Source organism: Flavobacterium sp. 1 (assembly GCF_002797935.1).
Taxonomy (GTDB): domain Bacteria; phylum Bacteroidota; class Bacteroidia; order Flavobacteriales; family Flavobacteriaceae; genus Flavobacterium.
In genome coordinates, this window is the sequence record NZ_PGER01000001.1 from 1 (window position 1) to 230,686 (window position 230,686).

A 230,686-nucleotide genomic window follows, 5' to 3' on the forward strand; every position below is an offset into this window, starting at 1 on the left:
TAAATATAATATTTTACACAAATTAACATATAATAAATTAAAATCTTAATTTTTGAATGAAAAAAACATACTATTTTTCATAATAAATTAAATTTCAGGTATAAATACCAGCTCATTTATTATTGTTTAGTGATTAAGTTATTTTTATAAGTGAAATTTTAATTTCTTCTAAAATAATTTGAAAAAATTGGATCGCAAAATTGAGTTGTGATTTAAATAATTACTGGTTACAAAAAAGATCATAGTTTTGATTGGCGGGCAAAGATATTTTTTTTCAATCTGCAAATATGATATATTACAAGTATGTAGATTGTAAAGTAAATTGACACTCTTGACGAAAGCACCAAAGTGATTTGAAGTTTCTGCAATTATGTTTATGACCGTAAAGTAACACTTGAATATTGTAAAGATAAAGATTATCTTGGTACAATATTTTAGGTGCAAAACGGACTTGTTTAATTGGTTAAGGAATAATTAAATATATTAAAGATTTAAATACACGAGTGTTGAATTTGCTATAACTTTGTTTTGTGAACAAATGTTGGACTATCGAAGAGATTGAATCCGGAAGGGAAAAAGATTAAAAGAAGAAGTTTAAGCTCTTTTCTACGAAACTAAAGAATCGAAAAAAATAATATTTTGTAGAAGTAATTTTTAAAAAAAATTAGAGGTTTGATTTCCAGAAGGATTCAAGCCTTTTTTTTATTACTTTAATTCTCAGTACAAAACATTTTTATTGGGAAGTTTTTGGGGTAAATTTGTGTCAAAAAAGTTTTTTTTAAAAGAGAAAATAGCGGGGTGTCGTTTTTTACAAACGAATAAATTGCAACTAAGGAAGCGATTATTGCTATGATGCTTTCGAGGTTCATGTTATAAATATACTAAAATAAAATTTCCATCAATAATTTTTTGTCGTAGTAAATGAGTATATGAAAGATCTATGGTAATGGATCTATTAGTGACAACATAATTTTAAACGGACTGAATACAGTTTCACATTGTTGAGAGTAACCTAGTTTGTAACCACTACACATTTGAACCTTCGACTGCCAGCTTAGGAGGCAGGTGATCAATATTTATAGAATTGCTTGTTTAATCAGACTCATAATATACTCAATATTTGTGGTGTTGGTTGCAATAGTTTCATAATCCCCATTGCCCCAATGGCCTGTTTCCGAAACATCTTTCATTAGCCTTTTCGGATCGTCTAATTTGCCTTTTTTTAGATTGATAAAGATTTTAATTCCTTTTTTTAGGATTACAATATCGGCAATGTTTTTATTCTTTTTGAATGCTATATAAAGTTTTTTAGGCGTTATCTCAATATCATCTGTAAGGTTTAAAATGGCATTTTTGAACGATTCATATAATTCTATAATTTCCTCTGAAGAACCATTTAAATGATCTTCTTCGGTATATACTTTGATTTCATCAGTAACTGATTTTATTAAACTATTTTGGTTTGTTAATGGTTTAATACTCTCTGCTGATTTCGTTTTCTTGATCGGGTTGATACTAATTAAATCATTTTCATAGCGTTTAACTTCCCATAATTCAATGGCAATATCTTTGAAGTTCGTCGCCAACCGTTGGTTTTCGGTAAAACTTGGAGATACAAAAAGAACTCTGGTTTGTGACCAATCTACCGAAGAACTATGAATCGATTTTTTTAAAGTTTCATTATAAGTTAAGACGAAATCTGCTTTATTTTCCAGCATTAAACTTAAATAAGTAAAACCCTGATCCACTACACTTACGTTTTTATCTCTTTTATACTCAATAATGACAAATGCTTTGGATTGTGGGTCATAGCCCAAAGTATCAATACGTTTCCCTTTTATTACAAACTCTGAATTGACCATTTCTAAGCCCATCAATTCAGAAAGGTTCCTTTCAAAAAGGGGTTGTATTTCACGCTCCAGTTTAAAAGGTTTTTCTTTAATAGCTATAAAGTACTTGTGTTTTTGGATTGATATAAATTCATAATTTGTTATTAAAAATATTGCTGTTTAAGAAGCGAATTTGACATATTACAAATTAGCGCCAACCATTCGTTTCATGGTATCCAAAAATGCTTGATGAAAAGCATCATCCTTTGCATATAAACGGTACAAGTCCAATTCGGTTTTTCTTTGTTTTGACATTACTTCATCAAGAATTTTTCGAAAGGCTAAATCTCTGTTCGTTACATCACTATTATCAGCAACTTTTGTTTGATAATCTGGATGTGCCTGAATGTATTTTCCCAGAGTTACAAATTTTATTCTTTGGTCTTCGGGTGTAGCTTCCCAACCTTGAAACCATCTTTCATTAAAACTATTGATAATTAAATCTAATGGATCAATTTCTTCACCATCACCATGAGCCCCTCTCGGATTTGGATTTTGTGGGTCGAGTTCCGTTTCGTTTGCATCTAAAACTATGGACTCATTTAGTTTAACTCGTTCCAATCCATAAGTGGATAAATCAACGGAATTTAACAACTCGTCTAAAGCATCAACAGATGCATCAGTAACAATCAATTTTGGAATTAAAAACTTTAAGAACCAAAATAATTTCTCCCAATTCAAAACTTCATAAGGAAGAATAGAGGCCATTTGACCATAAATTTTCACAAATTGTTTGGCCTTGATTTTAAAATCGGCTTTTTCGCTGTCTTCTAATTCCAGTTGAAAATTAAACCTATCAGAAGCAATATCGATTATTGTACTCAATTCCTGAGCGTCTACTTTATTGAAATATTTCGTTACAAAATCTTCCACTTCATACCATTCGTAAACCCCAACTTCATCCAATACTCCCTTAATTTCATGCAGTACATTTACATCTGTGGCACTGTTTAAAGAAGTGGCAGTATAAAATGGATCAAACGATTCCTTAATTTCGTCTACAGAATTAAAGAAATCCAAAACAAACAAATCTTCTGTTTTTTTACCCAATTTGTCGGCGGATCTGTTCAATCGTGATAATGCCTGAACAGCCAAAACACCTTGCAGTTTTTTGTCAACATACATGGCTGTTAACTTAGGCTGATCAAAACCTGTCAAATATTTATTAGCCACCACAAGAATTTTATACTCATCCATATTAAAATATCTTGCTATCTTATCGCTTATATAACCTGGATCTGATGGTTTTGCCGTATCTAAATGGGCAGGAAAATCATTTAAACTATCTTCTGTATATTCGATGCCATCAATAGTTTTTTTACCCGAAAAAGCTATGGCAATCTGAAACGGATTCCCCTTGTCTTTCAATATGTTTTTAAGCGCAAAGTAATATTTGATAGCCGATTCGATACTTTGTGTAACCACCATGGCTTTGGCTTTACTTTTCAGCTTCTTTTTATTGACAATGTTGCTAATGAAATGGTCAAACATAATTTCGGCTTTGGTAGCTATCGTTTGTTTATCACGTTCTACATAAGCTCTTAATTTTTTCTGAGCTTTTGTCGTATCAAATAAGGGATTGTCTTCTATGGACTTTTCTATTTCGTAGTAACTCTTATAAGTGGTATAATTTGCCAGTACATCCAAAATAAAACCTTCTTCAATAGCTTGCTTCATGGAATACAAATGAAAAGGCTTAAAAGAACCATCTTCCTGCGGAACACCAAACTTTTCCAGTGTATTATTTTTTGGTGTAGCCGTAAAAGCCAAATAAGAAGCATTGCCACGCATCTTTCTGGAACGCATCGCTTCTAAAATTTTATCTTGTGGGTCAATATCTTCCTCGGTATCAATATTCACTTTTCCCATGGCTCTGTTCATATTGTCAGAGGCCGAACCACTTTGACTACTGTGAGCTTCATCGATAATGACTGCAAAACGTTTGTCACTCAAATCGGCAATTCCATCAATAATAAAAGGAAATTTTTGAATGGTTGTAATGATAATACGTTTACCGCTTTCCAAACTGTCTTTCAGTTCTTTGGAAGAATAGGCAGGAGCTACAATGTTTTTTACTTCTGAGAATTCTTTGATGTTTTCTCTCAATTGCTTATCCAGTAATCGTCTGTCTGTAACCACAATTACCGAATCAAATAAAGGATTTGAAATGCCTTTACTTCCAGGAATCGTATCGCTTTCAGGATAGGTTTCAATCAATTGATATGCCACCCAGGTAATTGAATTTGATTTTCCAGAACCAGCTGAATGCTGTATTAAATAGTTCTGCCCGACACCTTTTATACTTGCGTCAGCGATTATTTTTCGAACCACATTCATTTGATGGTATCGAGGGAAGAATAAATTTCGTTTGCTTAATCCGTCTTTTTCCGAACCGTCAAAACGAACAAAATGCTGAATGATATTCGCCACGCTCTCACGGGTTAATACTTCATCCCACAAATAAGAAGTTTTGTGGCCAAATGGATTAGGCGGATTCCCTTTGCCATGATTGTGACCTAAGTTAAAAGGCAGAAAAAATGTATTACTTCCATCTAATTTTGTTGTCATATACACTTCGTCGGTGTCCACCGCAAAGTGAACCACGCAACGGCCAAAGTTTAACAATGGTTGCGTTATATCTCTTTTGAATTTGTATTGATTTTGTCCGTGTACTTTAGCATTTTGTCCAGTCCAATGGTTTTTGAGTTCCATAGTTGAGAAAGGCAGACCATTGATAAACATTACCATGTCTATTTCTTCTCGTGCATTGGTTAACGAGTATCTGATTTGTCTTGTTACGCTAAATTCGTTTTTATCAAAATTGTCTTTTACTGATTGGCTACTGCTTGCCAAAGGCAACACATAAAACAATGTAAAATGTGCATCATCCACTTCCAAACCTTTACGCAACAAACGAAGTACGCCATATTTCTTAATCATTCTATCCAAACGATCCAGTATCTTTAACTTCCAATCGTTTTGTTTTTGGATTTTGGTTAATTCATCCTTTTGGGTGTTTTCCAGAAAGTGCCAAAAACGAACTTCATCGATGGAATATTTGGCATTGAAATCATTTGCATAACCAATATAATAGCCATTTCCTGAACGATACAATTCTTGTCGTTCTTGGATATGACCTTCTTGCTTTAGATCTTCAAGACAAGAACCAGTAAGTTTTTTTTCTATCGCAGACTCTAGTGCTTGTTCGTTGGTTTGGCTTGGCATAATTTTTATTTTTAAAAACCAATATCGTCTTTTGGCCCTATATAACCTATATGTACTTTTTTATTGACATTGTCGGGATAATAATATAGCCTAAATGCCTCTCTACCAAAAGACCATTTTATATGAAGAGAAAAAATTTTTGGCCCAATATCAGCACAGGTAAAAGTTCTTAAGCTTTCTGTATTTCTAATCCTAGTAGGTGTATCTGGACTGTTATCTAGCCCTAGATTTTTATACTCAAAATTTCCAGTTTTCCAGTTTTTAGTAAAATTATTTAGAATTTTAAGCTTTTCAAATATTAATTTAAATCTATCATCATTAACAGAAAAATGACTGATTTGTTCTAAAACATTATCACAAAAGACTAATTTGGTAAAAATGTTTTCTTTGATTTCCCAAAATCCTTTAATACTTGTAAATTCTAAATTTGCATTACATGTTTCTTTAAATATTTTAAAAAGCTCTTCGTCTGTAATTTGTTTAATTTCAGAAATTCCTAGATTTGAAAAATTTATTCCTAGGAATCCATTACATGCATTTGGAAATTTATTATCAAAATCTAGTTCATTTGAAAAATATTCTTGGGTAGCTGTAAAAGAACCGAATAATTTAGGAATTAATATCTGCAATTCATTAGAAACTAAACTATATGTAAAATTATACATAGAGCCAATATCAGTTTTAAACTGCCAGAAATCTTCATGAATCAATAAATTATCTGCATCTTTTTTACTTGCTAATTGAATCTTATTTAATTTTTCGATTCCCAATTCAAATTCTTCGATCGTTACATCTTTAATTGCTTCATTTAATAAAAAAAAATTATTCATATTTTCTAATATCAAAAAGTTCTGCAAAATCAATTTGAGTTTGGTCAAAGAATCCTTTTGGCCAATTGGATAGTTCTCCTTTTTTATTGATTGATAAAGAGTCTATATTTGGTTGTATAGAATTTTCATCATAGCTAAAATGATTGATTGTAACAATATCAGAGTCAATTTCATTTAATGAACATGCAATTTGAATACCATTTATAAAGTGGTCACTATGAGTTTCTACTATTACCTTAACTCCAGATTTGGCTACCATTGCTAAAAATCTACCTATTTTAGATTGTGCAGAAGGATGCAAATGTGCTTCTGGATTTTCCACTATCATAAATGATTTTTTTTTAGCAATTAAACCAGTAACTATTATTGGTAAAATATAACTTATTCCAAAACCAATATTAGGAGCAATTATATGCTCACCTTTAGTATAAGTATTATTTATTTTTACCTGAGCAGATAAAGTTTCTTTATCACATGTAGCATAAACAGAAACGCCAGGCATTATGTAGTCTAACCAAGCATTCACTTGTTGCTCAAGTCTTGGGTTTTTTAATTTAATATTTATTCTTTCATCTTCAACTTTAAACTTATAATTAAAATCTGTATCACCAATTAATTGAGCCACAAATTCTCCTTGATAACCTGTTGTGGGATAGTCAAAAAAACGAATTTCTTGTTTTATTCTTGGACCAATTCTTTCAGCATTTAAATAATAAATTTCTTGTTTAAAAAGTGAATCTAATTTATTTATTTCATTAATAACACTTGTAGGTGTTAATCCTAAATTATCATCACCAATTTCATATGTAACATTAAATTCTTCATCTTCATTAAATAAACCTAAACTAATAGCTTCATTTTTTGACGAATCCTTAGGTAAAACAAAACTACTATTGCCCAATGACAAACAATATGATCCATTTAGTTCTACATTAAGTCCATTCGGTTTTTTAAAATTGTACATATTATTTTCCCATATTGCACAATGTTCAATTGTTCTTCTTAAGAATAATAATGATTGTATTGCTGTACTTTTTCCATTTCCATTTGCTCCAGCAAAAATTGTAAGACCATTTATTGGTATGTCAACTTCATAAAAACATTTAAAATTTTCAATTTTTAGATATTCCATAACTTAAACGGTTAAAATATTTTGAATTAAATTTTCTACAGCTCCAAAAACATATAATAAATTGTTTTTTCCATTTGTTCCATATGATAAATAACTTAATAGTTCCCAGTCTTCCTGAATAGTTTCTGAAAGAGGAATTAACAATGCCGTTTCGGGATTATTTGCTTTTATCATTTCATGATCATAATTTGCTAACATTACTGACCAACTGACAAAAAGCGCTTTATTTATTAATTGCTTACTTGCATATGGTTGTAAGTCATTAGGTCTTATTTTTCTAAATGCATATTTTTTTCCAAATAAGTATTCGGCATTTTTCATTGCATTTGAAAAAAGAGCAATATATCTTTCTAAATTTTCTGCTTTTAATTTTGATAATTCATCTGTTAAATCGTCTAATGCTGTATCCATATAACCATTATATTCATTGATAAAACCATCTTTTTCAATATAACGATGAAACATGATAAACCTTAACGCAATTTCTTGGTCATCCATTCTAGTTTCTTTAATACTATAATCTGTTGCTGTTTTAAATTCCAACAAATTTACCATTGCATTTAGTGTATCCCTTAAACTTGTACTAGCTAAACAATTTCTTATTTCTTGATTGTTTAAAGGTTTACCACCTGTATTAATTCTTCTGAAAATATCATATTTAACTTTTGGAGGCGATGATGGATCAATTACATTCACTGAAAATTGTGTTTGATTAAACCATCTAGAATATTTTGAATCCAAACCTACTTTTCTTCCAGCATCGGAATAATATCTGCCTTCACAAGTTTCAGTTAAATACTCAAGATTTTTTAATGGAAATTTATTTTCCATAAATTCCTTAATAGTTGTTAATCTTTGCAAACCATCTACTATAGTAATTCTTCCTTCTTCATCTTCTGAAAAATAAAACATTGGTAATGGAATTCTTAAAAGAATAGATTCAATTAATCTAGATTTTTGAAAATTATTCCAAACAAAATGTCTTTGAAAATCAGGAGCTAAATCAATGTCCTTATCGTCAATCATATCAGATATAAGTCTTAAACTAAACTGTTTAGAATGTACTTTTATATCTTCAGGATTAAAAGGCTGTATTTCTTCATTAGGGGCGGTTTCATTATTTTCTGTTCCAGATTGTTCAGCTTCTATTACCTCTAATACTAGTTTATCTAATTTGATTTTTAATAAATCTTCATCTTCAGTAATTTCTTCATCTTTATTTAAAATATAAAATGAATTATTTTCAAGCTTAATTTCTAACCATTTTTTATTTTGTTCATCAATAAGTTCAAAAATGTTATTAGACCCTTCATCACTATTCTTTCTTATAGGACTTAGAAGAATATTTTCATTATTAGATGTTTGAATTTCTATTAGCATAATTTTATTTTTTTCAAATTTACTTAAAATACTTTTACCTTCCCAGTAACAACCGCATCTATCAAACTCATTTTATACTCCTTCAACTTCTCAATCTCTTGCTTTTTTAGGGAAATGGCTGTGTCAATTTTTTTTGTAGAATTATCTAAATGATTTACTATTTCTAATTGTTCTTTTTTTGGTGGAACTAAAACTGATAATTCTTTTAAAATAGATTGAGTTATACTGTAAACTTTTACTCCCTTTACTTTTGCTTGTATTTGACTTCTAAAAACAAGTGAGTCAAATTCATAAGCAATAAATCTAGAAATTATATTATCACTTGGTCTTGCAATCACTGTATGATAGCCCGCAAATACTTGCTCTTTACTATTTAAATATGTAAAATTTCCAGATCCTTGTAAATCTTCGGATGTGTCTGCAAATACAAAATCATCTTCATTTATTAATGAACTTGAATTATTTATTAAGTAATCTGGATGAACACATTTCAGTTTATGGATTTCTGGATTTACTTCAAAACCAAATTTTGAATGTATTTCTCCATAATTAACACAGAATATCCCTTCGTCAGTTAAATTTTCCTTTGTTATAGTTAATCCTTTGCCAAGTTTGAAAGTGTTTCTAAATCTTTTAATTTCCCAATGCTTCGGAATCTCCCCAATCCATTCTACACCACTTTCTTTTAGTTTTATATTTGGAATTAAACCTCTTGTAACCGTTTTATGAATCAGAATTTGACGACGTTCTTTCAGCAGTTCTATTTGTTTTTGCTTGATGGTAATGGCTTGGTCTATCTTGGCGGTTTTATCGTCAAGGAAATTGGCTATTGCGGTTTGTTCTTCTATTGGAGGAAAAGGAAATTGAAATCTTCTAAAATCAAGATAACTAATGTTTTGACGTAGTCCAGAACCTAAACCGTATATGATTTTATTATTATCGATTGATCGAAAAAAATAGTGATAAAACTTAGAATTAGCTTTTGATCTAAATCTTAAATTTAAATAAGCATTAGTTATAATTCCTTCATATTCAGAAATGGAACTTCTTAAACTTACAGTGTCATTTTGCAAATCAGTTGGTCTGAAAATTAAGTCACCTTTATTAACAAACTGATACGTTTCAAAAGATTCAGGTACAAGACCAGTTAATTCATTTTCTCGTTTAACTCTAATATTTCCATAACTCAACGACAGAACAGTATTTCTAACCATTCCCTTGTTTCTGTCTTTATTTTCATAGATAAAGCTTAGACCAGGCAGTACTTCCCAATGTTCTGGAATATCACTTAACCATTCAACACCGCTATTTTTATACTTGTCGTATTTTTTCATCATTTACAAGTTTAAAATTTCGGCAATTAAACCATCACTTAGTTTTTCTAAATCAACAATGTCTTTTGTAACTTCTGCAATATCACGCAAAGGTTTGTGTTTGTAAAAATATTTATTAAAACTTATTTCATAACCAATTTTGGTAGCATCAAGGTTAATCCAAGCTTCTTCTACGTGAGGTTTTACTTCCCGTAAAAAGTAACCATGAATGTCTTCTTTGAGCGGTATGTTTTCGGTATCACGTAAATCGCTTTCCGTTTCATAAGTTAGGTATTCCCCTTTTTTGGGTGTTGGGAAATAGCCATAATCAGGCAATTCTTTTTCTTTACAATTCAAATGTGTCAAGACTTTTTCTAATTTATCTCCGGTTAACTTTACAATGCTTTTTACCACTTTTTCGGCTTCGGCATCATAGTAACTTACAGCATTGAGTATCATATTTTTCTCTGAAGCAGAAAGTTTCATTTTTTCAGATTTGATTGCCTCGTCAACCTGCGTGCGAAATTTGTTGAAATCAGTAAATTCTTTTGTTCCTATTTTTTGTAGTAATTGCGAACCATTGTCCAATAAGGATTTTTGCTTTTCCCAAAGCGTTTTACTGGTCAGTGCTGTTTCTTGTTTACTGTTTAAATTTAGTTCCTGTTTTTCTGCCCAATGTATTAGCTCTTTTTTATGTTTTTCAATATCGGTATAAACCTCTGCACCATACGTTTCATAAGCATAAGCCATGGCTTCTTTTAGCGACTTATCATAGCGTAATTCTTCAATCCTTTCTTTGGTGAATTGTGCTTTTAAACGTTTTGGTCTTTCGATAGTCACTTTGTGATAACCAAAATCGCTGTTATCAAATACTTTTGAGGCAATACCGTCGTCTGTACTTCGTTCAATTGGTTTTAAATCGGTATAGGTCTTTACTATTTCTGTAATGTGCTCAGGTGCAAATTCACAGTTTTTGTTTCCTAAATTCTTGCGCAGTTTGCGATAGAGTTGTCCAGCATCAATCAGTTGCACTTTGCCTTTTCTGTTGGCTGTTTTGTTGTTGCTCAATATCCAAACATAAGTGGTAATACCGGTATTGTAAAACAAGTTGTTGGGCATTTGTACAATGGCTTCCAACCAGTCGTTCTCAATAATATAACGGCGGATGTTGCTTTCGCCACCACCGGCATCTCCGGTAAATAAGCTACTTCCGTTATGTACAGAGGCAATTCGAGTTCCTGCTGGACTTTGTGAAAGCGGTTTCATTTTACTGACCATTTCCATCAGGAATAACAACTGCCCATCTGAAGAACGCGGAATAGCATCGGCATCTTCTTCAACACCCCCATAGTTTTTCAGACGAATTTGAAAACGGGAATCAATTACATCTTTTCCGTCCTTAATGTATTTTTGTTCACTTGCCCATGATTTCCCATAGGGCGGATTGGACAACATAAAATCGAAAGTAGTTCCCCTAAATTCATCAGTAGACAAGGTAGAACCTACACGGATATTCTCGGGATTATTCCCTTTAATCATCATATCCGATTTGCAAATCGCATAGGTTTCATCGTTGATTTCCTTACCGTACAAATACACATCGGAGTTTACCGCACGTATTTCTCCTTCTTCATCTTTAATGAAATTTTGAGCTTCGGTAAGCATACCACCACTACCACATGCCGGATCATAAATCGTCATGACGGGAGGAAGATTGTTCTTGATTGGATCAAAAATAATATGGGTCATTAGGTCAATAACTTCACGAGGCGTAAAGTGCTCTCCGGCTTCCTCGTTGTTATCTTCATTGAATTTTCGGATTAACTCTTCGAAAACATATCCCATTCCCAAGTTGGAAAGAGCATGTAATTTACGACCATTGCTATCATTTTTCTCAAAAGGCGTAAGATTGATATCGGGAGAAGTAAATTTTTCCAACACGTCAAGTAAAACATCCTTGGTAGCCATGTGTCGGATTTGGCTTTTGAGTTTGAATTTTTCAATGATTTCTTTTACGTTGCCACTAAAACCATTAAGGTAATCTTCAAAATTAGCTTGTAATAATTGTTGGCTGTTGGTAGCAGTATCGTGCAAACGTTGTAACGTCCATTCGCTTACATTGTAGAATACATAGCCAGAAGCTTCTCTCAATCCATTTTCATCCCATTCCGTAAAGCCAGCTTCATCACGTTGAAAAGTCAATTCTTCCATTACTGCATCTTTTGTTGGCTCAAGCAAAGCATCCAATCTACGTAAAACAACCATAGGCAATATTACATCACGGTATTTTCCTCGAACGTAAACATCTCGCAAACAATCATCTGCTATTGACCATATAAAAGAAACTAATTTATTGTGTACGGCTGTATTCATTTTTAATTTTAGTATTTCGTAATCAACCAAACGTATCAAAATTAAATGAGTTTAACAAGTTTAATTTGAATGCAAATTCCACTGATATTGACCACCCAATTCACGCAGTTGCATATGTCCATACTAAAGCTTATTTTCTCTTTTGGCTGGAGAATTATTTAAACTTTTCAAAAAGCTCAAGAAATTATTTTCAATGTCTTTTGAAAGTATAAGTTTTTTAAAATCAAATGAATAAATTACAGAAAAAAGAAGCGTACTTTTTCAAAAATTATACTTTTAAAGCCCACGAAATTCTGACCTTCTTTGGGAAGATTTTTGTGTATATCTTGGGGGAGTCACGGCAACCAAAAACTATTTAATTCTTTGTGCTAACGAGAGTAATAGTATCGGTGAGATTATGATTTGAAATATAATTCAAAACAAAATGTTCTGCTTCTTTTTTATTCTCAGGGGCAGTAGAAAATGAGTTAAGATAAAAGTCTTCATTTTCATCAGCAATGTGAATGATTTCAGTGTACTTCTTAGCAATTAATGCGCCTTTTAATTTCAATACTTTAAGTTCGTCACCGTTGCCAATTTCCTTTCTCACACGGAGTTTAATAATCTTGTCCATTTTGTTGGGTTTTATTATAGTTGCACCATGAAATAAAAATATTCTGAAACAAAAAAGAGACCCTGTCTAGAGTCTCATTTTTGGAATTAATTTGCCATCTATAAAGGTTATTTCCCTTTTAGTAATTTTTCCAAATATTCGACTTTATCTTTTTCAGCTTGAACTAATCGTTCGTAAAGTTCTACAACTTTGTCTAATGGATTGAAATTAGGATGATAACTTTCAGTCTTTAAAATTGCTATGCCATTATCATTGGTATTAAATGTATTATTAATTATATTTAGTATGGCATCCTCTGAAAAATTTTTAATCGCTTCAGGTGTTACACCAAGAGCTTTTGCAACTTCTACAAGTTTTTCTTCATCTATCGTTTCGCTATTCTCCATAGCAGATATCGCCTGTTGGTTAGTCCCCAAAGCCTGCGCCAATGCTTCTTGTTTCATGTCTCGAAGTTCACGAATACGGCTAATTTTTCGCCCTATATGATTTGGTTTTGTCAATGTGCTCATAGTTCAAAGATAATAATTAGGAATAAAAAAATAAGCAATCCGTAAAAAACATATTCAGTCCTGTAGGATACAGACCAAAATGATTCGGTACAGTACTCAATCTGATTTACTTGCATGTAATAAACAAAAATACAATTTTTCGGATAATTATTAATTAAAAATTTAAAATTATGAATGCAATTGAATTCTCACAGCAAAAAGAGTTGAAGGAAGTAATTACAAGCCACATTAAAACATCTGCCATTTATTGTTTTGGCAGGCAGGAAACAGCTTATAGTTCGAGCAGGAAAATTTATCCTGATAAAGAACTGCAAAAGGAACATAGTCATTTATACCTCTTAGTTTTTGTACATGAAACCAAAGAAAATGCGGGCAGTAATATAAGTGATAAGATAAAAGCAAAGACTCAGGGCTCTTTTACTGCTACTGTTCTTATACACCACGTACAGAGTCTTAAAGACCTCTGCCAAGACCAGCAGTTTTTCTTTTGGCAGATCATGCAGGAAGGTGAGCTGTTATTTCAAGATATTAACAAGCCTCCTTATTTAAATATTAGCGAAACTCCAAAAAGAAATTTAAAATCCACATCGCATTATATAGCATGGAGGAAGAATAATATTGCTACAATCTGGGGCTGGGTCTATAATGATGATGATGCTTCTAGTTCGGATGAAGTGAAAATGTCCGCTCTTCATCAAATAGTGGAGCAAATCTGTTTGTCTTTGATCCGTGCCTTTATAGGCTACACTCCTAATCATTTTGCATTAGAGTACTTATTTAATCTCTGCGAATACTTTACTACCATAACTACAGACTTTTTCCCCCGACAAACTCAGGAAGACAAATCCATATTTAAACTTCTTAGGCAACAACCCAACACGTTACGCTTTAGTAAGGCTAACGATGTTGATTATTTATATTATCAGGTAGTGGAAGAAAGATGCAAAAAATTTAAAAATCAAGCGGAAATTTTGATACAAAATGAAATAAACCGACAAAATGAAGTTCAAAATGAACCCGAGAAAACCGATAAAGAACCTGTATAAATTATGGAAAAGAATAGAATATCCTTTGAATCTATTTTTTGGGCAGGTCATGAGATTAAAAGTTCTTCTCAAGTGCTGGAGGCTTTTTTTGATTTTGCCCATCTTGATTGCTATAAAGAGATACTGTGCGAAGCATTTTTATATGTCCATAAAAAGAAAGTATATAAAAAAGATTATCCCGGACAGGTCATTGTTTTCTATACTGCTCTGCGCTCTTTTCTTAAAGTCTGTTTTCTTTTGCAGTACAAAAACAAAAAATGGAAATTGAAAAACTCATCGGACTGTAAGTCAAAACTTCATCTGGCTTCCTTGACAATGGAAGAATATGAGAATCCTTTCCTTGTATTTCAAAGAGCATTTGCAGAGAAAACCATCGATGAATTCGAATTTTTCCTATTTGAAGTTATACACCTGTCACTGTCTCGATGCACCGAAGAATTTGATTATGACTTGATCACACCCTACATCTATTTAATCAAAATGCTGGATGCAAGCCAGCTTATGCGTGAAAGAGGGATTGAAAAGATCAAAAATAATGTACAGTCTTAAAGATAACATATCCAGTAGCGGACTATAGTATCTGCACATTCTCAACTGTAATAACGACAATTTTTTAGATATGAAAAACAATAAAAATTTTAAGAAAGAAAAAATACTTGTAAAATCAGTAGAACAAGCAAAGACAGCTTTGCATATGCTTCTGCAGAATTCAAAAAAGAATCTCGAAAACGGGATTTCAGAACTTCTCGATAAATTGAAAAATCCCATACTCGATTTGCTACTTGACAGATATCCCGACCTCCTGCAGGAATACGATTTGGAAGAATTGCTTTCAGGTGATCTTGAAATCATTGATTCGGAGACACAGGACGTCAAGACAGCAGGACTGCTGTCGTGCCTGCAATTGCTGATACATTTTTGTTATGAACTAAAAGAAAATCCAAATCCAAATGATAAGCGTTTTGATAGTCTCAGGTATATTTTAAAGTCGATTACCTGCTCCGAGTTCGTGCATGAACTGCTCTATGTTGTTATATCGCTGGTTGGAACAGACTACTACCAAAAGTTTCAGCAGAGAATACAAAACTTAAATTTTGATTCAGAAAGCGCAATAGAACTGGAAAGCGATCCTGAATTGCATGAACATATTGACCTGATGACATGGTTTGCGTTAGTGAGGCTATTTTTAGAATCGGTTTATACTTATTTCAATAGTCCTGATAAAAACTTCAAAAACACAACATGGTGAAACTCCAAAAAGTCCACTATTTAAATAATTAATCGATTTAAAATAAAGATTATGGAAAAAGATAAAATCAAATTAAATGAGTTCATAGAGAACCCAGAGCATTATTTTGTATTGCTCAAGCCAGCATTAGAAACAAGAAATGACATACACGTTATTGAAATTAGCGTAGAAGGATATAGAGACCTATTTTGTATGATAATGGATTTGCTTAAAACAGCAAAATTTGCTTTAGACGGAATTGAAGTCAGTATTGAGAATACAAAAAATACTGAAAGATATGTTGGAAGTCTTTTAAGAATAATAGAAATGCTGATTCCATTGGAAGAGGCAGAATTGCTGGATATGCTTTACGTAAAACATTTAAATGAAAAAAATAAGAGTGATTCCAATTAACTTGTTTCCAATTGTAATTTTAATAAAACGCCGACTTTGGAGGCGTTTTCCAGCCCCCTGCAGGGGCAAGTTGTTTTGAGATGCTGAATTCATTTCAAGCATCTCAAAACACAACTTGCTGGTTTCCTGCGAAACCATTTTTAGAGATAGATTTAATTGAAAGGGCTTGATGCCCTTTTTTTTGGCAAATGAAAAATCCACCTGAAATAGCGGATTTTTTTTATTTATTAGAGTTTTAGAACTTCTCATTAATTCGTCCTATAACTTTTTCAATATAAAATTAAAAACAACAAAACCAGGAAGGGATTTATTAATGATTATTATAGTAAATTAATCACATCAAATTCTTCAATTGACCTATAGCCTAAAAATGAATGCCTTCTTTTTTTATTATACCAATTTTCAATGTATTCGTATACTTCGGCTCTCATCTGTTTTCTCGGCAGAAGTTTGTTTCGATCAATTAATTCTTTTTTAAAAGAGCTGAAAAAGCTTTCGGAAACGGCATTGTCAGTATGATTTTGTTTACCGCTCATACTGCGTCTAACACACTTATAAGAGTCTAATGTATTAGTGAAAATTTTATTAGCATATTGAACACCTCTATCAGAATGGAAGATTAAATCTTTAGTGATTCCCCTGCTATTTACTGCCATTTCCCAAGCGGGCAAGGTTGTTGCTTTAGTACTCATTTTTGTACTTAAACTCCATCCTATTATTTTCCTATCAAATAAATCCATAACAATGGTAAGATATAAAAAGCCTTTGGTTGTTTGTATATATGTTATATCTGAAACCCAAGCTTTAGCAGGCTCAATAGCTGTAAATTGTCTATTTAAAACATTTGGAACTACATAGTGATTATGATGTGAGTCAGTTGTTACCTTATAATTTCTCCTAACTTTACTACGTAAACCCAACATTCTCATATAAAATTTCACTGACGAGTTTTTTATTTTAAATCCTCTGCTTTGAAGTTCTTTAGTAATTTTGGCACATCCATATCTTTGCTTAAATTCATAAAATAATGATATAATCTCCTGTTTTAATAAAATTACTCGAGACTCTGTATCTGTAAGCTCTTGTTTTTTTCTTCTATAATATGTGGTCTCCGACACTTCTAATACAGCTAACATTTTTGCAATTGAAAATTCAGATTTATTGTTTTCAATGAATCGTTTAGTCATTATTTTTCCTTGTGAAACATATTTTGTTCCTTTTTTTAAAATTTTCAGCGTAATTTTTGCATCTTTAATTTTTCTTTCAAGCTCGGTAATGACGGCTTGTTCGGGAGTCAATTTTGGATGACCACTTCCACAAAAACTTCCTGTTCCAAATTTTTCAAAGTCTTGTCGCCATTTGTACAAGTAATCTGGAGCTATTCCTAACTCTCTTGCAAAACTTGCAATTTTCCCCTTGTCTCGCTCATAACTTAATTTAACTGCATTTTCTTTGAAAGTACGTTCGTATTTTTTCATAGTCTGAAGTTTGATAATTTATAGTAGAATTTCTTTTTAATTTACATTTTCAGGTATTCAAATATTTTTTCTTTCATTTTTTTTTTAGATATAAGCATATTTAAATCGACTAGTTCAGATCTAAGGGAAGTAAAAAAGCTTTCACAGATAGAATTGTCAGAATGATTTCCTATTCGATTCATACTTCGTATAATAAACTTATAAGAGTCTAATTTAAGGGCAAACATCTTGTTGGCATATTGAATTCCTCTATCAGAATGAAATATTAAACCCGTTTTTATTTTACGCTTTTGAACAGCCATTTCCCAAGCTGGTATTGTAGTCTCTTTAACGGTTAATCCATTGCTCAGGCTCCACCCAATAATTTTTCTATCAAATAAATCCATAATAATAGTTAAAAATAAAAGTCCTTTAGTCGTTTGGATGCGAGTTATCCCTGAGACCCAAGCTTCAGAAGGTTCTTGAACCGTAAATTGTTGATTTAAAATATTAGGAAAACCACAACGATTAAAACGTGAAACAGTTTTGATTTTATAATTTCTTCTTATCTTGCTAACGAGACCTAGTTCTTTCATATGCTTAGCAACTTGTCGTTGTTTTATCGTAAAGCCTCGACTTTGTAATTCTGCAGCAATTCTTGCATTACCATATATTTCTTTATATTCAAAGAATATAGAAGTTATTTCTTCTTTTAATAAATTTATTCGACGCTGTGTTGGGGAAATTGCTTGCTTTTTCCATTTAATATATCCGTTTCTATCCATTCCAAAAACTTTGCATATTTTTCCAAGTGTATATTTGTCTACATTATTTTCAATAAAATGATAAGTCATTAGTTTCCCTTGAGCAATATATTTATACCCATTTTTAAAAATTTCAATCTTAAGTTCTGATTGTTTAAGCTCTCTTTTAAGTTTTATTTTTTGTTTGGAAAATATTTTTTCTTCGGGGGTTAATCTCGACTTTCCAATTCCGCAAAAACTAGCTGTGCCATATTTAAGAAGCTCCTGTCGCCATGTAGATATAAGTGAAGGGGCTATACCAAGTTCTCTTGAAGCTTTTCTCACACCTTTTTCAGAACCCAATTGGATTGCTTTTTCTTTGAAAGTACGATCGTAAATTTTACGCTTCTCCATTTCTTAAAGTTAAGGTTCTGTGTATGTGAATTTAAAAAAATATAAATCACATAGATTTATAAACTCCTACAAAGTAAAGCCTGATCAGTCAGCTGTTTTTGTATAACTGCCACACTACGTGCAAGATATATTGATCATAAGTAAACTTATATATCTTCATTTATGTACGCAAGCAGACAAGTCCTCAGTAATTCCAGCATTCAATCATGCATGTATTCAATCATGTATGTATTCAATCATGTATTAATGTAATCAGATAATCATGTATTTAAGTGTGCATGTATGCAGGTTTTTACGCCTACCTGTAGGTCTGTATGTGCTTACGCAGTCCTACATTCAGGGACATAATGAAATCTTTATCAATGAGGACAAGAAAAATATTTTTTAAAAGAAAACAGAAAAACCGAAAAAAGAAAAAGAAAGCAATTTTACAGGACGGGATGCAGACAGGCCAAAAGGAAACGGAATAAGTCCCGAAGGGTGGTTTGTGAGGCACGAGCAAATCATTATGCCGTAGTCTTTTGGACAGGCTGATCCATCACGTCCTACCTTGGTTTTCTTTTTATTATTTCTTTGGATAATAATACAAATAAAAATGAATCTCGTGTTTAAATGAATTCAGAAGCAGGACTATATCCAGTGATAAGGTTTGTCCTTGCGGTTGAGGTAGCAGTACATTTCTTCTTTTTCAAGTTCGGGAAAGAATTTTAAAGCACGGTCAATGGCATAATTGGGAAGGAAATAGATTTCGTCACGAATAGTTTTGATGACTTTTTCATGTCCATAAAAAAGCACGATTTCATCTATTTCATCCTGCCCTCCGCGCTCTATGATACGGGCAATAATAGTTTTGTAGGCTTTCTCAAAGTCCATAGCATCTATATCGAAATCCCAAAAAAAGACCCGATCCAAATTAGGAACTCTGTTATTTTTTTTAACTACTACCATATAGTAAAAATACGATTTTTATGCTTCTTATTCAAATTTCTATCTCCTAAATCCGCATCTTTTATTGGGTGGAGGAATTTGATTTTTTGGCTCGGAAAAATATTAAATTAAGACTGTGTTAGGAACAAATAAGCCAAATGCTTCCTATTACTTCCAAGTACTTCCACATTAGGTCACCAATGCTGACTATAAATTATATTGGTTTTTAATTAATTGAAATAAGAAGTCATGGAAAATGAAGAAAAAAAGAACCCTCATAAAGGAGGGAGACCTTCCAAAATAGATCCAGCATTACATCGCTATTCCATCAGTCTTACAGCAGAAGAAAATGCCCGTTTCCTGACTCTTTTTGAAACATCAGGAATGCATGTAATGGCGCACTTTATTACAGCGTGTGTTTTTCAAAAAGGGATCAAAACAGTTAAGATTGATAAAGCGACAATGGATTATTATATGCGCCTTACCTCTTTTTACAGCCAGTTTAGGGCTGTTGGGGTAAATTACAATCAGGTTGTCAAGATTTTGCACCGTAATTTTTCCGAAAAGAAAGCTTTGGCATATCTATACAAATTGGAAAAGCAGACAATCGAATTAGCGGTTCTATCCAAAAAGATAATACAGCTCACAGAGCAATTCGAGACAAACTACCTTAAAAAATAGATTTAATGGTAGCCATAATTGACAGGAGGCAAAAATTTAATCGGTGCGCTTAATTAAAACCATTATAAAGTTGTCTTTTAGGAAGGAAAATACGTTTCACAGCGGGCAGGAAAACAATATTGTCGAAGCATTTGGAAGCTTATTACCCGAAACGCAGGGAGAAGATTTTCAGGAAACTAATTTTGCCAATCAAATGAAACGAAAGGGGAAACGCAAGAAACCAAAGCTTTAATTCTCTTTTTGAGCACGTCTGATTTACATCAAATGTATGAAACATGATTTTCAATGTACCATACATAAAGAATTGATAGGATACATTATTGTGTTTTTTTTAATTGCTTGTTATAAAAAATGCAATTCCGCAATTATGTTTCACAGCACCTCTTTAATTAATCCAATAAGATCTCCATCCTATGATTTTTCGCAATTATGAAAGCCTACTGTTTGGTTCATTCATTAATAGAACTTCAAAATTCCTGGGGTTTACTCAGCTCTAAAAAATAAATTGTCTTGAACATTATGACATCAAAAGACAAAGAGTGCCGACAGTGATGACACTGCAATGACTTCAAAGACGCATTTTTATATTTGTTACTTTCTATATTAAATAGAAGTGAAATGAATGTAAAATTATCAAAGACCGTCATAGCGGTCTTTGGGTTACTAACGGAGAAAGTCAAATGAGAAGTGATGATGATGATAATGGAAAAGGAAAGATGAGTCCCGAGCAGGTATTGAAAATGCTAAAAGAAGAAGGGATGGATGTTACCCTTGAACAGGCGAAACTGATTTTGGCGTTTTTACGAAAGCTTGCAGGTATTACAGTATCTAATTATTTAAAAACAAAACAATGAAAAAAATAGCAGATTTATATGTACGGGTGAGTACCGACGAACAAGCAGACAGAGGATATTCTCAAAGAAATCAAGAAGAGGTTTTAAGAAAATATTGCCAAATCAATGACATCACGATAAGGGATGTGATTTATGAGGATCATTCCGCTAAAACATTTATTAGACCACAATGGAATAAACTACTGGAAAAGTTAAGAAAAAATAAAAACAAAACTGATTTAGTTCTGTTCACGAAATGGGATCGATTTAGCAGAAACGCTGGCGATGCATATCAAATGATAAATATACTTAGAAAACTTGGTGTTGAACCTCAAGGAATAGAACAGCCTTTAGATTTATCAATTCCTGAAAATAAGATGATGCTGGCCTTTTATTTAGCCGCTCCAGAAGTGGAGAATGACAGACGAGCTTTAAATACTTTTCATGGAATGAGAAGAGCGAGAAAAGAAGGTCGTTACATGGGTTTAGCTCCAGCAGGATATATTAACAGAATTCGTGAGGATGGCGCAAAATACATTGCCTTTGATGAGCCGGAAGCTTCTATTATTAAATGGGCGTTTGTAGAGCTTGCAAAAGGTGTATTTAATACAGAACAAATATTTTTTAAAGCAAAGAAGAAAGGATTAAAATGTTCAAGAAATAATTTTTGGAGATTAATTAGAAATCCTGTCTACTGTGGAAAAATCACGGTGCCTAAATATAAGGATGAAGAAGCAAAATATGTTACAGGACAGCATAAGGCTTTGATTACGGAAACTCTTTTTAATGAAGTGCAAGAGGTATTAGATGGCAGAGGAAGAAACTTTCGCCCAAAAATTGTAACGAAAGAACCTTTTCCTTTGAGAGGATTTTTTATGTGCCCTGAATGTAATAAAATACTAACTGGAAGTATTTCTAAGGGAAGAAATAATTATTATGCTTACTATCATTGTTCTGCTGGATGCAGATTTAGGATTAATGCAGATAGTGCAAACACTGTTTTTATGGATAATCTCAAAATGTATATACCGATAGCTGAAATAGGAAATGTCTACAAAAATTTAATTATTGAGGCTTATAAAGAGAGCGATAAAGTGAATATTGATTATAAAATAAAGCTAGTTGAAGAAATTAATGACTATAAAAAGAGAATTGCATACATCAGAGATTTATTGTCAAAACAACAAATTGATGTATCGGATTACAGGATCAAGAACAAAACCTTGGGAGGAAATGTTAAAATAAAATAAGAACTTTGTAATCTTATAATTTGAGATGACTCCTATTGACCTTTTAAAATTGATGCTGCCTGATTTTTTAGTAGACCACTTTGAAGTGGTTTCTACTACTAATACAGAAGAAATATTACACTTGTATTTTGAGGAAAAAATTAAGCCTCCACAAGAGTTTAATACATTTGAACTGGTATCAAAGGGCTTTTTGGATGAGATCACTATTCAGGATTTTCCTCTAAGAGGTAAGTTTGTGTATTTGCATATCAAAAGACGTCGCTGGACTAATAAAACCACAGGAGAAATTATTAAAAGAGATTGGAATTTAGTTGCCAAAGGAACCCGCATGACTCAAGAGTTTGCGGCTTTTTTAAAAGAAATTAATAGATAACAGCGCTACCGATTGTCATACCATTGGAGGTTTTTTCGGAGTAAACGGAAAGAAGCTCCAAAGACAATACAAAAAGCACTTGAGTTCCTTTAATACTTGGGATCCACGAGAACATGCACATCAATGGATTGTTTATCCTGAAAATATAGGTACTCATTTATCAATTGACGAAGTAGCTTTATCTCAGGGTGAACTTTATACTATTGTAACCAACAAGAAATTCAAAGGCAAAAAAGGTTCATTAGTTGCTATTGTTGCTGGAACCAAGGCTGATCAGGTTATAGAACACATCAGTAAGATTGATTATAAGAAGAGGAGCTGTGTCAAAGAGATAACACTTGACATGGCTAATTCCATGAAACTAATCTCTAAGAGATGCTTTCCAAAAGCAATACAAGTGACCGATAGGTTTCATGTTCAAAAATTAGCATTGGAAGCTTTACAAGAGATTAGAATCAAGCATCGATGGGAAGCTATGGATTTTGAGAATCAATTGATATTGCAGGCAAAAAGAGAGAATAAAACATATATCCCAGAGCTCTTGCCTAATGGAGATTCTCTAAAACAACTTTTGGCCAGAAGCAGGTATCTACTCTATAAATCTCGCGAAAAATGGACTGAAAATCAAAAAGAAAGGGCTCAAATGTTATTTGAATTATACCCCGATATAAAGACAGCATATAATCTAAATCAACAACTTCGAGGGATTTACAATAACAACAATGACAAACACATTGCCATGACCAAACTGGCGCATTGGTATAGAAATGTAGAGGAATCAGGCTTTAAAAACTTTAATATTCTGCTCAATACTATAACTTTTAACTACCAGTCAATTTTAAACTATTTTGACAATAGAAGCACAAATGCTTCTGCCGAATCTTTCAATGCAAAAATAAAAGCTTTTAGAAGTCAGTTTAGAGGAGTGAGAAATATAGATTTCTTCTTATTCAGATTATCCAATCTTTTTGCATAATCCCCAACTTTTGCTCCTGATCCGGATTACAGTGAAATGAATTCGAATTACAAAAATGAAACCATTAAACTTGAACAAAAGCTATCAAATATAAGTGAGAGTAGTCATGATGTAAAGGATCTACTTAGTAAAGGGGTTTTAAGGCTTCTTGAATTGAATCAATGCTATAAAGACGGGGGGTGGATAGGGTGTAGGGAGCTAATTGGTTCGATATTTCCAGAAAATTTCACTATCGTAAAAAATACGTTTCGAACCGCTCGAGTGAATGAAGTTTTGGAGCTAATCTATATGATTAACAGGGCTTTGTTTGAAAATAAAAACGGGATAAAGAAAGATTTATCTTCTTTATCCCGTCAAGTAGCGAAGACGGGAGTTGAACCCGTGACCTCAGGGTTATGAATCCTGCGCTCTAACCAACTGAGCTACCTCGCCATATTCTGGATATTTCCTATCCCTGAATGCGGGTGCAAATATAAAACAATAATTAGAGTTTCCAAGCAAAAAGTAATAAAAAAAAATTTTTTTGAAAAGGTTTTTTTTTTGGAGTAATAATCTATATATTTCGCAAATAAAAACTGTATTCAATGAATTTAAAAGTGCGTTACGAAATCGAATTCCCCATAAATTCTTCCCCCCAATTGTTGTATCAATATATTTCAACACCTTCAGGCCTATCTGAATGGTTTGCAGATAATGTAAATTCTCGTGGTGAGTTTTTTACTTTTATTTGGAATGATTCGCAGGAAAAAGCAAGACTGGCATCAAAAAAATCTGGTGAAAAAGTAAAATTTAAATGGGTAGACGAGAATAATAAGGATACAGAATATTTTTTTGAATTGAATATTTTAGTGGACGAATTAACCAAAGACGTTTCCTTAATGGTTGTCGATTTTGCTAGTAAAGAAGAAATTGATGAAGCTACTCAATTGTGGGAAAATCAAATTTCAGATCTAAAACATGTTATAGGTTCAGTATAGCAGAATTGTATATTATAACTTATATTTGTCACGCTTTTTGGCGTGACTTTTTTTTGAAAAATAGTATGATAAATTTTAATGGTGCAATTGTATCTGAAGATGCAAATGTTTTAGTGCAAAATAGAGGGTTTTTATATGGTGATGCGGTTTTTGAAACTGTGAAAATTGTAAACGAAAAAATCCTGTTTTTAGAAGATCATTACTTTCGGTTAATGTCTTCCATGCGTGTGATCCGAATGGAAATTCCAATGAATTTTACTTTAGAATATCTGGAAGAGCAAATTCTTTCGCTGGTCAAAAATAATAAAATTGCCTCATCAGCTAGAGCGCGAATTACGGTTTATAGAAATGATGGAGGGTATTATTTACCGCAAAATAATGAAGTTTCTTTTTTGATAAAGGCTATGTCACTCGAAAACAAGGAATATTCGCTTAATGAGGAGGAATATGAGGTTGATTTGTATAAAGATTTCTATATCACCAGACAGCTATTATCTTCGATTAAAACAACTAATCGTTTGATAAATATAACAGGAAGTATTTACGCTAACGAAAACGGGCTGAATAATTGTGTTTTACTAAACGATACCAAAAATGTTGTTGAAGTATTACAGGGCAATATTTTTATGCTTAATGGCAATAAATTAATTACTCCTCCTGTGTCAGAAGGATGTTTGAATGGCGTGATGAGAAAGCAGGTTTTAGAATTGGCCAAAAAGATGGAAGGTATTGAAACAGCCGAAGAAATAATTTCTCCATTTGACCTTCAAAAAGCGGATGAATTGTTTGTGACTAATGTTATTAAAGGGATACAGCCGATTACAAAATACAGAAAAAAAGAATTTTCGATAGAAATTTCCAAAACTTTAGTGGTAGCACTAAATAAAAGTTTGGGTTTAGTTTAAATAGGGATTTTCGGGAGCATTGGACCAAATAAGGTATTCACCTCCTAATTCCATGATTTGTTCTTTCCAGAAATGAAGCGTAGATTTTCCGATTATTTTATTCTCGTAACTGTTTTTTGTAATAATCCAAGAATTAGCTTTCATTTCATTTTCAAGCTGGTGTTCTTCCCATCCTGTGTAACCCAAAAAGAAACGGATGTTTTCTTTTTTGATTTGACCGCTATTGATGAGGTCTTTGGTAGAATCAAAGTCTCCTCCCCAATAGATTCCATTGGATATCTCAATGCTGTTGGGTATTAATTTTGGAATATTATGAATGAAGTACAAATTGTCTTGTTCTACAGGACCACCATTGAATATTTTGAAATTAGCATTAATTTCTGGAATCAAATCATTGATTGTATATTTCAGCGGTTTGTTCATAATGAAGCCTACCGAACCATCTTGATTGTGATCTGCTAATAGGATTACAGATCTATTAAATGACAAATCTCCTATTATTGATGGTTCAGCAATAAGTAAATACCCTTTTTTTAATTTTTCTGAAATCATAAGGCTATATTTTTAATTAAATTTAAGGAAAATTAAATAGAATAACCAAATTTTTTGAGTCATATTCGTTTAAAAGCACAAAAAAACCCTCCAATTGGAAGGTTTAATTATATAAAATAAACTATAAATTAGTTTACAGCTCCTTCTAAATCTGCTCCAGCTTTGAATTTTACAACATTCTTTGCAGCGATTTGAATGGTTTTTCCAGTTTGAGGATTTCTTCCGTCTCTTGCTGCTCTTGAAGATACAGACCAAGATCCAAATCCTACTAAAGATACTTTACCACCTTTTTTCAAAGTACCACCTACATTTCCTAAAAATGATTCAAGCGCTAATTTTGCAGCGGCTTTAGTAATTCCTGCATCTGCAGCGATAGCGTCGATTAATTCTGATTTGTTCATAATAATGGATGTTAATTGTTGGTTAAAATAATTGTTAATAGAACAAAATTAGCAGGAAATACGGTGTATGCAAATGTTTTATACAAAATTAGCGTGTTTTGTTAATAACTTGCTTTTATTGTTCATAAAGTAAGATAAAATTCTGAAATAAACACCCTCTAACCCTTGTTTTTATTGACATTAATACGCTTTTGCACTTTCCGAAAAAGTAATACCGTTTAATAATTCAGCAGTTGTCATTTTCTTTTTTCCGGGAAATTGTAAACTTAATATTTGAATAAAGCCTTCATCCGCTGCAATTTTCATTTCTTTTTTAGTGTAGATTAGAGTGCCAATTTCATGATTGTGCTTTTCTAAAATTGCTTTGGCCTCATATATTTTTACATTCCATTCTTGATCCTTGTCTCCAAAATAGCACCAAGCAGCAGGATAAGGGCTTAATCCTCTTATAAGGTTGTGGATGTCTGTTTTAGATTTTGACCAGTCAATTTTGCAGTTCTCCTTATTTAGCTTATAAGCGGTTTTGATGTCTGAAGTGTCATTTTGAATAGTTGTTGTTACTTTGCCGTTTTCAATCAATTTCAAAGTATCAATAACAGTGTCACATCCCAAATGCATCAAGCGGTCGTGAAGCTGTCCGGCATTTTCGGTATTGTCGATCGCTGTCTCACTGCTTAAAATCATTGCGCCAGTATCTATTTTGTCATCAATAAAAAAAGTGGTAACACCAGTTTTCGTTTCTCCATTAATTATTGCCCAATTTATTGGTGCCGCTCCTCTATAATTAGGAAGCAATGAAGCGTGCAGATTAAATGTTCCCAGAGCAGGCATTTCCCATACCGCTTTTGGCAGCATTCTAAATGCAACTACGATTTGTAAATTGGCATTTAATGATTTTAATTCTTCAAGAAAAGCCTCGTCCTTTAAATTTGTTGGCTGTAATAAGTGTAAATTATTTTCTAAAGCATATTCTTTTACAGCCGAATATTTTATTTTCTGTCCTCGGCCGGCTGGTTTGTCTGCAGCAGTGATTACGCCAGCTACTTCATAATTGTTTTTGATTAGGGTGTCTAGAATTCCAACTGCAAATTCTGGAGTTCCCATAAATATGATTCTTAATTTTTCCATCAGGTTTTTAAAGTGTATTTGTTGTTTTTTTGAATTATTAAAAAATCATCTTCTAATAATTGCTGTAATACAAAGATAACATCGTCTGCAGTATTTTTGGTTTTGTTTTGAATTTCTCTCGAGCTTAGGTCTTCATTTTGCAATAAGGCTATAATTTTTTTAGAAAGAGCAATAAAATCTTTTTTTGGTTTTGTTTGTGTGATGCAGTAAGAGCAGATCCCACAATCAGCAGTTGCTTTTTCTCCAAAATAGTCTAAAATCATTTTGCTTTTGCAGGTGTTTTTATCTGCTGCATATTTTAATACCGATTGTAATTGTTCTTTTTTGAGTTCATTTTGCCGAACCAAATGTTTCGAAATTTTATTAATCGTCCTTTCATCTTCCCGAATTTCATTAAAAATTAGAACAGCATCATTGTTTTTCGAATGGTATTCAATAATTTCTTTGTCTTTTAATTTATGTAAAACGGCAAGTATTTCTGCCTCCGAATGGTTTGATTTTTTGGTAATCAAGGGTAAATTAAAAGCAGTCTGCATTTCATAAACGCCAGGATACGTTCTCAGGATAGTCAAAATAATCTCCTCATCATTTGGATTCAAGCTGGTGTATCGAATAACTTCTTTAGACGGGATTATAAATTGTAACGTAATTTTTTCTGAAAATTCTTGAGATAAAGTTATAACTCCCTGTCCGTCCAAAAATCGCATTGCATTAAACGTTTTTAACGTTGGAAAATCGTATTTATGACAAAAATGATTCAAATTAAACATAAATTCTTCGTTTATTCCTTCTCCATAAGCTATTTGAAAATAGTTGCAAAGTTTAATGTACACAGTTGTCAAAAATGCTTTGTCCGGCAAAACTTTTATAAATTGATTTTCGGTCTGAATAATGTCCGTAGGGCTGGTTAGCAAAATTGCGAAAGCTTTCTCTCCGTTTCTGCCGGAACGTCCCGCTTCCTGATAATAGTTTTCTATGTTTTCGGGCAGCTGAATGTGAATTACTGTTTTGACATTGGGCTTGTCAATTCCCATTCCAAAAGCATTCGTGGCGACAATAACCTGCGCTTTTTCTTCCATCCAGAGCTGCATGTTTTTATCTTTTTCTCTGGAGGTAAGTCCGCCGTGATAATATGTAGCCCGAAATCCTAAAGTTTGTAATTGAGAAGAAATTTCCAAACAGGCTTTCCGATTTCGAACATAAATAATAGAAGGCTGGGGATTTTTTTTGAGAATCTGTTCAATTCGAAAAAGTCTGTCTTCCACCTCAAAAACCATATAAGCGATATTCTTTCTGGCAAAAGATTTTTCAAACTGAACAGGATTTTGCATTCCTAATTCAGTGATTATATCTTCTTTTACTTGAGGAGTTGCCGTTGCTGTCAGAGCCAAAAAAGGAACTTTTGGGAAATGGTTTTTTAATGCCGAAATTTTCAAATAAGCTGGACGAAAATCATGTCCCCACTGCGAAACACAATGCGCTTCATCAATGGTTATCAGGTTTATTGGGAGGTTTTTTATTCGGTCCAGAATCCAATCCGATTGCAGGCGCTCGGGAGAAACATATAGGAATTTATAACTCCCAAATTGGCAATTATCCAATAAATCAATAATCTCTTCAGTCTTGATGCCTCCGGTGAGAGCAATAGCTTTGATACCGCGTTGCTGCAGATTAGCCACTTGGTCTTTCATCAGCGCGACCAAAGGCGAAATGACCAAACAGATTCCTTCATTCATAAGAGCTGGCACCTGAAAACAAATCGATTTCCCGCCTCCCGTTGGCATCAATGCAAAAGTATCATGACCACCCAAAACAGAATCAATAACTTCGTTTTGTAACGACCTGAAGGTATCGTGCTGCCAATATTTCTGAAGAATTGCTAATGCTGTTGGCATTATTTCTAGTTTAGATTCTTACTAATTTACAATATTGAAATTCAATAAATTGCTAAATTTTATCTAATATAAAAAGAATTCGGTTATCAATACTATCTTTTGGCACTTCAATTAAGTCGTAACCGTAATTAGTGTATGTTTTTGTTAGGTGTTTGTATATCGTTTTTGCCTGGTCAAAGTTCTCGTAACGCTCACTGTCACTTTCATAAATCTCTTCCCAAGGGGGAAGAATGAAAATTTTAGTATACGCATTTTCCTTACAGGCATCAATAAAATGATTAGGGTAATCATCACCTATATAATCTAAGTAGGCTACAACATCAGGGATTCCACGGTCAATAAATACCCATTGATGAGGTTCATTTTGGGCGTTATTGTATTGCTTAATTCTGCCGTCAAGCAACATTTGGCTAAACAATAAAGGATCTTCCAGAAACAATTGCTCAATGCCTCGTTTTTGAGCTTCAAGTGTAACTTCACGAGAAATTTCAGGATAACAGCAATAACCTTTAGCAACCAAACCATTAATGATAGAACTTTTCCCCGTACCAGGACCTCCAATGATAACAATAATTTCTTTCTGCACTTTCTGTAATTAAGCGGCAAAAATACTCAAACTTATTTGTATTTGAAACCTTTATTTAGGACTAATTATGAGCAAATAATAAGGAGCGAAACAAAAGGCTTTTCAGGAAATAGGATTCCTGCTGTCCGCTGTATTCCCGATTTAGAATAACTGCGGCAAAAAAGCCTTGTTTTTCTAAATCGGGAGATGCCGCTTCCATCAGGGCTAGGCTGGAGTCATGGTGTTTTTTTGGAAACATAGTGTCAAAAAGATAAGTTATATATTCTTTATCATAAAATCTAAAATCTAAAACGTATATTTGCGTTTATTTTTATTTAGGAATGAGCGACGACAACGAAAAAAAGACTGCTGAGTTTTATGAAAGACTTAAGGCCGAATTAGACAATAGTAATTCTTGGCCAGCGCTATATTTGTTTAAATTTATAGTGCCTACAAATGAGGACAATATCCTAAAAGTGGAAAATGCCTTCAACTGTATGGGAGCTGTAATCAAAACAACAAAATCCAAAACCGGGAAATTCACCAGTATTTCAGTAGATGTAACGGTTAAAGATTCTCAAGAAATAATAGATAAGTACCAAGAATTATCCACAATAGAAGGTATAGTTTCCTTATAATTATGATCGAAAAATATAAAAAAGAAAATGCGAATGATGTAGTTTTCAACCTGGAATACAATTCCGAAAGAGAACATTTAATCATTCCAGAGTACGGCCGTCATTTGCAAAAACTGATCGAGCAGGCTACTATTATTGAAGATGATGAAAAACGGAACAAAGCGGCAAAATACATTATTCAGGTAATGGGAAGCTTGAATCCTCATTTGCGTGACGTACCCGATTTTCAGCATAAGCTTTGGGATCAGCTTTTTATCATGTCTGATTTTAAATTAACAGCCGATTCTCCTTACCCAATTCCTTCAAGAGAAGTACTGCAGCTTAAGCCGGATGTTTTAAAGTACCCGCAAAATTTTCCGAAATACAGGTATTATGGTAACAATATCAAATATATGATAGATGTAGCCAACAAATGGGAGGAAGGTGAAATGAAAAGTGCATTGGTAAAAGTAATTGCCAATCACATGAAAAAATCTTATTTGAGCTGGAATAAAGATACCGTAAAAGACGATGTGATTTTCGAACATCTTTTTGAGTTATCAGACGGGAAGCTGAATTTACTGCAAAGTTCAGAAGAATTATTAAACACTACCGATTTGCTAAGAACCAATAAAAGGGTTTCTAATAAAATAGGTGTTGCAGGACAGCCAAAAATTCAAAGCAACAAGAATAATAAAAACGGAAAACCAAAACCGTTTCAAAAAAAGTAAATAAAAAAAGAAGCTAAGACGCTGAGATCCTAAGTTTCTAAGATTTATAGGAACTTTTAGTTCAATGTCTTGGGAGTCTAGAATTTTAGAAACTTAGAATCTGCAAGTCAAAGAATCTTAAATCAAAAGCATGGAAGTTTTCAAAATTGAAGGAGGAACACGTTTAAAAGGAGAAGTAATACCGCAAGGTGCCAAAAATGAAGCATTGCAAATTTTGTGTGCAGTACTTTTAACTCCAGAAAAAGTAACAATCAACAATATCCCGGATATTATCGATATCAATAAACTGATAACGCTGTTGGGGAATTTGGGAGTTAAAATAGAAAAACTAGGACATGGTTCTTATACTTTTCAATGTGATGAAGTAAATGTTGGATACTTAGAAACGGAAGCTTTCAAGAAAGAAGGTGGTTCGCTTCGCGGTTCTATTATGATTGTTGGACCGCTTTTGGCTCGTTTTGGAAAAGGATATATTCCGAAACCGGGAGGAGATAAAATTGGGCGTAGACGTTTGGATACCCATTTTGAAGGATTTATCAATCTTGGAGCAAAATTTAGATACAATAGAGAAGATCATTTTTATGGAGTAGAAGCTCCAAATGGACTTACTGGTGCCGATATGTTACTTGATGAAGCATCTGTAACAGGAACTGCCAATATTGTGATGGCAGCTGTTTTAGCCAAAGGAAGAACAACAGTTTACAATGCCGCTTGCGAGCCTTACCTGCAGCAGCTTTGTAAAATGCTGAATTCGATGGGAGCCAAAATTACAGGTGTTGGATCTAATTTATTGACAATTGAAGGAGTTGAAAAATTAGGAGGCTGTGAGCATAGAATTTTGCCGGATATGATCGAAATCGGTTCTTGGATTGGTTTAGCTGCTATGACTAGAAGCGAAATCACTATTAAGGACGTGAGCTGGGAAAATCTTGGAGTTATTCCAAATGTTTTTAGAAAATTAGGAATTACTCTTGAAAAAAGAGGAGATGATATTTATATTCCGGAACATAAAGACGGTTATGAAGTAAAAACAGATATCGACGGCTCGATTCTTACAATTGCTGATGCGCCTTGGCCTGGATTTACACCCGATTTATTGAGCATCGTTTTGGTAGTCGCTACTCAAGCCAAAGGAGATGTTTTGATACACCAAAAAATGTTTGAAAGCCGTTTATTCTTCGTTGATAAACTGATTGACATGGGAGCAAAAATCATGTTGTGTGATCCGCATAGAGCTGTTGTTATTGGGCATGATTTTAAATCAGTACTGAAAGCAACTACAATGTCTTCTCCAGATATTCGTGCAGGAATATCATTATTGATTGCAGCGCTTTCTGCAAAAGGAACCAGTACTATTCAAAATATTGAGCAAATTGATCGAGGATACGAACGCATAGACGAACGACTAAGAGCAATTGGAGCTAAAATAGTTCGAGAGAAACAATAAAGAATTATAATATTTTAAAAAACGCTTAAATAAAATTAAGCGTTTTTTTATACTGTTTAGTTCAAAATTTATTTGCGGTAAATTATAAACTAAATAGTGTTTACAATAAAAAAGATAAAATATGTCTAACGAAGAAAAAGCGATAAAGGCGACTTATTTTAGCATAATTGGAAATACTTCTTTGGCTCTTATAAAAGGGCTGGCTGGTTTTTTCGGAAATTCCTATGCCTTAGTTGCAGATGCTATAGAATCAACAACGGATATTTTCGCTTCTCTGCTGGTGCTATTTGGCATAAAATATTCCAATAGGCCTGCAGATGACAATCATCCCTATGGACATGGAAGAGCCGAGCCATTAATAACATTTTTGGTTGTTGGTTTTTTGATTACTTCGGCTACAATTATAGGTTATGAAAGCATAATGAATATTCAAACGCCACACGGATTGCCAAAACCATGGACCCTTTTTGTACTTGGTGCAATTATTCTTTGGAAAGAGTATTCGTTTCGGTTGGTGATGAAAAGGAGTAAAGAAACCAATAGTTCGTCTCTAAAAGCTGATGCTTGGCATCATAGGAGTGATGCGCTGACTTCGATTGCCGCTTTTATTGGGATTTCGATCGCATTATTTTTCGGAAAAGGATATGAATCAGCCGATGATTGGGCAGCGTTGTTTGCATCGGTTTTTATACTTTATAATAGTTATCTGATTTTTAGACCGGCACTGGGCGAAATCATGGATGAACATTTATATGATGATTTGGTTGAAGAAATCAGGCAGGTTTCTCATCAGGTTGATGGAATTATCGATACCGAAAAATGTTTTATCCGTAAAGCAGGAATGAAATACCATGTGGATCTTCATGCACGGGTAAATGGGGATATATCGGTAAAAGAAGGCCACGATTTGTCTCATAAACTCAAGGATACTTTGCGGGAGGAAATCCCTGAATTGGGTCATGTTTTAATACATATTGAGCCTAATTAAGTAGATTTTAGTTTAAAAAAACAAAACCAATATAATTTTTAAAAGTATTGGTTTTGTTTATTGTTGCTTTGATTTTGAATTACTTAATTTATACTAATTTTGTTGGCTTGCACTTGCTCGCGTGAGGGATTATAGTGGAGCTCTTTTTCTTTTTCAATTGCCTCGGGTTTAAACCCGAGGCAATTGAAAAAGAAAAAAAGCGGGAACGGAAAGCCCGACCCGTAGTCTCGTCTTTTGGGACGAGATAGAGGGGCACGCCCATATGAATTAAGTGGTTTTTAATCTAATTTCCGAATTTTATTCCAACAATTACACCCTCATTTTGGAATCCGTTTTGATAGGAACGGACATAATCGATGCGGAACATTTTTAATTTTCCAAAACCGAGATTGTCCAAGCCTACGCTGTACTCTGAATAGGGATTGGTATTTGGTACTGCCAGTAAATGATAGCCCAAAACTAAGTTTGATTTAAGCAGGTTCAGTAAAGGGATTTTGTTCATTATAAATCCTCTGTCATTGTGCTCCGTGTGGAACTCAAAATAACTGTTGTTGGTGCTGTTTGTATAGTAAGGCAATAAATTAAACACATTCAAATAATTTCCGGATAGCCCAGCATAAGTTTGATTTCCGTTGAAATGCTGGTAATCCATAAAAGCAATATTTTCGGCATTAAAGAATTTCCCAGCTTTTAGGTTCAGTCCAAAATCTCCTTTGTTCCCGAAAGTATGGCTGTATTTTAGTTGTGTATTGATATTGGTAAATTCATATTTTTTCTCGGTTCCGGCAAATCCTTTCTCAAGTCCTAAGTATAATGTGGGGTATTTATTGCTTCTAATATTGTATTTTCCGTCAGGTCTTGAAGCATATTTATTACCGAAATTTATTTTGGCAGTCAAATTCAATTTAGCCAAACTGTGTTTTTCGAACCCAGAGTTTGTATAGTCATTTGGATCTAAGGGATTATTTGAAAAATAGTCATCGTCATTTTTGATAAAAGTATAATCGGCCGTGTTGAATAACGGTTTTCGTTGCTCATAATCAATTTTTCCTTTAAGATTAACGCCATTTGCAACATCTTGACCATACTCGATTTCGGCAAATTCCAAATTGTATAATTTCATGTAATTGTCCTTAAAAAATAAAGTACTGATAGAGTTTATAAATGGGCTTATGGGTTCGTCCCGATTGAACTGCTTCACTGTGCTTCCTCCGGCAACTTTTATATTTGCATAATTTTGATTGTTGAATTGGTGCCAGTATTTCCCGCTAACTCGAAGACGATCATCAGAAAAACCATAATTGATTTTCAAATCTACGCTAGTCCGCCTTCCTTTTTCTTCCTGCTTCCAGTTAGAATAGGAGAAACCAGTATCAAAGTTCCATCCCTGTACGGTATTGAAACTTAACGAGCTGAGGTCAAGTAATCCTTTATATCCTAAAGAATATTTTTTTGAACTGCTTCTGTAGGTGTAGCCAGTGATAGGGTCAAAGAATTTAAACTTGTTCCCTTTTTTATCAATTGAATCTAAGTATTTTGGAGAGTTGCGGACTTTATGAATGCTGTCTTTCCTTACATAATCGGTGATTTCTTCGCTTGTTAGCGGGATGGGTCTGTTTGCATTCCAGAAAACTGTATCTTTTTTATTCGAATTTATATCGACTGTCGTAATCTCGTTAGTGAATGTTTTTTTGTCAAAGGAATCAACAAATTCATAATTGTTGTAAACGTAAGTGTATTTACCGTTGAATTTGATTCCAAATATCCCCGCATTAAATTCAAGGCTTTGCGTATTTTTAGTCCAAATTTTACTGTTTTTATTGTAGCTGAAATTTTGTTTCAATGTCATGACATCAATAACGTCTTCTTTCATTCGGTAGCCTTTTATGTCTAAATCTATGGCATAAATAGCCCACGAATCATCTACAATATAGATGTAACCTTCAAAAACCGGTTCTTTATCTCTTTTGGCAATAATTTTTATTTTATTGATTGTTTGATTGTTTTCATCGACAAAAGTGCTTTCCAATTTATATTTATAATAGTTGAATGCATTATCAGCTATTGGCGAAATCATATTGATGCCAAAACGGATAGTATTATCATAAAAATCATAAAAAGAAGATCTTGCGGTATTGTAAGCATATCCTTTGTTGTCCCCGCTTACTTTTGAAGCCGTAACAACTTCTTTCAAATTGTTTGGTTTTTCATAAACAATTTTAGAAAATGTTTCAGACAAAGATATAATGCCAGTTCCAGTAGAATCTAAAGCACCATTCATATCGCCTATTTTCTGCCCAAATATTTTTTTAGGAGCATTTTTCAGTTTAAAAATCCCTCGGGAATAAAAATCAGCTTTAAATCGTGACGTTTTGTTCGTATTTTCTTTTTTGCTGGCAATTGCTTTTTTTATGATGGTATTTGCTGGATTGTCCTTTGTATTAATAACTACTTCATTAAGCGAATAGCTTTCTTCAATCATTTTTACATCCAAAGGAAATGCTGATTTATCTGCTGGAATTTCTATTTTTTGAGTTTTAAAACCCAAATATTGGAAAACAATTTTATTCTTGCCAGAAGATTTTAAATGAAGCTGATATTTTCCCTGCTCGTTTGTGGTTGTTCCGTTATAGGTGTTTTCTTCAAAAACGTTAATAAGTGGCAGCGGATTTCCTTTTTCATCGGTGACGGTGCCTTTTATTTGGGCAGTTGCCTGAATGGACAGTAATAGTAAAAAGTACAAAAAAGCGTTTTTCATAAATTTGAATTTTATGTTTGACGCTTTTTTGTATGTCTGTTACATGAATATTGAGCGGTTTCTGTTAAAATTTATATAAAAGTATTACAAAAAAGACTGAATGGCCAAATCATAGCTTTTTAATCCAAAACCTAAAATGACTCCTTTAGCATTTCCAGAAATATAGGATTGATGCCTGAAGCTTTCACGTCCATAAGTGTTTGATATGTGAACTTCGACTACTGGAGTTGTAACCGCTTTTATAGCATCACCAATACCGACAGAAGTGTGAGTATAAGCACCTGCATTAAGAATTATTCCGTCATAGTTAAATCCTAATTCCTGTATTTTACCAATTAATTCTCCTTCAATATTGCTTTGGTAATAGATTAATTCTAATTGAGGGAATTTGTTTTTTAAAATTTCAAAATAGTCTTCAAATGTTTGGGAACCATAAATTTCAGGCTCTCTTTTTCCAAGTAAATTTAAGTTTGGACCATTAAGGATGGCAATTTTCATAATTTTAGTTTTTGTAAAAATAAATAATCCCCGCTGAATTTGAATGCTATTTGAAAAAAATCTATAGTTCTTGAAAATTCAGCGGGTTTATATGTTTTTGTTACGCAAAACTTTCCTTTGTTTTAAATTGTTGGTTTTTTTTGAAAGATTAATTTTTTAGATGATGTGAGTTATTGTTAAATGATGTTTTTGTCAATACAATAATTGTTGTTTTTTCGTACATTTATCTTCGTATTAACAAACAAAACAAAAAAATGAAAAAGATTCTTTTATTATTAGTAACAGTATTTGCTATTAATTTTGTGGATGCTCAAGAGACAGTAATGCCTAAAGCTACTTTTTCGAAAGGCAATATGTGGATTGAAGGCGGCATTAGTTTAACAACAGGAGACAGCAGTGATGATTATTTTGCAATGACTCCAAAAGTTGGTTTTTTTTTGGATGAGAAGTGGGCAATAGGTGCAGATATTAATTATGCCTCAGTGTCTTATTTGCCAAATAGTAATAATCTTGACAAATCAGATTCGTTTGGGATTGGAGGATTTGCAAGATATTATTTCTTGAATTTAGGAAATTTTAAGGCTTATGGTGAAGCTGGATTAGGTTATAACCATTCGGAATTAAATTATTTAAATGGTTCTTCTAATGTTAATAATGGCATAAAAGCGAACATTGATTTAGGAATTAATTATTTCTTTACTCCAAAATGGGCCGCCACATTTACTCTGGCTGAAGTGTTGAGTTATAATAATACTAGTCCAGAAAATGGAGATAATACTAGTGATTTGGTAATTAATATCAATTTGTTTAACAATATTTTTGCTCAGCCAAAATTTGGATTGTTGTACAAATGGTAGTTTAAATTCTATTGATAATACAAACCTCCTAATTCGGGAGGTTTTTTTATGCGCCAAAAAGTCTTTACTTTGTCATTATGAATTGGGAATCGTATTTAAAGAGTTATCAGTCGTATCTTAAGATTGAAAGAGGTTTGTCTAAAAATACCATTGACAATTATTCTTTCGATATTGAACGTTTATGTTCGTTTTTATCTCAAAATTCAATTCAGGTTTCTCCTATCGCTATTAATGAAGAAACATTACAACAATTTATTTACTCAGTCTCCAAAGAAGTAAATCCGAGATCGCAGGCGAGGATAATTTCTGGTTTGAAAAGTTTTTTTTCTTACTTAATATTTGAGGATTTTAGAAATGATAATCCTTTGGAATTAATAGAATCTCCAAAAACTGGGCGTAAACTGCCCGATACTTTGGCTCTAGAGGAAATTGATGCGCTTATTTCGGCAATTGATTTGAGTTCGAATGAAGGGGAACGCAATCGGGCTTTGCTGGAAACTTTATACGGCTGCGGATTACGGGTTTCTGAATTGGTTTCCTTAAAAATATCCGATTTATTTTTTGAAGAAGGGTTTATTAAAATTACTGGAAAAGGAAATAAGCAGCGTTTTGTTCCTGTTGGAGATTTGACTCAAAAATATATTGAGATTTATAAAAAAGAAGTGAGAGTTCATCTGAATATTCAAAAAGGATTTGACGATACTTTATTTTTGAACAGAAGGGGAAAGCAGTTGACACGAGCGATGATTTTTACAATCATTAAGGATTTGGCTGTAAAAATCAATTTGAATAAAAAAATTAGCCCGCATACATTCCGGCATTCATTTGCTACGCATCTGTTAGAAAATGGAGCCGATTTGCGTTCCATACAATTAATGCTTGGTCATGAATCTATTACTACGACCGAGATTTATGTTCATTTGGACAGAAAATATTTAACAGAGGTTATTAATGCTTATCATCCAAGAAAGTGATTTTTTGTAATAATTGTAACATTTTGTAATAATATCTGTTTAAGTTTCAATATTTTTGTTAATGCATAAAGAAGTATCGAAATCATGATTTTTACAGCCAATAAAAACCCCGAAGATTTAAATAAATTATACGAAAGCCTGATAAAACAGCTGCCGAATATAATTTTTCAGATAAGGGTAAATTCTCTTAAACAGATTACAGTCGATTTTTTGAGCAAGCCAATTGAAATTCTTGATGAATTTTCGATACAAGAATTTCTGGAGGATTCTTATAATTTGTCCAATTATAAAATTTATGAACCAGATTTAAAAATGTTTTTGGATTCATACGAAAGGGCTATTTCGAGCAATGAAAAATGGGAGATTGATTTCAGATTGCTGATGCCTGAAAGCGGATATAAATGGATTCGTATTGACGCAACACCTAAAAAGAATGATCATAACGAAATAGTTTTTTATGGATTAATTTCGGATATAACGATAGTAAAAGAACAGGAAATTAGGTTAAAAGTGGCTGATGAAAGGTATCATTTTGCTGTACAAGCTTCGGATAGAGGAGTTTGGGATTGGGACTTAACTACCAATAAAGTGTATTATTCTTCAGAGTCGATGAAGATATTGGAACTAACAGAGTCTGATTTAGTTGCTGCTCCGGAAGAATGGGACGAAAGGGTTCATCCTGATGACCGTGAAGAATATTATGGAAATATCAATCTGCATTTTGATAATAAAATCCCTTTCTATGAAACCTGCCATCGGGTCTTGTGTTCAGGAAAATACAAATGGATTCTGGACAGAGGAAAAGTTATAGAAAGAGACGAAGAAGGGAAGCCTTTGCGTATTGTTGGGACTCATACCGATATTTCAGAGCAAAAGGAGAAAGAGATTGAGTTGGCTAAGATGCTCGAAATTGTAAATGTCCAAAATAATAAGCTGCTTAATTTTGCTCATATTGTTTCTCATAATTTAAGAACGCATAGCGGTAATATTAAGTCATTATTGGATTTGCACAAAGAAGCTCTTTTGTCAGAATCGGACACACTGGGTAATATTCAAATTGTATCCGATGAGCTGTTTTCTACGATTGAAAGCTTGAATGATTTGGTTAGTGTTTATACGGAGAGAGAGAATAATATGCAGCTTTTAAAAATCAATAGCTTTATTGATAAAGTTTTAGATGTGCTGCATGAGTCTATTAAGTTAAAAGGAATTCAGGTGTTGAATTATGTTCCTAATTCGGTAAAAATACTTTGTATACCTGCTTACTTAGAGAGTATTATGCTGAACTTATTGACTAATGCAATCAAATATTCAGATCCAAATAAAGAGGCAAAAATTGTCTTTACTACTGAGCCGAATGATGATTTTGTAATTTTGAATGTAAAAGACAACGGATTGGGAATTGATTTAGAAAAACACAAAGATTCTATTTTTGGATTATATAAAACATTTCATAGAAACAATGATGCCAGAGGAGTCGGTTTGTATCTAACCAAAAATCAGATTGAGAATATGGGCGGTAAAATTGAGGTGGAAAGCACTCTTAATTTTGGAACAACTTTCAAGGTTTATTTTAAAAAGGAATAATACTCTTTACTGATTATTTTTTTTAGAAATTTTACGCTAAATGAAAAAAATCCAAATTCCAATTTATTAATCGGAATTTGGATTTTTAGTATTTAAATCTTTCTTATAAAGAAAGGTTGTGTTTTTATTTTGCAATATTCACCGCTCTGGTTTCTCTGATTACAGTAACTTTAACTTGTCCAGGGTAAGTCATTTCAGTTTGAATTTTTTGAGAGATTTCAAAAGATAAATTAGCTGCGTTGTCATCAGATACTTTTTCGCTTTCTACAATTACGCGAAGTTCTCTACCAGCTTGAATTGCATAAGCATTTTTCACGCCGCTGAAACCGTATGCCACTTCTTCAAGGTCTTTTAAACGCTGAATGTAAGAGTCCAAAACTTGTCTTCTTGCACCAGGTCTTGCACCCGAAATCGCATCACATACCTGTACAATAGGCGATAATAATGATTTCATTTCTATCTCGTCGTGATGAGCTCCAATAGCGTTGCAAACTTCTTCTTTCTCGCCATATTTCTCCGCCCACTGCATTCCTAATAATGCGTGTGGCAAATCACTTTCTGCATCTGGCACTTTACCAATATCGTGAAGTAATCCAGCTCTTTTGGCAAGCTTAACATTCAATCCTAATTCGGCAGCCATAATACCGCAAAGTTTAGAAACTTCGCGCGAGTGCTGCAATAAATTTTGTCCGTATGAAGAACGGTATTTCATTCTGCCGACTACTTTTATTAATTCTGGGTGTAATCCGTGAATTCCTAAATCAATTACAGTACGTTTTCCTACTTCGATGATTTCGTCATCAATTTGTTTAGTTGTTTTGGCAACTACTTCTTCGATTCGTGCTGGGTGAATACGTCCGTCTGTAACTAATTTGTGTAATGCCAAACGCGCAATTTCTCTGCGTACAGGATCAAAACAGGAAAGAATAATCGCTTCCGGAGTATCATCGACAATAATCTCAACTCCAGTTGCTGCTTCAAGTGCTCTGATATTTCTTCCTTCACGTCCAATGATTCTTCCTTTTACATCATCTGATTCAATGTTGAAAACCGATACGCAGTTTTCGACTGCTTCTTCAGTTCCAACTCTTTGAATTGTATTGATGATGATTTTTTTGGCTTCCTGTTGTGCAGTTAATTTTGCCTCTTCAATAGTATCTTGAATATGAGACATCGCTTTACTTTTTGCTTCAGCTTTTAAACCTTCAACAAGTTGTTCTTTGGCTTCATCAGCAGATAATCCAGAGATAACCTCCAGTTGCTGTAACTGGCTTTTGTGTAGCTTGTCAACCTCTTGCTGTTTTTTCTCTAAATTTTCAATTTTTGAGGTGTATTCTGCAGTTTTTGCTTCAAAATCGTCGTTAACTTTTTTAGCTTTTGATAATTCATTTGAAATCTGAGATTCTTTGTCACGAATTCTTTTTTCTACTTCCGCTACTTTCTTGTCTCTGGCTAGAATTACTTGTTCGTGCTCCGCTTTTAATTCGATGAATTTTTCTTTTGCTTGAAGAATTTTATCTTTTTTAATGTTCTCAGCTTCAAGATTGGCATCTTTTAGTATAGATGTTGCTTCTTTTTTAGCACTTTTAATCAAATTAGAGATATTGCTTTTTTCGATGATTTTTGCGATGCCAAATCCTAGTGCAATACCCGTAATTCCTGAAATAATTATTGTTATGATGTCCATGTTTATTAAAAATTTATATATAAAAAAAGCCTACATCAGAAGTTGTATAAACTCGAAAAGACAAGTTTTGAGCTAACTCACTGTTCAAGTTTCCTCGCCGAAGCGTGGCATGCTTTAGTAGTGATGATTTGCTCATTCTAAATTGTTAGTGTTGAGTTTACCAATATGAACTAATGTAGGCAGTATCTTAGTCTTTGTAAAGAACGTTTAATTTTCGAGATATTCGTCTAAAATCAAATTGATTTTGTTTAGTCTTTCAATGGTTTCATCACCATTTATAGCATTGTCAATCTGTTTTTGTTCCGCTTGAGAAGCAAATTGTAATGCGCACATGGCCAATACATCCTGTTTGTCTCTTACAGCATAATTTTCTTCAAATTGCCTAATCATCGCATCAATTTTTTTAGAAGCACTTCTTAGTCCTTCTTCCTGAGAGAAATCTACCGTTAACGGGTAAACTCTGTCTGCAATTGATATTTTAATTTTAAGCTTTTCGTCCATGTGTCTTTTATTAATCTGATAGCTGGGCTATGCAGTAATCAATTTCACGAATTATTGAATTTATTTTAAGCTTTGTATCTCTTTTATTGTCGTCACTGCCTAATAATGCATTGGTTATTTTGAGTGTTTCTAATTGTGTTTTTAGCACTTCAATCTCTTTGGATTGATTTTGTGTTAACACTGCAGCATTTTTTAACTCTAAACGTAAATCTTGATTGTTTTTCTCTAAACTTTGTATTTTTAGAAAAAGTTTTCCAATCTTATTTTCAAGAGTATCAATTATTTCTGCAATCACACTCATTATAATTCCTATTCATTACTTAATCTTACAAAGTTAGTATTCCTTTTTATTATTACAATATTTTATTGATTTTTTTACGTTAAAATAATCAATTATCTAGAAATCAGTTTGTTGTATTTTTATCTTTTTTGTCTTTGATCAGTGTTCGATTGTAAATGGAGTTGTTCGCAAAAATGCCTAATGTTTGTCTTTGAGCCCTGATCGTAACGGCATCCTTTCCTTTTTTTCTTTAAAAAAGGAAAGATATAGTGTAGAGCAGGTACCATATTACTGAAAATGCCTTATGATGTTGCTCCAAAAATTAATATGCGCACTCAGATTTGTGGGTTTTGCTTGCTTTTTTTATCTTAGCAAAAATGAATTACAGGAAATGTGCATAAATGCAAGTTGATTGTGAAAATCAAATATAGTTTTGTGTAAAATTATAAAATGGGAGTTAATTCCAGATGACCGATAAAAAATGATATAAAACCGTATATGAAACTTTCCTTTTTTTTGTTACTATTCACTACAGCTGTTTTTGCTCAAGTTGGGTATCCTAAAGACTATTTTCGTTCGCCTCTTGATATTCCAGTGAAGTTGTCAGGGAATTTTGGAGAATTGAGACCCAACCATTTTCATGCCGGTTTTGACATGAAAACCCTTCAAAAAGAAGGATTGAACGTGTATGCAGTTGCAGATGGATATGTGTCAAGGATTAAAATTTCTACTTTCGGTAATGGGAAAACGATTTATATTGATCATCCAAATGGTTTCACCTCGGTATATGGGCATTTGCAGAAAGCCACCGATTCGATTGAAAGTTTTATAAAATATACGCATTACAAAGAGAAGTCTTTTGAAATTGAAATGTATTTTAAACCCAATCAGATGCCTGTTAAAAAAGGACAGCTGATTGCTCTTTCCGGAAATACAGGGGCTTCTGAAGGACCGCATTTGCATTTCGAATTTAGAGATACCAAAACGGAGAAGATAATCAATCCAATGTTTTTTGGATTTGACGCTTTGATGCAGGACACCAAAAAACCAATGGTATCTAATTTATACGTGTATCCTTTGGATGCTAAAACTACTGTAAATCATTCTCAACGGCGCATACCAATTAATTTATCCTTGCAAAAAGACGGAACTTATTTGGCAGATAAAGTGGTTGCTAACGGGAAGATTGGTTTTGGGATTACAGCTTTCGATTATGATGATGTGTCGTTTAATAAAAATGGTGTTTTCAATGTGGATTTGTTTAATAACGGAAAATCTGTTTTCGGATACCAATTCAATACCTATGCTTTTGACGAAATGCGTTATGTAAATGCGTTAATCGATTATTCATTTTATAAAAAAACAAGTCAAAGGATTCAGAAGCTGTTCATGGATCCTCCTTATAATTTAAGCATTATAAAGACGGATGAATCTAATGGCATTATTACTGTGACTCCAAATTTGGCTAACGTCTGCCGTTTGGAAGTTTCAGATTTTTATGGAAATAAAACGGCAATTGCCATTCCGGTTGAATATGATTCTCTCTCTACAATAATCGAAAAAGAGCCTCTTGTAGCAAATTATGTTGTGAAAGCGTCAAAAGACTGTTTTTTTGAAAAAGATAAATGTTCTGTTTTTTTTCCAGCAGGGACATTCTATAATGACTTTGATTTAAATTTTGATGTAAAAAATAATGTATTGACGGTGCATGATGATACTGTTCCAGCGCATACTAATTTTACGGTATCAATGGAGAATGACAGTTATGCTGATAAAAAGGATAAAGTTTTTATAGGCAGAATATCAGGTAGTGGGGTAAGTTATAATTCTACCCGCGAAAAGAATAATGTTTATGAAACGAGAGTTAAAACGTTAGGTCAGTATAGATTGGTTTTGGATACGATTGCTCCAGCGATTACTGTTCCAAAATCTATTGAAGGCAAAAGATTGGATACTCAAATGATTCTTCAAGTTCGTATTTCGGATGGTTTGTCTGGAATACAATCCTATAACGGCTATCTGAATGAAAAATGGATTTTAATGGAATATGATAATAAAACCAATCTTTTGACCTATAATTTTAGTGACGGAATTGCTGCAGAGGGCGATAATGAATTAAAAGTAGTGGTCGTTGATAATGTAGGTAATTCTGCTACCTTTGAAACTCATTTTCTAAGAAATCAAAAACAATAAAAACAAACCAATTGAATATTTTTAAATCCCTGTGCTGTTTTATTTTTTTGTCGATGGGAATAACATCATTTGCTCAAACGGCTTTTGTTAAAGGAGTTATTTTGGACAAAAAAAACGTTCCTGTTGAAGGCGTAAATGTGATTTGCGCCAATACTGGTACTCAAACTAACGATAAAGGATTTTATCAGATTGCTATTCCATCCAATCAAAATGTTACAGTTGAGTTTACTCATGTTTCTTTAAAAAAAGCCAGCCTTAAAGTTTCTCTGCAACCCAATGAAGTATATGTGTTTAATATGTACATGAATGACCAGGCCGAACAGATGGGGGAGGTTGTCATTAATAATAATAAAAAAACGGTTCAAGGGATTCTAACTTTTGAAGCCAAAGACATTCGGTTTATTCCTGGTGCCAATGCTGGTATTGAAAATGTTTTGAAAACATTACCAGGAGTCAATTCTAATAATGAACTAAGCACTCAGTACAGTGTTCGAGGCGGAAATTATGACGAAAATTTGGTTTACGTTAATGAAGTCGAAGTGTATCGTCCTTTTTTGATTCGCTCAGGACAACAAGAGGGATTGAGTTTTGTGAATACTGATTTAGTTCAGAATATTGATTTTTCGGCAGGAGGTTTTCAAGCAAAATACGGCGATAAAATGTCTTCCGTTTTGGATATTACCTATAGAAATCCAACACAATTTGGAGCATCGCTCGAAATGAGTTTTTTAGGAGGAAGTCTTGCTCTTGATTTAGTCTCTAAAGACAAGAAGTGGTCTGCAATTACTGGAATTAGATATAGAAACAATAGCCTTCTTGTCGATAGTCAAGAAACTCAAACAAATTATACGCCAACTTTTGCAGATATACAAACCAATATCAATTATCGAGCTTCTGCCAAATGGCAATGGAGTTTTTTAGGGAACATTTCCCAAAACAAGTATTTATACGAACCGCTTACACGTAAAACCAATTTTGGCACGGTTGATGAGCCTATGGCGCTTGCTGTTTATTATGAAGGTAAAGAGAAAGATTTGTATAATACCTACTTTGGCGCTTTAAAAACGACGTATCAGGTGAATGATTCTTTTTCTTTGAAATTTATCGGATCTGTTTTCCATACTATCGAACAGGAATATTTTGATATTTATGCACAATATAGATTAGGTGAAGTAGATACTAATATTGGTTCTGATACGTATGGAGATATTCAGTTTTCAAGAGGAATTGGTTCTCAACTCAATCATGCTCGTAACGATTTGGATGCTTTAATTGCTAATTTAGAAATAAAAGGCATAAATAATTGGAAAGAAAATCAAATCGAATGGGGTGTTAAATATACTAGGGAATCTATTCGGGATCGAATTTCAGAATGGGAAATGATTGATTCAGCGGGGTTTTCAATAAGACCACCAATTGTATTGCCTAAAAACGACGAACCTTATCAATCTTATTCCGGATTATTAATTCCATATCAGTCTGTAAGAGCCACCAATTTTACTGATATTGATCGATTTTCGGCTTATGCACAATGGAGCCGAAAAGATAATTTGGGAACAAACCAAATATGGTATAATTTAGGTGCTCGAATGCAAAGCTGGGAAGTTTCTGGAGACAATTTGAACGGTAAGATTCAAACGGTTTTTAGCCCAAGAGCTCAATTTGCCATAAAGCCAGATTGGAAAAAAGAAATGCTTTTTAGATTTACCATAGGTCTTTATAATCAACCTCCATTTTATAGAGAATTACGGGATTATGATGGTGTGGTTCTGCCAGATACCAAAGCACAAAAATCGCTTAACGTTGTTTTAGGGAATGAATATAGTTTCAAGTTGAAGGAACGCCCTTTTAAATTAGTTACCGAAGCCTATTATAAAACAATGACAGACGTAAATCCTTACACAGTAGACAATGTCAGAATTAGATATGCGGCAAATAATAATGCTGTTGCGTATGTACAAGGGCTAGATGTTCGGCTTAATGGAGAATTTGTTCCTAGTACCGATTCTTGGATTAGTTTTGGTTATTTAAAAACTGAAGAGAATATCGATAACAAAGGGTATATTTCCAGACCAACGGATCAACGATTGAAGTTTGGTCTTTTGTTTCAGGACTATATGCCAAAGATTCCAAGTTTGAAATTGTATTTGAATTTGGTGTATAACACAGGATTACCAGGAGGATCGCCATCGTATGCAGATCCGTATTTATACCAAAATCGATTGAATGATTATCGCAGGGTAGATGTTGGTTTCTCTAAAGTCTTTATTGATCAAAAAGCAGGAATAGCTACTAAGAAGTTCTTAAAAAGTTTAAAGGAATTATCTTTAGGTTTCGAAATTTTCAACCTTTTTAATAATCAAAATGCAATAACTAATACTTGGGTTCGGGATGTGTATACCAAAACAGAATATGCTATTCCTAATTATATGACGACTCGAGTCTTTAATTTGAAGTTAAGTGCGAGGTTATAGTTTTTTTAAAGATAGTATTGGATACTGTTAGAATGAATAAAACTGTTGCATATTTCCTTTCCATTTTTAAAAATGATTACATTTGAGTTTATTTTTTAATATTAGAATTATTATGAGAACATCACATTTTGTTTGTATCGGAATCTCGCTTTTACTTTTAGCAAGCTGTAAAGAAGAAACAGAAAAGCCAAAAGTGACTTATGATGCTTCAAAGGCTGGGAGAGAACTCACTAAAGTTGATTCGAGTCAAATAAAAATTGCCGATTTGCCGATACAAATGCAAGGGACAGATTATTTGATTCATCCAGTTGGGGACTTGAGTGTTTATGATAAAGGTGCCAAAAACAAATACGGTTCTTCGAGTGTGAATGATTTGAGTTTCACAATATCAAATACGTCTGAGTTTCAGATTACGGGTTACTTACAAAATCTTAAATTCCAAAAAATAGGTTCTGATTCTATAAAAGCATTGACAGATAAGCCTGTTTTGATTCAAACCGCAACCTACTTAAAAACGGTTTCTGATAGAATCAATAAACAGATTATGGTCTATACGCTGATGGATATGGATACCAATAAAGACGGAAAACTGGATGTAAGCGATATTACAACATTGTATTTGAGTAAAATTAGCGGAGCAAAATTCACCAAAGTCTCTGCCGATTTTCAAGAGCTGATAGATTGGAATTTAATTGAATCACAAAATCGTCTGTATTTTAGAACCGTTGAAGACACTAACAAAAATGGAAAATTTGACAGCAAAGATGTGGTGCATTATAATTACATCAATTTGGTAGATAAAGACTGGAAAGTGGAAACGTACAATCCAATTTAAATTGGGTTTTGCTATTTTAGTACTTTAAGGATAAAGGAAAATTAGATATAAATAGCGCCAATTTATAAGTTACTTGCTATTTTAAGAAACATTACGATAATGAGAAACTGTTCCTATTGTGATAAAGAAGTAAAATTAACCAAAGAGCATATTTGGCCTAAATGTTTAATAAATAGGATGCCTGAACTTGAACTTAAATATTTAGATAGTAAAAAACTTTTTTTTCTTGCTGAAATGGTTATATCAGATGTTTGTGCTGACTGTAATAATACAAAACTATCAAAATTAGATACTTATTTTTGTTCATTATACGACACATATTTCAAAGAATATCATGAGGAGAAAAAACCATTTAATTTTATTTATGATTATGAACTTCTTTTAAGAAGTCTATTAAAAATTACATATAATTCTTCAAGAACAGTTTCACGTGAAGGTAATTTTTTAGAAAAATTTAAAAAATTTATCTTAGATGGAGCAGAAAGTTCTGAAAGTATAGTTGTTAAACTTGACATTATAACTCCTGCATTATCTGAAGAAGGTAAATTTTATCCGAAATCTGCACGCTGTGGGACTTTTGACGTAGGCATTATAACTAGTAATTTTCATTTAAGAGTAATTTCTGTAAACTCATTTTACTTTTATATTTTAATTTCAAATGACGATTTAATACAAGAAAATGTATTTTCAGAACTACAAAGTTTAATTGAAAGAATACCTGGCACAATAATTCATCCATATAAAACTGAAACATTTGTCAATAATTTTTCTAGAGACGATGCTCATAGTATACATATAGATTTTATAACGAGAAGTTCTGAAGGTTTTATAAAAGTTTAAAAAAATAAAACAGCTGGTAATAGCTTTGCGAGATTGCGAAATATGTGCAAAATCAGGTTTGTCTTTCGCAAGAGATATTATCTTGGTGGAAAGACTCAGTCCGTTTGGATCAGCAACTTCGCTTACTGGCAAAACGTTAATCTTTTTAAAACCAATGAAATCAGTGATAATTTGTGCAGTTTGTGGCGAAAAAACTAAGCTTCGGGATTTCTCAAATCAAAATATCACTTTCCAAATCTGATTTCTCAATTTCAAAATCAAATCCTAGTTGTTTTACCAATTGAATCACCAGATTTTTATACCAATTCTCAGACTTGGGATGAATGTATATTTTTTCAATCAATTGGGTGATATCCACGTTTATTTTCAGTCCATCATTTAATTTGATATTGCTGTCGGCCACGTCTGTAATGATTCGTACCTCGCGTTCGTATTGGAAACTTTTTCGTTTGAATAAAAAAGGAAAAAACAAATCATCAAACGGAATGTACTCTTTTTTGTAATCGATATAATTGACTTCACCAATATACTGCTTGTAATTTTTTTCGAGAACTAAAGCATCCTGTAGCCTTTTTACTGTAGACTGTATAGCCAATCCTTCACTGTTTTGGGTAAAAATCTGCCACATCGCAAACGATTCATATTCATTGATGTGCCAACTGCTTATGGCTACTTTTTCCCGATGTGTTTTGTAGTAATTTAAAAAATCAGGATTGTTTATAGAGAGTTTTTTGATTTCTTCAAATGTTGGTTCGCTAAAAGTGCCTTCATATTGGTCTTCAAATTTATCCGAACGCGACATAAATAATTTTTGCGAAAGCAATAAATCTAAAAACTTCGACAAGTCCAGATATTTCCATACAATGGTATCTTGATCTTGCGGAAGTTTTATGTTGGGATTGTTGAGGTACATTGCTTTTGGATTTAAAAATTTTAGTTTGTCAAAAATCTAAAATCAGCATTTTGAAATCTAAAATCTGAAATCATTATTCGAGTGACTGCATTGTTACCAGTTTGTTATAAGCACCGTTCATTGCAATAAGTTCTTCGTGTTTGCCTTGCTCTACGATTTTTCCTTTCTTCATAACAACAATCAAATCTGCTTTTTGAATGGTCGAAAGACGGTGTGCAATTACAATCGATGTTCTGTTTTGCATCATATTTTCTAGAGCCACTTGTACAAATTTTTCGCTTTCGGTATCTAAAGCTGATGTTGCTTCATCCAAAATCATAATTGGAGGGTTTTTCAAAACAGCACGGGCAATAGAAAGACGCTGTTTTTGACCACCGGAAAGTTTATTTCCGCTGTCGCCAATATTGGTATAGATTCCAAGAGGTAAATCTTGGACGAATTCATAGGCATTAGCAATTTTCAAAGCTTCTATAATTTCGTCATCGGTTGCATCCAGTTTTCCTAATGAGATATTCGCTTTTATAGTGTCATTAAATAAAATACTGTCTTGAGTTACCAATCCCATTAAACCACGAAGAGATTGTAGATTAATGTCTTTTATGGCAATTCCGTCGATAGTAATTGTTCCTTCATTGACATCATAAAAACGGGTTAATAAATTGGCAATAGTGCTTTTTCCGCTTCCTGATTGTCCCACAAGGGCGACAGTCTGGCCTTTTTTTACAGTAAGAGAAAAGTTTTTTAGAACATTTTCATTTTCGTATTTAAAATTGATATTTTGAATCGCAATTTCTGAGCCAAAAGAAGTTTTTTCTATCGCATCCTCTTTGCTGGTTATTGGGTTTTCCTGATCCAGAATTTCTAAAACTCGTTCTGCTGCTGCGTTTCCTCTTTTTACTCCGTATGAAGCTTTAGAAATTGCTTTTGCAGGCGTTAGAATGTTATAAGCCAATCCCATATAGGCAATAAAGGCAGCACCTTCAAGACTTTTCTCAATCAAAACCATTTGACCTCCGTACCAAAGTAATATGGCGATTACAGTAATTCCCATAAATTCACTCGCAGGCGAAGCTAAGTTCTGGCGATTGCCAATACTGTTTGATAAAGTAAAAAAACGTTCGGTAGAATTTTGAAAAACGGTATTAAAATAGTTTTCAGAATTATATCCTTTTACCACCTTCAATCCGCCAATTGTTTCCTCTATAGTCGATAAAAAAGTGCCTTGTTCTTGTTGTGCTTTTGTTGATTGTTTTTTAAGCTGTTTTCCAATCAATGAAATGATGTAGCCTGAAACTGGAATGAAAATAAAGACAAATATGGTTAGTTTAGCACTAATAATAAGCATCGCACCTATTGTAAAAATGATGGTTAGCGGTTCTTTTACAATAAGCTCCAATATAGCTAAAAAGGAGTTTTGCACTTCGTTTACATCAGCAGAAATTCTCGAAATCACATCTCCTTTTCTTTTTTCAGAATAAAAAGCTAATGGAAGTTCAAGTGTTTTTTTATACAAAGCATTTCGCATGTCTCTTAAAACACCATTTCGTAAAAAAGTAATGAAAAACATGGCTAAATAATCGGCTAAGTTTTTTAATAAAAAGATCGAAATTATAATTGCAACCATTATAGATAAAACATAACCAGATTCATGAGTGCCTTTTGTAGTGGTAATGTAATAGCTCAAATAATTTTCGCCATATTCTTTAAGTTCTAGAATTCCGTTATATACAGGTTTTACGGTATTTTGTTTTGTTTTGTCAAACAATACCTGAAGCATTGGTATTAGAGCAACAAAAGAAAGAGTGCTAAAAAGCGCATACAAAACATTAAAAAAGATATTTAACAATGCATATTTTTTATACGGATATATAAAAGGAACTATTTTTTTAAAATTGCTCATTATTTAAGTTGTTGTTTAGGCATTAAAACCCGACAATTTTAGAAAATGTCGGGTTTGTTTTTATTTAAAGCAATAGAGTATTTTAGCTTAATTGCATTGCAGTAATTATATTTTTTATTTTTTCATCTAACACCTGCTCAACTTTTGTGAAATTTTCTACGCTGTCTAATTCGGTTTTTACGCTGATGTAAAATTTAATTTTAGGTTCTGTTCCGCTTGGTCTCGCGCAAATTTTAGATCCGTCTTCAGTGTAGTAAATCAATACATCTGCTTTTGGCATATCTATAGTTTCTTCTTCACTGGTAAACAAGTTTTTTGCTATTGATGATTTGTAATCTTCCACCAATACAACTCTTTGACCATTTATTTCTTTCAATGGATTTTCACGCAAAGAAATCATCATTTGATTGATTTCAGCCAATCCTTCCATTCCTTTTTTAGTAATCGAAATCAAATGTTCTTTGTAAAAGCCGTGTTCTACATATAATTTTAATAATTCTTTGTAAACCGTGCTTCCGTTAGCTTTGGCTTGAGCGGCTAATTCACAAATTAATAAAGTAGCTGCAACGGCGTCTTTGTCACGCACTGCATCGCCTACCATATATCCGAAACTTTCTTCCCCGCCACCAATGAATTCCAATTCCGGGAAATCCTTAATCATTTTGGCAATCCATTTGAAACCAGTCAAACCAACTTTGAATCCAACTTCATAAGCTGACGCCAATTCCATAATCATTGGAGTAGATACGATAGTAGAACCTACAAATTGTTTTCCGTTAATTTTGCCTGCTTTTTTCCATTCTTCCAATAAAAAAGCAGTCATTAAAATCATCGTTTGATTTCCGTTTAATAAAATCATTTTGCCTTCGTTATTTCGAACAGCAACTCCTAGTCGATCACAATCAGGATCAGTTCCAATAACAATATCAGAGTTGGTTTTGTCTGCCAATGCCAATGCTAATGTTAATGCTTCCGGCTCTTCAGGATTTGGAGATTTTACAGTAGGAAAGTCACCATTTGGAACTCTTTGCTCTTCAACAATGTTCACATTTTTATATCCTGCCTGCGCAAAAGTATCAGGTACTAAAGTAATGGAAGTTCCGTGCAAAGAAGTAAATACAATATTAAGATTGTCTTTAGCTTCTTGAGAAGTTCCAAAACTTGCATTTTTAATTGTCGATTTGATGAAAGCCTGATCAACTTCGGCATCTATATATTGAATCAAATCTTCGTTTGCATCAAATTTGATTTGGCTATAATTTAATTTTTCGATGGTGTCGATAATATCTCCATCTTGCGGAGGAACAATTTGTCCGCCATCTTCCCAATATACTTTGTAACCGTTATATTCTGGGGGATTGTGAGAAGCCGTTAATACAATTCCGCATTGACAGCCTAAATGTTTTAGAGCAAAAGACAATTCGGGAGTAGGTCTCAAATCCGAAAATAAATAAACCTGAATACCATTTGCAGAGAAAACATCGGCAACCACTTTTGCTAACGATTTGCTGTTATGACGGCAGTCAAAAGCAATAACGGCTTTCAAAGGCTGATTTGGAAATGCAATTTTCAAATAATCAGAAAGTCCCTGAGTACTTTTTCCAAGAGTATATTTGTTGATGCGGTTGTTTCCAACTCCCATTACACCGCGCATTCCGCCCGTTCCAAATTCAAGATTTTTGTAAAAACTCTCTTCTAGTTCTTTTGGTGAAGTTGTCATTAATTCCTTTACGGCAACTTGTGTTTCGTTATCAAACGTAGGCGTTAACCATTCATTTACTGCGTCTAAAATGTTTTGTGCTATATGCATTATATATTTAGTTTTAAGTTGTTAATCATATTTATGAAAGCAAGAAGATCAGTTTTGTCAGAAGCTATTTCCTGCTATCCACTACAATCTTTTTCTCTTAAATCTTTTTTTCCAAGAACTGTCAGGAGCTTCCTCTGGTCGCTCTGCCCGTTCAGGAAAAAATAGATTTATTCAAAAAAGGATTTCCGCTTCTATCAGGGCTAGACCCATAAAGCGAGAAATTTAGTTTTTATAACCTATTTCTTTCCCCCCTCTCCAAAGGAGAGGGGCTGGGGTTGAGGTTTTTAAAAATTTACCTCAGTCGAAACTTTATAGCGCTCTTCATTGTTTTTGGTTCTCAAAATAATTTCGCCCAGAAATCCTGCTAAAAACAATTGAGTTCCCAAAACCATTGTTGTCAAGGCTATAAAAAACCACGGATTGTTAGTGACCAAAGTATATTTCATTCCATTATACATATGGTATAATTTTGAAATTCCAATATATCCTGCCGAGAAAAAACCAATTATAAACATTAAGGAACCTACGGCGCCAAATAAATGCATCGGTCTTTTTCCAAATCGGGAAAGAAACCAAATCGTTATTAAATCCAAGAAACCATTGATGAAACGTTCCATTCCAAATTTGGTTTCGCCATATTTTCTAGCTTGATGCTGTACTATTTTTTCGCCAATTTTTCCAAAACCGGCATTTTTGGCTAAAACCGGAATGTATCGGTGCATTTCGCCAGATACCTCAATATTTTTTACCACTACATTTTTGTAAGCTTTCAATCCGCAGTTAAAATCATTCAATTCAACTCCAGATGTTTTTCTGGCTGCCCAATTAAATAGTTTTGATGGGATATTTTTGGCCACAACTGAGTCGTATCGTTTCTTTTTCCAACCCGAAACCAAATCATATTTTTCTTTGGTAATCATTTCGTACAAGCCAGGAATTTCGTCTGGACTGTCTTGTAAGTCGGCATCCATAGTGATAATAACATCGCCTTTTGCCTTAGCAAAACCAGCATGCAAAGCTTGGGACTTTCCGAAATTTTTCATGAATCGAATCCCTTTTACATTAGGATTCTCAGTAGCAAATCCTGCAATAATGTTCCAGGATTCATCTGTACTTCCGTCATCCAAAAAAATGATTTCGTAACTATAATTGTTCGATTTCATGATTGAAATGATCCAAGTGTACAATTCTTGTAAAGATTCCTCTTCGTTAAGAAGCGGTATGAGTATTGATAAATTCATTAATTAGAGACTTTGAGGTTTTTCATTTTTTAAAACTACACCCACTATAAGAGAGTAGAATAAACCAATGAAGGAAAACATTGCAAGGGTTACTGGGAAAACAATAAGCGGATTCATGAATTTTTTCATCATAGCCAAGCCTGATTCCATTTGAGCAGCAGTGAGATTTGGATTGCTTTTTAGCATTCCGTCTTTGGTAATAGAAACCATTTCATTTACAAATTCAGGAAAAATAAAATTAAAAATAACACTAAAAGCAGCATAAATAGCAGCAGCAATAAATGTTATAGAAACCCCAATTTTGAGACATTCGCCCAAAGTTACAAAGCCATTATTTATGTTTTTCTTATAACCGTTGCAACCTATATATATGAATAATATTGGTAAAATAAGGTAATTGGCGATGTTTACAATAGTTCCAAAAGGAGTATTTACCAATGATCTCATTCCAATTACATACATAACTGTAAATTCTAAAACCATAATCACACCGAACAAAACACCATAAATAATTCCAGATTTAGCTGGAGATACATTATTTTCCATAAAGACTCTTTTTTATTAATTTACAAATATAGCAATTCCCAATATAATGGCGTGTATAAAATGATTTTTGCAGCTATTTAAAAAAAGTTATGCAAAGGTTTGTATATTAAAAAATAAGTGTAAATTTGCAAACTCAAAATAATATTGTAAAACAAAAAGTTATAGTGCGTTTATACCTTTTCTGTTAGAAGAAAAGCTTCAAGACAAGTTATAATTAACAAATAAAAAAGATTCAAGATGAAAAAAGGTGTACACCCGGAAAATTACAGATTAGTTGCTTTTAAAGACATGTCAAACGAAGATGTTTTTATCACTAAATCTACTGCTGATACTAGAGAAACTATTATTCACGAAGGTGTTGAATATCCAGTTGTAAAAATGGAGATTTCTAGAACTTCTCACCCTTTTTACACAGGTAAATCTAAACTTATCGATACTGCAGGACGTATTGATAAATTCAAAACTAAATACGCTAAACACGCTAAATAATTTTAACGGTTTTAAAATATTTCTAAAGCCTCGCAATTTGCGAGGCTTTTTTTATGAAATTTAGTTTCCTTTCTTTTGTTATGAGATGGTGTAGCTCAGCAAAAAATTAAAAATAATTGTAACTTTGCTGTGATAACCAAATCACTTTTTAACAATTTATAATCTAATTTATGAACTATATACTTTTTGACGGCCCCGCTCGAAATGCATTGTTACCCTTTACTTTTACACGTCCTGTTGCCGATATTTTGGTTGGGATTATGACGATTCGTCAAAAATGGGAAGCACATTTAGGTTCTACAACTACAACTCTTACAGAGGAATATTTATCAGAGAAATTTCCAATGGTAGAGTTGGACGAAAATGTAATGATTAATGCTTCTTTTTTGCCTAATGCTGTTTTAGCTGAAATGGTTAATAATCTTAGACCTAACCAGGCAATTTTCAAAGGGGAAGATGTTATCGCTTTTTATACAAATGACGAACAAGAATCGGTAGATTTTGATAACTATGAGATTATTGAATACAATGAAGATGGAATTACTATTGAACGCACTTGGGATATTTTCTCAAAGAATGATGCAGCGATTCGTGAAGATTTCGAATTTTTGACAAACGATAGAAAATCTCAGCCAATACCCAAAAGCGTGAATGTAATTGCACCTGAAAATGTTTTTATTGAAGAAGGGGCCAAATTGGAGTTTGTAACCTTGAATGCTTCTTCTGGACCAATATATATAGGTAGAGATTCTGAAATCATGGAAGGATCTATTATTCGTGGACCATTTGCTTTATGCGAAAATGCACAGGTAAAAATGGGAGCCAAAGTGTATGGAGCTACTACAGTTGGACCTTATTCCAGAATTGGGGGAGAGGTGAAAAATGCAGTTCTTTTTGCTTATTCGAATAAAGGACATGATGGATTTCTTGGAGATTCTGTTTTAGGAGAATGGTGCAATATTGGAGCAGACAGCAATAATTCTAATTTAAAGAATAATTACGAAGAAGTAAAATTGTGGAGCTATGAAACGGAAGGATTTGCCAAAACAGGTCTTCAGTTTTGTGGTTTAATGATGGGAGATCATAGTAAATGCGGAATCAATACAATGTTCAATACCGGAACAGTGGTAGGAGTGAGTGCTAATATTTTTGGAAGCGGTTTTCCCCGCAATTTTGTGCCGAGTTTTTCTTGGGGCGGAGCTACAGGATTTACGACTTATGTTACTAAAAAAGCATTTGAAACAGCAAGATTGGTAATGAGCCGAAGAAATGTAGATTTCGACGAAAAAGAAGCTGCAATATTGGAACATATTTTTGAGGAATCTAAGAAGTGGAGGAAAGAGTAAAAAGAATTAGAAAATTAGATAGTTGTCTAATGAATGTAAAATATAGAGTAGTCTTTATTTATTCAAGCACATAATTTTATTCTGAAATTGTTACTATATGAGAACAATAAAATTTGTTTTGATTACAATGATTACTTTTTTCGGATTAGTCTATTTGTTGATAATGTCCTATATTTATTTTCATCAAAGAGAAATAATTTTTGACGCTTCAAAACTTTCGAAGGATTATAAATTTGAATTTGCAGGAAATTTTGAAGAATTAAATATTCCATCTTTTGATAATTTGAAATTAAATGGACTTTTGTTTAAAGTTAAAAATTCAAAAGGATTAATTTTTTATTTGCATGGAAATTCTGGAGCTCTTGATTCATGGGGAAATGTCGCAACTGTTTACAATAATTTAGGTTATGATATTTTTATTTTGGATTATAGGGGCTATGGGAAAAGTGAAGGTGTAATTGAAAATGAAGAACAATTTTATAAAGATATATTGTTTTCGTATAAGAAACTGATTTCTAAATATAAAGAAGAGCAAACAATTATTATAGGTTATTCAATAGGAACTGGTCCTGCAGCATATTTGGCTTCAGTTACAAAGCCCAAATGTTTAGTATTACAAGCGCCTTATTTTAATTTTATAGAATATTCAGGTGCAAGAGTCCCATTTATGCCTGTTTTTTTGAAAAAATTTAAGTTTCCAACTAATAAATTTGTAGAAAAAATAAAGTCTCCAATCTTTATCTTTCATGGAAACAAAGACAATGTTATTCCAGTTAGTAATTCTAAAAAATTAAGTAAAATTTTAAAACCGATGGATCATTTTTATGTTTTAGAAAATCAAGATCATATTGGGATTAATGAGAACGAACAGTATCTTTTAGAATTGGAAAAATTGTTGAAAAAGTAAGTATAGCAACTTCCTAAGATTATTCTATCTTTGCACCTTCAAAAAATAACTGCTAACGAGTCTAATAATCCAAGCAGTCTAATAATTTAAAAATCTAAATGATTACAATTAACGATATTTCGGTTCAATTTGGAGGGACTACACTTTTTAGCGATGTTTCTTTTGCAATAAATGAGAATGATAAAATTGCCCTTATGGGTAAAAATGGTGCTGGTAAATCAACACTTTTAAAGATTATTGCAGGACAAGGCAAGCCTTCCACAGGAAATGTTTCTGTACCAAAAGAAGCTGTTGTTGCTTATTTGCCACAGCATTTATTGACAACTGATGGTGCTACGGTGATGGAGGAGGCTTCAAAAGCTTTTGGCGAAATCTTTAGCATGAAATCCGAAATAGATGAAATTAATGAGCAATTGACTATCCGTACCGATTATGAAAGTGATGGGTACATGAAATTAATCGAAAGAGTTTCTGATTTAAGTGAAAAATATTATGCTATTGAAGAAGTAAATTATGAAGCAGAAGTTGAGAAGATTCTAATAGGCCTAGGTTTTGTTCGTGAAGATTTTTCTCGCCAGACTTCCGAGTTTTCGGGAGGTTGGAGAATGAGAATCGAATTGGCTAAAATACTTTTGCAAAAACCCGATTTGATTTTACTGGATGAGCCTACCAATCACATGGATATCGAAAGTATTCAATGGCTGGAAGATTTCTTGATTAATTCGGCCAAAGCGGTTGTTGTGATTTCACACGATAGAGCTTTTGTAGATAATATTACCAATCGTACTATTGAAGTGACAATGGGACGTATTTATGATTACAAAGCTAAGTATACTCATTATTTGGAGCTCAGAAAAGATCGTCGTATACATCAGCAAAAAGCCTATGATGAGCAGCAAAAGATGATTGCCGATAATAGAACTTTTATCGACCGATTTAAAGGGACGTTTTCTAAAACAGATGCGGTTCAGTCAAGAGTAAAAATGCTTGAAAAATTAGTCATTGTTCAGGTTGATGAAGTGGATACTTCGGCATTGAAATTAAAATTCCCGCCAGCAGCGCGTTCTGGGCAATATCCTGTTATTGTAAAAGATATGTCTAAATCGTATGGTGAACATGTGGTTTTTAAAGACGCTAATATTGTTATAGAGAGAGGTCAAAAAGTAGCTTTTGTTGGAAAAAATGGAGAAGGTAAATCAACAATGATCAAAGCAATAATGAAGGAGTTTGGTCCTGATAGTGGTTCTGTTGAAATTGGTCATAATTCTCAAATTGGTTATTTTGCCCAAAATCAAGCGGCTTTATTGGATGAAAATGCTACTATTTTTGAAACTATAGATGATATTGCTGTTGGTGATGTAAGAACACAGATAAAAAACATACTTGGAGCTTTTATGTTTCATGGAGATGATATTACCAAGAAAGTTAAGGTGCTTTCCGGTGGAGAAAAAACGCGTTTGGCAATGATAAAATTATTGCTTGAGCCTGTGAATTTGTTAATTCTCGATGAGCCTTCGAATCACTTGGATATGAAAACCAAAGACATTATCAAGGATGCACTGCGTGATTTTGACGGAACTTTAATTCTGGTTTCCCACGATAGAGATTTCCTTGATGGTTTAGCTACCAAAGTTTTCGAATTTGGTAACAAGCGTGTTGTAGAGCATTTTGAAGATATTACAGGTTTCTTAGCTCACAAGAAGATGGACAGCATGAAAGAAATAGAAAAATAAATTTAGATTTTTTTTAAAATGAAAAAGGCAGGAGAATTAAACTCTTGCCTTTTTTATGGTTTTAAAGTAAATTATTTATAAACGTATTCCTGGTGGAAGCAATTCTTTGTAGATTGGATTTTTTTTAAAGAAAGTAACAATTTTAGGAAGTATGGGTACTACTTTTAGTTTTTTTTCGATAGCAGTTTCCATAATGTTCTTTAGGAAATTAGAAATAAACTCTTCGTCATTGTAGCCTTCAGGAATATTGATCTTGGTTAGGAAAATTTTTTTCTCCTGAAAAGAATATTCAACAGAAACTATCCCAGTTTCTGTTTTTGTTTCAAATTGTCTTGCAAAAGCATTGTCTTTAATCTCTAATTTTGTTATCGTTTCCATTTTGATGTTGTTGATGAAATGATGTGTGAGTATTTGTGGAGTTTAATGTGCTTAAATAAAACGCAAAGGTAATGATTTGATATTCAGTGGTAATGATTTTTGTGATTAACTTAATAAACTAAATTTTGAAGAGCATGTTTTGGTAAGAGTAAGATTGTTTTAAAGTTTTGTAAAAAATCAATTTTATTTTTATTAAAAGTATCTTAAGTGGGAGATAGATGTGAATAAAAAAATTAACTTTAAGGATTGTAAAGGGAGAGCTTGTCTTGATTTCTCTAAATAAAATAAGTTAATATGAATAAGATTCCGGTTTATTTTATGCCAGGTTTGGCCGCTAGTATTGCAATTTTTGAAAGAATAAAACTTCCTGAATCTGAATTTGAAATGTTTTTTTTGCAATGGGAAATCCCAAATGACAAAGAGACTCTTCAGGAATATGCCAAACGGATGACTCAAAAGATTGTGCATGAAAATCCAGTTTTGATCGGAATTTCTTTTGGCGGTATTTTGGTTCAGGAAATGGCAAAGTTTATTTCAGCACGCAAAGTGATAATTATTTCCAGTGTAAAAAGTAATCTGGAGTTTCCTAAAAGAATGGTTTTGGCTAAAAGTACGAAGGCATATAAATTGATTCCTATAAGTTTGGTTCAAAATATTGAAAGTCTTGCCAAGTTTTCATTTGGAAAAAAAGTAAATGAAAGGCTTAAATTATATGAAAAGTTTCTTTCTGTAAGGGATAGACGCTATTTGGATTGGGCAATTGAGCAGGTGATTTTATGGGAAAGAACTGTTATTGATCCAGATGTAATACACATTCATGGAGATGCAGACGATGTTTTTCCTATAAAATATATTAAAGACTGTATTGTTGTAGCAGGAGGAACTCATGTTATGATCCTCAATAAATATAGATGGCTAAATGCTAATTTGCCTCAGATTATTTTAGGAAGTTAGGGTAAAGGAAGTTGTTCTTTTTAAATGTAAATTTTATTAGTTTGTAGTAAAACCTTCATTTTTAGGTATGGAATTGACGAGATTTTCATTAATATCTTTACTGAAGTAATTGTAACTAGATGTTATTGCTTCTTTTATAGGTGTTTTTAGTTTTATTTTGTTTTCAAAATGTTTAACGTTAACCACGTTTTTATTTTCGTCAATAAATATTGAAGTAGGAAAGCCTAAAGTGTGTTTTATTGTTGCAACTATATGTGAATCTTTGCTGTAATATTCATTTGCATAGCAAACTTTTATATTGCCATTAAATTTGTATGCAATGTTTTTTAGGTCATTTTTTTTGTCCCAAAAAACTACAATGAACTGCAGATCATTACGATGTTCTTTGGCAAGTATGTTTAATGCAGGAATTTCGCCTTTTGGAATGACACACCATGAAGCGTATGTGATTATGAATATTGGTTTGCTGATTCGGTTTATTTTTACGTTTTTTTCTTTGTAGACTTTAAGGCTGAAATCGTCAAACTTTGTTCCAATCAGTTTTGTTTTTACTAAAGAATCGAAAAGTTTTTTACCTTCCTTAATATCATTGCTTTCATAAGCCTTGTTTGATGATTTTTTATATGGCTTTATATTTTCTTTTATTGCGTCGCTGAAATATACAATTGTATCTTGGCTGTATGAGGAATACAGGTTGAGCAGAAACAACAAAGTGAGTAATGTCTTACGCATAAAATCTTAATATTTAGGGCTTTGGCAAAAATAGAAATGTTTATAACATTTGGATAACTTAACCGATTAAAGACAAATAAATCCGTTTAAAAGATTTAAAGATATAAAAAAAAGCGTTCTAAATTTATCTAGAACGCTTTTTTGTAAATAAAATTGTAAAATTATATTTTTTTCATCTGCTCTTTCATCATAGTGATCTGTTCTTTGAGCATGTTTTGCTTGTCTAATTTTTTAGCTTCGTTTAATAAAGCGGTGGCTTCCAGCTTTCTTCTGCGGGACATTGCAACTCCTGCAAGATTTAATTTGGCAACTGCCAAATCCATATCCATAGACAGGCCAAGTTCTATTGCTTTTTTGAAATATTTCTCAGCTTGATTAATATTGGTTTGCGAAAGCATAATCCCATGTAGATAATTGAAATATCCTTGTTGTTTTCTAACTAAGGCTGTTTCTGGGTTTTTGATATAGGCTAGCCATTTTTTGGCACCTTCGAAGTCTTGTTTTCTTAATTTTAAGAAGGCTAGTAAAATAAACTCGTTTTTGAAATATAAAAAAATAGGGATTCCGGATAATAAAATATAGAATATTCCAGTACCAACTGAGTCGTCAATTATTTGCCAAACACCCGCTGCTATTATAAGTCCAGCGATAATAAATTTGATATTCTTGTGAAACATAATGTATAGTGATTTAAGGTTGCAAAGATAGTAAAAGGAATTAAAAATATTTTTTAAAAACTACTTGCCAGAAAAAAAAGTCTTTGTATATTTGCACTCGGTTTTAGAATAACGGTTATTCGAAAATAATATAGACACTTAATTAAGATTTTAAATATACAAAGCAATGAGCAAAAGAACGTTTCAACCATCGAAAAGAAAAAGAAGAAATAAACACGGATTTATGGATAGAATGGCTTCTGCTAATGGAAGAAAAGTTCTAGCGCGTAGAAGAGCTAAAGGAAGACATAAATTGACTGTTTCTTCTGAACCAAGACACAAAAAATAATGTTTGAATAAACATCTATAAGGCGTTACTTTTTTTAGTATCGCCTTTTTTTATACCCAAGCGGTACTGCAGTTTAAAAGTTTGAAATTTGATTTTTTCTAACAATTTCAAATTCTAAGTGATAAAAATATAACTACAATAATAAGAAAAATGCCAAAAGACACATCCATTAAGTCCGTTTTAATAATAGGTTCAGGTCCGATTGTAATTGGTCAAGCATGCGAATTTGATTATGCTGGATCCCAATCTGCCCGTTCGATCCGTGAAGAAGGAATTGAAGTAATTTTGATTAACTCCAATCCAGCTACAATTATGACAGATCCTTCAATGGCGGATCATGTTTATTTGAAACCCTTAACGACAAAATCGATTATTGAAATTCTAAAAGCACATCCTCAAATTGATGCAGTTTTGCCAACAATGGGAGGACAGACTGCTTTGAATTTATGTTTGGAAGCTGATGAAAAAGGGATTTGGCAGGATTTTGGAGTAAAATTAATAGGTGTTGATGTAAATGCGATTAATATTACCGAAGACAGAGAGCAGTTTAAACAGCTTTTAGAAAAAATTAATGTACCAACTGCACCTGCAAAAACGGCTACCTCTTATTTAGAAGGTAAAGAGATTGCACAGGAATTTGGTTTTCCATTAGTAATCCGTCCTTCATTTACGCTTGGAGGAACAGGAGCAGCAATCGTTTACAAAAAAGAAGATTTTGATGAGCTTTTAACAAGAGGTCTTGAAGCTTCGCCAATACACGAAGTTTTGATTGACAAAGCTTTAATGGGTTGGAAAGAATATGAGTTGGAGCTTTTAAGAGATAAGAACGATAACGTAGTAATCATTTGTTCTATCGAAAATATGGATCCAATGGGAATTCATACTGGAGATTCAATTACAGTTGCGCCAGCGATGACATTATCTGATACAACTTTCCAAAAATTACGTGATTATGCGATCTTGATGATGCGCAGTATCGGAAATTTTGCTGGAGGCTGTAATGTTCAGTTTGCGGTTTCACCAGACGAAAAAGAAGATATCGTTGCGATTGAAATCAATCCTCGTGTATCTCGTTCATCTGCTTTAGCTTCAAAAGCGACAGGTTACCCAATTGCAAAAATTGCTTCTAAACTGGCTTTAGGATATAATCTTGATGAATTGCAAAACCAAATTACAAAATCAACTTCAGCTTTATTCGAGCCGACTTTGGATTATGTGATTGTAAAAATACCACGCTGGAACTTCGATAAATTTGAAGGAGCTGACAGAACTTTAGGTCTTCAAATGAAATCAGTAGGTGAGGTAATGGGGATTGGACGTTCGTTCCAAGAAGCACTTCACAAAGCAACTCAATCTTTGGAAATTAAAAGAAACGGTATTGGTGCTGACGGGAAAGGATATAAAAACTACGAACAAATTATTGAGAAACTGACTTTTGCAAGCTGGGATCGTGTCTTTGTAATTTATGATGCGATTGCAATGGGAATTCCGTTGAGCCGTATTCACGAAATCACAAAAATTGATATGTGGTTCTTGAAACAATATGAAGAGCTTTATACTTTAGAAAAAGAAATTTCAAACTATAAGATTTCTAATTTACCAAAAGAACTTTTGCTTGAAGCAAAACAAAAAGGATTTGCCGACAGACAGATTGCTCATATGATGAATTGTCTGGAAAGCGAAGTTCATGCTTTGCGTATGACAAAAAATATCAACCGTGTTTTTAAACTAGTTGATACTTGTGCAGCAGAATTTAAAGCAAAAACACCTTATTATTACTCTACTTTTGAAGCTGAAATTGAAAAGGCTAACGGAGAGCGTTATGTTGACAATGAAAGTGTTGTAACTGATAAAAAGAAAATAATAGTATTAGGTTCTGGACCAAATAGAATTGGACAAGGAATTGAGTTTGATTATTCTTGTGTTCACGGAGTTTTAGCGGCAAAAGAATGCGGATATGAGACAATTATGATTAACTGTAATCCAGAAACGGTTTCGACAGATTTTGATACAGCTGATAAATTGTACTTCGAGCCTGTATTCTGGGAACATATTTATGATATTATTCAGCATGAAAAACCAGAAGGTGTAATTGTGCAGTTAGGAGGTCAAACGGCTTTGAAATTGGCTGAAAAATTATCTAAATACGGAGTAAAAATCATCGGAACAAGTTTTGATGCTCTTGATTTAGCAGAAGACAGAGGACGTTTCTCTGAATTGTTGACTAAATTAAAAATTCCTTTCCCGCAATTTGGAATTGCAGAAACTGCAGACGAAGCTTCTGCATTGGCTGACACTTTAGACTTTCCTTTATTGATTCGTCCTTCTTATGTATTAGGAGGTCAGGGAATGAAAATTGTAATCAATAAAAAAGAATTGGAAGAGCACGTTATCAATTTATTAAAAACAATTCCGGGAAATAAATTGCTTTTAGACCATTATTTGGCTGGAGCAATCGAAGCCGAAGCGGATGCAATTTGCGATGCTGATGGGAATGTTTATATCATAGGTATAATGGAACATATAGAGCCTTGCGGAGTGCACTCTGGAGACAGTAATGCTACTTTGCCACCTTTCAACTTGGGTGAATTTGTAATGCAGCAGATAAAAGATCACACTCATAAAATTGCTAAAGCTTTAAAAACAGTAGGTTTAATCAATATTCAGTTTGCGATAAAAGACGATACAGTTTATATTATTGAAGCAAATCCTAGAGCTTCGAGAACAGTTCCATTTATTGCAAAAGCTTACGGAGAACCTTATGTAAACTACGCTACGAAAGTAATGTTAGGTCACAATAAAGTAACCGATTTCGATTTTAACCCACAGTTAAAAGGATACGCAATTAAGCAACCGGTTTTCTCTTTCAGCAAATTCCATAATGTAAATAAAGCATTAGGACCAGAAATGAAATCAACGGGAGAAAGCATCTTGTTTATTGATGACTTGAAAGACGACCAATTCTATGAATTGTACTCTAGAAGAAAAATGTATTTGAGTAAGTAATGCCTCAGATTTAGATAATAAAAAAAAGCTCCATAATTGGAGCTTTTTTTGTTTATTTTTGTTTTTTAAGCATAGCATATTATTTGTTTGAGAAAGCCATATTATCTCTAGTGTTTTTCTGAACAGAAATAGCACCAAACAGCGCTAATAGAAAAGCAAAAGCATAAAAACCTTTTTCGCTTGGTAAAATTGTAGCATTCCAAAGGCCAACTGATAATAATACAATCGATAGAATAGTTCCAAACCAGCAAATACCATAATAAATATCTGTTACAGGAAGTTTTTCAAGTCTGTCTCTAACGCTTTTTTGCAATGAAACCACAGCAAAAAGACCAAACATTAAAACTGTAAAATAATACCCTTTTTCATTTAAAAGCATTTCAGCTCGGGCGAGCCCAGCTATATATCCAACTGTTCCAGCCCCAAGAGCTACCCAAGAAGCCGCTATAAAGGCATTCGATGTTTTTTGTACCATGTTTAATTTATTTTTATTTGTATTTTGAAAAAATCCCAGAATCTAAAGCTGTCCAAAAACAACATTTTTGACCACTGGCTTTTAGAGCACTGTTTGCCCAGGTATTGCAAGTATGAAATAAGCTATAGCTTCCATTGGCTTCATAAAAGGCGTCTGTTTTTCCATAATTTGCATCTGTTTTTATATTTAAAAAATTACCTGAGGCATCTTTTTGAAAACTTTCGTCAATATATTTTATTAAGCGGTCGTATTGTTCGTTGCTGATCATCATTTTTTTGCAATCATCACCTTCAGTCATTTTCTTGTAATAGGTTGCATGAATTGCAGTAGTACTCAAGCCGGTTGCGGCTTTAAATGCAACCGAAGCTTTTAGGTCTGACCATTCGGGAGTTTCCAAATAAAAACCTTTGTCACCCCAACCCATCGCCAAATAGTTATAAGTTGAATCAGCTATTTTTGTGTTTTCAAATTTTATTTGTTTGCTCCAGTCAATTTGTTTATTTTTTATTGGAACTACAATATCAGTATGAACGCCATTGGTCAAAATGTAAACTTCGACTTCAGGTTTTGTGTCAGGCTCTTGATTTACTGTAATTTTAGAAAGGGAAAATACAGCTATTATGTATAGAAATATAAATCCAAAGAATGTCAAAAATATTTTGAGAGTAATTTTTAATGCTTTTTTCAATGAATGCCGTTTTATGATTTATTTGATATGATTGTATTCTCTAGATACAAAAATAAATAAATTAACATCTTATCAAAATAAAACGCAATAAAATTATTAAGTATAATCTTTTGTGTATTATTGTAAAAGATGTTTCAGATAGGAGTTGACTTTTGGGCCAGTTGAAAAGGTATTCTTTTGGCAGAATAAGGATTTACAATTCTTTCAAAATTTTTTCCATCAGTTTTTATATTGTTGCTTTAGCTATGAGGTCATTTTTTATACTAAGCAATATTTTCTAATCCGCCAGGAAAAGGTCTGTAAGCGTAATAATGTAAAACCTCTTCGATAGCCATTTTCAAGGCTTCATTTATGGGGAGTAGAATTGTTGCCAGTCTATGATCTATAGTTGAAAGGCGCATATAATAATCGGAGAAAATAGGAACATAAAGCCCTTTGCTAATGGCTTCTTCGGTGTTGTTATAGTTTTCTTGTTGATTCTCTTTTATAATTTTGCAGGTGTTTAATCGTAGTTTGCCATATTTGTCTCTACTGGCGGCATATCCAAAAAGTCTGCAGATTAATCCTCGGTATTTGTAATTAGTACACCTGCCATTTTTATTGTCTACAATGGAAAGAGATTGATATAAATGACAAAAGGTATTTGTTTTGGAATTGAGTTCTCCTAAAGTGATTTCGGCTCTGCCATTTAAAAATAAATAAAAGGCCCATGGTAAAAATTCCAAAGGCGAAGCATCTATATTTGGTTTTGAACAGCACTGGCCACAGCCATTATTGCAATGTAAATTAGTTTCAGATTTGAAATTAGTTATTTCATTTTCGAGGCGATCAAATAATTTTTCAACCAATTGAACTTTGTGTTCTATAGACATTATTTTTTGTCTAATGTACGTTATTAAAAACCGTTAAGAGGGTAATTTGGTTTTACTTGCTGTTTTTAGAATTATTTCTTTTTGAAAGAAAAACAGTTAAATATATTGCATTAAAAAAGGCAGTTACAATTTGGGCGTGACCCTTAGTCTCGTCTTTTGGGACGAGACTAAGGGTCGGGCTTTCCGTTCCCGCTTTTTTTCTTTATCAATTGCCTAGGGTTTAAACCCTAGGCAATTGATAAAGAAAAAAAGAGCTCCACTTTAATCCCTCACGCAAGCAACTGCAATCAACAAAATTGAGTAAGAGCCAAAAGCTGTAAATTATAGAATTTAGTTTTAATTCTTAATCACTTTAAATGTCTTCTTCGTTGTTCCATAAGTGACAATCACTGTATAAATTCCAGAAGCTAAATGATTATCAATTGTAATATTTTGATTGGTGTAAAAATCATTATTAGAAAAGCAGACAACACCTTTCATATCAACTATTTTAATTTGTATAGATTCCGTAATTGGAGATTTTATTTGGATTTTTGTCTCGGATGTAAAAGGATTTGGGTAAAAGACCACGGCATTATCTTCTGAAATTATATCTGAAATTCCAAGAGTGCTTTCGTCAACGGCATCTATATAATTGAAATTGAAATTCGATTTGTAGTTAATCTTGATATAATTTTCTCCCTGTGGCAAGTTTATTCCAGTGACTACTTTATCTGTGTAGATTTGCATTCCGCCAGTGGCATCAAAAGTTTCATCTGTTTTTACAATCAAACCATTTACACTAATATCAAACACACCTTTATTTAATGAGGCTACTCGAAAAGTCATTTGGTAAGAACCATTTTTGGCTACATTAATCATGTATTCGCCCCAGTCTCCATTGTCAGCAAAACATACATTTTGAGTAGTGTCTCCATCAGTAGTGTTCTGCAGTCCAGTTCCTTTGCGTCGGTAATGTTTGTTGGCGGTAATTCGGCCAGGAACATTCATTTTTTTAGTGGTATAAGGAACGTTAACATAGGCAGTTCCTATAGGTCTGATTGTTCCGCTGGATGCGCCAAGCAATTGTCCTTCCAGCATATCTGTCCAGTTTGCGGGAACTCTGCAGGTAAACCAAGAATAGCGATAAATATCAGGATCGTTTTCAAAAGCGGTTACGATATTTTTCATGAAGTTTGTCTTGTCTGTGGCAGATTGTACCACTCTGTTGGCAAATTCGGTTACCCAAATCGGAATATTGTATTTTTTTAATCCTTCGGTAACTCCAATTACTGATCCAGATGTGTCATCATAAGTATGGAAAGCAATGTAATCTACTTTGCAGTTTGGGCAAAGACGAAAAAACTCATCATGCCAAGCAATTGGGCTCGAATATCCTCCATAGTTTGAAGGACCATTATAAGCTGGAGAAGCACTTACAATTTCTAAACCTTTTGCGGCTGCAATTTTTTCAATATTTGGCCAGGCATTCACCGCTTCCTGCGGGGTTAATTTTGCACCGTCATTAAAATTAGGCTCATTAAAGGCTAATAAGTATTTGGCTCCAGGTTTTATGGTGGCAATAAATACATCTGGATTGTCAATTTTGCCCCAAGCCATCGGTACAAATTCCACTCCCAAACTTTCATAACTGGCATTAATTGTCGCTTCGGGTATTGCTGACCAATTATACCACCAAGAAATGCCGGGTTTCAAAACATTCAAATCTGCATCACTGTGTTTGCCATAAGCAACGCCCCTTTTTGGACTTACTTGTGCGTGACAATTGTTGTAAAATAATAATGAGCTAATCAGCAGAATTATGTAAATTATTATTTTAAGCATAAAGTGTTTGGAATTTTGGTTAGAACTGGATGTTTCAAAAGTACTTCAAAGACAAAATTTTTGTAAAATAAAAATCTTATCAAAAACACATCAGACTTGTTTTATTGTTCATAAGCTTTTGTTCAGTATGTATTAAAAGAATGGCTTTATGCCTGAATACGGTTATTATCTCCAACGGTTGAAATTGTTGGCTGTAGTCAAACCTTGGATCGTTTTTTTGAATGATGGCAAAAAAGCAAAATATCTCCTTTTAGCCCCGATTGCAGTGAAAATCCTTGTGAACCGGGGTTCGGTTCACAAGATTGTAACGGAAAGCGGGAGTATACTTGCTGAAAATGCCTAATCTTTCTGCTCCAAAAATTAATAATCGAGTTCAGGTTTTAAGCAGGTTCTATGCGTAATAACTGAAAACATTTCTTTACTTTTGTGCCAACCAAAATTTGAACTATGTACAAGATTTTTATTCGCCCTATTCTTTTTTGTTTTGATCCTGAAGAAGTGCATTATTTTACTTTTTCATTGATTAGAATAGTTTCAAAAATCCCAGGATTCCCCTCTTTATTTCGATTTTTATATCAAGTAAATGACAAAAGATTAGAGACCGAAGTTTTTGGATTAAAGTTTAAAAATCCGGTAGGTTTAGCCGCTGGTTTTGATAAAGATGCCGGTCTGTATAGCGAGCTTTCTAATTTTGGTTTTGGTTCTATCGAAATTGGGACTTTAACTCCAAAAGCACAGCCCGGAAACGATAAAAAACGTTTATTCCGTTTAAAAGAAGATTCGGCAATTATTAACAGAATGGGATTTAATAATGGCGGAGTCCTTGAAGCAGTCGAGCGTTTAAAGAAAAATAAAGGCGTTTTAATAGGCGGGAATATTGGAAAAAATAAAGTAACTCCAAATGAGGAAGCAACCTCAGATTATGAAATTTGCTTTGATGCATTATATGATTATGTAGATTATTTTGTTGTCAATGTGAGTTCGCCAAATACTCCTAATCTTAGAGCACTGCAGGAGAAAGAGCCTCTTACTCAATTATTGCAGACTTTGCAAAATAAGAATTTGGCAAAGCCAAAACAAAAGCCAGTATTGCTTAAAATTGCTCCAGATCTTACCGATGAGCAGTTGCTGGATATTATTGATATTGTAAAAGAAACAAAGATTGCTGGTGTAATTGCAACCAATACAACCATTTCCCGCAAGGCATTAAAATCTTGTGATCAAACCGAAACCGGTGGTCTGTCGGGTAAACCGTTGACATCAAGATCTACCGAAGTGATTCGTTTTCTGTCTGAAAAAAGCAATAAAGCATTTCCTATTATTGGAGTAGGAGGAATACATTCAGCCGAAGATGCTTTGGAAAAATTAGAAGCAGGAGCCAGCCTTCTTCAATTATATACTGGATTTATCTACGAAGGGCCAGCATTAGTTAAGGAAATAAATAAAGCAATTTTGGCAAAAAAATAATTAGTATAGCGATTTTCATTCTTTGTAACTCAAAACCTTTTTATATATTTGAAACCCACATTAAAAAAAGGTTTTTTTTCCGATGAGATGAAAAAGTGGGTTCCTGACAACCAAAATTTAAATACTTTTTCGGAAGAAAGTTATGGAGGCAATAAAAATTATCGAATGTCCGCGAGATGCTATGCAAGGCATTAGGGACTTTATTCCTACTGAAAAAAAGGCCGCTTATATACAGTCTTTGCTAAGAGTTGGTTTTGACAGCATCGATTTTGGCAGTTTTGTTTCGGCGAAAGCCATCCCTCAAATGCAGGATACTGCCGAAGTTTTGGAACTTCTTGATTTATCCAAAACAAAAAGCAAATTATTAGCGATTATTGCCAATGTTCAAGGAGCCATTTTAGCCTCACAATATGGCGCAATTCAATACTTGGGATTCCCTTTTTCGATTTCAGAAAATTTTCAGATGCGGAATACCCATAAAACAATAGCCGAATCTTTGGTGGCGCTGGATGAGATTTTAAATATAGCAGATAAAACTAATAAAGAAGCTGTTGCTTATCTTTCCATGGGATTTGGAAATCCGTATGGAGATCCATGGAATATTGAAATTGTTGCCCAATGGACTGAGAAATTAGCTGGGATGGGAGTGAAAATTTTATCTCTTTCTGATACAGTTGGAAGTTCTACTCCGGAAGTGATTGAATATTTATTTTCTCATTTAATTCCGCAATATCCGAAAATTGAATTTGGGGCACATCTTCACACAACCCCTGACAAATGGTTAGAAAAAATTGATGCCGCTTACAAGGGAGGATGCCGCCGTTATGATGGAGCGATTCAAGGATTTGGAGGCTGTCCTATGGCTTCGGATAATTTGACTGGAAATATGCCGACAGAGAAATTACTTTCCTATTTTACAGTTCAAAAAGAAAACACCAACTGCAGTCCGATGAGTTTTGAAAGCGCTTATAATGAAGCTTCAAAATTATTTGGTGAATTTCATTGATGCAGGTTAATTTTTGTAATTAAGTGTTTGATAATTATAGGTTTTAAGTTTTTTTGGCTTACTTTAGTATTGTTTTAATATTTATGTGAGACAACTGTTCTACTATTAAAATCCACGTTATGAAATTTACTTTTTTTAAAACAATTATTTTAATAGCCTTTTTGGAATGTTGTTTTTTTTCGTGCAGCAGTGATTTGGACTTTGATCAAGTCAATGACTTGAATGTGCAGCCTGTTTTTGTTAGCAATCTTGCATACATTAATATAGACGCTCAAGATTTTATTTCGAACGGAACTGAAACTCCTATTTTTTCTTATACTTCTGATGTCGATTTTTTGAGCAAATCTTTTGTCAAAGAGAATTTGGTTAAAACCGAACTGTATTTCAGAATTAAAAATACAATTAATAGATCTTATGCTTTTAATGTCACTTTTCTAAATAAAAATGGGACGCCAATTTATAATATTAAAATGGATATTCCAGCATATAATGGAAGTGAAGTAATTGTCGAAAAAACGGAAACATTTACTGCCACTAATGTGAGCATATTGGAAAATACAGCCAAAATGGTTTTTTCTGTCCGGATGTTTGCTGGCCCGCCAATAACAGCAGCTACACCAGGGAGAATCGAATTTAGTTCAGGTATAACTGCTTATTTTGATATAAGATGAGAAAAATAATCGTCCTTTTAAGCACCTTTTTTTTCTCTTTTTATTGTTTTTCTCAGAACAAAGAGATTTTATATAACTTCACTCCTCAGCCACAAAGTTTATTAACTAATCCTGGCGCAGATGTCAAATATAAATGGTTTTTTGGTGTGCCTTTGTTATCCGGAATTTCGGCTAATGTGGGTTCGACTGGATTTGATGCTTATAGTTTATTTGCGAATAATGGTGTGGATTTTTCTACCAAAGTCAAAAATGCAGTTGCTTCAACCAACAGTAATGATTATGTCACTGCCAATCAGCAGCTAGAAATATTTACCGCTGGATTTCGGGTAGGAGGGGAGGAAAGCAAATCCTATGTATCTTTTGGAATGTATCAGGAACTGGATTCTTTTATGTATGTTCCTACTGACCCAGCAATATTATCATTGTATGGAAACAAAGATTATATGGGAAAGCCCTTTGATTTGGGTGATTTGAGTGTAAAGGCTGAGCTTTTATCCGTTTTTCATATTGGATTTAATAAACAAATCACGGAGAAGCTTATCCTTGGAGCTCGAGGAAAAATTTATTCCAGTATTTTTAACGGAACATCAACCCATAACTCAGGTTATTTTGTTACTGTTCAAGATGATAATTTGATTTATAATCAGTCAATATGGTCTAATTTAGAACTTAATACATCAGGATTGTCTAAGTATCTGGATGAGAATTATGATGGAGATATTGCAAGTGATATGAAGGATGATATTTCTCAAAGAGGTTTTTTTGGAGGTAATCTAGGATTAGGATTGGATTTAGGACTTACGTATTATCCTAAACGAAATATTCAGCTAACTGCCAGTTTAATTGATATAGGCTACATCAGCCATTCTAAAGATGTAGAAAGTTATACTTTAAAAGGAGAGTATAATTTTAATGGAGTAATTACTGATTTCAATTCGGCGGGTACTGTGGCTAATGCTTATGAAGATTTTAAAGAAGCGATTCCTCTAGACACATTGTATCATAAATATACAACAATGCGTCCTTTAAAATTTTATTCTTCATTTCAATATTCATTTGAAGAAGAAAGAAGTACAGAATGTAATTGTACATCCGATGAAGATTCTTGGTATCGAAGTGCGTTAGGAGTGCAGCTATTTGCCATGAGTACTCCAAGAGAACCTATGCTGGCTTTGACAGGATATTACAGAAGAAGAATCCTTGAAGGATTACAAATGAAAGCGACCTATACTGTCGATTCTTATTCTGCTTCCAATATTGGGCTAGGATTGACTACCAAAATTGGCGTTGTTAATTTTTATGCATTAGCAGATAATCTTTTGTCGTATAAAGATATTTCTAAGGCAAATGCCCTCACATTTCAGTTAGGATTTAATATTATTTCGGGAGGAAGTAATAAATAAAATTTTATTTTTCGGTATTTCTTCTTCTAAAAAGTTTAAAAATTTCAATCCAAAACACAGAAACAAATCCGATTAGAGCGCTAAATCCTATTTGTGAAAAACTAATAGTTTCAAATAGGAAAAAAACTCTAAAGAGAGGAATAATTAACAAAGAAGCAGTTATTAACAGGGTTAACCCAATAATGAGCGAAACCAAATTGTTTTTGTATTTTAAAGTGGTAAATATCGAATAATAGAAAGAACGATTGGCAAGCGTCAGGAAGATATTGGCCGATATTAATGTCAGGAAAATCATAGTTCGGGTAAGGTGTTCAGAAAATCCATTCTTTATGCTGTATTGGTAAATAAACAAAAGGCCAAGCGTAATTATAAGGCCTTGTACAATACTAATCGTAATTTCTTTTAGATTGAAAAAAGTATTGGTAAAAGGACGTGGCTTTTGTTTCATTAAATTAGGTTCCATAGGCTCATTTTCATAAATTATGGAGCAGGTTGGTCCCATAATAATTTCCAGAAAAATAATATGGACAGGTGAAAAAATATTGGGATAAATCCATCCTAAAACTAATGGAATAAATACAATCAGAATAATAGGAATGTGAATGGATATAATGTACTGAATCGCTTTTTTTAAATTGATATAAATTTTTCGTCCCATGGCAATGGCTTCTGTCATTTTGGAAAAATCATCATTTATCAAGATTAAGTTGGCTGCTTGTTTGGCGATTTCAGTTCCTTTTTCTCCCATTGCAATACCAATATGAGCCGATTTTAATGCAGGGCCGTCATTTACTCCATCGCCTGTCATGGCTACAATTTGGTTGTTTTCTTTTAAAGCTTTTATGATTTTTAATTTGGCTTCGGGGAACATTCGTGTAAAAATATTGGTCTCCATAACTTTTTCTTTCAAAGTGACATCATCCATTGTCATGAGTTCGTCACCATTTAGGATTTTTCCAGAGTTTTTAAAGCCAATTTGATGAGCAATGGTTGCCGTTGTTAAAGCATTATCTCCAGTAACGATTTTTACTTGAATTCCAGCTTTGTAAAAAGTTTCGAAAACTTCTTTAATATTAGCTTTTGGAGGATCATAAAAGGCAACAAGCCCTTTAAAATCAAACAAAAATTCCTGTTGTGTTTTTGGATAATCATTTCCTAAAAAATTTGAAACTCCAACGCCCAAAACACGATAGCCTTTTTCGGCCATCGATTGCATGGCTTTTAGGATTTGATTGGTTTGTTTTTCGGATAAAGCGGAACAGGCAATTAAGGCTTCGGGAGCACCTTTGGCAGCAATAATTCTATCTCCATTTTTGTTTTCAAAAAGATGGGTCATCATCGGCGGTTTTCCGCTTAAAGGATATTCGTGCACCATTTTGTAATTGGGGCGCTCATCTTTGATTCCTATTTTTGCGTAAGCATCGTGCAAAGCAATTTCCATGGCATCAAAAGGAATGGGTTCGCTGGACCACATCGACAAGCTGATTAATTCCTCTTCGTTTGTAGATAAACGGTTGCTTTGATTTTTATTGAAATCGCCATTGTCATTGAAATTTTCATTGAATGCATCTTCTTCTAATAAATACCATTGTGCCAAACTCATTTTGTTTTCGGTAATGGTTCCTGTTTTGTCTGTACAGATTACAGTGGCACTTCCCAGTGTTTCTACAGTTTTTGTTTGTTTGACGATGATCCCCATTTTCATTAACCGCCAAGCACCCAAAGCCATGAATGTGGCAAAAGCTACCGGAATTTCTTCTGGAATAATGCTCATTGCTAAGGTTAATGCTTTTAACAGACTGTCTAAAACAATTTTTGAATTATAGTAATTGATTCCCCAAACCAGAAGAAATACAACCAAGCCGATAAGAGACATTTTGGTAACAAAATTTCCAATCTGAATCTGCAGAGGTGTTTTTTCCTCGGCTATATCGTCCAGACTTTTTCCGATTTTGCCTAATTGTGTTTGGCTCCCAATTGCAGTTACTTTGCAGATAGCCAATCCAGAGGCGACAATTGTTCCTTGAAAGACTTGATTATTTTCACTTTTTTCATTTTTAAAAACTGCCAATGATTCTCCTGTGATTATCGATTCGTTTACCGAAAAGTCATTAGATTGAATAATGGTGCCATCAGCAGGAATAAAAGTGCCTTCTTCGCATTGAATACAATCGCCCAAAACGATTTCCTCTGAAGGTATTTCGAGAAGCTCACCATCTCTAATGATTTTACTTTTGGGTTGCGTTAATTTATGCAGGGCTTCGATAGCATTCCGACTCTTGGATTCCTGATAAAGTGAAATGGCTGATACCAGTAAAATTGCTATAGCCATAAATATTCCGTTACCATAATCTGCAGTAATAAAATAAATACTCGTAGCCGTTAGTAATAATAAGAACATTGGCTCTTTGACCATTTCAATTATGGAAGAAAGTAAGTTGTTTTTCTTTTGGTGTTCTAAAGAGTTTAAGCCGTTTTTGATTCTGGATTGTTCAACTTCAACTTTGTTTAAACCTGAAATAGAGTCGTTTTTTGCTGACATAATTGTGAAGTGTAGTTATAAATAAAATAAGACTTTAACTTATTTTTACCATGCAATTTAAAAATAAAAAAAAGGAGTTAAGTGTATTTTAGCTTAAGATTGTCTATATTTGCACGCAATTCAACTAGAAATTGCAACATGAAAGCACACGACTCTAAGATTATCGGCGAAGGTTTAACTTACGATGATGTATTATTAGTTCCTAATTACTCAAATGTTCTTCCTCGCGAAGTGAGTATCCAATCTAAATTTTCCAGAAATATTACACTAAATGTTCCTATTGTATCTGCAGCTATGGATACAGTAACCGAAAGTTCTATGGCAATCGCAATGGCACAAGAAGGAGGAATAGGTGTTTTGCATAAAAACATGACAATCGAACAGCAGGCTGCCAAAGTACGCAAAGTAAAACGCGCTGAGTCTGGGATGATTATCGATCCTGTTACTTTATTACTGAATTCAACCGTTGCCGATGCAAAAGCTGCAATGAGAGAATACGGTATTGGCGGTATTCCAATCGTTGATGAAAATAAAATCTTAAAAGGAATTGTTACCAACAGGGATTTGCGTTTTGAAAAAAACGGAGCGAGACCTATTGTTGAGGTAATGACCAGCCAAAATTTGGTAACTGTTGCTGAAGGAACTTCATTAGCAGAAGCTGAGGTAGTATTGCAGGGACATAAAATTGAAAAATTGCCTGTAGTAAATGATAAAAACGAGTTAGTTGGTTTAATCACTTTTAGAGATATTACCAAATTAACTCAAAAACCAAATGCCAATAAAGATAAATTTGGACGATTGAGAGTAGCCGCCGCTTTGGGCGTTACTGCCGATGCTGTTGAAAGAGCGACTGCTTTGGTAAATGCTGGTGTTGATGCTGTAATTATTGATACTGCTCATGGGCATACTCAAGGTGTCGTTGATGTATTGAAAGCTGTGAAAGCTAAATTTCCAAAACTTGACGTAATCGTTGGTAATATTGCCACTCCAGAAGCAGCTTTATTTTTAGTAGAAAATGGTGCCGATGGTGTAAAAGTAGGAATAGGACCTGGTTCTATTTGTACAACAAGAGTTGTTGCAGGGGTTGGATTTCCTCAGTTTTCTGCAGTTCTTGAAGTAGCAGCCGCTATAAAAGGGACAGGAGTTCCAGTAATTGCCGATGGCGGAATCCGCTACACAGGAGATATTCCTAAAGCGATTGCTGCAGGTGCAGATAGCGTAATGCTAGGTTCATTATTAGCAGGAACAATGGAATCACCAGGAGAAACTATTATTTTTGAAGGAAGAAAATTCAAATCTTACAGAGGAATGGGTTCAGTTGAAGCCATGCAGGAAGGATCGAAAGACCGTTATTTCCAAGATGTAGAGGACGATGTTAAAAAACTGGTTCCAGAAGGAATTGTGGGGCGTGTACCATACAAAGGAGAATTGAACGAAAGCATGCAGCAATTCATTGGAGGTCTTCGTGCAGGTATGGGATACTGCGGTTCTAAGGATATTGCAACTTTGCAGGATACAGGTCGTTTTGTTCGTATTACCGCTAGCGGAATCAACGAAAGCCATCCGCATGATGTAACAATCACAAAAGAAGCTCCGAATTATTCGAGATAAAACAAGACGAAAGTCTAAACGTAAAAAGGTGCAGGATTCAGTTCTTGCACCTTTTTTATTGGCTGATTTTATACGATGAATGTTTCTATTTGGGCGTGACTCTCAGACTGCTTTGTCGTTCCTCTTCGCAGCTTCGGGTCGGGCTTTCCGTTCCCGATTTTTTTCTTTATCAATTGCCTCGGGTTTAAACCCGAGGCAATTGATAAAGAAAAAAGAGCTCCACTTCAAACGAAGTTCACTGAACTCCGATGAAAATAAAAATTAAATGAAGTAATCCCTCACGCGGAAGAACTTTAGTGGTAAATATGTAAATTTTTTCAGGACGAGATAGTCTTGTGGACACGAACATTAAGATAAGGGAAATCCAGCGGATTTCAATGTTTATAGAAATTAAGATGTTGCATAATACCAACCCCAGCGGGGTTGTATTGATAAAGAAAAATATACGACCCTGCTGGGGTCGTTATGTAAATCGAATATTGTTTCTATAAACATTTGACCTCTCCGAGGTCAATTCAATTCAGAATTTAATGAGATGGAGCTAACAGGGATAAATTTTTCTAATTAAATCAATTATTTTTTTAGGATTCCTTTGTCCACACTTTCGTTAATCAAATTTTCGGCATAGTTCCAAATGGTTTCCGAACCGTCTTTAATTACCTTTTTCTTATCGTAAACTTTTTGATACGGAACATTATATTCTGCCCATGTTCCGCCATTGTTTGATGTGTTTTGTAATAATGGTTCAAACCTGTCCATCGATTTTGCGAATTTTGCTTCATCTGTGATTCCATCTTCAAATTCTTCCCAAATTGCAATAAATTCTTCCGCTTGTTCTGTTGGCAGAAGTCCAAAAATTCGTTTTGCAGCAATAAGTTCTTCGTCAGTATTTGTGTGGCTTTTTGAAGTGTCGTAAAGAAAAATATCGCCAGCATCAATTTCTACGATGTCATGGATTAAAACCATTTTCAAAACTTTAAGAACGTCAATTAGTTTGTCCGAATGTTCTGCTAATGCAATTGTCATCATTGCTAAATGCCAACTATGCTCTGCGTCATTTTCGTGTCTGTCACTGTTGAATAATTTAGTTTTCCGCTGAACGTATTTTAACTTATCGATTTCTTTTATGAAACTTACTTGTTTTAATAAATTGTCAGTCTGCATTGATTTATGGATTTTGTGATGTTTTTTATTGTTTTTCAGGACGATACAGGGGATTTTGAATATTTATTTTTTTATTGATTTGGGTATTACAGTTAACATTCCCTGTCTTTCAGAAATTTCACCAACATATCTATCTTTTAAATTTTGACAAAATAACCTATTGTAAGATGTGTCATTTAATTTTAAATGCTTTCGTCCTAATGCGAAATCATACGGTTGTTTCAAAGATTTAATTCTAACATTTAAAACATTTAAAGAAAGGCTCTTGCTGTAATAAATGTTGAATACAGTAACTCTATAAATTTCTTCAATACTGCTACTTAATAAACAATTCAAAATTACTTCGTTAATATTTATTTTCTCTTTATTGTATAGAAATTTACACAACTCTTTTAATAACTCCTTATCGCCAGTTAAAATGATTTCTTCAGTATTTTCAATAATTTCAATTTTCTCAACATTGGTAAACGCAGACTCCGACAACCTCAATAATTCTTTTATTATAGAGCTGTTTAATTCTAACTCTTGATAAATATTCAAAAAGTCTTGTTTGTTATTTTTAATGAACAAGATTATCAATTGTGGATATTGATTATTTAATGTTTCGAAATTATTTTTATCTAATTTAATTAAATGATGCTCAATAAGAATCTTTATTTTATTAAGGGAAACTTCTATTAATTCATTCATATTATAAATATATGGAAATTGTTTCGCTAGAGCTTTAAAACTATCATCACCAATCTTACTCTTAATGATAAGTTCGCTAAAAAGCAACTGAGAGTCTTCATCAATTTCTGTCATCTTTTTTTCAGAGAGTCTGCTAGAAACTCTTTCATCATTTAAGTAATTTACTAGAGTTTCATCTATTTCGTCAAATTCCTTGAAGTATTTAAAAAAGTTTTCCCAAGAAATTTCCAATCGGTTATATTCAAACAATTTACTCCATAGAGCTTTGTCATTAATTTTTGAAACTTCACTAATTATTGTTTGATTTTTTTCAATCATTTGAAGACCTACTTCTTCTATCAATCCAGTATTTAAGAGAGTTATAATACTATTTTCGTCCTCATCAATATTATCTTTTAATTCAAAATATACACATTCGATATAATCGAAAATGTTTTGATTCACGTATTCAATAAGTTTTTTGCATCCTGATTTTTGAATTGTAGTGAAATTTGATGTTTTTAAGTTTTCTAATTCAATATCATTTACTTTGTATAAATTAACAAATAATTCTACCATATGAGCATTAATTTCATATAGACTATTTTCATATATAAAATCAATCAAATGTTTATACTCTTGATTGTAATTTAGTTTCTCAAATCTAATATTTGTATTCTTTAGAAATTCTTCTACTTTACTTCTATTTGCATCATTAAAGTAAATACAATTTAAATCGCTCATTTGACAAATATAAGATGCTAAATTATTGTCAATATTAACTTCATTGATATGATTTGTTGTTAAGTTTTTAAAAATGAGTCTAATGTATTTTTCTGGTAAATAAGAAGTTTCTTTTGATATGAAGTTATAAAACTGTTTCCAATGTTGAATTAATCCATTTAAAAAATGTTGTTTATTAATGTCGTTTGCAAAATCTAAATATCTATCAATAAAACTGACCGAATTTTTACTCTCATCTTTAAGAGTTATAAAAATTGAATCTAATTGAGTTTTACTTTTTCTCTCCAATAAATAATCCATCAAATAAAAATTTAATATTTCCTTTTGATGAAAACAATCAGTTTTAATATCCTTTATTAATGCACTTATATCTTTTATTTTATAATCAAAAGCCAATGCTTTTCTGTTTGATAAACTCAAAAGAAAGGTCTGATTTTCTTTATGACTACCATTATATTTAGAAATAAAACGTTCATAATTTTCATCTATATGTCCTTCCCTGATAAGAAAATCTATAAGATCCTTATTATTTATTTTGTGATTATATACGCATTTAAATTCAATATTACTTTGGTTAGGCAGGTTCTCAACTAGTGTCGTTGAAGTTGGCTTAGTAAAATATTCATTAAATGTTGTAATAAAATAATTGTTACTTTCTTGAGTGATCAAAATTTCTGACAACCTTTTCGAAATAATACTTTCTTGTTTAGCTAATAAATCTTGGCGTTCTTTTCTCAACTTAGTCAGCTCTTCTTTTTCCTTATTCTTTATCCTTTCAGTTCTTTTTTTATAGGATAGCTTTTTGTTAACGGCGTTTTCAATCACTTTAAACGATAAAGAACTTTCAGTAGTATAAGTATTGTCATTAGAGGAATTTTGATAAACGTACTGAATATTTGTTTGGGCGCTAAATTTTTCAAAATTATCATCTTCAAGTAGGACATCCTCATCAAAAGAGTCATTTCCAATTCTGATTTTTACGACTATTTGTTTTTTTGTTTTATTAACTAAATTGATAAATGTGTACAAATAAAATTTACGTAATTCATTAATACTTTCGAAGGATTCTCTTTCCGATTCTTTAATTTTTTCGTCCTCGATTAATCTAATTTCTTCTACAATTTTTACAATTTCAGTATTAATTAAATCTTTTTTGTTTTTAAATAATTGATAAACATATCCTTTGTTTTTGTCTAAACAATCAAAATCTGAAGGTTCAATATTTTTGTAAATCATCATTGCTAACAATTTTATTTTGTCAATACCACTCCCTCCTAAAATTTTTTCATATATCTTAAACTCGTTACAAATTGATATAATTGTTCGCATGTCATTGATATATCGAGAAACGACTTCAATAAAATCTTTAAACTTACTTTTTTCTTCTAAATCACTTATTTGATTTAGATTAAGAGCCAATGCTCCAAGGAATTTATCTGAGGAATTTGTATAATTTATTACAGGAATAACAGGCAATATTATATCGAAGAATTTTGTGCGTTCGGTTTCATCGAACATATTATCTCTCACAGCATACACAAAAGTAACTTTTCCTCTTTTTTTAATTGGTTGGTAATTATTTATCAAGCAATTAATTTCTCTAAGCTTAATATAAATTTCGGTATTATCAAATCTATCTAAGTCTTCAATAAAAACAACATCTGTTTTATTCTTATCAAAAAAATAAAGTATCTCATCTATTTCATTTTCGAAATCAATTGTTTTAGAATCGTTCTTGTTATCTAATTCTGCTTCACTAATTTTGAGCTTACCAATTTTAAAGTTTACAAAAAAATCATAAGTCATATTCAAGAAATATATTGCTCCAGCAATAGCGCAAACACTGCATAAAAGATCAAGATATTCTGCATATAATTTTTTAAGCCATAATGTGTGTACTAACTTAGTTGTAAGGAGTGAATCTGGTAAATCAAAATCTGACAAATAGATAATTGAAGAAATCCAAAAAAATAGCAATCCTGTTTTTAGATAGATATGTTTATGATTAACTATTCTTTTAAATCTTGATTGAGGAACTTTATCATGAGAAACTTTGTAAAAGATTTGCTTTAATATACTATATTCTAATTTACTTGTTTTATCATCCTTAATCACTTTTCCATCAAAAGTTGCTAAAGAAATATTTATAAAATTCAGGTTCGAAAAATTATGTTCAAAAGTTCTTATTATAGATGTTTTACCTGAACCATAAGGTCCAGTTAAGGCAATATTAAAAATATTTTTGTTTTGAATTATTTCATTTAACAAAGCAGAATGATTATCCTCTCTAGAGCTTAATATTTTTGGCGTGAAGTTTTCAATTTTGACAATTTTAATACGGTCTAATTTTTTCTCTAATCTATATTTAGAGATTATCAATTTTTTTAGGTACCATTTTTGAGTATTTAACTTTATCTCTTTTGTATAAGTTGAAAGCTTTTGTTGGATAGTATTATTTGTCATGTTCATGTTTTTTGCGCCCTTGCTAAATTATCTCTTTTAACAGGATAAATAAGTAAAACTTATTCACAATAATGATGTCTTATTTACAATCTGTATTTTAAATAAAATTATGATTCTCTAGCCCCGATTGAAGTAAAAATTCTTATAAGCCGGAGTTCGGCTTATAAGATTGAAACGGAAAGCGGGAGTGAAGCTGTTATGAAAAATTATCGTTCTGCTCCTAAAAAAAACACCAGCCTTTTGACCAGTGTTTTATAAGATAAGGGGAAGTTTAATCATGAGCCAAATCTGCCAGTAGTTTTTTATCCCCCACAATCCACAAAATATCATCTTTTTCCAAAATCACATTCGATTCTGGGTTTAGCGTTCGGTTTCCTCTTTTTTCGATACCCACAATCAGTCCTTGTGTTTTTTCGCGCAGTTTAGATTCTTTGATGCTTTTTCCTAAAAAGGTGTGATTTTTCAATTCAATTTGGCGCAGAACAATATCAGGTTCCACAATTTCTGGAGAAACATCCATTTCATGCTGGTCTAAATATTTTTTAAATTCCTGCACTTGTCCATCAGTTCCAATAACACAAATTTCATCACCTGGAAAAATGCGTTCATTTCTATTCGGGATATGTATAGTTATGTCACCCCGCTTTATCGAAACTATATTAATTCCTAAATTTTCCCTCATTTGAAGGTTTTTCAATGATTCGCCTGCTATGTTGGATTCGGCGGCGATGTCAAATATTGCCATGTGTCCGTCCCAAGGAGATAAATCACTTCTGCTTCTTTTGGCTCGATCGATCTCTCTGCCGTTTAAGTTGGCTAGAAAATGATTTTCGATTTTATGATATTGGATGTGTAATTTTTTGTGGAAAATTAAATAGATGACCACTGCAATTATTAATGCAATCAGGGCAACTTTTGGGGAGAAAAATATATTTACCAATAAGCCGATAAAGAATACAGACAGTAAAATACGGACGAAAAACAGCATGGTCAATGGGCCGCGTGATTTACGGTCGTGCATTAACTGTTCTACCTCGGCAACAGCCACACGCCGAAAAGCAAGAGCCCATAAAAATGGAGATAATATTACAAGAATTATCAAAGCTCCCAGTGTATTTCCTAAATGGTAATCATTTACTAACGGGAGAATAAATCGGGAAGAAAGCAGGATAATAGCAAGAATGATGACCACAAGTACAATCACCTGAATCAAAAAGGCATTGATTACCGTTTGCCATAAACTTACTGTTTTTATTGCTTGGGCGCTGGCAGAGTAGCGTTCAATGCGTTTTGTCCATTTGCGGGGCAGTTTATGGGCTAAGTATTCTGAAAAAGGCAGCGAATATTTAACCATAAACGGAGTTGTAAAAACGGTTACCGCCGAAACTGCTACTACAATCGGATACAAAAAAGTATTAGTGGCTTTTAGCGTCACTCCCAAAGTAGCTATGATAAAAGAGAATTCCCCAATTTGGGATAAACTCATACCTGTCCTGATGGAATCTTTCAGAGGCTGTCCTGATAATAAAGCGCCAAAGGTAGAACTAATGGATTGTCCAAAAATAGTGACTAGGGAGAGAACAATCACTGGAATGTAATGCTCGTACAAGGCATCAGGATTAATTAACATACCTACAGAAACAAAAAATACAGCACCAAAAAAATCTTTCACCGGTTTTATAAGATGTTCAATATGTTCGGCCTGAGTAGTTTCGGCAATTATAGATCCCATAATAAAAGCACCAAGAGCTGGCGAAAAACCTGCGTTCGCTGCGAAAATTACCATCATCAGGCAAAGTGCCAATGAAATGATCAGCAGCATTTCGTCTGTGAGCAGATGCTTGGTTTTTTTGAGTAAGGTTGGGATAATGAAAATACCGCCCAAAAACCAAAGCACAAGGAAAAATACTAATTTTAATACAGACATTAAAAGTGCGCTTCCAGAAAACTGATTGCTCACTGCTATTGTCGATAATAAAACCATCATTAAAATGGCAAGGATGTCTTGAACAATAAGCGAACCAATAACAATTCCGGCAAACTTCTGAGTCTTAACTCCCAATTCGTCAAATGATTTTAAAATTATGGTCGTCGAAGATATCGAGAGAATCACACCCAGAAAGATGCTGTCCATCGTGGGCCAGCCCAGCCATTGCCCTACGCAGTACCCGATGAGGCACATACTTACAATTTGAATCCCTGCAGTGATAGAGGCTGTCCCGCCGACTTTCATCAGTTTTTTAAAGCTAAATTCCAATCCCAGACTGAACAATAAAAAGATGATTCCAATTTCGGCCCAAACTTCAACACTTTTAATGTCCTTTACCGATGGGAAAAAATCAAAATGATTCCCTGCCAAAAAACCAGCAATCAGATATCCAAGAACCAAAGGCTGTTTTAGTTTTCTAAAGATTAAAACAGCAATTCCTGCCGTCATTAGAATTAATCCTAAATCAGTTATTAAAGGTTCAAGTTGGTGTGTTGTTTCTGTTGCTGCACTCATTTGTTTTGTTTTAGGAGCTATGTACTTTGTCTGTTCGCTGCGCTCTTGCCGTTCATTAGTTTCAAACACTCAGGCATAATTCTTTTATAAGCAGTAACAGGAGTTCTTTCATTCGCTTTGCCAGAGAGAAAAAACAATTTTATTTCCCAAAGGCTTTTGACAGTTGTCTTGGCTAACTATCATTATTATTGGCTTGAATATAAAAATAATATATTTTTGGCATCAAAAGGAATGAAATGAGACTTTAATTTAAATTATCCAAATCAGATAAAGTGTAAAATTTCATATTATTACTTTGGATGTATTTGCAAATAAATTCCAGTGTTGCATTCTTTGTCTGATAATCTCCCGTTACATTTTTTACTGTTTTATGACTGTTTAATATCAAAATTTTATCATTTTTCTTGGCAAATTTCAATAAGTTCAAAAGGTGAGTTAGATTAAAATGTTCGTGGGTATCATCAACACTGAAACTGTATACCAATTTAGAGTGATCATAATAGCTGTTTTGTTGGGAGGCACTTTCTTCACAAAATGCCCTGCCTCTTATAATTTTAAATTTTTTTAATAAAAAGGTATCCAGCTGTTTAGTTCTTGCGCCATAAGGGTAGGCAAAAGAAGTAATTTTAAAGCCATAAAAGTTCATTAAATTCATCATGGGGTTTATTTCCTGATGCAAATAGTCATCAATGCTATGGTCTTTTAGAAACGCAGCTGCGTTATAATGGTGAAGTCCATGACCTGCGATTTCATGTCCTTCCTTTTGTAATTCTTGGAGCTTCTTGATTTTTGAATGCCTTAATGTGTTTATTTTACAGACAAAAAAAGTGCCTTTCCAGTTGTATTTTTTTAATTGCTGATCGGTGTCATACCATTCGTCTATATATGCATCGTCAAATGACAGAATCACACCGGCTTTGGGAGGTTCAATTTCTTCTATTATTTTTTCAGGGATGTCTTCGCAGTAAAATAAAATAAGTAAAGCACAAAGGGACATGACTTTTAGAATAAAATTCTTATTCATTTCTTTGTGCTTTTTTTAATTAATTTTTTATTTATATTCCTAAGAAATTACTAGGAGTAATCTGCAGTAATTCTGCTTTGATTTCATCAGAAACATCTAGCGTAGCGATAAAATTGTGAATCGCATTTTTATCAATCGCTTCGTTGGTTCTTGTTAATCCTTTCAAGGCTTCATAAGGATTCGGGTAAGCTTCGCGTCTTAAGATTGTCTGAATCGCTTCGGCAACAACAGCCCAGTTTTTCTCTAAATCTTCGTGGAACTTAGATTCGTTCAATAATAATTTGTTTAAACCCTTCAAAGTAGCTTCAAAAGAAATAATTGTATGCCCTATTGGCACGCCAATGTTTCTCAAAACGGTACTGTCAGTCAAATCACGCTGTAATCTTGAAATCGGTAATTTTGCCGATAAATGTTCGAAAATAGCGTTTGCAATTCCTAAGTTTCCTTCGGAGTTTTCAAAATCAATCGGGTTTACTTTGTGTGGCATTGCCGATGATCCAATTTCTCCTGCTTTGATTTTTTGTTTGAAATATTCCATTGAAACATACGTCCAAATGTCGCGGTCTAAATCAATAATGATCGTGTTGATTCTTTTTAAAGCGTCAAAAAAGGCAGCAAAATGATCGTAATGCTCGATTTGTGTTGTTGGGAATGAATGATGTAATCCTAAGTTTTCTTCAACAAATTTGCTTCCAAACTGTTTCCAGTCAATTTGCGGATATGCTACATGATGCGCGTTGTAATTTCCAGTAGCTCCGCCAAATTTAGCGGCAAACGGAATGTTGAACAATAAGCGCATTTGCTCTTCCAGACGCTCTACAAAAACACCGATTTCTTTGCCCAAACGAGTTGGTGATGCCGGCTGTCCGTGGGTGCGGGCAAGCATAGGAATCGTTGCCCATTCTTGGCTTAAATCCTTTAATTTAGAAATCAAGGTAATTAATGATGGCATGTAAACCTGTTCAAACGCATCTTTAGTCGAAAGCGGAATTGCAGTGTTATTAATGTCCTGAGAAGTTAGCCCAAAGTGAATAAACTCTTTATATTCAGATAATCCCAGTTTTTCAAAAGCATCTTTTATGAAATACTCAACCGCTTTTACGTCGTGGTTGGTAACTTTTTCGGTTTCTTTTATCCAAAGAGCATCTTTGGTAGAGAAATTTTTATAAATGTTGCGTAAACTTTCAAAAATATTAGGGTTTACGTTTTTTAATTGTGGTAAAGGAACTTCGCACAAGGCAATGAAATATTCAATTTCAATCAATACGCGGTATTTGATTAATGCTTCTTCAGAGAAAAAAGGAGCTAGAGACATTGTTTTATTTCTATAACGGCCGTCGATTGGTGATATAGCATTCAATTCGTTTAGAGTAGTCATTTTTTGTTGTTTTTTCGAAAGGCACAAATATAAACAGAATTTAAAGATTACAAGGTACTAAACTCTAACTTTGTGGGCATAAACAACTCAAATTAATTCAAAAATTCGTGTAATTTGTAACTTTAAAAAATTAGAAGAGTCAACGAATAATTATCGATAAAAATAATTTGGGCATGACCGCCAGAAAAAGGCGGTCGGGCTATCCGTTCCCGCTTTTTTTATCCCGTAAAAAAACGGGATAAAAAAGAGCTCCACTTTTATCCCTCATGCAAAACACAGCATTACGGTACAAAATAATTTCAGGGATTTTACAGAAGAATAAATCAAGTCAAAAAAATGAAAGTATACAAAAAGGAAACCGTTCAGTACATTAATGCATCACTCGATGAAAGTTGGGAATTTTTTTCCAATCCTAGAAATTTGCAAAAAATAACTCCTAAGCCTATGGGATTTCAGATCACCGATTTTGACAGTCAATCCATGTATGCAGGGCAAATTATTCAGTACAAAGTTTCGCCTCTTCTGGGATTAAAATTAAGTTGGACTTCCGAAATTACACAAGTTAAAGACAAGGCTTATTTTATAGACGATCAGCGTTTTGGTCCCTATAGCTTTTGGCATCACAAACATTTTTTTGAAGCAACTGCAAATGGAGTAAAAATGACCGATGTAATTCATTATGCATTGCCTTTTGGTTTTTTTGGACGAATTATAAATGCTTTAATCGTCAAGAATAAACTGAATGAAATCTTTGATTATCGTTTTCAAAAAGTTAACGAACTTTTTAATCAAGAAGGGGCTAAGCCACTAAGATTTAAGCAGTCAATTTAAAAGTCAATAATTATATCAAAAATAATGTTTTCTAAACTTAGAATCTTAGCGAATTAGTTTCTTAGAGTCTATATAAAAAAAGTAATGACAAAACAACAAGTATCTATTTTTTGGTTCCGACGCGATTTGCGTCTTGAAGATAATGTAGCGTTATATCATGCTTTGCAATCCGAGCATCCTGTAATTCCAGTGTTTATTTTCGACACGGATATTTTGAATAGTTTGCCAAAAAATGATGCCCGCGTTGGTTTTATACACGAAACACTTCAAAAAATAAATTCACAGCTCAATGTTATTGGAAGTTCTCTTTTAATCAAAAAAGGAACTGCAATCGAGGTTTGGAAATCCCTTTTTGATGAGTTTAGTATTTCGGCAGTTTTCTTTAATAAAGATTATGAACCGTACGCTATTAAGAGGGATTTAGCTATTGCAGCATTGGCAAAAGCAAATAATGCAGTTTGTTTTTCTTTCAAAGATCAAGTTGTTTTTGAAGAACTCGAAATCACAAAACCTGATGGTTTGGCTTATACCATTTATACCCCCTACAAAAATAAATGGCTGGAAAAATTCAAATTCATGGCTCCGCTTCAAGAGTATGTAACTCTAAATTACTTATCCAATTTTCATAAAAATAATTTTGATTTTCTCACTTTACAGCAAATAGGTTTTGAAGAAAGTAATATAAAAGTAGTTCCTCATAATCTCACACAAATAAGTAATTATCACGAAACAAGAGATTTTCCTGCTATAGACAGCACCTCGTATTTGTCTCCCCATTTGCGTTTTGGAACAGTTAGTATCCGCAAATTAGTGAATTGGGCAGTTAATAAAAATGCTGTTTTCTTGAGCGAATTGATATGGAGGGAATTCTTTATGCAGATTCTGTTTAGCTTCCCGAAAGTGGTCACTCATAATTTTAAATCGGCTTATGATGGAATTCAGTGGCGTAATAATGAAGAAGATTTCAAACGCTGGTGTACAGGAACTACTGGTTATCTCATGGTCGATGCAGGAATGCGCCAGCTCAATGAAACGGGCTATATGCACAACAGAGTGCGCATGGTTGTGGCGAGCTTTTTGTGCAAACATTTACTGATTAATTGGCAGTGGGGCGAAGCTTATTTTGCCGAAAAACTGTTGGATTATGATTTGTCTGCAAATGTAGGCAACTGGCAATGGGCGGCTGGAACTGGCTGTGATGCTGCACCTTATTTCAGGGTTTTTAATCCCGATATCCAGCTCAAAAAGTTTGACGAAAAAGGAATTTACATCCGCCAATGGATTCCTGAATTTGATTTGGGCTACGGACAGCCAATGATTGATCATGCTTTTGCCAGAGACAGGGCTGTTGCTGCTTATAAGGCTGGAATTTTGAAGTGATTTTGAAACATGATTTACAAGTACATCAGCTTTCTTTTTTTTCATTAAAAAGAAAAGATAGGACGGTTAGCCGCATATTACTCCTAATCGCTAAAAAGCACAACATTTTAAGTATAATTTGTGTATAAAGCGCTTACGTTTAACTTCTTATTAATACTGTTAAAAAAAGCATTGGCATATATTTGTATTGTAATTGATTTCCTCAAACTTTTTTAAATTATGCAAAAAAATGTTTTAATAACAGGCGGTACCGGTTTTATCGGAAGGCATCTAACTGAAAAATTATTGGAAAGAGGTTACGCAGTTTCAATATTGACCAGAAGCAGTAAACCAAGCACAGAAAAGGTTTCCTATTATATTTGGGATGCTGATACACAAAGTATAGAGGAATCGGCTGTATTAAATGCTGATTATATTATTCATTTAGCCGGTGAAAATATTGCCGAAGAAAGATGGACTGCCAAAAGAAAAGCTGCAATTCTAGACAGCAGAACACAATCCGTGCAATTGATTTATGATACTTTAAAAAAGCTGAATAAAAGAGTTGATGCTTTTGTTTCGGCTTCAGGGATTGGATATTATGGATTGGTCAATGGCGAAGGTATTTGTACCGAAAGCACTTTGCCTGCCAATGATTTTGTAGGGACTGTTTGTCAGGAATGGGAAAAATCGGCCGATTTGATGCTAGGGTTGGGTATTCGTACCGTAAAAATCCGCACTGGTTTGGTCTTAGGAAAAAACGAAGGAATATTAAAAAAACTAAGCCCAATTTTTAAAAGAGGTTTTGGAAGTGTTTTGGGCTCAGGAAGGCAGTATATGCCTTGGATTCATGTGCATGATTTGTGCATGATGTATATTGAAGCGATCGAAAACAAAAAAATGACCGGTCCCTATAATGCTACGATTAATGACAGTACAACAAATTTAATTTTCTCTAAAGAATTAGCGAATTCTTTTGGTTTTTCGATTTGGCTGCCCAATGTCCCAGCTTTTTTAATCCGATTAATGCTAGGAGAAAGGGCATCACTGCTTTTGACAGGAAGAAGGGTTTCTTCGGATAAAGTTAAAAAGCTAGGGTTTAGATTTCAATTTAAAAATCTCCGAAAGGCATTGAAAAACAGTTTAAAATAAAAGTTGAACCATTAGTTCAAAACACAGAAGATTTGTGTATTCACGGTTTTTGAAATTTTTGCAATTACAATATTTGGAATTTCGATGTTAAAATCATCCGTGTTCAATGTGAAATTAGAGTTTATTTGGATTCCGTTTCCTGCCTTTTTAATTTTCGCAAGAACTGTAATCATTCGCGATTGTCCGTGAATCGTTATTTTTCCTATTATAAAAAAATCTTTCTCTTCTTCGGTAATTTCTTTCAAGTCAAATTTTTCGATAACTCCTTTAAAAGTAGCTTTGGAATAGCGGTCACTTTCCATGTAATTGCTATTAAAATGCTCCTGCATCAAATCTCTTTTGAATTTGAATCTCTTGATAACTGCCGTAAAAGTAATTTCTTTTCTATTAGGGATAAGTGTACAGTTCACATCATCATTTTTAGCCTCTACGGCTTCAAATAATGGCACTGATGCTTCAAAGTAAATAGCACACTTGGATGAACTGAATTTGTTTTGTGCATCAATGGGGTAAAGGACTAATAAGAGTGCTAATAGAGTAAAATTTTTCATAATCTTTTCTATTAAAGGTTGTACTTAAAGTTACGATATTTTAATCGTAAACAGTCATAAAATTACGCCAAAAAAAAGACCAATTTTAAAAGAATTGATCTTTTGATATTGGTCTTTTAAATAGATTTTTTTGGATAATGGCAAAAAAACAAAATATTTCGTTTTAGACCTGATTACTTCACTACGCTTTTATTTTTATTGGAGTTCAGTGAACCTTGTTTGAAGTGAAAATCCTTGTAAGCGAGGGTTCGGCTTGCAAGATTGCAACGGATAGCGGGACGATATTGCCTAAAATGCCTAATCTTTCTGCTCCAAAAAATAATTATAATTTCAGCTTAGAATCTTAGGGAGCTTAGAATCTTAGTTACTTGAAAAATTAATCTAATTCAAGCTTTATATTGTATTTTTTTAAGCCTTCAAGGGTTTCTTTTGCAGTATAATTGAAAACTTCCTGATGTAAGTCACGTTCTTTTTTTAACGATATTTGTTTTAATGAATTGCAGAAACGTTTTACATCTTCAAAATTAGACAGAATTAAGCCGGGAACTGGTACGCTGTTGCCTTCATTGTCTTTTGCCACCATTGTGAAATAAGAGGAATTGCAATGTTTTTTATATCCAGTTTGAATATTTTCGGCTTCTACTCGAATTCCGACAACCATCGAACTTTTTCCAACATAATTTACAGAGGCTTTCATGGTCACAAGTTCGCCTACTTCAATTGGTTTTAAAAAATTCACCGTATCGACGGATGCCGTAACACAATAATTTCCAGAAAATTTGGAACCGCAGGCAAATGCTATTTGATCTAAAAGTGATAAAATATAGCCTCCGTGAATTTTTCCGCTAAAATTGGTGTGTGAGGGAAGCATTAATACTGATATGCTGACATGAGATGAAGATACTGTTTTGTAAATTTTGTCCATTGATTTAATTTTGGTTAATCGTCCTTTGGTATAGTTTGTGAAATATTTTAGTCTAATTTAAAAGCGGGCTTTCGTCGGTTTCAGCTCTTTTTAAAATGCTTTCTGGAAGTGCTTTTTTAGCTTTGGCACCCATTTTTTTGAGTTTTTCGACGCTTGTGATGAGGTTTCCTTTTCCTTCCACTAGTTTATTCATGGCGCCTTGATATTCAACTTTACTCTCTTCGATTTTTTTGCCAATTTTTATTAAATCGGCAACAAAACCTTCAAATTTATCATATAATGCACCAGCTTGTCTTGCTATTTCAAAGGCATTTTCCTGCTGTTTTTGGTTCGTCCACATACTGTCAATCGTGCGTAAAGTTGCCAGCAGGGTAGAAGGAGTTACAATCACGATGTTTTTTTCGAAAGCTTTGTTGTATAATGTAGTGTCTTCGTTAAGTGCCAATGCAAAAGCGGGTTCCATAGGGATAAAAAGCAAAACAAAATCAGGGCTTTCTATCTGGTATAAATCGTGGTAATTTTTTCCTCCCAATTGATCTACGTGGCTTTTTATCGAATTGACGTGTTCTCTTAAAAAAGTTTTCTTTAAACTTTCATCTTCTTCATTAATGAATTTTTCATAAGCTGTTAGGGAAACTTTAGAATCGACAATCATCTTTTTTCCATCAGGAAGATTGATGACAACGTCAGGAAAAACACGATTGCCTTCCTCTGTGGTATGACTTTGCTGTACATGGTATTCTCTGTCTTTTTCCAATCCTGATTTTTCTAAGACACGTTCCAGTACCAGTTCGCCCCAGTTTCCCTGCATTTTGCTGTCGCCTTTTAGTGCTTTGGTCAAATTTAGGGTTTCTTTGCTCATTTGAGCATTCATTTCGCTCAAGCCTATTATCTGCTGGCGCAGAGCGGCGTGGTAATCAATACTTTCTTTGTGTGTGTCTTCGACTTTCTTTTCGAATAATTGAATTTTATCCTGCAATGGAGTCAGGATGTTTTTCATGTTTTCTTTGTTTTGCTCAGTAAACTTATTCGATTTTTCGTCTAATATTTTATTGGCAAGATTCTCAAATTCTTTGGTGAATTTTTCCTGCAGTTTTTCAACTTCATCTTTTTGTTCTTTATTGCGTTCCCAAAGATTTTCAAAATCTACTTCTTTTTTAGAAAGCTGAATGGCTAAACTGTCTTTCTCATTTCGGATATTTTCTTTCTCAGAATTAGATAATTCCAGCTGTTTTTCGAATGCATTTTTATCCAATAAAAACTGTTCTTTCTGTTGGCTTAATTGGGAATTCAGAGCGATTAATTTTTCTTCCAGACTTACTTTTTCCGATTGGAATCGGGCAGAAAATAGGAGTTTGCCAATGAAAACGCCTATTGCAAGCGCAATAATAAAAACGACTAATAAAGGAAGAATTGTTAACATAGATGTTTCTTTTTTAAAAATGTAAAAGTAAGCATTAATACGTAGTGCTTAATTTTTAAAAATGAAATTTCACGAATTATTAGAAATCCAATGCTAAATCAACAATTTTCAACTTTTTTTAAATCATCACGCAACCTTTTTAAAAATATGCCATCTTACTAGTATACAAATTAATTAAAAAGTAGATATGAAGCGTTTTATTATAGTAGCCCTGATAGCTTTTAGTTTTTCTTCCTGTACAGATTCATTAGGTGATAATGTTCAAAATTGTGGCGATGTCAGAAATGTGGCTTATGAGAATTTTAAATATTGCGGGCAGCCAAAAGAGAATCCAACCAAGCCTATTTATGTGCTTATAAACTCAAATGAAGAACTGCAAAAGCATTTTGCCCCTTGTGACCCCTTTAGTCCTCTGCCTGATTTTACTCAAAAAAGAGTCTTAGGACTTTTATCAGGACCAAAACCTACATCAGGCTATGATATAAAAATCCAATCTGTAGTAGAGGATGACTGTCAAATTCTAGTTCAATATTCTGAAAGAGTACCTGGTGATAGTGAGATTGTACTTCAGACAATTACTTATCCAGCAGATTATATTATTCTTCCAAAATCAAGCAAGCCTATTATATTTTCCAAAGTAAATGCGGTTGTTGATTATGCTATTGTAGGTACTTACGGAGAGTGTGCTACGACAGATTGTTATCAATTTTATAGAGTAGAAAATTACAAAGTGTTTAAATATTTTAATTTGACAAGTTTAGCAAGTGATTTTTATCAATTAAATTATAAAGCATTAGTTTTTAGAGATGATTATGCTTCTTTTCTTTCAAAAATCCCAACCGAAATAAAAAACTTAAAAGGGCAGACCAAAACATTTGGATCACCAAATGCTCATGATCAAGGAGGAGTTTATCTAGAGTGGAATCAAGGAGGAGTTGTCACCAAAATATATTTGGATAATGATAATACTGCAGATCAAACTGCTGAAGTTATTGCATTCAAGAAGGTGATTCAGGACAAAGTAGCGTTATTAAAAACGAAATCTTAATACATTTTGATTCCGCTGAATTTAGGTTTAGCGGAATCATCGTTTTTTTAAATGAGGTTGTGTAAATGTGCCTCAATAACTATTAAATAACCAAAGATTAACCAAATAAAAACCAATGTATGAGAAAAATATTTTTTATTTTTTTTATAATTTTTACTGTTTCTTCCTGCACTTATGAGGATTCCCGTTTTAGACAAATATCCAAAAAGGAAGCTATGCAAAGCTGGGCTTGGAAAATTTTTATTTTTACTGACGAAGGAGAATTTCAATCTGTTGAGCCAGAAGTAAATAAAATTCATAATAGTATCAAAGAGAAACCTATTTTTGCAGAGGATATTTGGAAAACGAACCTAAAAGATGATTTGTTTTTAAAAAATAATGAAGTGGCTTTAGAAGATAGAACTGACTATGCCAATTTCGAAATAACGAAGAAGAAAAAATAATAAACCAACACCAGAGAATTCTTGAAAGAGAACTTAGACCAGTATATTAGGAAATGTGCCGATAATGACCGGGAAGCACAACTGAAAGTGTATCAGTTGTTTTCTCCAGTTCTTTATGGGCTGTGCCTAAAATATATGCGGAATGAGGATGACGCCAAAGATGTTTTTCAAGAAGCCTTTGTAATTGCCTTTCAAAAAATAGGACAATACAAATTTGAAGGAAGTTTTGAAGGTTGGATCAAGCGTATTTTTATCAATAAATTATTAGAAACGTTAAAGAAAAAGAAAAAAGGAGTTTTGTTTTTGGATGTTTTTGAAACTGATATAGCAGCCGAAGAAGAATTAGAATTAGCACCCATTGAGCAGGAAAAATTATTAGAATATATTCAAGAATTGCCAGATCAATACCGAATGGTTTTTAATTTGTATGTTTTCGAAAAAATGAAACATAAAGAGATTGCAAAGCTGCTTGACATAAGTGAAGGAACTTCTAAATCAAATTTAAACAGAGCCAAGAGTATTTTGAAGAAAAAAATATTGATAGTATTAAATTGTAAAACAGCATAAAATTGAGATTCTGTTAAGGTAAATTAATAAAACCAAACAGGTTTCAAAAAACTATAAGTGCGCATGAAAAATAAAGAAGCAAAATCTATTTTTTCTTCATTGGAGAACTTCTCAAGTACTCCGCCATCCGAGTTATGGGATAAAATAGAAGCTCAATTAGATAAACCTAAAAAGAAAAAACGCCTAGTTATCTGGTGGTGGGCAGCTGCATGTTTAGTTGCGGGACTTTCTCTTCCAACTATTTGGTATGTTAATTATAATCAAGGGAATAATCAGGAATTAATTATAGGAAATGATGCGAACGGAGTTGTTTTGCAAAATGATTCAAAAAACAACAGAAATACCAATGAGAATATAAATAAAAATGAAAGTGCCATTGAAAAAGTATCGTTAGGAGAAAAAGGAAATCATGGAAATGAGGCTAAGAATGAAAATTTAAATAGTAAAGAAATCCGCATTTCATTAACTAATGCTAATTCAGTAGCTGCCAAGATGATCCCTTCGGTTTCTTCTAAAGTAAAAAAATCTAAAAAGTTTAAGAATTCGAATGGAATAAATGATAATCAATTAGTTGCAGAGGGCAGCGATAAATCAAAAGCGGATGTAATTACTGCTAATAAAAATACAAAGGCAGGCACTTATAACACAGCTTCAGTTGTTGGGTTTAGTAATTTTTCTTCAAAAAATAGTTCAAACGGAAATGCTAAAACGATAGTCAGTTCCGATAATGACGTTATTCCTGAATCGAAGCAAAACAAGGAAAGCGTAAAAAATGAAAACTCTAAATCAGCACTGATTAATCAAAATCCTGAGGTTTCTGGGTTCAATACTAATAAAACTATTGCCGAAAACAGTAGTGCGAAAGATTCTCTTAACAAAATAAAAAAGGAAGTAGCTCAATTAGAGAATGCTTTGGCTGAATTGGATAAGGATAAAACTAAGAAAAAAACAAGTTCGGAAGCTATTGATAAATGGTCGCTTCAAGTTTTTGCAGGGGTTATGGGATCTGAAAATTACAATAATGAAAAAGCATTAGGCAATACAGTTGCCTCAAAACAATCAAACGGTTATGGGGTAAAAACTAATTATAAACTGAACAAAAAATGGGCGGTAAGTTCAGGATTCAAAATTAATGAGCTTGGACAAAAAATAGATGGAGTTGCTTATTATGAGCGGGGTCCCGAGGCAAGTTTTACATCAGGTATTTTACCTAGTAATAATGTAGTGCAGGATAGTCCTTCCAAAAATAATGCGATAGTTTTTGTTTCCAATAATGAAAATTATTTGTTTGCCGCAAATTCTAAGACGAGTACAGGTTTTGAAACAGGAAATGTTACTCAGAATTTAAAATATTTTGAAATGCCATTGGAAGTTTCATATGCTCTTTTAAGCAAAAAGAAAACCAGTATCAGTATGAATACAGGAGGTTTTGTCGGCAGGCTAATTTCTAATGAAGTGTTACTGAACGGGAGTTCTATAGGAGAAAATAAAAATGTAAATGAATTTGTTTACGGGACATTATTGAGCAGCACTTTACAATATGAATTCTATAAAAAAACCAAATTTTTCATAGAGCCAGGAATGAATTATTATATCAATCCATTGGAGAATCAGTCTTTCAATCAGTTTCAATGGATGTTTAATGTTGGTTTAAATGTATCTTTTTAACTTTTTGCAATAAATTATTTAATGTGGTATTTAGAATTTTAATTGCAGTAGTGCCGGGTTTTTAATCCGGCATTTTACATTATAAAAAGGCTGATATGACTGATTTTTATTTATTGAATTATTTATGTATAATCAGGGTAACTATGCTTTGTTTTTATATGATAAATGCTGATAATTAGTTGTTTATGTATTTTTGAGTTGCTTTTTGATGATTAAAGAAATTTATAAATTAGAAATTGAATTTATCAATATTATATTCAAAATGGATGAATATATAACCAAAATAACAAGATTTTTAGGGTAATTATTCAGAAAAATTAAATTTAGCTTATAAACAAAATCCGAAAGACTTAATTAGTTTAGGATTGCGGATTTGAGGTATACTATATTAGTTTTCTTTTTCGTTAAGAAAATAAATACCGCCTGCAGTTGCAAATACAGATCAAAAGGATGCTTTGCTTTGAAAACAGAATGTGTTGCAAAAAAAGGTCTTGATTTGAGTCAAGACCTTTTTGTATTATTTTTAAAAATGAATTTATTTAAAATTCCATCCTAATGTTATCCCAAAAGCCACAGGTTTAATTTTAGCATCTTTATCAGTACTGTACGATCCATTAGCTTTCCTATCAGATACAGATGTTTGGTTATAACCAATATAGGATTCATTCTTGTTTTGGTCTAAAATTGTACCATATCCACTTTCCAGGAACAGGGCTACATACAACGAATTTTTCGTTGCCATATCAAATGTAAATCCTAACTCAAAAGAACTCATTATAATTCCTTTAGTTTCATACTTTCCTGATGATGAATAATTATTCTGACGACCAAAACCATATTCTGGTAAATCGTCAATAGTCAGGTTTACATCTGGATAATAAGCACTACCATTTGCGTAATCCGCTGTTGCTTTAATTTTATAATTTACAGGTAAAAAATATTTAGCTCCAGCTCTAAAATTAAAATCAATACCCTTATTAATATTTGTTTTATATTGGACAAAAAGAGGGATTTGCAGAGCATGTAAAGTTTGTTTTTCTCTATAATTGTTGGTAGTAACGTTATAAACAAATGCCGAAGTGGAAGCATCAACTTCAAAACTAGAAAGTATTACAGAAGACTGAGACAAAGAAACTTCTTGTTTGTATTGTGAAAACTCTAGCCCTGAACCAATACCAAAATGTGTATTTAAAGAATAGATATAACCTGTTTTTACAGCTCCGCCAAGGCGATTACCTGCTTGTATACCAGTAATATCACTCTTAATATTCCCTATTCCCGACTGTATTCCTATATAAAACTGTGCAGCTACTCCTTGTGAAATTAAGAAAGCTATAGTTCCAATTATGATTTTAATATTGAATTTCATAGATATAAAATTTATTTTTTAGCAGTCCTATATGTTATTGCCTTTTTACTTATTGATTTTTGCTCACGCAAACTTGTTGTTAATGGCGATTTCATACTTGTTTTTTTAATTAGAATAATCCATCCCCATTCATTAAAAATGAGGATGTCATATTCTGTAAATTATTTTAATTTTTAACGAGAAGGTTTTTTGTAAAATATTTACCATTTGCTAAGGTCATTTTTACAATATAAATTCCTTCAACGCTCGGAGCACTCATGTCAATAGTATTTTGACTTGGGTTTGTAATAGTAGTCAGTAAGTTACCTGTTAAATTATAAAGTTCAACACGCGCATTTTGTAATCTGCTTGTACTAACATTCGTCATTAATTGGAAACTCGCATTACTTCTAACAGGGTTTGGAACAATTCTTATGTACTCTTCTTCTATTGTTGGAGAGAAAGTCAACGTACAGGTTGTAATTAATGTTCCGTCTAGTTTTGTTGCTACGGCATAATAAGTTCCATTCAAGGCACCACTTTCTTTAAAATATTGTGAAGTTTGTCCAGGAACTAAAACCCCATTTTTATACCAGCTATACGATTTAAAACTCTTAGAGCTATTGTCAAAGAATATAATATTTTCAAATTGTTTTCTAATCAGGTTAGGCTGACTAGATACTACTGGTAAAACAACTGCCGGAGCTGCATTGTAATTCATGTTGCCTGGTTGCGAAGCTGTTATAGTTGCAGACCCATAATTTTGGAAAATTAATGAATTATTTGAAACAGTAGCAATGTTAGTATTAGAAGAAGCATAATTTACTGCTAAACCACTATTAGCAACAGCAGTCAAAACAATACTAGTTTCTCCATTACAACCTAATTCCAAAGTCTGATTCCAGGTAATTACCTGATCTGCTTTCGTAATAGTAAAATTTGAGCCATTATACGTAATGGTATAATTTCCACCAGCACTTAAGGTACCTTGTGTGATAGCGTAAACGCCCACATTCACTCCAGCAGCTCTTGTTAAAGCACCAGTAAAGGCATCACTACCTACCAAACTTGGCGAAACAGTATAAGTAAAAACAGGATCTGTTGTTCCATATACTTTGGTTTGTGAAGTATTTGCTGTTACTGTGATAGGTTTTGCCGTAATAGTAAAATCTTTGCTTACATAAGTAATGTTATAGTTAGTACCTGCACTTAAGTTTCCTAGTGTAATGGCATAGTTTCCAATGTTTTCCCCAGGAACTCTTGTTAAAGCACCAGTAAAGGCATCACTACCTACCAAACTTGGCGAAACTGTATAAGCAAAAACAGGATTCGTTGTTCCATAAACTTTCGTCTGTGATGCAGTTGCCGTTACTGTAATTGGTTTGGCAGTAATAGTAAAGTTAGCACTTACGTAACTAATCGTATAATTAGATCCGGCAGTCAAACTTCCTTGGTTAATAGCATAGTTTCCGATATTTTCCCCGGCAACTCTTGTTAAAGTTCCAGTAAAGGCATCACTACCTATCAAACTTGGTGAAACTGTATAAGCAAAAACAGGATCTGTTGTTCCATAAACTTTAGTTTGTGATGGAGTTGCTGTTACTGTAATTGGTTTGGCAGTAATAGTAAAGTTAGCACCTGCGTAACTAATCGTATAATTAGATCCGGCACTCAAACTTCCTTGGTTAATAGCATAAGTTCCTATATTTTCCCCAGCAACTCTAGTTAAAGCTCCTGTAAAGGAATCACTACCTACCAACCCCGGTGAAACTGTATAATCAAAAACAGGATCTGTTGTTCCGTAAACTTTAGTTTGTGATGGAGTTACCGTTACTGTAATTGGTTTTGCGGTAATAGTAAAGTTAGCACCAACATAAGTAATTAAATATTTAGACCCAGCTGAAAGCGAACCTTGATTAATAGCATAATTACCAATATTTTCACCACTAACTCTTGTTAAAGATCCTGTAAATGAATCTCCAGAAAGCAAACTTGGTGATAATGTATAAGTTAAAACAGGATCACTCTCCCCATATACTTTAGTTTGAGAAGGTATTGCAGTTACGGTAATTGGGATTTGATTTAATTTCAGTATATAATTATATGTAGCAGTACAACTATTAGCATCAGTAGCGGTAACCGTAAAATTACTATCAGCAATTTGAGTTGAAATACCTGTTATCTGTCCAGCTGTTGATAGCGAAAAACCAGAAGGCAAACTTCCCGCTGTAACTGCATACGTTTTAGATCCTGTTCCTCCTGAAGCTACTATAGTTTGACTATATCCAGTATTATAATCATAACCAGACAAAACTGTTGTTGTGAAATTAATTTCCGTTGGTTGTGTGATTGTAAAGTTTCGAGTAGCGGTACATCCGTTAGCATCGGTTACTGTTACGGTATATGCTCCTGCGCTTAATCCGGTTGCTGTAGCAGCCGTTCCACCCGAAGGCGACCAAGAATAAGTATATGCACCAGCACCTCCTGAAGGAGTAACGGAAGCTGAACCATTAGTTCCACCGTTACAAGATACATTTGTTTGCGCAGCAGTTGCCGTACTGATAACCGTTGGCTGGGTAATTGTAAAGTTTCGAGTAGCGGTACATCCGTTAGCATCGGTTACTGTTACGGTATATGCTCCTGCGCTTAATCCGGTTGCTGTAGCAGCCGTTCCACCCGAAGGCGACCAAGAATAAGTATATGCACCAGCACCTCCTGAAGGAGTAACGGAAGCTGAACCATTAGTTCCACCGTTACAAGATACATTTGTTTGCGCAGCAGTTGCCGTACTGATAACCGTTGGCTGGGTAATTGTAAAGTTTCGAGTAGCGGTACATCCGTTAGCATCGGTTACTGTTACGGTATATGCTCCTGCGCTTAATCCGGTTGCTGTAGCAGCCGTTCCACCCGAAGGCGACCAAGAATAAGTATATGCACCAGCACCTCCCGAAGGAGTAACGGAAGCTGAACCATTGGTTCCACCGTTGCAGGGCACGTTGGTTTGGGAACCAGTTGCGGTGCTTATTGCCGTTGGCTGAGTGATTGTATAATTGCGGGTTGCAGTACAACCGTTAGCATCAGTTACCGTTACGGTATAACTTCCTGCGGCAAGTCCAGTAGCCGTTGCAGCAGTTCCTCCGGAAGGAGACCAAGAATAAGTATAGCCGGGAGTTCCGCCTGATGGAGAAACAGAAGCCGAACCATTGGTTCCACCGTTGCAGGACACGTTGGTTTGGGAACCAGTTGCGGTGCTTATTGCCGTTGGCTGAGTGATTGTATAGTTGCGGGTTGCAGTACAACCGTTAGCATCGGTTACCGTTACGGTATAACTTCCTGCGGCAAGTCCAGTAGCTGTTGCTGCCGTTCCTCCGGAAGGAGACCAAGAATAAGTATAGCCGGGAGTTCCGCCTGATGGAGAAACAGAAGCCGAACCATTAGTTCCACCGTTGCAGGACACGTTGGTTTGGGAACCAGTTGCGGTGCTTATTGCCGTCGGCTGAGTGATTGTATAGTTGCGGGTTGCAGTGCAACCGTTAGCATCAGTTACCGTTACGGTATAACTTCCTGCGGCAAGTCCAGTAGCCGTTGCAGCAGTTCCTCCGGAAGGAGACCAAGAATAAGTATAGCCGGGAGTTCCGCCTGATGGAGAAACAGAAGCCGAACCATTGGTTCCACCGTTGCAGGACACGTTGGTTTGGGAACCAGTTGCGGTGCTTATTGCCGTCGGCTGAGTGATTGTATAGTTGCGGGTTGCAGTGCAACCGTTAGCATCGGTTACCGTTACGGTATAACTTCCTGCGGCAAGTCCAGTAGCCGTTGCAGCAGTTCCTCCAGAAGGAGACCAAGAATAAGTATAGCCGGGAGTTCCGCCTGATGGAGAAACAGAAGCCGAACCATTGGTTCCACCGTTGCAGGACACGTTGGTTTGGGAACCAGTTGCGGTGCTTATTGCCGTCGGCTGAGTGATTGTATAGTTGCGGGTTGCAGTACAACCGTTAGCATCAGTTACCGTTACGGTATAACTTCCTGCGGCAAGTCCAGTAGCCGTTGCAGCCGTTCCTCCGGAAGGAGACCAAGAATAAGTATAGCCGGGAGTTCCGCCTGATGGAGAAACAGAAGCCGAACCATTGGTTCCACCGTTGCAGGACACGTTGGTTTGGGAACCAGTTGCGGTGCTTATTGCCGATGGCTGTGTAATTGTATAATTGCGGGTTGCAGTACAACCGTTAGCATCAGTTACCGTTACGGTATAACTTCCTGCGGCAAGTCCAGTAGCCGTTGCAGCCGTTCCTCCGGAAGGAGACCAAGAATAAGTATAGCCGGGAGTTCCGCCTGATGGAGAAACAGAAGCCGAACCATTGGTTCCACCGTTGCAGGACACGTTGGTTTGGGAACCAGTTGCGGTGCTTATTGCCGATGGCTGTGTAATTGTATAATTGCGGGTTGCAGTACAACCGTTAGCATCAGTTACCGTTACGGTATAACTTCCTGCGGCAAGTCCAGTAGCTGTAGCAGCCGTTCCTCCGGAAGGAGACCAAGAATAAGTATAGCCGGGAGTTCCGCCTGATGGAGAAACAGAAGCCGAACCATTGGTTCCACCGTTGCAGGACACGTTGGTTTGGGAACCAGTTGCGGTGCTTATTGCCGTCGGCTGAGTGATTGTATAGTTGCGGGTTGCAGTGCAACCGTTAGCATCGGTTACCGTTACGGTATAACTTCCTGCGGCAAGTCCAGTAGCCGTTGCAGCAGTTCCTCCGGAAGGAGACCAAGAATAAGTATAGCCGGGAGTTCCGCCTGATGGAGAAACAGAAGCCGAACCATTGGTTCCACCGTTGCAGGACACGTTGGTTTGGGAACCAGTTGCGGTGCTTATTGCCGTCGGCTGAGTGATTGTATAGTTGCGGGTTGCAGTGCAACCGTTAGCATCGGTTACCGTTACGGTATAACTTCCTGCGGCAAGTCCAGTAGCCGTTGCAGCAGTTCCTCCAGAAGGAGACCAAGAATAAGTATAGCCGGGAGTTCCGCCTGATGGAGAAACAGAAGCCGAACCATTGGTTCCACCGTTGCAGGACACGTTGGTTTGGGAACCAGTTGCGGTGCTTATTGCCGTTGGCTGAGTGATTGTATAGTTGCGGGTTGCAGTACAACCGTTAGCATCGGTTACCGTTACGGTATAACTTCCTGCGGCAAGTCCAGTAGCTGTTGCTGCCGTTCCTCCGGAAGGAGACCAAGAATAAGTATAGCCGGGAGTTCCGCCTGATGGAGAAACAGAAGCCGAACCATTGGTTCCACCGTTGCAGGACACGTTGGTTTGGGAACCAGTTGCGGTGCTTATTGCCGTCGGCTGAGTGATTGTATAGTTGCGGGTTGCAGTGCAACCGTTAGCATCGGTTACCGTTACGGTATAACTTCCTGCGGCAAGTCCAGTAGCCGTTGCAGCAGTTCCTCCAGAAGGAGACCAAGAATAAGTATAGCCGGGAGTTCCGCCTGATGGAGAAACAGAAGCCGAACCATTGGTTCCACCGTTGCAGGACACGTTGGTTTGGGAACCAGTTGCAGTACTTATTGCCGTTGGCTGGGTAATTGTATAGTTGCGGGTTGCCGTACAACCGTTAGCATCGGTTACCGTTACGGTATAACTTCCTGCGGCAAGTCCAGTAGCTGTTGCTGCCGTTCCTCCGGAAGGAGACCAAGAATAAGTATAGCCGGGAGTTCCGCCTGATGGAGAAACAGAAGCCGAACCATTGGTTCCACCGTTGCAGGACACGTTGGTTTGGGAACCAGTTGCGGTGCTTATTGCCGTTGGCTGAGTGATTGTATAGTTGCGGGTTGCAGTACAACCGTTAGCATCAGTTACCGTTACGGTATAACTTCCTGCGGCAAGTCCAGTAGCTGTTGCTGCCGTTCCTCCGGAAGGAGACCAAGAATAAGTATAGCCGGGAGTTCCGCCTGATGGAGAAACAGAAGCCGAACCATTGGTTCCACCGTTGCAGGACACGTTGGTTTGGGAACCAGTTGCGGTGCTTATTGCCGTTGGCTGAGTGATTGTATAGTTGCGGGTTGCAGTACAACCGTTAGCATCGGTTACCGTTACGGTATAACTTCCAGCAGCAAGTCCAGTAGCCGTTGCAGCAGTTCCTCCAGAAGGAGACCAAGAATAAGTATAGCCGGGAGTTCCGCCTGATGGAGAAACAGAAGCCGAACCATTGGTTCCACCGTTGCAGGACACGTTGGTTTGGGAACCAGTTGCGGTGCTTATTGCCGTTGGCTGAGTGATTGTATAGTTGCGGGTTGCAGTACAACCGTTAGCATCAGTTACCGTTACGGTATAACTTCCTGCGGCAAGTCCAGTAGCTGTTGCTGCCGTTCCTCCGGAAGGAGACCAAGAATAAGTATAGCCGGGAGTTCCGCCTGATGGAGAAACAGAAGCCGAACCATTGGTTCCACCGTTGCAGGACACGTTGGTTTGGGAACCAGTTGCGGTGCTTATTGCCGTTGGCTGAGTGATTGTATAGTTGCGGGTTGCAGTACAACCGTTAGCATCAGTTACCGTTACGGTATAACTTCCTGCGGCAAGTCCAGTAGCTGTTGCTGCCGTTCCTCCGGAAGGAGACCAAGAATAAGTATAGCCGGGAGTTCCGCCTGATGGAGAAACAGAAGCCGAACCATTGGTTCCACCGTTGCAGGACACGTTGGTTTGGGAACCAGTTGCGGTGCTTATTGCCGTTGGCTGAGTGATTGTATAGTTGCGGGTTGCAGTACAACCGTTAGCATCGGTTACCGTTACGGTATAACTTCCAGCAGCAAGTCCAGTAGCTGTAGCAGCCGTTCCACCCGAAGGCGACCAAGAATAAGTATATCCACCAGCACCTCCCGAAGGAGTCACCGAAGCAGAACCGTTAGTTCCACCGTTACAGGATACGTTTGTTTGCGCAGCAGTTGCCGTACTGATAGCCGTTGGCTGTGTAATTGTAAAGTTTCGAGTAGCGGTACAAGAATTTGCATCCGTTACAGTACAAGTCCAGACTCCAGGAGTCAAACCAGTAACAGAAACTGTTCCATCACCTGTTGGGTTGCTTGGTGTCCAGTTGTAAGTATATGGTCCTGTTCCTCCAGTAGCAGCATTTACTGTTGCAGCTCCTGTTGAACCACCATTACAAGCGATGTTTGTTTGAGATGCTGAAGTTAAAACAATATCACATAGATTATTTACAGTAACAGCAAATACTTTTTCAAAAGATAATCCGCCCTGATCCGTTGTACGAATACGAACCGAATACGAAGATTTGGTTTCAAAATCCGGACTTGCATTGATGGTCAGGCTGTTTCCTGTGATGGCGAATGCTGAATTATCGGTGCTTCCAGTGCCAGCAACTAAAGTATAAGTAAAAGTATTAGAAGCATCAGCATCAGTAGAAGACAACGTTCCTACAGCCGAATTAGCACTTACATTTTCGTTGATTGAAGTTGCTGAAAGAGCAACATCTGTTGGTGCAGTATTTGATGTGACTACTGGTGAAGTTAGCGCAAAAGAGTTTATACTATGATTGGTAGAAGACTGATCACCCATGTATCCTCCAGCACTGATATAAAATCTTACCTCATCTACATTTTGAAAGGCAGATGTTAAGGTTATCGTTTTTGGATTATACCCTGAATCAAAACCATCAAAAGTGGTAGAAGCGACTTCACTGCCGTCCTTATAGCCCTTTACCGTATTAGTAAAGGATGAGGTTTCTCCCCAATTGTAATAAATAAACTGGTTAAGACGAAACTCACTTCCATCGGCTGATTTTATTGCCATACCTTTTGAACCAGCATTGTTTTCGTTTGTTAACCCTGAATAGGAATTGTTGGCGCTTGAAAGAAAAGAATTGTTTTGCCAAGATAATGCGGGTAGTAAAGTTCCGTTGCTATTTGAAATATTATATACCTGTATATCAATATCGGATATAGTTTGAGAACCTCCTTCTCCATCGCTTGCAATATCATCGCTGGTAATGGCTGCGGGATTACTGGTAAATGTCAATGTTGGAGAGGTATTTAGTAAAACTCCTTCTGCAAGATCATTGATTGTTATGGTAAATTGTTTCTCAAAAGTCAATCCGCCTTGATCAGTTGTACGAATACGAACCGAATAGGAAGATTTGGTTTCAAAATCCGGGCTGGCATTGATCGTCAGGCTGTTTCCTGTGATGGAGAACGCCGTATTATCGGTGCTTCCCGTACCGGCAACCAGAGTGTAGGTAAAAGTGTTTGATGCATCAGCATCAGTAGAAGACAAAGTTCCCACGGCCGAGTTGGCGCTTACATTTTCATTGATGGCAGAAGCCGAAAGCGCAATATCCGTCGGCGCAGTGTTAGGAGTGCTAAGTGTAAAAATAGGATTTGAACCTGGAAAGCTGGTTCCCCCAGGAGCTATGTCGTAAGTTGTTGCTTCATTATGATTCCATTTACTTAGATTGCATATTTCTGCAAGTATAGTTGCTTTTGTACCTGTTGTTATCCCAGTATAAACATTGTTGTCGCCGTGATAAGTTACAGTTGTAAGAGCAATGGCGTTTGTGCCTAATGTTAGTGAAGGAGGTAAGTAAGTAGCACTATTACTGCTTAAATTTCCACTTCCTGTTGTTACAAATGTACCAGGTGTAATTGCGACACCGTTTATAGTGCTTGTAAAAGCATTTCCCCAAAGAAAAATAAAATTACTTACGCTAGTTATACTGCTGCCTTGATAAATAAACCAATTATCTCCACCGGCGTTTCCAGGGGAAGTAGTTGTAGCAGCATTTGTCCATCCTGTAACGGTAACAGTTCCTGGTAATCCTGTAACGGTATTTCCTCCCTTGGTAATTCCAATTTTGAATATAGTTCCAGCACTTATATCAGAGGTTGGCTGCCATAAAATACCACCTTCGGTATCCAAAGCAGTACTGGTGCTAGCCTGAACATTTGTTAAAGTGTTTGGAGTACTTTCGTTGTACCAATAGTCACTAATGCGGATTTGAGTGTTAGCTAGAATCGGAGCTAGTGTAACGATAGTAATTTCGTAATTTGGAGAAGTATCGTAGTTAACTCCAATGATTGCGATGTCACCAGTAGATAAAGTTTGAGCGTTTGAGGATGTTATCATATACAGAAAACATCCTAAGAAAAGTAATTTTTTAAACATATGATTTTTTTTTATTGATATATAAAAAAAGGACTGTTGTAAGAACAGTCCTTTTAATTTTGATAATTTATGGTCTGGAAGGATAGATGCCTTCATAGCAAATTATATATTGCATAGCTACAAAAGGCGGTACAGTTGGAAGAGGTTGAGCTCCAGTTCCCCAAGGAGTCAAAGTCAATCCTGTCGGATCAAAATTTAAGGTGTTGTTTACTGTTGAACTGCCTCCTGCTAAAGGGATCGTTGGTGCAGCATTAGTATAAAGATTGGGTTGGCCACTTCCTCCAACATCTCCTGTTGTTCCCAGAGCATTGTTTGTTGCTGATGGTGATGGTGATGCTCCATCTGCGGCACTCGCTTGCAAAACAGTATTTACTGTTACAGCACCTGAAAGATTTGTTCCTGCTCCTTTTACAATTGAGTGAGTATGGGGAGGCATATTGTTTACGGTAACTGTTACTGATTGAGTACCGCCAATTTCACCTAATGAGTATGTTCCACCAGGATGTGAACCAGAAATATTTGAACATTGTGTTGGAAATGCTCCGCGTAAATCAGGAAGTTGAAATGTAGTCATACCATCTCCGCCATAGGTTGTTCCTAATATAGAAAATAAAGCTGTGTTTTGGCTTATTGATAAAATTTGTCCTTCACAAGTATAAAATCCTCGTGGCGCAAAATTTCCTGCAAAAAGTTTGATGGTTCCCATTATTTCGTCCATAGTTATTTGTTTTTTAAGTAGTTAATTATTTATTATGCTATTCAAAAATAAATTAAGGAATGAAATAATAGAAGAAAAAATGACACAAGAAGGAGAATTCATGTCATGAGATATAAATATAGGAGCAAATACAATGTTTTAAAAAAAACTTTAAAAACAACGCTATCTTTGCTTTTTTTAAAATAAAGTTAGCATGTCCCATCACCATTTCATCATTCACAAACCTTACGGATATTTAAGCCAATTTATTTACGAATTGAAACGCAGGAAAAAACTCTTGGGTGAATTATACGATTTTCCAGAAGGCACAATGGCGATTGGCCGTCTTGACGAAGATTCGGAAGGATTGCTTTTATTGACTACAGATGGAAAAGTAAGCGAACAGATTCGGTCAAAAAAGGTCGATAAAGAGTATTATGTTCAAGTCGATGGAGTAATTACTCAGAACGCGATAGATTTATTGAAAGAAGGAGTAGAAATTGGTTTTGACGGAGGTAAATACAAAACTAAAAAATGCGATGCCCGGCTCATAACCGAGATTCCTGATTTTGGACCTCGAGGCAAGAAAATACGTGACGAGCGTCATGGACCAACTTCTTGGGCTTCGATTACGGTCAATGAGGGAAAGTTTCGCCAAGTGCGAAAAATGACCGCTGCTGTTGGATTTCCAACCTTGAGATTGGTACGTGTCCGAATTGGAAACGTGCATTTGAACAATTTGCTGGCTGGACAAGTTTTAGAGGTTTCAGATTTCCAATTAAACAATTAAACAAATTACCGATTAAACAAATAAATATGCTAAACATCGTTCTCGTAGAACCCGAAATACCAAATAATACCGGAAATATTGGCCGTTTGTGCGTAGGCACAGAAAGCCGTTTGCACTTAATTCATCCTTTTGGGTTTGTTATTAATGACAAAAACCTGAAACGTTCCGGTCTCGATTATTGGATACATTTGGATGTCACCGAATACCAAAATGTAACCGAATGGATGTTTCAAATTCCAGACAAATCAAGAGTTTTCCTGATGAGTTCCCATGCCTCAAAATCAATTTATGATGCAAAATTCCAAGACGGAGATTGGTTGGTTTTTGGTAAAGAAAGTGTGGGCTTAAGTACAGAAGTTTTAGCATTATTCGAAAATCATCTTACGATTCCGATGTCACCATTAATAAGGAGTTTTAATATTGCAAATTCGGTTGCTTTTGTTGTTGGAGAAGCGAAGAGACAGATTGGTTTAAGTGTTTAGAATCAGGTTTCTGAAATCTATTTCATAGGTAATTAGACAGTTTTTTTAAAGGAAATTCCATATATTTGAGATAGACATTATGTTATGGTCTTAAATCTCATTTTATGATAGATAACGTTTCCTTACGAAGTACTATTTTTCGGCATCTCGATGGTTTGGTAACAGCACCGGTTGCTTTTTGTTTGTATAAAAAAGAAGTGCTAGTCCATATTTTGGACAAAAAAGAAGTAACTCTTTCTCAACTATCTGAACAATTCAAAGCTAATGAAGGTTATCTCAATGTGGGTCTGCGAACTTTGGCTTCACAAGGATTTATCGATTATCACATTAATGCAAGTAAAGATGAAATTTCTATTAGCATAAATAAAAAAAGTGAAATTGCTTTTTCGCTGTTTCCATTATATAAAGATGCTGTGGAGCTGTTGGAATATTCGAATGATTTGCGCCCAAAATTATTCGAAGGGGAGATTTTCAATCGAATGAAATTGATATTCGAAAAATGTCAAAGCAATTTTGGAGTTTCATTTTCTGAAGATAATCTGACCAATGAAATTCAGCATCAGATTCTGATGCATATTGAAGGTTTTCTTGTAGGTCAAATAACGGTTCATTTGGGAATGAGCGGGATGTTTCATAAATATTTTATGGAAATATCTTTTCGTCCTGAAGAGTTTCATAAATCACCCGAAAATTTCAAAACTGTACTTAATTTTTTAACTCATTTAGGTTGGTTTACCCAAAAGAAAGGCAATTATCAGTTTACTGAGACAGGTTTGTTTTTTGCCAAAAGAGCTTCGGCTTATGGAGTTACGGTTTCGTATTTGCCAACTTTCAGAAAAATAGAAGAATTAATTTTTGGTAATCCTGCTGTTTTAAGAATCGTTGGAGATGGTGAAGATGAACTTCACGTAGATCGCGAAATGAATGTGTGGGGAAGCGGTGGTGCGCATGATGCTTATTTTAAAGTGGTTGACGAAATTATCATCAAATTATTCAATCTGCCAATTGCTCAGCAACCCAAAGGAATCCTTGATATGGGCTGTGGAAATGGTGCTTTTTTGCAACACATTTTTGATGTGATTGAGCGTCAGACGTTAAGAGGAAAAATGCTTAATACCCATCCTTTATTTCTGGTGGGTGCCGATTATAATCAAGCGGCTCTCAAAGTAACGCGAGCCAATTTAATCAAAGCTGATATTTGGGCGAAAGTGATTTGGGGAGACATTGGCCGGCCGGATTTGTTGGCTGAAGATTTACGGGAGAATTATAATATCGATTTAAAAGATTTGCTGAATGTGAGAACTTTTCTGGATCACAACCGAATTTGGGAAATGCCAAAGCAAATTTCTAAAGATCGAATAAGTAATTCGACTGGGGCATTTGCTCATAGAGGCGTTCGGATAAACAATAATTTAGTTGAAGATAATTTATTGGAACATTTTCAAAAATGGTCTCCGTATGTACATAAGTTTGGATTGTTAATTATCGAACTGCATACGATAGCGCCACATTTAACCGCACTTAATTTAGGTAAAACTGCTGCTACGGCTTATGATGCCACTCACGGTTTTTCGGATCAATATATTGTAGAGATTGATGTCCTGCATAAAATTGCTGCCGAAGCAGGATTGTTTCCAGATCCAAATTATTTTAAAAAATTCCCAGATTTGGAAATAGCTACAGTCAGTATAAATTTATTGAAAGGAGTTTGAATTTAGAGGTCAGTGTTCAGCTCCCTCTCCCAAGGAGAGGGGTGAGGTTTTTCTAAGTAATAACAAACTTTCCTTTTTCGCTGTCAAAAACGATATGCTCGTCTTTGAATAAAGTATTAAAACTTCCTTTATGAATTAAGTTGCAAGGTTCGTCCTGTACTACTGTTTCGGGAGTCATGATAATCATTTCATCACTTAATTGAATCGCCATATCAATATCGTGGGTCGAAAACAAAATACATTTTCCCGTTTCGTGTGTTAGTTTTTTTAAGAGTTTTAATAGTGAAACTTTGTGCAATAAATCCAAATGCGTTGTAGGTTCATCCAAAATAATTAATGGAGTGTCCTGTGCCAATGCTCTTGCAATCAAAACTTTTTGCAATTGGCCATCGCTTATTTCGTAATGTTTTTTTTGAGATAAATGATCAATTTGCGTCAGATCAATTGCATCTTGAACAATCTGCATATCTGTATCCGATAGAGTACCGATCCAATTGGTGTACGGTTGTCGTCCCAGCGCCACCAATTCAAAAACGGTTAAATTGCTTGGGGGCAATTTTTCGGTCAAAACTACGCTTAAATTTTGAGCCAATGCCAAAGGCTCATAGTCACTTATTTTTTTATCGTTCAATAAAACCGTTCCCTGTAAAGGTTTCTGGATTCCGGTAATGGTACGTAATAAAGTCGATTTTCCTATACCATTCGCCCCAATCAAAGCAATCAGTTTTCCTGTCTGTAAGTTCAGATTGAGGTTTTCGGCAATGGTCACGGTTTCTTTTTTGGAAGTGTATCCAATGCTTAAATTTTGAGTGGTGAGGATATTATTTGACATATTAATGGATTACTAATTTTATGCAAATGGAATTAAACACATAGAAACATAGGTCAAAATAGAAAATAAAAGACGCTTTGCTCAAGATAGTTTTCATAGTGCTATGTGTAAAAATGTATTTTCTAAAACAATCTATTTACATTATCAATTCTATGTTTCTATGTGTTTATTTAAAGAATTTTGGTAAAAAATTAAACACACACATAGATGTAGAAATTTACTGTTTGGGTAGAAGTTTAAAAAAATCATTTACGAATGTTTTTTGTCCTTCTTTGAAAATATTATAACAATTGAAATTTATGATAACTCCTTTGGGCGCTTTTAAAAGTTGCATATAGGTTAGAAGCTGTGCTTCAAATATAGAATTCATTTCTAATACAGATTTTAATTCAACTACAATACAATTTTCAATGAATAAATCACACCTAAAATTTGTTGTTAATTCTTTTGTTTTATAAATTATTGGGACATTCAGCTCTGTGTGAAAATTTATTTTCCTCTGCGATAGTTCTTCTATCATACATTGATGATACACACTCTCAAGTAATCCTTTACCAATAATTTTGTGAACCTCAATGGCTGAACCAATGATTTCATATGTTAGTTCATCTAAATATTTTTGAGTAATCATTTGGTTTTGTTTATACTGTAAATCTATGTTTCTATGTGTTTAAAAAACGCATAAGTTTTATCACTTAAAATTCCTCTTTCGAACCAACAGCCAAATAACTACTGGTGCTCCCAATATAGAAGTTATAGCATTGATTGGTAAAGTAATTTCCATTCCCGGCATTTGGGAAACCACATCGCAAATCAGCATAATTCCAGCTCCAAAAAGCAAAGTGCTCCAGAATAAAACCGTATGATTACTCGTCTGAAAAACTAATTTTGAGATATGCGGAACTGCTAATCCGATAAAGGCGATAGGACCAGCATAAGCGGTGATACTTCCAGCCAAAATACTTGTAGCCAATATGATAATAAATCGAGCTTTATTGAAATTTAGCCCCATACTTTTAGCATAATTTTCACCTAAGAGTAGTGCATTCAAAGGTTTGATGCTTAATAAGCTGAGCAATAAACCGAATAGTACGCAAATCGTTAAAATAAGTATGGATGTCCAAGACAAATTGCCGAGATTTCCCATGGACCAAAAAGTGAATTTCTGTAATTGTTCTGCTGAGCTGAAATAAGTAAGAACACCCACAATCGCACTGGTAAAACTTCCAAACATTAATCCAACGATTAAAATAGCCATAGTATCTCGAAGTCGTTGCGAAACCAATAAAACCAATAACAAAACCGAGGTGCTTCCCAATGTTGAAGCCAAAACAATTCCATATGGAGACAATAAAACACCGCTCAAAAAGGAAGGCAATACACTTGCACCTAATATAACAAACGCGACTCCCAAACTAGCCCCCGAACTGAGTCCTAAAACATAAGGACCAGCGAGCGGATTTCGGAATAAAGTCTGCATCAACAATCCGCTTATGGACAATCCCATTCCGACCAAAACCGCAGTAATTGCTTTGGGCAAACGGTAATTGATGATAATGTATTCCCAGGTTGATTTACTCGATTGGCCTCCTGTTAAGCTGGTGTAAACTTCCTTGAAAGGTATGGTAATCGAACCTAAACTGATGTTTACAAAAAACAGAATAATAAGCCCTAAAAAAAGGAATGAGAATAAGATTGTATTTCGTTTTGGATTGTTCAATTCACTTTTTTTAGGAAAGACCTAACAGGTTTTCAAAACCTGTTAGGTCTCATAATTTGTGTTTAATTCAGTTTTTGAGCAAAGGTAAAAGTATAGTCAGTAAGCAACTCAGGATGGAAAATTTTAATGTAATCTTTCAATACCAAATCTGGTCGGGCAGGAGATAATTCATAAAACATAGTACCTCCGGTAGCTCCCATTTTTCCTTCAAAAGTGTAAATAGTTTTATTAGCAAAAGCATCAAACTGGCTGTAATGTGGATTAGCTTTTCCCAATTCAGATAATGATCTGAACGAACCAGTTGCAATCCAGAAAGAAGCAGTTTTGGCTTTGTCTAATATGTTTTCAAAAGATAATCCAAGACTTCCAGTTCCTTCTAGATCTTTCCAAAGATAATTGGCTTTGGCATCTTTCATAAATTGGGCAACCCAGCTGCTTCCTCTTGCCACAAACCATTGGTCTTGATACATAGAGCCGTATAATACAGTTGAAGTTGGCTTTTGGCTGGCAACCAGTTTTACAGCATCATTGTATTCTTTTACGATATTGTCAAACAATTGATTTGCTTCTTTTTCTTTGCAAAATAAAACGCCATATAGTTTTAGCCACTCCGCTTTTCCCAGTGGAGATTGCTCCATCCAATCGGCTTGAATTAATACTTTTAAACCGCTTTTTTGTAAATTTTCAATGCTTGGATTATTGTTATCGATACCAAAAGTGACAATAAGTTCTGGTGCTAATTCAATAAGCTGTTCGATATTGAGTTTTTCGTTTTGTCCCACATTTTTAACTGAACCAGCGTCAATTAAAGTTCTGGTTTTTTCGGAAGAAACATAATCGGTATGCGGGAATCCAACAAGTTTTTTTTCGACACCCAGCATTTCAAGAAATGGAATATTAGTCGTAGAAGTCACTACAATAGATTGTAACGGAACATTGATTTGCGTATATTTTTTTAAGCTGTCTGGAACAATTCCGTTTTTTTCTTTTAGAATATATTTGAAATCTTTAACAGCATCTGGCCAAGGATTAGAAACCGTTACTACCGTATAACCATCCTGTTTATAAATGGTCAAACTTTTGGAATATTGAATGCTGTTTGTAGTGTTAACGGCATTTATAACCTCTTTTGTTTCATTTTTTTTACATCCGATAAAAGAAAAGAGAACACTGATTAAAAGAACTTTGTAGAATGAAAATCGCATATTATATTTTTTTCAATAAGCGCAAAGGTATAGTAAATTATAAATTTCTTGTTTAATTTTTGCAGTAAAAAATAAGACAAACGCTATCTTTACAAAATGAATGTTATAAAAGAGAAGCATTGTTCGACCTGCCAAAAGCCTTTTAATTGCGGAGATACTCCTGAAGGGGAAGCTTGTTGGTGCAATGATTTTCCTCCCATTTTCAATCCCTTTGATATCGCCGATTGTCTTTGCCCAAATTGTTTTAAAAAAGCCTGTTCGGATAAAATAGATGAATTTGTAGCCACCATAACTCCCGAAACAGCGATAGGAAATAAAGCTTCGTTATTGCCCGAAACCACAAATATAATCGAAGGAATTGATTATTATTTTGAGGATGGAAACTATGTTTTTAAACCTTGGTTTCATCTTAAACGAGGATATTGCTGTAAAAGTGACTGCACACATTGTCCTTATTGAAAAGAAAAATACACTATGGAAAACCAATCGAATATATTGATTTATCAAACTGAAGACGGAGTTACCAAGATTGAAACCCGACTTCTTGAGGAAACAGTTTGGCTTACTCAGGCTCAAATGGCCGACTTATTTCAAAAGAACAGAGTTACTATTACTGAGCATTTAGGTAACATTTTCAAGGAAAGAGAATTGGAAGAAATTTCAGTATGTCGGAAATTCCGACATACTGCTTCTGATGGAAAAAATTATGAAACAACATTTTACAATCTTGATGTAATTATTTCCGTTGGCTATCGTGTAAAGTCAAATAGAGGAACACAATTCCGAATTTGGGCGACTCAACGTTTGCGGGAGTATATTGTAAAGGGTTTTACAATGAATGACGAGTTATTTAAGCAAGCTGGCGGGGGAAATTATTTTGATGAATTATTAGCTCGTATTCGTGATATTCGTTCCTCTGAAAAAGTTTTTTGGAGAAAAGTGTTGGATATTTATGCAACTAGTATTGATTATAATGCCAATACAGATGAATCAAAGCTTTTTTTTAAAACGATACAAAATAAAATGCATTGGGTTGCTCACGGGCAAACTGCAGCCGAAGTTGTTTACACTAGGATTAATTCAAATTTACCTAATCTTGGATTAACACATTTTAAAGGAGGGAAACCAACTTTACAAGAGGCTGAAGTTGCTAAGAATTATTTAAATGAGCAAGAATTGAATATTTTGAACAGGACAGTGACAGCCTATTTGGAATTAGCAGAATTACAGGCATTAAATCAAAAACCAATGTACATGAAGGATTGGATTGGTCGTTTAGATGATTTTTTGAAAATGACAGGGCAGGATATACTTCAACATTCTGGAAAAATAAGCCATCAAGATGCTATTGATAAAGCGAAAGCAGAATATGATAAGTACAAAGAATCTACAAAAAATGAATTGTCGCCAGTCGAAAACGATTTTATAAAACATATTGAGAATACCGAGAAAGTTTTAAAGAAAGGAAAACAAAAATGATATATTTAATTACAGGAGGAGAACGTTCAGGAAAAAGCAGTTATGCCGAAAATTTAGCCAAAGGTTTATCGGAAAAGCCAATGTATGTGGCAACGGCTCGAAAATGGGACGATGATTTTCAAAAAAGAGTTGATCGTCATCAAAAAGATCGTGATGAGCGATGGATAAACATAGAGAACGAAAAACATTTGTCGGAAATTGATTTTTCGGAAAAAGTAGCAATTGTTGATTGCGTGACGCTTTGGCTGACCAATTTTTTTGTGGATAACAAAAATGAGGTTGCCTTAAGTTTGGAACAAGCCAAAACCGAATTTGATGCCATCGCTAAACATGAAAACGCCACGATAATTATTGTAACAAACGAAATAGGAATGGGTGTTCACGCCGAAACTCACATTGGTAGAAAATTCACAGAACTGCAAGGCTGGATGAATCAATACATCGCCCAAAAAGCAGAAACTGTTGTGTTGATGGTTTCAGGAATTCCTCTAAAAATAAAATAATTTAAAAAGATGTCCAATTTAGATGAAATCATAAAATCTCGTCGCGACACTCGTCATTTTACACAAGACGAAGTGCCTGATGAAGTGATTCAAAGAGCATTGCAGGCAGGACATTGTGCGCCATCTGTTGGTCTGACTGATGCTACAAAATATTATCTAATCAAATCGGTTGAAATTAAAAAAACGATAAAAGAGTTGTTTTTAGCTTACAATCAAAAAGCCGAAAATCAAACCGATGATGATTTGCAAAAATCACAATACCAAGCCTTAAAACTAGAAGCCATTGAAGAAGCACCACTCGGATTAGTAATTTGTTACGACCGTTCGGTGTTGAATAATTTTACCATTGGAACTGTAGGTAGTAATGAAGCGATAAAATTCAGTGCGGTTTGTGCAGCCCAAAACATCTGGCTGTCACTGACAGAACAAGGCTATTCGATGGGCTGGGTTTCAATCTTAAATTATTATCAGTTCAAACAGCTTTTAGGATTATCCGAAAACATTGAGCCTTTAGGTTATTTTTGCGTAGGCAAACCCGCGACCAATTATGACAACCAGCCGATGTTGCAACAATTGAATTGGAAACAAAAAGCAGAAAAACCATGTGTTGAAGAGATTTTGGTTTCAATTCTACCGCCTGCTACTGAGTCATTGCGAGGAACGAAGCAATCACACTTTAGTGATTCTGAAATAAGTGAGTCGCTTCAACAAAAAATAGACAACAAAACCAAACCAACTGGCTCGCTAGGTATTTTGGAAAGTTTGGCAAAACAAATTGGAACAGTTTTCCAAACATTAAAACCCAAAATAACAAACCCAAATATAATCGTTTTCGCTGCTGACCACGGAATTGCCGATCACGGCGTAAGCGCCTATCCGCAGGATGTTACCCGACAAATGGTGACTAATTTTCTAGAAGGCGGAGCGGCTATTAATGTGTTTTGCAGACAAAATAATATTGGATTAACTATTGTGGATGCTGGGGTAAACTATGATTTTCCAACAAATGCCAATTTGGTTTCGGCTAAAATTGGGAAGGGAACACAATCTTTTTTACATACTTCGGCAATGAGTCGAACCGAATTGGATTTGTGTTTTGTAAAAGGAGCAGCAATTGTAAATACCATTTTTGAAACAGGCTGTAACTGCATTGGTTTTGGCGAAATGGGAATCGGAAATACTTCCACAGCCTCGGTTTTGATGAGTATTCTTTTGGAATTGCCTATCGAAGATTGTGTCGGGAAAGGAACAGGAGTTGCTGACGAAAAGTTAATTCAGAAACAAAACATTCTGAAAAAAGCCCTTGACAGTTATAATGGTTCAAATGATTTAGAAAGTAAGTTAGCTTATTTTGGAGGATTCGAAATTATGCAAATGGCAGGAGCAATGCTACAGGCCAAACAAAAGAATATACTTATTCTTGTAGATGGTTTTATTTGCACAGTAGCTTTTTTAATAGCCTATAAAATGAATCCAGAAGTAAAAGAAAATGCAATCTTCTGCCATTCATCAGCAGAACAGGGACATCAAAAAATATTGAATTATTTAAGGGTTCAATCGTTGTTACAACTTGATTTGAGGTTGGGCGAGGGAACAGGTTGCGCCGTGGCATTTCCAATTATACAATCGGCCGTATGTTTCTTGAATGAAATGGCCAGTTTTGAATCAGCTGGGGTCAGTGGTTCGTAAATTTAATTTTAGAATTCATCGTAGAGATGCACAACGTAGAGATGCTCTGCAGTGCATCTCTACAGCAAAATCAAATAAATAATTTATGAAAAAACAATTACATATATTTTTCACGGCATTAATGTTTTACACCCGAATTCCGTGTCCCAAAAACATTGACCACAATCCTGATTTTTTAAACAAATCCTCCCGATGTTTTCCGCTGATTGGGTGGATAGTTGGAGGAATTTCGTTTGTTTTCTATTATCTCGGAGCTTTTTTATTTACCAATGAAATTGCTGTAATTCTTTCAATCATTGCAGGAATTCTAACCACAGGAGCTTTCCATGAAGACGGTTTTGCCGATGTTTGCGATGGTTTTGGCGGTGGCTGGACTAAAGAAAAAATCCTTCTGATAATGAAAGACAGCGCTATTGGTGCGTATGGAGCGATTGGTGTGGTTTTATTGTTTTTGCTGAAATTCATAGCTTTGTCCGAATTGGTTCACAATGCGATTATTCTAAATAAAGATTTGCTATTTACTAATCACTATCCACTAATTACTATTTCTCTTCTTTTTATCTCTGCTCATTCGATAAGCCGTTTATCTGCCATTTCCATAGTTTTTACGCATCAATATTCGAGAGAAGATGCATCGAGTAAAAGCAAACCAATTGCCCAGAATTTCACTTGGAAAGAAGTAGTTGGTGCTTTGTTTTTTGGACTGCTGCCTATTGTGGTTTTATCATTTTTTCAATGGCAATTATTGTTGGCTTTAGTTCCAGTTTTTATCGCTCGGTTTTTTCTTGCCTGTTATTTCCAGAAATGGATTGACGGCTATACAGGAGATTGTTTGGGAGCAACCCAGCAAGTATGTGAAGTGGTTTTTTATTTGTCAATTATTGGAATATGGAAGTTTATTTAGTCCGTCATACCGAAACGGTTTGTGAAAAGGGAATCTGCTATGGTCAGAGTGATGTTGGTATTTGCGAGCCTTACGATATTGTTTTTGAATCGATTCTGAACCAATTGCCACAAGACGCTGTTTTATATTCTAGTCCGTTGCAGCGCTGTGCTATTTTGGCAAAGAATATTCAAAAAAACACCAAAATTGATTCCATTATTGAAGATTCAAGATTGATGGAAATGAATTTTGGCGATTGGGAATTAAAAAGTTGGGATGATATTCCACAGGAAGTTTTAAATCCTTGGATGGCTGATTTTGTAAATGTACGAGTTCCTAATGGAGAATCTTTTGTTGACTTGAATGAAAGAGTTGTAGATTTTTTAGAAAATGAAATTCCAAAAGAAATCGAAAAACCTTTGATTATTGTCGCACACGCTGGAGTTATTCGAAGTGTTTTGTGCAAAATAAATAATCTTCCTCTGCAGGAAGCTTTTAAAGCGCCATTGGATTATGGAACTGTGATTAAAGTTGAAATCTAGAATTATTCTTTTTGTGTTTTAAAAATCTGAAAAACAATTAGTTGTATTGGTTTTAAAATTAAAATGCTTCATTAACTTTACTTTTCAATATTTTTAACTTTATATTTGCATCCGAATTAAGGTTGTGTTTTACTTTTTACGAAAACACATTAAAAGGGAATTAGGTTCGAAACCTAAGCTGTTCCCGCAACTGTAAGCTATCAAGCTTGTTGTTATCTACAAAGCCACTGTCTCGTTCTAAAAACGTGATGGGAAGGTGAACAACAAGACGCAAGCCAGGAGACCTGCCTTTTTTCTTAACGAATATCGAACTTTCGGGAAAAAAGGTTCAGAAATTATGACTTTAAGAAAATTACTTTTTAGCTTTTTTGTTTTGCTATGCCAATTTATTTCGGCACAGAATGACTCTATAAATAATTTAAAAGAGGTTGTTGTTTCTGATGCAAATCTCAAAAAATATTCCAATTCTCAGTCGGTTTTAAAACTTAATGATTCCATCATCAATAAAAATAAAGCTTTACTAACTGATTTATTAAACTTTAATTCTACGATTTATTTCAAAGAATATGGGCGTGGAATGCTTTCGACAGTTTCCTTTAGAGGGACAACTTCTTCTCAAACTGCTGTAATCTGGAACGGAATCAATATTAATTCGCAAATGAATGGAAGTACTGATTTTAATACAATTTCAGGTTCTGATTATAATTCAATTAGTGTAAAAGCTGGTGGCGGAAGCATACTTTATGGCAGTGGAGCAATAGGCGGTACGGTTCATTTGAACAACGATTTGGGTTTTTATAATCGATTTGACACTAATTTAAAACTGGATTATGGTAGTTTTAACACTATCGGAATTAATTATAAAAGCAATATTGCTACTGAAAAATGGAGTGCACAAATTGGTTTTTCGAAAAATAGTTCCACTAATGATTACAAATACCTGAATAAATATACTTGGAAAGGGGAACAGCGCTGGAATCAAAATGGTCAATATGATGTGATTACAATGAGTGCTAATTTGGGTTATAAGCTTAATGCTAAAAACATTCTTAAACTATACAGCCAAACGTCAAACACCGACAGAAATACCTCTTTGGTGACGGAATCTGAAATGAAAAGTAAATACGTTAATGGTTTTAACCGTAATTTATTAGAATATGACGGGAATTTTGGCAGGTTCACAACGAATTTAAAAACAGCCTATATTTTTGAAAACTACCAATATTTTGCTGACAATTCAACTAATCAATATACCTACGGAAAAACAGAAAGTTTGATCACTAAAGCTGATTTTGGATACACATTATTTAAATCGACTCAAGTAAACGGAATTTTAGATTATAATAGAACAAATGGTTATGGAACTGGTTTTGGCGATCATGTGCGCGAAATTAGTTCGGCCTCATTATTAATAAAACAAGATTTTTCGACTCATTGGAAAAATGAGTTTGGTATTCGAAAAGAATTTACAAACAATTACAAATCGCCTGTTTTATTCTCTTTAGGTTCTTCTTATCAATTCAACAAACTTTACAATTTGAAATTGAATGTATCCCGAAATTTCAGGATACCAACCTTTAATGATTTGTATTGGGAGATAGGAGGGAATCCTGATTTAAAACCAGAGAGTTCCTATCAGGCGGAAATAGGAAACGTGTTTGCTTTCAAAAACGTTTCGCTTACGCAGACTTTTTATTACATTAAAATTACTGATTTACTGCAGTGGGTTCCTGGTAAAAATGGTATTTGGACTCCTCAGAATAAAGATAAAGTGAACAGTTATGGTTCGGAAACTTTATTGAGCTGGAAAAAACAGTTTGGCAAAAATAATTTCAATGCCAATGCTTCTTATGCTCATACGGTGTCTGAAGATGAAGAAACTGGAAACCAGCTTTTCTTTGTCCCTTATGATAAAGTAACTGCCTCAGTTTCTTATTCCAGAAATAGAATAACCGCTTATTATCAGTTTTTGTACAATGGTTTTGTTTACACCAGAGCTGATAATAATCCGGATGAAATCATAAACGATTATACCGTTTCAAATCTGGGAATCGACTATGATTTTAAATTCTTAGATTCTTTTAAACTGGGTTTTCAGGTTTTAAATGTTTTCAATAAAAATTATGAAAGCTTGGAAAACAGACCTATGCCAGGTCGAAATTTCAATATGTATTTAACTCTAAAATTTTAATATTATGAAGATTAGTAAATTACTTTTAATGGCATTTAGTATTTCGTTATTTGTCTCTTGTTCGAATGACGATGATAACAATGGTGTAAAAGGTGAATATGATAATGGATTTTTTATCCTAAATGAAGGCAGCGCAGGTCAGGGAACAGTATCTTTTTCCAGTGATGATTTCAGTGTTTTTGCAAAAGATGCATACACAGCTGCAAACGGAAGTGATTTACTAGGGAAGTATGCTCAAAATATCTTTTTTAATGGAGACAACGCTTATATTATTGCAGGATCAAATGTTATAAATGTTGTTAATAGATATACATTTAAATTAATAGCTAAAATTGATACAGGTCTTGTAAATCCAAGATACGGCGTAGTAAAAGATGATAAAGCGTATGTAACCAATGCTAATACTTATTCTTATACAAATCCTGCAACTGGAGATACTGATGATTATGTTGCTGTTATTAATTTGACAACTAATGTGGTTGAATCTAAAATTAATGTAAACGCAACAGCCAACAGAATTTTAGAAAAAGAAGGTAAATTATATATTACTGAGCCTTATAATAGCGATAAATTATTGGTTGTAAATATTGCCACAAAAGCATTGGAAACGCCAATAACAATTGGGCTAAGTTCAGATACAATGGAAGAAAAAGATGGAATTCTATATATTTTGAGAGGGCCTTATGGCAACAGAAGCGAAATAGTGAAAGTGAAACTATCAGACAAAACAATTTCTAAAATCACATTTCCTGAAGCTTTAGATGGAGCAGGATATATGGATATTTATAACGATAAAATTTACTACACAGTTTTGAATTCAGTTTACAGCATAAACACGAATGCGACAGCTGCTTCAACTACACCAATTGTAACAGTTTCTACAATTGCTAATTTATATGGATTCGCGGTTAATAATAATCGTATTTATTTAGCTGATAGCGGAGATTATAAGGCAGACAGTAAAGCTTATATATATAACTTAACTGGGACCTTACAAAAAGAATTAACTGTTGGAGTAGGGCCAAACGGGTTTTATTTTAATGATTAATACGTGTTTTTTGTAATAAAGTATAATACAGTTGTTGGTTTAATAGTTGTGGTATTCTATTAGATTAATTAACGTATTTGTAATTTTGTTTTTGAAAAAAAAAGAGGCTTTCATCACTGAAAGCCTCTTTGATTGTTTGTTTTAATTTGAATAGAACTGATAATGAGTTATCATTTCTAACAATACTTTCTATCTATTCCAAAGATTTTAAAAGTCCTGCTGGAACTTTTTCAGTATACATTTGGTTTTGTCCAATAATAGATTTTGTGTCTTCAAAATATGGGAATGTTTTTCCTTGAGTTGTTTTCAACATTTTTGCAGTTCCTGTAATTTTCCCTATGGCAGTACTCAATAAAGGTTCTGAACTTGTTCCTAGTACACCTAAATTGGCTAAATTTTCTTTTAAAGCATAAGTTGGTGTCAAACCATTAAAATAGTCGCCAAAATCAGCTGCATTAACAATTTTTAAAACAATTGGCTGCATAGCATAACGGTGATTTGGATTTCTGTTTTCTTTCCCAAAAGTAGGGGAGTCATAGATTGTTATGGATCCAACATTTTTCCCAGTTGTAATATCGCCAATTTGAACTACATCAATATAAGGTTTTAATCCGTTGATAACCAATTCACTTGCTGAAGCGGTGCTTTTTGTAGTTAAAACATACACTTTGGTAAGGTTTAAACTATTCAAAGGTGAAGATCCTACTGTACTTGTAAATAAATTTTTTAAAGCATCTGGATCTTCCGATTGAAAATAAGAATTGATTTTGTCATTCCATCTTTGTTTAGAAAATACTTTACCTGTGAATTGCCCAGTTATCATACTTGCCAAACGGGTTGCTGATTGAATAGAACCCCCGCCGTTGTATCTTAAATCTAAAACCAAATCAGTAACACCTTGTGTTTTTAGAGAAGCAAAAACATCATTTAATTGAGTGTCATAGTTTGGATAAAAACCATTGTACATTAAATATCCTATTTTGTGTCCGCCAGATTCAATGACATTATTGATTAAAATTGGATTTTCGGCAAGAACTGTTTTTGTCAGGTTTACTGATTTTCCGTTTGGAGTAATAGTACCATTGTTATAATCAGCTAAATTGAGTGTGTAATTTTCGGAGTTTAACAATAAAGACTGATAATTGCTCACAGTGAGCTGTGTTCCATTTACACCATAAAAAATAGCACCTCGTTTAATGTCTTTAGTAGAAGCATCAGAATTGGGTATTATATAACGAACCCAGCCAAATATTTCAGTAGAGCCGGAAGATTTAAGATAAAGTCCAAAATCCACACCGTCATTTTTTGTAGTTCCTTGAAGCTGACCTTCCAATTCCAAATAATCGCTTACAATCCAGCTGAAACGATCAATGGATTTGTCGACTCTAAGAGCATCAAATAAATCTTCGGGTTTTGAATATCCTTTCAAAAAATTATTTAACTCAGCTTGATTGGCAAATTTGTCGTCTGCCAAATTAGGAACATCGGCCTGCCATAAATAATACAAGTTAAGCCCTTTCCATATAAAGTCATTGACTTCCAGATTTGTTGGCGGAGCGACATCATCGTTGTCTTCACAACTCTGCAAAATAAAAAAAGCTAAGAATAATAATAATGTAACTTTGAAAGATGTCTTCATATAGTTTTTGTTGTATGATCTACAACGTAAAAATACTAACTTTAGTTTAATTTAAATTTTTTTTGTAACAAAAATTATAGTGGTTCGTCTTGATTATATAACCGAATTAATAAAGCCATATTTATGAACCAAAAAGATTTTGTGCTTTTAATCAATCCATTCAAAGATAAGCTCTTTCGGCTGGCTAAGAGATTGCTTGTAAGCACGGAGGAAGCAGAAGATGCAACTCAAGAAATTTTGGTAAAATTATGGAGTAAAAATGAAAATTTAGATACGTATAATAGTGTTGAAGCAATGGCGATGACAATGACCAAAAATTATTGTTTGGATCAGCTGAAATCAAAAAGAGCCAGTAATCTCAAAATTGAGCACAGCAATTTTACAGATAAAGAACCGAGCTTATATAAAAAGATTGAAGATAACGACAGTTTAATCTGGGTTGAAAAAATCATCAGTCAATTGCCAGATCAACAGCGGTTAATTATTCAGTTAAGGGATATTGAGCAGTGCGAATTTTCGGAAATTGCCAAAATTACAGAGATGAATGAAACTGCTGTACGGGTAGCACTTTCAAGAGCAAGGAAAACAATTAGAGAATACATGTTAAAAACACACAGTTATGGAGTTCAATAAAATGGAAGCGCTTTTAGAAAAATACTTTGAAGGAGAGACAAGTATTGCTGAAGAGAACGAGTTGAAAAACTATTTTTCCTCATCAGATGCTGCACCGCATTTAGAACAATACAAACCTTTATTTGGTTATTTTGCTGAAGCAAAAAAAGAAAATTTTGAGAAAATTATACCGTTAATTCCAAAAAAACAAAAAGTGGCATGGCTGTCGATAGCGGCATCAATAGCTGTCTTGTTAGGAGCAGGAACTTATGTTTATTTTAATACTAATGAAATAAAAGAAAATAATGAATTAGGAACTTATGAAAACCCAAAAGAAGCTTTGGAAGCGACTCAAAAAGCATTGGCCATGTTATCTAATAATGTAAATGTGGGTGTCGAAGGGATTCAGTATATTCAGGTGTATGAAGTAACTAAGGATAAGGTGTTTGTTGAATAAAATGGCTAAATGTCTTAATGAATTGTTTTTTTGCGTGAGGGATGGCAGTGGAGCTCTTTTTTCTTTTCAATTGCCTCGGGTTTAAACCCGAGGCAATTGAAAAGAAAAAAAGCGGGAACGTACAGCCCGACCCGTAGGGGCACGTCCAAAAGATTTTAAAAAATATAGGTTAAAAAAATAAAAACATTAAAAATAAAGCGGGAGTGATTCTAGAGCATTCAAGCCCAATAGTTGAATTGAATTTTAAAAATAATCATTAAATCAAATAAAATGAAGAAGTTAATAATCACATTAGTAGCAGTGTTAGTATCAAGTCCGTTTTTTGCCCAGACGGCATTCGATAAGTTCGATGGTCAGGAGGAAGTAACCTCCATAGTTGTAAATAAGAAGATGTTTGAACTGATGAGTAAAGTAAAGGTTGACACCTCTGATAAAGAAGCGCAGCAATACATGAACCTGATTAAAAAATTGGACAATTTGAAAGTGTTTACTACCCAAAACTCTAGGGTAGAAGGGGAAATGAAAGCAACAGCCGATAAATATATTAAAACTGCAGGTTTAGAAGAATTAATGCGTATAAATGATAAAGGCAAAAATGTCAAAATCATGGTTAGATCTGGCGCAAAAGATACTCAGATAAAAGAGCTGCTGATGTTTGTTGAAGGCGGTAAAGATGAAGATACAGTCTTGATGTCGTTGACAGGAGATTTTGATTTGAATGAGATTTCGATTTTGACAGACAAAATGAGAATTCCTGGTGGAGACGATTTGAAAAAAGCAACTAAAGGTAAAAAGTAAAATGAAAATCATTCTATTCATAATCACACTGCTTGTCAGCCTAGTTTTTGGGAGCTGTAATTCGGAACCAACTTTACAAAAATACTTTGTTGAGAATACCGAAAATAAAGATTTTATTGCTCTGGATATCTCATCAAATATCTTAAATGTTGATAAAGCCAAATTAACAGTAGCTCAAAGCGAAGCTTTGCATTCCTTTGAAAAGATTAATATTTTGGCTTTCAAACTGAATGATAAGAACAAATCGCAGTTTGAGACAGAGCGGGCAAAAGTGAATTTGATTCTAAAAAATCCACAGTATCAACAGTTGATGAAGTTTAGTTCAGGCAAGCAGGGCGCTTCTGTAACCTACGTAGGAGCCGATGACCATATCAATGAATTTGTGTTTTTTGCGAATAAAAATGATGCTGGTTTTGCCGTAGTAAGAGTTCTAGGAAAAGATATGAATCCTACTAATATTATGAATATGATTTCGGTTTTGAAAGAATCAAAAATTGACTTGGAGCAATTAAAACCATTGCAGGAATTAATCAAGAAGTAGGTTTTTGCTTATTTGCCATCATCAGCCATCATAAACGAATTAAGTTAAAAAGCGTCTCGAAAAACTTTCGTGACGCTTTTTTTTAGAACTTAATATATTTTTTAAATCTTTAGGTTTAAAAAAAATTGCATATTTAAATTTATAAGTTTAAATTTGATTTATTATTTTAAATCTATAAATTGATGAAAAATGTAAAGCAACAATTAATTTTAGATCAAACGGATCGAAAACTAATACCTTTTCGTTTGCTTCAAACGGTCATTGTACCGCCAAAGGGCTGGATAAATACTTTTCGTACTGCATTAAAAATGTCATTACGCCAACTAGGAAATAGAATGAATTTTTCTGCTCAAAATATTAAGCAAATGGAAGAGCGTGAAGTAAATGGAACTATTTCTATTAATTCTTTGCAACAAGTGGCTCTTGCTTTGGATATGAAATTGGTTTACGGTTTTGTGTCGCAACATGAAAGTTTGGAACAAATGATTGAGAAAAGAGCTAATGAAATTGCTCGTGAAATTGTGATGCGAACAAACGTTTCCATGAAATTGGAGGATCAGCAAAATTCTGAGGAGCGCATCAAAAAAGCGATTGCTCAAAAGACGGTTGAGATTAAAAATGAAATGCCGAAGTATTTATGGGATTAAAGATCAATTACATTCAAGGTCAAACTGAACTCGATGAAGTGGAAAAAGAGGGCCTTTTAATCCTGTCTATTACCACACGTGAAGAGTTGAATGAGTTTGAGCAACAAAATATTGAGAAAGCAATCCAATGGACATACATTCGAAAATTGAAAAAAGAACAATTGCTTTCAGAGAAATTCATCAAAGATCTTCATAAGAAAATGTATGGTGATGTTTGGAAATGGGCAGGGGAGTTCAGAAAATCAGAAAAAAATATTGGAGTAAAAAGTTATTTAATTGCCACAGAATTAAAAACACTTTTAGATGATTGTTTGTTTTGGATTGATAATAATGTATACCAACAAGAGGAAATAGCAATTCGTTTTAAACATAGATTGGTAAGTATTCATTGTTTTGCAAATGGTAATGGAAGGCATTCTAGACTTGTAGCAGACTTAATAATGGAGAAATTATTTGGTGGTTTTTTCTTTTCTTGGGGAGGAAATGATTTAGTAAATCAAACAGATTCAAGATTAAATTATATAAAGGCTATCAAATTGGCTGATGCTAATAAAATAGAGCCTTTGATTGTTTTTGCAAAATCATGATTTAATTACGAGGATTAATCAAAAAATTGGTTTGAATTTAACTTACGAAAAGTATCTCAAAGAACTTTCGAGACGCTTTTTTATGCTCTTAAAAACTCAATCCAATCATTTGGAGTATTTAAGTTTTTTAGAATAGAGGAATCGGTTACTGCAATTCGCGTAATTTCTGAAGGATTCATTTTTTTGATTTCTAAATCCAATCGGCTGTTTTTATCAGCTGGATTTAGCAAAAGCAATGGATTCCAAAAATCAGCATGCAACTTTATAGGATGGCCATTTTTGCCTTCAAAATTTGGAAGTACAATTTGGTTGTGAGTTTTGATGATAGTTTGTAATTCGGCTGTGTTCAATATAGGAACATCAATAGGATTAATCAATACCGATTTATTTTTTGGAATTTGCTGTAAAACAGTTTGAAGTGTTGAGAAGGATCCAAGTTCAGGATTTTGGCATGTCACAACTCTCACTTTTACATTTTTACAAAGGACAAAATTCAACTGTGCATCTGTAAGCCATGCTATTTTATTAAGATATTCTTCATGATTATAACCTAATCCAATATAAATTTCGGTTAATGATGCCGTTGCAATTCGGTCAATTTGTTCCAAAATCCAATAGCTGTTATGGTATGGCAGTAATCCTTTTGCAGTTCCCATCCTTTCAGACTTGCCTCCAGCCAATAATATAAATACAGTATCATTTTTCATAATAGGCTTTCAGTAATTCAGAGGCGATACTAATGGCGATTTCTTTGGGTGAATTACCGCCTAAATCCAATCCAATAGGGCAATTTACGGGAGAGATTCCCGCTTTAAAGTCCAATTCATTTATCAGTAAATTGTTGAATTTATTTTTCTTGGTTTTACTGCCTATCAGTCCAATGTATTTAGTTTGCTCATGCAATGCCAAAGCGGTAATTTCAAAATCAAGTTTGTGATCGTGAGTCAATATAACCACATAACAGTTTGAACCCCAGTTTATATTTTGTTTGTAAAGATCAAATGGAATGGAACTGTAATTAACTGTTGGGTCAATTTCAATAGTTTCTTTCCAATTTTCTCTGATATCAAGGAGTGTAATTGAAAAAGGAGTATTTTTCAGAACCTGACAAATAGCAACGCCAATATGTCCGGCTCCAAAGATGTATAATTCTGGGGATTGATTCATGGGTTCGATAATTAATTCTACTTTTCCGCCACAGCATTGTTCGAATTCGGGGCCTAGCGTGTAAGAGCATTCTAAAATTTTATTTTCTCGGATGGCTCGAACGGCTTCATCGATTACTTCAAATTCTAATTTTCCTCCGCCAATAGTTCCGAATATTTCTTTTTGTGGGGTAACAATCATTTTAGATCCTAATCTGCATGGCGCAGAACCTAGAATTTTAGTAATGGTAACTAATGCTACTTGCTTTTTTTTACTTTTAAATTCCTGTAATAGTTCAATCCAGTTGTTCATTAAAATAATGTTTGTTTTAATTTTTTGTTTTTGCACTAAACTTTATTTAACATCGTCTTTGCGTTAGGGATTGAAGAGAAAATCCTTTTTTGAGGCTTTTTTTGCCTCAAAAAAGATTGTAACGAAAAGCCCGACCCTTGTGGTAACGCCCAAAAAAAGCTTTATACAAGATCGTAATCACTGAGGGGCAAATTGTAATATCGTTTTCCTGTCAGTTTAAATACAGCATTGATAATGGCTGGAGCGATTACAGGAACTCCTGGTTCCCCTACGCCTGTTGGTTTTTCAGTACTTTCAACAATTTCTACATGTACTTTTGGCGCTTCATTCATGCGGATCATTCGGTAATCGCTGTAACTGTTTTGTTCAATGGCGCCATCCTTAGCTGTTATTTTTCCATAATAGGCTATTGACATTCCAAAGACAGCAGCTCCTTCTAATTGGGCTTTTATCGTGTTTTTATTGACAGCTGTACCGCAATCAATAACGGTATATACATTATGAACTTTTACTTTGTCATTCACCATCGATACTTCAACTACCGAAGCTACGTAGGAATTAAAGCTATAATGGACGGCTAAGCCGTAAGCGTGTCCTTTAGGTAATGGTTTTGTCCAATTTGCATTTTTTGCAGCCAATTTCAAAACGTTTTTTAAACGTGCGGTGTTATACTTTATTGGATTTTTAGTGTCTTCTATACGATCACTTCCGATTAATTTTAGGCGGAATTCTAATGGGTCTTGTTTAGTGGCATGAGCCAATTCATCAGCAAATACATTGATAGAAAAACCGTGAAGGATATTGATAACAGATCGCATCCAGCCTATTCGAACCATAGCAGGTGCCTGTCCTGATTCGATTTTGAAATTTTTTATATCAAAAGGTACGTCAGCGCTAGAGGCTTCCCATCCTGCGGGATAATCAGTTCCAGGTTTGAAAGTTGACATAATAGAAGGAAAAGCAGAGCGGTGAAGCCAACCCGTAACATTGCCTTGTGCATCCAGAGATGCTTTCATATATTGTGCACTCACAGTATGGTAATAGCCATGTTTAATATCATCTTCTCGTGTCCAAACTACTTGTACAGGAGCTTTGATAGCTTTTGAAACCATAGCAGCTTCTACAATATAATCAGGTTTTGATTTTCGGCCAAAACCGCCTCCTAGAAAAGTGACATTTATGGTTACTTTGTCTGCAGATGTACCTAGATAGGCTACAACTTCTTCTTTTGCACTTTGCGGAGATTGCGTTGGAGCCCAAACTTCGCAACGGTCACCTTGGACCCAAGCAACAGCATTAGGAACTTCCATGGGAGCATGTGCTAAATGGGGTAATTGAAAGGTGCTTTCGATCACTTTTGCAGCTTCGCCAAAAGCTTTATTGACATCGCCAATTTCTTTTTCAGTTTTTCCAGCTTCATGAACTCTTTCAGTTAATTCGATCATGTATTTTTCCGAATCATAGCCTTCATTTTTGCCATAATTCCATTGAATTTCCAATGCTTCTCTTCCTTTAAAAGCTGCCCAAGTATTTGTAGCAATTACAGCAATACCTCCCAAAGGACCAAATGGTTTTTCGATTCTTGGAATTTCAATTACATCTTCGACACCTTTAATTTTCATTGCGGCGGTTTTGTCGAAAGACTTAACGGTGCCAAAAGTAACTGGGCATCGGACTATGGCAACAACTTTCATATTGGGTAAGCGTTTGTCAATTCCAAAAACAGCACTTCCGTTTGCAAAATCTTTTACATCGATACTTTTTAGGTTTTTGCCTATGTATTTAAAATCTTTTGGATTTTTATAAGTGATGTTTGTTGGAATAGGCAATGTTGTTACTATATCAACTAATTCTCCATAACCTACTTTTTTGCCGCTGGAATGAATAATAAAATGGTTTTGAGCAATGCATTCGTTTTCTGCAACCTGCCATTTTTTTGCGGCAGCGGATATAAGCATCATTCTAGCCATAGCGCCCATTTTTCGCATCGTATCATAAAAATTGGCTACACTTCGGGAACCGTCTGTATTTTGGTCTCCATATTTTGCATCACCAACAGCTTGTTTTACCACAACTTTATTCCAATCGGCTTCCATTTCATCTGCAACGACAGAAGTTAAAGAAGTCCTTACGCCATTACCCATTTCGGAACGGGCGGCAACGATAATAAGGCTTCCATCCGAATTTAACTGTACAAATAGGTTGGGATTAAATTCAGTGAGATTTCCCTCTTCAATAGCTTTAGAAAACAAACTGTAATTACAGCCTAAGATTAAACCACCTGATGCCAATCCTACGTTTCTGATAAAAACTCTGCGACTTAAATTTTGGATTTCACTCATGACTAGTGTTGTTTTTTAAGTTCTACAGTATGTTTGATGGCACTTTTGATGCGTTGGTAAGTGCCACAACGGCAAATATTGCCACTCATAGCATCATCAATATCAGTATCAGAAGGGTTTTTGTTAGAATTGAGTAGCGAAGTCGCTGTAATTAATTGCCCAGGCTGACAATAGCCACATTGTGGCACATTGAATTTTTCCCAAGATTTTTGCAATAATTGTAAATTTTCTGAAGTTCCCTCAATAGTTGTGATGTTTTTGCCAACAGCCATTTCGACGGGAGTCAAACAGGAATAAACTGCGACATTGTCTACAAGTACTTTGCATGCACCACAAGCACCTATACCACATCCAAATTTGGTGCCAGTAAGGCCAATGATATCCCTAATAGCCCAAAGTAAAGGCATTTCTGGGTCAACATCAATAGTATATTTCTTTTTGTTTATGAGCAGTGTAGTCATTTGGAATTCAATTTTACAATTAAGAAGTTGAAAGTTATGACTTTTTTATAAATTATAATTTAATTTTTGGCAAGATTAATAGGGAGTGGGTTATAAAAAAAACAGCAGCTAATACGTTAAGACTTAGCTGCTGTTTTTTACAGAGATTTTATCGAAAATATTAATTGGGTAATCTATCTGAAAGGTGTTATTTTTTCATTAATTGATATCGCTCTCGGCTTTTTAATGAAATTTGAGAAATGCTGTATTTGCCAAATAACTTGTCAAAGTACAGTTTTGATTTTTTAAGATTATTATTTTCGTAATAATAATTCCCTAAAGATTCAAATATTTCGGCAGACTCATAGCCTTTGTCTACAATTCGTTCATAGGTTTTTTGGACATCTACGAGTATGTATTTCTGTTTGTTTACAGAATCATATTTAACGGTTTGAGATTTAGCATTTAATGAAACTAAAAATATAAAAACAAAGCTAAAAAGTATAGCTGGATTGTTTTTTAAAGAGGTTAAAAATTTTCTCATAAATCATGTTGTTTTTGACAGAAAATTATTTTTAAAATACTGTAAATGAGTTTATTGGTGTGTATGTTTGTCTTTTCGGAGGGAAGATATTAAAAAAAATGGAAATACATGTTTTATTTTAATAAAATTTTATTTTAAAATAAAAAAGCATTAGAAAAAGCTTGCTTAAATTTTTTCTAAATGTTTAATATAGGAGATTTTTTTTGTACAGAATTTGAATCTTTTACTGGAAGATTTGAAACTATATCTGATTGCTTTGAATAATGAAGATACTTAAAAAAATCTATTATAAACCTTCATAATGTCCCCGAAAACACCATCCCAATTCCGGCAATAGTATGTATCTGATTATAATCAATCATCGCATCCCCGTATCCGTGAAAAAACTGTCCATAGCCTGTTAAGTTTCCGTATATAGGAAAAGCCCAGTCCAGTTCAATACTACCGTGATTATTAGAACCGCCTCTTAAAGAATGCTGACCGCGTAATGTCAATAAATGTTTGTTTAATCTATAATTAAAGGCAGCATCAGCTCTGCCCATATAGTTTTTAATGCCTGGATTTTCATTAATTTCGGCGGTAACCCACGTTCTAAAAATTAAACTCCAATCCTTGTCCTCAAAGCCTGCATACATAATAAATCGGTTCCAACTGCGGGAAAACTCTTTCCCTTCTCTTCCATTAGACTGATGATTTATTGAAAATCCAAGCATTTTAGTTTTTAACCCTAAAAAATCAGATTTTACGGGAAAGTTAAAGATCAGTTCAGGTTCATAATTGGTTTCTCTGAATGGTCTTGAAAATTCGGCATTATAAACCTGCCAAAAAGATTTTTGGGTGTAAGTTACCCATATCGACCCTTTGCCAAAAATATTCTGAGCTATTTTGGTCTTCAAACTAAGCTGTATACTAGCTTCAACATTATCTAATTCGATTGGTTTGTCAACGGGAACTTCATCAGCTGGGACTTCAAAAGGAACATCACGCCTATGGCTCGAAAACCGAAATGGTAAAACATAAACGGGTTTATAGGTAGTCAAAATAAAGGTTTCCCGATTAGTCTCAGGATCTAATTCCCAAATCTGTGAAAGAGTCTGGTACTCGTCTCGCTTTTTTAAAATAGACGATTGCGCTTGTAAAGAAGAGCTTATAAATAAAAAAACTACCAGTATTTTTATTGTTATTTTTAAATGATTTTCCATAGAGATTTCAAAATAGTTATCAAACAAAATTAAACTTTTACAAATTTAATCTTATTGTTTACCTCATGGTACAAAATTCGAACGTTTTATTAGAAGAGTTGAAACTTTTATGAGATTGTTTTGAAGGATAAAGATACTATAAGTTTAACTTCGAATTAAACGGAATCTATTTTTTTCACCCACACAATTGGCGGTAGAATCTCTAAGTATACGTATATATACTCATTTAACAATCAAATATTTATTCGCTTTTTAAGTTTCTTGAACCTTTGCTTTGATTAAACTTTAAAATTTATATTTTTGGGATATAGGGGTGCTGTTCTAAAATAGCCATCGAACTAAAGTTTGGTTTTTTTTACTAACAATAGGCCATATTCGATTTTGATTATGCAGCAGGAATGTAAATGTCAAATGTTGCCCCTTTGTTTAATTCACTCTTTGCGGTGATTATACCATTGTGATTCTCTACTATTTTTTTTACAATGGCAAGTCCGATTCCTGTGCCTGCATACATATCTTTGGCATGAAGTTTTTGGAATACTCCAAAAATACGTTCGCTGAAATGGGGTTCGAAGCCGATGCCATTGTCTTTGATAGTGATATGGCAATAATTTTTTATGCGTGAGAGCTTTTCATTATTTAATTCACTCCCTTTTACAATTTTGCTTTTTATTATTATGCGTGATGGTATTTTGGGGTTTGAAAATTTGAGTGCATTGCTTATGAGGTTATACATGAGCTGGCGAAACTGAAAAGGGATAATGTTGGTAGGGCAGAGTTCGGTGGCTTCGATGGTTGCGCGTTTTTCCTGAATAGTATCTTTTAGTTCGATTTTTACGTTTTCTATAATTATATTGAGTTCGGTTTTTTCAAATTTGAGTTCGGTGGTGCTTATACGTGAGAAGGCAAGTAAATCGTCAATGAGTTGTTGCATTCTTCCTGCTGTTAATTGCATTCGCTGGAAATTATATTTGCCTTTCTCAGATAGATTTCTACTTTCTTCTTCTTGTATGATTGTGACGAAAGTTTGTATTTTGCGTAATGGCTCCTGCAAATCATGACTTGATACATAAGTAAATGCCAGTAGTTCTTTGTTGGCAATGACTAATTCTGCTGCTCGTTTTTCTTTCTCATTGTTTTGAAATGCCAGTTCTATGTTAGCAATGCTTAACTCTGCTGCTCGTTTTTCTTTCTCATTGTTTTGAAATGCCAATTCTTTATAGGCAATGCCTAACTCTATTGCTCGTTTTTCTTTCTCCGCTACCCGTTTTTCTTTCTCTTCGTTTTGAAAAGCCAGTTCTTTATTAGCAATGGTTAATTCGTCTGCTCGTTTTCCCTTCTCATCGTTTTGAAATGCCAGTTCTATATTAGCAATGCTTAATTCTGCTGCCCGTTTTTCTTTCTCTTCGCTTTGAAAAGCAAGTTCTCTATTGGCAATAATTAATTCGTCTGCCCGTTTTCCTTTCTCATTGTTTTGAAAAGCCAGTTCTTTGTTGGCAATGACTAACTCTGCTGCGCGTTTTTCTTTCTCATCGTTTTGAAACGCCAGTTCTTTGTTGGCAATGTTTAACTCTGCAGCGCGTTTTTCTTTTTCATCGTTTTGAAAGATAAGTTCTTTGTTTGCAATGCTTAATTCTATTGCTCGTTTTTCTTTCTCATCGTTTTGAAAAATAAGCTCTTTGTTGGCAATACTTAATTCATCTGCTCGTTTTTCTTTCTCTTCGTCTTGAAAAACAAGCTCTTTGTTGGCAATGCCTAACTCTACTGCTCGTTTTTCTTTCTCTTCGTCTTGAAAAACAAGTTCTTTGTTGGCGATGCCTAGCTCCTCTGCACGTTTCCCTTTTTCTTTTTTTGAAAAGCAAGTTCTTTGCGAGCAGAGATTAACTCTGCTATCAACTTCTCATTCTCTTCTTTTTGAAGAGCAAGTTCTTTGCGAGCAATGATTAACTCATCTACATCTATTTGTTTTATTTTATTCATATCCTATCTCGCTATTTTTTTGTTTTTTTGTACCAAAGGTTGGTCACCTATAAGGTTAAAACACTCTCTCAATAATCAACTGTTTTCTATTGTGAGTACAAATTTTTCTCTGGTCGGTTGTGAAATATTTCCTTGCAGTACAAATATAAGAGATTGGTGAATTAATTTTTTGAATTGTGAAAAGTCAGAAGGCTTGCGAATAAAATATTGCGCCCCATTTTTGTAAAGTATGTTCACAACCCCTTGTTCAAAGGAGGTAGAGAAAATAATTATAGGGAGGTGTTTTAATTTTTCGATGAGCCTTATTTCTTCTAAACATTCGAAACCATTTTTGCGGGGCATATTGAGGTCGAGAAAGAGAATATCAGGAAGATGTTCTAAATTTTCAGAAAGGTAATTCATAAGTTGTTCTCCATCGTTAACTATTGTAAGATGGGCGGAGACTGGTAATTCTTTCAATGCGATATCAAAAAAATAAATGTCATCTATATCATCATCTACAAGCAGGATATTAAGAAGGGTATGTTGTTGTTTAGTTGTCACGGTAATTAATTTAAACACTCTGCAAAAGTAATTGCAACGAAATTGTTAAATAAAAAAATGTTTTGTTTTTTCTCTCCAAGAGGAAGACGTACGCTGTAAATCCTTAAAAATTCTGGGAGGGGGGTAATTTTATGTTGTTTCACAATATATGAATTTTGTATCAGTGAATGTACGCTATAAATTGCTATCTTTATTTTATTTCGGTAAAAACCGATATTTAATAGCCGAAAAAGAAAGTATTCAATAGAATAAATGAGTTTAGCTATATCATAATCGAAGTGAATATCGGTTTAAATAGCCTTTTTTCTTAATTTTCTCTTAAATTTAGGAAGGTTTAACCTATTTGTTTAACAAATTTTAAAGCTAACTCTTATCGGTCAATACTTAAGGGTACTTTAAGCTGTTTTTGCCAATTTTACATAAAGTAACTAAAAGACTACTTAATTCTTTCGAATTGGAAGGATCAAGAACAAAACCTTGGGAGGAAATGTTACAATAAAATAAGAGCTTTGTAATCTTATAATTTGAGATGACTCCTATTGACCTTTTAAAATTGATGCTGCCTGATTTTTTAGTAGACCACTTTGAAGTGGTTTCTACTACTAATACAGAAGAAATATTACACTTGTATTTTGAGGAAAAAATTAAGCCTCCACAAGAGTTTAATACATTTGAACTGGTATCAAAGGGCTTTTTGGATGAGATCACTATTCAGGATTTTCCTCTAAGAGGTAAGTTTGTGTATTTGCATATCAAAAGACGTCGCTGGACTAATAAAACCACAGGAGAAATTATTAAAAGAGATTGGAATTTAGTTGCCAAAGGAACCCGCATGACTCAAGAGTTTGCGGCTTTTTTAAAAGAAATTAATAGATAACAGCGCTACCGATTGTCATACCATTGGAGGTTTTTTCGGAGTAAACGGAAAGAAGCTCCAAAGACAATACAAAAAGCACTTGAGTTCCTTTAATACTTGGGATCCACGAGAACATGCACATCAATGGATTGTTTATCCTGAAAATATAGGTACTCATTTATCAATTGACGAAGTAGCTTTATCTCAGGGTGAACTTTATACTATTGTAACCAACAAGAAATTCAAAGGCAAAAAAGGTTCATTAGTTGCTATTGTTGCTGGAACCAAGGCTGATCAGGTTATAGAACACATCAGTAAGATTGATTATAAGAAGAGGAGCTGTGTCAAAGAGATAACACTTGACATGGCTAATTCCATGAAACTAATCTCTAAGAGATGCTTTCCAAAAGCAATACAAGTGACCGATAGGTTTCATGTTCAAAAATTAGCATTGGAAGCTTTACAAGAGATTAGAATCAAGCATCGATGGGAAGCTATGGATTTTGAGAATCAATTGATATTGCAGGCAAAAAGAGAGAATAAAACATATATCCCAGAGCTCTTGCCTAATGGAGATTCTCTAAAACAACTTTTGGCCAGAAGCAGGTATCTACTCTATAAATCTCGCGAAAAATGGATTGAAAATCAAAAAGAAAGGGCTCAAATGTTATTTGAATTATACCCCGATATAAAGACAGCATATAATCTAAATCAACAACTTCGAGGGATTTACAATAACAACAATGACAAACACATTGCCATGACCAAACTGGCGCATTGGTATAGAAATGTAGAGGAATCAGGCTTTAAAAACTTTAATATTCTGCTCAATACTATAACTTTTAACTACCAGTCAATTTTAAACTATTTTGACAATAGAAGCACAAATGCTTCTGCCGAATCTTTCAATGCAAAAATAAAAGCTTTTAGAAGTCAGTTTAGAGGAGTGAGAAATATAGATTTCTTCTTATTCAGATTATCCAATCTTTTTGCATAATCCCCAACTTTTGCTCCTGATCCAACTTTTGCTCCTGATCCAATTGGAAGTCAAGAAACACAGGATCAAGAACAAAACCTGGGGAGGAAATGTTAAAATAAAATAAGAACTTTGTAATCTTATAATTTGAGATGACTCCTATTGACCTTTTAAAATTGATGCTGCCTGATTTTTTAGTAGACCACTTTGAAGTGGTTTCTACTACTAATACAGAAGAAATATTACACTTGTATTTTGAGGAAAAAATTAAGCCTCCACAAGAGTTTAATACATTTGAACTGGTATCAAAGGGCTTTTTGGATGAGATCACTATTCAGGATTTTCCTCTAAGAGGTAAGTTTGTGTATTTGCATATCAAAAGACGTCGCTGGACTAATAAAACCACAGGAGAAATTATTAAAAGAGATTGGAATTTAGTTGCCAAAGGAACCCGCATGACTCAAGAGTTTGCGGCTTTTTTAAAAGAAATTAATAGATAACAGCGCTACCGATTGTCATACCATTGGAGGTTTTTTCGGAGTAAACGGAAAGAAGCTCCAAAGACAATACAAAAAGCACTTGAGTTCCTTTAATACTTGGGATCCACGAGAACATGCACATCAATGGATTGTTTATCCTGAAAATATAGGTACTCATTTATCAATTGACGAAGTAGCTTTATCTCAGGGTGAACTTTATACTATTGTAACCAACAAGAAATTCAAAGGCAAAAAAGGTTCATTAGTTGCTATTGTTGCTGGAACCAAGGCTGATCAGGTTATAGAACACATCAGTAAGATTGATTATAAGAAGAGGAGCTGTGTCAAAGAGATAACACTTGACATGGCTAATTCCATGAAACTAATCTCTAAGAGATGCTTTCCAAAAGCAATACAAGTGACCGATAGGTTTCATGTTCAAAAATTAGCATTGGAAGCTTTACAAGAGATTAGAATCAAGCATCGATGGGAAGCTATGGATTTTGAGAATCAATTGATATTGCAGGCAAAAAGAGAGAATAAAACATATATCCCAGAGCTCTTGCCTAATGGAGATTCTCTAAAACAACTTTTGGCCAGAAGCAGGTATCTACTCTATAAATCTCGCGAAAAATGGACTGAAAATCAAAAAGAAAGGGCTCAAATGTTATTTGAATTATACCCCGATATAAAGACAGCATATAATCTAAATCAACAACTTCGAGGGATTTACAATAACAACAATGACAAACACATTGCCATGACCAAACTGGCGCATTGGTATAGAAATGTAGAGGAATCAGGCTTTAAAAACTTTAATATTCTGCTCAATACTATAACTTTTAACTACCAGTCAATTTTAAACTATTTTGACAATAGAAGCACAAATGCTTCTGCCGAATCTTTCAATGCAAAAATAAAAGCTTTTAGAAGTCAGTTTAGAGGAGTGAGAAATATAGATTTCTTCTTATTCAGATTATCCAATCTTTTTGCATAATCCCCAACTTTTGCTCCTGATCCATAATCCCCAACTTTTGCTCCTGATCCGAAACACATTTGATGTTGAGTTAGTTTACACAAAATGTTTAGTATTTAGTTCGGAATGGTTACTTAAATGCTGGAATACAGAAGAATTGACGAAATCCAGAGATTTGATTGGTTCGATTTTTCCTGAAAATTTCACAATTCATGAAAATGAGTTTCGAATCACTAGGATTAATGAAGTTGTGAGGATAATCTACGTGATTAACAATGGTTTAGACCCAAATAAAAATGGGACAAGGAAAGATATTTCTTCTTTGTCCCATCAAGTGACCACGGTGGGATTTGAACCCACACGCCCTTACGAGCACCACCCCCTCAAGATGGCAAGTCTACCGTTTCTCCACGTGGTCTTAAAAAAGAAAAGGTCAAGTAAATAATTACTCAACCTTTTGTGACCCGACTGGGGCTCGAACCCAGGACCCCATCATTAAAAGTGATGTGCTCTACCAACTGAGCTATCGAGTCATTGCTTCAAAAAACTTATGCTTTGATCACATAATTTGTGACCCGACTGGGGCTCGAACCCAGGACCCCATCATTAAAAGTGATGTGCTCTACCAACTGAGCTATCGAGTCATTTCGTTTCTTGAATGCGGGTGCAAATATAGGGACTTTTTTTCGAAGTTTCCAAGTAATTTTATTATAAATTTGTCTTTTTTTAATTAAAACTCTTAACGCCTTAGTATGTAAGGTCTTATTCAAATGAAAAAAATTATATTATTAGGTTATATGGGTTGTGGTAAGTCTACAATTGCTCAAAAACTTTCGGGAATCGTCTCCATTCCATATATTGATTTGGATGAATACATCGAAAAAAAAGTAAAAATGTCCATAAAAGAGATTTTTGAAAGCCAGGGAGAAATCCATTTTCGGAAATTAGAACACACTTATTTTTTGGAATTATTAAATTCGCCCGATGAAATCATTATAGGTTTAGGAGGAGGAACACCTTGTTATGCCAATAATCATGAGTTGTTAATAGGAGAGGGCGTAGTCTCTGTTTATTTAAAAGCATCTATTGATACATTATTTAACAGATTGGTGGCTAATAAGAGCAAAAGACCGCTTATTGCGGATAAAAATAATGAGGAGATGAAGGAGTTTATTGCCAAGCATCTTTTTGACAGAAGTTTTTATTACAATCACGCACAGCATAAAGTGAATGTTGATGGTAAAACCATTGAGGAAACGGTAAAAGATATTTTGAATCTATTAGCTTAGGCTGGCATAACTGTTGCCATCGTTGTCAAAAACAACGTCAACGTGCTCTAATAGGGAAGTAGAAAGTGATATTCCTTTAAAATCGGCTTTAATCGGGAATTTTTTGTGGTTTCTATCGACAAGAACAACGGTTTTAAACTTTTTTAAAGGAACATCTAAAAAATGTTTTACAGCATATATTAACGTAGTTCCAGAACTCAATACGTCATCTACCAGCACTAATCCTTTGTTGCTGTATTCTTCTTTTGTTAAAGAGGTAGTTATTGGCATTTCAGGATTTTGTTTGTCAGTATGAACTTCGCAGAGTGAAATTTTGATAGCTGAAATAGTGCTTAATGCTTGAGCAATTCGTTCGGCAAAAACAAAGCCATTGTCCGTAATTCCGGCAATCACAATTTCTTCTTCCTCAACAAAAGTTTCATAGATTTGGTATGCTATTCTTTTGGTGGTATGTTCTATTTGCTGGTTGGTAAGAATTATGTTTTTGCTCATGGCGTATTATTTAGTTTTTTCAAAGATAAAAAAGTTAGACGAAATTGAGGTCATTAATTCAGGTTCTAAGCCAGAAATTTAAAGGAGAATTTTAATCTGTTTCATCTTCATCAGGAATGTCGTTTCCAAATTCATCAATATCTCTTCGGTCTTTTTTGGTGGGTCTTCCGGTTCCGGTTTTTCTATAATGCTCTTTTGATAATTTTAATAATTCTAAGTGAGCATAAGCCTCAGCAGGAGTTTCGTTTTTTCTGTAAATATCAACAAGTTTTGCTCCTACCCGGTTTTCGGGAATGTCCAATACGGTGATGATTTGTGTAATTTGGTCTTTCCTAAAAGTAATTTTATCAGTAGGAAAAACTTCTTTTGAAGGCTTGGCAACAATACCATTTACTGTGATATGGTTTTTTTTGCAAGCTTCGGTAACCATATTTCTGGTTTTGTAATACCGAACGCACCATAAATATTTGTCTATTCTCATGAATTTTCTAAAATCGGAGTTAAATACTTTACAAAAGTAAATCATTAATGTATATTTGCGACTTAAACCGCACCTATAATGAGCAAAATTAAGTTTTATTTTATTTTATTGATTGCAATGATTGGAATAGTTTCTTGTTCTAAGGATAAGAATGATGATATACCCGTAATCCCACCAAAACCTTATGCTGAACAGTATGAGATAGAAAGTAAGCTGATAGAAACCTATTTAAAAACAAACTATATAACAGTTGTAAATGCTTCTGGTGAAACAAAAGATCAGGATGTTACAATAGCTAAATTGGATGCTGATCATACAGTTTCAATTTGGGATCAAAAAGTATATGCCTTAAAAAATAGAATTGTTGAGCTCCATGGTATTAAATATACGCTTTATTATTTAGTTTTGCGTGAAGGGACTGGTCAAAAACCGTGTAATGTAGATGATGTATTTACCTCGTACAATGGGAAATATCTTGCTGAGACAACGACTGATAATGTTACAATTATTACTTCTACACAATTTGAAGAGGTAATATTTCCACAGACATTTGTAAATTTATTTGGTTATCTGAGAGGGTGGAAAGAAATTTTTCCGCAATTTAAATCCGGTGAAGCCGTTTCAAATCCAGATGGTACCGTCAAGTATACAAATTTTGGGGCAGGAGTGATGTTTATTCCTTCAGGGTTAGCATATTACAACACAGGAAAAGGAACTATACCGGCTTATGCGCCATTAGTGTTTAGTTTTAAATTATATAAAATTAAACGTTCTGACTTGGATTATACGTTTAATGGTACTTCATTTGTATCAACTCCAGATGGTGTATTGTCTTATCAGGAAGATGGGGATGGGGATGGTTATATGTGGACAACAGCAGAGTTGCCAGAGGGAGCTGTTAATCCAGATGATACCGATAAAGATGGAATTCCAGATTTCTTTGATTTTGACGATGATGGCGATAATTATGCCACAAGAGGAGAAGTTAAGGATGCTAATGGAAATTATTATCCATTTGATTTAATTCCAGATTGTGATGGAAAAATACCTACTGATATAAAGAAAAAGCGACATCTAGATAAAGAATGCCACAAAATGAGTCAATAGTAAAATTCATTTCAAAAAAGGTTTCTCATGATTTTATGAGGAACCTTTTTTTTGTGCTTTTGTTTCATTAAAGTAAGAATAGTTTTTTTTTTTTTTAAATATTTAGTTTTTTTCTTTCATTTTGATTTATATTCAATATGTTTGCAGGATTAAACTTAAATTATTTAAAAAAATGAAAAAATTATTTATCGTATTGATTACAATTGTTTTCGCGTCTTGTAGTCAAGATCAAAATGAATCGGTTACACCAGTAGCTACATCAACATCTTCTGTATTGGATGGAATAATGACTTTTAAAGATGAAAAATCTTTTGTTAAAGAATATTCAGAACTATCAAAAATGAATAGTTCTGAACTTCAAAAATGGATTTCAGCCAAAAAGGTGAATTCATTATTGAATTCATCTAGTGATTCACTAGTTATGCAGGAAGAGAATTTATCTAACTCTAGAATTATATATTCGGATGCTATGAAGGCAATTTTGAATAATGAATCAAAAGTTAAAATTGGTGAAAATGTATTGTGGTTAGAAGAAAGTAAGTTTTATTTATTGACTGAAAATGATTTGAATAAAACGACTGTTGAGCTAAAAAGTAGAAAAGATAAATTAAAGAGTTTTGGTCAAGTAATTAGCTTATCGAATTTAAATAAGAATTTATCGGGTAGAGGAGTTATTCCTAACGAAAACAGAGTTAAAACATTTGTAACTGAAGAACAAACCTTAGATGGATCAAGACTTAGACTTGTAGTTGATTTATTTAATGAAACTATAGTGCTTGATGATCAAGTTTCAAGTAGTAAAATGTTTTTAAGATCAACATTGCAATATCGTTCTTGTTCAACTTTTAGCTGTAAATGGAAGCAAGCAAATAATTACCGAAGTATTGAAACCAATGTTTTATCCTGTAGTAGTTGTAGTCCTTATACAGGTTATGATTTAGTAACTTCTTATGTTTATGCCGCCTCTTTTAGCGGTGTACATACTGAGCTTATTGCAAATTGGGGATGGAAAGCTCCATATGTTATAACTTACACGAATTTCTCTTTAAGTGGTACTTATAATTCAACTGTTAGATCCGGAACTGCAAGTGTTGGCTTCTTGGTAAATTTGTCTTGGTATTAGTGAAATAATTATATTGTAGCGAAATTATTTTTTTAAAATTACAAAATAGATATTCTGGACAAAGCGAGCACCTAATTCTATTCTGGATGAAAGTGAGCAGTATAAATGAACTCAAAAAGGTATCTAAAAAGTAGTTTACAAATATAAAACAGCAATAATAATCATAAAAAAAATCCCATCTCATTTTTTATAACGAGATGGGATTTTAAGTATTTATGACGAAAGATTACTTTCTTTTGATCACTCTTTCTACAGCTTCAACAATCGCTTGATTGTTCAATTTGTATTTCTCCATTAATTGCTCAGGAGTTCCAGATTCTCCAAAGCTGTCATTAACTGCTACAAACTCTTGTGGAGCTGGCTGGTGTAATGCTAATACTCTAGAAATGCTTTCTCCAAGACCTCCAAGAATGTTGTGCTCTTCGGCAGTAACAACGCATTTGGTTTTAGCCAATGATTTTAGAATGGCTTCTTCGTCCAATGGTTTAATAGTGTGGATATTGATTACTTCGGCAGAGATCCCTTTGGCTTCCAAAGCTTCTGCAGCAACTAAAGCTTCCCAAACTAAATGTCCTGTAGCAACAATCGTTACATCAGTACCTTCGTTAAGCATAATAGCTTTTCCAATGATGAATGGTTCGTCAGCTGGCATAAAGTTAGGCACTACTGGACGTCCAAAACGCAAATAAGCTGGACCGTGGTGGTCAGCAAGCGCTAATGTAGCCGCTTTAGTTTGATTGTGATCGCAAGTGTTGATTACGGTCATTCCAGGCAGCATTTTCATTAATCCGATGTCTTCAAGGATTTGGTGAGTAGCACCATCTTCTCCAAGAGTCAATCCAGCGTGAGAAGCACAGATTTTTACGTTTTTCTCTGAATAAGCAACAGATTGACGAATTTGGTCATAAACTCTTCCTGTCGAAAAGTTAGCAAAAGTTCCAGTGAATGGAATTTTTCCGCCAATAGTTAGTCCTGCAGCAATTCCAATCATGTTTGCTTCAGCAATTCCGATTTGGAAAAAACGCTCTGGGTGATTTTTCTTGAAATCATCAAATTTTAATGATCCGATCAAATCAGCACAAAGTGCCACTACGTTTTCATTCTTTTGACCTAATTCAGTCATTCCCACTCCAAAACCTGAGCGGGTGTCTTTACTTCCTGTATTTATATATTTTTTCATTTTCCTCCCCTAACCCCTCCGAAGGAGGGGAATTCCTATTAGGGTGAATAGGGTTTTATATTTTTTATTTTATCAATCTGTAGCTGTTCCTCTCCTTTGGGGAGGCTAGGTGGGGATTAATAATCTGTATTACCTCCAGTATTATAATTTTGTTCTAAAGCATTTGCAAGCTGAGCATCATTTGGTGCTTTACCATGCCAAGCATGACTGTACATCATATAATCTACACCGTTACCCATTTCAGTATGAAGTAATACGCAAATTGGTTTTCCTTTTCCGGTTCTTGCTTTTGCTTCATTCATTCCTCCAATGATAGCTTCAATATCATTTCCTTTGGTAATTTCGATAACCTCCCAGTCAAAAGCTTCGAATTTAGCGCGAATGCTTCCCATTGCCAATACTTCGTCGGTAGTACCGTCAATTTGCTTTCCATTAAGGTCAACAGTTGCAATAAGATTATCTACATTTTTTGCAGATGCATACATAATCGCTTCCCAGTTTTGGCCTTCCTGCAGCTCACCGTCACCGTGTAGCGTGTAAACGATATGGCTGCAATTGTTCAATTTTTTAGCCTGAGCCGCACCAATTGCAACAGATAATCCTTGTCCCAATGAACCAGAAGCAATACGTACTCCAGGTAAATTGTCATGAGTTGTAGGGTGTCCTTGCAATCTTGAGTTGATCAAACGGAAAGTTGCTAATTCCTTAACCGGGAAATAACCGCTTCTTGCCAAAACGCTGTAAAATACAGGTGAAATATGCCCATTTGAAAGGAAGAATAAATCTTCTCCAATTCCGTCCATGTCAAATCCTTCCTTGCGGTCCATAAGATTTTGGTACAAGGCCACTAGAAATTCGGTGCAGCCAAGAGACCCTCCTGGGTGACCTGAATTAACAGCGTGAACCATTCGAAGAATATCTCTTCTTACTTGGATAGTTAAATCGTTTAATTGTTGTGTGTTAGGCTTCATTTTGTGTGTAAAAGTTAAACTGCTGCAAAAGTAATTTTTTTTTACCGTAAGACAAATGATTTCAGAGGCAATTTCAACAGTAAAGACAATTTCAACAACAAACTCAAAAATTGAGTAAAATTTAAAACCCTAATGCATTCCGTTTTTCAAATTATGTGGGCATGTCACCATTATAAAAAGGGGCTAACCAAGAATGCCGCTTAGTCGCCCCTTTTTATAATGGTGTCGGGCTATCCGCGCTACTTTGGTAGCTTATTTCTATCCCTCACGCAAACCATGGAATTCAGATGTTTAGTGAATTAAAAACACCAATTCATTTATATTTTATTCCTCAGACTGCTCCATCCACCACCATTGTGAACATTGGTGTAGCCATGAGTTTTTAGAACGCTTTTAGCCGATGCGCTTCGCATACCTGATGCGCAGCAAGTGATAATGGGTTTGTTTTTGTCTTTCAACTGAGATAAACTATTTTGCAAAATATCCACGGGGATATTTAAGGAACCTTCTATATGCCCGCCGGCATATTCTGCTTTGCTTCGTACATCTAGGATAATACCACCTTGTTTTACTAGTTTGGCATAATTGACAGTTGCCCCGAAACCGAATATTTTTTTTAGTTTATTTAGCATTTTTATTTAGTATTTTGATTGATAATAATTGACATCCAGCTATGAACCTCCATTGTGACAGTCGATTTCTTTTTGAGAAAGATAATGCTGGGCTTGTCCGCTTCGGTTTCTGGAGGCACAGCAAAGAATCAACGGCGATTTTAGGTTTTTTAGTTCTTCAAATCGTTCCTGAATTTCATTCAATGGAATATTAATCGACCCAGCAACGTGTCCACCGCTGAATTCCTCTCTGGTTCTTACGTCTATAATTGTGCTTTGCTTTTTTTATTTCTTTCTTCTAAAGTCATAGTGTTTGCTTTAAGTAGGTATTGTTTTATACTGCGAAATTAATATGAATTCTAAGGATGCACTGTAACTTTTGTTACATAATAATAAATTTTAAAAATGAATAAAACTAAAGAGCTGGCTGTGCAGTTTTTTTGCGTGAGGGATAGAAATAAGGTGCCAAAGCAGCATGGATAGCCCGACCGCAATAGAGAATGGGCCATATAAGCGCAAACAGAATTAGGGCCATTTTCTATTGTGGTCACGCCCAAGAAGGATTTTAGATTTTAGATTTTGGTTCGGCATTTCTAAATGTTCCTAATTTTATTTAGGGAACTATTTAAATTTTGGTTGTCAAGAACCCGCTTTTCATTCATTTGGAGTAAAATATTTTTTTTGATGCGGGTTTTAAATTAGACTATCTTTGCCGACTGATAAAAAGCATATATGAAGTTTGATTTACTAAAAACAGATCCGCAGTCGAAAGCTCGTGCGGGAAGTATTACTACTGATCACGGTGTTATCGAAACGCCTATTTTTATGCCTGTTGGGACTGCTGCTTCGGTAAAAGGGGTGCACCAAAGGGAATTGAAAGAAGAAATAAACCCCGATATTATACTTGGAAATACATATCATTTATATTTGCGTCCGCAAACGGAGATTCTTGAAAAAGCGGGCGGACTGCATAAATTCATGAATTGGGACCGCAATATTTTGACCGATTCTGGCGGATATCAAGTGTATTCTCTTTCGGCCAACCGTAAAATTAAGGAAGAAGGAGTGAAATTTAAATCGCATATAGATGGCTCTTATCACTTTTTTACACCTGAGAATGTAATGGAAATTCAGCGTACTATTGGGGCTGATATCATTATGGCTTTTGATGAGTGCACACCTTACCCTTGTGATTACCGTTATGCACAGCGCTCGATGCACATGACGCACCGCTGGCTGGACCGCTGTATTAATCACTTGGAGAAATTGCCTTTTAAATATGGTTATGAGCAGACTTTTTTTCCAATTATACAGGGAAGTACTTATAAGGATTTGCGACAACAATCGGCTGAATATATTGCGAATTCCAACCAACAGGGAAATGCGATTGGCGGACTTTCGGTAGGGGAGCCTGCGGAAGAGATGTATGCAATGACCGAAGTGGTCTGTGAAATTCTTCCCGAAGACAAACCGCGTTATTTGATGGGAGTAGGAACTCCGATTAATATTTTGGAGAATATCGCACTTGGAATCGATATGTTCGACTGCGTAATGCCTACACGTAACGCCAGAAACGGGATGCTATTTACGGCCAACGGAACGATTAATATAAAAAACAAAAAATGGGAAGCTGATTTTTCTCCAATAGATGAAATGGGCTATACCTTTGTAGATACGGAATATTCTAAAGCTTATTTACGCCACTTGTTTGCCGCCAATGAATATTTAGGGAAACAGATTGCGACGATTCACAATCTTGGTTTTTATATGTGGTTAGTTCGTGAAGCCAGAAAACAGATTTTGGCAAGCAATTTTAAGCCTTGGAAAGAAATGATGGTGAAAAATATGAGCCAAAGACTTTAAAATAATTATGAATTATGATTATGGGCTGCTACAAGCTAACTTATAATTCATAATTTATAACTCATACATTTAAAATATGCTGACAATAATTGACAAATACATTTTAAAAAGATATTTAGCCACTTTTGCGGTGATGCTTTTGCTGTTTGCTCCTATTGGAATGATTATAGACATATCGGAGAAGATTAATAAAATGATTGAGAATCAGGTGCCGGTTTTAAAAATTGCCATTTATTATTATCATTTTACGATTTACTTTATGAATAACCTCTTTCCGATATTCTTGTTTATATCAGTTATTTGGTTTACTTCCAAGCTGGCAAATGATACTGAGATTATTGCCATTTTAAGTTCAGGTATTTCGTTTACGCGGTTTATGAGGCCTTATATTATCGGAGCTTCTATCATATCAGTTATCGTTTTGCTGATGGGGTTTTGGGTTATTCCTGTTTCCAGTGAAGGGTATAATAATTTCCGGTACACCTATCTGCGGAATGATGGTAAGGCACTTATGCGGGGCGATAATACTGATGTGTACAGACAGATAAGCGATAATGAGTTTATCTATGTAAACAGCTTTAATAATGAGTCTCAAATGGCTTTTAATTTTTCGTTAGAACGGTTTAAAAAAGAAAAATTAGAATATAAAATCACAGCCAGCAGAATCAAATGGAATCCTAAAGAAAAGAACTATACGCTGTATGATTTTACCAAAAGAACTGTTGGTCCTGAAAATGATGTGATTGTAAAAGCACCGGAAAAGAAGATGAAATTCAGTTTTGATCTGGAAGACCTGGCTCCAGTGGTTTATATCGCTGAAACTCTGAGTTTGGGAGATTTGAATGCTTTTATTGATAAGGAAAAAAAGCGAGGATCTTCTAATATCAATGTTTATTTGGTGGTTTTATATAAAAAATACAGTGTGCCCGTTTCGGCATTTATATTAACGATTATAGCCGTTTCGGTGTCTTCAATGAAACGAAGAGGAGGGATGGGAGTCAATCTTGCTATTGGAATTGCAGTAGCATTTTCATTTGTCTTTTTTGATAAAATATTTGGTGTACTAGCCGAAAAATCAAGTTTTTCGCCACTTTTGGCTGTTTGGCTGCCTAATATAGTTTTTGGAATATTAGCTGTTTATCTACTACGAAATGCAAAACGATAATTTAAAGAGTTACCTTAATTTACATTTAATTGTTTTTATTTGGGGGTTTACAGCAATTTTAGGAGCATTAATTACGATACAATCTGAATTTTTAGTTTGGTACAGAATGTTTTTTGCAGCTCTTTTTTTGGCTCTTTTTCTTTACATAAAGAAAAAATCATTTAAAGTTGCTCCCAAAGTTTTAATGAAATTCCTGTTTGTGGGACTTTTAATTGCATTGCACTGGATTTTCTTTTTTGAAGCTATAAAAGTCTCTACGGTATCCATTACCTTGTCGGTTTTTTCATTAGGAGCATTCTTTGCATCCTTATTAGAACCCTTATTTTATGGAAGAAAAGTGCTTTGGTACGAAGTGTTTTTTGGGTTAATCATTATTGCAGGTTTAGGACTGATTATGCAAGTGGAGATTAATTACTGGAACGGAATGGTATTGGCATTGATTTCCATTATATTAGGCGTGTTGTTTACTTTGATGAACGGAAAGTTAATTGTGAATCATAATCCTTCGGTAATTTCGTTTTATGAGTTTTTGGCAGGTTTTATTTTCATCTCGATTTATTTTTTATTTCGAGGTTCTTTCTCAGTAGAAAATTTTGTGATGTCGGCTAAAAATTGGATTCTGATTTTAATTTTAGCTTCGGTTTGTACTGCTTATGCCTTTACGGCTTCGGTAAAAGTAATGCGCCGATTATCGCCATATACGGTGATGTTAACCACTAATTTAGAGCCTGTTTACGGAATTGTGCTGGCTTATTTTATCATTGGCGGAAAAGAAAAAATGAGTACAGAATTTTATATTGGTGCTGTTGTAATTGTAATTACAGTGCTTCTAAACGGTGTCATAAAACATTATAGAAAAGAAGATTAATTGTAAGATTTTTTGTTGTTGAAAAACCTATTTTTTCTACTTGAACAAAAAAATAAGTGTATAATGATATTAAATTTTATATTTGCAGTTCCAAATCAAAAAAATAAGAACAATAATAAATACGCGCAAATCCTATGGAATATTTAGATTTTGAGCTTCCTATAAAAGAACTTGAAGAGCAATTAGATAAATGTGTTGTTATTGGTTTAGAATCGGATGTTGATGTTACCAATACGTGTAAGCAGATCAACAAAAAATTAGAGGAAACCAAAAAGCAGATTTACAAAAACTTAACCGCTTGGCAGCGTGTACAATTATCAAGACATCCAAGCAGACCTTATACGCTTGATCATATAAGAGGACTTTGCGGAGACACTTTTTTAGAGATGCATGGCGACAGAGGTTTTAAAGATGATAAAGCCATGATTGGCGGTTTAGGAAAAATTGGCGGACAGTCTTTTATGATTGTAGGACAGCAAAAAGGGTTCAATACCAAGACACGCCAATATAGAAATTTTGGGATGGCAAATCCTGAAGGATACAGAAAAGCCCTGCGTTTGATGAAAATGGCTGAAAAATTTAATATTCCAATTGTAACTTTAATAGATACTCCGGGTGCTTATCCAGGTTTAGAAGCTGAAGAGCGCGGACAGGGAGAAGCCATTGCAAGAAATATTTTTGAAATGGTTCTTTTAAAAGTGCCTGTAATAACAATTATTGTAGGTGAAGGTGCTTCAGGTGGTGCATTAGGAATTGGTGTTGGAGACCGAGTTTATATGTTGGAAAATACTTGGTATTCCGTTATATCGCCAGAATCCTGTTCGTCTATCTTATGGAAAAGCTGGGATTTTAAAGAGCAGGCAGCCGAAGCCTTAAAATTGACTTCAGCTGATATGAAAAAACAAAAATTAGTCGATGATATTATACCAGAACCTTTAGGGGGGGCTCATTATGACAGAGAGACTACTTTTACCACGGTAGAGCAGTACATCTTAAAGGGATATAACGAATTGAAAGACTTATCAACAGCCGATTTAATCGCTCAGAGAATGGATAAATACTGTAAAATGGGGGAGTTTAAAGAGTAAACAGCCAATTTTAAGATCTTAATCCGAAGCCTTACCGTTTCGGATTTTTTTTTGGTTATAAACAAAAAAGAAGTATTTATAAACAATAAATCGTAATAACTCAATTGTGATTTTTTTTTAATTTTAGTTACTTTCGCTATATGGAAAATTTCAAAAATATGAGTCCGATTAAAGTGGACAAAACAACTATTATAAATCTAGAAAAAGGAAAATTACCCCCACAGGCATTAGATTTAGAAGAAGCTGTTCTTGGGGCTATGATGATTGATAAAAAAGGTGTAGATGAGGTAATTGATATCCTGCAGCCTGACGCGTTTTATAAAGATGCACACAAATATATTTTTGAAGCTATTATACAATTATTCAACGATACGCAGCCAATCGATTTATTGACCGTTTCGGCTCAGCTTCGTAAGAATGCAAAATTAGATCTTGCCGGAGGTGATTTTTATCTTATTCAGCTTACGCAGAAGATTTCATCATCGGCTCACATCGAATTTCACTCTAGAATTATTCTTCAGAAGTTTATTCAGCGAAGCTTGATTAGAATTTCATCTGAAATTATTGAAGCTTCCTATGATGAAACTACCGATGTTTTTGATTTATTAGATCAGGCCGAATCCAAGCTCTATGAAGTTACTCAAGGAAATATCAAACGTAGTTCCGAAACCGCTCAAAGTTTAGTACTGCAGGCAAAAAAACGTATTGAAGAAATTGCAGGACAGGAAGGACTTTCTGGTGTAGCGACTGGTTTTGATAAACTGGATAAATTAACTTCTGGATGGCAGCCAAGTGATTTAATTATTATTGCGGCGAGACCTGCGATGGGAAAAACAGCCTTTATTTTATCTATGGCCAGAAATATAGCTATCGATTTTGGGCATCCTGTGGCTTTGTTTTCGTTAGAGATGGCATCGGTACAGCTGATTACCAGACTGATTTCATCCGAAACGGGATTATCTTCGGAGAAACTGCGTACCGGAAAATTAGAGAAACATGAGTGGGAACAGCTGAGTACCAAAGTAAAGAATTTAGAAAAGGCCCCACTTTTTATTGATGATACTCCATCGTTATCTATTTTTGATTTACGTGCAAAAGCTAGACGTTTAGTATCGCAGCATGGTATCAAGATTATTATTATCGATTATTTGCAGCTGATGACTGCCGGCGGTAATGGAAAAGGCGGAGGAAACAGAGAGCAGGAAATCTCGACGATCTCCCGAAATTTAAAAGCACTGGCAAAGGAATTAAATGTTCCTGTAATTGCACTGTCACAGTTATCGCGTGCTGTAGAAACGCGTGGTTCGAGCAAAAGGCCTTTGCTGTCGGATCTTCGTGAATCTGGAGCGATTGAGCAGGATGCTGATATTGTTTCTTTTTTATACCGTCCTGAATATTATAAAATTGATGAATGGGATGATGAAGAAGCATCTCCAACAGCCGGTCAGGCTGAAATTATGATTGCCAAACACAGAAATGGCGGTATCGAAAACGTTCGTCTGAAATTTATTGGGCATTTAGGGCGTTTTGATAATTTAGAAGATTATAGTGGCGGATATGATGATTTACCTTCAAGCATGAATCATGATGAAAGTCCATTTATTACCAAAAATCTTCCATCGGCGAATGAAGCTTTTGGAAGCAATTTTAATAATGATGACGATGATGATGGCGATGTTCCTTTTTAAAATGTAATGAGGATCTGATTTTTGAAAAGAAAACATTCTCAATTAATTTGATAAGTAAATTTAGATTAAACAGCTGTAAAATTAATTTTGCAGCTGTTTTTTTTTTGACTCGTGTATTCTCAATAAAATATTTGAAAGCACACTTTGGACTAATAATACCATTTAGAAATATAAAATAATCTAATTCTATCTCCCTCTCCTTTGGAGAGGGTTGGGTTGAGGTTAAACAAAAACTATTTTATATTTCCAAATGGTATAAATTAGTATAAAAAGGTTTTTTTGCCCGAGGGTTTTAATTGCTTCAAAGCCTAAATAGAATTTAATTTTTAAGAGAATTATTTTTTTAATTATTTATATATAAATAGATTGAGTGTTGAATAAATATTATTTTTGTGTTTTTTATTAGGAAAATTACTAACTACTATGTATATTTGTTATATGTAATTGTAAATTATATCTGATTTTTTTAATCAGATATGTAAATAGAATTATTTTTATTTATTGAGCCAAACTGTTATTCAAGGAGAGTAATTATTTTATTAGTTAAACCTAAACAAATATGGGAAAAAGAATGGTGCTTCAAGGGTTTAATATTTCCCAATGCCAAAATCAATTATCGGCAGCAGTTCGTACGCTGGAAATGGATAGAAAACGAATTACTCAAGACTTGCACGATGATCTGGGCTCAAAGTTAAATGTGATTTCTCTAAATTGTCATTTGTTAAAAATTCCAAATTTATCTCAAAAGGATATTGAAGAAATAACCAAAAATATTATAGAATATACTTCGAAGGCATTGATAAGCTCTAAAAAACTGACTCATAGTCTGCTTCCTCCGGTTTTAGAAAAGTTTGGTCTTCATGCAGGAATTGAGGAATTATGTTCTGAATTAATTGATGCCAAAACTGTAGATATTCAATATGTAAATAATGTAAAGTTTGATTTTAAAGACAATGAAAAGAATATTCATGTTTTTAGAATTTTACAGGAATTGCTTGCTAATTCAATTCAACATGGAAAAGCAACTTCAATATCGATTTCTTTTAATGAAATTGATGGGGTAAAAACCTGTAATTATTCGGATAATGGGATTGGTTTTGATTTGAATCAGCTGCAAGGCCACGAAGGGTTAGGAATGAAAAATGTGTCAGGCAGAGTAGCAATTCTGGGTGGAGACCTCACGATTGAATCACAAATGAATGAAGGGATTTCGGTTTTTTTTAATTTTTAAATTATGGACAAAGCATTAAAAATGATTTTAGTTGATGATGAAGTACTTTTTCGAAAAGGGATTTCTTTTTTATTGACTCGAGAAAAAAATATTGAAGTCCTTTTTGAAGCTTCAAACGGTCTGGAACTGATGGAGTTTTTAAAAGGAGACAATTCCAAGCCTGATATTATAGTCATGGATTTGAAAATGCCCTTCCTTAATGGAATTGAAGCGACAAAGATTATCCGCAGAGATTATCCGGATATAAAAATTATCGCATTAACCAGCTATGATTCAAAATCATTTATAGCAAACATGATCGATGTGGGTGCTGTCTCCTATTTGGTAAAGAATACAACGCCGCAGGAATTGTTTGCGACTATCAATGAAGTAGCTGAAAAAGGGTTTTATTATTCAGATTATGTTTTGAATATTATTCAGAAAGATATTGTTACCAATAAAAAAACCAAATGCAGTTTTGATTCTAATTTTATCACTTCTCGGGAACTGGAAGTTTTACAGCTCATCTGCAAACAAAAAAGCACTGTAGAAATTGGCGAAAAATTATTCATAAGCCCAAGAACAGTCGAAGGGCATAGAAATAACTTACTGCTGAAAACGGAGTCCAAAAACATTGCTGGATTGGTTGTTTTTGCCATACAGCATGAATTAGTTTCTTTGGATATATAATAGAAGTGTATGAAAAAGTTTTATTTTGCATTATTATAAAAGATAAAATAAGTTCTTTAATTGCTTACCATTATCTTTGTTTTAAAATAGTTTTAGAATGATACGCAAAATACTTTTTTTTACATTTATTTTTCTAGTGTCGATTTCTTCCAGAGCATCTTTTATTTTGCTGCCAATGGATGAAACCACGCAGCAAAATCATCTTAAAGCATACGGAATTACCTATTGGTGTTTAGCTAAAGAGTATAAAGCAAGCTGGCTGCTTAATTACCGCGGAGGCTCTTTTTTATTGCCCGATGCCGAAGAAATTAGAAAAGAATGCCAAATTCGGGGTGTAAGTTTTGAAGTGCTTTCAGATGCAGAAGAAACCGCAATACTGAATGAAATTTCCAGCCCGTCCCAAAACATGGAGACCGTTATTCTGGAAAAAGCCCCAAAAGTTGCCGTTTATACCCCAAAAGGCAAACAGCCATGGGACGATGCAGTAACCCTGGTTTTGACTTATGCCGAAATTCCTTTTACGCCTATCTACGATGAAGAAGTACTAAGTGACCAATTAGTAATGTATGATTGGCTGCATCTGCATCACGAAGATTATACAGGGCAATACGGTAAATTTTATGGAGCCTACAAAAATGTTCCTTGGTATATTGATCAAAAAAGAGATGCTGAAGCTTTGGCTAAAAAGTTAGGGTATGAAAAAGTATCTCAGGAAAAAGGAGCTGTTGCCAAAAAAATTAGAGATTTTGTCATAGGTGGCGGTTTTTTATTTGCTATGTGTTCGGCAACAGACAGTTTTGATATTGCTTTGGCGGCAGATGGAATTGATATTTGCGAATCCATGTTTGACGGAGATCCAAGTGAAGCCAATTATCAGTCTAAACTGAATTTCAGTAATACTTTTGCTTTCAAAAATTTTACTTTGGAACGAAAACCAGAGGAATATGAATTTTCGAACATCGATATGACTTCGAAAAGAAGAATTCCAATGGATAAAGATTATTTTACTTTGATGGAATATTCGGCCAAATGGGATTTTATTCCAAGTATGCTATGCCAAAACCATACGCAGTTAATCAAAGGATTTATGGGACAAACCACAGCTTTTGATTCCGAATTTGTAAAATCGAATGTGTTAGTAATGGGAACTTGTGAACTGGATGGTGAAGCACGTTATATACATGGCGAAAAAGGAAAAGGAATGTTTACTTTTTACGGAGGCCACGATCCCGAAGATTACCAGCATCAAGTGGGAGATCCTGCGACAGTCTTGGATTTGCATCCCAATTCTCCAGGCTATCGATTAATTTTAAATAATGTGCTCTTCCCAGCTGCAAGAAAGAAAAAACAAAAAACGTAAAAAAGTGATTAGCCATTAGTTCTTAGTCATTAGCTTTTAGCTACTTGCTATTAACTTGTTTGTTTTTTAGAATTATCTGCAACTAATACCAAACAGATAGAATTAGCCACAGATTAAAAAGATTTACACAGATTTTTTTAAAAAGTGTAATTAAATCTGTGAGAATCTTTTTAATCAGTGGCAAAAAAATATACATGGTACTCTTTGCGGACAGTCATATTGTTTTTTAAGCGTATTTCATTAATTCATAGAAAATTCAAACCAAATAGGAAGATGGTCGGATATTTTTCGGGCTTCTTTTAAGGAAATGAATTTCTCATAAAATAAGACTGCATCCGATTTTATATAGTTTATGGAACTGGTTTTATAAAATATATTGTCATACTCAGAGGCCAAACAATTGGAACCTTTGCATTTCATTTTTAATGATGTCTTTTGATTTTTCAAAATAGGGGCAAAGCCCATTTGCTTTAAAGGCGTAAAAACCGAATGCGACTGCGGACAATTGAAATCTCCCGCAAACAGTAAATTTAAATTGGGATAGACTTGTGGCAGAAGCTTAAAATATTTAATCTCGGTTTCGGGCTGTTTATTTTTGGTTATGGCGTGAAAGGAGGCAATAGTAATAGATTTTCCTTTGATTTCAAAAGTGGCAAAATAAGGTTCGCGGTCTATTTCCAAATGGTATTGCTGTTCCAGCCAAGGTTTACCTTTTAGTTTCACGGCACTCGTTTTCCAGAGAAAAGCATAGCGTTCGGTTTTATAAGCAGTGCTGGAGGTGGGGTCACTTATTCGATAATCCCATTTTGCACCTTTTCGATTGAGTTCATCGGCAAGTTTTGCAACAGCCTGTGCTCCTCCGTTTCCCGCGACTACTTCTTGAATCGTCACAATATCATAGTCTTTTACAGTATTGGCAATAAATACAATTTCTTGATAGGATTTGGATTTTCCAAAATTTTCAAGATTCCAGGAAAGGAGTTTGGTTTGGGAATAAAAGGAGGTGAAAAAAAGTAAAAAAAGAAAACAGAATATTTTGTTCATGGATTGGAATTATTGCCCAAATATAAAGATTGCAAAAGGAATTATAAGCCTTCTCAGTCACAAAGAATTCTTTTTAATTTACTTCCAGTTTATAAATATTGCCCTCTTCGTCTGTGCCTTTTAGTTTGCCATAATCAATCCATTCTACATGAATATCGATGGTTTCTTTATCTCTGTTGATGATTATGCCTGCGCCGTATTTGCCTTTTACATTGATAGCACCCGATACTGAGTCTCCTTCTTGATCCAAACCATTTACCTCATAGTTGTATTTATACCAAACGCATTTAATTTTTAGACCAAATTTGATCTAAAAAGACGTAGGCATAACCACAGATACTCATTACCTCTTTTTTACTTGTGTTTTTAACTGCAGTAATAATGAAATCTTCTACATCTTCGATTGAATTATAAAATTTATTAGAAAATTCTCTTTTGTATTTTGCCCACATTTTTTCGGCTGGATTAAGTTCCGGGCTATATGGTGGCAGGAAAACCAAAACAATATTTTCTGGAACGATCAATCTTTTAGCCTTATGGAATCGCCCATTATCCAATACCATTATTTTGAGTTCTTTGGGGTTTTCTTTTGAAAAATTATTTAGAAAAATTTGAAAATTATCAGTGTTGCAATGTGGAAGTATTAATTGAAAATGATCCCCTGTTATGGGCGAAAAAGCCCCAGAAAGCCATGTTGATTTAAAAACTTGTTGGAAAGTGCAAATTGGTTTAACCCTAATTGCAGTAACTGATTTTCCATTTCGAGTAAATAAGCCAAAACGTGACTCATCTTGAAAATATAAATTTACAGAGCTAAAATCGCCTACAGCATTTAGTGCTGTTTCTTGACAGATTCTTCCGAAGTCTTTTTAAAAGAGCTTCCTAGGTCTTCATCTTTTTTGACATGACTTTTGCGGGCAACTTTTACACTTGATTTAAAATTTCTGATGCAGTAATAAAGCAAGGTGTTGTAATTAAAGCTTTTTCCAGTTTCTTTTTCAATCCAATCTTTTAATTCTACATAACCTTGAAGCCCATTTTGAGGGTTATTGAGTTTTGTTTCCAACATCGTGTGTTCAGCAGCATTAAAAACAGATGGCTTGAAGCCTGTTTTTCCATGTTTAATCAAACCATCAATTCCAGAATTGAGGTATAATGTCCGCCATTTCTGAACACTGTTTGGGTCAACCCCTGCTAATTTAGCAACTTCACGTCTAGAAATCCCTGTTTCTTCATTTTGCTTCAAAATTAAAAGTACTCTCAAGCGTTGTCCAATAAATGGAATAGATTGCTTAAGTAGATTTTTAATCTCTTTTTCAGTTTCCTTAATTACCAAAATTTTTGGATGTGCCATGATCACTGTTATAATATAGTCCAAATGTAATCTAAAAAAAACAATTATCAAAATTGGTATTTATTATATTTTTGTTTGGTAATATAATTGCCAGAGGTTCCAGTGCGGTATTCATAATGATAATGAATGTCTTTATGATAGGTCTTGGCTTCTTCGGGCGTAATGGTTTTGATGTCATCTGGAGTGATAACTGCTTTGTAGAACGATTGCGGTTTTAGTTTTTGAGGTTCTTTTTTACAGGAAGTTAGCAGCCAGAATGAAAATAGGATGAAAAGTAGTTTTTTAATCATAGTGATTTTGTTTCAAATCTAAAGGCATAATGTATTAGTTCCATGTTGGAAACCGTAAATGATAGATATAAAAGACTTTATATTCTCATAAATTAATCTTTTTTGGATATAAAATCCTTTATAATTTTATCCATATTAGAAGGTAAATCAGCATTTCTTATTTTGAATCTTTTTACTTTCATAGATTGGAACCAATTTGTCCAATAGGTTTTTATCACATCTTCTTCGTAAGGATTTTTTGGATTTGGGTTAATCCCTAATACAAAAATTTCGAGATTCGATAAATCATTATTAGCTTTCAAAAAGCCTAATTTTTGTTTTATTATTTTTTTATTCCATTCGGAGCTATTTAATTTGTTGCTTTTTATTGATTCAGGGGTAAGATATGTTGTGAAATTTTCCTCTTTCATTTGAGTGTCTTTGTAAAAGATATAGCCATCGGTTAATATCACAAGAATATTTCGATATTCTTTTTCTACACAATAATCATTAATTTTTGTCTTAAAGAATCTCCATATATCAGAACCAATATAATTCCCATCTTTAATTGCAAGATTGTATATTTTTAAAGGGTAATTTGCATAAATTGATTTGATGTTTTTTATCAATTCTTTTGAATCATTTGCTTTGTTAATTTCAATTTTTAATTCTTTTGAAATTTTGTTTATCTCTGGATTAAGTGGAGTTGGGTCAAAAAACAACTGAATTTTATCATGCGCTCTTATTACTTTTTTGCTTCGAACATGTTCTGTAAAAGCTTCAGAAACTGAATTGATGAAGCCAACATCTCTAAGGTAATATTCCATTGTTGGATTGGGATATTTCGTTGGACTGATTCTATCTGATAAATCAAGCAGCAAACTGATGTTTAAATTTTCAGAAACATCTTTTGTTTTTGCAGTATTGTTATCTTCTCCTTTTTCTTCATTTTTGCAAGAAAAAGCCAAAACGGTAAATAATAACATGATTGTTAGCTTAATATTTAGTTTCATAATGTCTAGTTTTTAGAATATACTAAGTGTTGGAAATCTGGATCAATAAGATTTAGCTGTTTCAGATGTTCTACCGAAGTAGATTCACAACTCACTAATAATTCTTCTTTTTCTCTGTGCGGCAATGCAATTTCAGTTCCAATTGCCTGATACCATCCTTCTTTGTATTGATGATGATAATTAAGATATTCTTTGACAGGAAAAACAAATCCGTCTATTTTAGATTGTAATTCTCTGATTGTGCCATTAATGCTTACAACTTTTTGTTTGAAATCATTTAGCTTATTTGAGTTCTCTAATTTGACTTTTCCTAAATTGGCTAATTCTTCTTTTTTTCCACGAATGAATACTCTGATTTTATCCATATTCTCATGTTCTTTCATTACAAAGTCAAATACCAGCCCCCAAATAATATACACTACAAAACCTGCAAAAATTATCATCCAAAATTCTGCTTGTTCTAATGCAATTCTTAAATTATAAGTTGGAGAATCTGGTGTTTTATTGAAATCGTATATTTTTTTCTCAATGATATAAGCCAATAATCCATCAAATAAGAAAGTAATAGCAAATAGAGCAATCATTCTAAAAGTGTTTTTTATTCCTTTACCTTTTTGAACCATATGAATTATATATCCCAGTCCCATAAATACAAACGGAATAGTAATAACTAAAACGCCTTCTAACCAGCTTGCTTTGAATGAATTTGTGAGAGCATCGGCATCAAAAATGGCAGCGGTTAAGCTATCGTCTGAAAATTCTTTGAAGAATGCCGAGTAAGATGCCGAGATATAAAAGACTAATAAATAAAGTGTTATTGGAAGTATTAGAATTAAACCAACATAGAATTGTGCTTTTTGACCTTTACCATCATCGATATATTTTTTTGGATTGACTTTTACATCAACAATTTCTTGCTGGATATTGTCTATTATGCTATTAAATTCAGATTCTTTTTGTTCATAAATAGCGATTGCAGTTTCACTTTTTTTAAGTTCGGTTTTGTTCTTTTCTTGTTCCTCTTTGTAGGGTTGTTTTAATCTTTCTTGTTCTAAAATTTGTTTTCGACATTGGTCTTCAAAACTGCTGAATAAATTTTGCAGGCATGCTCTTAAAACAATAGGTCTGCCTGTTGCTCTAACTGAAGCGGCAAAACCACTTTGGTAGTAAGTTATTCGGATTTGCTCTCTGTCTTCCTCGTTTTCTTCAAAAGAGTTTGATTGCGGTTCTTCAACTTTTTTTAAACTGAATATTTGTTGCAGTGATTTCATAAATTAAGAATTTAATTGATTAATAATTTCCTGTTTGCCAATTCCTTTTTGAACGCAATCAATCAGGTAATTAGCTAATTCATCTATGTTCTCTTCCAGGAATTCAAATTTCTTGCAATACTTTTTTAGAGTGTTCATTTCATCAATAGTGATATGACCATCAGCCCAAATAATTCTAGTCAAGTCGTATAAATATTCAATCCTTGTATTTAAATCATTTGGAATACTTAAATCACTATTTATCGGATTTAAGAATAATCTATCTAACTCTTCTTTGGGGATTCCTCTTTCATCAGCAAATTGATATAACATTTGAAGTTCCAAAACATCAAAGTTGTCATCTGCTAAAGCCATTTGATATAATCGAAGAAAATGACTTTTTAATTCTAGTGTTATCATTGATTCATTCATGTTTTAAAAATTTAATAGTTTAGAAAAGACAAACCCAATAGTTCCTGTTTCTTCAACTTTTATTTTTGACCATTCTCCAGTTTTTTCAATAAAAACAACTGTATCACCATAACTTAGTTTTTCTAGAATTATAGATTTAGTACTGGGTTTTTCTCTAAGGTTAATTGTTTCTGAATAAATAGTTATGGATTCATTTTCATAATAAACTTTTGTCTCTTGAACAGGTTCGTAATAATAAGTTGAAGTTTTTGTTTTTCTCTTAGGTTTTGGAGTTGTATAAGAACTATTTGAAGATGAACTACTACAAACTCCACAAGTGCCACCATTAGAGCAGTGAGCACATCTTGAACAATTACTGCAGGCAGAACAGTATACTGAACCAGTGCATCTTCCTCCATTTTTAACAATTTTTGTGCAATTATATTTAGAAGTTATTTTCTTTTCTGATGTATCAGAAAAATAAAAAGTTAGCATCGTGAGTATTAATATGCAAAGTGTTTTCATAATTTATTATTTACTTGATCAGATTCTTTTACGCAGTTTCACGGGAATTATTTTATTGCAACTTTTCTAAATTGATATTATTAATAGAATCAATATTCCTAGTACAGTTAAAAGCATCATGCATCCACTATTTTTCGCTGTACTAAAATTTTTTCTATAAGAAACACCAGAGACACCGGTTCTAACCGAAAAACCTTTGTTACTTATAGTGCCTGCTTTGGTTCGAATACTTGGAGAAATGCCCGATTTGCTAATGTTTAACCCTAAACCACCGCCTAGGTTAACTCTTTTTCTAAAGCTTAATCCCATGATTTTTCAACTTGTATGGCAAGCATTTGAACAAGTATAACAGCCATTGGTTTTTGTATATGTTTTCTTCGCCTCTTTAACAGCATCATCACAATTTGAAAATTGTCCTAAGTATTTTTTATCCGAAGGAATATAAATGCAATCGCTAGTATGGACTTCATGATCTCCGTTTGATTGTGCTTTGTTGTTTACATAATAGGTTTTCATAGCTTTAATTTTTAAATAGTTGCCTACTCTTTATAGGATTTTCGGCTATTTCCTTTTTTAAATAGATATTTTTCAATCTTTTTCATATCCTCCCACCGTCTCCAACAACTCTTTCTCAAATAAATAAATATCATCAATGGTCTGAATCGATTGGCGAATTTCGCTTTTATCAGTATTGAAAAGCCCGATGTATTTTTTGCCGTTGTTGAGGTGTAGTCTGCACAATGGTTTTCGATTGTTATCGTCTAATAAAATTCCAAAATAGGATTGCGTGTCGCGGGAAACAATTCTGCTGGTTGGAAGTTTTCGCCTCAAAATAGCCACTACAATTCTAAAGGCTTCAAGTTCTTCTTCGCTGGTGCAAATTTTGCTTTCTTCTGTTGCAGATTCAATTTGTTCTTCTTGTTGTAAGGATTCTTTAGTGAGAGCGGCTTTGAGTCGGTCATTTATTTTGTCACTAATGAATTGATTGAAACCTTTTTGAACCAAATCTTTAAATTCATCCATCACTTTTTCAGTCAATCGGCCTGAATAGACTTTATTAGCAAACAGTTTTACAAATTCATTGGACGGATTGGACAATTCATCATTAATCTGTTTTTTGATTTCCTGTATGTATTTTAAGGAACTGGCATTGCTTACAATATGATTGACATCAAAACTGGATTTGTGGAATTTTGCAATTTCATTAATCACATTGTCTTTTAGTGAAGTGATTTCGAATTCCAGAAATGGTTTTGCATCCATTTTGTTTTTCTCGTCCAAATCTGTGAAAAACTGATAGGTAATCCCATTGGTTAAAAGAGCAAAACGGGTTTTGGTTACATGGAAATAGCGAAACAATTGCGAATTATGAACGGATAATTTCTCCTTCCAATTTTTGCATTCGATAATCAGGATTGGAGCTCCATCTTGAATAATGGCATAATCAACTTTCTCGCCTTTCTTGAGACCAATATCGGCTGTGAATTCGGGTACTACTTCGGTTGGATTGAAAGTGTCGTAGCCTAAGATGTTGATAAAAGGAAGCACAAAAGCATGTTTTGTTGATTCTTCGGTTTCAATTTTATCTTTCAGCTGATTAATTTTATCAGCTAAAGATTTCAGTTGGGTAGAGAATTCCATAGGTTTTATGAATTAAGATAAATCTTCAGTTTCGGCTATTGGAGCATCAATTTTGACTCTTTCAATTGCAGTATCTCTATCGGATACGTTCGGGTACATATTGCTGGTTCCAATCACTTGACCATTATTTTGAGATTTTAGGACAAAATAATATTTGGAGTTGTCAGATGTTTTTCTGTCGTAATTTTTATCCAAAGGAGCATTTGTTTTTACGGACTCAATTCCGTTTTTGCAATTTTGTTTTGTAGTGTACATTTCACTTTTTAAAACAATAGCTATATCTTTTGACCATAGATTAAAATAGAATTGATCGTTAGTGCTTTTTTTAATGATAAATTTTGGAAATTTCATGAATTGGTTTTTTTATTTGATTAATAATTATTCAAACTTAAAACCATTAAAAATCAATTCCTTACGGTAATCCGTAAAGAGGCAAAATATTTTACTTCAAAAAAAGGGATTGTGAATAAAATAAAAAGACCTAACAGATTCCGTAAAATCTGTTAGGTCAATAATAAAGAGTTTTGCTTAAATCAATCCTAAATCTTTGGCAATAGCCACAAGATGAGTTGGATTGTTTGCCTTGAAGTATATTTTGAGTTTATTGAGGCGTTTTTCGATGGTGCTTTTACTGTTAGGAGAAATTCCAGCTTCTTTAAATGTGGCTTCCATATTTTCCTGAGTCACGCCAATAGAAAGATATTTAATCAGTTGGATGTCATAATTGTCTATTTCATTGATAGTCTTGTCTTGCAAAATATTGCTCAATTCTGGAGATAAGTATTTTTGAGTGTCTTTGTAAACCACTTCAACCGCTTTCTTGAGCTCCGGAATACTGTTTCGGCCTTTCATGACAAATCCATTGATGCTGTATTTGTCAAAAAGCGATTTTATGCGATAGGATTTGTCTTCGATAGAAAAGGCAATTATTTTTATTTCAGGAAATAATTGTTTTACTGCTGCTATTAATTCCTCGCCAGAGTTGAGGGTATTTTTTCTGTAATCGATTTTAAACGACAAATCGGAGATCAATAATTCATAGGGTTCGTTGTCTTTATAGCCTTTTTTAATTTTTAGCAAAGCGTCATCACAATATTTTGCAAAAGCAATTTCGGGAACTTCAAGTTCTTCAAGAACCTGTACTGCCGCAATATCATTAAAATCGATGTCATCTACTATCAAAACTTTTTTGAACATAATTAGTAATTATTTAGGGATTGCTATTTTAACCTTAAAACCTTTAGTGGTTTCTGAGTCAAAAATAATAGTTCCATTGATGGTATGAATACGGTTTTCCACATTGGAGAGTCCGTTTTTTAAAATTAAGGAATCTTTTATTCCAACTCCATCGTCAGAATAATTGATTTCAATGTGTTTTTCATTCGAATCAAAACTGATAACAGCAAAAGAACACTGACTGTGTTTTTTCATGTTGACCATCAATTCCTGTAATACTCTGTGCAGGGCAATTTTTTTTTCGGGTTCGATTTTTTGCCAATTGATATCGCCATTATCTTTAATAATTATTTTTACATGATCGTTATTGTAACCCGACAGCATTTCTTTTAGTTCTTCTTCAAACCTGGCACCCATTTCTATTTTACTGTTTTCTCTTGATATGTTTCGGGTTAAAGCATATATTTTATCCAGACTGCCTAGTAGCGTTTCTTTTTTTATTGGATTTTGTAAATCCTGGGTTTCTGCAAAAGCCATTGTTTGGTAAACATCATTGGCTAATTCGTCATGCAGTTTTTTGGATATTCGGGTTTCACTTTCATAAACTGCTTTTTGTTTTTCCTTTTTATTTTTCTTTTGCCAATAATAGTAATAGAATGTGGCAGTTATAATTCCTAAGAAGATAAAAAAATAGGAAACATAATTTTTGTTTTTCTGCCGTTCCAGTTCTAAGGCATTCTCTGCTTTTTGGGCTTTTAGAACTAGGTTTTCATTTTTTTCTTTTGTTGAATCGTATTTGATTTTTGCAAATTGATTTTTTGCTTTTTGAGTAGCTTTATTGAGGCTGTCATTGATGCGGAAGTAGATTTCTGTGAATTTTTTGGATTGATTGCCAGTACTGTTTTTAATTAATTGCTTCAAAGATTTCAAACGATCATTTACATTATTTACTTTGGTGGCTTTTGCATAGGATAATTGGGCATAATGGCATGATAAAACAGGATTGGTCTGATCATAAAACTCGGATAAGTGTTGGTAGGAAGAAGTTAGTCCAAAATCATCCTTTATTTGTTTCCTAATTTTTAGAGCCTGATTGATATAATCCAAACCTTTTTTGGAATTTCCAGTTTTGAAATAGGAGAAGCCTAGATTGTCAAGTACGCGGGCGTAATTTTCATTGTTCTCTATAACTTCTTTTACAGATAGTAAAGGGGTAAGAATTTGTATAGCATCTTCATAATTCTGCTTGTCTATATAAATAACAGCAATATTGTTTTTAAGTATTGTTTTTTGTAATTCATTTTCAGCAATTTTCAGAGCTTGATTGTAATAATAAATGGCATTTTCGTAATCAAAAAGGCTTTTATAGTTAATGCCTAGAATATTATATATCGCAATTTTATATTGATTATCAGTCTTTTTGTTGAAAAATGATATTGCTTCTGTCGCACTGGTTTCGCTGTTCGCATAATCGCCTTGTATTTGCTGAATAGCAGACATTCTCAGTAAGGAATAAATAATTTTTACTTTCTCTTCAGATGGATTACATGCTAGTTTTGATTTATTATAATAAAAAAAGGCTCTGTTGTATTGTGAATCTGCAAAATATTTTTCAGCATAGTCAATGTAGATTTGATATGCCGCATTACTTTTTTCATTTTTAATTATATGCGATTTTTTATTGCAGCCAAATAGAGCCAATAGAACTATAAGCGATAAATAAAAATTCGGGAAATGTAACTTTTTTGTTATCATTCCCCGAAAATACTCAAATTAATTAAAACCGTAATGATTTTGAATTAATAACCTAAAATTATTACTTTGGAGGGGTTACCGGTATTTGTCCGCTTTGGCCATCACCGTCAGCATTTATTTGTTGCTTATTTGTTTTTGGAGTTGTCTCCACATCATCATTGGTACAAGAAGCCATTGCTACTGCTGCAATGATATAACACGATACTAAAAATATTCTTTTCATTTTATTGGATTTAAAAATTAGACATAGATTGGGCTGTTCGATTTTAAAATCGAATCGTTGCCTGAATAGGCTAGCCATTAAAAACTGTTTGTTCTTTTGCTTGTGGGAAGTGAAGTGTGCTAAAACAGTATAGTATTATTTATACTTCCCGAATAAACGTACTACGCTGTATAGCAACACTTTTTTGGAACTAGTTTTGTACATTTGTTCTTATCGCGAAATAGAACAAGAACTAATTCTGAAGCAAAGGAATGCCGTTTCTGCTGAAAGATTTCAATGGAATTCCGGTAATTCCAGTAATTCCTATTGATTCCTAAAATTCCTAATATGATTGGACAGCAAAATACCCTCGAAGAGTATAAGAAGACAATTAGACTGAAATATGAAGAAGAAAAGACTGGTGTTTATTCTAGTTTTTTTATTAATCCATCAAGGGCAAAACTTAGAAAGTTATGTATTGAGCGGATGAAGATGAATATAAATCATGATGATTTTTCTAGTTTTACTATCTTTTTTGGTTTTAATTTTGATATAGGAAATTTAAATAAATTAAAATCTCAAACAGATAAGTTTAGACCGATTGAAACTTTTTTTAAAGGGAAAACAGATTTGTCTGATATTGAAGGAATTAATATTGCAGCGCTTCTTGTCGATTTTAATCCAAGGCCTTTTAATAGGTATAGACAAAATAAAGGTACTCATGAGATAAATGATGAAATTTTTTCAGAAGAAATGGACGATGAAATTGAAGGCAATAGCAAGGATTTAGGAGTAGTTATTAAAGAAGAAGTAAATAATAAAACGATGAGAAAGAGAATTATCATTCCCCTCGCATTCGTATCCTTGTTTTTTATGGGATATACCGTAAAGAATATAATTTTTCCATCCAAAGAATGTATGCAGTGGAAAGAAAATCATTATGAAGCGGTTGATTGTTCTAATGACAAACTTGGAATTGGTCAATTGACTTTAATTGTTCCTATTGATGACAAAATAATGAAGCTGGAAAAGTTGGATTCAAAGGCTGGATTAGAGTTTTTTAAAAATGAGAAGCCTATAGTTTGGTACTATAAAAAGGATGGTGAAATTGAATTATTTAATCAGCCGGGATTTCATCCTGAAACAGGGAAACAACTAAAACCAATTACTCCTTATATTATTGAGAAATACAAATTGAGGGGCAAAGATTAGAAGTAAGGAAGTTATAATTTTCTCATTGCTTTTATTTTCCAAAATGATAAATATCATATTAGAATTATAAAATGTAAAGTATTTTTACTGAGCAAAATCTGAAATTGTATTTTGTTCAGCAGTTACTTTTTGATCTTAATCACATAGCGTTTTGAAAAATTTATCTAAAGTTTTAGTTCTATTATTTCCCTTTTTAATTTTCGGTCAAGGGACATCCAAAAAAGAAGTTAATCAGCAGGTTCAAACCTGGGTTTCTTTGAATACTGTAACAAAATTTGCAGAGCATTGGGGAGTTGTTGCCGATGTTCATCTTCGTGAAAACGAGTTTTTTGAAAGCAATAATTTTTATTTTCTAAGAGGCGGAGTTTCTTATATTCCAAATGCTTCTGTTTCTATTACTGGCGGTTACGCACACATGTGGCTAGCACCAACGAAAGAAGGATGGTCAACTTATGCAGATGAAAACAGGGTATATGAACAAGTACAGTTAGCTACCAAAGTTGGAAAAGTAAGCATTCTTCAAAGATTGCGAAACGAGCAAAGATGGCAGGAAAAAATGGCGAATGACGAGCCTACTGGCGAACTTCGTTTTACGGACAGAATACGTTATTTGGCCAGTTTTACCATTCCGATATTCACTGATAAAAAAATGCCTTCATTGGTTGTATCCGATGAGCTGTTAATCCATTTTGGAAAGGAGGCAGTCTATAATACATTTGACCAAAACAGATTGTTTATTGGCATTAAACAAAATATCACTCCAAAATTAAGTTATGATTTGGGTTATATGAATGTTTACCAACAAAAATATTCAGGCTATCAGTACGATATGAATCATACGATCCGATTGTTTTTTTATCTTAACACCACTCTAAAACATAAAATACCCGAACATTCTTAAGAGGTGTATTCTATCAATTTGAGGTTCGAAGTTTTTTTTAATCGAACAAAAATCTTTTATCGTAATTTATTTATGTATTAACTTTAATGCTAATTTAGAAGCTTAATACATCAGTATATGTAACGGGCATGACCGATATTGGCGTCAAATCCAATTAAGATATGCGGATTATATATTACATTAAAAAACAATAAATTGCTACTTATGAAAACAACAAGAAAAGAGCATGACTTTCTAGGTGAATTGGAAATTCCTGATCATTTGTATTATGGGATTCAAACTTTCAGAGCCGTCGAGAATTTTAATATTACCGGCATTCCAATTTCAAAAGAGCCACTGTTTATAAAAGCATTGGGATATGTAAAAAAAGCAGCGGCAAGGGCTAATCTGGATTGCGGGGCTTTGGATGCTAAAATTGTTGAAGCCATTTGTTACGGCAGTGATCAGGTAATTGAGGGTAAATATGATAAGGAATTTGTTAGCGATTTGATTCAGGGCGGTGCTGGTACATCAGTAAATATGAATGCCAATGAGGTTATTGCTAATATTGGATTGGAATATTTAGGGCATAAAAAAGGGGAGTATAATTTTCTCCATCCAAATAATCATGTGAATTGTTCTCAATCTACAAACGATGCATATCCATCAGCTTTTAGGATAGCATTGTATTTAAAAATGGATCATTTTATAAAAACTGTTGAAAATCTCGAAAAAGCTTTTGCCGCAAAAGGCACGGAATTCAAGGAGGTTTTAAAAATGGGACGCACGCAGCTGCAGGATGCAGTGCCAATGACTTTGGGACAAGAATTCCATTCCTACGCAACAACAATAGGAGAGGATGTTTTAAGGCTAAAAGATGCTCAAAGTTTAGTGTTAGATATTAATATGGGAGCAACAGCTATCGGAACTAAAGTAAATGCACCCGAAGGCTATCCTGAAATTTGCGTTAATTATCTGGCTAAAGAAATAGGAATCCCGTTAACCTTGTCTCCAGATTTGATTGAAGCAACGGTTGATACTGGAGCGTATGTTCAGATTATGGGAACAATGAAAAGAACAGCGGTTAAGATTTCCAAAATCTGTAATGATTTGAGATTGCTGAGTTCTGGTCCTCGGACAGGATTCAATGAAATTAACCTGCCAGCGCGTCAGCCGGGTTCTTCAATTATGCCTGGAAAAGTAAATCCCGTAATTCCAGAAGTGGTCAATCAAACCTGTTTTTATGTGATAGGGCAAGATTTAACGGTTACTATGGCTGCCGAAGCTGGTCAACTACAGCTGAACGTGATGGAACCTGTTATCGCTTTTGCAATGTTTACGTCATTGGATTATTTGTCAAACGCCATTCAAACATTAATTGATAAATGTATTATTGGGATTACCGCCAATGAACAGCACTGCTATAATATGGTGATGAACAGTATTGGGATTGTTACTCAGCTAAACCCGATTTTAGGATATGAAGAAAGTGCTAGTATTGCTGGTGAAGCTTTGAAAACAGGAAAGAGTGTTCACCAGATTGCAGTTGTCGAACGCAAATTAATCACTCAGGATAAATGGGATGAAATTTATTCGTTAGATAACTTAATCAATCCAAAATTTATTACTTCATAAAAGTGTAAAGTGATTAAACGATTCGATCTATAACAAAAATAAAAACAAGAAAAGCCCAATCGTGAGATTGGGCTTTTCTATATAAGTAAGTAATTCTAAATTGAGTTTATATAACGTTTATTTTACTTTATTAAGTACTGCTTTGAAAGCTTCTGGGTGATTCATCGCTAAATCAGCAAGAACTTTACGGTTCAATTCGATTCCGTTAGCTTTTACTTTACCCATGAATTGAGAATAAGACATCCCTTCCAATCTAGCTCCAGCGTTGATACGTTGAATCCATAATGCACGGAAATTTCTTTTATTCACTTTTCTGTCACGGTAAGCGTAGCACATTGCTTTCTCTACCGCATTCTTAGCAACTGTCCAAACGTTTTTACGTCTACCAAAGAAACCTTTGGCTTGCTTCATTATTTTTTTTCTTCTTGCTCTTTTAGCAACTGAATTTACCGATCTTGGCATAATTTTTATTGTTTTTTTGTAGCAGGCGTCCTGAATTTAATCAAAGGAACTTATGGCCATACTCCAAGGTTATTGAAATTGTTTTTAACCTAAAGATTATTCTTTCCTTTTCCTACTCCCTCTCCTTTGGGGAGGGCTGGGGTGGGGATTATATAATTCTTAATTGTTGTTTGATGCTTTTCATATCTGTAGAGTGAACTAGTGCTGAGTGAGTCAAAGCTAATTTACGTTTTTTAGATTTTTTAGTCAAGATGTGACTTTTAAAAGCATGCTTTCTCTTAATCTTTCCAGAACCAGTAACTTTAAAACGTTTCTTGGCGCTAGATTTGGTTTTCATTTTAGGCATTTTTTCCTAGTGTTTTAATTTATTATTACTTACTTATTTTTTAAGTAATAAGCTATCGGTCAATAGTCATTAGTTGTGAAACTTTTGGCTGGTGCCTTTTGCCTAGTTACTATTTTTTCTTCTTAGGAGCAATAAACATAATCATTCTCTTTCCTTCAAGAACAGGCATTGCTTCAACTTTTCCGTGTTCTTCTAAATCTGTTGCCAATCTTAATAATAAAATTTGACCTTGATCTTTGTAGATAATTGAGCGTCCTTTAAAGAATACGAAAGCTTTTAATTTAGCTCCTTCTTTCAAGAATTTTTCAGCATTCTTTCTCTTAAATTCGTAATCATGCTCATCTGTTTGAGGACCAAAACGTATTTCTTTCACTACTACTTGAGTAGATTTTGCTTTCAGTGCCTTATCACGTTTCTTTTGTTCGTAAACAAATTTCTTGTAATCCATGATTTTACAAACCGGTGGCTCTGCGTTTGGAGAAATCTCAACTAAATCCAATTCAAATTGGTCAGCTAATCTTAAAGCTTCTGCAAGTTTAAAAACTCCAGGCTCTATGTTTTCACCCACAAGTCTTACTTCTTGTACACCGCGAATAAAATTATTTATTCTGTGTGCATCCTTTTTTTCTACGCGAGGTTGGTAACCTCTGTTGCTTCTTATTGCTATGACTTTATAATTTAAGTTAAACTGTAAATACTTTTAATGTTTTTTTGATTTCCTCGTCAACAATCGAAGCAAATTCTTCTATTGTAACGCTGATATTGCCTTTTCCTTCTTGACCATGACGGCGAATAGAAATGGTTCCGTTTTTCTCTTCTTCCTCACCTACAATCAGCATAAACGGGATTTTCTGCATTTCTGCATCTCTGATTTTCTTTCCTATTGTCTCGCTTCTGTTGTCAATTAGGGCGCGAATTTCGTGATTTTCTAGCAGATTTAAAACTTTTTTAGCATAATTTTCATATTTCTCGCTCAAAGACAGTATAATTGCCTGCTCAGGCATTAACCAAAGTGGGAAATTTCCTGCTGTATGTTCCAGTAAGATCGCAATAAATCGTTCCATAGATCCAAAAGGTGCTCTGTGAATCATTACGGGTCTATGTAGTTCATTGTCAGATCCTTTGTAAGTCAATTCAAAACGCTCCGGTAAATTGTAATCTACTTGAATCGTCCCTAGTTGCCATTGTCTGCCTAAAGCATCCTTTACCATGAAATCCAGTTTTGGACCGTAGAAAGCAGCCTCTCCGTATTCAACAACGGTATTTAGTCCTTTGTCTGCTGCTGCATTGATAATAGCATTCTCTGCTTTCTCCCAATTTTCGTCAGAACCTATATATTTATCCCTGTTTACTTGGTCTCTCAAAGAAATCTGTGCTGTAAAGTTTTCAAAACCTAAAGAGCCAAATACATATAGTACCAAGTCGATTACTTTTTTAAACTCTTCATCCAATTGTTCTGGAGTACAAAAAATATGGGCATCGTCCTGAGTAAACCCGCGAACACGAGTTAAACCGTGTAATTCACCGCTTTGTTCATATCTGTAAACTGTTCCAAACTCAGCGTAGCGCTTTGGTAAATCTTTGTATGACCAAGGTCTTACATTGTAGATTTCACAGTGATGAGGACAGTTCATGGGTTTCAATAAAAACTCTTCACCTTCAGCAGGTGTATTGATAGGCTGGAAACTGTCTGCACCGTATTTAGCATAGTGACCAGAAGTTACATATAATTCTTTTTGTCCAATATGCGGAGTTACAACTTGCTCATAACCTGCTTTTTTCTGTGCTTTTTTCAAAAATTGCTCTAATCTGTCTCTCAAAGCAGCTCCTTTTGGTAGCCATAATGGCAAACCAGCGCCTACTTTTTGAGAAAAAGCAAACAATTCTAATTCTTTTCCTAGTTTTCTATGGTCACGGCGTTTTGCTTCTTCCAGTAATTCTAGGTATTCAGTTAGATCTTTTTGTTTCGGAAATGAAGTTCCATAAACACGAGTCAGCTGTTTGTTTTTCTCGTCACCTCTCCAGTAAGCTCCGGCAACGCTCATTACTTTCATTGCTTTAATGATGCCAGTGTTTGGAATATGGCCTCCGCGGCATAAATCGGTAAAGGTAGAATGATCGCAAAAAGTAATAGTTCCGTCTTCAAGATTAGTAATCAGTTCGGTTTTATAAACATTGTCTTTGTATATTTCCAATGCTTCTGCTTTAGTAACCGGACGCAGTTTAAACTCATGTTTTCCTCTTGAAATTTCAAGAACACGATCTTCAATTTTTTTAAAATCAGCCTCAGTAATCTTTTGGTCTCCAAAATCTACATCGTAGTAGAATCCATTAGAGATTGCAGGGCCAAGAGTTAATTGAATCCCAGGATACATCTCTTCAAGCACTTGCGCCATAACGTGTGAAGTTGAATGCCAAAAAGCTTTTTTGCCATCAGCATCATTCCAAGTATATAATGTAAGACTGCCGTCGGTCGTCAGTGGTGTAGATGTTTCAATAGTTGTACCATTAAAAGAAGCCGAAATCACATTTCTGGCAAATCCTTCACTGATGCTTTTTGCAACATCCATCGGAGTTACTTCTGGAGCAAACTCTCTAACTGACCCATCGGGCAAAGTAATCTTAATCATTGTTTTTTATATTTTAAGATTGCAAATATAAAGTATTAACAAAACACATACAATAGGTATATAAGGTTTGTTCTATATATAAGTGTAAAATCAAATTGAGTGTAGTCGTAAAAACATCAATCCAAATAGTCAGGAGCTATTTCCAGCTGTACACTATATCTATTGTCCCGAACCCCGGGACAATAGGATGCCGCTTTCATCTGGGCTAGGGCATCAGTTTTCATAAGAAGCGAAGAGGAAAATCTACACTTAATATATAATTAGGTAAAGAAGTATTCAGGGAAAATGGATTCCTTAAATACTCCTAATGCTGTCAAGAAGGGCTTTTTCTCTTAAATTTACCAAGAGCAAAGGCGCAGAGTTGCAAAGAAAGTAGTTTCAAACTTTGAGTCTTTGCGTCTCTGCGAGAAAATAAAGCATTGTTAATGGTATTTGGCACAATCCTCAAGAGGGCTGAGCGCCCAAAGAAAGGCCAAAATTAGCGAGAATTTCCCGAAAACTCCCAAATCAGTAAAAAAGGCCATTGTGTAAACAGCCATAAACCAATACATTAATAAATAATGAAAAAATAGTTAAGAAAAGCTATTGTTTAAACGAATAAACTATCTACTTTTGCACCCGCAACAACGCGGACGTTCATAGAAATCCTGACAAGCCCACTAAATCGAAACGAAAATTTATTTTCAAAAAAGATTAAAAAAAGCTTGTGAGATTTAAAAACGGATGTTACTTTTGCACCCCGCTAAATGGGCAAAGTTATTTGAAATACTGATGAGAAAAAGAGAAGAAAGGGAAAATAAATTTTTCCAAAAAAACTTCAAAAAATTCTTGCCAGTTAGAAATAAATTGCTACTTTTGCACCCGCTTTGAGAAACAAACGAAAGGCGAAAAGCGTAGAGATTCACTGTTGTGAATCTTAACAAAAAAAGAGAAGACAACGTTCCTAGACATATTGAATTGACAGCCGTTTTGGTCGAAAGATCAGAACAAAAGAAATAAGAGTAATAGAATCGGAAGATTTGAGAAAAGACCACTAGAATTTGAGTCGCATAAAACAGCTTAATTTATTAAGTGCACAATATACGATGAAGAGTTTGATCCTGGCTCAGGATGAACGCTAGCGGCAGGCTTAACACATGCAAGTCGAGGGGTATGCTTCTTCGGGAGCAGAGACCGGCGCACGGGTGCGTAACGCGTATGCAATCTACCTTTTGCAGAGGGATAGCCCAGAGAAATTTGGATTAATACCTCATAGTATTATGACTCGGCATCGAGATATAATTAAAGTCACAACGGCAAAAGATGAGCATGCGTCCCATTAGCTAGATGGTAAGGTAACGGCTTACCATGGCTACGATGGGTAGGGGTCCTGAGAGGGAGATCCCCCACACTGGTACTGAGACACGGACCAGACTCCTACGGGAGGCAGCAGTGAGGAATATTGGACAATGGGCGCAAGCCTGATCCAGCCATGCCGCGTGCAGGATGACGGTCCTATGGATTGTAAACTGCTTTTGCACAGGAAGAAACAACATTACGTGTAATGTCTTGACGGTACTGTGAGAATAAGGATCGGCTAACTCCGTGCCAGCAGCCGCGGTAATACGGAGGATCCAAGCGTTATCCGGAATCATTGGGTTTAAAGGGTCCGTAGGCGGTTTGGTAAGTCAGTGGTGAAAGCCCATCGCTCAACGGTGGAACGGCCATTGATACTGCCAGACTTGAATTATTAGGAAGTAACTAGAATATGTAGTGTAGCGGTGAAATGCTTAGAGATTACATGGAATACCAATTGCGAAGGCAGGTTACTACTAATTGATTGACGCTGATGGACGAAAGCGTGGGTAGCGAACAGGATTAGATACCCTGGTAGTCCACGCCGTAAACGATGGATACTAGCTGTTGGGAGCGATCTCAGTGGCTAAGCGAAAGTGATAAGTATCCCACCTGGGGAGTACGTTCGCAAGAATGAAACTCAAAGGAATTGACGGGGGCCCGCACAAGCGGTGGAGCATGTGGTTTAATTCGATGATACGCGAGGAACCTTACCAAGGCTTAAATGTAGATTGACCGGACTGGAAACAGTTTTTTCGCAAGACAATTTACAAGGTGCTGCATGGTTGTCGTCAGCTCGTGCCGTGAGGTGTCAGGTTAAGTCCTATAACGAGCGCAACCCCTGTTGTTAGTTGCCAGCGAGTCATGTCGGGAACTCTAACGAGACTGCCAGTGCAAACTGTGAGGAAGGTGGGGATGACGTCAAATCATCACGGCCCTTACGCCTTGGGCTACACACGTGCTACAATGGCCGGTACAGAGAGCAGCCACTGGGCGACCAGGAGCGAATCTACAAAACCGGTCACAGTTCGGATCGGAGTCTGCAACTCGACTCCGTGAAGCTGGAATCGCTAGTAATCGGATATCAGCCATGATCCGGTGAATACGTTCCCGGGCCTTGTACACACCGCCCGTCAAGCCATGGAAGCTGGGGGTGCCTGAAGTCGGTGACCGCAAGGAGCTGCCTAGGGTAAAACTGGTAACTAGGGCTAAGTCGTAACAAGGTAGCCGTACCGGAAGGTGCGGCTGGAACACCTCCTTTCTAGAGCTTTAGTGTTAGCTATATGCACGCTAAGGAAAGAAGACGATCTGACTATTGGTTACAGATAATAAGATTATATTACTCTTGCTGTTAATTTAAAAAAAAGAAAATAAATTATTTTAAATGATGAATTATAAATTATAAATGACGTAAAGGCATTTAAAATAAAAAAATTCAAAATTCAAAACAATTTTAAGAGTGTCTCGTAGCTCAGCTGGTTAGAGTACTACACTGATAATGTAGGGGTCGACAGTTCGAGTCTGTCCGAGACAACCAAAAAAGTATTAAGTACTTAGAATTAAGTATTAAGACAAAAACGTTCATAGAAACAGATTAAAAGGAAATTCTAGGGTTGAAAGATTACGAATTACAACAATTCATAATTCATAATTCACAATTCATAATTAAATTGGGGGATTAGCTCAGCTGGCTAGAGCGCCTGCCTTGCACGCAGGAGGTCAACGGTTCGACTCCGTTATTCTCCACAGGAAAGTATAGAGATAATAGTACAAAGAATTAAGACAAAATCTTAATACTTAATACAAAAATCTTGATACTTATTAAAGTTCATTGACATATTGAGATAAGAAATAATAAAAAGTAGAAAGAACATGATAGTATCAAGACGGTAGTATCAAGTATTAAGAGTAATCTTGATACTTAATACTTAAATCTTAATACTTTGTAAGTACAATAAGCAAAATAAGGGCGTATGGGGGATGCCTTGGCTCTCAGAGGCGATGAAAGGCGTGATAAGCTGCGAAAAGTTACGGGGACGAGCACACATCGATTGATCCGTAAATACCTGAATGGGGCAACCCGCTATGTTGAAGACATAGCACACCGATAGGTGGGCAAACCCGCTGAACTGAAACATCTAAGTAGGCGGAGGAGAAGAAAACAAAAGTGATTCCGTAAGTAGTGGCGAGCGAACGCGGATTAGCCCAAACCAGTGCTGTTACGGCAGTGCTGGGGTTGTAGGACCACGAGATTTTATGCACAAAGAATTAGAATCTGCTGGAAAGCAGAGCCATAGAGAGTGATAGCCTCGTATAAGTAATAAGTGTAATAGATAGTGGTATCCTGAGTAGGGCGGGGCACGTGAAACCCTGTCTGAATTTGGCGGGACCATCCGCTAAGGCTAAATACTCCTGAGAGACCGATAGTGAACCAGTACCGTGAGGGAAAGGTGAAAAGAACCGTGAATAACGGAGTGAAATAGATCCTGAAACCATACGCTTACAAGCGGTCGGAGCCCTTTAGTGGGGTGACGGCGTGCCTTTTGCATAATGAGCCTACGAGTTAACGTTGCTGGCAAGGATAAATGGTTAAGCCATGGATCCGTAGCGAAAGCGAGTCTGAATAGGGCGCTTTAGTCAGTAGTGTTAGACGCGAAACCGTGTGATCTACCCATGGGCAGGATGAAGCGCTGGTAACACAGTGTGGAGGTCCGAACCGGTTGACGTTGAAAAGTCTTCGGATGACCTGTGGGTAGGGGTGAAAGGCCAATCAAACTCGGAAATAGCTCGTACTCCCCGAAATGCATTTAGGTGCAGCGCTGTGCATAAGTTATATAGAGGTAGAGCTACTGATTGGATGCGGGGGCTTCACCGCCTACCAATTCCTGACAAACTCCGAATGCTATATAATGTTTCACAGCAGTGAGGGCTTGGGTGCTAAGGTCCAAGTCCGAGAGGGAAAGAACCCAGACCATCAGCTAAGGTCCCCAAATATATGTTAAGTTGAAAGAACGAGGTTTGTCTGCCCAGACAGCTAGGATGTTGGCTTGGAAGCAGCCATTCATTTAAAGAGTGCGTAACAGCTCACTAGTCGAGCGGACGAGCATGGATAATAATCGGGCATAAACATATTACCGAAGCTATGGATTTGTATGTAAATACAAGTGGTAGGGGAGCATTCCAGCAGGGTTGAAGGTGTATCGTCAGGTATGCTGGACCGGCTGGAAAAGAAAATGTAGGCATAAGTAACGATAATGCGGGCGAGAAACCCGCACACCGAAAGACTAAGGTTTCCACAGCTATGCTAATCAGCTGTGGGTTAGTCGGGACCTAAGGCGAACCCGAAAGGGACAGTCGATGGCCAACGGGTTAATATTCCCGTACTACTGATTACTGTGATGGGGTGACGGAGTGATGAAAGCGCCGCGAACTGACGGAATAGTTCGTTGAAGTACCTACCTATAAGACCCGCAGGCAAATCCACGGGTTTTGGGGAAATACGATAGTACTCGGAGTCTTCGGACAAAGAGATAGTGCGCCTAAGGGCTTCCAAGAAAAACCTCTAAACTTCAGGTAATTAGTACCCGTACCGCAAACCGACACAGGTAGTCGAGGAGAGAATCCTAAGGTGCTCGAGAGATTCATGGCTAAGGAATTAGGCAAAATAGACCCGTAACTTCGGGAGAAGGGTCGCCCCCAGTAATGGGGGCCGCAGTGAAGAGGTCCAGGCGACTGTTTATCAAAAACACAGGGCTCTGCAAAATCGTAAGATGAAGTATAGGGCCTGACACCTGCCCGGTGCTGGAAGGTTAAGAGGAGATGTTATCTTCGGAGAAGCATTGAATTGAAGCCCCAGTAAACGGCGGCCGTAACTATAACGGTCCTAAGGTAGCGAAATTCCTTGTCGGGTAAGTTCCGACCTGCACGAATGGTGTAACGATCTGGACACTGTCTCAGCCATGAGCTCGGTGAAATTGTAGTAACGGTGAAGATGCCGTTTACCCGCAGTGGGACGAAAAGACCCTGTGCACCTTTACTATAGCTTAGTATTGACCTTGGATAAATGATGTGTAGGATAGGTTGGAGACTTTGAAGCGGCGTCGCCAGGCGTTGTGGAGTCATTGTTGAAATACAACCCTTTGTTTATCTGAGGCCTAACCCCGCTTAAGCGGGGGACATTGCTTGGTGGGTAGTTTGACTGGGGTGGTCGCCTCCAAAAGAGTAACGGAGGCTTCTAAAGGTTCCCTCAGTACGCTTGGTAACCGTGCGTAGAGTGCAATGGCATAAGGGAGCTTGACTGAGAGACATACAGGTCGATCAGGTACGAAAGTAGAGCATAGTGATCCGGTGGTTCCGCATGGAAGGGCCATCGCTCAAAGGATAAAAGGTACGCCGGGGATAACAGGCTGATCTCCCCCAAGAGCTCATATCGACGGGGGGGTTTGGCACCTCGATGTCGGCTCGTCACATCCTGGGGCTGGAGAAGGTCCCAAGGGTTGGGCTGTTCGCCCATTAAAGTGGCACGCGAGCTGGGTTCAGAACGTCGTGAGACAGTTCGGTCTCTATCTACTGTGGGCGCAAGAAATTTGAGTGGATCTGATTCTAGTACGAGAGGACCGAATTGGACTAACCTCTAGTGTATCTGTTGTCCCGCCAGGGGCACCGCAGAGTAGCTACGTTGGGAAGGGATAAGCGCTGAAAGCATATAAGCGCGAAACCCACCACAAGATGAGATTTCTTTTAAGGATCGTGGGAGATGACCACGTTGATAGGCTATAGATGTAAAGGCAGTAATGTCATAGTCGAGTAGTACTAATAATCCGTAAGCTTATGTACGCCACCTCCCCCTTCCCCTCCAAAGGAGGGGGGACGGAACTTTCTAATACACTTTTTATATTCTTTATCTCAGTATGTTAAGATATTATTTTAATTATTAATGGTTAATGATCACACGAGGCGAAAGCCGAACTGAGCGTAGCTAATTATTAATTAAAAAGTTGTCCAAAGCAACTAACGGCCTTAAGGTGGTTATTGCGGCGGGGCTCACCTCTTCCCATCCCGAACAGAGTAGTTAAGCCCGCCTGCGCAGATGGTACTGCAGTTATGTGGGAGAGTATGTCGCTGCCTTTCTTTATTAAAACCCTGTTTCATACCGAAACAGGGTTTTTTGGTTGCAGTAAATTCATGAGAAGAAGATGGGATTATACCGGATCAGGAGCAAAAGTTGGGGAGGAAATGTTAAAAGATTGGATAATCTGAATAAGAAGAAATCTATATTTCTCACTCCTCTAAACTGACTTCTAAAAGCTTTTATTTTTGCATTGAAAGATTCGGCAGAAGCATTTGTGCTTCTATTGTCAAAATAGTTTAAAATTGACTGGTAGTTAAAAGTTATAGTATTGAGCAGAATATTAAAGTTTTTAAAGCCTGATTCCTCTACATTTCTATACCAATGCGCCAGTTTGGTCATGGCAATGTGTTTGTCATTGTTGTTATTGTAAATCCCTCGAAGTTGTTGATTTAGATTATATGCTGTCTTTATATCGGGGTATAATTCAAATAACATTTGAGCCCTTTCTTTTTGATTTTCAGTCCATTTTTCGCGAGATTTATAGAGTAGATACCTGCTTCTGGCCAAAAGTTGTTTTAGAGAATCTCCATTAGGCAAGAGCTCTGGGATATATGTTTTATTCTCTCTTTTTGCCTGCAATATCAATTGATTCTCAAAATCCATAGCTTCCCATCGATGCTTGATTCTAATCTCTTGTAAAGCTTCCAATGCTAATTTTTGAACATGAAACCTATCGGTCACTTGTATTGCTTTTGGAAAGCATCTCTTAGAGATTAGTTTCATGGAATTAGCCATGTCAAGTGTTATCTCTTTGACACAGCTCCTCTTCTTATAATCAATCTTACTGATGTGTTCTATAACCTGATCAGCCTTGGTTCCAGCAACAATAGCAACTAATGAACCTTTTTTGCCTTTGAATTTCTTGTTGGTTACAATAGTATAAAGTTCACCCTGAGATAAAGCTACTTCGTCAATTGATAAATGAGTACCTATATTTTCAGGATAAACAATCCATTGATGTGCATGTTCTCGTGGATCCCAAGTATTAAAGGAACTCAAGTGCTTTTTGTATTGTCTTTGGAGCTTCTTTCCGTTTACTCCGAAAAAACCTCCAATGGTATGACAATCGGTAGCGCTGTTATCTATTAATTTCTTTTAAAAAAGCCGCAAACTCTTGAGTCATGCGGGTTCCTTTGGCAACTAAATTCCAATCTCTTTTAATAATTTCTCCTGTGGTTTTATTAGTCCAGCGACGTCTTTTGATATGCAAATACACAAACTTACCTCTTAGAGGAAAATCCTGAATAGTGATCTCATCCAAAAAGCCCTTTGATACCAGTTCAAATGTATTAAACTCTTGTGGAGGCTTAATTTTTTCCTCAAAATACAAGTGTAATATTTCTTCTGTATTAGTAGTAGAAACCACTTCAAAGTGGTCTACTAAAAAATCAGGCAGCATCAATTTTAAAAGGTCAATAGGAGTCATCTCAAATTATAAGATTACAAAGTTCTTATTTTATTTTAACATTTCCTCCCCAGGTTTTGTTCTTGATCCATTCTTTTTTCAAAAATACTTATATTTGAATATTAAATTATATTTATGACTAGTCAGGAAAAAGGGAGTTTATTTGAAAATATCACAAAGGATTTTTTTGTTAGCTTATTGGAAAGAATAGGGTTTACAGTTACTAAAGCTAGGGCACAAAAATCTGGTAGTCAAAATGGATTTGATATATTAATTATAGTATCTAAAAATTATAAAGAAAATAAAATTTTCATAGAATGTAAAAATTATGAGTCTGATTTAGCAATAGGAAATATTGTAAAAAAAGGTTTGAATTTAGAATCAAACTACGATCTTGATGAAAATGATTTATTTATTGCTATAAATCCAAAATCAAATTTTTCAAATGAGGATAATTCTGAAAAACTTTCACCAATTTTAAGCAATAAATTTCCATTTAGCTATTATGCGCTTGATTTGTCAAATGGAATAAGGGAATTGTTTGCATTGGATAAAATATTTTATAAAGAATTGTATGGTCAAGATGTAGATTTTGTTATTAATGAAAACAAAGTAATAGCCAAATTTGAAAATATTATATTTTCAAGAAAGCCTTTTAAGAAAATAATAATTAAAGTTGAGGATAAAGAGAAATTTATTGGTAACGTTAGTTTGGATAAAGATTATATAGAAAGAACGCTATCAGAAGAACTACAAAAAGATAATGACTATTTCAAAAACAACAGATTAACTTTATCTGAAATTGTTAATGAGCAAAATAACCTATTTATTTTAGGAAATCCAGGAAGTGGTAAATCTACAGAATTATTAAAACTAGCACTTTCGAATTGGAAAGAAGGAGAAGTTGATAATCACTCACCGATTTTCAAAAGTCTTAAAAACTTTTCTAATACAGATACTATTGATAGTTTTTTACCAACTAATTGGATGGAGTTAAATGATGTTCTATTAATTTTGGACGGAATAGATGAAATAGCAGATATTGAATCATTTAAATCAAAATTTCAAAATTTTATTGAAAATAATTCTCATTTTAAAAGGAGTATTAAGTATGTTATAAGTTGTAGAACAAACATATATGAAAGTATAGTTATAGGGCTTCCTTCGTTTAAAACATTTTATCTGCAGGATTTAACCTATGATCAAGGCATTAAATTATTTAATAAAAAATGTAAAGGTTTTAATTTGAATGATAAATTTAATATTTTCCTAAAAAACCCTTTTTTAATTAACATTTTAGCTGATTATATTTCTGAAAAGAATGAACTTCCAACAAGCACAGCAAATTTATGGAAGGTTTATCTTGATAAAAGATTGGCTTATGACAAAAAAAATAAATTAGTTAAAGTTTCTATTGATCCTCTTTTAATAAAAAAATATTCAAAAAAACCTCTTTGATTAATGAGTTGATGAAAACAAATGTTTTCGATGATAATAACTTATATTCAATTTTAAAAGAAAGTTCTCTGCATTTTAATGAATTTAAGAAAAATCCATTATTGGATAGATTCGCTAATCAAGAAACTTGGTTTTTTGAACATAGAAATATTCAAGAGTATTTTGCAGCATTAGCACTTTCTGAATTAAGTTTTGAAAAAATTAAAGATTTTATTGTAATTAGTGGAACAGATAAAACACATCCATCCTTGTTTAACACTATTGCTTTTCTGTTGAATATTTTAGATAGTGATAAATATAATGAATTAGTAAGTTGGTTAATTGATAATGAATTAGAATTGTTATTTAAAGCTGATTCCGATAAAACAGATAATTTTAAAATTCAAGTATTTAGGGACTATTTTAAAAGGGAATGTATTGAAAAAGGATTTTGGATAAATACAAATAAGACATTTTCTGTATTAGAAATTGCTCAATTTGGTGATTGTGAAGAGAATTTCGAATATTTGTTAGACATTATTAACGAAACAAAAGATGAACCAAGAGTTGTTATTTCTGCATTGAATTTATTGAGCTTTTTTACAATTCAGTTTAATCGTAAAAGGGAAATTAAAGATTTGTTTATTGAATTCTTAAAGGATGCATCTATTCAAAACAGCATTAAATCTAAGATTATCAATTGTATCACGGCTCACAAATTTTGTGAGGAAGATGGGGAATATTTAAACTTAATTTTTGAAATATTTAAGGCAGAAACAAGTAAGGAAATTAATAGTGCATTGTTATTTCTGGTTATGAATCAGAATAATATTGACAACTTGTTTTGGTATTTAAAAGAAGAATTCTTGAGAGTCAATAATATAGTAAAAAGAGATGATCCTGATAAAGTTCATAGAGGAAATAGTTGGGTTTTAAATGAGATTATTTTAAAACTTTCGGACTCAAATAAATTTATTGAATTAATAAAATATCACTTTATTGATGAACGCAAGATTCGTTTAGATAATACGTATGCAATTCAAATATTGGAAAGATGTTTGTTTTTTAGTCATAAAGAAAATGATTTTATAATACGTTTTTTGACTTCTATTAATGGTAAAACAAATTTTTATTTGCAAGATAAATTATTGGTCGAAATAATTGTTAAAGGGAGTGAACAATTTGAAGCTTCTAGATATTTATTAGAAAACAATACTTTCTCAAAAGTAAGAGTTCTTTTGGCAAGTATTGCTACAACTGAAACTATTGAATTAGTAAGAGAGCAATTTGTAATAGAAAGGATTACTTCAGATGATATTAATATTTTTAGACATAATTTATGGGTTTATAATAAAGCAGCAAGCTATGAATTCGATTTACTGATGAGTAGTGAGGATATTAATTTTAAATTTGACACTCCACTTTTAAGTGAAGGGGAGCTATCAAATCAGCAAATACAGAATAATTTAAAGTTTCAAAGTAATTTTGATATTCTTTTTAATAGATTAGAATTATTGAGAGAAATTGAAATTATTTTCCAAGAAAACATACCAGTTATTGATCAAAATGAAATAAGAAAAATTGAAAGTGATTGGTATGAAAAGAATGGATACTTTAGCAATACAATTGATACTTCATTGGATATTTTGAATACTTTAGTTTATAATTACAAGGAGAATTTAACTTTTGAAGATGTTCAAGTTTTATTAAAAAATGACTTTATTAGATATAATGAGATTAAAACTTTAATTCTAGGAAACGTAAATTCGAATATTAGGTTTAAAGTTTCTGATGAGCAAATAGCAGATATAATTGATTGGTGTACTAAGACTTCATCAAAAATTAATTTTGAAGAAATTATTATACTTTATGATTTTAATTCATTTAACTATGGCTTAGATTATGAAAAGTTGAAAACTATTTTGGCTTTTCAAGATGAATATGAATTTGAATTATCTCAAGAATTTTTATTGAATTGCCTTGAGTATTTTGATATTGACAAGTCAAGCGAAGAGGAAGATATTTTCGGGAAGTTATTATCTAGGATTAGTGATGAAAAGCTTTTTAATGAAAGAATTGTTGACAACATATTAGACAAGAAAATGTTTTCATCCGTTATGGATAGACACGTGAGTTATGTATTAGACCATAACTTAAGTCTTGCTTTTCCTAAAATCAGAAATTTTTTTAAGGATAATGACCCAGGTTATAATTTAGATGAAAAACTAGAAAAATATATTGAGTTAACACGGGATTTTGCTTTGTTGAAAGAATGTTGTGAAGATATTAAAAGTCCTAAATGTTGGTCTGCGGTGAAAATATTATTAAAAAAAGATAAAGAAATAGATTTTTGTATTGCTAAAGCGATTGAATATTTAGATATTAATTTAGAAGATAGTAATAAATTTTATTTGTGGGATGCATTGGGAGTTTTGTTTCAACAGAATAGAAAAGAAGCCATCGTTTACTATTATTCTTTACTTAAAGAAGATCGAATGTCTCAGATGTATTATTCAAATTATTCTGCTGTAGATTATGATACTTTAGAGAAGTTATTTTTTAAAACTTATGGAAAGGGAAAGGGTTCAGATAAAAGTGTTTTTAATGATAGTGGTGCATTTTTAAGTTCATACGTCTCGAATTTATCTAATGATGACGTAAGTTATGGTAAAACGCAAAAAGTATTATTTGATATAAAAGCGAAACTAAATAAAGAAGATCACGATACAGAATTATTTCATATCAACTTACTAATAGATAACTCTAAAACGAGTTATATTAATTCTAAATCTCAACCAATGAATTTTGCAGATGCTTTGCGAAAAGTGGAAGAAATTATAAATTAGATTTTAAAGTTTAATTTATTTCATTATTTCCCTAGATTTTTATAATACTCACAAACCTGATTAATCGGACATATTTCACATTTAGGTTGTGGCCTACAAATTTCCCTTCCCAGAAACGAAATTGCCATCCCTATTTCTCGCCAAATCTTTTTTGGCAAAATCTGCATGAGTTGTTTTTCAACTTTGTTACCGTCTTTGTATTCTGGGATTAATCCGATTCTGGGAGCTACACGGATCACATGTAAATCGGCTATAATTCCTTCGGCAGGAACTCTTGCTTCCCGCATAATGACATTGGCTGATTTTCGCCCGATTCCTTTTAAGGCGGTTAAATTCTCCATTGTGAGAGGAATGTTTTTGTCTTCTTGAATGGTTTGCGCAATTTCAATTAACCAGCTGGCTTTAGTGCCAAAATTCCGAACTTTGGAAATATATGGTATTAATGCATCGATATTTGAAACGGTCAGACTTTCTATGTTGGGAAAGATTTCAAATAATTTCAGTGCAATTTTATTGATATTGGCATCCGAATCTTGAGCAGACAGAACAACCATAACTACCAGTTGATACAGGTTTTGGTAATCTAACGGATGCTTTCGGTCTTTATATTTTTCCAGTATTGGAGTTAATTTAGTATCCCAATCATTTGTTTGTCCAAATAAATCCATTGCGAATATTTTTTGATTAATCATTCACTAAATATGAAATCTTACTTCTCGATGTTTTTTATAAATTCATCATATTCTAAATAAAACATTTCTATAGCATTCATTTTTTCATAGAAAAAATCAAATATTTCATCCCAATATTTGCGGTTGCTTACGCTTACATTTAATTTTTCGACCCAAATACGGCTAATGGTTTTTCCGTTTTCGAGAGTGTGATTTTTTTCAAAAACCAAATCTTTGACAAATTCTTCTTCGAGTATATTTTTTAAAGCAGCTAGTTTTTCAAAATATTGTATACGCAATTCTGTATTTCTCATTTCTATATCGATATGCACTTGTGCTTTTGTATTTTCTACATAAAACTTAAAAGAGAAATCTTTTATTTTAGTGTCGTATAAAAGCCATTTTCTCGGATACTTTTGAGCAAATTCGACCCAAAATTCATGTTTTAGTTTTTGATTTTCTTCTTTGCTGTACATATTTTTGTGCTTTGGCGTTTAAAAATTTGTTTGGAACTTATTTCTAAAGTATATTTAGGTATTATTTTATTTGCAAAAATAAACTTTGATTATGGATTTTCAAGATTTTTTACAAATTCTTCCTTATTTGGCTGATGTAAATCTTCCAGGTGAAGAGGCTCATAATATTATGGTGCCTGAAGAACGTCTTAGAATCCTAAAGAGTATAAATTTTGATGAAATAAAACCTAAAAATGCAGGTGTAATGATGCTGTTTTATCCTAAAGCAGGTGAAACACATTTGGTTCTCATAGTTAGAAATTCCTATGAGGGAGTTCATTCTTCTCAGATTGCTTTTCCAGGAGGGAAATATGAAAAAGAAGATACTGATTTTGAACAGACTGCATTGAGAGAAACTTATGAGGAAATCGGCGTCGAGCCAGATAAAATTCATGTTTTGAAAGCCTTTACTCATTTATATATTCCGCCTAGTAACTTTATGGTTTATCCTTTTCTGGGTATTTGTTTGGACGAAATTACTTTTTATCCGGACTCTAATGAGGTAGCAGCTATTATTGAATTACCACTAACTGCTTTTTTGAGCGAGTCTATTGTTGTAAATGCAAAAATTAATACTTCTTATGCTAAATCGATAGAGGTTCCAGTATTCAAAATTGATGAGCATATTGTTTGGGGAGCAACAGCTATGATGCTAAGCGAACTGAAAATTGTTTTGAATTCCGTTTTAAAAAAAAGCAAATTTTGAATTTGGCTCTTTTTGTTAAAAGGAAGCCTCTTTAATATTTAAAGAGGAAAAAAAATAGTAATTTTGCAGTCCCAAATCTAAAACAAATAAAACAATCTTATGGGATTATTTAAGCGAAATCCTTTTGGACACATACTATTTATAAAAAAATGGCTGATCAGAATTTTTGGATTTATTAGCCACAGACGTTACCGTGGTTTTAATGAACTGCAGATTGAGGGTTCTGAAATTATTAAAAATCTGCCTGATGCCAACGTACTTTTTATTTCCAACCATCAAACTTATTTTGCAGATGTAACTGCGATGTTTCATGTTTTCAACGCGAGTTTAAGCGGAAGAGAAGATTCTATAAAAAATGTATGGTACATGTGGAATCCAAAATTGAACATGTATTACGTAGCAGCAAAAGAAACGATGAGAGCGGGATTATTGCCTAGAATCATGGCGTATGCGGGTGCTATTTCTGTAGAGCGTACTTGGCGTGCAAAAGGAGAAGATGTAAAAGAGAAAAAAGATGTAAATCCCAATGATACTGAAAATATTAAAATAGCCTTAGAAGATGGTTGGGTTATAACCTTTCCTCAGGGAACAACCAAATCATTTAAGCCTGTTCGAAAAGGAACGGCACACATCATAAAACAGCATAGACCAATAGTTGTTCCGATTGTGATTGATGGTTTTCGGCGTTCGTTTTGCAAGAAAGGGTTATACATGAAAAAGAAAGGGATTCTACAATCGATTGTCATAAAAGAGCCTTTGGTTATTGATTATGACAACGATACCATTGAAGAAATTGTTGAAATGGTTGAATACGCCATAGAGCAGCATTCTTCTTTCCTCAAAGTAATTCCTGCAGAGGCTTTAAAAGAACAGGAGGAACTTAATAAAACTCGACAATGGGAATATTAAAAGATAAAAGAGGCGTTAGCCTCTTTTTTTTATAAATCAATTTTTTTCAATTCTTCAAAGTTGTTTTGCAGGCGCTTTAATAAAATCCCGTAGATTAATTTATAGATTAGCCAGAAAGCAAATGTAAATATAGCTGTGGCTAAAATCAATACAACAAACGATATCAAAGCAATGTTTAAAGGCATTTCAGGATGAGTATTGCCATTTTTAGAAGCACTTTCCAAGTAACCCTCATAAAAAAGATATCCGCCAAACACGATGAAAAAAACTGCAAAAAATGATAAGTTGAACGCGATGTATTGTTTAACCACTTTTCGGGTTTTTAATATAGTTGAAATCAATTTTTTGGTATTGTCATCTACCGCAATTTTGCGATACATGGTATAAAACTTAAAAATAAAGTATAAAATAACAGCATAAAGCAACACAGTTGCCGAAATATAGTAGCCGTAAACGCCCAAATGCTTGATTAATTCAATATTTTTTTCGTCGTATTTAGTAAATGACAGAGCCAAGCCTAATACTAATCCTAATCCAAGTTCTATGATGCTCACTATAAAAATCCACTTCACTATTGAAGACGATTTTTTATGGATCATTTTGTAAATTTCACTTTCCGATACCTGCACAAAAGAAGCTGCGTTCTTTTTCCAGTCTTTTTTTAATAAATCCAACTCTTTCATACGCCTAATGGATTTAATATTTTTTTTAATTTCCCTTTTATCCGATTCATTTTTACCCTTGCATTCACTTCGCTAATCCCTAAAGTTTCCGATATTTCAGTATAATCCTTGTCTTCCAAATACATAAATACTAACGCTTTTTCAATATCATTCAGCTGATAAACTGCCTTATACATCAGTTTCAACTGCTCCTCTTCTTCATAATTATATTCTATGTCATGCGTAAAATGCTGTCTCCCTTCATACTCAACAGTTGCAATGCTGCGCTTGCTCTTTCGATACAAAGTAATTGCCGTATTCAAGGCGACTCGATAAGCCCAAGTCGAAAATTTACTTTCCCCTCTAAATTTCGGAAAAGCTTTCCACAGCTGAATCGTGATTTCCTGGAACAAATCCTTATGAGCATCCTCACCAGCAGTATACAATCGACAAATCTTGTGGATTATATTCTGGTTTTCTTGCAGTTGTTTGACAAAAGAAGGCTCTAGATTTTCACTCATATTCCATTAGTACATCCGATGTACATTTTGTTACAATACGACACTTTTTTTAAAATAAGTAGGAGCAGATGTTTCCGTTTCAGAACAGCATTTCTCCCGCTATTTGTTTCAATCTCCCGAAGAAAAATCGGGAGGATTTTCACTGCTATCGGGGCTATTTTAGAAATTTAGTTTTTCAGAAGATCTTTTCAAAAAAAAATACTTTAGAGTTTATACACCCAATTATTAGTCGCAAACCTAACTAAAATGATATAACTTAGCAACTCTAAAATTCATAAAACAAAAATTTTGCAAGTATTTAATTTTCAAACTAAAACTCAAAATGTAATTTCAGGTCATCAGAAATCTATAATAACCATCCTATTTGCGTTATTTATAGGTTTCAATTGTTATTCACAAAACACTTATGTCTTTGTTGGTTCCTATAATTTTAATAAAGAAAAAAAAGGAATTTACGTTTTCAAATTAGATACTGTAACAGGCCGATTAAAGAAAATAACAACTGTTAAGAATGTTCTGAATCCATCCTATTTAACGCTGTCTCCAAACGGTAATTATATTTATGCCTGTACCGATACCAAAACGCCAAATGCAGGAAGCGTCAGCAGCTTTGAGTTTAAACCGCAAAATAAGACTTTGACATTTATCAGTAGTCAAAAAAGCGGTGGAGAAAACCCAGTCTATCTCTCTGTTCATAAAAGCGGAAAATGGCTTGTAAATGCTAATTATACCGAAGGAAGCGTCGCAGTTCATTCATTAACCGAAGACGGAAAAATAAGCCCAATTGTTCAAAGTTATTCTTATTCAGAAGGAAGTATTGATAAAGAACGACAAGACCGTTCGCATGTGCATTCCAGCGTATTTTCCCCTAATTGTGATTTTGTTTTTTTACCCGATTTAGGAGCAGATAAAATTCGTTGCTATCAATTTGACAGCCTCCAAAAACAACCGCTACAAGAGACTCCATATCCATTTACCCAAACAATATTAGGAAGCGGACCTAGACATTTTGCCTTCGATCCGAATGGGAAATATGCTTATTGCGTTGAAGAAATCGCTGGTTTTGTAAGTGTTTATAAATATGATAACGGCAGATTAGACAGTATTCAAAGAATTCCAGCTCATAGCGATGAAATTACAAAAGGCTTTAGTGGCAGTGACATTCACGTTTCTCCCGACGGTCAATTCTTGTATGCTTCCAATCGCGGTGAGGAAAACAACATTGCTATTTTTTCGATAGCAAGCGATGGAACATTAAAAACTGTTGGGTATCAACCTACTTTTGGGAAGACTCCAAGGGTATTTGCAATAGATTCCAAAGGCAAATTTGTTATAGTTGCCAATCAATCAACAGGAAATGTTGTGGTTTTTAAACGAGATTCAGTTACAGGATTATTAAAGAAAACAGGAAATGAAGTGAAGGTAAAAAATGCTTCCTGCGTTCAAATAAGAGAATATTTGTAATTTATAGCGGTCTAACTTTATAATAATTCACCATCAAATTCACAAACTTACTGTAACTGTCCATACCGTCTTTTTGCTGGTTCATTTTCAAAAAGCGATCATAGAAAGCATGAAAACCGGTTTCAATCGGCGTTTGATATTGCTTCCAAAAATCTTCACTTTCTTTATAGTTTTTCAAAATACCAGGATTGACGGTTTTCAATAATTGTTTCAATATGTTTTCATTTCGTACTTGCCAATTTCCTAAACAATAGCGCAAAGCCATACTGTATCCCGAATATTGAAAATACAGATTATCATTTTTTATTGAAGACATGAAACCAATAAAATTACATTCGCTCTCGCTCGCATATCCCATCTGATGTGCCATTTCGTGATTGGTAGTCATCGGAAAACTGTACATCGGTCCTAAATAATTAACCTGCGCCTCATTGGTAAATGGATTCAGATAACCGCCAAAACCCATATAAGTTAAAGGCAAACTGAAAAGAGATTTCTTAATACTCAAATGTGAGTAGGCAAAAAAATCATATTCTTTGGAAAGGTTTTTATACCCATTTTGATTCATTTCAAAAACCTGGCTTTGGGAATAAGGGAAAACGACTTTCAAGCTGTCGTTTTTGGTGATTTGACTTTGGATAGCATTCGTTTTTGCAATTAGTTTTTTGGTAAAAGCCAATAAATCAGCATCGGTATAATCTCTTTCAATACTCATTTTTTCGAACAAAGGTTCACGGTAATAATTCAATGCCCAAAGGATGTGAAAGAAGAAATAAAACACCGAAAGAACACTCAAAACCGTTAAGAGGTTATTTCTCCAATTCAGCTTCCAAGATTTTCTAATTTTCCAAAACCATTTTAAAGCGAATAAAATCAGAATAAAATAAATACAATCGCCTATAGAAAAAGGAATTTTTCCCAAAACAATTCTCGAAAATTTTGAAATAGAAACATAAATCCCGTTGCTGTAAAAATGTTCTACAGATTCTGGAAAAAACCGAATGATTTTAAGAAATATGATTTGGATCAGAAGAAATAAAGGGAGAATATAACTGCGTTTCATTTTTTGTAAATTGTATTGTAAAGAAACAAATTTTGATCGATTTTTTAATTTAAAAATGTGGTCGAATAAAAAAACATTTTGATTGTGTACGTTTTACTGTAAAGATTACTGACCGCAAAGCTTAGTGAACTTTGCGGTTAATTTTTTTATTAGCTAAATTGGAAATAATTCGTTTAAAATAAATTAAAACTTTTATAAAACTAGCTTTAGGAGTTTGTAACTTTGACTGCGAAAAATGTTAAACTTCAAACAAAAAATAAATGAGCCAAGAGATAAGAAATCTAGAACCAAAAGCACTTTGGAATAAATTTGCCGATTTGAATGCAGTGCCACGCCCTTCCAAAAAAGAAGAACGTGTAATTGAGTTTATGAAAGATTTCGGTGCCAGTTTGGGATTAGAAACTTTTGAAGATGAAATCCGAAATGTGATTATCCGTAAACCTGCCACGCCGGGTATGGAAAACAGAAAAGCCTTGGTCTTACAAGGGCATTTGGATATGGTACATCAAAAAAACTCGGATACTGTTTTTGATTTTGATACTCAAGGAATCGATATGTATGTAGATGGGGATTGGGTTCGTGCTAGAGGAACTACTCTTGGTGCTGATAATGGTCTTGGTGTAGCTACTATTATGGCGATTTTAGAGAGCAAAGATATTCCGCATCCGGCGATTGAAGCTTTGTTTACGATTGATGAAGAAACAGGAATGACAGGGGCTTTGAATCTGCAGGGAGGAATTCTTAAAGGAGATATTTTATTGAATCTGGATACGGAAGAAGATGACGAAATAGGTATTGGATGTGCCGGAGGAACCGATGTTACCGCCACTGCCGAGTATGATGAAGAGGAAACTCCAGAAGGTTCTGTTGCTTATTCTATAAAGGTAAAAGGATTGAATGGCGGACATTCAGGAATGGATATTCACAAAGGTTTGGGGAATGCCAACAAAATTATGAACCGTTTATTATTTGATGGTTTTGATAATTTTGGACTGCAGATTTCTGAAATCAACGGAGGAAGTCTTCGTAATGCAATTCCGCGTGAAAGCACTGCTAAAGTTATTATCGCTTCCGTTTATGATGAAGCTTTTGTATTCGATATGCAACAAATTGTAAACGAAATCAAAGCAGAGTTTCAAACGACCGAGCCTAACTTGGAAGTGGTTTTTGAAAAATTAGATATACTTCCTGCATCGGTTATGCCTCCGATAGCTCAATTCTATTTTGTTCGTGCTATGTATACTGCACATAATGGTGTTTATAGAATGAGTGCTGATTTTGACAATCTGGTTGAAACATCTAATAATATTGCCAAAGTGGAAGTAGGAGGAGGTAACTTTTCTGTACAATGCTTAACGCGTTCTTCTGTAGAATCGTCCAAATTTGATTTGGCTAATGCCTTACGTTCTGCTTTTGAATTAATGGGCTGTGAAGTGGAATTTTCAGGATCTTATCCTGGCTGGTCACCAAATCCTAAGTCTGAAATATTGGATGTTTTGGTTTCTGTTTATGAGAAACAAAATGGAGAAAAACCAAATGTAGCCGCTTGTCATGCAGGATTGGAATGCGGAATTCTAGGGACAAACTATCCCGATATGGATATGATTTCTTTTGGTCCAACTATTCACGGGGCGCACTCTCCAGACGAAAGAGCAAGTATTTCGTCATCTCAAAAATATTGGAAATTTGTATTGGAAATTTTGAAAAATATTCCTTTGAAATAATAAGACATATTTAAAATGTAAAACCCTCATTTAGCAATAAAAGAGGGTTTTTTAATGTCAATAATTAATCCCTTTTCGGGCTGTTTTTCTTTTCTCTCTTCTCTTCCTTCTTTTCTTTTGCGGTCTTAAGAGGCTCTTTTTTGACTGTTTTCTTTGCGTCTTGACTTTTTGACATAATAGTATATTTTTAATTGTTTCTTATAATTGTATTCTAGTAAAGGTACGCTTTTTTTTATTTTAGGTAATTACTACTGTCTATATTACTGGTACTATTTTTCTTTTGGTTTTAAGAAAACACCGTCGATAATTAATAATGTGACTTTGTTTGCGGTTATAGAACGATGTGAACTCAAATCATCCGAAACAATGTAGGTCATTCCTTGAGTTAGTTTATAAGTTTCTCCATTTTCAAGTTCACTGCTAAATTCGCCTTCTAAACAATGTACGATATGACCTTTTTGACACCAATGGTCAGCCTCGTAATTATCTGAATAAACTACTTTTCGAATTCGAAGACCATCTAATATTACAGATTGCCAATAGGCCGTTCCTGTCGTTCCTTTGTGTTCTGTAGCTTCTATTTGATCCCAATCTATGGTTTGAAAAGGTATGGTGTACATTTCTTTTGCGTTTTTATTGAAAGTAAATTTAAGCAATAAAAAATCCCCAACTAGTTTATAATTGGGGAATAATCTTAAAAATTGTATTTGGTATTAATTTTTCTTTAAAAATAAAACTAAACCAAGTACACTAATAATTAAAATAATTAATGAAGCTAAAACCATAGTGAAATCGCGAACGTTTTTACCAGCCCAATCCATGAATAAAAATTTGTGAAATATGGCAAAAGAATAACCTTCTATTACATCTGAATTTTCGATAACAGCTGCCAATCTTGAAGTAGATGTTTCAATGAAGTAAGTCGTTTTCTCTGGTGTATCGTAAGCTAATTTTATGACAGGCAAACGTTTGTTGGCAAAACCATACTCTCGGCTTTCAAATTCTGTAATTACTTTGGTTTCAAGTAAAGGGACATTTTCAAGTGTTTGTTTGGATTCTGTACCGCTGTCCATTTCGCAACAGGCTGGTTTCGAATCACCATCACTGAAGTAAACAGCTAGAAATTTAGCGTATTCTATATCAAGATTTGTAGTTGATTTGTTAGTTGTTGTGTTGATATAAATAGTTTCTGATTTTGGATTTTCTTTTTTATCCCATTTTGATTTTGAATCTGTTTTTGAAGTGTCGTATTTCTTTTTGACTAATGCCATTTGACATCTGTAATATAGACTGTCATTTAAGGTAATGATGCTTAAATTTTCGAATCGATTCCAATCTAAAGCAATAGCATTGCTTGGAGTTTGAATGTCTTTTGTATTAAAAACAGGTTCGTATACCATTTTGTCTAAAGTATATGGATTCCATTTTGTGGTGGCGTGATAAGCTCCGCTAAAGGCAAAGGTTAAAGTAAATAATGAAATCCAAATTCCGATTTGGCGATGGTATTTTCGTAATCCTTTTTTAGAAGTCAAACTATCGGTTTTTTTGAATTGCTTCCAAAATAAACCGTATATGAGAATACCACTTATTGCCGAAAAGAAGATGATAGAAAGAAATGCAAACATTACAACAATACGAATGCTGTTGTTGCTAATCCAATCTATAAAAGCCCAATTATGAAAAGTATCAAAAAACCAGATAAATGCTTGTCTTGATTTTGGATTGTAAGTTGCTAGTTTCCCAGAAGCCGTTTCTACATATACTTCCATTCCATCAGGGCGATTGAATGTGGTTTTGTAAACAGGTAAATACCTATTGATGTATTTGTATTGAGAAGTAAATTCGGTTACTAAATCAGTTTTGCTAATTGGATTTTTTTGGTCATCAAGGAAATATCGCGAAAGCCAATGTGCATATTTTTGGTCTCCATCTTCTAATTTTTTTGCATCTGAAGTATTGAAATAGATCAGTTCGCCTTTTACTGTTTTTACTTGATAAAAGGTTGAATTATCAAACGAGACAATTCGGAAATTTTTAAATTCAGTTATTTTATTTTTTTCTAAAACTTGCTGAATAGAAAGTGTTAATTGGGTTTTGTCAATTGGTTTAGATTCAATGCGTTCGTTGGCAATTGTGGGTTTGAAGAAATGCGCCATAAAGGGATGCATTAATCCAGATAATGTCCAGAAAATAACCGGAATTATAGTGATAATCCCAATGGTACGATGCCAGGCATATACTTTTTGTTTGATTTTTTTGACGAACTTAGAATCTTTCTTTTTAGATGATTTTTTCTCTTTTGGTGTATTATTCATTGTTTTTCTTTTTTAGCCCCGGTAGAAGCGGCATCCTTTTGTGGCGGGGTTCGCCGCAAAAGATACAGCGGATGACGGGATTAGCTCCTAATTCTTATTTTTTTAATGAAAAATTATACTGCAGTCCGATCATAAATGTTCTTGGTGAAGCAGCGGTATAAGTGGGTTGAGAAGTTGCTGTGTTTGCTCTCGAAACATTATAAGAGTATAATTTATCGGTAATATTGATTATGTTTCCGTAAATTTCGATTCCTTTCCATTCGTAACCTGCTCTAAAATTAAAGATGTCATACCCTGCATATTTTATTGTGTTGATTTGGTCTTGGTAATAATTTCCAACCGATTGCCATTCCAGCGAAGTTCTGAATTTAGGAAACCAATTTGGGTAATAACTTATTTCGGAATTTCCAGACCATTTTGGGGCTTGGGGCATTTCTTTTCCATCCAAATTTTTCAACGCATCGGTTGGATTATCTGAAACTTTAAAATCTATAAAAGTATGTTCTGCAACTGTACCGCCAAATCGAATGTTTAGTTGGTTGGACAGCAGTTTGTAATTTCCTCCAAATTCAATTCCTTTATGTCTGGTTTCTCCAACAGAACGATAGTCGGTTGTATTGTCTGGCAAGCGAACGCTTAGGAACTCGTTTTTGCCTTCCATATAATAAACGGCATAATCAAAGTTTAATTTTCCGTCTAATAATGCTAGCCATCCTCCAATTTCATAATTGTCAAATGTTGCCGGTTCTAAGTTGTAATAGAATTCTGCTGGCTTACCAGTTGTTCCGCCAGTTCCTGGTTTGGTTCTAAAAATAGAGGTGATTCCAGGAGGAGCAAAACCTTGAGAATAATTTCCATAAATTCCAGCAAACAAAACAGGATTATAGTTGGCTCCAGCTTTGAAAGTTGGCTTGTCATATATTTTTGTTCCAGTTGATTTATCAAGTGCGTTATCGTAATTGACTTTTAAATTATCATAACGTGCACCTGCTGTAACGACCAATTTTTCAAGAGGATTGAAGCTCACTTGTGCAAATCCAGCGGTATTAAAAATATCGGCGGTATAGTTGGCTAATTTTATATCAGGTCGTTCAGCTAGGATTTCATAATAATCTACCGTTTGTTTCCCAGAAGTTCCTGGGTTTAAATTGGCTTTCATTTCCAGTAAATAAGACCAATAGGTAACAGGAGAGTAATCATAAAGAGCTCCGCCAACAATTTTAGTATTTAAAAAATCAAATTTTTGAGTGTGCTGTCCAATGACACCATAGCTTTTGAAATTATTGGAGTTGACTTCACCAGTCGCGCTTGTAGGGTTTACAGTTGGACTCCATTTGATTCCGTAAGATGGGTTTTGCCCCAACTTATTGTCTCGGTAATAAGCAGTAATGTAACTACTTGCAGTATCATTCCAATCGTGTTCCAAGGTCAATCGTGTTCTAAGGGCATCAGATTTCCGGTATGTAAAATCGGTTGTGCTTTTGTAGATTCTATCGTAAAAAGCTGCTTCGTTTACACTTCCACTCATATCCGAATAGTATTTACCCCACATCGTATTGCTGATTAATCGAGTTTTATCGTTTATGTTATAGTCAAGTCTAAAGTTGATATTGTCTTTTTTGTAATCAGAATAAGTCATCCAGCTATTTTCTTGTAAACTAGAGATTCCCGCAATGTGAAAACCTACTTTACCTATTGTTGCTCCACCAGCAATTTGAATTCTTTTATAGCCCCATTGGTCTGCTTGGATTCCAAATTTGAATTCTGGATTTATAGAAGGTTTTAGAGAGATTAAATTTATTGTACCGCCTACAGCTTCTGGACCATACAAAGAAGAAGCAGGACCTTTTACCACCTCAATATTTTGAAGATCGAATTGATTAATTTCTAATAAAGCGTTGTGGTTAAAAATTCCCATTGGACGAATAGGAAGGCCATCTTCCAGATACAGATAATAAGCATTGGTAGTCATCGGTTGTCGAATTGACATGGAGTGTTGTTCATTTCCAAGATTTACCATTAATACACCTGGTGTTTTATTTATGATTTCATAAGCTGCAACGGCTTTGGTTTCGTTAATGATTTTTGCGGTTAATTTACTAACAGCTGCAGGTGTTTCTTTTCGTAATGTTGCAGAGCGATTAGCAGTTACAAATACACTTTCAAGTTCTTGTGTTTTAGTGCTGTCTTTTTCGGTTTTATTTTGCGCAATAGTGATTTGCCCCAATAATAGTAGGGAAAATAGAATTTTTTTACTCAAATAGGCAATTGTTTTTGAGCGGTCTTCGTGAATCTCTGATTTCATTTATGATTTATATAAATTTGGAATAATAACAATCGATTCATTGACTTTGAGCCAATAAAAAACATTTCAAAAAAGTTTGAAAAGTGATATTAGAATTTATATAAAATAGGCGGGTGGCCGAAAATTTGATAAGATAACCGAGATCGGTTTTTTATCGAAAGTAAAGTATTTTTTTTGAGCAGAATAAGCTGATGTTATGATTGAATAAGTAGCTTCTAATGTGTTTTGAATATAAACCAGCTCTAATTTTTCTTTGAGGTTGTTTTGCATTTTTTTCTCATTATCATCAAATTTTTTTAAGCTTTTCTTGAGTTCACAATTTCCGTTACACGTATTGTTAGCTATTTTTCTTTGAATACAAATGGTTTTAGCAATCTCGTCTTGGTTTATTTTAAATTTGGCATATATAATTATGTTCCCAAAAGATGGAAGCAGTAATATTGAAGAAAGTAATATGATAAAAAACTGTTTCAGACTGTTTTTGATTTAAGCGCAAAAATACTTTTTTTTAAGATAATTTTGTCTTTTAATGTTAAAAAAGATAGTAATAAAAGTGGGAGAATACTATATTTCATTATAACAGCAAAACACCAGCATTCAATTACTGGTGTTTTTGATGTTTCTATTTTGGTTTATTTTCAACTTAATTGATAAAAATTTCTTTATGCATTTTAACCCATTCTTCCATTGGAGTCATTTTTACAGGTAGTTTTTCTAAAACTTCTTGCAAGTTGGGATTGAATTTTGTTGGATATACCGGTAGCCCAGCCAACATTTCATAATATCCTTGTACGCCTCTAGCACTTTCTTCTCCAACAAGAATACTCAATTTGTCTCCAAATTCTTGTGGTGGCATAGCGTAGAAATCTATTTTTTCACCCAAACCAATAGTGAATTTTTCAGCAAGATCATTTCCTTTCAGGTTATCTAAACCACTAACCATAAATGATTGTCCTGATAATTCTGGTTTGTATAAAGCTTCAACCACAAAGGCACTAACATCTCTTGATGCAATCCAGCCAATAGGCATGTTTTCTGGAGTTGGGTAAGCTACTTTTCTTTCATTTTTAATATAATCGGTTGTATAAGGAGCCAACAAATTTTCGGCATAAATAGACGGTTCTATAATTACATAAGGAACTCCACAATCTTTAAGATATTCTTTTGTTTCTAATTTTACATCTTCCATAGGAATTCCTAGTTTTTGAGGTGCTAAAAAACCACTGGTGTTCCAAACTATCATTTTTACACCATTTGCTTTACTGGCATCGATTACATTTTTGGCTAACTGAAATCCGTCTGCTGGGTTAGGAAGAGAAACAGGAATCAACAAAGCAATTGTGTCAATTCCTTTAGTGATTTCATTCATTCTTTCGGCATCAGACATATTGCCTAATATTGGAATTGCACCTGCGTTTTTCAGTTTGTCAAAGTTTTTTTCTGAACTGGTTACTGCATAGACTTCTGCACCTTTGTTTTTTGCTTCTCCAATCACGTGAAACTGTTGTGAGCCTGTAGCTCCAAATACTAATACTTTCATTTTTTTATTTTTTAGCTGTTTAATTTTGGTAAAATTATATTATTACTTACTTTTGCACAAGTACTTACAAAATGGTTAAGTACTTACCAAATGGTTAGAATAATTGATTATCAATGGAAAAAAACTTAAAAATAAATCCAGCATGTGATGAAAGGTGTCCTGTAAGAGCATCTTTAACACTGTTAAGCGGTAAATGGACATTAATGATACTGTTTCAAATCAACGGAAATGCGGTGCGATATGGCGAACTAAAAAGGGCTGTTACGGGTATTAGTGAAAAAATGCTGATACAAGAATTAAATATGCTTGTTGAAAACAAATTGGTTAGTAAAAAAGTCTATCCTCAAATTCCTCCTAAAGTAGAATATCGGTTGACTGAATTAGGATTGAAAACTTTGCCTATTGTTGATCAGCTGGCTCAATTCGGGCTGGAAAATTTAGTTTAATAATAGCATTAATGAGCAATTTAAAAAGAACTACTATTTATTTTTTTAAATAACACAAAAATTGAGAACCCAGAAATTTCATAAAATAGAATGTGGGGTGGATTTTCTGATTAATGTTTTGCCGTTTGATGATGTAAAAGAAAGCTATGTCTAGTTCTGAAAAAGTGATACAGGATTAATAAAAAATAAAAGTACAATTTTTAAGCTTACACATTTTTTAGGGCAGTGTCGAAAAACAACAACTATTTGCATGTAAATCTCTACTATATTTAACGCAAAAATCCCCAGCTACTTCCGTAATTGGGGATTCAAGTCTAATCTGTTTTTATTAAGAAACCAAAACCCAAGCTCCGCTAGCGATTAAGCTTTCTGCTTTTTTGAACTTCATTTCCTGTGTTTGTCCGTTGGCGACATTTTGAATGGTTACTGTATCGTTACGGTTTATTTTTGGCTGGTCGCGAACGATAGTTTCTGTAACTTGTCGTTGTTGAGTTTCCCCAGCTTCACGATTAGCATTTTTGCTGTTTGGAATTTCGTCTTTGCTTAATTGGTAATCCTCCACCTGACGCTCGATTCTTGCTTCTTCAATTACAGGAGCATTTTGAGCTGGCAAATCACCTTTGAATAAAAACGAAATTACTTCTTTGTTCACATTGTCAAGCATGCCACGGAACAAGTTGAACGCTTCCAATTTGTAAATAAGCAATGGATCTTTTTGTTCGTGAACGGCTAATTGAACCGATTGTTTCAATTCGTCCATTTTGCGCAAATGTTTTTTCCAAGCTTCATCAACAATGGATAAAGTGATGTTTTTTTCGAAATCGGCAACTAGTTGTGATCCTTCAGTTTCGTAGGCTTTCTTTAAATCAGTTACAACATTGAACATTTTTATTCCATCGGTAAACGGAACTACGATACGCTCAAAATGATTGTTTCTGTCTTCATAAACATTCTTGATGATTGGGAAGGCTTCTCTGGCGCTTCTTTCTGTTTTTTGAGTATAAAATTCAAGGGTCGCTTTGTAAAGTTTACCCGTGATTTCGATTTCGGTCAATTTTGAAAATTCTTCTTGTGATACAGGAGATGTAAATGAGAAATAACGGATAATGTCAAATTCAAAATCTTTGAAACTGTTTTTAGCTTTATTTTCATCAACAATCAGTTCGCAGGTATCATAAAGCATGTTTGCGATATCCAGTTTTAGACGTTCTCCAAACAAGGCGTGACGGCGGCGTTTGTAAACAACTTCACGCTGTGCATTCATTACGTCATCATATTCCAATAAACGTTTACGGACACCAAAATTGTTTTCTTCCACTTTTTTCTGAGCACGCTCGATAGATTTTGTCATCATCGAATGCTGGATTACTTCTCCTTCTTTCAGTCCCATTCTGTCCATTACCTTAGCAACTCTTTCGGAACCGAACAAACGCATCAGGTTGTCTTCAAGGGAAACATAAAATTGAGAGCTTCCCACATCTCCCTGGCGACCAGCACGACCGCGCAGCTGACGGTCAACACGACGAGAATCGTGGCGTTCTGTACCTACAATTGCCAAACCTCCGGCAGCTTTCACTTCGGGAGATAATTTGATATCTGTACCACGGCCTGCCATATTGGTTGCAATGGTTACCACCCCCGCTTTTCCTGCTTCTTCAACAATTTGTGCTTCTTGTTTGTGCATTTTAGCATTCAATACGTTGTGAGCCACACCGCGCATTTTCAGCATACGGCTCAACAATTCTGAAATCTCAACCGAAGTTGTTCCAATAAGAACAGGTCTTCCTGCTTTTGAAAGTTCAGTTACATCTTCAATAACGGCATTGAATTTTTCTCGGGTTGTTTTGTATATAAAGTCTTCTTTGTCAATACGAGCCATTGGTCTGTTAGTAGGAATTTCTACTACATCGAGTTTGTAGATTTCCCATAACTCGCCAGCTTCAGTAACAGCTGTACCGGTCATACCACCCAATTTGTTGTACATTCTGAAATAATTCTGCAATGTAATAGTAGCAAATGTTTGAGTAGCAGCTTCGATTTTTACATTTTCTTTGGCTTCAATCGCTTGGTGCAAACCGTCCGAATAACGGCGACCATCCATGATACGACCTGTTTGCTCATCAACAATCATGATTTTGTTATCCATGATTACATATTCTACATCTTTTTCAAAAAGGCTATACGCTTTCAAAAGTTGTGTCAAAGTATGGATACGTTCGCTTTTTATTCCGAAATCTTGGAATAATCTTTCTTTTTCTTCCGCTTCGGCATCCTTATCTAATTTTTTCTTTTCGATAGTGGCAATTTCTGTTCCAATGTCTGGAAGTACAAAAAAGTTAGATTCAGTGTCTCCTGAAAGGAATTTGATACCATTATCTGTTAAGCTAACTTGATTATTTTTTTCTTCAATCACAAAATACAAAGCTTCATCCACTTTAGGCATTTCGCGATTGTTGTCCTGCATATAAGTGTTTTCGGTTTTTTGAAGCAATTGTTTAATTCCTTCCTCACTCAAAAATTTAATCAATGCTTTGTTCTTAGGCAAACTTCTGTAAGCTCTCAATAATTGGAAACCGCCGTCTTTGGTGTTTCCTTCTTTGATTAATTTTTTGGCTTCAGTAAGAAAACCATTTGCCAATTGACGCTGCAATGCTACCAAATTTTCAATTTTTGGTTTCAACTCATTGAATTCATGACGGTCTCCCTGAGGAACCGGACCAGAAATGATAAGTGGAGTACGGGCATCATCAATCAAAACAGAATCGACTTCATCGACTATAGCGTAGTTGTGTTTTCTTTGGACCAAATCTTCTGGCGAATGTGCCATGTTATCTCTTAGGTAATCAAAACCAAATTCGTTATTTGTACCGTAAGTGATATCTGCATTGTAAGCATTTTTTCTGGCGTCAGTACTCGGCTGATGATTATCGATACAGTCAACAGTTAATCCGTGGAATTCGAATAATGGTGCTTTCCAAGTACTGTCACGTTTGGCTAGGTAATCATTCACAGTTACCAGATGCACACCGTTTCCAGTCAAAGCATTCAAGTACAATGGCAAAGTAGCTACCAAGGTTTTACCTTCTCCTGTCTGCATTTCAGCAACTTTACCTTCGTGCAAAACCATTCCGCCAATTAATTGAACGTCATAGTGAATCATGTCCCAAGTGATTTCTTTACCTGCAGCATTCCAGGTATTGGCCCAGACAGAGTTGTCTCCGTCAAGGGTGATATAACTTTTCGCAGCCGAAAGTTCTCTGTCTTTTGCGGTAGCAGTAACTATTACTTGTGAGTTATCCTTGAAACGTCTTGCAGTTTCTTTTACAACCGAAAAAGCTTCAGGAAGAATCTCCATCAGTGTTTTTTCGGAGATATCATAAGCTTCTTTTTCAAGAGCATCTATAGCGATATAAATATCTTCACGTTTGTCAATGTCCTCAATGCTTTCAACTTCGGTCTTTAAAGAAGCTATTTTAGTATCTTTTTCGGCACGAGCTTGTTTTATTTTCTCTTTAAAAAATACAGTTCTGGCTCTTAATTCATCATTTGACAAAGATTGCAAAGCGCTTTCAAAAGTCTTTATTTTATTTAAATACGGCTGTAAAGCTTTAACGTCTTTCTCGGATTTATCTCCAACAAAGATTTTAATAATACTGTTTATGAAACTCATGATCTGTTTTTTATTTCTATTTAATATATCTGCGTAAATTTAAACAAAAAAAAAGCCTCTTTTGAGACTTTTTCTTGGTTTACTTTTTAATATTCATCCTCGTTCCAAAGATAATCTTCGTCCGTTGGATAATCTGGCCAAATTTCTTCCATTGATTCATATATCTCGCCTTCATCCTCAATTGATTGAAGGTTTTCTACCACTTCTAATGGAGCTCCGGCTCTAATAGCGTAGTCAATAAGTTCGTCTTTGTTAGCAGGCCACGGTGCATCGCTTAAATATGATGCTAATTCTAATGTCCAATACATATCTGTCGATTTAGTTTTGTGCAAAAATAAATTTTTTACTGAAAAAGACAAGTAAAAAACGATTTATTTTTTATAAAATTAAGAACGTTTGTTTTTTGTGCTTCATAATCATTTTCGGAATGAAGTATCTTACTAAAAATGATGGCAATAAATTAAGTGCCAAACAATAAAAAAAGAATACTATTTTCTTGGTATCCATTTTACTTCATCAGCGTTTAAATCAAATGTCAACTTTCGTGCCAATACAAAAAGGTAGTCAGAAAGTCGGTTCAAGTATTTGATAGCAATTTCGGCAACAGGTTCATTATGACTTAAATGTACCGCTAAACGTTCGGCACGGCGGCAAACGCATCTGGTTATATGACAATATGACACAGTTTGATGCCCGCCTGGTAATACAAAATGAGTCATAGGAGGAAGTTTTTCTTCCATATCATCTATTTCCTTTTCTAATAATTCTATATCAGTTTCGGTTATTCCTAGTTTCTTTAATCTAAGTTCGCCGTTTTTCATTATTTCTTTTTCCGGAGGTGTTGCTAGGATAGCACCAATAGTAAACAATCGATCTTGGATTTCGATTAAAATTTCTTTATAATGATTGTTTATTTCCTGATCGCGAATGAGCCCTATATAAGAGTTCAATTCGTCTATTGTTCCGTAACTTTCTATGCGGATATGATCTTTTGGTACGCGGGTTCCGCCAAAAAGGGCAGTAGTGCCGCCATCTCCAGTTTTTGTGTATACTTTCATTGAGAAAAGTTTAAAAGTTTAAAGAAGTTTATGAGTTTAGAAGTTCAACTGTTTTATTATAATTGTTGTTTGCTGAACACTTCTTTTATTGTGTCACTTTCAATGATACCATCTCTCAAGCGGATAATTCTGTGCGCATAAGCAGCAATTTCTTCTTCGTGGGTTACTAGTATGACAGTGTTGCCATTTGCATGAATATCACCAAAAAGTTTCATAATTTCTAAGGAGGTTTTACTGTCTAGATTTCCTGTTGGCTCATCAGCAAGTATGATAGAGGGTTTATTTACCAATGCTCTGGCGATAGCCACACGCTGGCGCTGTCCTCCAGATAATTGATTAGGCTGGTGGTCCATCCTGTCTGCAAGATTTACTTGGCTGAGTACCTCGGTGGCGCGTATAGTCCGTTCGGTCTTTGAATGTCCTGCATAAATCATAGGCAGAGCTACATTATCAAGTGCAGTCGTTCTAGGCAAAAGATTAAATGTTTGAAAAACAAAACCAATTTCTTTGTTTCGGATTTCGGCTAATTCATCATCTTTCATGTGGCTAACATCTTTTCCATTCAAAATATAAGTGCCAGATGTCGGGGTGTCCAAGCAGCCTAATAAATTCATTAATGTAGATTTTCCCGATCCTGAAGGTCCCATTAATGCAACATATTCTCCTTTATTAATTTCCAGATCAATGCCTTTTAGTACATAAACGATTTCGTTTCCTAGTACAAAATCTCTTTTGATATTTGTAATTTTTATAAGTGAGTTTTTCATTAGAATTTTAGATTGCTTTGCCAGTTCGCCTCTTTGGACTTGTGTGCTTATTGTTGATTTTTGTTTTTAAAAGTACAAAAGACTTTTTAATATATCATAAGTAGCAGTTGATGGTTTTTTGTTACAATTTATTAAATGTAATATTATTTGGAGTTACAGAATAGGATTTAATATAGATCAGGTTATTTATTGTTTTATTTTGGAATTATTTTTATAAGAAAATAAAGGTCAAAACAAGTAAAATATGTATTTTGTCGATTTTATATTAATTTTAACGATTTTTTTTAATCTGTTTTAATTTTTATATAGTAAGTTTACACTATAAAAGTTTTAGTTTTATTGGTTAGTTGGTGAAATTTAACTTTTTTGATAATTGCTTTCAGTTCATTTAGACTGTCTGCATAGTAGAAATCTTAATAATAATAAGGTTTAGGTTAGGTTATTTTAGCAAAAAGACAGTCATGGGGGTGACTGTCTTTTTTTGCAATTAATAAAGGGTAAATTAGGTTTAGTTTGATATTTTGTAAATTTTGGTGATATCTTTCAATATTTCCGGAAAGTCGATATTCAAATCAATTAATTTGCCGCTGTGAATATCAAAAATCCAACCGTATACTTTTAAATCTCTTTCTTTGTTTGCTTTTTGTACTTCGGCCGTTTTGATAACGTTAATGCATTGTTCCTGTACATTGAGTTCTACCAGTTTTTTATATTTTTCTTCTTCATTGGTTATTTTATCAAGTGTTTTTCGATGTATTCGGTAAACATCCCGAATGTTTCTTAGCCAAGGATTTAATATTCCCAAATCGGATTGCTGCATGGCGGCATGAATACCGCCACAGCCATAATGACCGCAAACGACAATGTGATTTACTTTTAAATGTACAACCGCATAATTGATTACCGACATCGAATTTAAGTCTGTGTTTGGAACCATATTAGCAATATTACGGTGCACAAAAACTTCCCCTGGTTCTAGCCCCATAAGATCTTCGGCAGAAACGCGGCTATCCGAACAGCCAATGTACAGAAATTCAGGAGACTGCCCTTTGGCTAGCTTTTTAAAATAATCTGGCTCTATTTTGAGCTGTTTGATAATCCAATTTTTATTGTTTTCAAAAATTTGCTTGATATCCATGATGCGGTTTTTAAAATTTTAGGTTCTAATTATAAAATGCTGTTTGGGTTGTTCGCATCTAAAGAAGACCAATCCCCATTGAAAAGTATCAATGCTTACGGTTATTTTTGGGTGGTTTTTTATAATTTCCCAAGCTTCTTCCATCTCTGCAGACCAGTGAATGTCATCAAATATCCAAACGGTTTCGTTGGTGATTGTTGGCAATAATAAACTAAAATAGTCTAAGGTTGCTTCTTTGGAATGATTGCCGTCGAAGTAAATTAGTTGATGGTTGATAGTTGATGGTTGATCATTTTTAAGATAGGCGCTAAATTCGTTTACAATTGATTCTACATTATTACAATTGAATTTTTGCAGTTGCAGTTGAGCTTGTTTTGCGGTTTCTGGACAGCCTTCCAAAGTTATGATGGATGCTTTCGGATTTCCCAATGATAGGGCAGAAGTGGCTAATCCTAATGATGTTCCTATTTCTAGTATGGTATCCGGTTGAAAATAATTTACAATCCGAAACAATAATTGGGCTCGTTTGGGTGAAATCCCAGCTGTTTTGGCAATCTGGGCTATTGGTCTCACATTGGATTTAAAAACACGTGAACCAGCTCCGAAATCAGTTACTTCGATAGTTTTTTTGTTTTGCAAAAGTTCGGTTCGATAGTTTTCTAAAACAATATATTCCGGTTTGAATTTCTTGTCATAAAAACATTTGGTCAATAAATTAAAGACAAATGGCGAGTGAACGGCATGTTCGTTTTTGGAACGCCAAAGAAATTTGAAATAGGATTTTATTTGAAAAAGCATAGAAATTAGTTAGAATTCAGGATGTTTATTATTTATTATTAAGTCTCTTCAATTCTCTATCCAAATCAGAGATATAATTTTTATCCTGTTCAATACGGAAATGTTCATATTCTTGATGCGCTTTCTCAACAGCTTGTTCGTGAGAAATAGCTCCCGCATTTGGAAGTACATCTAAACTATTGCTTTCTAAAAACTTATTGGTGCGGTCTAGCCAATCTTTCATATTTATTAATTGATTTCTACGTGCCTGAAATTCAGCTAAATCCAAAAAAGCGCTGACCAATAAATTCAAATCGCCAATTTCATTTTCGTTCAAATAATTTTTAGCAATTACAACATCGCTTTTTACAATTTTACCGTTTGGAGCATTTTTCCAAGTCGATAATCCCATAAAATCTTTGTTCCTATCCACACGTTTATAGACAATTTCTGCTGCTGTATTTCCTGTAATGGCAAAATGCAGTTTGTTTTGAACCATTTTATAAAACAGTTTGGTTTCTTCAGCATCTTTACTGTAATCAGCACTGCATTGCTCAAAAATATCACCTAATTTTTGAAAAACACGGCGTTCGCTGGCTCGAATTTCACGAATACGTTCCAGTAATTCGTTAAAATAATCTTTCCCAAAAGGTTTTCCGTTTTTGAGCATTTCATCATTCAGCACAAAACCTTTTATAATGTATTCTTTTAATGTTTTTGTTGCCCAGATTCGGAATTGTGTAGCTTGTTTGGAATTGATACGGTATCCAACCGCTATTATGGCATCTAGATTGTAAAATTCCACTTGTCGTTTTACTTGCCGATTCCCTTCCTGTTGAACTATTTCCTTTTTGGAAATAGTTGCTTCTTTGTTCAGTTCGTTTTCTTCAAAAATATTATTAAGATGCTTGTTTACAGCAGGCACTTCTACACCAAATAACTGTGCTGTCAACTTTTGCGTAAGCCAAAAATTATCTTCAAAATATGTAACGTTGACCACTACGTTGCTATCCTTATTTTGATAAAAAATAATTTTGTTTTCCATTTTAGTGCGTTTGTTTTATTCTTCAAAATTGGATGCTGCCATTTGTGACGAAGATACAAAGATAAAAGTAATTTAGTTATTAGGTAGAATTCAGATCCTACTCACTTCACTTTAAACACTATATTTGCAGACTTGGAATTTATGAAGCGAATAGCAATGATTTTTTTATAATGATGAACGAAATAATAGGAGTCAGGAATGTAATAACTTCCGAAGAAATAGACCAATGTATCGCTATTTTGACTCAATTGAACACTGATACTGACCAGATTTTTGAAATACCAAAAGAGCAAAGAACAGCTTTAATTAAAGCTGCTGGACAATTTTCACGCCCAGATCGTGATGAGCTAGCGAAGAGAAAAAAAGATGGGAAAGCAGTTGCCAAACGCAAACAGGAAAAGAAAGACAGAACAGCCCGCAAGGAAACCGGAATTCGTTCGGCGAGAGAAGCGAGTGTTTTTGTTGCTCCAAAATTGTTGGCTTCGCATGATTTGGATTCCAAAGAACAGTTGGAACTCGAGACACCCAGAAAGTGTTACGTATGCAAAACGGAGTTTACGAAAATGCACCATTTTTATGATACAATGTGTTCTGATTGTGGTGATTTTAATTATGCCAAACGTTTTCAAACTGCTGATGTAAAAGGTCAGATTGCCGTGATTACTGGTTCTCGACTAAAAATTGGATATCATATTACTTTGATGCTTTTGCGTGGCGGAGCGACTGTAATTGCTACAACCCGTTTTCCTGTAGATTCTGCATTAAGGTTTTCTAAGGAAGATGATTTTATGGAATGGGGACACCGCCTGAAAATTCACGGATTGGATTTGAGACATATTCCGAGTGTGGAGATTTTTTGCAATTTTATAGAGCAAAAATACGAACGATTGGATGTTCTGATTAATAATGCGGCGCAAACGGTGAGAAGGCCTGCGGGGTTTTATGCACACTTAATGGAAAATGAAGAGCGGCCAATTGGCTCTTTGCCATCACAAGCGCAAGAATTATTATTGGATCATACTAGTTGTTTGGATGAATTAAAAGTATTGACTTCTGGAGCATCTTCCAACCAGAATATGCCGGTAACTTGGCATGGACCTGAACCAGGAATTGGTTTAAGGGCTTCTGCTAAATTATCTCAAATTCCGTATTCGTTTGACAATGCATTAGTAGCACAGGAAGTTTTCCCCGAAGGAGAGCTTGATGCCGATTTACAGCAAGTCGATTTACGAAAAGTAAACAGCTGGCGATTGAAATTAGGTCAAATCGAAACTACAGAAATGATCGAAGTGCAATTAGTTAATTCGGTTGCTCCTTTTGTATTGTGCAACCGCCTTTCGGAAGTGATGAAGAAAGACAACACAGGCAAAAAACACATTATTAATGTTTCGGCGATGGAAGGGAAGTTTTACCGCGATTTTAAAGAAGATCGTCATCCGCATACCAATATGGCCAAAGCAGCCCTGAATATGCTCACGCACACTGCGGCAGGAACTCTCGCTAAAGACGGAATTTTTATGAATGCTGTCGATACAGGCTGGGTAACCGATGAGGATCCAGCGGAACTGGCCAAGAGAAAACAGGAAGAACAAGATTTTCAGCCACCATTGGATATTGTGGATGGTGCAGCCCGTGTTATGGATCCTTTGTTTGACGGAATTAATACAGGAAAACACTGGTGTGGTAAATTCCTGAAAGATTATCGACCAATTGGTTGGTAAAATCCCTAGCTTATCAATGTGAATAGGAAAAAATATAGCAAAAAAAACCACAACAAATTTTTTTCTGTTGTGGTTTTTTGTTGGTATGAAAATCTACTGCAGTTAGTTTACCGAAATTAATTTTACGTCAAAAATAAGTGCAGAACCTCCAGGGATTGGTCCCATTGTTTCATTTCCGTATCCTAAATGAGATGGTACCAAAAGGATACCGCTTCCTCCGGTTTTAAAATGAGGAATACCTTCTGTCCAGCCTTTTATCACTTGATCTAGTCCAAAAGAAATCCCTGCGGCAGTACTTTCGTCGAAAACACTTCCATTAGTGAAATAACCTTTGTAAGCTACAGTTACATTTGATGTTGCAGTAGGCTGCGCTCCAGTTCCAGGCTCGTTAATTACATAATATAAACCTGAATCGCTTTTTTCTGCTTTCAATTTATTTTTAGCGATGTAATCGGTGATTTCTTTGTCGTTTTTGGCAACGCAATCAACAGTTTCTTCTTTTGTTACTTCATTTTTCACTTCTTTATTTTTGTTGCAAGAAATAAAAAGAGTCAAGGCCACTAGGGCAGTTAATAAGTGTTTCATAGAGATTTTAGAGATGGATTATTTTTTTAAAGTTGCAAATATAGCCAAAAACGAAAATGATTTTGTTAAAAGTTCTAGTTCTCATGCTTAATGTCATTACGTTAGGCTTTGGTTTTTTCACGCCAAGACGCAAGGATGTAAAGTTTAAATCGCTTTTTTGTGTTTTCCCTTTTTTAAATATTAGCAAAAAAGCAAAATATCTCCTTTTAGCCCCGATAGCAGTAAAAATCCTTGTGAGCCGGGGTTCGGCTCACAAGATTGAAACGGAAAGCGGGACGATACTTCCTGAAAATGCCTAATCTTTCTGCTCCCAAAAATAATTATTGGGTGTAGATTATTAGAATCCTTCCCCATCGTTAAAATAGAAAGTTTTGGAATCCCGCCCAAGACCAAAATTAACGATGAAATTGGTCAGTGTGTTTTTGTCAAGAAGGACTCGCAGTCCCACGCCCACGGCGGGCTGAACGGATTCGAATGAGGTAAGGTTTTTGTATATACTGCTTGCAGTTGTGGCATTGGCAAATACCGTTCCGCTGATCATTTGGTTTTTGGTAATTGGGAAACGATATTCGCCTTCAAGATAGATAAGGTTTGTACCTCTCAAAAGTCCCTGCGTATAGCCTTTTCCGCTACGGCTGTTTTGATCCCAGCCTATTGCGGGAAGGTTTAAATACGGCAATCTGCCACTTAGCTGAAACTGGCCATAAGCCCAAATTCCCAGAACATGCTGTTTGTTCGTTTTGCTGATTGGGATAAAATACCTGCTTTCAAGCAATAAAGTGGAACTGTTATGTTTGTTAAGATCTGTTTTGGGATTGTAACGGTAATTCATGTTCAGGAACAGACCGTTATTGGTGTTTATTAAATTGTCTCTAGTGTCGTAAATCAAATTTAGGCTCATTCCATTGACGGAATAATTCTTATTGCTGAACCCATAATTTTTAGAATAATTGTAATGATAGGTGTACTGTTCATTGGCAACATCCAGATGTTTATCTTCGATGTTGGAATAACTGTCAAAATGTATTCCTAACCCAATAAAAAAAGATGGGAATATAGTATAGGAAGCCGTTTCATGAAATTTGAAGTAATTGTAATTCATGGGCTGTTCTATGGAGTTGAAATCGAAGTCTTTAAATTCGGCACCCCAAGGAATAATGTCAGTTCCCAAGCCATAATTGGATTGCGAGAAAACATAATAACGGAAATCACCGCTAAAAAACAAGCGGTCATTATTGATGTACATATTGTTTTTTAGATAGATCAGAACCTGTTTCTGCGTGCTGTATGAAGCTCCTCCTGATAGTAATGAGATTTTGTTTTCAGGCTTTATTTTGAAACTAAACTGGCTAATGAATCCCAAAGTAAAGCCATTTGCAGGCTGGTAACCCAATGTGGGGAATGCAATTAAATGGTTTTTGGAATCCGGTTTGCTTATTTTTAAGGTATCTTCTTTGGTAAATAAATCAATTATGGATCGCAGCTTATATTTTTTTTCTTCTTCCTTTTTTTCTCCCTCTTGGGAAAGAATAGTTTGAGAACAAAAAAGGAGTAGCAGAAATATGATTTTCGATTTCAAAATAGTTTTAAAATTCATAATGAATATCCTGTGCTGTAATCAGATTTTTTGAATAGATTTTGTTAATCAATTATTTTAATACAAAATATAAAACTAAACAAAATTTCTTTGTATGTGTTTGATTAATATATTAAAAGCACTTTTTTGCTTCTCGCAAAAGTACGATGTACGGCAAAGATAAAAAAGTGATGAAATTTAAAGCAATAAGTTTGTGTTAGTGACAAATATTAAAAAGAAATTCCAAATTTAACAGAAGCTTCCGGATTAAGCAAAGGCAAATTGTATTCTTTGCTGTCAAGAGTGAATTCATCGGTGCCAGAAACTTTAAGGCTTAAGCCTGCCCAGGGAGAAATATAGATGTTTTTGTAAATAGTGAAGTTGTAACCTAAACTTCCGTTTAATAAGAAGTTATTGAAATCTTTTGTTGCGTTACTGCTGTCACTTTGAATGTTGCTTTTCCAATAAACGGGACCACCGCCAATCCACCAGCCTTTCCAATTGTCTTTCAAAAAACGATCCAAAATGACTGCATAAGCCTTTATGTGATGATTGGTAAAACCGTCTTTGGTTGTGAAGTCGGGTTTGTTGACATCGGCAAAAAGTGCTCTGCCACGCCATTTATTTTTACCTGCCCAAACCGCTCCAAAATAACCTCCAGTGGCATAAGGCAGAGCATCGAGTTCCAATCCGAAATTCCATTTTGAAGTTTGATTGTTTTGTAAAGAATCTGTATTGTTTGTATTTTTTGACTGTGCCTGCAATTGTATTGAAAAAACAGTAAAAATGAGAAGTATTGCTTTTTTCATGGATGAGGTTTTTGAGTCGTAAAATTAATCAAAATTCAGGTAATAGAAGTGTATTTGTTTTTCTAAAAAGTGCCGTTTTATAGTAAACAAAAGCTACAACAGAGTTTGATTTTGTTGTGGCTTTTTGTATGAAGAGATAGATTTTTATTTATCTCTTTCTTTTATACTCGCTTTAATTTCTGCAATTCTTTTCCTTGTCAATTCTTCTAAGCAAGTAGAATATACTAATGGCTTAATACTGCCACCTTCATATTGTGAAGCATCAAACTTGCAATGGGAATCTCGGAATCTGACCCAATCTTTTTCAGCCTGAATTAATAAGGGCTTTTCATTTTGATCCAAAATTGCTATCAGTTGTTTATATACTTTATTTAATTCAGCATCTGCTTTTTTATAATTTGTATCAGCAGTTTCATTCATTTCTAATTGCGTTTGAGCAAATGAACTGTTGCAAAGACATAACAGAAGTAGGGCGATGAAATAATATTTTTTTGTCATTTATGGAATGGTTTTATTATGAGATTTAGATACTATTGTTTTACCGCATTATTAGTATTTAAAGCATTTTAAATTCATTTATAATATTTTCTGGTGCTTCTTCAATCTTATTAAAGTTGTTCCAATTCATTTTTGATCTTTTAAATTTATCTTTGTCCCAATTGAAAACGTGTAAATAGTTTAGACCAAATTTTAGTTTATCTGGTTTATAATATTTTAAAAAAGTTACAGGAGTACCACTTCTACTGTCAATACCAGTTAGCAAAAACCTTAAAAGGAGGTTTTCTTCTCCATCAACAATTTGTTTTAATAAATTTAATAAGGTATTACTTTTTTTATTAGTTGAGATTTCAAAGTCTGCATACCATGTTTTTTCCATTAAGGACAATTTCTGGTATAAAGTTATGAGTCTAGTTCTTATTTGTTTATTATTAATTTTCAATAATTCAACTGTAATGTTGCAATCAATAATTTCCTCTCCTTTATTTCCAACTCGAATTGATAGTAGAAATTTATTATTTGCTTTTCTTATAAAAATAATTGTCGGTTGTAAATACATCTTTCGGTCTTTTAATAAAAAAATAGATTAAAAATCCAGAAAAGAGGCTTATAAATATTGTTTGAAATATTGATTCAATAAAAATTAAAATTTTAGCAATTGGCAAAAATGGAAAAATATCTCCATAACCTATAGTTTGGAAAGAAACTAGGCTAAAATAAAAACAGTCCCAGAAATTACCAACTATGGAGTCATTCTTTGAATAGCAAATGCTACTTGTATATTGATAAAGAAATCCAAATATCGAAATAATAAATATATAAATGGCTATTGCAACCAAAACGAATGATAATATTCTTTGTCTTCTTGTCATTGATAAATGTAGTTAAATGCTAATATTGTTGTAAAGATGATGTCGTAAATTTATTCGCTAAAATAGTAATAAAAGATTGCAAACCTTTGTTAAAAAAAATAAAGCCACAACAGAATATAATTTCCATTGTGGCTTTTAAACGATTTTCAAATAGGTGCTAATTCTGTAAACTGAACACTAAAAAACTACTGCCCCTCCAATTTCGCAGAAAGCTCAAACCATCTTTCTTCCTTATTCTCAATTTTCTTGATAATGTTTTCTAGTTCTTTGGCTTTCTTCTCGATGTCGGCATCGGCTACTTTTCCATCCGAGAATAATTGCTCAATTTTGCTTTTATCGATTTCCAAATCTTTGATTTCTTTTTCTATTTTCTGAAATTCTTTTTGCTCGTTGAAAGTCAGGTTTCCAGTTGGATTGTTTTGTTTCCATTCTTTCTTTTCGGTTTTGTTGTCTTCTTTCTGAGCTATATCGGCACTGTCTTCGTAGGCTCTAAAATCGGAGTAATTTCCTGGGAACGTTTCAATTTCGCCCTGTCCTCTAAAAACGAATAATTGATCAACAATTTTGTCCATAAAATAACGGTCGTGCGAAACCACCACCAAACATCCTGGATAATCCAATAGGAAGCTTTCCAACACATTTAAAGTCACAATATCCAAATCATTTGTTGGCTCATCGAGAATCAAAAAGTTCGGATTCTGAATCAAAACCGTACATAAATACAAACGTTTCAACTCACCACCGCTCAATTTCTCTACATAATCGTATTGTTTTTTGGCATCAAAAAGAAAACGCTCCAACAATTGTGAAGCCGAAATCAGTCTGCCTTTCGTTAACGGAATAAATTCTCCGTATTCTTTGATCACATCGATTACACGCTGACCCGGTTTTGGGTTAATCCCGCTTTGAGTGTAATATCCAATTTTGATAGTGTCGCCTACAACTACTTTTCCGTGATCCAAAGGAAGAGTTCCTGTAAGCAGGTTTAAAAAAGTAGATTTTCCTGTTCCATTTTTACCAATGATTCCAATGCGTTCTCCGCGCTGAAAGTCATAACTAAAATTATCCAGAATAACATGATCTTTAAACTTTTTGGAAATCTTATGAAGCTCAATAATTTTGCTTCCCATTCGTTCCATATTAATTTCAAGCTCAACAACATTTTCTTTTCTTCGGCTTTGCGCTTTCTCTTTAATGTCATAAAAATCGTCCTGACGCGATTTGGATTTGGTAGTTCTCGCTTTCGGCTGACGGCGCATCCATTCCAGTTCTTTTACAAACAGGTTTTGCGCTTTATCGACACTTGCATTTTCGGAGGCGATGCGCTCTTCTTTTTTCTCTAAATAATAGGAATAGTTTCCTTTGTATTGGTATATTTTTCCGTTGTCCAGTTCGATGATTTCGTTACAAACGCGCTCCAAAAAGAAACGGTCGTGGGTTACCATAAACAGCGTAATGTTTTCTTTAGCAAAATAACTTTCTAGCCATTCGATCATCTCTAAATCCAAGTGATTCGTTGGCTCATCCAGAATTAATAAATCGGGACGGTTAATCAAAATGATAGCAAGTGACAAACGTTTTTTCTGCCCGCCCGAAAGACTTTTTACTTTCAGCTTAAAGTCTTCCAACTTTAATTTGAACAAAATCTGTTTGTATTGTGTTTCGAAATCCCAAGCATTGTGGCGATCCATAGCGTCAAAAGCTTTTTGATAGGCTTCCTCGTCTTCTGGGTTTTCCAATGCTTTTTCGTAGGCTTCAATCACTTTCAAGCTCTCATTATCTGAGGCGAAAATACTTTCCTCAATCGTCAATTCATCCTGCAGTTTATTGTCTTGTGACAAAAAAGCCATTCGGATGCTTTTTCTAAGTACGACTTGTCCGGTATCAGGCTCGTCAAAACCGTTGATGATGTTCATTATAGTGGTTTTACCCGAACCGTTTTTGGCGATAAAGGCAATTTTTTGATCTTTGTTGATTCCAAAGGAAATGTCTTTGAAAAGCGTGCGCTCCCCAAAAGATTTAGATATATTCTCGACTGATAAATAATTCACAAGGCTGATTTTTTGGCAAAAGTAAGTTATTATGGGACTAAATGCCAATTGTTTATTTACAACTATTCAGTCTGCATGGAATTCACTATAATATTTTAAAGAAAAAAACACGAATTGCACTAATTTGCACTATTGGCTGATGAAAAAAAATGACACAAATTCTGCCTTTAGCAGATTCGCGAAATAGTATAGTATTCAAATTCGTATCAATTTTTTTAATGTTCCAAATAAGGACTCAAATCAATATTATGTATTTGCTGTACGGTATTTACAAAAGGTTTTTTTACTGTGGCTTCATTGGTGAGATAAAACAATTTACCATCCTCGGTAGTTATTCCTTCGATTTGATGAAAGGGGAGTTTGATTTTTATTTTCCGTTTATTTCCAGTTCCAAAATCATTGTTCGGATAGTCATACAACAATAAAACAAAAGGCTGAAGAAATTTAGAATACCCGCACAAAATGATACCTTTTTTCGAGGGCAATACCGTTGCGCCAGTTACTAGCCCTTGTGCATCAATCGTTTCTTTAAGTTCTGCAACATACGTTCCTGGTTTTTTTGGCAAAACATAGACACTTGTTTTTTCTTTTGTCCATTGTTTGGTGAAGAGATAAATGCTGTCTTGTAATACAAGAAAAGCCTCACAGTCAAAATCGCTGGTATGTTCTTTTAGAGCTAAAAAATCCTTTTGATTGGAATAAGAAAAAGAGATAGTGTCAATCACTGGATTGTTTGTGTAAAATGATTTTTTTTGAATTCTCAATATTCTTAAGTCCTTTCTGTTTCCTCGGTAGTTATTCCCAAAATCACCCATGTAGAGATATAAACTGTCTTGAGAAATATCTTCCCAGTCGTTACTTTTCAGGCTTGGGAAGTTGATTTTTTTCTTGATTTTCCCCTTCAAATCTAATCCGTAAAATGTGGTGTCAAAGTGGTCGTTATGAGTCCACAGCAAACCATCAAAAGGAATCAAACCCGAGGTTCCCGTTATCGAATCACTAATTTTTGCAGAAAATTCAGGTTTTACTTTTGCAGAATCATACCAGCAGTTTCCGTTGTTTTCAGTCGCTTTTGGATCAAAATTAGTGGCAAAACGATCAGTACAGCCTTTAATTTGGCTATAAGAAGAGGTTATGAACAGGAAGGAAAGCATCAAAAATTTGAACATTGCGGTATTCGAATAAAAATTAAAAGCAAGGTATTAAACAAACTGCTGTAAACCTATATTCAATTATAAAAATGAGTTTGGAGCGAATGAGAAGACTTTTTCGGGAGGCATCGTTCCCGTATTTCAAAACAAACCACATTGTTTTATAGCGTTAATTCGGTTCAAAATCAAGTTGAATTAATTCTGTTTTGGAATAATAAAAGAAATCCTGAAGAATTTCGTAAACTATTGTAGTTTTAATTTGAGATTTCTATTCTATATATTTGTCTAATGCAGCTATCCGTCGTCATCCTCAATTATAATGTCCGCTATTTTTTAGAACTCTGTGTGCTTAGCGTAGAAAGCGCTCTGCAAAAGATAGATTCCGAAATTATTGTGGTGGATAACAATTCTTCTGATGATAGCAGTGAGATGATAAAATCTCGTTTCCCGAATGTCAAGCTCATTCAAAACAATCAAAACGTTGGTTTCCCAAAAGGAAATAACATTGGTGTGTCCCAAGCCAAAGGCGAGTATATCTGTATTCTGAATCCTGATACTGTAGTTGCTGAAGATACATTTAAAAAAGTATTAGCTTTTGCTCAAAAACAAAATAATCTCGGAATTGTTGGCGTAAAACTCATTGACGGAACCGGTAATTTTCTTCCGGAAAGTAAAAGAGGGATTCCAACTCCATGGGTTGCTTTTACTAAGATTACGAGTTTATATAAACTATTTCCAAAATCATCTTTTTTTAATAAATATTATGCGCAGCATTTATCCGAAAACCAAACGGGTGAAGTTGAAATATTGGTTGGGGCTTTTATGTTCTTAAAAAAAGAGCTTTATAATGAGGTGGGAGGTTTTGATGAAGATTGTTTTATGTATTCTGATGATATTGATTTGTCGTATATGGTTTTGCAAAAAGGGAAGGACAATTATTATTTTCACGAAACAGCCGTGATACATTATAAAGGAGAGAGTACAGTTAAGGACGGTACTTATATGAAACGTTTTCAGGAAGCGATGGAGTTTTTCTATAAAAAACATTTTCAGATTTCTTTTCTTTTTTCGGCATTTATGAAAATTGGAATTGTGTTTTTTTCTTTAATTAAAAGGATTCAAGGCAGACCAAAAAACAAAAGTATTCCTGAAAATTATTTGCTGGTATCAGCATCTGAATCATTAGTAAAAATAATAACAGCTCTTGTCCAAAAAAAGGTTGATTTTCTCGATTGGAAAGCAGAAAAAGAGGTAAATTTGCTGTCAAATTCAATAAGAAACGGGTTACAGATTATTTTAGATAATGAATCTGTTTCCTTTAAAGAATGTATAGAGATTCACGAACAATATAGAAATAAAGGAGTTGTCTTTAGAATAATACCAAAAGGAACAAATTTTAGTATTGGCAGTGATTCTCCTAATGACAGGGGAGGAATTGAAAAATTGAAATAAAATTATATTTAATGTAATTTATATTTAAAATATTAGTTAATTTCGCAAAATTAAAATCAGAATCATCTTTTAGATTAACAATATGGCAAGATTTGAATTAAAGCTTCCAAAAATGGGAGAAAGCGTTGCAGAAGCAACCATCACAAATTGGTTAAAAGAAGTTGGCGATAAAATTGAAGCTGATGAAGCGGTTTTGGAAATTGCTACGGATAAGGTAGATTCCGAAGTGCCTTCAGAAGTTTCGGGTGTTCTTGTCGAAAAATTATTTGGAAAAGACGATTTGGTTCAAGTTGGACAAACCATTGCTATTATTGAGATTGAGGGTGATAATGCTGTTGCGCCAACTCAGGATGTTCCAGATGCTATTGTTGAGGAGATTGAAAAAACAGTTGAAGCGGCCAAAGAAACGGTTTCAGCTCCAGTCAGTTTTTTCGAAAGCAATAAATTCTTTTCTCCATTAGTGAAAAATATTGCCAAAGAAGAAGGAGTGAGTCTGGCTGAATTAGACAGCATAGCCGGTTCTGGAAAAGACGGGCGAATTACTAAAGATGATATTTTAGACTATATAAAAAATAGAGGATCTCAATCTGCGCCTGTGGTTGTAACGCCTGCTCCAAAAGCGGTTGAAGCTCCAAAAGCAGTTTCGGTAACTCCGTCACAAACGGTTTCGCCAGTTTCTGTAAATGGCGGTGACGAAATTATCGAAATGGACAGAATGCGCAAGCTGATTTCGGGTTATATGGTGGCTTCGGTTCAAACTTCAGCACACGTGCAGTCGTTTATAGAAGTTGATGTGACCAATATTGTAAAATGGAGAGATAAAGTTAAAAATGCTTTTGAAAAAAGAGAAGGCGAGAAACTGACTTTTACTCCTATTTTTATGGAAGCGGTAGCCAAAGCATTGAAAGATTACCCAGGAATGAATATTTCGGTACAAGGTGATTTTATCATAAAAAAGAAAGATATCAATCTTGGTATGGCGGCTGCTTTGCCTAATGGAAACTTAATTGTCCCTGTTATTAAAAATGCAGACCAATTAAACTTGGTTGGCATGGCTAAGGCGGTAAATGATTTAGGAAACCGTGCAAAAAACGGAAAACTAAAACCAGACGATACGCAAGGAGGAACTTATACGGTTACCAATGTTGGAACTTTTGGAAGTGTTTTCGGAACGCCAATCATCAATCAGCCGCAAGTGGGAATATTAGCACTGGGAGCTATTCGCAAAGTACCTGCGGTAATCGAGACTCCAGAAGGAGATTTTATAGGTATTCGCCAAAAAATGTTCTTGTCTCACAGTTATGATCACCGCGTTGTAGATGGTGCTTTAGGCGGAAGTTTTGTAAAACGCGTAGCTGAATATCTTGAAGCGTTTGATGTAAATAGAGATTATTAAATTCAAAATATGAATAGAGTTAAACCCGACAGATTTTTTTAATCTGTCGGGTTTTGATTTTTAATGGCAGTGTTTTTGGGGCAAAATAAATTAGTAAAATACGTGGTTTAAATTTATATTTGTACCAATTTCAAATACAAAAAATGGAACTCAAACTCAATAAGCCAATTTGTTTTTTCGACCTAGAAACTACAGGAATTGACATCGGAAAAGATAGAATTGTAGAAATATCGGTTTTTAAAGTTTTTCCCAACAGCAATAAAGAAAGCAAAACATGGCTAGTGAATCCAACGATTCCAATTCCGCCGCAATCAACGGCAATTCACGGCATCAGCAACGAAAAAGTGGCGAATGAACCTACTTTTAAGGAATTGGCTCCTCAGGTTTACAATATGATTAAGGACAGCGATTTGGCTGGATTTAATTCGGATCGATTTGATATACCGTTATTGGCAGAAGAATTATTGCGTGCCGGAGTTGATTTTGATATGAAAAATAGAGTTTCTGTAGATGTGCAGACTATTTTTCATAAAATGGAAGAACGTACCTTGAGTGCGGCTTTGAAGTTTTACTGCGGAAAAGGACTTGAAAATGCCCATTCTGCCGAAGCAGACACTATGGCGACTTATGAAATCCTAATGGCACAATTGGATCGTTACCCTGAATTGGAAAACGACATGAAATCGTTGTCTGAGTTTACTACCAGAAAAAAAATAGCAGACTTTGCTGGAATGATTGCTTTTGATGCGGATAACGAAGAGATTTTTACCTTTGGAAAGCACAAAGGTGCTAAAGTAGATAAGATTTTAGAAACAGAACCAGGCTATTACAGCTGGATTCAAAATGCGGATTTTCCTTTGTATACAAAGAAAGTCCTGACGGCGATTAAATTAAGAAAACTAAATACTAAAAATTAAGTGATTAGTGATTGGTGAGTAGTTTTTTTAGTGCTATTTACTATTTACTAATCACTATTTACTAATCACTAAAAAAGAATGAAAATCATTTGCATCGGCAGGAATTACGCCAATCATATTGAGGAATTAAAAAACGAACGCCCTTCGGAGCCGGTTATTTTTATGAAGCCGGATTCGGCTGTTTTATTAAAACAGCACCCTTTTGTAATTCCGGAATTTTCGGAAGATATTCATCACGAAATTGAGCTTATTGTAAAAATAAGTAAAGTGGGGAAATATATAGAATCAAAGTTTGCTCATAAATATTATGACGATATAAGTGTTGGGATTGATTTTACGGCTAGAGATTTACAGGCTAAATTGAAGGAAAAAGGATTGCCGTGGGAAAAAGCCAAAGCATTTGACGGTTCGGCGGTTATTGGAGATTTTTTGCCTAAAAGCAATTTTGTTTCGTTAGAAAATGTTAATTTTGAACTGAAAAATAATAATGTCGCAGTACAAAAAGGGAATTCCAGTATGATGATGTGGAATATTGATGAGTTGGTATCATACGTTTCACAGTTTTTTACTTTAAAGATTGGCGATATTATTTTTACCGGAACGCCGGCAGGAGTTGCATCAGTAAAGCCAAATGATGTTTTGGAAGGATTTTTAGAAGGACAAAAACTATTTAGAATACAAGTAAAATAATGGCTATAAAATACAATTTAGCAAAAGTGTACGCACTTTCAGATAATGATCCAGAGTTTGTGAATGAAATTTTGAATTTATTTGTTACTGAGGTTCCTGAAGATTTATCACAAATAGGAGAAGGGATTAAGAATAAAGACTATAAGCAAACCTATGCTTTTGCACACAAATTGAAACCGACATTAGATTTGTTAGGTTTAAACGTGGCATTCGAAGAAATTCTGCAGATTGAAGCCTGGACAAAAGCTGAAGGCAAAAAGAAAGAGATAATAGAAACATATAAAAGTGTTAAATCTCAAGTCAAAGACGCTATTAAGGAGCTAAGAAAAGATTTTGATCTTTAATTTTAGTGTTTAATTTATTATAGGCAATAAGACATAAAAATCTAACAGTTGTGTAGTAAGCGCGGCAGTTAGATTTTTTTATTTAATATATATAGAACAGAAGTTTTTAAAATATGAAAGCAGCCATAGTTACAATAGGAGATGAGATTCTGATTGGTCAAATTACAGATACAAATTCTGGTTTTATAGCTAAATCATTAGATAGAATTGGGGTTGAGGTTTATGAGATGCTTTCTGTAAGTGATTCTCGTGAGCATATCTTAAATACATTTTCAAAACTTCAAAATAAAGTTGATATTGTTATTATTACTGGCGGATTGGGTCCGACTAAAGATGATATTACTAAGAAAACATTCTGTGATTATTTTAAAGATGAATTGGTTGTGGACACTGTTGTTTTAGCACATGTGACTCAGTTGATAGAAGGTTTTTATAAGCGGGCCATTACTCAAATCAACAAAGATCAGGCGCTGGTTCCCTCAAAATGTATGGTGCTTCACAATCAAGTGGGTACAGCACCTGGATTATGGATGAAAAAGGAAGATACTGTTTTTGTATCGCTTCCAGGAGTTCCTTTTGAGATGAAATATTTGGTAGAAAATGAAATCATTCCTAAAGTAATTAGGGATTATCACCGTCCTTACATTATTCACAAAACAATTCTTACTTATGGGCGGGGAGAAAGTGCGGTGGCTGAACAAATTGAAGATTGGGAGAATAATCTGCCCGAATTTATAAAATTAGCTTATCTGCCTGCGCCGGGAAGAGTGCGGTTACGGCTGTCGGCCAGAGGAACTGATAAAGAATTAATAGAAAAAGCTATTGAGGAAAATGTAGTTTCTTTGACTAAAATAATAGGAGATATTATTGTTGGTTTTGAGGATGATGAAACTCTTGAAGTAAGTCTGGGTAAAATTTTAACTAGGAAAAATAAAACAATTTCTACTGCTGAAAGCTGTACGGGCGGCAGTATCGCGCAGCTGTTAAGCTCAGTTCCGGGAGCTTCCAATTATTTCAAAGGAAGTGTTGTGGCATATTCAACGGAAGTAAAACAAAATGTATTAGGTATTTCTAAGCATCTGATAGAGGAACATAGTGTTGTGAGTGCTGAAGTCGCTAAAGCTATGGCTTTGAGCGTGAAAGAATTGCTGAAAACAGATTATGCTATTGCAACTACAGGTAATGCCGGGCCATCAAAAGGCGAGGCAGATGCTAGTGTGGGAACTGTTTTTATTGCTTTGGCAACGCCAAATGGAGTTATTGTAGAAGAGTTTGATTTTGGTCAACCCCGTGAAAAAGTGATAGATAGAGCTTCGGTAAAAGGGCTTGAAATATTGTTGAAAGAAATTTCAAAAAAAGAGCTGTAATTTTTTTGGTTTATAGGTTTATTTTTCTTTTCTTTGCACCCTGATTTTGAATAACGATAAAAGATAAGTATAATGTCAAGAGTTTGTGACCTTACAGGTAAAAGAGCGATGGTAGGAAATAACGTTTCTCACGCTATGAACAAAACTAAGAGAAAATTTTCTGTTAACTTAGTTAAAAAGCGTTTTTATCTTCCAGAAGAAGATAGATGGATTACTCTTAGAGTAGCAGCATCTACGATAAAAACAATTAATAAAAATGGAATCGCTGCAGTTTTGAAAAAAGCGCAGTCAGAAGGATTTATTAAATAATCTTTTCCAAAATAAAAAAATAGCAAGATGGCAAAGAAAGGAAATAGAATCCAGGTAATTTTAGAATGTACTGAGCACAAAACAACTGGTGTTGCAGGGACTTCAAGATACATAACTACAAAGAACAAAAAAAATACTCCAGACAGATTAGAGATTAAAAAATTTAATCCAATCTTGAAAAGAGTTACTGTTCATAAAGAAATTAAATAATAATTAGAGATTTAAAAAACCTCAAATGATTTACATTTGAGAATTTTATTTAAATTTCAAATAACTTTCAATCATGGCAAAGAAAACCGTAGCATCGTTACAAACATCTTCTAAGAGATTATCAAAAGCCATCAAAATGGTGAAATCTCCAGTAACTGGCGCATATACATTCGTTGAATCTATTATGGCTCCTGAAGAAGTTGATGAATTCTTGAAAAAGAAATAATTAACTAATACATTTTATAGAAAAGCTACTTTCATTCGGAAGTAGCTTTTTTATTTTCTATATTTACACCTCGAAATTAAAAGATTTTTTGAGAATTTCCTTAAACGCAGATTGTATTGTTTTTAATTGATTTTTCTTATATAAATTAACAAATGTGAATTACAAATCATAAAACTCCATGAGCTTTTTTAAAAAAATATTCTCTTCAGAGAAAAAAGACTCGAGCTTAAGCCAAGAGGCAAAAGACACATTAGACAAAGGTTTAGAAAAAACTAAAACTAGTTTTTTTTCTAAGTTAACCAAAGCGGTAGCTGGGAAATCAAAAGTAGATGATGATGTTTTGGACAATTTAGAAGAAGTTCTTGTTTCTTCGGATGTGGGAGTCAATACAACCCTAAAAATAATCAGTCGAATTGAAAAAAGAGTAGAGGAAGATAAATACCTTGGCACTGATGAGCTCAATCAGATTTTGAGAGATGAAATTGCAGGATTATTATCGGAGACTAATACTGGTGAAGCAACCGAATTTACTATTCCAGTGAATACTAAACCTTATGTTTTGATGGTTGTTGGAGTGAATGGAGTGGGTAAAACTACAACAATTGGAAAACTGGCTTATCAATTTAAAAAAGCAGGTTTTAAAGTGGTTCTTGGAGCAGCGGATACCTTTCGCGCGGCAGCCATTGATCAATTGCAAATTTGGGCTGATAGAGTAGGCGTGCCGATAGTTCGACAAGATATGGGAAGCGATCCGGCTTCGGTGGCATTTGATACGTTGCAATCTGCGGTGGCTCAAAATGCTGATGTTGTTATTATTGATACAGCTGGCCGTCTGCACAATAAAATCAACCTGATGAATGAACTTTCAAAAGTAAAAAGAGTTATGCAAAAGGTGGTTGGTGACGCTCCACATGATGTAATGCTGGTTTTGGATGGTTCTACAGGACAAAACGCATTTGAGCAAGCCAAACAATTTACTGCTGCAACTGAGGTTTCGTGCTTAGCGGTTACCAAATTAGACGGTACTGCCAAAGGTGGTGTTGTTATCGGTATTTCAGACCAGTTTCAAATTCCGGTAAAATACATTGGAGTTGGAGAAGGAATTGAAGATTTGCAGATTTTTAATAAATACGAGTTTGTAGATAGTTTTTTTAAATAATTAAGTTCATGAATTTTTCTTTTTTAAAAAATGCCAGCCCTATATATTTTTATTTTGTAAGTATAGCGGCTTTTGTATTGGCAAACATTATTAGAACAACTAGTGTTGGTCTTTATTATGCTTTATTGATTGTTGGATTGGTTTTTTTCTTTTTGGGATTGATGAGGAGGATTAAAAAGTAAGCGACTATATTTAGATTATCATCTGAATTCTTAGAAATAAAAAGTTTAGCGGTGTTTTGTAATTTATTAAACCATTACAAAATACCGCTAATTATTTAGTATCTATTAGTATCTATTTGATTGATAGTTAGTGAAAAATGATTTTCTTCCTTACTGATACAAAGCACTAATTTTGGACCATAGCTCTTCATCAAAACCGGATAGGGCAAAAGTTGGATTATCTGGATTTGCTACGTCTCCCATTCGGATGACTACCATTTTTTTGCTGGGAACGACATAGATTTTTTGGTCGTTTTTGCCTAATGCCATAAACATATCATTGGGAGCAGTCGGGATTAAACTGCCTTTAAGCTGCAGTTGCGATTGAGGTAAATGATAGCTTGCTTTGCCATTCAGCCACCATAAATAGCCGTAACCTAAGTTGATGTTTTGGGAAGTGTTTGTAGCTTCGTTGAAATAGCTTTCGTTCAGGATTACATTATTTTCCCATTTTCCTTTATTGTACATTAATAGTCCAAAACGAGCCATGCTTCTGGTGGTACTGCTGTAAACAATATTGTTGCCAGAGGTAAACCAAGTGCCATTCATTCCTATTTTGTCTCTTAATTTGGCATTGAAATAGTTATTCCACGA

At 34.3% G+C, this 230,686-nt stretch carries 210 protein-coding genes, 6 tRNA genes, 3 rRNA genes and 1 riboswitch (1 of these 220 cut by a window edge); of the genes, 102 read left to right on the top strand and 117 right to left on the bottom strand.

Annotated elements, in window-relative coordinates; genetic code table 11:
* Positions 1–1,076 precede the first annotated feature (1,076 nt).
* The 9 genes from CLU83_RS00005 to CLU83_RS00045 form a co-directional block, all read right to left on the bottom strand.
* Complete coding sequence (locus tag CLU83_RS00005; RefSeq protein ID WP_232726917.1) at positions 1,077–1,874, bottom strand: DUF5655 domain-containing protein; 798 nt, start codon at positions 1,872–1,874, stop codon at positions 1,077–1,079.
* 156 nt (positions 1,875–2,030) lie between these two features.
* On the bottom strand, positions 2,031–5,114 hold the full coding sequence (locus CLU83_RS00010; RefSeq protein ID WP_100429723.1) for a type I restriction endonuclease subunit R: 3,084 nt from the start codon (positions 5,112–5,114) through the stop codon (positions 2,031–2,033).
* Between the two features lie 11 nt (positions 5,115–5,125).
* Entirely contained in the window at positions 5,126–5,944 is an 819-nt protein-coding gene (locus CLU83_RS00015) for a hypothetical protein (protein ID WP_100429724.1), read from the bottom strand.
* Positions 5,937–7,076, bottom strand: a complete 1,140-nt coding sequence (locus CLU83_RS00020) for a DUF3696 domain-containing protein (RefSeq protein ID WP_100429725.1) — start codon at positions 7,074–7,076, stop codon at positions 5,937–5,939. Before CLU83_RS00020 ends, CLU83_RS00015 begins: the two co-directional genes overlap by 8 nt.
* Positions 7,077–7,079: 3 nt before the next feature.
* Complete coding sequence (locus CLU83_RS00025; RefSeq protein WP_100429726.1) at positions 7,080–8,456, bottom strand: DUF262 domain-containing protein; 1,377 nt, start codon at positions 8,454–8,456, stop codon at positions 7,080–7,082.
* A gap of 23 nt (positions 8,457–8,479) precedes the next feature.
* Positions 8,480–9,790 (bottom strand): restriction endonuclease subunit S, encoded by a 1,311-nt coding sequence (locus CLU83_RS00030; protein ID WP_198512226.1) that lies wholly within the window; start codon positions 9,788–9,790, stop codon positions 8,480–8,482.
* A gap of 3 nt (positions 9,791–9,793) precedes the next feature.
* A complete protein-coding gene (locus tag CLU83_RS00035) occupies positions 9,794–12,142 on the bottom strand; it encodes a class I SAM-dependent DNA methyltransferase (RefSeq protein WP_100433559.1) in 2,349 nt (782 codons plus the stop codon).
* Positions 12,143–12,497: 355 nt separating this feature from the next.
* Positions 12,498–12,755 carry a hypothetical protein gene (locus CLU83_RS00040; RefSeq protein ID WP_100429727.1) on the bottom strand — a complete coding sequence of 86 codons (258 nt, stop codon included), beginning with the start codon at positions 12,753–12,755 and terminating at the stop codon, positions 12,498–12,500.
* A 107-nt stretch (positions 12,756–12,862) separates the two neighbouring features.
* Positions 12,863–13,264, bottom strand: a complete 402-nt coding sequence (locus CLU83_RS00045; RefSeq protein WP_100429728.1) for a helix-turn-helix domain-containing protein — start codon at positions 13,262–13,264, stop codon at positions 12,863–12,865.
* A 170-nt stretch (positions 13,265–13,434) separates the two neighbouring features.
* Here CLU83_RS00045 and CLU83_RS00050 point away from each other — a divergent pair, with 170 nt between their 5' ends.
* The 4 genes from CLU83_RS00050 to CLU83_RS00065 all read left to right on the top strand — a co-directional run bounded on the left by CLU83_RS00050 (position 13,435) and on the right by CLU83_RS00065 (position 15,952).
* On the top strand, positions 13,435–14,310 hold the full coding sequence (locus tag CLU83_RS00050) for a hypothetical protein (protein ID WP_100429729.1): 876 nt from the start codon (positions 13,435–13,437) through the stop codon (positions 14,308–14,310).
* A gap of 3 nt (positions 14,311–14,313) precedes the next feature.
* Positions 14,314–14,859: a hypothetical protein gene (locus CLU83_RS00055; protein ID WP_100429730.1), complete on the top strand. Its 546-nt coding sequence runs from the start codon at positions 14,314–14,316 to the stop codon at positions 14,857–14,859.
* Positions 14,860–14,929: 70 nt separating this feature from the next.
* Complete coding sequence (locus tag CLU83_RS00060; protein WP_100429731.1) at positions 14,930–15,559, top strand: hypothetical protein; 630 nt, start codon at positions 14,930–14,932, stop codon at positions 15,557–15,559.
* 51 nt (positions 15,560–15,610) lie between these two features.
* Positions 15,611–15,952 carry a hypothetical protein gene (locus tag CLU83_RS00065; RefSeq protein WP_100429732.1) on the top strand — a complete coding sequence of 114 codons (342 nt, stop codon included), beginning with the start codon at positions 15,611–15,613 and terminating at the stop codon, positions 15,950–15,952.
* Between the two features lie 320 nt (positions 15,953–16,272).
* Here CLU83_RS00065 and CLU83_RS00075 read toward each other — a convergent pair whose 3' ends face one another.
* From CLU83_RS00075 to CLU83_RS00085, 3 genes are all read right to left on the bottom strand, one after another.
* The gene (locus tag CLU83_RS00075) at positions 16,273–17,430 is read right to left on the bottom strand and encodes an IS3 family transposase (protein ID WP_100429734.1); all 1,158 of its coding nucleotides are present in this window, start codon (positions 17,428–17,430) and stop codon (positions 16,273–16,275) included.
* Between the two features lie 41 nt (positions 17,431–17,471).
* The gene (locus tag CLU83_RS00080) at positions 17,472–18,566 is read right to left on the bottom strand and encodes an IS3 family transposase (RefSeq protein WP_100429735.1); all 1,095 of its coding nucleotides are present in this window, start codon (positions 18,564–18,566) and stop codon (positions 17,472–17,474) included.
* Between the two features lie 630 nt (positions 18,567–19,196).
* Complete coding sequence (locus tag CLU83_RS00085) at positions 19,197–19,514, bottom strand: hypothetical protein (RefSeq protein ID WP_100429736.1); 318 nt, start codon at positions 19,512–19,514, stop codon at positions 19,197–19,199.
* Positions 19,515–19,742: 228 nt separating this feature from the next.
* On the opposite strand from CLU83_RS00085, the gene mobA reads away from it, so the two are divergent.
* The 6 genes from mobA to CLU83_RS00110 all read left to right on the top strand — a co-directional run bounded on the left by mobA (position 19,743) and on the right by CLU83_RS00110 (position 23,606).
* A complete protein-coding gene (mobA, locus tag CLU83_RS00090) occupies positions 19,743–20,174 on the top strand; it encodes a conjugal transfer protein MobA (protein ID WP_100429737.1) in 432 nt (143 codons plus the stop codon).
* Between the two features lie 70 nt (positions 20,175–20,244).
* Positions 20,245–20,406 (top strand): hypothetical protein, encoded by a 162-nt coding sequence (locus tag CLU83_RS00095; protein WP_198512227.1) that lies wholly within the window; start codon positions 20,245–20,247, stop codon positions 20,404–20,406.
* Positions 20,407–20,854: 448 nt separating this feature from the next.
* Positions 20,855–21,028, top strand: coding sequence for a hypothetical protein (locus CLU83_RS21960; protein ID WP_157801954.1), 174 nt, complete (start codon positions 20,855–20,857; stop codon positions 21,026–21,028).
* Positions 21,025–22,257 (top strand): recombinase family protein, encoded by a 1,233-nt coding sequence (locus CLU83_RS00100; protein WP_100429738.1) that lies wholly within the window; start codon positions 21,025–21,027, stop codon positions 22,255–22,257. Before CLU83_RS21960 ends, CLU83_RS00100 begins: the two co-directional genes overlap by 4 nt.
* A 25-nt stretch (positions 22,258–22,282) precedes the next feature.
* Positions 22,283–22,630 carry a transposase gene (locus tag CLU83_RS00105; RefSeq protein WP_100429739.1) on the top strand — a complete coding sequence of 116 codons (348 nt, stop codon included), beginning with the start codon at positions 22,283–22,285 and terminating at the stop codon, positions 22,628–22,630.
* Positions 22,631–22,652: 22 nt separating this feature from the next.
* On the top strand, positions 22,653–23,606 hold the full coding sequence (locus tag CLU83_RS00110; protein WP_198512334.1) for a transposase: 954 nt from the start codon (positions 22,653–22,655) through the stop codon (positions 23,604–23,606).
* A gap of 358 nt (positions 23,607–23,964) precedes the next feature.
* Here the strand turns inward: CLU83_RS00110 and CLU83_RS00115 are convergent.
* Positions 23,965–24,038 (bottom strand) — tRNA-Met (locus tag CLU83_RS00115).
* 152 nt (positions 24,039–24,190) lie between these two features.
* Between CLU83_RS00115 and CLU83_RS00120 the strand changes: the two genes are divergently transcribed.
* Both CLU83_RS00120 and CLU83_RS00125 read left to right on the top strand, forming a co-directional pair.
* Positions 24,191–24,583 carry an START-like domain-containing protein gene (locus CLU83_RS00120; RefSeq protein ID WP_100429741.1) on the top strand — a complete coding sequence of 131 codons (393 nt, stop codon included), beginning with the start codon at positions 24,191–24,193 and terminating at the stop codon, positions 24,581–24,583.
* A 65-nt stretch (positions 24,584–24,648) separates the two neighbouring features.
* The gene (locus tag CLU83_RS00125) at positions 24,649–25,488 is read left to right on the top strand and encodes an aminotransferase class IV (protein ID WP_100429742.1); all 840 of its coding nucleotides are present in this window, start codon (positions 24,649–24,651) and stop codon (positions 25,486–25,488) included.
* Here CLU83_RS00125 and CLU83_RS00130 read toward each other — a convergent pair.
* The 6 genes from CLU83_RS00130 to CLU83_RS21965 form a co-directional block, all read right to left on the bottom strand.
* On the bottom strand, positions 25,480–26,040 hold the full coding sequence (locus tag CLU83_RS00130) for a YqgE/AlgH family protein (protein WP_100429743.1): 561 nt from the start codon (positions 26,038–26,040) through the stop codon (positions 25,480–25,482). The two genes, CLU83_RS00125 and CLU83_RS00130, sit on opposite strands and share 9 nt — an antisense overlap.
* 128 nt (positions 26,041–26,168) lie before the next feature.
* Positions 26,169–26,441, bottom strand: a complete 273-nt coding sequence (locus CLU83_RS00135) for an HU family DNA-binding protein (protein WP_077375548.1) — start codon at positions 26,439–26,441, stop codon at positions 26,169–26,171.
* Between the two features lie 180 nt (positions 26,442–26,621).
* Positions 26,622–27,569 (bottom strand): methionyl-tRNA formyltransferase, encoded by a 948-nt coding sequence (fmt, locus tag CLU83_RS00140; RefSeq protein WP_100429744.1) that lies wholly within the window; start codon positions 27,567–27,569, stop codon positions 26,622–26,624.
* Entirely contained in the window at positions 27,569–29,464 is a 1,896-nt protein-coding gene (locus tag CLU83_RS00145) for an ATP-dependent DNA helicase RecQ (protein WP_100429745.1), read from the bottom strand. Before CLU83_RS00145 ends, fmt begins: the two co-directional genes overlap by 1 nt.
* Before the next feature lie 52 nt (positions 29,465–29,516).
* Entirely contained in the window at positions 29,517–30,050 is a 534-nt protein-coding gene (locus CLU83_RS00150; protein WP_100429746.1) for an AAA family ATPase, read from the bottom strand.
* Between the two features lie 61 nt (positions 30,051–30,111).
* Entirely contained in the window at positions 30,112–30,288 is a 177-nt protein-coding gene (locus CLU83_RS21965; protein ID WP_157801955.1) for a hypothetical protein, read from the bottom strand.
* Positions 30,289–30,370: 82 nt separating this feature from the next.
* On the opposite strand from CLU83_RS21965, the gene CLU83_RS00155 reads away from it, so the two are divergent.
* The 4 genes from CLU83_RS00155 to CLU83_RS00170 all read left to right on the top strand — a co-directional run bounded on the left by CLU83_RS00155 (position 30,371) and on the right by CLU83_RS00170 (position 33,812).
* Positions 30,371–30,667, top strand: a complete 297-nt coding sequence (locus CLU83_RS00155; protein ID WP_100429747.1) for a DUF493 family protein — start codon at positions 30,371–30,373, stop codon at positions 30,665–30,667.
* A gap of 2 nt (positions 30,668–30,669) precedes the next feature.
* A complete protein-coding gene (locus tag CLU83_RS00160) occupies positions 30,670–31,377 on the top strand; it encodes a DUF4290 domain-containing protein (RefSeq protein WP_100429748.1) in 708 nt (235 codons plus the stop codon).
* A gap of 130 nt (positions 31,378–31,507) precedes the next feature.
* Entirely contained in the window at positions 31,508–32,824 is a 1,317-nt protein-coding gene (gene murA, locus CLU83_RS00165; RefSeq protein ID WP_100429749.1) for a UDP-N-acetylglucosamine 1-carboxyvinyltransferase, read from the top strand.
* Between the two features lie 121 nt (positions 32,825–32,945).
* Entirely contained in the window at positions 32,946–33,812 is an 867-nt protein-coding gene (locus tag CLU83_RS00170) for a cation diffusion facilitator family transporter (RefSeq protein ID WP_100429750.1), read from the top strand.
* A 283-nt stretch (positions 33,813–34,095) separates the two neighbouring features.
* On the opposite strand, the gene CLU83_RS00175 is transcribed toward CLU83_RS00170, so the two are convergent.
* Together CLU83_RS00175 and aroQ are read right to left on the bottom strand one after the other, a co-directional pair.
* Positions 34,096–36,570 carry a DUF5686 and carboxypeptidase regulatory-like domain-containing protein gene (locus CLU83_RS00175; RefSeq protein ID WP_100429751.1) on the bottom strand — a complete coding sequence of 825 codons (2,475 nt, stop codon included), beginning with the start codon at positions 36,568–36,570 and terminating at the stop codon, positions 34,096–34,098.
* Positions 36,571–36,654: 84 nt separating this feature from the next.
* Positions 36,655–37,068, bottom strand: a complete 414-nt coding sequence (gene aroQ / locus CLU83_RS00180; RefSeq protein WP_100429752.1) for a type II 3-dehydroquinate dehydratase — start codon at positions 37,066–37,068, stop codon at positions 36,655–36,657.
* Between the two features lie 254 nt (positions 37,069–37,322).
* Between aroQ and CLU83_RS00185 the strand changes: the two genes are divergently transcribed.
* From CLU83_RS00185 to CLU83_RS00195, 3 genes are all read left to right on the top strand, one after another.
* Entirely contained in the window at positions 37,323–37,925 is a 603-nt protein-coding gene (locus CLU83_RS00185; protein WP_157801956.1) for an outer membrane beta-barrel protein, read from the top strand.
* A gap of 77 nt (positions 37,926–38,002) precedes the next feature.
* Complete coding sequence (xerD, locus tag CLU83_RS00190) at positions 38,003–38,899, top strand: site-specific tyrosine recombinase XerD (protein ID WP_100429754.1); 897 nt, start codon at positions 38,003–38,005, stop codon at positions 38,897–38,899.
* Between the two features lie 84 nt (positions 38,900–38,983).
* Positions 38,984–40,486 carry a PAS domain-containing protein gene (locus CLU83_RS00195; RefSeq protein WP_100429755.1) on the top strand — a complete coding sequence of 501 codons (1,503 nt, stop codon included), beginning with the start codon at positions 38,984–38,986 and terminating at the stop codon, positions 40,484–40,486.
* Between the two features lie 124 nt (positions 40,487–40,610).
* Here the strand turns inward: CLU83_RS00195 and rny are convergent, their stop codons facing one another.
* The 3 genes from rny to CLU83_RS00210 form a co-directional block, all read right to left on the bottom strand.
* Positions 40,611–42,173 carry a ribonuclease Y gene (gene rny / locus CLU83_RS00200; protein ID WP_100429756.1) on the bottom strand — a complete coding sequence of 521 codons (1,563 nt, stop codon included), beginning with the start codon at positions 42,171–42,173 and terminating at the stop codon, positions 40,611–40,613.
* A gap of 207 nt (positions 42,174–42,380) precedes the next feature.
* Entirely contained in the window at positions 42,381–42,674 is a 294-nt protein-coding gene (locus CLU83_RS00205; protein WP_100429757.1) for a cell division protein ZapA, read from the bottom strand.
* A 10-nt stretch (positions 42,675–42,684) separates the two neighbouring features.
* A complete protein-coding gene (locus CLU83_RS00210; RefSeq protein ID WP_100429758.1) occupies positions 42,685–42,975 on the bottom strand; it encodes a hypothetical protein in 291 nt (96 codons plus the stop codon).
* A 477-nt stretch (positions 42,976–43,452) separates the two neighbouring features.
* Here CLU83_RS00210 and CLU83_RS00215 point away from each other — a divergent pair, with 477 nt between their 5' ends.
* The 4 genes from CLU83_RS00215 (at position 43,453) to CLU83_RS00230 (ending at position 49,296) form a co-directional block, all read left to right on the top strand.
* On the top strand, positions 43,453–45,147 hold the full coding sequence (locus tag CLU83_RS00215; protein WP_100429759.1) for a M23 family metallopeptidase: 1,695 nt from the start codon (positions 43,453–43,455) through the stop codon (positions 45,145–45,147).
* Between the two features lie 53 nt (positions 45,148–45,200).
* On the top strand, positions 45,201–47,621 hold the full coding sequence (locus CLU83_RS00220; RefSeq protein ID WP_100429760.1) for a carboxypeptidase-like regulatory domain-containing protein: 2,421 nt from the start codon (positions 45,201–45,203) through the stop codon (positions 47,619–47,621).
* Between the two features lie 112 nt (positions 47,622–47,733).
* Positions 47,734–48,456: a hypothetical protein gene (locus tag CLU83_RS00225; protein WP_100429761.1), complete on the top strand. Its 723-nt coding sequence runs from the start codon at positions 47,734–47,736 to the stop codon at positions 48,454–48,456.
* Between the two features lie 177 nt (positions 48,457–48,633).
* Positions 48,634–49,296: a hypothetical protein gene (locus tag CLU83_RS00230; RefSeq protein ID WP_157801957.1), complete on the top strand. Its 663-nt coding sequence runs from the start codon at positions 48,634–48,636 to the stop codon at positions 49,294–49,296.
* A 211-nt stretch (positions 49,297–49,507) separates the two neighbouring features.
* Here the strand turns inward: CLU83_RS00230 and CLU83_RS00235 are convergent, their stop codons facing one another.
* The 5 genes from CLU83_RS00235 to CLU83_RS00255 form a co-directional block, all read right to left on the bottom strand.
* Positions 49,508–50,209, bottom strand: coding sequence for a hypothetical protein (locus CLU83_RS00235; RefSeq protein WP_100429763.1), 702 nt, complete (start codon positions 50,207–50,209; stop codon positions 49,508–49,510).
* A gap of 73 nt (positions 50,210–50,282) precedes the next feature.
* Positions 50,283–52,109: an ABC transporter ATP-binding protein gene (locus CLU83_RS00240; RefSeq protein WP_100429764.1), complete on the bottom strand. Its 1,827-nt coding sequence runs from the start codon at positions 52,107–52,109 to the stop codon at positions 50,283–50,285.
* An 82-nt stretch (positions 52,110–52,191) separates the two neighbouring features.
* Positions 52,192–53,919 carry a phospho-sugar mutase gene (locus CLU83_RS00245; RefSeq protein WP_100429765.1) on the bottom strand — a complete coding sequence of 576 codons (1,728 nt, stop codon included), beginning with the start codon at positions 53,917–53,919 and terminating at the stop codon, positions 52,192–52,194.
* 284 nt (positions 53,920–54,203) lie between these two features.
* Complete coding sequence (locus tag CLU83_RS00250; RefSeq protein WP_100429766.1) at positions 54,204–55,160, bottom strand: glycosyltransferase family 2 protein; 957 nt, start codon at positions 55,158–55,160, stop codon at positions 54,204–54,206.
* 3 nt (positions 55,161–55,163) lie between these two features.
* Entirely contained in the window at positions 55,164–55,706 is a 543-nt protein-coding gene (locus tag CLU83_RS00255; RefSeq protein ID WP_100429767.1) for a DUF4199 domain-containing protein, read from the bottom strand.
* Positions 55,707–55,943: 237 nt separating this feature from the next.
* Here CLU83_RS00255 and CLU83_RS00260 point away from each other — a divergent pair, with 237 nt between their 5' ends.
* From CLU83_RS00260 to CLU83_RS00275, 4 genes are all read left to right on the top strand, one after another.
* Positions 55,944–56,195 carry a type B 50S ribosomal protein L31 gene (locus CLU83_RS00260; RefSeq protein ID WP_100429768.1) on the top strand — a complete coding sequence of 84 codons (252 nt, stop codon included), beginning with the start codon at positions 55,944–55,946 and terminating at the stop codon, positions 56,193–56,195.
* 170 nt (positions 56,196–56,365) lie between these two features.
* Positions 56,366–57,541, top strand: a complete 1,176-nt coding sequence (locus CLU83_RS00265; protein ID WP_100429769.1) for a GlmU family protein — start codon at positions 56,366–56,368, stop codon at positions 57,539–57,541.
* Positions 57,542–57,638: 97 nt separating this feature from the next.
* Complete coding sequence (locus CLU83_RS00270) at positions 57,639–58,448, top strand: alpha/beta hydrolase (protein ID WP_198512228.1); 810 nt, start codon at positions 57,639–57,641, stop codon at positions 58,446–58,448.
* Positions 58,449–58,546: 98 nt separating this feature from the next.
* On the top strand, positions 58,547–60,181 hold the full coding sequence (locus tag CLU83_RS00275; protein ID WP_100429770.1) for an ABC-F family ATP-binding cassette domain-containing protein: 1,635 nt from the start codon (positions 58,547–58,549) through the stop codon (positions 60,179–60,181).
* Between the two features lie 75 nt (positions 60,182–60,256).
* On the opposite strand, the gene CLU83_RS00280 is transcribed toward CLU83_RS00275, so the two are convergent.
* Positions 60,257–60,559 carry a GNAT family N-acetyltransferase gene (locus CLU83_RS00280; protein WP_100429771.1) on the bottom strand — a complete coding sequence of 101 codons (303 nt, stop codon included), beginning with the start codon at positions 60,557–60,559 and terminating at the stop codon, positions 60,257–60,259.
* 294 nt (positions 60,560–60,853) lie between these two features.
* Here CLU83_RS00280 and CLU83_RS00285 point away from each other — a divergent pair, with 294 nt between their 5' ends.
* Positions 60,854–61,513 carry an alpha/beta hydrolase gene (locus tag CLU83_RS00285; RefSeq protein WP_100429772.1) on the top strand — a complete coding sequence of 220 codons (660 nt, stop codon included), beginning with the start codon at positions 60,854–60,856 and terminating at the stop codon, positions 61,511–61,513.
* A gap of 36 nt (positions 61,514–61,549) precedes the next feature.
* Here the strand turns inward: CLU83_RS00285 and CLU83_RS00290 are convergent, their stop codons facing one another.
* Entirely contained in the window at positions 61,550–62,245 is a 696-nt protein-coding gene (locus CLU83_RS00290; protein ID WP_100429773.1) for a thioredoxin family protein, read from the bottom strand.
* Positions 62,246–62,406: 161 nt separating this feature from the next.
* Positions 62,407–62,922: a hypothetical protein gene (locus CLU83_RS00295; protein ID WP_100429774.1), complete on the bottom strand. Its 516-nt coding sequence runs from the start codon at positions 62,920–62,922 to the stop codon at positions 62,407–62,409.
* A gap of 166 nt (positions 62,923–63,088) precedes the next feature.
* Between CLU83_RS00295 and rpmH the strand changes: the two genes are divergently transcribed.
* A complete protein-coding gene (gene rpmH / locus CLU83_RS00300; protein WP_008464848.1) occupies positions 63,089–63,250 on the top strand; it encodes a 50S ribosomal protein L34 in 162 nt (53 codons plus the stop codon).
* A gap of 150 nt (positions 63,251–63,400) precedes the next feature.
* Complete coding sequence (gene carB, locus CLU83_RS00305; RefSeq protein ID WP_100429775.1) at positions 63,401–66,256, top strand: carbamoyl-phosphate synthase large subunit; 2,856 nt, start codon at positions 63,401–63,403, stop codon at positions 66,254–66,256.
* A 79-nt stretch (positions 66,257–66,335) separates the two neighbouring features.
* On the opposite strand, the gene yiaA is transcribed toward carB, so the two are convergent.
* The 4 genes from yiaA to CLU83_RS00325 all read right to left on the bottom strand — a co-directional run bounded on the left by yiaA (position 66,336) and on the right by CLU83_RS00325 (position 70,115).
* Complete coding sequence (gene yiaA, locus CLU83_RS00310; RefSeq protein ID WP_100429776.1) at positions 66,336–66,731, bottom strand: inner membrane protein YiaA; 396 nt, start codon at positions 66,729–66,731, stop codon at positions 66,336–66,338.
* Positions 66,732–66,744: 13 nt separating this feature from the next.
* Positions 66,745–67,419 (bottom strand): TIGR02117 family protein, encoded by a 675-nt coding sequence (locus CLU83_RS00315; RefSeq protein ID WP_232726919.1) that lies wholly within the window; start codon positions 67,417–67,419, stop codon positions 66,745–66,747.
* A gap of 263 nt (positions 67,420–67,682) precedes the next feature.
* The gene (locus tag CLU83_RS00320) at positions 67,683–68,291 is read right to left on the bottom strand and encodes a YkgJ family cysteine cluster protein (protein WP_100429777.1); all 609 of its coding nucleotides are present in this window, start codon (positions 68,289–68,291) and stop codon (positions 67,683–67,685) included.
* Positions 68,292–68,627: 336 nt separating this feature from the next.
* Complete coding sequence (locus CLU83_RS00325) at positions 68,628–70,115, bottom strand: glycosyl hydrolase (RefSeq protein WP_100429778.1); 1,488 nt, start codon at positions 70,113–70,115, stop codon at positions 68,628–68,630.
* A 148-nt stretch (positions 70,116–70,263) separates the two neighbouring features.
* Between CLU83_RS00325 and CLU83_RS00330 the strand changes: the two genes are divergently transcribed.
* From CLU83_RS00330 to CLU83_RS00350, 5 genes are all read left to right on the top strand, one after another.
* On the top strand, positions 70,264–70,458 hold the full coding sequence (locus CLU83_RS00330) for a hypothetical protein (RefSeq protein ID WP_100429779.1): 195 nt from the start codon (positions 70,264–70,266) through the stop codon (positions 70,456–70,458).
* Positions 70,459–70,562: 104 nt separating this feature from the next.
* Positions 70,563–71,582 (top strand): quinone-dependent dihydroorotate dehydrogenase, encoded by a 1,020-nt coding sequence (locus tag CLU83_RS00335; protein ID WP_100429780.1) that lies wholly within the window; start codon positions 70,563–70,565, stop codon positions 71,580–71,582.
* Positions 71,583–71,724: 142 nt separating this feature from the next.
* Positions 71,725–72,588 carry a hydroxymethylglutaryl-CoA lyase gene (locus CLU83_RS00340; RefSeq protein WP_100429781.1) on the top strand — a complete coding sequence of 288 codons (864 nt, stop codon included), beginning with the start codon at positions 71,725–71,727 and terminating at the stop codon, positions 72,586–72,588.
* A 119-nt stretch (positions 72,589–72,707) separates the two neighbouring features.
* Positions 72,708–73,259: a hypothetical protein gene (locus CLU83_RS00345; protein ID WP_100429782.1), complete on the top strand. Its 552-nt coding sequence runs from the start codon at positions 72,708–72,710 to the stop codon at positions 73,257–73,259.
* On the top strand, positions 73,256–74,662 hold the full coding sequence (locus tag CLU83_RS00350; protein WP_100429783.1) for a DUF5723 family protein: 1,407 nt from the start codon (positions 73,256–73,258) through the stop codon (positions 74,660–74,662). The genes CLU83_RS00345 and CLU83_RS00350 overlap by 4 nt, the downstream gene beginning before the upstream one ends.
* Before the next feature lie 4 nt (positions 74,663–74,666).
* Here the strand turns inward: CLU83_RS00350 and CLU83_RS00355 are convergent, their stop codons facing one another.
* The gene (locus CLU83_RS00355; protein WP_100429784.1) at positions 74,667–77,204 is read right to left on the bottom strand and encodes a cation-translocating P-type ATPase; all 2,538 of its coding nucleotides are present in this window, start codon (positions 77,202–77,204) and stop codon (positions 74,667–74,669) included.
* A gap of 138 nt (positions 77,205–77,342) precedes the next feature.
* On the opposite strand from CLU83_RS00355, the gene guaB reads away from it, so the two are divergent.
* Positions 77,343–78,815 carry an IMP dehydrogenase gene (guaB, locus tag CLU83_RS00360; protein ID WP_100429785.1) on the top strand — a complete coding sequence of 491 codons (1,473 nt, stop codon included), beginning with the start codon at positions 77,343–77,345 and terminating at the stop codon, positions 78,813–78,815.
* A gap of 573 nt (positions 78,816–79,388) precedes the next feature.
* Here the strand turns inward: guaB and CLU83_RS00365 are convergent.
* From CLU83_RS00365 to purB, 5 genes are all read right to left on the bottom strand, one after another.
* Complete coding sequence (locus tag CLU83_RS00365) at positions 79,389–79,979, bottom strand: HD family hydrolase (protein ID WP_100429786.1); 591 nt, start codon at positions 79,977–79,979, stop codon at positions 79,389–79,391.
* A 63-nt stretch (positions 79,980–80,042) separates the two neighbouring features.
* The gene (locus CLU83_RS00370) at positions 80,043–83,855 is read right to left on the bottom strand and encodes a hypothetical protein (protein ID WP_100429787.1); all 3,813 of its coding nucleotides are present in this window, start codon (positions 83,853–83,855) and stop codon (positions 80,043–80,045) included.
* 271 nt (positions 83,856–84,126) lie between these two features.
* Positions 84,127–86,358 (bottom strand): cation:proton antiporter, encoded by a 2,232-nt coding sequence (locus tag CLU83_RS00375; RefSeq protein WP_100433562.1) that lies wholly within the window; start codon positions 86,356–86,358, stop codon positions 84,127–84,129.
* A 244-nt stretch (positions 86,359–86,602) separates the two neighbouring features.
* Positions 86,603–87,382, bottom strand: a complete 780-nt coding sequence (locus tag CLU83_RS00380; protein ID WP_232726921.1) for a polysaccharide deacetylase family protein — start codon at positions 87,380–87,382, stop codon at positions 86,603–86,605.
* A gap of 31 nt (positions 87,383–87,413) precedes the next feature.
* Positions 87,414–88,760, bottom strand: a complete 1,347-nt coding sequence (purB, locus tag CLU83_RS00385) for an adenylosuccinate lyase (RefSeq protein ID WP_100429789.1) — start codon at positions 88,758–88,760, stop codon at positions 87,414–87,416.
* A 336-nt stretch (positions 88,761–89,096) separates the two neighbouring features.
* Here purB and CLU83_RS00390 point away from each other — a divergent pair, with 336 nt between their 5' ends.
* The 3 genes from CLU83_RS00390 to CLU83_RS00400 all read left to right on the top strand — a co-directional run bounded on the left by CLU83_RS00390 (position 89,097) and on the right by CLU83_RS00400 (position 92,102).
* Positions 89,097–89,591, top strand: coding sequence for an SRPBCC family protein (locus CLU83_RS00390; protein WP_100429790.1), 495 nt, complete (start codon positions 89,097–89,099; stop codon positions 89,589–89,591).
* A gap of 84 nt (positions 89,592–89,675) precedes the next feature.
* Positions 89,676–90,971 (top strand): deoxyribodipyrimidine photo-lyase, encoded by a 1,296-nt coding sequence (locus CLU83_RS00395; RefSeq protein ID WP_100429791.1) that lies wholly within the window; start codon positions 89,676–89,678, stop codon positions 90,969–90,971.
* Positions 90,972–91,190: 219 nt separating this feature from the next.
* Positions 91,191–92,102: a TIGR01777 family oxidoreductase gene (locus CLU83_RS00400; RefSeq protein WP_100429792.1), complete on the top strand. Its 912-nt coding sequence runs from the start codon at positions 91,191–91,193 to the stop codon at positions 92,100–92,102.
* A gap of 11 nt (positions 92,103–92,113) precedes the next feature.
* Here CLU83_RS00400 and CLU83_RS00405 read toward each other — a convergent pair whose 3' ends face one another.
* The 3 genes from CLU83_RS00405 to rmuC form a co-directional block, all read right to left on the bottom strand.
* Positions 92,114–92,653 (bottom strand): YceI family protein, encoded by a 540-nt coding sequence (locus CLU83_RS00405; RefSeq protein WP_100429793.1) that lies wholly within the window; start codon positions 92,651–92,653, stop codon positions 92,114–92,116.
* 376 nt (positions 92,654–93,029) lie between these two features.
* Positions 93,030–93,578, bottom strand: a complete 549-nt coding sequence (locus tag CLU83_RS00410) for an acyl-CoA thioesterase (protein WP_100429794.1) — start codon at positions 93,576–93,578, stop codon at positions 93,030–93,032.
* 52 nt (positions 93,579–93,630) lie between these two features.
* Entirely contained in the window at positions 93,631–95,001 is a 1,371-nt protein-coding gene (gene rmuC / locus CLU83_RS00415) for a DNA recombination protein RmuC (RefSeq protein WP_100429795.1), read from the bottom strand.
* A gap of 187 nt (positions 95,002–95,188) precedes the next feature.
* Here rmuC and CLU83_RS00420 point away from each other — a divergent pair, with 187 nt between their 5' ends.
* The 4 genes from CLU83_RS00420 to CLU83_RS00435 all read left to right on the top strand — a co-directional run bounded on the left by CLU83_RS00420 (position 95,189) and on the right by CLU83_RS00435 (position 98,727).
* Complete coding sequence (locus CLU83_RS00420; protein ID WP_100429796.1) at positions 95,189–96,049, top strand: protease complex subunit PrcB family protein; 861 nt, start codon at positions 95,189–95,191, stop codon at positions 96,047–96,049.
* Between the two features lie 119 nt (positions 96,050–96,168).
* Positions 96,169–96,492, top strand: a complete 324-nt coding sequence (locus tag CLU83_RS00425; RefSeq protein WP_100429797.1) for a lipoprotein — start codon at positions 96,169–96,171, stop codon at positions 96,490–96,492.
* Positions 96,493–96,513: 21 nt separating this feature from the next.
* Positions 96,514–97,059: an RNA polymerase sigma factor gene (locus CLU83_RS00430; RefSeq protein ID WP_100429798.1), complete on the top strand. Its 546-nt coding sequence runs from the start codon at positions 96,514–96,516 to the stop codon at positions 97,057–97,059.
* Positions 97,060–97,122: 63 nt separating this feature from the next.
* Positions 97,123–98,727 carry a hypothetical protein gene (locus tag CLU83_RS00435; protein WP_100429799.1) on the top strand — a complete coding sequence of 535 codons (1,605 nt, stop codon included), beginning with the start codon at positions 97,123–97,125 and terminating at the stop codon, positions 98,725–98,727.
* Positions 98,728–99,262: 535 nt separating this feature from the next.
* Here the strand turns inward: CLU83_RS00435 and CLU83_RS00440 are convergent.
* From CLU83_RS00440 to CLU83_RS00450, 3 genes are all read right to left on the bottom strand, one after another.
* Positions 99,263–100,096 carry an outer membrane beta-barrel protein gene (locus tag CLU83_RS00440; protein ID WP_100429800.1) on the bottom strand — a complete coding sequence of 278 codons (834 nt, stop codon included), beginning with the start codon at positions 100,094–100,096 and terminating at the stop codon, positions 99,263–99,265.
* A 166-nt stretch (positions 100,097–100,262) separates the two neighbouring features.
* Entirely contained in the window at positions 100,263–109,247 is an 8,985-nt protein-coding gene (locus tag CLU83_RS00445; protein WP_198512229.1) for an MBG domain-containing protein, read from the bottom strand.
* A 67-nt stretch (positions 109,248–109,314) separates the two neighbouring features.
* Positions 109,315–109,965 (bottom strand): phage tail protein, encoded by a 651-nt coding sequence (locus CLU83_RS00450; protein ID WP_100429802.1) that lies wholly within the window; start codon positions 109,963–109,965, stop codon positions 109,315–109,317.
* Between the two features lie 193 nt (positions 109,966–110,158).
* Between CLU83_RS00450 and CLU83_RS00455 the strand changes: the two genes are divergently transcribed.
* From CLU83_RS00455 to CLU83_RS00465, 3 genes are all read left to right on the top strand, one after another.
* Positions 110,159–110,734, top strand: coding sequence for a pseudouridine synthase (locus CLU83_RS00455; RefSeq protein ID WP_100429803.1), 576 nt, complete (start codon positions 110,159–110,161; stop codon positions 110,732–110,734).
* Between the two features lie 26 nt (positions 110,735–110,760).
* Complete coding sequence (locus CLU83_RS00460; RefSeq protein ID WP_100429804.1) at positions 110,761–111,216, top strand: tRNA (cytidine(34)-2'-O)-methyltransferase; 456 nt, start codon at positions 110,761–110,763, stop codon at positions 111,214–111,216.
* 104 nt (positions 111,217–111,320) lie between these two features.
* Complete coding sequence (locus CLU83_RS00465) at positions 111,321–112,928, top strand: class I SAM-dependent methyltransferase (protein ID WP_100429805.1); 1,608 nt, start codon at positions 111,321–111,323, stop codon at positions 112,926–112,928.
* A 52-nt stretch (positions 112,929–112,980) separates the two neighbouring features.
* Here the strand turns inward: CLU83_RS00465 and CLU83_RS00470 are convergent, their stop codons facing one another.
* The 4 genes from CLU83_RS00470 to CLU83_RS00485 form a co-directional block, all read right to left on the bottom strand.
* On the bottom strand, positions 112,981–113,760 hold the full coding sequence (locus tag CLU83_RS00470) for an ABC transporter ATP-binding protein (RefSeq protein ID WP_100429806.1): 780 nt from the start codon (positions 113,758–113,760) through the stop codon (positions 112,981–112,983).
* Between the two features lie 217 nt (positions 113,761–113,977).
* Positions 113,978–114,391: a GxxExxY protein gene (locus tag CLU83_RS00475; RefSeq protein ID WP_100429807.1), complete on the bottom strand. Its 414-nt coding sequence runs from the start codon at positions 114,389–114,391 to the stop codon at positions 113,978–113,980.
* Between the two features lie 60 nt (positions 114,392–114,451).
* Positions 114,452–115,480: an iron ABC transporter permease gene (locus CLU83_RS00480; protein WP_100429808.1), complete on the bottom strand. Its 1,029-nt coding sequence runs from the start codon at positions 115,478–115,480 to the stop codon at positions 114,452–114,454.
* Positions 115,481–115,542: 62 nt separating this feature from the next.
* Complete coding sequence (locus CLU83_RS00485; protein ID WP_100429809.1) at positions 115,543–116,685, bottom strand: ABC transporter substrate-binding protein; 1,143 nt, start codon at positions 116,683–116,685, stop codon at positions 115,543–115,545.
* 96 nt (positions 116,686–116,781) lie between these two features.
* Here CLU83_RS00485 and CLU83_RS00490 point away from each other — a divergent pair, with 96 nt between their 5' ends.
* The 8 genes from CLU83_RS00490 to CLU83_RS00525 all read left to right on the top strand — a co-directional run bounded on the left by CLU83_RS00490 (position 116,782) and on the right by CLU83_RS00525 (position 125,020).
* Positions 116,782–117,144 (top strand): DUF5522 domain-containing protein, encoded by a 363-nt coding sequence (locus CLU83_RS00490; RefSeq protein WP_100429810.1) that lies wholly within the window; start codon positions 116,782–116,784, stop codon positions 117,142–117,144.
* 15 nt (positions 117,145–117,159) lie between these two features.
* Positions 117,160–118,164, top strand: coding sequence for a virulence RhuM family protein (locus CLU83_RS00495; protein ID WP_100429811.1), 1,005 nt, complete (start codon positions 117,160–117,162; stop codon positions 118,162–118,164).
* A complete protein-coding gene (gene cobU, locus CLU83_RS00500; protein ID WP_100429812.1) occupies positions 118,161–118,667 on the top strand; it encodes a bifunctional adenosylcobinamide kinase/adenosylcobinamide-phosphate guanylyltransferase in 507 nt (168 codons plus the stop codon). Before CLU83_RS00495 ends, cobU begins: the two co-directional genes overlap by 4 nt.
* Before the next feature lie 9 nt (positions 118,668–118,676).
* Positions 118,677–120,356, top strand: a complete 1,680-nt coding sequence (gene cobT / locus CLU83_RS00505) for a nicotinate-nucleotide--dimethylbenzimidazole phosphoribosyltransferase (protein WP_100429813.1) — start codon at positions 118,677–118,679, stop codon at positions 120,354–120,356.
* 85 nt (positions 120,357–120,441) lie between these two features.
* On the top strand, positions 120,442–121,260 hold the full coding sequence (locus tag CLU83_RS00510; protein ID WP_100429814.1) for an adenosylcobinamide-GDP ribazoletransferase: 819 nt from the start codon (positions 120,442–120,444) through the stop codon (positions 121,258–121,260).
* On the top strand, positions 121,245–121,781 hold the full coding sequence (gene cobC / locus CLU83_RS00515) for an alpha-ribazole phosphatase (protein WP_100429815.1): 537 nt from the start codon (positions 121,245–121,247) through the stop codon (positions 121,779–121,781). Before CLU83_RS00510 ends, cobC begins: the two co-directional genes overlap by 16 nt.
* A 102-nt stretch (positions 121,782–121,883) precedes the next feature.
* Positions 121,884–122,088, top strand: a riboswitch (cobalamin riboswitch).
* 30 nt (positions 122,089–122,118) lie between these two features.
* Positions 122,119–123,972 carry a TonB-dependent siderophore receptor gene (locus CLU83_RS00520; protein WP_100433563.1) on the top strand — a complete coding sequence of 618 codons (1,854 nt, stop codon included), beginning with the start codon at positions 122,119–122,121 and terminating at the stop codon, positions 123,970–123,972.
* Between the two features lie 4 nt (positions 123,973–123,976).
* Positions 123,977–125,020, top strand: coding sequence for an amine dehydrogenase large subunit (locus tag CLU83_RS00525; RefSeq protein ID WP_100429816.1), 1,044 nt, complete (start codon positions 123,977–123,979; stop codon positions 125,018–125,020).
* Positions 125,021–125,213: 193 nt separating this feature from the next.
* Here CLU83_RS00525 and CLU83_RS00530 read toward each other — a convergent pair whose 3' ends face one another.
* Positions 125,214–126,659 (bottom strand): S41 family peptidase, encoded by a 1,446-nt coding sequence (locus CLU83_RS00530; RefSeq protein WP_100429817.1) that lies wholly within the window; start codon positions 126,657–126,659, stop codon positions 125,214–125,216.
* Between the two features lie 123 nt (positions 126,660–126,782).
* On the opposite strand from CLU83_RS00530, the gene CLU83_RS00535 reads away from it, so the two are divergent.
* From CLU83_RS00535 to CLU83_RS00560, 6 genes are all read left to right on the top strand, one after another.
* Complete coding sequence (locus tag CLU83_RS00535; RefSeq protein WP_100429818.1) at positions 126,783–127,292, top strand: RNA polymerase sigma factor; 510 nt, start codon at positions 126,783–126,785, stop codon at positions 127,290–127,292.
* Positions 127,279–127,728, top strand: a complete 450-nt coding sequence (locus CLU83_RS00540) for a hypothetical protein (RefSeq protein ID WP_100429819.1) — start codon at positions 127,279–127,281, stop codon at positions 127,726–127,728. Before CLU83_RS00535 ends, CLU83_RS00540 begins: the two co-directional genes overlap by 14 nt.
* A 270-nt stretch (positions 127,729–127,998) precedes the next feature.
* Positions 127,999–128,526 carry a DUF4252 domain-containing protein gene (locus tag CLU83_RS00545; RefSeq protein ID WP_100429820.1) on the top strand — a complete coding sequence of 176 codons (528 nt, stop codon included), beginning with the start codon at positions 127,999–128,001 and terminating at the stop codon, positions 128,524–128,526.
* Between the two features lies 1 nt (position 128,527).
* Positions 128,528–129,067: a DUF4252 domain-containing protein gene (locus CLU83_RS00550; protein ID WP_100429821.1), complete on the top strand. Its 540-nt coding sequence runs from the start codon at positions 128,528–128,530 to the stop codon at positions 129,065–129,067.
* Between the two features lie 182 nt (positions 129,068–129,249).
* Entirely contained in the window at positions 129,250–129,714 is a 465-nt protein-coding gene (locus tag CLU83_RS00555) for a mobile mystery protein A (protein ID WP_100429822.1), read from the top strand.
* The gene (locus CLU83_RS00560; RefSeq protein WP_100429823.1) at positions 129,705–130,301 is read left to right on the top strand and encodes a mobile mystery protein B; all 597 of its coding nucleotides are present in this window, start codon (positions 129,705–129,707) and stop codon (positions 130,299–130,301) included. The genes CLU83_RS00555 and CLU83_RS00560 overlap by 10 nt, the downstream gene beginning before the upstream one ends.
* Before the next feature lie 80 nt (positions 130,302–130,381).
* On the opposite strand, the gene CLU83_RS00565 is transcribed toward CLU83_RS00560, so the two are convergent.
* The 9 genes from CLU83_RS00565 to CLU83_RS00600 form a co-directional block, all read right to left on the bottom strand.
* On the bottom strand, positions 130,382–131,008 hold the full coding sequence (locus tag CLU83_RS00565) for an NTP transferase domain-containing protein (protein ID WP_100429824.1): 627 nt from the start codon (positions 131,006–131,008) through the stop codon (positions 130,382–130,384).
* Positions 130,998–131,759, bottom strand: coding sequence for a xanthine dehydrogenase accessory protein XdhC (gene xdhC, locus CLU83_RS00570; protein ID WP_100429825.1), 762 nt, complete (start codon positions 131,757–131,759; stop codon positions 130,998–131,000). Before xdhC ends, CLU83_RS00565 begins: the two co-directional genes overlap by 11 nt.
* A 161-nt stretch (positions 131,760–131,920) precedes the next feature.
* Positions 131,921–134,101, bottom strand: coding sequence for a xanthine dehydrogenase family protein molybdopterin-binding subunit (locus CLU83_RS00575; protein ID WP_100429826.1), 2,181 nt, complete (start codon positions 134,099–134,101; stop codon positions 131,921–131,923).
* Between the two features lie 2 nt (positions 134,102–134,103).
* Positions 134,104–134,562: a (2Fe-2S)-binding protein gene (locus CLU83_RS00580; protein WP_100429827.1), complete on the bottom strand. Its 459-nt coding sequence runs from the start codon at positions 134,560–134,562 to the stop codon at positions 134,104–134,106.
* A 187-nt stretch (positions 134,563–134,749) separates the two neighbouring features.
* Positions 134,750–135,085, bottom strand: coding sequence for a hypothetical protein (locus tag CLU83_RS00585; protein WP_100429828.1), 336 nt, complete (start codon positions 135,083–135,085; stop codon positions 134,750–134,752).
* A gap of 296 nt (positions 135,086–135,381) precedes the next feature.
* Positions 135,382–136,287, bottom strand: a complete 906-nt coding sequence (locus CLU83_RS00590; protein ID WP_100429829.1) for a phospholipase A — start codon at positions 136,285–136,287, stop codon at positions 135,382–135,384.
* 385 nt (positions 136,288–136,672) lie between these two features.
* Positions 136,673–137,500, bottom strand: a complete 828-nt coding sequence (locus tag CLU83_RS22350) for an ATP-binding protein (protein ID WP_232726923.1) — start codon at positions 137,498–137,500, stop codon at positions 136,673–136,675.
* A 605-nt stretch (positions 137,501–138,105) separates the two neighbouring features.
* Positions 138,106–138,267, bottom strand: a complete 162-nt coding sequence (locus tag CLU83_RS21970) for a hypothetical protein (protein ID WP_157801958.1) — start codon at positions 138,265–138,267, stop codon at positions 138,106–138,108.
* A gap of 75 nt (positions 138,268–138,342) precedes the next feature.
* Positions 138,343–138,810: a response regulator gene (locus tag CLU83_RS00600; protein ID WP_100429831.1), complete on the bottom strand. Its 468-nt coding sequence runs from the start codon at positions 138,808–138,810 to the stop codon at positions 138,343–138,345.
* A 529-nt stretch (positions 138,811–139,339) separates the two neighbouring features.
* Here CLU83_RS00600 and CLU83_RS00605 point away from each other — a divergent pair.
* The 4 genes from CLU83_RS00605 (at position 139,340) to CLU83_RS00620 (ending at position 142,118) form a co-directional block, all read left to right on the top strand.
* Positions 139,340–139,687, top strand: coding sequence for a transposase (locus CLU83_RS00605; RefSeq protein WP_100429739.1), 348 nt, complete (start codon positions 139,340–139,342; stop codon positions 139,685–139,687).
* 22 nt (positions 139,688–139,709) lie between these two features.
* Positions 139,710–140,663 (top strand): transposase, encoded by a 954-nt coding sequence (locus CLU83_RS00610; RefSeq protein ID WP_198512336.1) that lies wholly within the window; start codon positions 139,710–139,712, stop codon positions 140,661–140,663.
* Positions 140,664–140,794: 131 nt separating this feature from the next.
* Positions 140,795–141,142 carry a transposase gene (locus tag CLU83_RS00615; protein ID WP_100429739.1) on the top strand — a complete coding sequence of 116 codons (348 nt, stop codon included), beginning with the start codon at positions 140,795–140,797 and terminating at the stop codon, positions 141,140–141,142.
* Between the two features lie 22 nt (positions 141,143–141,164).
* Entirely contained in the window at positions 141,165–142,118 is a 954-nt protein-coding gene (locus tag CLU83_RS00620) for a transposase (protein ID WP_198512334.1), read from the top strand.
* Positions 142,119–142,432: 314 nt separating this feature from the next.
* Here the strand turns inward: CLU83_RS00620 and CLU83_RS00625 are convergent.
* From CLU83_RS00625 to CLU83_RS00635, 3 genes are all read right to left on the bottom strand, one after another.
* Positions 142,433–142,515: transfer RNA gene (locus CLU83_RS00625), tRNA-Leu, on the bottom strand.
* A 42-nt stretch (positions 142,516–142,557) separates the two neighbouring features.
* A tRNA-Lys gene (locus tag CLU83_RS00630) sits at positions 142,558–142,630 on the bottom strand.
* 38 nt (positions 142,631–142,668) lie between these two features.
* A tRNA-Lys gene (locus CLU83_RS00635) sits at positions 142,669–142,741 on the bottom strand.
* Between the two features lie 126 nt (positions 142,742–142,867).
* Between CLU83_RS00635 and CLU83_RS00640 the strand changes: the two genes are divergently transcribed.
* Complete coding sequence (locus tag CLU83_RS00640; protein WP_100429833.1) at positions 142,868–143,386, top strand: shikimate kinase; 519 nt, start codon at positions 142,868–142,870, stop codon at positions 143,384–143,386.
* On the opposite strand, the gene CLU83_RS00645 is transcribed toward CLU83_RS00640, so the two are convergent.
* A complete protein-coding gene (locus tag CLU83_RS00645) occupies positions 143,378–143,878 on the bottom strand; it encodes a phosphoribosyltransferase family protein (protein WP_100429834.1) in 501 nt (166 codons plus the stop codon). The two genes, CLU83_RS00640 and CLU83_RS00645, sit on opposite strands and share 9 nt — an antisense overlap.
* 91 nt (positions 143,879–143,969) lie before the next feature.
* Entirely contained in the window at positions 143,970–144,359 is a 390-nt protein-coding gene (locus tag CLU83_RS00650; RefSeq protein WP_100429835.1) for an RNA-binding S4 domain-containing protein, read from the bottom strand.
* 78 nt (positions 144,360–144,437) lie between these two features.
* Between CLU83_RS00650 and CLU83_RS00655 the strand changes: the two genes are divergently transcribed.
* Positions 144,438–145,466 carry an FKBP-type peptidyl-prolyl cis-trans isomerase gene (locus CLU83_RS00655; protein ID WP_100429836.1) on the top strand — a complete coding sequence of 343 codons (1,029 nt, stop codon included), beginning with the start codon at positions 144,438–144,440 and terminating at the stop codon, positions 145,464–145,466.
* Between the two features lie 172 nt (positions 145,467–145,638).
* A complete protein-coding gene (locus CLU83_RS00660; protein ID WP_100429837.1) occupies positions 145,639–146,589 on the top strand; it encodes a hypothetical protein in 951 nt (316 codons plus the stop codon).
* 226 nt (positions 146,590–146,815) lie between these two features.
* Here CLU83_RS00660 and CLU83_RS00665 read toward each other — a convergent pair whose 3' ends face one another.
* The 4 genes from CLU83_RS00665 to CLU83_RS00680 form a co-directional block, all read right to left on the bottom strand.
* The gene (locus tag CLU83_RS00665) at positions 146,816–147,769 is read right to left on the bottom strand and encodes a transketolase family protein (protein WP_100429838.1); all 954 of its coding nucleotides are present in this window, start codon (positions 147,767–147,769) and stop codon (positions 146,816–146,818) included.
* A 116-nt stretch (positions 147,770–147,885) separates the two neighbouring features.
* Entirely contained in the window at positions 147,886–148,740 is an 855-nt protein-coding gene (locus CLU83_RS00670) for a transketolase (RefSeq protein WP_100429839.1), read from the bottom strand.
* A 317-nt stretch (positions 148,741–149,057) separates the two neighbouring features.
* A complete protein-coding gene (locus CLU83_RS00675) occupies positions 149,058–149,372 on the bottom strand; it encodes a rhodanese-like domain-containing protein (protein WP_100429840.1) in 315 nt (104 codons plus the stop codon).
* Between the two features lie 39 nt (positions 149,373–149,411).
* Positions 149,412–149,621, bottom strand: coding sequence for a rhodanese-like domain-containing protein (locus CLU83_RS00680; RefSeq protein ID WP_100429841.1), 210 nt, complete (start codon positions 149,619–149,621; stop codon positions 149,412–149,414).
* 462 nt (positions 149,622–150,083) lie between these two features.
* Between CLU83_RS00680 and tgt the strand changes: the two genes are divergently transcribed.
* The 8 genes from tgt to CLU83_RS00720 all read left to right on the top strand — a co-directional run bounded on the left by tgt (position 150,084) and on the right by CLU83_RS00720 (position 159,283).
* Positions 150,084–151,214: a tRNA guanosine(34) transglycosylase Tgt gene (tgt, locus tag CLU83_RS00685; RefSeq protein WP_100429842.1), complete on the top strand. Its 1,131-nt coding sequence runs from the start codon at positions 150,084–150,086 to the stop codon at positions 151,212–151,214.
* A gap of 76 nt (positions 151,215–151,290) precedes the next feature.
* Positions 151,291–152,379, top strand: a complete 1,089-nt coding sequence (locus CLU83_RS00690; RefSeq protein WP_100429843.1) for an LptF/LptG family permease — start codon at positions 151,291–151,293, stop codon at positions 152,377–152,379.
* Entirely contained in the window at positions 152,366–153,247 is an 882-nt protein-coding gene (locus tag CLU83_RS00695) for a DMT family transporter (protein WP_100429844.1), read from the top strand. Before CLU83_RS00690 ends, CLU83_RS00695 begins: the two co-directional genes overlap by 14 nt.
* A gap of 134 nt (positions 153,248–153,381) precedes the next feature.
* Positions 153,382–154,335 carry an acetyl-CoA carboxylase carboxyltransferase subunit alpha gene (locus CLU83_RS00700; RefSeq protein ID WP_100429845.1) on the top strand — a complete coding sequence of 318 codons (954 nt, stop codon included), beginning with the start codon at positions 153,382–153,384 and terminating at the stop codon, positions 154,333–154,335.
* Positions 154,336–154,475: 140 nt separating this feature from the next.
* On the top strand, positions 154,476–156,023 hold the full coding sequence (gene dnaB, locus CLU83_RS00705) for a replicative DNA helicase (protein ID WP_100429846.1): 1,548 nt from the start codon (positions 154,476–154,478) through the stop codon (positions 156,021–156,023).
* Positions 156,024–156,582: 559 nt separating this feature from the next.
* The gene (locus CLU83_RS00710; protein ID WP_100429847.1) at positions 156,583–157,254 is read left to right on the top strand and encodes a sensor histidine kinase; all 672 of its coding nucleotides are present in this window, start codon (positions 156,583–156,585) and stop codon (positions 157,252–157,254) included.
* Between the two features lie 3 nt (positions 157,255–157,257).
* On the top strand, positions 157,258–157,923 hold the full coding sequence (locus CLU83_RS00715; protein ID WP_100429848.1) for a response regulator transcription factor: 666 nt from the start codon (positions 157,258–157,260) through the stop codon (positions 157,921–157,923).
* Positions 157,924–158,020: 97 nt separating this feature from the next.
* Complete coding sequence (locus CLU83_RS00720) at positions 158,021–159,283, top strand: asparagine synthetase B (RefSeq protein WP_100429849.1); 1,263 nt, start codon at positions 158,021–158,023, stop codon at positions 159,281–159,283.
* Between the two features lie 240 nt (positions 159,284–159,523).
* Here CLU83_RS00720 and CLU83_RS00725 read toward each other — a convergent pair whose 3' ends face one another.
* The 15 genes from CLU83_RS00725 to CLU83_RS00795 form a co-directional block, all read right to left on the bottom strand.
* The gene (locus tag CLU83_RS00725; protein WP_100429850.1) at positions 159,524–160,327 is read right to left on the bottom strand and encodes an endonuclease/exonuclease/phosphatase family protein; all 804 of its coding nucleotides are present in this window, start codon (positions 160,325–160,327) and stop codon (positions 159,524–159,526) included.
* Positions 160,328–160,400: 73 nt separating this feature from the next.
* Positions 160,401–160,577 carry a hypothetical protein gene (locus tag CLU83_RS21975; protein ID WP_157801959.1) on the bottom strand — a complete coding sequence of 59 codons (177 nt, stop codon included), beginning with the start codon at positions 160,575–160,577 and terminating at the stop codon, positions 160,401–160,403.
* Positions 160,578–160,614: 37 nt separating this feature from the next.
* Complete coding sequence (locus CLU83_RS00730; RefSeq protein ID WP_100429851.1) at positions 160,615–161,181, bottom strand: IS630 family transposase; 567 nt, start codon at positions 161,179–161,181, stop codon at positions 160,615–160,617.
* Positions 161,160–161,681 (bottom strand): helix-turn-helix domain-containing protein, encoded by a 522-nt coding sequence (locus CLU83_RS00735; protein ID WP_100429852.1) that lies wholly within the window; start codon positions 161,679–161,681, stop codon positions 161,160–161,162. The genes CLU83_RS00730 and CLU83_RS00735 overlap by 22 nt, the downstream gene beginning before the upstream one ends.
* A gap of 47 nt (positions 161,682–161,728) precedes the next feature.
* Positions 161,729–161,971 carry a hypothetical protein gene (locus tag CLU83_RS00740; RefSeq protein ID WP_100429853.1) on the bottom strand — a complete coding sequence of 81 codons (243 nt, stop codon included), beginning with the start codon at positions 161,969–161,971 and terminating at the stop codon, positions 161,729–161,731.
* Between the two features lie 92 nt (positions 161,972–162,063).
* Positions 162,064–162,963 (bottom strand): hypothetical protein, encoded by a 900-nt coding sequence (locus tag CLU83_RS00745; RefSeq protein WP_100429854.1) that lies wholly within the window; start codon positions 162,961–162,963, stop codon positions 162,064–162,066.
* Positions 162,964–162,968: 5 nt separating this feature from the next.
* Positions 162,969–164,234, bottom strand: a complete 1,266-nt coding sequence (locus CLU83_RS00750) for an ABC transporter permease (protein ID WP_100429855.1) — start codon at positions 164,232–164,234, stop codon at positions 162,969–162,971.
* Positions 164,235–164,237: 3 nt separating this feature from the next.
* Positions 164,238–164,633: a TerB family tellurite resistance protein gene (locus CLU83_RS00755; RefSeq protein ID WP_100433564.1), complete on the bottom strand. Its 396-nt coding sequence runs from the start codon at positions 164,631–164,633 to the stop codon at positions 164,238–164,240.
* 15 nt (positions 164,634–164,648) lie between these two features.
* Positions 164,649–165,149, bottom strand: a complete 501-nt coding sequence (locus CLU83_RS00760; protein ID WP_100429856.1) for an SH3 domain-containing protein — start codon at positions 165,147–165,149, stop codon at positions 164,649–164,651.
* Positions 165,150–165,464: 315 nt separating this feature from the next.
* Complete coding sequence (locus CLU83_RS00770; protein ID WP_100429858.1) at positions 165,465–165,665, bottom strand: hypothetical protein; 201 nt, start codon at positions 165,663–165,665, stop codon at positions 165,465–165,467.
* A gap of 72 nt (positions 165,666–165,737) precedes the next feature.
* Complete coding sequence (locus tag CLU83_RS00775) at positions 165,738–166,790, bottom strand: type I restriction endonuclease (RefSeq protein WP_100429859.1); 1,053 nt, start codon at positions 166,788–166,790, stop codon at positions 165,738–165,740.
* A 12-nt stretch (positions 166,791–166,802) separates the two neighbouring features.
* Positions 166,803–167,141 (bottom strand): YegP family protein, encoded by a 339-nt coding sequence (locus CLU83_RS00780; RefSeq protein WP_100429860.1) that lies wholly within the window; start codon positions 167,139–167,141, stop codon positions 166,803–166,805.
* A 177-nt stretch (positions 167,142–167,318) separates the two neighbouring features.
* Positions 167,319–167,987, bottom strand: coding sequence for a response regulator transcription factor (locus CLU83_RS00785; RefSeq protein WP_100429861.1), 669 nt, complete (start codon positions 167,985–167,987; stop codon positions 167,319–167,321).
* 9 nt (positions 167,988–167,996) lie between these two features.
* Positions 167,997–169,721, bottom strand: a complete 1,725-nt coding sequence (locus tag CLU83_RS00790) for a tetratricopeptide repeat protein (RefSeq protein WP_100429862.1) — start codon at positions 169,719–169,721, stop codon at positions 167,997–167,999.
* A gap of 61 nt (positions 169,722–169,782) precedes the next feature.
* Positions 169,783–169,944, bottom strand: coding sequence for a hypothetical protein (locus CLU83_RS00795; protein ID WP_157801960.1), 162 nt, complete (start codon positions 169,942–169,944; stop codon positions 169,783–169,785).
* Between the two features lie 327 nt (positions 169,945–170,271).
* On the opposite strand from CLU83_RS00795, the gene CLU83_RS00800 reads away from it, so the two are divergent.
* The 3 genes from CLU83_RS00800 to aspA all read left to right on the top strand — a co-directional run bounded on the left by CLU83_RS00800 (position 170,272) and on the right by aspA (position 173,650).
* The gene (locus tag CLU83_RS00800; protein ID WP_100429864.1) at positions 170,272–171,135 is read left to right on the top strand and encodes a hypothetical protein; all 864 of its coding nucleotides are present in this window, start codon (positions 170,272–170,274) and stop codon (positions 171,133–171,135) included.
* 151 nt (positions 171,136–171,286) lie between these two features.
* On the top strand, positions 171,287–172,036 hold the full coding sequence (locus tag CLU83_RS00805; RefSeq protein WP_100429865.1) for a DUF2490 domain-containing protein: 750 nt from the start codon (positions 171,287–171,289) through the stop codon (positions 172,034–172,036).
* 204 nt (positions 172,037–172,240) lie between these two features.
* Complete coding sequence (aspA, locus tag CLU83_RS00810; RefSeq protein ID WP_100429866.1) at positions 172,241–173,650, top strand: aspartate ammonia-lyase; 1,410 nt, start codon at positions 172,241–172,243, stop codon at positions 173,648–173,650.
* Positions 173,651–173,767: 117 nt separating this feature from the next.
* On the opposite strand, the gene rplT is transcribed toward aspA, so the two are convergent.
* The 4 genes from rplT to thrS form a co-directional block, all read right to left on the bottom strand.
* On the bottom strand, positions 173,768–174,112 hold the full coding sequence (gene rplT / locus CLU83_RS00815; RefSeq protein WP_035633036.1) for a 50S ribosomal protein L20: 345 nt from the start codon (positions 174,110–174,112) through the stop codon (positions 173,768–173,770).
* A gap of 148 nt (positions 174,113–174,260) precedes the next feature.
* Positions 174,261–174,458: a 50S ribosomal protein L35 gene (gene rpmI / locus CLU83_RS00820; RefSeq protein WP_007810722.1), complete on the bottom strand. Its 198-nt coding sequence runs from the start codon at positions 174,456–174,458 to the stop codon at positions 174,261–174,263.
* Between the two features lie 109 nt (positions 174,459–174,567).
* Positions 174,568–175,119, bottom strand: coding sequence for a translation initiation factor IF-3 (gene infC / locus CLU83_RS00825; RefSeq protein ID WP_100429867.1), 552 nt, complete (start codon positions 175,117–175,119; stop codon positions 174,568–174,570).
* Positions 175,120–175,141: 22 nt separating this feature from the next.
* Positions 175,142–177,088, bottom strand: coding sequence for a threonine--tRNA ligase (thrS, locus tag CLU83_RS00830; protein WP_100429868.1), 1,947 nt, complete (start codon positions 177,086–177,088; stop codon positions 175,142–175,144).
* A 1,082-nt stretch (positions 177,089–178,170) separates the two neighbouring features.
* Here thrS and CLU83_RS00835 point away from each other — a divergent pair.
* The 5 genes from CLU83_RS00835 (at position 178,171) to rrf (ending at position 183,553) form a co-directional block, all read left to right on the top strand.
* Positions 178,171–179,684: ribosomal RNA gene (locus CLU83_RS00835) — 16S ribosomal RNA — on the top strand.
* Positions 179,685–179,883: 199 nt separating this feature from the next.
* Positions 179,884–179,960 (top strand) — tRNA-Ile (locus tag CLU83_RS00840).
* Positions 179,961–180,095: 135 nt separating this feature from the next.
* Positions 180,096–180,169, top strand: a tRNA-Ala gene (locus CLU83_RS00845).
* 206 nt (positions 180,170–180,375) lie between these two features.
* Positions 180,376–183,259 (top strand): 23S ribosomal RNA (locus CLU83_RS00850).
* Between the two features lie 184 nt (positions 183,260–183,443).
* Positions 183,444–183,553, top strand: a 5S ribosomal RNA gene (gene rrf / locus CLU83_RS00855).
* Together the 16S, 23S and 5S rRNA genes with 2 tRNA genes alongside form the textbook arrangement of a ribosomal RNA operon.
* Before the next feature lie 52 nt (positions 183,554–183,605).
* On the opposite strand, the gene CLU83_RS00860 is transcribed toward rrf, so the two are convergent.
* Together CLU83_RS00860 and CLU83_RS00865 are read right to left on the bottom strand one after the other, a co-directional pair.
* Entirely contained in the window at positions 183,606–184,610 is a 1,005-nt protein-coding gene (locus tag CLU83_RS00860) for a transposase (protein ID WP_198512337.1), read from the bottom strand.
* Between the two features lie 22 nt (positions 184,611–184,632).
* A complete protein-coding gene (locus tag CLU83_RS00865) occupies positions 184,633–184,980 on the bottom strand; it encodes a transposase (RefSeq protein ID WP_100429739.1) in 348 nt (115 codons plus the stop codon).
* Between the two features lie 114 nt (positions 184,981–185,094).
* Here CLU83_RS00865 and CLU83_RS00870 point away from each other — a divergent pair, with 114 nt between their 5' ends.
* Positions 185,095–186,417 carry an NACHT domain-containing NTPase gene (locus CLU83_RS00870; protein WP_100429870.1) on the top strand — a complete coding sequence of 441 codons (1,323 nt, stop codon included), beginning with the start codon at positions 185,095–185,097 and terminating at the stop codon, positions 186,415–186,417.
* An 11-nt stretch (positions 186,418–186,428) separates the two neighbouring features.
* The gene (locus tag CLU83_RS00875; protein WP_100429871.1) at positions 186,429–189,242 is read left to right on the top strand and encodes a hypothetical protein; all 2,814 of its coding nucleotides are present in this window, start codon (positions 186,429–186,431) and stop codon (positions 189,240–189,242) included.
* Positions 189,243–189,265: 23 nt separating this feature from the next.
* Here the strand turns inward: CLU83_RS00875 and nth are convergent, their stop codons facing one another.
* Both nth and CLU83_RS00885 read right to left on the bottom strand, forming a co-directional pair.
* Positions 189,266–189,910, bottom strand: coding sequence for an endonuclease III (gene nth / locus CLU83_RS00880; RefSeq protein ID WP_100433565.1), 645 nt, complete (start codon positions 189,908–189,910; stop codon positions 189,266–189,268).
* A gap of 41 nt (positions 189,911–189,951) precedes the next feature.
* Complete coding sequence (locus CLU83_RS00885; protein ID WP_100429872.1) at positions 189,952–190,389, bottom strand: DUF4268 domain-containing protein; 438 nt, start codon at positions 190,387–190,389, stop codon at positions 189,952–189,954.
* Between the two features lie 91 nt (positions 190,390–190,480).
* On the opposite strand from CLU83_RS00885, the gene CLU83_RS00890 reads away from it, so the two are divergent.
* Both CLU83_RS00890 and CLU83_RS00895 read left to right on the top strand, forming a co-directional pair.
* Positions 190,481–191,134 (top strand): CoA pyrophosphatase, encoded by a 654-nt coding sequence (locus CLU83_RS00890; RefSeq protein WP_100429873.1) that lies wholly within the window; start codon positions 190,481–190,483, stop codon positions 191,132–191,134.
* 99 nt (positions 191,135–191,233) lie between these two features.
* Positions 191,234–192,043: a 1-acyl-sn-glycerol-3-phosphate acyltransferase gene (locus CLU83_RS00895; RefSeq protein ID WP_100429874.1), complete on the top strand. Its 810-nt coding sequence runs from the start codon at positions 191,234–191,236 to the stop codon at positions 192,041–192,043.
* A 29-nt stretch (positions 192,044–192,072) separates the two neighbouring features.
* On the opposite strand, the gene CLU83_RS00900 is transcribed toward CLU83_RS00895, so the two are convergent.
* Both CLU83_RS00900 and CLU83_RS00905 read right to left on the bottom strand, forming a co-directional pair.
* The gene (locus CLU83_RS00900; RefSeq protein ID WP_100429875.1) at positions 192,073–192,726 is read right to left on the bottom strand and encodes a hypothetical protein; all 654 of its coding nucleotides are present in this window, start codon (positions 192,724–192,726) and stop codon (positions 192,073–192,075) included.
* Complete coding sequence (locus CLU83_RS00905) at positions 192,723–193,226, bottom strand: RNA polymerase sigma factor (RefSeq protein ID WP_100429876.1); 504 nt, start codon at positions 193,224–193,226, stop codon at positions 192,723–192,725. The genes CLU83_RS00900 and CLU83_RS00905 overlap by 4 nt, the downstream gene beginning before the upstream one ends.
* 288 nt (positions 193,227–193,514) lie before the next feature.
* Between CLU83_RS00905 and CLU83_RS00910 the strand changes: the two genes are divergently transcribed.
* Entirely contained in the window at positions 193,515–194,690 is a 1,176-nt protein-coding gene (locus CLU83_RS00910) for a lactonase family protein (protein WP_369828744.1), read from the top strand.
* Position 194,691: 1 nt separating this feature from the next.
* On the opposite strand, the gene CLU83_RS00915 is transcribed toward CLU83_RS00910, so the two are convergent.
* Entirely contained in the window at positions 194,692–195,753 is a 1,062-nt protein-coding gene (locus tag CLU83_RS00915; RefSeq protein ID WP_100429877.1) for a DUF3810 domain-containing protein, read from the bottom strand.
* 260 nt (positions 195,754–196,013) lie between these two features.
* Here CLU83_RS00915 and CLU83_RS00920 point away from each other — a divergent pair, with 260 nt between their 5' ends.
* Positions 196,014–197,477 carry an aminoacyl-histidine dipeptidase gene (locus CLU83_RS00920; RefSeq protein WP_100429878.1) on the top strand — a complete coding sequence of 488 codons (1,464 nt, stop codon included), beginning with the start codon at positions 196,014–196,016 and terminating at the stop codon, positions 197,475–197,477.
* A 269-nt stretch (positions 197,478–197,746) separates the two neighbouring features.
* On the opposite strand, the gene CLU83_RS00930 is transcribed toward CLU83_RS00920, so the two are convergent.
* The 4 genes from CLU83_RS00930 to CLU83_RS00950 form a co-directional block, all read right to left on the bottom strand.
* Positions 197,747–198,097, bottom strand: coding sequence for a DHCW motif cupin fold protein (locus CLU83_RS00930; protein WP_100433567.1), 351 nt, complete (start codon positions 198,095–198,097; stop codon positions 197,747–197,749).
* Between the two features lie 93 nt (positions 198,098–198,190).
* A complete protein-coding gene (locus CLU83_RS00935) occupies positions 198,191–199,792 on the bottom strand; it encodes a PepSY-associated TM helix domain-containing protein (RefSeq protein ID WP_100429880.1) in 1,602 nt (533 codons plus the stop codon).
* Positions 199,793–199,886: 94 nt separating this feature from the next.
* Positions 199,887–202,097: a TonB-dependent receptor gene (locus CLU83_RS00940; protein WP_100429881.1), complete on the bottom strand. Its 2,211-nt coding sequence runs from the start codon at positions 202,095–202,097 to the stop codon at positions 199,887–199,889.
* A gap of 643 nt (positions 202,098–202,740) precedes the next feature.
* A complete protein-coding gene (locus CLU83_RS00950; protein ID WP_100429883.1) occupies positions 202,741–203,637 on the bottom strand; it encodes an SDR family oxidoreductase in 897 nt (298 codons plus the stop codon).
* A 113-nt stretch (positions 203,638–203,750) separates the two neighbouring features.
* On the opposite strand from CLU83_RS00950, the gene CLU83_RS00955 reads away from it, so the two are divergent.
* Positions 203,751–204,083: a helix-turn-helix domain-containing protein gene (locus CLU83_RS00955; RefSeq protein ID WP_100429884.1), complete on the top strand. Its 333-nt coding sequence runs from the start codon at positions 203,751–203,753 to the stop codon at positions 204,081–204,083.
* Between the two features lie 328 nt (positions 204,084–204,411).
* On the opposite strand, the gene secA is transcribed toward CLU83_RS00955, so the two are convergent.
* The 7 genes from secA to CLU83_RS00990 form a co-directional block, all read right to left on the bottom strand.
* Entirely contained in the window at positions 204,412–207,753 is a 3,342-nt protein-coding gene (gene secA / locus CLU83_RS00960) for a preprotein translocase subunit SecA (RefSeq protein ID WP_100429885.1), read from the bottom strand.
* An 86-nt stretch (positions 207,754–207,839) separates the two neighbouring features.
* Positions 207,840–208,061, bottom strand: coding sequence for a DUF2795 domain-containing protein (locus tag CLU83_RS00965; RefSeq protein ID WP_007138072.1), 222 nt, complete (start codon positions 208,059–208,061; stop codon positions 207,840–207,842).
* A 180-nt stretch (positions 208,062–208,241) separates the two neighbouring features.
* Positions 208,242–208,811 carry a cob(I)yrinic acid a,c-diamide adenosyltransferase gene (locus tag CLU83_RS00970; protein WP_100429886.1) on the bottom strand — a complete coding sequence of 190 codons (570 nt, stop codon included), beginning with the start codon at positions 208,809–208,811 and terminating at the stop codon, positions 208,242–208,244.
* A gap of 56 nt (positions 208,812–208,867) precedes the next feature.
* On the bottom strand, positions 208,868–209,578 hold the full coding sequence (locus CLU83_RS00975) for an ABC transporter ATP-binding protein (RefSeq protein WP_100429887.1): 711 nt from the start codon (positions 209,576–209,578) through the stop codon (positions 208,868–208,870).
* Between the two features lie 508 nt (positions 209,579–210,086).
* Positions 210,087–210,716 (bottom strand): carbonic anhydrase, encoded by a 630-nt coding sequence (locus tag CLU83_RS00980; protein WP_100429888.1) that lies wholly within the window; start codon positions 210,714–210,716, stop codon positions 210,087–210,089.
* A gap of 18 nt (positions 210,717–210,734) precedes the next feature.
* A complete protein-coding gene (locus CLU83_RS00985) occupies positions 210,735–211,514 on the bottom strand; it encodes an O-methyltransferase (RefSeq protein ID WP_100429889.1) in 780 nt (259 codons plus the stop codon).
* Between the two features lie 28 nt (positions 211,515–211,542).
* On the bottom strand, positions 211,543–212,538 hold the full coding sequence (locus CLU83_RS00990) for a virulence RhuM family protein (RefSeq protein WP_100429890.1): 996 nt from the start codon (positions 212,536–212,538) through the stop codon (positions 211,543–211,545).
* 173 nt (positions 212,539–212,711) lie between these two features.
* Here CLU83_RS00990 and CLU83_RS00995 point away from each other — a divergent pair, with 173 nt between their 5' ends.
* Positions 212,712–214,259 carry an SDR family NAD(P)-dependent oxidoreductase gene (locus CLU83_RS00995; RefSeq protein ID WP_198512230.1) on the top strand — a complete coding sequence of 516 codons (1,548 nt, stop codon included), beginning with the start codon at positions 212,712–212,714 and terminating at the stop codon, positions 214,257–214,259.
* Positions 214,260–214,361: 102 nt separating this feature from the next.
* Here CLU83_RS00995 and CLU83_RS01000 read toward each other — a convergent pair whose 3' ends face one another.
* A complete protein-coding gene (locus CLU83_RS01000) occupies positions 214,362–214,844 on the bottom strand; it encodes an FKBP-type peptidyl-prolyl cis-trans isomerase (RefSeq protein WP_100429892.1) in 483 nt (160 codons plus the stop codon).
* Positions 214,845–214,927: 83 nt separating this feature from the next.
* On the opposite strand from CLU83_RS01000, the gene CLU83_RS01005 reads away from it, so the two are divergent.
* Positions 214,928–215,143 (top strand): hypothetical protein, encoded by a 216-nt coding sequence (locus CLU83_RS01005; protein WP_157801961.1) that lies wholly within the window; start codon positions 214,928–214,930, stop codon positions 215,141–215,143.
* Between the two features lie 38 nt (positions 215,144–215,181).
* On the opposite strand, the gene CLU83_RS01010 is transcribed toward CLU83_RS01005, so the two are convergent.
* From CLU83_RS01010 to CLU83_RS01040, 7 genes are all read right to left on the bottom strand, one after another.
* Positions 215,182–216,423: an outer membrane protein assembly factor gene (locus CLU83_RS01010; RefSeq protein WP_232726926.1), complete on the bottom strand. Its 1,242-nt coding sequence runs from the start codon at positions 216,421–216,423 to the stop codon at positions 215,182–215,184.
* 227 nt (positions 216,424–216,650) lie between these two features.
* Entirely contained in the window at positions 216,651–217,229 is a 579-nt protein-coding gene (locus CLU83_RS01015; RefSeq protein WP_100429895.1) for a hypothetical protein, read from the bottom strand.
* Positions 217,230–217,373: 144 nt separating this feature from the next.
* Entirely contained in the window at positions 217,374–217,727 is a 354-nt protein-coding gene (locus CLU83_RS01020; RefSeq protein ID WP_100429896.1) for a lysozyme inhibitor LprI family protein, read from the bottom strand.
* A 58-nt stretch (positions 217,728–217,785) separates the two neighbouring features.
* Positions 217,786–218,286, bottom strand: a complete 501-nt coding sequence (locus CLU83_RS22210) for a hypothetical protein (RefSeq protein WP_100429897.1) — start codon at positions 218,284–218,286, stop codon at positions 217,786–217,788.
* Positions 218,243–218,599 carry an ion channel gene (locus CLU83_RS22750; protein WP_100429898.1) on the bottom strand — a complete coding sequence of 119 codons (357 nt, stop codon included), beginning with the start codon at positions 218,597–218,599 and terminating at the stop codon, positions 218,243–218,245. The genes CLU83_RS22210 and CLU83_RS22750 overlap by 44 nt, the downstream gene beginning before the upstream one ends.
* Positions 218,600–218,784: 185 nt before the next feature.
* Positions 218,785–220,650 carry an ABC-F family ATP-binding cassette domain-containing protein gene (locus CLU83_RS01035; RefSeq protein WP_100429899.1) on the bottom strand — a complete coding sequence of 622 codons (1,866 nt, stop codon included), beginning with the start codon at positions 220,648–220,650 and terminating at the stop codon, positions 218,785–218,787.
* Positions 220,651–220,865: 215 nt separating this feature from the next.
* On the bottom strand, positions 220,866–221,804 hold the full coding sequence (locus tag CLU83_RS01040) for a T9SS C-terminal target domain-containing protein (protein ID WP_232726928.1): 939 nt from the start codon (positions 221,802–221,804) through the stop codon (positions 220,866–220,868).
* A gap of 285 nt (positions 221,805–222,089) precedes the next feature.
* Between CLU83_RS01040 and CLU83_RS01045 the strand changes: the two genes are divergently transcribed.
* From CLU83_RS01045 to ftsY, 10 genes are all read left to right on the top strand, one after another.
* Positions 222,090–223,253: a glycosyltransferase family 2 protein gene (locus tag CLU83_RS01045; RefSeq protein ID WP_100429901.1), complete on the top strand. Its 1,164-nt coding sequence runs from the start codon at positions 222,090–222,092 to the stop codon at positions 223,251–223,253.
* An 82-nt stretch (positions 223,254–223,335) separates the two neighbouring features.
* Positions 223,336–224,649 (top strand): dihydrolipoamide acetyltransferase family protein, encoded by a 1,314-nt coding sequence (locus tag CLU83_RS01050; RefSeq protein ID WP_100429902.1) that lies wholly within the window; start codon positions 223,336–223,338, stop codon positions 224,647–224,649.
* A gap of 143 nt (positions 224,650–224,792) precedes the next feature.
* Positions 224,793–225,566 carry a 3'-5' exonuclease gene (locus tag CLU83_RS01055; RefSeq protein ID WP_100429903.1) on the top strand — a complete coding sequence of 258 codons (774 nt, stop codon included), beginning with the start codon at positions 224,793–224,795 and terminating at the stop codon, positions 225,564–225,566.
* Between the two features lie 78 nt (positions 225,567–225,644).
* Positions 225,645–226,256, top strand: a complete 612-nt coding sequence (locus CLU83_RS01060; RefSeq protein WP_100429904.1) for a fumarylacetoacetate hydrolase family protein — start codon at positions 225,645–225,647, stop codon at positions 226,254–226,256.
* Positions 226,256–226,600, top strand: coding sequence for an Hpt domain-containing protein (locus tag CLU83_RS01065; protein WP_100429905.1), 345 nt, complete (start codon positions 226,256–226,258; stop codon positions 226,598–226,600). The genes CLU83_RS01060 and CLU83_RS01065 overlap by 1 nt, the downstream gene beginning before the upstream one ends.
* A 113-nt stretch (positions 226,601–226,713) precedes the next feature.
* A complete protein-coding gene (locus CLU83_RS01070) occupies positions 226,714–227,967 on the top strand; it encodes a competence/damage-inducible protein A (protein WP_100429906.1) in 1,254 nt (417 codons plus the stop codon).
* A gap of 72 nt (positions 227,968–228,039) precedes the next feature.
* Positions 228,040–228,276, top strand: coding sequence for a 50S ribosomal protein L28 (gene rpmB, locus CLU83_RS01075; protein ID WP_024980263.1), 237 nt, complete (start codon positions 228,040–228,042; stop codon positions 228,274–228,276).
* 27 nt (positions 228,277–228,303) lie between these two features.
* Entirely contained in the window at positions 228,304–228,486 is a 183-nt protein-coding gene (rpmG, locus tag CLU83_RS01080; protein WP_007805817.1) for a 50S ribosomal protein L33, read from the top strand.
* Positions 228,487–228,559: 73 nt separating this feature from the next.
* Positions 228,560–228,712 (top strand): DUF4295 domain-containing protein, encoded by a 153-nt coding sequence (locus CLU83_RS01085; protein WP_100429907.1) that lies wholly within the window; start codon positions 228,560–228,562, stop codon positions 228,710–228,712.
* Positions 228,713–228,890: 178 nt separating this feature from the next.
* Positions 228,891–229,871 carry a signal recognition particle-docking protein FtsY gene (ftsY, locus tag CLU83_RS01090; protein WP_100429908.1) on the top strand — a complete coding sequence of 327 codons (981 nt, stop codon included), beginning with the start codon at positions 228,891–228,893 and terminating at the stop codon, positions 229,869–229,871.
* 332 nt (positions 229,872–230,203) lie between these two features.
* Here ftsY and CLU83_RS01095 read toward each other — a convergent pair whose 3' ends face one another.
* A protein-coding gene (locus CLU83_RS01095) for a serine hydrolase (RefSeq protein ID WP_100429909.1) crosses the window boundary here: on the bottom strand, positions 230,204–230,686 show its 3' portion. 588 nt of this gene lie beyond the right edge of the window; only the last 483 of its 1,071 coding nucleotides appear in the window; its start codon lies beyond the right edge, outside the window; it ends in the stop codon at positions 230,204–230,206.

Excerpts from the sequence above, each read along its gene's own strand:
- CLU83_RS00005 (WP_232726917.1), bottom strand. The coding sequence starts at position 1,874 with ATGGGCTTAGAAATGGTCAATTCAGAGTTTGTAATAAAAGGGAAACGT.
- CLU83_RS00010 (WP_100429723.1), bottom strand. The coding sequence starts at position 5,114 with ATGCCAAGCCAAACCAACGAACAAGCACTAGAGTCTGCGATAGAAAAA.
- CLU83_RS00015 (WP_100429724.1), bottom strand. The coding sequence starts at position 5,944 with ATGAATAATTTTTTTTTATTAAATGAAGCAATTAAAGATGTAACGATC.
- CLU83_RS00020 (WP_100429725.1), bottom strand. The coding sequence starts at position 7,076 with ATGGAATATCTAAAAATTGAAAATTTTAAATGTTTTTATGAAGTTGAC.
- CLU83_RS00025 (WP_100429726.1), bottom strand. The coding sequence starts at position 8,456 with ATGCTAATAGAAATTCAAACATCTAATAATGAAAATATTCTTCTAAGT.
- CLU83_RS00030 (WP_198512226.1), bottom strand. The coding sequence starts at position 9,790 with ATGAAAAAATACGACAAGTATAAAAATAGCGGTGTTGAATGGTTAAGT.
- CLU83_RS00035 (WP_100433559.1), bottom strand. The coding sequence starts at position 12,142 with ATGAATACAGCCGTACACAATAAATTAGTTTCTTTTATATGGTCAATA.
- CLU83_RS00040 (WP_100429727.1), bottom strand. The coding sequence starts at position 12,755 with ATGGACAAGATTATTAAACTCCGTGTGAGAAAGGAAATTGGCAACGGT.
- CLU83_RS00045 (WP_100429728.1), bottom strand. The coding sequence starts at position 13,264 with ATGAGCACATTGACAAAACCAAATCATATAGGGCGAAAAATTAGCCGT.
- CLU83_RS00050 (WP_100429729.1), top strand. The coding sequence starts at position 13,435 with ATGAATGCAATTGAATTCTCACAGCAAAAAGAGTTGAAGGAAGTAATT.
- CLU83_RS00055 (WP_100429730.1), top strand. The coding sequence starts at position 14,314 with ATGGAAAAGAATAGAATATCCTTTGAATCTATTTTTTGGGCAGGTCAT.
- CLU83_RS00060 (WP_100429731.1), top strand. The coding sequence starts at position 14,930 with ATGAAAAACAATAAAAATTTTAAGAAAGAAAAAATACTTGTAAAATCA.
- CLU83_RS00065 (WP_100429732.1), top strand. The coding sequence starts at position 15,611 with ATGGAAAAAGATAAAATCAAATTAAATGAGTTCATAGAGAACCCAGAG.
- CLU83_RS00075 (WP_100429734.1), bottom strand. The coding sequence starts at position 17,430 with ATGAAAAAATACGAACGTACTTTCAAAGAAAATGCAGTTAAATTAAGT.
- CLU83_RS00080 (WP_100429735.1), bottom strand. The coding sequence starts at position 18,566 with ATGGAGAAGCGTAAAATTTACGATCGTACTTTCAAAGAAAAAGCAATC.
- CLU83_RS00085 (WP_100429736.1), bottom strand. The coding sequence starts at position 19,514 with ATGGTAGTAGTTAAAAAAAATAACAGAGTTCCTAATTTGGATCGGGTC.
- mobA (WP_100429737.1), top strand. The coding sequence starts at position 19,743 with ATGGAAAATGAAGAAAAAAAGAACCCTCATAAAGGAGGGAGACCTTCC.
- CLU83_RS21960 (WP_157801954.1), top strand. The coding sequence starts at position 20,855 with ATGAGAAGTGATGATGATGATAATGGAAAAGGAAAGATGAGTCCCGAG.
- CLU83_RS00100 (WP_100429738.1), top strand. The coding sequence starts at position 21,025 with ATGAAAAAAATAGCAGATTTATATGTACGGGTGAGTACCGACGAACAA.
- CLU83_RS00105 (WP_100429739.1), top strand. The coding sequence starts at position 22,283 with ATGACTCCTATTGACCTTTTAAAATTGATGCTGCCTGATTTTTTAGTA.
- CLU83_RS00120 (WP_100429741.1), top strand. The coding sequence starts at position 24,191 with ATGAATTTAAAAGTGCGTTACGAAATCGAATTCCCCATAAATTCTTCC.
- CLU83_RS00125 (WP_100429742.1), top strand. The coding sequence starts at position 24,649 with ATGATAAATTTTAATGGTGCAATTGTATCTGAAGATGCAAATGTTTTA.
- CLU83_RS00130 (WP_100429743.1), bottom strand. The coding sequence starts at position 26,040 with ATGATTTCAGAAAAATTAAAAAAAGGGTATTTACTTATTGCTGAACCA.
- CLU83_RS00135 (WP_077375548.1), bottom strand. The coding sequence starts at position 26,441 with ATGAACAAATCAGAATTAATCGACGCTATCGCTGCAGATGCAGGAATT.
- fmt (WP_100429744.1), bottom strand. The coding sequence starts at position 27,569 with ATGGAAAAATTAAGAATCATATTTATGGGAACTCCAGAATTTGCAGTT.
- CLU83_RS00145 (WP_100429745.1), bottom strand. The coding sequence starts at position 29,464 with ATGCCAACAGCATTAGCAATTCTTCAGAAATATTGGCAGCACGATACC.
- CLU83_RS21965 (WP_157801955.1), bottom strand. The coding sequence starts at position 30,288 with ATGTTTCCAAAAAAACACCATGACTCCAGCCTAGCCCTGATGGAAGCG.
- CLU83_RS00155 (WP_100429747.1), top strand. The coding sequence starts at position 30,371 with ATGAGCGACGACAACGAAAAAAAGACTGCTGAGTTTTATGAAAGACTT.
- CLU83_RS00160 (WP_100429748.1), top strand. The coding sequence starts at position 30,670 with ATGATCGAAAAATATAAAAAAGAAAATGCGAATGATGTAGTTTTCAAC.
- murA (WP_100429749.1), top strand. The coding sequence starts at position 31,508 with ATGGAAGTTTTCAAAATTGAAGGAGGAACACGTTTAAAAGGAGAAGTA.
- CLU83_RS00170 (WP_100429750.1), top strand. The coding sequence starts at position 32,946 with ATGTCTAACGAAGAAAAAGCGATAAAGGCGACTTATTTTAGCATAATT.
- CLU83_RS00175 (WP_100429751.1), bottom strand. The coding sequence starts at position 36,570 with ATGAAAAACGCTTTTTTGTACTTTTTACTATTACTGTCCATTCAGGCA.
- aroQ (WP_100429752.1), bottom strand. The coding sequence starts at position 37,068 with ATGAAAATTGCCATCCTTAATGGTCCAAACTTAAATTTACTTGGAAAA.
- CLU83_RS00185 (WP_157801956.1), top strand. The coding sequence starts at position 37,323 with ATGAAAAAGATTCTTTTATTATTAGTAACAGTATTTGCTATTAATTTT.
- xerD (WP_100429754.1), top strand. The coding sequence starts at position 38,003 with ATGAATTGGGAATCGTATTTAAAGAGTTATCAGTCGTATCTTAAGATT.
- CLU83_RS00195 (WP_100429755.1), top strand. The coding sequence starts at position 38,984 with ATGATTTTTACAGCCAATAAAAACCCCGAAGATTTAAATAAATTATAC.
- rny (WP_100429756.1), bottom strand. The coding sequence starts at position 42,173 with ATGGACATCATAACAATAATTATTTCAGGAATTACGGGTATTGCACTA.
- CLU83_RS00205 (WP_100429757.1), bottom strand. The coding sequence starts at position 42,674 with ATGGACGAAAAGCTTAAAATTAAAATATCAATTGCAGACAGAGTTTAC.
- CLU83_RS00210 (WP_100429758.1), bottom strand. The coding sequence starts at position 42,975 with ATGAGTGTGATTGCAGAAATAATTGATACTCTTGAAAATAAGATTGGA.
- CLU83_RS00215 (WP_100429759.1), top strand. The coding sequence starts at position 43,453 with ATGAAACTTTCCTTTTTTTTGTTACTATTCACTACAGCTGTTTTTGCT.
- CLU83_RS00220 (WP_100429760.1), top strand. The coding sequence starts at position 45,201 with ATGGGAATAACATCATTTGCTCAAACGGCTTTTGTTAAAGGAGTTATT.
- CLU83_RS00225 (WP_100429761.1), top strand. The coding sequence starts at position 47,734 with ATGAGAACATCACATTTTGTTTGTATCGGAATCTCGCTTTTACTTTTA.
- CLU83_RS00230 (WP_157801957.1), top strand. The coding sequence starts at position 48,634 with ATGCCTGAACTTGAACTTAAATATTTAGATAGTAAAAAACTTTTTTTT.
- CLU83_RS00235 (WP_100429763.1), bottom strand. The coding sequence starts at position 50,209 with ATGTACCTCAACAATCCCAACATAAAACTTCCGCAAGATCAAGATACC.
- CLU83_RS00240 (WP_100429764.1), bottom strand. The coding sequence starts at position 52,109 with ATGAGCAATTTTAAAAAAATAGTTCCTTTTATATATCCGTATAAAAAA.
- CLU83_RS00245 (WP_100429765.1), bottom strand. The coding sequence starts at position 53,919 with ATGCATATAGCACAAAACATTTTAGACGCAGTAAATGAATGGTTAACG.
- CLU83_RS00250 (WP_100429766.1), bottom strand. The coding sequence starts at position 55,160 with ATGAATTTATCAATACTCATACCGCTTCTTAACGAAGAGGAATCTTTA.
- CLU83_RS00255 (WP_100429767.1), bottom strand. The coding sequence starts at position 55,706 with ATGGAAAATAATGTATCTCCAGCTAAATCTGGAATTATTTATGGTGTT.
- CLU83_RS00260 (WP_100429768.1), top strand. The coding sequence starts at position 55,944 with ATGAAAAAAGGTGTACACCCGGAAAATTACAGATTAGTTGCTTTTAAA.
- CLU83_RS00265 (WP_100429769.1), top strand. The coding sequence starts at position 56,366 with ATGAACTATATACTTTTTGACGGCCCCGCTCGAAATGCATTGTTACCC.
- CLU83_RS00270 (WP_198512228.1), top strand. The coding sequence starts at position 57,639 with ATGAGAACAATAAAATTTGTTTTGATTACAATGATTACTTTTTTCGGA.
- CLU83_RS00275 (WP_100429770.1), top strand. The coding sequence starts at position 58,547 with ATGATTACAATTAACGATATTTCGGTTCAATTTGGAGGGACTACACTT.
- CLU83_RS00280 (WP_100429771.1), bottom strand. The coding sequence starts at position 60,559 with ATGGAAACGATAACAAAATTAGAGATTAAAGACAATGCTTTTGCAAGA.
- CLU83_RS00285 (WP_100429772.1), top strand. The coding sequence starts at position 60,854 with ATGAATAAGATTCCGGTTTATTTTATGCCAGGTTTGGCCGCTAGTATT.
- CLU83_RS00290 (WP_100429773.1), bottom strand. The coding sequence starts at position 62,245 with ATGCGTAAGACATTACTCACTTTGTTGTTTCTGCTCAACCTGTATTCC.
- CLU83_RS00295 (WP_100429774.1), bottom strand. The coding sequence starts at position 62,922 with ATGTTTCACAAGAATATCAAATTTATTATCGCTGGACTTATAATAGCA.
- rpmH (WP_008464848.1), top strand. The coding sequence starts at position 63,089 with ATGAGCAAAAGAACGTTTCAACCATCGAAAAGAAAAAGAAGAAATAAA.
- carB (WP_100429775.1), top strand. The coding sequence starts at position 63,401 with ATGCCAAAAGACACATCCATTAAGTCCGTTTTAATAATAGGTTCAGGT.
- yiaA (WP_100429776.1), bottom strand. The coding sequence starts at position 66,731 with ATGGTACAAAAAACATCGAATGCCTTTATAGCGGCTTCTTGGGTAGCT.
- CLU83_RS00320 (WP_100429777.1), bottom strand. The coding sequence starts at position 68,291 with ATGTCTATAGAACACAAAGTTCAATTGGTTGAAAAATTATTTGATCGC.
- CLU83_RS00325 (WP_100429778.1), bottom strand. The coding sequence starts at position 70,115 with ATGCTTAAAATAATAATTTACATAATTCTGCTGATTAGCTCATTATTA.
- CLU83_RS00330 (WP_100429779.1), top strand. The coding sequence starts at position 70,264 with ATGCCTGAATACGGTTATTATCTCCAACGGTTGAAATTGTTGGCTGTA.
- CLU83_RS00335 (WP_100429780.1), top strand. The coding sequence starts at position 70,563 with ATGTACAAGATTTTTATTCGCCCTATTCTTTTTTGTTTTGATCCTGAA.
- CLU83_RS00340 (WP_100429781.1), top strand. The coding sequence starts at position 71,725 with ATGGAGGCAATAAAAATTATCGAATGTCCGCGAGATGCTATGCAAGGC.
- CLU83_RS00345 (WP_100429782.1), top strand. The coding sequence starts at position 72,708 with ATGAAATTTACTTTTTTTAAAACAATTATTTTAATAGCCTTTTTGGAA.
- CLU83_RS00350 (WP_100429783.1), top strand. The coding sequence starts at position 73,256 with ATGAGAAAAATAATCGTCCTTTTAAGCACCTTTTTTTTCTCTTTTTAT.
- CLU83_RS00355 (WP_100429784.1), bottom strand. The coding sequence starts at position 77,204 with ATGTCAGCAAAAAACGACTCTATTTCAGGTTTAAACAAAGTTGAAGTT.
- guaB (WP_100429785.1), top strand. The coding sequence starts at position 77,343 with ATGAAAGCACACGACTCTAAGATTATCGGCGAAGGTTTAACTTACGAT.
- CLU83_RS00365 (WP_100429786.1), bottom strand. The coding sequence starts at position 79,979 with ATGCAGACTGACAATTTATTAAAACAAGTAAGTTTCATAAAAGAAATC.
- CLU83_RS00370 (WP_100429787.1), bottom strand. The coding sequence starts at position 83,855 with ATGACAAATAATACTATCCAACAAAAGCTTTCAACTTATACAAAAGAG.
- CLU83_RS00375 (WP_100433562.1), bottom strand. The coding sequence starts at position 86,358 with ATGAGTGCAGCAACAGAAACAACACACCAACTTGAACCTTTAATAACT.
- CLU83_RS00380 (WP_232726921.1), bottom strand. The coding sequence starts at position 87,382 with ATGAATAAGAATTTTATTCTAAAAGTCATGTCCCTTTGTGCTTTACTT.
- purB (WP_100429789.1), bottom strand. The coding sequence starts at position 88,760 with ATGACTACTCTAAACGAATTGAATGCTATATCACCAATCGACGGCCGT.
- CLU83_RS00390 (WP_100429790.1), top strand. The coding sequence starts at position 89,097 with ATGAAAGTATACAAAAAGGAAACCGTTCAGTACATTAATGCATCACTC.
- CLU83_RS00395 (WP_100429791.1), top strand. The coding sequence starts at position 89,676 with ATGACAAAACAACAAGTATCTATTTTTTGGTTCCGACGCGATTTGCGT.
- CLU83_RS00400 (WP_100429792.1), top strand. The coding sequence starts at position 91,191 with ATGCAAAAAAATGTTTTAATAACAGGCGGTACCGGTTTTATCGGAAGG.
- CLU83_RS00405 (WP_100429793.1), bottom strand. The coding sequence starts at position 92,653 with ATGAAAAATTTTACTCTATTAGCACTCTTATTAGTCCTTTACCCCATT.
- CLU83_RS00410 (WP_100429794.1), bottom strand. The coding sequence starts at position 93,578 with ATGGACAAAATTTACAAAACAGTATCTTCATCTCATGTCAGCATATCA.
- rmuC (WP_100429795.1), bottom strand. The coding sequence starts at position 95,001 with ATGTTAACAATTCTTCCTTTATTAGTCGTTTTTATTATTGCGCTTGCA.
- CLU83_RS00420 (WP_100429796.1), top strand. The coding sequence starts at position 95,189 with ATGAAGCGTTTTATTATAGTAGCCCTGATAGCTTTTAGTTTTTCTTCC.
- CLU83_RS00425 (WP_100429797.1), top strand. The coding sequence starts at position 96,169 with ATGAGAAAAATATTTTTTATTTTTTTTATAATTTTTACTGTTTCTTCC.
- CLU83_RS00435 (WP_100429799.1), top strand. The coding sequence starts at position 97,123 with ATGAAAAATAAAGAAGCAAAATCTATTTTTTCTTCATTGGAGAACTTC.
- CLU83_RS00440 (WP_100429800.1), bottom strand. The coding sequence starts at position 100,096 with ATGAAATTCAATATTAAAATCATAATTGGAACTATAGCTTTCTTAATT.
- CLU83_RS00445 (WP_198512229.1), bottom strand. The coding sequence starts at position 109,247 with ATGTTTAAAAAATTACTTTTCTTAGGATGTTTTCTGTATATGATAACA.
- CLU83_RS00450 (WP_100429802.1), bottom strand. The coding sequence starts at position 109,965 with ATGGACGAAATAATGGGAACCATCAAACTTTTTGCAGGAAATTTTGCG.
- CLU83_RS00455 (WP_100429803.1), top strand. The coding sequence starts at position 110,159 with ATGTCCCATCACCATTTCATCATTCACAAACCTTACGGATATTTAAGC.
- CLU83_RS00460 (WP_100429804.1), top strand. The coding sequence starts at position 110,761 with ATGCTAAACATCGTTCTCGTAGAACCCGAAATACCAAATAATACCGGA.
- CLU83_RS00465 (WP_100429805.1), top strand. The coding sequence starts at position 111,321 with ATGATAGATAACGTTTCCTTACGAAGTACTATTTTTCGGCATCTCGAT.
- CLU83_RS00470 (WP_100429806.1), bottom strand. The coding sequence starts at position 113,760 with ATGTCAAATAATATCCTCACCACTCAAAATTTAAGCATTGGATACACT.
- CLU83_RS00475 (WP_100429807.1), bottom strand. The coding sequence starts at position 114,391 with ATGATTACTCAAAAATATTTAGATGAACTAACATATGAAATCATTGGT.
- CLU83_RS00485 (WP_100429809.1), bottom strand. The coding sequence starts at position 116,685 with ATGCGATTTTCATTCTACAAAGTTCTTTTAATCAGTGTTCTCTTTTCT.
- CLU83_RS00490 (WP_100429810.1), top strand. The coding sequence starts at position 116,782 with ATGAATGTTATAAAAGAGAAGCATTGTTCGACCTGCCAAAAGCCTTTT.
- CLU83_RS00495 (WP_100429811.1), top strand. The coding sequence starts at position 117,160 with ATGGAAAACCAATCGAATATATTGATTTATCAAACTGAAGACGGAGTT.
- cobU (WP_100429812.1), top strand. The coding sequence starts at position 118,161 with ATGATATATTTAATTACAGGAGGAGAACGTTCAGGAAAAAGCAGTTAT.
- cobT (WP_100429813.1), top strand. The coding sequence starts at position 118,677 with ATGTCCAATTTAGATGAAATCATAAAATCTCGTCGCGACACTCGTCAT.
- CLU83_RS00510 (WP_100429814.1), top strand. The coding sequence starts at position 120,442 with ATGAAAAAACAATTACATATATTTTTCACGGCATTAATGTTTTACACC.
- cobC (WP_100429815.1), top strand. The coding sequence starts at position 121,245 with ATGGAAGTTTATTTAGTCCGTCATACCGAAACGGTTTGTGAAAAGGGA.
- CLU83_RS00520 (WP_100433563.1), top strand. The coding sequence starts at position 122,119 with ATGACTTTAAGAAAATTACTTTTTAGCTTTTTTGTTTTGCTATGCCAA.
- CLU83_RS00525 (WP_100429816.1), top strand. The coding sequence starts at position 123,977 with ATGAAGATTAGTAAATTACTTTTAATGGCATTTAGTATTTCGTTATTT.
- CLU83_RS00530 (WP_100429817.1), bottom strand. The coding sequence starts at position 126,659 with ATGAAGACATCTTTCAAAGTTACATTATTATTATTCTTAGCTTTTTTT.
- CLU83_RS00535 (WP_100429818.1), top strand. The coding sequence starts at position 126,783 with ATGAACCAAAAAGATTTTGTGCTTTTAATCAATCCATTCAAAGATAAG.
- CLU83_RS00540 (WP_100429819.1), top strand. The coding sequence starts at position 127,279 with ATGGAGTTCAATAAAATGGAAGCGCTTTTAGAAAAATACTTTGAAGGA.
- CLU83_RS00545 (WP_100429820.1), top strand. The coding sequence starts at position 127,999 with ATGAAGAAGTTAATAATCACATTAGTAGCAGTGTTAGTATCAAGTCCG.
- CLU83_RS00550 (WP_100429821.1), top strand. The coding sequence starts at position 128,528 with ATGAAAATCATTCTATTCATAATCACACTGCTTGTCAGCCTAGTTTTT.
- CLU83_RS00555 (WP_100429822.1), top strand. The coding sequence starts at position 129,250 with ATGAAAAATGTAAAGCAACAATTAATTTTAGATCAAACGGATCGAAAA.
- CLU83_RS00560 (WP_100429823.1), top strand. The coding sequence starts at position 129,705 with ATGGGATTAAAGATCAATTACATTCAAGGTCAAACTGAACTCGATGAA.
- CLU83_RS00565 (WP_100429824.1), bottom strand. The coding sequence starts at position 131,008 with ATGAAAAATGATACTGTATTTATATTATTGGCTGGAGGCAAGTCTGAA.
- xdhC (WP_100429825.1), bottom strand. The coding sequence starts at position 131,759 with ATGAACAACTGGATTGAACTATTACAGGAATTTAAAAGTAAAAAAAAG.
- CLU83_RS00575 (WP_100429826.1), bottom strand. The coding sequence starts at position 134,101 with ATGAGTGAAATCCAAAATTTAAGTCGCAGAGTTTTTATCAGAAACGTA.
- CLU83_RS00580 (WP_100429827.1), bottom strand. The coding sequence starts at position 134,562 with ATGACTACACTGCTCATAAACAAAAAGAAATATACTATTGATGTTGAC.
- CLU83_RS00585 (WP_100429828.1), bottom strand. The coding sequence starts at position 135,085 with ATGAGAAAATTTTTAACCTCTTTAAAAAACAATCCAGCTATACTTTTT.
- CLU83_RS00590 (WP_100429829.1), bottom strand. The coding sequence starts at position 136,287 with ATGGAAAATCATTTAAAAATAACAATAAAAATACTGGTAGTTTTTTTA.
- CLU83_RS21970 (WP_157801958.1), bottom strand. The coding sequence starts at position 138,267 with ATGAATAAAATAAAACAAATAGATGTAGATGAGTTAATCATTGCTCGC.
- CLU83_RS00605 (WP_100429739.1), top strand. The coding sequence starts at position 139,340 with ATGACTCCTATTGACCTTTTAAAATTGATGCTGCCTGATTTTTTAGTA.
- CLU83_RS00615 (WP_100429739.1), top strand. The coding sequence starts at position 140,795 with ATGACTCCTATTGACCTTTTAAAATTGATGCTGCCTGATTTTTTAGTA.
- CLU83_RS00640 (WP_100429833.1), top strand. The coding sequence starts at position 142,868 with ATGAAAAAAATTATATTATTAGGTTATATGGGTTGTGGTAAGTCTACA.
- CLU83_RS00645 (WP_100429834.1), bottom strand. The coding sequence starts at position 143,878 with ATGAGCAAAAACATAATTCTTACCAACCAGCAAATAGAACATACCACC.
- CLU83_RS00650 (WP_100429835.1), bottom strand. The coding sequence starts at position 144,359 with ATGAGAATAGACAAATATTTATGGTGCGTTCGGTATTACAAAACCAGA.
- CLU83_RS00655 (WP_100429836.1), top strand. The coding sequence starts at position 144,438 with ATGAGCAAAATTAAGTTTTATTTTATTTTATTGATTGCAATGATTGGA.
- CLU83_RS00660 (WP_100429837.1), top strand. The coding sequence starts at position 145,639 with ATGAAAAAATTATTTATCGTATTGATTACAATTGTTTTCGCGTCTTGT.
- CLU83_RS00665 (WP_100429838.1), bottom strand. The coding sequence starts at position 147,769 with ATGAAAAAATATATAAATACAGGAAGTAAAGACACCCGCTCAGGTTTT.
- CLU83_RS00670 (WP_100429839.1), bottom strand. The coding sequence starts at position 148,740 with ATGAAGCCTAACACACAACAATTAAACGATTTAACTATCCAAGTAAGA.
- CLU83_RS00675 (WP_100429840.1), bottom strand. The coding sequence starts at position 149,372 with ATGCTAAATAAACTAAAAAAAATATTCGGTTTCGGGGCAACTGTCAAT.
- tgt (WP_100429842.1), top strand. The coding sequence starts at position 150,084 with ATGAAGTTTGATTTACTAAAAACAGATCCGCAGTCGAAAGCTCGTGCG.
- CLU83_RS00690 (WP_100429843.1), top strand. The coding sequence starts at position 151,291 with ATGCTGACAATAATTGACAAATACATTTTAAAAAGATATTTAGCCACT.
- CLU83_RS00695 (WP_100429844.1), top strand. The coding sequence starts at position 152,366 with ATGCAAAACGATAATTTAAAGAGTTACCTTAATTTACATTTAATTGTT.
- CLU83_RS00700 (WP_100429845.1), top strand. The coding sequence starts at position 153,382 with ATGGAATATTTAGATTTTGAGCTTCCTATAAAAGAACTTGAAGAGCAA.
- dnaB (WP_100429846.1), top strand. The coding sequence starts at position 154,476 with ATGGAAAATTTCAAAAATATGAGTCCGATTAAAGTGGACAAAACAACT.
- CLU83_RS00710 (WP_100429847.1), top strand. The coding sequence starts at position 156,583 with ATGGGAAAAAGAATGGTGCTTCAAGGGTTTAATATTTCCCAATGCCAA.
- CLU83_RS00715 (WP_100429848.1), top strand. The coding sequence starts at position 157,258 with ATGGACAAAGCATTAAAAATGATTTTAGTTGATGATGAAGTACTTTTT.
- CLU83_RS00720 (WP_100429849.1), top strand. The coding sequence starts at position 158,021 with ATGATACGCAAAATACTTTTTTTTACATTTATTTTTCTAGTGTCGATT.
- CLU83_RS00725 (WP_100429850.1), bottom strand. The coding sequence starts at position 160,327 with ATGAACAAAATATTCTGTTTTCTTTTTTTACTTTTTTTCACCTCCTTT.
- CLU83_RS00735 (WP_100429852.1), bottom strand. The coding sequence starts at position 161,681 with ATGGCACATCCAAAAATTTTGGTAATTAAGGAAACTGAAAAAGAGATT.
- CLU83_RS00740 (WP_100429853.1), bottom strand. The coding sequence starts at position 161,971 with ATGATTAAAAAACTACTTTTCATCCTATTTTCATTCTGGCTGCTAACT.
- CLU83_RS00745 (WP_100429854.1), bottom strand. The coding sequence starts at position 162,963 with ATGAAACTAAATATTAAGCTAACAATCATGTTATTATTTACCGTTTTG.
- CLU83_RS00750 (WP_100429855.1), bottom strand. The coding sequence starts at position 164,234 with ATGAAATCACTGCAACAAATATTCAGTTTAAAAAAAGTTGAAGAACCG.
- CLU83_RS00755 (WP_100433564.1), bottom strand. The coding sequence starts at position 164,633 with ATGATAACACTAGAATTAAAAAGTCATTTTCTTCGATTATATCAAATG.
- CLU83_RS00760 (WP_100429856.1), bottom strand. The coding sequence starts at position 165,149 with ATGAAAACACTTTGCATATTAATACTCACGATGCTAACTTTTTATTTT.
- CLU83_RS00770 (WP_100429858.1), bottom strand. The coding sequence starts at position 165,665 with ATGAAAACCTATTATGTAAACAACAAAGCACAATCAAACGGAGATCAT.
- CLU83_RS00775 (WP_100429859.1), bottom strand. The coding sequence starts at position 166,790 with ATGGAATTCTCTACCCAACTGAAATCTTTAGCTGATAAAATTAATCAG.
- CLU83_RS00780 (WP_100429860.1), bottom strand. The coding sequence starts at position 167,141 with ATGAAATTTCCAAAATTTATCATTAAAAAAAGCACTAACGATCAATTC.
- CLU83_RS00785 (WP_100429861.1), bottom strand. The coding sequence starts at position 167,987 with ATGTTCAAAAAAGTTTTGATAGTAGATGACATCGATTTTAATGATATT.
- CLU83_RS00790 (WP_100429862.1), bottom strand. The coding sequence starts at position 169,721 with ATGATAACAAAAAAGTTACATTTCCCGAATTTTTATTTATCGCTTATA.
- CLU83_RS00795 (WP_157801960.1), bottom strand. The coding sequence starts at position 169,944 with ATGAAAAGAATATTTTTAGTATCGTGTTATATCATTGCAGCAGTAGCA.
- CLU83_RS00800 (WP_100429864.1), top strand. The coding sequence starts at position 170,272 with ATGATTGGACAGCAAAATACCCTCGAAGAGTATAAGAAGACAATTAGA.
- aspA (WP_100429866.1), top strand. The coding sequence starts at position 172,241 with ATGAAAACAACAAGAAAAGAGCATGACTTTCTAGGTGAATTGGAAATT.
- rplT (WP_035633036.1), bottom strand. The coding sequence starts at position 174,112 with ATGCCAAGATCGGTAAATTCAGTTGCTAAAAGAGCAAGAAGAAAAAAA.
- rpmI (WP_007810722.1), bottom strand. The coding sequence starts at position 174,458 with ATGCCTAAAATGAAAACCAAATCTAGCGCCAAGAAACGTTTTAAAGTT.
- thrS (WP_100429868.1), bottom strand. The coding sequence starts at position 177,088 with ATGATTAAGATTACTTTGCCCGATGGGTCAGTTAGAGAGTTTGCTCCA.
- CLU83_RS00865 (WP_100429739.1), bottom strand. The coding sequence starts at position 184,980 with ATGACTCCTATTGACCTTTTAAAATTGATGCTGCCTGATTTTTTAGTA.
- CLU83_RS00870 (WP_100429870.1), top strand. The coding sequence starts at position 185,095 with ATGACTAGTCAGGAAAAAGGGAGTTTATTTGAAAATATCACAAAGGAT.
- CLU83_RS00875 (WP_100429871.1), top strand. The coding sequence starts at position 186,429 with ATGAAAACAAATGTTTTCGATGATAATAACTTATATTCAATTTTAAAA.
- nth (WP_100433565.1), bottom strand. The coding sequence starts at position 189,910 with ATGGATTTATTTGGACAAACAAATGATTGGGATACTAAATTAACTCCA.
- CLU83_RS00885 (WP_100429872.1), bottom strand. The coding sequence starts at position 190,389 with ATGTACAGCAAAGAAGAAAATCAAAAACTAAAACATGAATTTTGGGTC.
- CLU83_RS00890 (WP_100429873.1), top strand. The coding sequence starts at position 190,481 with ATGGATTTTCAAGATTTTTTACAAATTCTTCCTTATTTGGCTGATGTA.
- CLU83_RS00895 (WP_100429874.1), top strand. The coding sequence starts at position 191,234 with ATGGGATTATTTAAGCGAAATCCTTTTGGACACATACTATTTATAAAA.
- CLU83_RS00900 (WP_100429875.1), bottom strand. The coding sequence starts at position 192,726 with ATGAAAGAGTTGGATTTATTAAAAAAAGACTGGAAAAAGAACGCAGCT.
- CLU83_RS00905 (WP_100429876.1), bottom strand. The coding sequence starts at position 193,226 with ATGAGTGAAAATCTAGAGCCTTCTTTTGTCAAACAACTGCAAGAAAAC.
- CLU83_RS00915 (WP_100429877.1), bottom strand. The coding sequence starts at position 195,753 with ATGAAACGCAGTTATATTCTCCCTTTATTTCTTCTGATCCAAATCATA.
- CLU83_RS00920 (WP_100429878.1), top strand. The coding sequence starts at position 196,014 with ATGAGCCAAGAGATAAGAAATCTAGAACCAAAAGCACTTTGGAATAAA.
- CLU83_RS00930 (WP_100433567.1), bottom strand. The coding sequence starts at position 198,097 with ATGTACACCATACCTTTTCAAACCATAGATTGGGATCAAATAGAAGCT.
- CLU83_RS00935 (WP_100429880.1), bottom strand. The coding sequence starts at position 199,792 with ATGAATAATACACCAAAAGAGAAAAAATCATCTAAAAAGAAAGATTCT.
- CLU83_RS00940 (WP_100429881.1), bottom strand. The coding sequence starts at position 202,097 with ATGAAATCAGAGATTCACGAAGACCGCTCAAAAACAATTGCCTATTTG.
- CLU83_RS00950 (WP_100429883.1), bottom strand. The coding sequence starts at position 203,637 with ATGAAAGTATTAGTATTTGGAGCTACAGGCTCACAACAGTTTCACGTG.
- CLU83_RS00955 (WP_100429884.1), top strand. The coding sequence starts at position 203,751 with ATGGAAAAAAACTTAAAAATAAATCCAGCATGTGATGAAAGGTGTCCT.
- secA (WP_100429885.1), bottom strand. The coding sequence starts at position 207,753 with ATGAGTTTCATAAACAGTATTATTAAAATCTTTGTTGGAGATAAATCC.
- CLU83_RS00965 (WP_007138072.1), bottom strand. The coding sequence starts at position 208,061 with ATGTATTGGACATTAGAATTAGCATCATATTTAAGCGATGCACCGTGG.
- CLU83_RS00970 (WP_100429886.1), bottom strand. The coding sequence starts at position 208,811 with ATGAAAGTATACACAAAAACTGGAGATGGCGGCACTACTGCCCTTTTT.
- CLU83_RS00975 (WP_100429887.1), bottom strand. The coding sequence starts at position 209,578 with ATGAAAAACTCACTTATAAAAATTACAAATATCAAAAGAGATTTTGTA.
- CLU83_RS00980 (WP_100429888.1), bottom strand. The coding sequence starts at position 210,716 with ATGGATATCAAGCAAATTTTTGAAAACAATAAAAATTGGATTATCAAA.
- CLU83_RS00985 (WP_100429889.1), bottom strand. The coding sequence starts at position 211,514 with ATGCTTTTTCAAATAAAATCCTATTTCAAATTTCTTTGGCGTTCCAAA.
- CLU83_RS00990 (WP_100429890.1), bottom strand. The coding sequence starts at position 212,538 with ATGGAAAACAAAATTATTTTTTATCAAAATAAGGATAGCAACGTAGTG.
- CLU83_RS00995 (WP_198512230.1), top strand. The coding sequence starts at position 212,712 with ATGAACGAAATAATAGGAGTCAGGAATGTAATAACTTCCGAAGAAATA.
- CLU83_RS01000 (WP_100429892.1), bottom strand. The coding sequence starts at position 214,844 with ATGAAACACTTATTAACTGCCCTAGTGGCCTTGACTCTTTTTATTTCT.
- CLU83_RS01005 (WP_157801961.1), top strand. The coding sequence starts at position 214,928 with ATGCTTAATGTCATTACGTTAGGCTTTGGTTTTTTCACGCCAAGACGC.
- CLU83_RS01015 (WP_100429895.1), bottom strand. The coding sequence starts at position 217,229 with ATGAAAAAAGCAATACTTCTCATTTTTACTGTTTTTTCAATACAATTG.
- CLU83_RS01020 (WP_100429896.1), bottom strand. The coding sequence starts at position 217,727 with ATGACAAAAAAATATTATTTCATCGCCCTACTTCTGTTATGTCTTTGC.
- CLU83_RS22210 (WP_100429897.1), bottom strand. The coding sequence starts at position 218,286 with ATGTATTTACAACCGACAATTATTTTTATAAGAAAAGCAAATAATAAA.
- CLU83_RS22750 (WP_100429898.1), bottom strand. The coding sequence starts at position 218,599 with ATGACAAGAAGACAAAGAATATTATCATTCGTTTTGGTTGCAATAGCC.
- CLU83_RS01040 (WP_232726928.1), bottom strand. The coding sequence starts at position 221,804 with ATGCTTTCCTTCCTGTTCATAACCTCTTCTTATAGCCAAATTAAAGGC.
- CLU83_RS01045 (WP_100429901.1), top strand. The coding sequence starts at position 222,090 with ATGCAGCTATCCGTCGTCATCCTCAATTATAATGTCCGCTATTTTTTA.
- CLU83_RS01050 (WP_100429902.1), top strand. The coding sequence starts at position 223,336 with ATGGCAAGATTTGAATTAAAGCTTCCAAAAATGGGAGAAAGCGTTGCA.
- CLU83_RS01055 (WP_100429903.1), top strand. The coding sequence starts at position 224,793 with ATGGAACTCAAACTCAATAAGCCAATTTGTTTTTTCGACCTAGAAACT.
- CLU83_RS01060 (WP_100429904.1), top strand. The coding sequence starts at position 225,645 with ATGAAAATCATTTGCATCGGCAGGAATTACGCCAATCATATTGAGGAA.
- CLU83_RS01065 (WP_100429905.1), top strand. The coding sequence starts at position 226,256 with ATGGCTATAAAATACAATTTAGCAAAAGTGTACGCACTTTCAGATAAT.
- CLU83_RS01070 (WP_100429906.1), top strand. The coding sequence starts at position 226,714 with ATGAAAGCAGCCATAGTTACAATAGGAGATGAGATTCTGATTGGTCAA.
- rpmB (WP_024980263.1), top strand. The coding sequence starts at position 228,040 with ATGTCAAGAGTTTGTGACCTTACAGGTAAAAGAGCGATGGTAGGAAAT.
- rpmG (WP_007805817.1), top strand. The coding sequence starts at position 228,304 with ATGGCAAAGAAAGGAAATAGAATCCAGGTAATTTTAGAATGTACTGAG.
- CLU83_RS01085 (WP_100429907.1), top strand. The coding sequence starts at position 228,560 with ATGGCAAAGAAAACCGTAGCATCGTTACAAACATCTTCTAAGAGATTA.
- ftsY (WP_100429908.1), top strand. The coding sequence starts at position 228,891 with ATGAGCTTTTTTAAAAAAATATTCTCTTCAGAGAAAAAAGACTCGAGC.